The organism is Hahella sp. NS-SX17 (assembly GCF_057367735.1).
Genome location: NZ_CM170632.1, coordinates 5354673 through 5585358, shown reverse-complemented (window position 1 = coordinate 5585358; position 230686 = coordinate 5354673). Strand labels below are relative to the sequence as shown.

Genomic DNA, 230686 nt, shown 5'->3' with positions numbered 1-230686 from the left:
TTATATCAACGCCGGACAGCTTGGCGATGCCGAAATCCAGAATTTTGACGATGCCGTCTTCAGAAAGCAGGATGTTGGCGGGTTTGATGTCCCGGTGAATGATGTCGCGCTGGTGCGCCGCCTGCAACCCGTAAGCGATCTGTTTGGCGATGCGCACTACCTGATCCGGCACCAGTGCGCCTTTGGTGAGTGCATTTTCCAGTGTTTCGCCGCTGTAGTATTGCATGGCGATGTACATACCGCCGTCGCTCATGGCGCCGACATCATGGATGACGCACACGTTTGGATGGTCCAGGCGGGAGATGGCTTTGGCCTCCTGCATCAGGCGAAAGCGTACGCGCTCGTCGGTCGCAACTTCAGGCGCCAGACACTTCAGGGCCACATACCGTTCCAGTCGGGTGTCTTCCGCCTTATACACCCAGCCCATGCCGCCTTCACCGATCTTGCGGATGATTTTGTAGGGGCCGACCATGACGCCGGGGTGCATCTTCGGCAACACCAGGGTGGCGTCGGCGGAAGCGATGTCATATTGCTTGGGGAGAATGTCGTCGACGTGCTCGTCAGCCTGCACCAGTTGCAGGACCTCTTTCTTCAGCTCGTCGTCCTGGCAGTGTTTGTCCAGATAAGACCGTTGTTCTTTTGTGGACAGGTCTGCAATTGCTTCGAACAGTTCTTGTATTTGATTCCAGCGAGATACATCCATAATGCGCAGTAGCTTTTTTGTCTTAGTTGCTGCTGTTCGGACCGGCGCCGGATGTCCTGGACGGCGGGGTCGGTTTATTAGGGATCGTGGATGTTCCGGGGGCGCGGCGCATCGACATCCTCTTGTCCTGTGGAAATTATAGCCTCAGGTGCGGGCCAGCCTCTGATTATTGCAATAATCCATCTGCGCAAAGTTTAACCCGAGGGAGGTTCGGCTCCGTTATATTAACCTCTAAGCGCTGAAATGTCGCAATTGCCCGTCGCTGACGTTGCAGGCGTCGCCGATTAAGCCAATCATGGTTAGCTGACAGAAGACGTTCAAGGAATGGGAAATGGCTGAGAAACACCTGCTAATCGTCGCACATACGCCTTCCCCCAATACGCAAAGGTTGGTGGATGCGGTGATGCGCGGCGCGGGGCATGAGGATATCGAAACGGTGACAACGAAGTGGATTCCTCCGCTTCAGGCGACGCCGGAGGATGTGCTGGCCTGCGACGCAATTATCCTCGGGACCACGGAAAACCTGGGGTATATGAGCGGAGCCCTGAAAGACTTCTTTGATCGCTGCTATTACCCCTGTCTGGAGAAAACCCAGGGGCTGCCTTATGCGTTATACATCCGCGCTGGCCATGATGGAACGGGAACCCGGCGGGCGGTGGAGAGCATTGTAACTGGCCTGCGTTGGCGAGCGGTGAGAGAGCCTTTGATCTGTCGGGGAGAGTTTCAGGAATCGTTCGTAGAGCAGTGCGAAGAGTTTGGCATGTATGTGGCGGCGTCGCTGGACGCCGGCATCATATAATAAGTCGATTGCAGTAGTGGGGAAGGGCGCATGCCCGCGCCCTGGAAAACTTCCCCTGAATCCTATGCCAGAACTGGGAAGAGCCCCTTCATACCGTTGGCGATAAACTCAATGGCGATCGCCGCCAGGATCAGCCCCATAATGCGGGTGAAGATATTGATGCGGGTCTTGGTCAGGTGGCTGGAAAACCAGGGAATCATCGAGAACACGGCCCACAGAGTCAGGCAGAGTATCAGTATCGCCACACCGACCATGGCGTAGTGAGCCACGTCTGAGCCTCGGTGAGCATACAGAATTACCGTGCTGATAGCGCCCGGACCCGCCAGCAGCGGCATAGCCAGCGGTACAATGGCGACGGAGTGGTGATGGCCTTCCTCTTCCACTGTTTCCTCCTCCGTGTGTACGGTAGCGCTGACTTTGGCGTGCAGCATGGATATCGCCATGAGTAGAATCAGTATGCCGCCGGCGACCCGGAAAGAGTTGATGGTAATGCCGAAAAAGCTGAGCAGATACTCACCCAACAGCATGGATATCAGCAGAATCAGGCCCACGGCGATCACCACGGACTTACCGATTTTTTTACGCTCCGCGCTACTGACGTTAGAGGTAAAAGCGACGAATATGGGAACCGCGTTGACTGGATTCACAATGGCCATGAGGCCGATGAGAATTTTGGTGTACTCGTGGAACTCAAGCATAGACGGCGCGCCTTTTACTCGTAAGTCTGGGGAGGGGAAAAGTTCGGCGCAATCATAGCGGCGGGCCGCCTAATTATCGAGGTAAGAAATGTACCTACCGTATGGCCGCCGCCAAGCTCGTCCGAGTTCCTGCGATGCGCCCGGGACCACTGGGGCTCCGGGCGTATCGTTTACTGCAAGTATACTTCGGTAATGGACTTTGCTTCACCGGAGTCGGTGATAGCCTTGAAGCCGGCCTGCAGCGCTTTCAGCACGTCCGGGCTGGTCTCTTTGTTGATCGCCATGTACATCGGGGTGGTTTTGAACACCAGGGCCGGAACCAGGCTGGTGATGTCTTCCACTTCCGACGCCACATATGGACCGGACAGTCCATCGGTTACCCACAGGTCAATCTGGTCCAGCGCCAGGCGGCGTGGATTCAGGCTGTCGTTGGCGATAGTGGAAACGTTAAAGCCGCGTTCGATGAGGTAGTTGCTCATGACGTCGCCTTTATAGCCGCCGATACGATATTTTTTGGCTTGATCAAGGCTGGTCAGCTTCAGGTTGGAGCCGGGTTTGGCGAACAGCGTCCAGCGGATTTCAGCCAGTGGGCCGATCCACTCGAAATATGGCTCCCGGTCATCGGTCTTGGAGACGCAATAAATCGCGTGATTAGGTTTGTTCTTGGAGCGGTTCATGGATGTGGCCAGATCCCGCAGCTTTAGAGAATATTCCAGGGGAGTACGCTTCAGCAGCGCCTTGACCATTTCGGTACAGAGCCCCGCGATTTCTTCCTCTTTATGTGCGAAAGGCTGTCCGCTCAGGGACATGTTATAAGGGGGGTAGTTCTCGGTAAAAATATGCAGCTTTTCCGCAGCCAAGCTTTTACCGCTGACAAGGGCCGCCAGTAGCATATAAGTCCAAAAAGCAAGTTTGGATCTCATATTCAAATATCACCTCTATTTACTTAAAAACGCTTCGTTGGCGCCTGGGAACATCCCGTGCGCCGGCCTTATTAACCAGGTTTGTGATTGTTCCGGCTGCGAGCGACTCCAAGCCTGCTGCTACCGACAATAACCCATACGCAAACTCCAGAATTCAATTCCGGGAATTCGTCCGTAAAAAACCCTTTATAAACGGAAGATTCTGTCAGATGGATTACTACAACTTTTTTGGACGACTTGTCTGTGGCAAGTCTTTGGGCTCTGCGTCGGCATACGGCTGATTGCCTGTTTGGTCCGCGCGCCCGATTTGTTATATGAAAGGCGCAATTTTATAACACTTTGATGTTATGTTTGTGAGCTTATTGTAATGATAGTTCATGATTTGTTAAACGCTACATCCTGCGTGGTTTCTTGTCTGACAGGCTGCTGCGCGCCAACTGACGCAGGGCGTTGGTGTGCGTGGCGTGCATGGCGTGAACCGTCAGGCAACCCCTGTACGTTATTCTGTCTGACAGTTTCGCCATGTAATTATGTCGATAGGGATACGCAACGAATTGACGCCTTTTGAGTGGGCGGGCGGCGGGTTTAGTGCAATCATGGAAGTGAGTAAGTGGGTGTTGTCCGGTAAGTTGGCGTCGCCCCTCTAATTCAGGAGCAACAACGGGAGATGAATGTGTTGCTGGAAACCATGCGGCCAAAGTTGATTCGCCTGATGCAGCGTGAGGAAAAAGAAGCGGTTATGCTGCCGTTCAGCGTGTATCGATGCGTGCAGCCTCAAAATCTGCATGGGGTGCCTTTTATTGACCCTTGCCTCATTATTGTGCTTCGTGGCGCCAAGGTGCTGAGTCTGCAACCTGAGTTGGCGTGTCGGTCGGGAGAGTTCATCCTGGCGCCAGCTGGAATTGAGTTGCAATTCATGAACCTGCCGGAAGGGGAGTATATCGCCGTAGTGATTGGCTTCTGCGCATCCGATCTGGAGGCGATCCCTGTTTCCGCGCCTCCAGACAGAGACGGCGCCGCCATCGCCAAAGTAGACCGCACGCTGGCGGAATTTCTCAGCCAGTGGATTAATTGGATAGACGTCAGCCCGCCAGAGTTGTGGGCGATGCGGCGCAAGGAGCTGGCGCACTTGCTGTACGCCAGGGGATATGGGTCTTTGTTGAAAAGTCGCAGCGGGGCGTCCTGGCGTCGTAAGGTGAGTGAGATCCTGATGCGGGAACCGGCGAAAGACTGGAGTCTACTGGAAGTCAGCCGCTCGCTGGCGGTGAGCGAATCCACTTTGCGCCGTCGACTGCAATCGGAGAACGCCGGTTTTCGTGATTTGCTGGAATCCGTACGTTTGGGAATGGGGTTGCATCTGGCGCAAACCACGCTGCTGCCAATCGCCCATATTGCGGATCAATGTGGGTATCAGTCGCAATCCCGTTTTACCGAGCGTTTTAAGCAGCGATTTGGCATGACGCCGAGTGAGCTGAGGCAAACCCGGCTGGAGGAATTAGGAGAGGGTATTTTGACGTGAGAAAGGTATATAAAGTCTATCTGGATGATGAACGTCCAACGCCGCCCGGCTGGACCCGGGTTTATTGGCCGGATGAAGCCATTGCGCTACTGGAGACAGGCGCGGTGGTGGAGATCAGTCTGGATCACGATCTTGGCGACGATGAGCGGGGAACCGGTTATGACGTCGTGCTCTGGATTGAGGAAGCGGTGGCCACGCGGGGTTTCAATCCGCCGTTGATTCGGGTGCATTCCGCAAATTCTTCCGCCCGCAAGAAGATGGAGTTGGGGGTGGATAATATCCTTACCCTGGCTAAGAGATTTGGGGTGGGCGCTGATTAAGAGTGAAAGGGAGATGGCCGCAAGCTGTTCATGCGAACTTTGGGGGCGGCTCCTTGTGCCCCCCGGCCTTCCTGGCTGTTCAGATTATTCCTCCTGACCTGAATGTGTCTGTTCCGATTAGAAATTGAAGCTGCATCCTGCCTGCTATTGCAGTCTGAATTGCGATCCCGGCGGATTAACCAGCTCTCCCTCGTCATCGAAACGGGGCAGGTAATCCACGCCTATCCACGAATGCAGCATCGCTCCCCACAGTGAGACGCCTTCCAGCGCTTTACGCAACAGCACTTTCGCGCGATGAGAGTCGGCGGGATCGCAGTCTTCTGGAAACGACGTTAGATACTCCAGGCCCATGATGGAGTGGTGTTCGTCTGCTTCCACATGGATATCGAAGTAACAATGGCCGGCGTTCAGCTCGTACATTTTAGGCGCTACGATCTTGAAAAAGTCATTGGAGCAGCGCTCAATGCCGCTGTTGATGGCGACTAGCCACTTCTCCTGATCCTGCTCAATCGCCAGCTGGTAGGCCATATTGACGCAGGCGTTGGTGTACAGGCTGGTGATGACGTTATCCAGCTCGGAAGCATTGCGAATAAGCCCATGCTGCAACATCCAGTCGCGCAACAGCATGTGATGGTCCGCTTCGCCGAAAGCATGTTTGGCGTAGAACGGCATCATCGGATTATTGCGTAGCGACGTCATACCGAGCATCAGCCCGAGCACTTTGGGAAAGGTCGCGGAATGGTAGTACAGTTGCTCCGCCACAGGCTTGAACTGTCTGGCGTCATTGAGGTTTCGCACCCAGGTAAAGAAAGGCAGCCGGGTGATATGGTCGCTGGCGCGGTAGATGGGCTCCACCAGCCAGGCATGCCTTTTTCTCAGCGCATCCATTTTTCCATGATCAACCACTTCATATACGGTCTGTTCAGTCATGATCCATCTCCTTTTGACTGTATTGAGAGTATGGCTCCGCACCGAAACTGAGGTCTCGGGCGCGTCATTGAAGCGTTAGAACCTCCGCAGAGGTAAGGCTACTGTCCGTAATATCCGGCGCGCCGACAATTTGAAAACCGTTACGAATTGCGAAGCCACTATACAGGTGCGTTATTGCTGTGAGAAAACAATGCGCTTGCGGCGTCAATTGAAACGAAATGTGTAAGAGGCGAAAGGGGATTGCGTTGCTGCGGTGAACAGAAACCTCCTGACGCTAAAGGCGATGGGCGCATATTTGGTGCGATAAATGGTTGTTAACTTGAAGCGACTGGTGGGCGAATTTCAATAAAACGTAACCAGAGGTCACAGAAGCATGCAAAAACGAAAACTGAACGCATCAGGCGAACTTTTGACGTTTTCAGGCGAACGCCAGTGGGCTCTTTTGGGTAGATTGAAAGCCTGTTATTTAACTCAGTCTGACTATCAGGAGACGGCCATGAAAACGACGACAGCGGCATTATTGGGGCTTTTGGCGGCCAGCATGTCACATGCGGAGATGACCCTGACCAGCCCGGATGTGGCGGATGGCGGCAAACTATCGAAGCAGCAGGAATATAAAGGGTTTGGTTGCGACGGCGGAAATCAGTCGCCGGCGCTGGTGTGGCGGGGAGCGCCAGAGGGCGCCAAAAGCTTCGCCATCACCGCCTATGACCCCGATGCGCCCACCGGCAGCGGCTGGTGGCATTGGCAAGTGATCAACATTCCCGCTGACATCAATCAACTGGAGCGCAATGCTGGCGTGGAGAATTCAAGCGCACTTCCCAAAGGGGCGCAGCAGATTGAGACGGACTATGGCGCGGCTGCATTCGGCGGCGCTTGCCCTCCTGCGGGCGACAAACCCCATCGCTACCAGTTCAAGGTATACGCGCTGGGCGTGGAAAGGATTGACTTGCCTTCTGATAGCTCCAGCGCATTGGTGGGCTTCTATCTACACGCCAATATGCTGGACAGTGCGGTGATTGAGGCGACCTATCAGCGTTAAAACGTTTCCTGCTAAAACCTGACCTTTAGGAATAACTAGCCATAGTGGAACAAAGGGAACAACGAGCGTGGACGAAGCTGTGCTACGCTCGTTTTTTTATGTCATCGGGAAAATCAGGGAGCGTTGATGGCTGTTGTTGACGAAATTCGGTTTTGTTCGCCGCGAGATCCTATGGCGGCGACATTGGTGGAGGAATTGTCGCTGCTGCTACCAAATGCCTGAGAAAGGAAACCTAAGCGGCGTATTAGGTAACAGAAAATAACTCGAAAATTTTCCGCTTTGCCTCTATAAATTGTGATAGGCGTCACAAAATGAGGCGCTTCTGCAGAATGAATGACGTTATAAGGACAAGACGGTCAATTCCCTCAAAAATGGAATTCACACCGCGTACATAGATAGTAGTAAGTAAATAAATAGTAGTAAGTAAATAGTATCCCTTCCGAACCCAAGCGTGTCCCGCTGGATTCTGATCTGCCTGAGCAGAAGGACCTGCGGACAGCCTGATGAATACGCCTGAGAAAAGTCGAGGTGGACGCCATGTTCAGACGGTCTATAGCAGTACGCCTTTCCAGCGTGGTGGCATTGTGCATTGCGGTGGTGCTAGGTGTGGCTTCTTTTTTCCTGATTCATTCGGTTGACAAATCCGTCACCCAACTCACCCGGTCGGACTTACAGCACTTGGTCGGCTCCGCTCACATGGCGGCCAAAGCATATAGCGAAGAACTGGATAATGAGGCGGTGCGCCTGTCGGAAGTGTTTGGTCTGACATTCCCCGGCGAGTTCAGCACCAGCGTTGGGGAGAGGGTGGATGTCGCGGGACAAAGTGTGTTTCAGATGTACTCCGGCGACACGCCTCTGGCGGGGAATTATTCGGCCGTCGATAATTTCGCCCGAGCCACCGGCGGCAACGCGACTATCTTTGTGCGTCGGGACGATGATTTTGTACGTTTGGTGACGTCAGTAAAAAAAGAGGACGGCTCGCGTGCTGTCGGCACCTTGCTGAGCCGTTCTTCGCCAGCCTATGAAAAGAACCTGCGCGGTGAGGCCTACACGGGCAAAGTGACTCTCTTCGGTCGAGAGTTCATTACTAACTACACGCCGATCAAGAACAGCCGCGGCGAGGTGGTCGGCATTCGATACATCGGCATTGAATTCTCCAGCTCGCTGGCCAATCTGAAGCAGCAACTAGGGGCCCAGAAAATCGGGGAGGAAGGGCTGCTCTTTGTGATCAATGCGGATACTGGCGACTCTCGCGGGGCCTTTCTATTGCATCCCTCACTGGAAGGGAAAAATATCGTGGGGCAGGAAGGCCTTGGGCAAGCGGTGGCGACCATGCTGCAGCAGCATAACGGAGACGTCACTTACACCACACAAGACGCCAGTGGCGCACAGCGAACTTATCTGGCGTTCTTCCAGGAAGCCCCTGAGCTGCGTTGGGTTGTCGCCGCTGCAATGCCCATGGACGAAATTTCCGCCATCAGCGACTGGCTTTTGAATGTCATGATCGCAACGGTGGTATTGATTGTGGTGATTTTGTCCGTCGTCATCTGGTTCGCCACCAAACGCATGGTCGGCAGGCCGCTTGAGGAGGCTGTGTTCTGGATGGAGGAAATGGCCCAGGGCGACTACTCCCGCGATATCGAAGTCAATCGTCAGGATGAGGCCGGCAGACTGCAGGAAGCGCTTAACATCATGCACCGGCATATGCGCGACATTGTGAAGGATATCGCCACTACCGCAACGGATCTGGCCTCGGCCTCGTATCAATTGTCCGACGCCAGCAAACAAGTGGCGGCTGGCTCCACGCAACAAAGTCAGGCGGCTTCGTCTATGGCGTCGACGATCGAGGAGTTGACCGTCAGCATCGACAGGTTGTCTGAAAACGCCGACGAAGCGCAGCGACTTTCCTCGGAGTCATTCCATACGGCGGAAGACGGCGCGGTGGTGATTGAGCGGGCGGGAGAAGAAATGCAGCGTATCTCAACGACGGTGAAGGAGTCGTCTGAGACCATCGGGGCTCTGGGAGAATTATCTGAACAAATTTCTTCCATCATCATGGTGATTGAGACTATCGCCGGGCAGACCAATCTTCTCGCATTGAATGCGGCTATTGAGGCGGCCCGGGCCGGAGAGCAAGGGCGCGGCTTCGCCGTGGTGGCGGATGAGGTGCGCAGTCTGGCGGCGCGCACTACCGAGTCGGCGCGGGAAATCACCTCAACCATCGCCAAGATTCAGGAAGGCTCGCTGGAGGCGGTGGAAACCATGAGCCGTGGCGTAGAACAAGTGGAGCAGGGCGCCACACTGGCTGGACAGGCCGGAAGCTCCATTCATGGCATTCGCAACAGCGCCAAACAGGTCATGGACGTATTCAGCGATATCTCTCTCATGCTGCGTGAACAGGCTCAGGCCAGCACTGATGTTGCGCGCAATGTGGAGCAGATCGCCACCATGACGGAAACCAACAACCGCGCGGTGCAGGATGTGGCTACCGCAGCGCGGGAGCTGGAAAATATGGCCGGGGGCTTGAAAACGCTGGTGGGACGTTTCCGTACTTGATGCGCCGCTGCGAGCGGCCCGTTACTCTGCGTTAAGGTGACAAAGGAGTGTCGCCTGCAGTATAAAGCGGTTTTAGCCGATGTAGATGGAGAGGACAATGCGTCCGGTACGAACCGCCTTGATTGGCCTGGGATTTTCCGGCCAGACCTTTCACCTTCCGTTTCTTAAAACCCTCCCCGAATTTGAAGTCAGCGCTGTATTGACCCAACGTGCAGAACTGGCGCGATCCTTGGCGCCGGAAGCGGCGCATTGCCGCACTATGACGGAGCTGCTGCAACAGGATATTGAGTTGGTTGTCATCACGGCTCCTAATGTTGAGCATTATCCGCTGGCGCGACAAGCGCTGGAGGCCGGCGTGCATGTGCTGGTGGAGAAACCGTTTACGCCCGAGTCCGAGCAGGCCAAGACTTTATGTGAGCTGGCGGCGCAACGTAATCTTGTGCTCAGCGTTTATCACAATCGTCGCTGGGATGGAGACTTTTTGACGGTCAAGTCGTTATTGGAGAGCGGCAGGCTGGGCGACCTCTATCATTTTGAAAGCCATTTTGACCGTTTTCGTCCCCAGGTGCGCGACCGCTGGCGCGAGAAACCAGGAGCGGGCAGCGGCTCGCTGTATGATCTGGGCTCCCACTTGATCGATCAGGCGCTGTGTTTATTCGGGCCGCCTAAAGCGGTCACCGCGCAAGCGCTGAAACAGCGCCCGGGCTCGGAAGCGGTGGACTATTTCCATGTCGTGCTGGACTACGCGCCGCTGCAGGTGATTCTACACGGCAGCGCCTTGACCGCGCAGCCTGGGCCTCGCTTTCAGCTGCACGGCGACCGCGCCAGCTATATCAAGCATGGGCTGGACCCGCAGGAAGACGCACTGCGTGATGGGCAGGCTCCAGACAGCGCCAATTGGGGGCTGGAGCCGGAGCGCTGTCATGGCTGGGTGACGGACGCGGAAGATTCTCAGACGCACGCCACTCAAGGCGGGGACTACAAGCTTTTCTACCGGCAACTGGCGATGGCGATTCGCGGTGAAGCCGATAATCCCGTACCGCCAGAGCAGGCGATGCAGGTTATCCGTATCATCGAATTGGCGCAGCAAAGCAGCGACGAAGGAAGACGCCTTGCATTCACTGAATAAAATTAAGGATATCTGATGGAAGTAACAGGACTGGATCATATCAACATCACTGCGCCGCAGGCCCTTTTAGAAAACGTGCGCGACTTTTATCTGCATGTATTGGCGCTGCGACAAGGCCCGCGTCCCTCCGGGTTTCGGCGTCAAGGTTTCTGGTTGTATGCGGGCGAAGCGCCGATTCTGCATCTGACTGTCTCGGAAACGGCTGCCAGCGATAGTGTGGCGACAGGCCATCTGGATCATGTGGCGCTGCGTTGTCGCGGTTTGCCGGAGACCTTGCGGCGGCTCGCGGAACACGATTTGAGCCACTCGGTTGAGGTTGTTCCTGGATTGGGACAAACGCAGATTTTTCTGCGCGACCCTTCCGGCTTGGGCGTGGAGCTGAATTTTGTCGATGAGTTTCCGCAGGATGCGGATCGATCAGTCTAACCCCGTCTATCGAGCCCAATAGGCTGTCAGCAAAGAGAGACGAAAACTATGTTGCAGGACAGAATCGACATTATTCGTGGAGATATCACCCGTTTGCAGGTGGACGCTATTGTCAATGCAGCGAATAGCGCTCTATGCGGTGGTGGTGGCGTGGACGGCGCCATTCATCGCGCGGCGGGGCCGCAGTTGTTGCAGGAATGTCGCACCTTGGGGCGCTGTGATACTGGGTGCGCCAAAGCCACCAAAGGATATAACCTGTCAGCGCAATGGGTGTTTCACGCTGTTGGGCCAGTCTGGCGCGGCGGTGACGCCAATGAAGACGCGCTGCTGGCGTCCTGTTATCGGGAATGCTTCCGTCTGGCGCAGCAATATGCCGTCACCTCTATGGCGTTTCCCGCCATCAGTTGCGGCGTATATCGTTTTCCCATCGCCAAGGCTTGCCAAATTGCAATGAGGGAGGCGGCAGCAGGGCTACAGCACAACTCTCAGATTGAACGGGTGATTTTCGCTTGTTTTGACGGCCAGGTAGAAGATGCGACGCGAAAAGCGTATGCGGAGATCGTTGGCTCGGACGAGTCGTCCTGAACTTCAATTTACTGGTTTTGTGGATGCATTGGGGCGGGACTTCAAGCGCTTAAAAGCGTCGAGAGAAGAAAGGACGCGATATTCCTGTTGGGAGAGAAGGAATATCGCTGCCAGCGGTTCAGGGACGGGAGCCCGTTTTTGAGTCGGTCCTCGCCCTGAATTTCGCTCCTTGCCTTGCCGCTGTGAGGCGGCCATACGCGTCATCCGTGATAGCGGTCATCCGCCGGGGTCTTTATCCTTTCGCGACTCAAGACTCTTCGACCACTTCACCGCGAATATACTTCACTGTACCGGTGTATTGACCGTCGAACACTTTTTTGTCTTCTGCAGATTTGACTACCGGAATGCGTTTTCCCTGTTCGAACCGGTAGTTCCCGCTGTAGTGGGCGTTAGGAGTAGGGACGTCCTGCACGCTTTCTGCGCGGCGATCCGCCAAAGATTCAGCGCTTGCTAAGCCAGTCATTGCGGTAAGAGATAAAGCGGCTACTACTGAAAAAAGTTTTGAAGTTCTCATTTGAAATTCTCCTCTAGGTTTTGATTTCAATCGTTGTGTGGTGGCTACTTTATAGATACCATGATTGGGAATAAACACGCCTTTCTGAAATTCATTGTTTCTAAAAACGAAACAATACTAAGGAGGAAATCCGGATGGATAGAATTCAAGCCATGCGTGCGTTTGTCGCCACCGTCGACCATGGCAGTTTCGCGAAAGCGGCGGACATTCTTGATTTGTCCCGGCCGGTGCTGACGCGGCTGGTGTCAGGATTGGAAGATAGTCTGGGCGCCAAACTGTTGCACCGCACGACACGCCGATTGAGTCTTACTGAATCTGGCGAGCGCTTTCTGGAAGCCTGCCGCAATGTATTCTCTCTGCTGGATGAAGCGGAATCGGATCTTTCCCAACAAACCCAATGCCCCAAAGGCGTGCTGCGTCTGAGCGCGCCGATGGCGTTTTCTTTATTGCACCTGGAGCCGGTGATTGCGGAGTTCATGTCCACTTACCCCAGTATTGAAGTGGACATGGAGCTGGCGGATCGCCGCGTGGACTTGGTGGAAGAGGCGTTTGATCTTTCCATTCGCATCGCTCACGAGCTTGAGCCTGGTCTTATCGCCCGCCGTATCGGCGGCACGGCCCTGGTCACTTGCGCCTCTCCGGAATATCTTAAGCTCAACGGAATGCCGGAGAGTCTCGATGACCTTAGAACCCATGAGTGTATGGGGTTTTCATTGGCGCGGCGTAACTCCTGGAGTTTTTGGGAGAATGACAAATTACGCTATGTGGATGTGCGTGGGCGGTTCAAATCCAATAACGGCATCTTTCTCGCCAAACTGGCGGAGAGCGGCAAAGGGATCGTGCAACTGCCTTGTTTTATCGTAAATGAGGCCCTGCGTGAGAAACGTCTGGTCACGGTATTAAAGGACTACCAGCCGCCGAATCTGGATATTTATTGCGTGTACCAAAGCCGTGAGTATCTGCCGCAAAAAGTGAGGTTGTTTATTGATTTTATGAGTGAATACTTTTCTTGTAACTGTCAGAAAATAGTAACTTTAAAAAGCGCCTGATTATATGGAACTCACCTTTCTTGGCACCTCTTCCGGCGTGCCTACTAAAACGCGCAATGTGTCCGCTGTCTGCGTCAAAATGGCTGAAACCAAAGACTGGTGGCTGGTGGACTGCGGAGAGGGGACGCAGCACCGTTTGCTGCACTGCAAGCATACCCTGAAGCAGTTGCGTGGCGTATGCATTACCCATGTTCATGGCGATCATTGTTATGGACTGCCGGGCCTGCTGGCCAGCGCCAGTATGAGCGGACGCACGGAACCATTGACGGTGATTGGTCCGCAACCACTGGAAGCGTTTTTGAATGCGGTTATCGAAACCACACAACTACGCCTTACTTACGAGCTGCGTTTTGTAGAGGTCGCCACGTTGCTGCAATGCGATTTCTTTGACACAGATTTCTTGCTGCGGGCTCACCCACTTTCTCACCGGGTTCCCTCCTATGCCTATTCGTTTGCCGAAAGGCGCGTGGAAGCGAAATTGGATGTAGCGAAGCTGCAAGCGGACGGCGTACCGCCCGGGCCTGCCTGGGGACGTCTGCAAAAAGGGGAGAGTGTGACTCTGGATAGTGGCGTCGAGATTCACAGTGCGGATTATCTGTTAAGCGCGCGTGAGCCAAGACGTATCGTTATCGGCGGCGACAACGATCAGCCGGAGCTGTTGCAGGAGGCGTGCGCCGGCGCCCAGGCGTTAGTGCATGAGGCTACTTATACCCGTGATGTGGCGGAAAAGGTCGGTTCCGGCCCTCAGCACAGTTGCGCGTTTGCTGTGGCGCAGTTCGCTGAGTCAGTTGCGTTGCCTAATCTGGTTCTTACGCACTTCAGTCCCCGCTATCTGGATAAGGAGAATAGTAAAAGCGCCTCCATTCTCGATATTGAGCGGGAAGCCAGATCGGCCTATTCGGGTAACCTGTTTCTGGCCCGGGACTTTGAAGTTTATCAATTGGACAAGGTTGGGCGCTTGCATAGAAACGGGGAAGTCGAGGTCGACTGCCAATAGACTGGTCGTGCAGGGGCGAGGTTTAAAATGGTCCGCCGCCTCAGCGACCGGACCCAAGCCCAGGTCTGCAGGCGAGGCCTGCAGACCTGGGTAATAAAAGCCATCTCTCAGCTAAGGTTAAGGTAACTTACTCAGTTACCGGCTCTTCCAGGATTTGCTCTTCGCTTGCAGAGCCTGAAGCGGTGGCTTCACCAGTGTAGATAGAATATTCCTGCGGGCTGATAACGCCGTCTTTGTCGATGTCGACAGACGCCCAGTTGTTAGTCAGCTCAGCGCTGGTGCTGGCTTCAGATTCATCAAGCACGCCATCCTGGTTAGCATCCAGAGCTGAGAATTGTTGCTCGGACGGCATTTTTTCGGAGGCTCCCAAATCGCCCTCTGCGTAGGCGGTGGAAACGGCCAAAAATGAAGACAGTGCAAGTGCGCTCAGTTTGTTCATGGTGATCACCTCTTTGTGATTCTGTGAAATCTGTAATTGTCCGCAATGAACTTTTTCCCTATCCAAGGCTGGCCTTCGTACTCCTGTAGTAGTCCCTGCCGATGCGGTTCCAAATGCGCTTTTGTGCGCTCACTGTAGAGAAGTCAATTTCGGCGCCAGAATACAAAAAACTTTATAAATCAAAGTACTGGAGTTGTTCTGATAGAGGCGGGGCTGAGAGCGGGGCGCCAAAGCGTCCCCGTTTTGCGACGCCTGATTGCAGGCGAAGATGAGATGTCTTATAAATCAAAAACTTAAGCGTCAGTAATTTGCGACAGTACGTTTTTGGCCTCGCTGGCGGAAGCCATTTGGAAATGGGGCCAATCAATTACTCCCAACTATATAGCCAGCCCGAGGCCGTTAACTTTTCCCCATCGAAGGCGAATACCAGCTGGTCATGGGCTCCGCGCCAGTCATAGACCCATAGTGAACCTTGTGGTTCGCCTTTCCATTCAGTCATGCGAACGACTGTCTCGAAATGCTCATCTCCCGGTTTGAGGGTGCGGTCTGGCGCCCCCATTAGCTCGCGAGTGCGGCTGGCGTCAAGACGCTCCGAGGCGACTTTGGCGCCAAGCACCTGCATAACCTGATGCTTTTTGCCTTGCCACTTATCCACATCCTCGTTCCATTGACCGCCGTTAAAGTGTCCTTTTACTTCGCGCAGTTCCTGGTAAACGCCTTGCGCCTGCGTTTCAAGGCCGGGTAGGGGTTTACCTGTATTGGCGGGAGAGGCCTGTACGCAGCCTGACAGAATGGCCGTTGCAGTGAATGGCGCTAAAAAATGCCCTAATTTGCGGCAAAATGGTGTTATGTGTCGCATAAATTGCCCCTTTTTGGCGAGTTTCCCTTGTATATTTTTGATGATTTGAATCAGAGTTTTCTCGCCTCAATAGCTCCTTTGATATTGCGGATTGTACTTATATTTGTCAGGAATAAGCAGTAGCTCAACCTTTCTGGATTGACACTAAACAGCTTAGCTTCTACGTTAATCGAGGCTGTTTAACGTCGTTCAAATAAGATGATTGGGAAATAGGCATAATCTCTACGGCCACTTTCGGCTTGTATGGATTTTGACACATTATGCGTTTTAACAGCCTCAGTGGAACGTCGATTGCAGTAACGGACCGCGCCGCCCGCACCCGGGCGCTGATCATAATCAAATCGATCTCCCTTCAAGGGAAAAATAAATCACCGGGAACCTGGATTCCAAGGAGAAATAACAATGAAAAAGAAAGCTAGCGGCTTATCTGTGGCCACTCTCATGGCGGGCGCTTTGGTAAGTTGTTCCGCGCTGGCCGCCCCTGGACACGCCCACGACGCTTATCAATTGCTTGAGCAGGAAAAAGCGTCGGACAATATTTATAAAGCCTATTTCCCCAACAAGGATATCGCCCGTAAAGCGGCGATCAGTTTTCACGGCCAGATGCTGGAGTCTCATTATGAGGATGGCTATCTGGTCATGCAGTTGCAGCCGGAGGATATCAAAAAGCTGGAGCATTTCGGCTTCACCTTTGAAACCGCGACGGACTTTATCGAGCAGCGTAACGCTATTCTTACCCAGATGCAGGGCCTGAGCAGCCTTGGCGTTTTTTCCGCACAGTCGATCAACGGCTCGGTAGCGAGTTCGGAGGCGATGCTGGCGGGTATTCCTGGGTATCCCTGTTATGAAACCGTAGAAGAAACTTTCGCGGCGGCCGCAGGTTTCGCCAGCAGCCATCCAGATCTGGCGGAGTGGATTGACGTCGGCGATTCCTGGGAGAAGAAACAGGGTCTTGGCGGCTTCGATATGCGCGTTCTGAAATTGACCAACAAAAACACCGGCGGAGAAAAACCCAAGCTGTTCATCAACAGCGCCATTCACGCCCGTGAATACACCACTGCGCCTCTGGCTCTGGAGTTTGCGCGCTGGTTAGTGAACGGCTATGGAAGTAACGCAGACGCTACCTGGATCATGGACAACCATGAAGTGCATCTGATGCTGCAAACCAATCCAGATGGCCGTAAAAAAGCAGAAACCGGATTATCCTGGAGGAAGAACGCCAACCGTAATTACTGTGGCGCCAGCAGTAACAGCCGTGGCGCGGACTTGAACCGCAACTTTACTTTCGGCTGGAACAGCACCAACGGCGAAGGCTCCAGCGGCAGTCAGTGCAATGATACCTATCGCGGTCCCAGCGCGGGCTCAGAGCCGGAAATCCAGGCATTGGAAGGGTACGTGCGCAGCCTGTGGCCGGATCGTCGCGGCCCTGGTAAAAACGACCCGGCCCCCAGCGACACCAGCGGTATTCACTTGGATATTCACAGCTACAGCGAGCTGGTGTTGTGGCCATGGGGCGACACCAGTCAGGCGGCGCCTAATGGAACCGCATTACAGACGCTGGGACGTAAATTCGCGTTCTTCAACGGCTATTCGCCGCAGCAGTCAATCGGTCTTTATCCCACCGACGGCACCAGCGACGGCATCAGTTATGGCGAGCTGGGCGTAGCGGCGTTCACATTCGAACTGGGTACGTCTTTCTTCCAGAGCTGCAGCACCTATGAGAGCAAGATCAAACCGGACAACCTGAATGCGCTGATCTACGCGGCGAAAGTCGTGCGCACGCCTTACATCACGCCAGCGGGTCCAGACGTCGCCAGCCTGTCATTGAGCGGCGGCGCTTCCAGCGGTGGCGTGGAGCCGGGTACGCAGGTAACCCTGACGGCATCCGTTACTGACACGCGTTTCAATAACAGCAACGGAACTGAGACCACGCAGAACCTGACGGCGGCGGAGTATTACGTTGATACGCCGCCCTGGGCCAATGGCGCTCAAGCCATCGCGCTATCTGCCTCTGATGGCTCCTACAATTCGAAGACGGAAGGCGTCACCGGTGTGATCGACACCACTGGCATGAGTGAAGGCAAACACATCGTCTATGTGCGTGGTAAGGACGCCAGCGGCGCCTGGGGTGCGGTCAGCGCCGTGTTTCTGATCATCGACAGCGATCCGACCATTCCGCCTGCGGAATACTGCGACGCCGCCAGCAACAGCTCGAATGACGAGTGGATTTCCAGCGTGCAGGTCGGTGGCTTCCTGAAGTCTTCCGGCGCGTCCAAATACAGTGACTTCACTGAAGCCCAGGGCGGCGAAGTGGTGTCCCTGGTGAAAGGCGGCAACAGCGTTACCTTTACGCCCGCATTCTCCGGTCAGTCATACAAGGAGTACTTCAAGGCTTGGGTCGACCTGAACGGCGACGGCGACTTTGACGACGCTGGTGAGGAAGTCTTCGATTCCGGCTCCGCCTCCTCTTCACCCGCCAGCGGCACGCTGACTATTCCGGCGAGCGCGTCCTTTGAGAAGACCACTATGCGTGTGGCCATGCGTTATAACGCGGCGCCCTCTGCATGCGGAACCTTCAATTACGGGGAAGTGGAAGACTACACCGTGTCTCTCGGCGATGGCGGCGAGCCGCCGACAGAGCCAGATTCTTATGAGAACGACACAGACGTCAGCATCCCGGACAATAACGCCACTGGCGTCAGCAGTCCGATTGCGGTCACCCGCAGCGGCGCCTCCGGCTCAGTGAGCGTGGCGGTGAAGATCAAGCATACCTATATCGGAGACTTGATTGTGGACCTGGTGCATCCCGATGGAACAGTCTTTAACCTGCACAACCGCACTGGCGGTTCTACAGACGACATCGACCAGACCTACACTGTTGACGTGGGCGCGAAGGATTCCGCAGGAACCTGGAATCTGAAAGTACGCGACAGAGCCAACCGTGACACCGGTAACATCGACAAGTGGGGAATCACTTTCAAGTAAGCCTGCCTGATGTGCGCCATGGCGATTACGCTATCGGCATGCTGAACCAGATCAAGGCCGTCCTTCGGGGCGGCCTTTTTTGTACGGTTAATTTCTTTATAAAATTTTTATGCCCCGCGGGTATCGCAATAGGGCTTATGGGGCTAGAATTTTAATGCTTCCTGCGGCGTCGAAGTCGTTAAGGATAAGGGATATTCAGGGAAGGTCCGCTGCGAACGGGAGAGTTCTTGTTCTTCATCACCGGCTTCGCTTGATTGTCGCTTTGAGCTAACAGTAGCGCTGGCGATCGTTGTGAAGTGTTCGGGCGCGTTGCGTCCGGAGTATGCTATCAATCGATACAGCCCGCCCTCGTGCGGTTAACAAGTTTGGGTGTCCTTCTTGTCGGCTGTTTAAGTCGGGCGGTGAAGGAGATCTTTTAATGGAAAACCCACAAAAAACACCCGTCTCTTCTTTCGTTGAACACAAGCTTTATAAAGTATCCGGCATTGGCATTGCGACCTTTTTGGGGTCTGCATTGGCTGGCGGCATATTGCTAGCGAAGAACTTTCGCAAGCTGGGCAAGGAGTCTCATGCCCGCAAGGCCATTATTGGTTCGTTGGCGGCGACGATAGGCGTTATTATCGCTGCTCTGCTGGTTCCGGCGGAGTGGCATGCGCCCAAGATTGTGTATTTCGCCCCACAGATCATGGTGATGCTGCAGTTGGCGAATCTGTTCCAGGGTAAGGCAATCAGAGGGCATCGTGAAAACGGTGGCGAACTGGCGTCCAATTGGGCGGCGGCCGGCGTTGGCGTCGCTGTCCTGCTAACTCTTGCTGTCTTGGCGGCGCCAGTATTGTGGATGTTGCAGTAGCGCAGGCTAACGACGGTTAGACCATCGCGCTCAAGCAGGCGTGGGTCTGCTTGAGCGCATCTGACTGGAGTCAGCTATTCTCTCGTTTGCGGCGCAGGGTGACGGATTCACCGCCGATTCCCCAGTTGTCTGTTTCCACTTCATCAATAACCACGAAAGTGGTGGCCGGATTTTTGTTCAAAGTCTCCTGCAGGAGGCGGGTTACGCCTTCGATCAGCGTCGCTTTTTGCTCGGCGGTAGCGCCTTCGCGGGTGATTTTGATATTAACGTAGGGCATGGCTGCTCTCTTGTTCGGGTTGATTTGTGACTACAATTAGTCAGGTGTATGACAGGGCCTGGCGGCGTTCGCTTTGCTCTACGCTTTTCAGTGCGATAAGCAGCAATACGCCCAGCGCCATGACGGCTGCAGCCAGATAAAGGCCCTCTATATAGCCGCCTCCAGCCGCCGCTAATTTTCCGGTAAGGGCCGGTGAAAGGATTTGCGCAACGCCGTAAGTCAGGGTCATTTTGCCCATCATTTTGGCGGGGCGTGAAGGATAGAAGCGTCCCGCCATTGTCAGCACCAAACTGACGATTCCCATAAAGGTGGCCCCGAAAAGCGCGCCGCCAACCAGCGCCATGGCGAGGCCGCCCTGCGTCGGCGCCAGTATGCTCAGAGCATGCAAGACGGCGGCGATGATCAAAGCGTTAATATCGCCGATGCGTCGCGCCAGCAAATCCCAAAGAATACAGGCAGGAGCCGCTGCGGCGCCCACAAGAAGAAAAACGAAAGCGCCTTGCCCCTGTAAGGTAGGTTGCTGATCGACAATGGCCACTAAAAAGGTGGCGCTGACCACATATCCCACGCCTGCGCAGAAATAGGCGGCCATGAAAATACCCATATAAAGACGCGAGGGCGGTCGGTCGTCCATCGCGACCTCGTGCTGTGAGCGTCCTCCTGTGGCAGGAGAAGGCAACCATCGCCAGGCGGGGATAGCAAACAGCAATCCACATACCGTCAGCGCCACCCACTGTTCCCGCCAGTCTAAGTAAGGGGTCATCAGATCCACCGCAAGGGAGCAACACAGAATGCCCAGTCCGACGCCGCCGAAATGAATGCCCAATTCGCTGCGGTGGCCATTGCGTATTAGCCAATGCATGATCAGACCAGAACCGATCAGCAAACCTGCGGCGCTGCTCAGGCCGGCGATGAAGCGCATGAACGCCCACAGCCAGACGTTTTCGCACAGCGCCATGCCGGCGGTGCTGATAAGGGCGATCAGTAAGCCTGAGCGATATAGTTTGTCTTTGAGCGTGAGGCTGCTGATAGAGGCGGCGATTAAGGCGCCGCACAGATACCCTAGATAGTTCATGCTAGCCAGCCAGCCCCCTGCGAAAGCTGACAGTCCCGCCTGCTGCTGCATGATGGGCAATAACGGCGTGTAGGCGAAGCGCGCCACGCCCAACATCAGCATCAGACTGAGGATGCCTGCCGTCAGCACTTGCAAGCGTTGTAGTTGTGCGCTCATGGTTCACTTCCCGTTGTATCTCAGGGAGAGAAGATAAATAATACAACCTATCAATACAATCGAATAATAGAGAAGAAAATGTTCTCTAATGGAGAATGGTTATGGAGCTAGTCACGTTGCGCACCTTTCTCGCGGTAGTGGAGGAGGGGGGAATCCTCGCTGCGGCGAGTCGGCTCAATACGGTGCAATCCAATGTCACGACGCGCATTCGACGCTTGGAGCAGGAGCTGGAAGTGCAGCTGTTCTTTCGCAAAGGGCGTGGACTGGAGCTGGCGCCCGCAGGACGGGTGCTGCAAAAACACGCGCAAGAGATACTGAAAATGGCGCAACAGACCGCCGCTGCGGTGCGCTCTGCGGGCGAAGCCACTGGCGAGCTGCGCATCGGGACCATGGAGACTTTCGCCGCGGTCAGGCTGCCCGCCGCGTTAAAAAAAGTGCGCTCCCGGCATCCCGGGCTGGATCTGCAAGTGCAGACGGCGACCTCCGCAGATCTCATTGAGCGCGTACTGAGCCATAAGTTGGACTGCGCCTTCATTGGCGGCCCGTTGGATCATCCCATGCTGACCGCGGAGCCTGTGTTGATGGAGGAACTGGTGTTGGTAACGGCGAAAGGCGAGGGCGACCTGCAGGAACCACTGATTTTGTTTCGCGAAGGCTGCGTTTATCGTGCGCGCGCCCTGGCCTGGCAGCGAGAGTGCGGCCATCAGATCGCCTCAGTCATGGAATTGGGCACGCTGGAGGGCATACTGGGCTGCGTGGCGGTAGGGCTGGGCTGCACGCTGGTGCCGCGGCGGGTGGTGGAGCAATCGCTTTATGCGAGAGAGTTGGCGATATCTGAATTACCAGAACATATCGCCCACACGCCCACTTTGATGATTCGCTATCGGGACACTCCCTTGCGCGGAGGTTTGTTAACTTTGCGGGATGCGGTCGCCGGCCGGGCCCTGACAAAGTAACGCCCGAGCTACTCCGCGGAAGGCTTTGTGACTATACTGTCATCGCTCTCGTTGTGAGTATCCAGTAGTCAGGAGCCGACAATATCATGACCGATTCTTCCGAAAAACTTGCCGTTTCTCCAGCCAAGCCTAAAGGCGCCACTGGCGTCAAACGCATTATTCTGGCGACGGGCTATTCGATAAGTGGGCTGCGCGCAGCCTGGAGAAATGAATCCGCGATCCGTCAGGAAATGGTCGCCGCCTTGATTCTTGTTCCTCTGGCGCTGTTTTTGTCCGTCACAATGGTGGAGAAAATACTGATGATCGGCAGCGTCCTGCTGGTGTTGATTGTCGAGCTGATCAACTCCGCCATTGAAGCCGTTGTTGATCGCATCGGCGCTGAGCGTCATGAGTTAAGCGGGCGCGCCAAAGATATGGGCTCCGCAGCGGTGCTGGTGGCGTTGAGCCTGGCTTTATTCACCTGGATTGGCATTCTGATTTAAGCTGTCCGCCGCATAGACGCAATGTTTATGCGGCCGTCTTGAGTAGGTTTCCATAAGTCGGCGTTTTTCGGCTTCTCCTTACATTTCGCATATTCAAACGTACTTCTCACTGCTTTTATCCCTTCGTTCTTAGCGTAAAAGTATCCCGCATATCGCCTCTCTGGCGCCTGTTTTCCGTTGCGTCAAAGCTTGCCGCGGCGCTCTCAAATGGCGCCGGATTTATACAATGCCTGCTACTCCCCTATGGATATTCTTAGCCCATGAAGACGCGGGACCCAACGCAGGGTCTCCAGGAATGACGCGAAGAAAACAGAGCAAGGGGGCGGCAATGAAAGGGACGTGGGTATTGATTGGAGGCGTTTTGGTTTTGGAGTGTCTGCAAACCGGGTTGCTCTGGACGCGGACACAGGAAGTTAAGACGCAACCGGCGCCGGCTATGGCTTATGAAGCGCCGTCGGCTACGGTGGTTGAGCCCTCTCCGCAGTTCACCAGTGACGTGCAAGAGCTGGAACGGCAGATAGCCAGGCTGGAGCAGTTACTGTCTCAGCCCAGGGTGGTCAGCGCTCCCTCTGCTGCATCTGTGCGGAGCATGCCAGATGACGATATCCCGGTCGCGGAAGAGCGTCCCGCGCTCACTTATGACGAAAACTTTCAACGAGGGTTGTCTGTACTGGAAGGCGCCGTATCGGCCGGCGCCTGGTTACAGGAAGACAACCACAGGATGCTCGAACTGAAGCGGACCTTGACTCCGGCTCAGTACGGCGCGCTGGTGGATGAAATATTCACGGCGATCAACCAGGGCGCGCTGACGATGCAGGCGCCCCCAATCTTGTAAGCAATCATAAAGGAATATCTGTATGAAAAATCTAGGCAAAGCACTAATGATGGCGGCGGTATGCTCAGTCGCAACGACGGCGATGGCCCAAACTAACGGAGCTGTACAGGTCAGTGACTGGTTCAATGGTGCTGTTATGTTGAGCGCTCAAATCGGGGAGCAGGCTGGTGAGAACAGCGGGCAAATTTCCGCTCAACGCTCGGGGCCTTCTATCCACTTTTACGGGCATGACCCAAAGAGCGATAGGAGCTTCACATGCTATGTAAGTAAGGGCGAAGCTTTGTTCGACGTTGCATACAACGCTGTTACCGATTTACGCGAAGGAGGGAGGGTTATTATCCTTCGCCCTGGAAATAGCAATAAGTGCAGCGACTTCATGCAAACAGGCGTTTTCTTCAACTTTAATCAGTAATAGATGAATACAGCCCGGCTCTGAGGCCGGGCTTTTTATGCTAATCAGTGAAAAGCACGAAGTATTTGCCTTCAAGCAGGCCTTGTGTCGTGCGTATATCCTCCACTGCGCCTGTCAGGTTCTTTCCATTCAGATCCCAGCGCCACTGTTCAGACCACCATGCGGATATTTCTGCTCTGTCGTGGCACTGTATTGGCGATAAGCGAAACCTTAAAAAACGGGATTCAGATTCACGCTATGTTAAAGGCTTGTAAGGATGTCGGGACTGGCTAAATCCGTTCACTTGGCATACCCTAGCAAACTGGCGCCAAACGTCGGCGCAGGGGGTTAAATTCCATTTTTTGGAATTATTTTTACAAGGAAAGTTGCTAAAAATGAATGGTAAACGACGCGAATACGCGCCGGGCGTTATGGCGTCCGATATATCTCATCCGTTGTCTTCGTGTGATTCACGCGATATTTCTCCGTCTGATGTGACGGAAAAGTCCTCTGACCCTGATGCTTTTGAGCCTGCTCAGACGCAAGTGCGTCAAGAGGAGCATTATCTTCCCTGTCGATTGTTTAGAACCATGATTCTCGCCTCCCTCAAGTCGGCCAGCACGTCTGAACCAGCGCAAGACGATGACATTGAAGAGTGGTTGGAGCATGTGGACCGTTTGATCTCAACGCCAGGGAATAGCGTATGAGTTATAAAAGTCAGGATAAATAATATGGAAAAAATGGACTACTTCAGAATGGACGCGACAGCGAAGGTCACCTTGGACTCGCTGAAAGAACTTTACCTGCTGCCTCAGATAAGCCGGTATCAACGGCTGCAAACGGCTTATCCCTGTGAGTCGCCAGTAGAGTACAACCTCTACGAAGGCGTCGCTCGGTATGGCGACACGCGCCGTCGCATCCAGCTCATTGGCACCTACGCGACAGGCAGTCGTTCGTTTTGCTGGGCCTGGGCGAGCCCCAATCCGCTGCCGGAAACGGTGATACAGGCCAGCCTGCAATTAGTGGCCTGGGCGGAGGCCGCCAATATAGAAAGCTGGGGTGTGATCAAGGGCGTCTGTGAGCCTGTGGAGCCGGTGGTGGTGTCCTCCATTGCGGCGGGCGTGTTGAATCATGATTATGTCTTCGACGTATGGGAGTTCACGGAAACGTTGCATGGCTGTGTGCTGGTGGAGCACTCCGACGATCTGCCGAAATTAGGGCTGCATGCAATCTGTCGGGTTCTGCAAACGGCGTTGCGACGTTTGTCCGTACGCCAGAAAACGCCTGTGCTGGAATATTTGCGTCAAGAAGGGTTCAGGCTGCGTGAAGACGGACCCTATTGTTATGGCTCCAGGGCGGACGGGGAGCTCACGCTAACCTTTGACGAACGGGGCGGCGTGCGCCAGATTACGCCCAGCCATTGATCATCAGGCTCCAGCCAGCCGGTTAGGAGCCAACTATCCTCTTCTTCGGGTAATGAAGTCTTCACGAAGCTTTAACAGTGTTTCATTAGCATTGTTTCGCTTTGGCGGCTTCACCACTAAACAAAAACCGAAGAAGAGGAACCCAGAGTGCCTGACTATAACAGACGACAATTTCTGTCACTCATGGCGGCAGGGACCGCCACGCCGTTCTTGCTTACTTTCAGTGCGGATAAAGCGCTGGCCGGTCTAAGCCGGGCTGCTTATCCGGATAAAGCTCCATTACCGCTCAACCGAACCGACCCCTCCGCAGTATTTGATCTGTCGGTCGCCTCTGGTGATCCTACCGCCAGCGGCGTCATGCTGTGGACTCACATCCGCTCCGAACAATATGACCCCAGCGAAAGCCTGACTTTTCAGATAGCGGTTGATCCTGGATTCACTTTGCTGGCGCTGGAGGGCAAAGTACGAGGAGAGCAGTTTGGCGCGGATCGGGATCATACCGTGAGGATTGACCTGGATGGCCAGTTGGATGCGGACAGCTACTACTATTATCGCTTTCAGTACCGGGGCGTATTCAGCCGAACGGGACGCTGTCGCACCGCCGCCGCAGTGGGGCAGTCCGTGGACAGCGTCAAACTGGCGTTGCTGACCTGCCAGGACTACACCAACGGCTATTACGGCGCATTAAATTACGTCGCTGACGACAACGGTATCGATTACGTGGTCCACCTGGGCGACTTCATTTATGAGAGCGTTGGCGATCCCCGCTACCAGGATCTGCCCTTCGAGGACCGCAGAATAGAGCTGCCCAGCGGTTTCCCTGTGGCGATGAACCTGGAGGATTATCGTTTCCTGCATCGCACTTATCGCAGTGACCCTTTTATGCAAAAGGCGATGGAAAACCACACCTGGATTATTGCTACTGACGATCATGAAACCTGTAACGATTGTTACTGGGATTATGAGCAGGACACGCTGGGATGCCCGGATCACCCCTATAGCACTGATCCGCAATTCGGCGATGATCCGGACTTGAAGCGTCAGCTCAAACTCGATTCGCAGCGGGCCTGGGCGGAATACATTCCCGCGCGCATCGACCTGAACGAAGACCGCACCCATCCTCATTTGTATTCGCGCATCTATCGTCAGTTCCGGTTTGGCGATCTGGTGAGCTTGAACATGTTGGATACACGCACCTACCGAACCTCGCACCCATGCGGCGAAGAGGCGTTTCTGGGCCGTTACGTCCCTTTCGGGTGCGGCAATCTGAACAACCCTGACCAGAGCATGATGGGGCAGACCCAGCGGGAATGGCTGATCAATACCATGACGGCGTCGACGGCGCGCTGGAATATGTTGGGCAACCAGACCTTTATGGGACGATTGGGCATTGATCTTGGAGAAAAGGCCAAGTTGCCTTTCAACGTCGACGCCTGGGACGGATATGACGCTGAACGAATATGGCTGATGAATGAAGTGCAAGCCAATTCAATTGAGAACTTCGTGGTGGTGACTGGGGATCTACACACCTATATGGCCTCCCAGGTGAAGAAAAACTACGCGGATTTGAACCCGTTTAACTTCTCTAACCAGGTCGGCGTTGAATTTATGACGCCCTCGCTGACGTCTGCAGGTCTGTTTGATGTGCTGTTGGCGCAGGCGCCGGACGATGAGGTCAGGGATTTTCTGCTGAATGCGACCAGCGAGGGCGCTGTACGAATAACCAATCCGCATATCCGCATGTTTAACAGTAAAGACCACGGTTATTCGACAATTGAGTATACCGACGGGTATTGCGAGTGGGTGGCCTATAAAGTCAACAAAAACCTCAATAGCGGTGAGCAGGAACGCAAGGCTTTGGCGCGTTATCGTAAATATGAAGCTTGGCCCTGGCTGACGCAAAAGTCCGTGCAAGGCTACTAGGCGCAGAAAAATTCACTTTCTTTTGCACATTTTTAGCCCGTTTTCCTCGTGGAAAACGGGCTTTTTGCTTCTAACTGCTAATATTTACTAATAAGGCGGACGAATAGATTCCTTCTATTGGTCCGCTACGACAGGGCCGCACATGTCAGGTTCTGTCTTCCGCGGCTCGCCGCCGCGCAGGCGCATTCATACGCCTGGTGATTAACATGCCAGTATTACTGCCATGTTAGTAGGTACGGGTGACTATCAAACCATGGAGGTATGAATGGTCTTTAACCAATCCTAATAACGCCAGACCTCTATGTCGGGAGATGTTTATGTTCGCTAACATGAAGCTCCGCTCGAAGCTGGCCGCAACTGGCGTTGCGTTGCTGCTTCCCCTGATTTGGGTGACCTATCTGCTGTCCGACGAAATGGATATCCGCATCAATTTCGGCGCGCAGGAAATTCTTGGCGTTGAATACCTCAACCCTCTACAGACATTATTGGACCAGGCTGGAGAGTACAAAGTCGCCGTCGCCGCCAAGGGTAGCGTGACGCAGATCGTCTCGCGAATTGAGAAAGCCATGTCCGCCCTGGAAAAAGAGCAACAGCGCTCCGGCGCGGCCCTAAAAACGGCGGAGCAGTACGCAAATCTGCAAAAAGCCTGGACCCAGGCGCGGACGACTCAGAGCCTGACGGAGGCGGACGCACTCATCGCCGCCACGCGGGAGCTGATCGCCAAAGCGGGAGATACTTCCAACCTGATTCTCGATCCGGATCTGGATACTTATTACGTGATGGATGCGTTGCTGCTGAAACTTCCGAACAGCCTGGATTTGCTGGCGCAAATGCGAGAGTTTGGGGCCGGGTTGATGAATAACGGCTCAATGAGCGCAGATGATAAAACCCGTATGGTTGTTTTGTCTGGACTACTGCAATCCGATCTGGACGGTGTGAATTACGATAGCAAAGTCGCTTATGAAAATAACGCGGCGGGGGACATGCCCAAAGCCGTCAAGCAGGCGGTGGACGCTTACACCCAGTCCATCAGTAACTTCCTTGGCTTTGTGGAAAAAAACATTACTGGAGCAAGACTCAATGTGGATCTGAATGGGTTTAAATCCGCAGCGCAACGGGCGGTGGAAGGCAACATGGCGCTCTATCAGCAGGCCTCTCCTGCGCTGAAAAGCATGTTGCAGCGCCGCATTGACGGATTTTCAACGAATAAATTCTGGCTGTTGGCGGGAGTCATTGTCTTCGAGCTTCTGGCGATTGCTTTCAGCGTTATGATGGTGCGTCGGATATTGAATCAATTGGGCGGTGAACCGGAATACGCAGCGGATATCGTGCGCGCTATTGCGGCAGGTGATCTGACCCGAGAGGTAAAAGTCAGTAGTGGCGACTCGACCAGTTTGCTCGCCGGCATTCGTAGTATGCAGAAGGCGCTGCACGAGCTGATCGGAAAAGTCAGCGACAGCGCGAGCAAGATTCTATCCTTCTCGGCGGAAATCACCCAGACCACAGAAGCCATCGTCACTAGCTCCAGCAGGCAGAGCCACGCCACGGCCACCATGAGTTCGGCTGTGCAGGAAGTGGCTGCGAGCCTGCACGAAATGGTGGCCAGCGCCGGTGAAGCCCGTTCGTTATCGCTGGAGTCGAACCAACGTTCCAGCGAAGGTAAGGACATTGTGGAACGGGTGTCCGATGATATCCGCAGGCTTTGCGACTTCGTAGGAGATTCCGCTAAGTCAGTACAGGATCTTGGTCAACAGTCAGAGCAGATTTACTCCATCGTTAATGTCATCAAAGGCATTGCCGAGCAGACTAACCTCTTGGCTTTGAACGCCGCTATTGAAGCCGCCCGGGCTGGTGAGCAGGGACGGGGTTTCGCGGTGGTCGCTGATGAAGTGCGCAACCTCGCCGCGCGCACTGCGTCCTCGACAGTGGAGATTACCGATATGATCCAACGTATCAAGGATGATACTCTGGCGGTCGTCAAGCGTATGGATTCCGGGGTGGAAGAAGCCGCCCGCAGCGCGGAGCGGGTGACGCTGACAGTGGACACCATCGCCGCCATCAGCGACCTGTCGGAAAGCGTCAACCGCTCCGTGACGGAAATATCCACGGCTCTCGAACAACAGGCTCAAGCCAACGAACTGCTCAGCGAAAATGTGGATGAAATCGCGCAACTGGCCGAACAGAATCACGGCAGTGTCGAGAAGACCGCCGATAATCTGAGCGAACTAAAAGCCTTGGCGGATACGTTGGAAACCGCCATCGCCAGCTTCAAGGTATGACGGCGTTAACGCCGTCATATACCGCTAAAACGCCTTAATTCGCATAAATGTTAGAAACCCTGACTGCAGAAGCCTAAAATAAGGACTGGTTGTCAGCTTAAGGATGTGCATGGAACTTTTTAAACGTCTTCCCCCAAATACTGCTGGTATAGATTTCTTTGTGGGAGATATTCACGGTCACTACAGTGAACTGATGAAAGCCCTGGAGGCGATAGATTTCAAATTCGATAAAGATCGTCTTATCAGCGTTGGCGATTTGATCGACCGCGGCGAAGAAAACGAGCGCTGCATTGAGCTGCTGCATGAACCCTGGTTTCACGCCTGTCTGGGTAATCATGAATGGATGATGATCGGCGCTTTTGTGTATGACGATAGGTATGATCTCAGTCTGCAGCGGGGCAATGGCGGCGAATGGCTGGATAATCACGATACAGATCAACTGACGGAATGGGCGCATCTGCTGCAGCGCTCTTGTCCGCTGGCGATAGAAATTCCCGGCAAAGGCGACCGACTGATCGGCGTCACTCACAATGATGTGATCAATGGCGATTGGTCGCTCATGGCGTCGGCGAAACGCGGCGATATTGACGAGTGCGTATGGAGCCGAACGCGTTTTGCGTCAGCGCTGACCAATCCTGCGCTGGCGGAGCCCATCAAAAATATCGACGCGGTGGTGTCAGGCCATAACTCCCATACCGGTATGTTGCTGGCTGGCAATCAACTATACATAGACACCCTCTGGAAAGGCGGTCAGTTAACCCTGCTGTCAGCAATGGAAGTGTTGGCGGTTGCGGCGCGTGGTAAGGTTCCCGTCTAGCTTTCGCTATTGGCCCTTCATTAAATCTGTTTGTTTTTTGAGCTAAACTTGTTTTTGCGGCTATAGCAGCCGCTCGCATGAGCGTAATAAGCAAAAAAGGAATTTGCATATGAAAAACAGACTGTATTTAGTATTCACCGCTACGATTCTGATTCTTCTACTCGGCGCTCCGCCAGTTGTTCTTGCTGATGTCCTTAAAAATGGCGAAACCCTCGCCAAACTCTCTGGCGATAGAGGCGGCGAAGCGAGCTACACCATTGATGTCGCAGAAAAATCACTCAGTCTGGTTGTGGAGATCTGGGGTGGACAAGGCGACGCCGACCTCTATGTGGCTTTCAAACGCGAGCCCGGCAAATCGGACTTCGACTGCAGACCTTATGAGTGGGGCAACAAAGAGACCTGCACATTCAAGCCGCCGGAGCAGGGAACCTACCACATCATGCTGCACGCCTATGACAATTACTCGGACCTTTCTTTGAAAGCGACCTATGTGCCAGATAGCGGCGGCGATCCTGACCCCGACCCTGATCCGAAGTGTGCGGACGGCGGCGAGGGGCCGTCGGATGTGCAACTTGAGCTGTTGACCGCTCACAATAAAGCCCGTAGTCAGGGGCGCAGTTGCGGCGGAGTCTATTACGACGCGGCGCCGGCTTTGGCCTGGAATTGTAAACTCGGCAAGGCCGCCACCAAACACACCAAAGACATGGTGGACAATAACTTCTTCAGTCATACGGGTTCTGACGGCTCCAGCGTAGGTGACCGAGTGAGAGCGCAAGGCTACGAATACCGCACGGTGGGCGAGAATATCGCTGCCGGATACTCCTCTGTCCAGCAGGTCATGGACGGATGGCTGAAAAGCCCAGGGCATTGCGCCAATATTATGAGGAGCAGCTATACCGAGCTTGGGGCTGAAAAAATCAGCACATCAACTGCAGATTATCCGCACTATTGGACCTCCGTGTTTGGCGCGCAATAGCGCTGTCTAGTTCTCATACTAAACAGACCGCAGCCGCCGCTGCGGTCTTTATCGGTAATTACGATGCTTCAGGAGGAGATAGCGTCCAGGTTCAACGTAGTATCGAACTTATGCCGCTGCATGGAGATCAGCGTGCGGAATTTGCGCATGTTAGGCTCCGCATACAGCACTTCATTGCAGAACTTATCGTAGGCGGCCATATTGGGGACCGTCACGACCAGTACGAAATCTACTTCCCCGGTGACCTGATAGCATTGCTTAACCTCCCTGGCGGCGGTCGCCCGTTTGAGGAATTGTTGGTACAAATCCAGACGATCTCGCTCCATCACTACCTCAACCACCATATGCAGGCAAGCGCCGAAAGCATCCGGGTCAAGAATCGCCACCTGTTTCTGAATATAGCCTTCCACTTTTAGTTTTTTTACCCGCTTGAGACAGGCGGGTGGCGAAAGTCCAACGCTTTCCGCCAAATCGAGATTGGTAAGACTACAGTCGCTCTGTAACTGCGAGAGGATTTTTTTATCAATACGGTCTAGGGTCATGGATTAATAAAATTTTGAAAATTGGAAAACAAACAAATTATATGAAAAGAAAATTGATAAACAGAAGAAATAATTAAACGCCTAACTTTTAAAATAGCAGGCCTTAATGCACTTCAAGGGAAATGTCATGTCCGCCTCACAATCTGGCAGCCCCTGGTTCACGGGTTTAAAGCAGGAATCTGTCGAACTGGCGAAAAGTATATTCAAAGTCTATTGGACGCTGATCAAAGTGACGGTTCCGGCCTTAGTGGCGGTGAAATTGCTGGACATGGCCGGAGGAACTCAACTGTTAGCCTGGGTGCTTTCCCCCGTCATGAGTCTGGTAGGGTTGCCGGAATCGATGGGGGTAGTCTGGTCTACGGTGCTGCTCACCAATATTTATACGGGGATGGCGTTGCTGGTGAACATCACAGTGCAAGATCCTTTGTCAGTGGCTCAGGTATCCGTACTGGGAGCCATGATGTTGGTAGGGCATGCTTTACCCGTGGAGGGCGCTGTCGCGAAGAGCGCGGGCGTCAGTTGGCGCGCTACGCTGGCGATTCGCGTCGGTGGAGGGTTGGCGCTTGGAGTCTTGTTGCACCTTTTCTACAGTACGACCGATCTATTGCAGCAACCTGCACAACTTTTGTGGCGGCCTGATGAAGGGCCGGGGGATATGTGGTGGGTGGCGCAGGTCAAAACCCTGGTGGGCATATTTTTCATCATTGTCATACTCCTTACCTTTTTGCGCATACTTCGCTGGTTAGGCGTGGAAAAGTGGATGCACGCATTGCTGTTTCCTGTGCTTCGCGTGCTGGGGATAGGGCGTGAAGCGGCGAATGTGACTGTCATCGGCGTTACGCTGGGATTAAGTTTTGGCGCAGGACTATTGATAGAAGAAGCCCGCTCAGGGCGTCTCACACGTCGGGATGTTTTTCTAACCATTGGATTCCTGGGGCTCTGCCACAGCCTGATTGAGGACACGCTGGTAATTATGCTGCTTGGTGCGGATATGTCCGCAATATTATGGGGGCGACTGTTATTTGCATTGGTTGTGATCGGCGTTCTGGCGCGGCTGCCGGCATTGAACCGGCGTTTGCAGGAAGCGTCTGCTTAGCTTGTCCGCATATCGTTCGTCGTATTCTGGTCTATGCTCAATCAATAGCCGGCGTCAGCATACGCCGGCTTTTGTTTCCAAGGAGCACAGGAGAATACGAATGAGCGCGATCCCTATGTATTTCCCTCCCGCGCCCTTCCATATGGAAGACGCGCGCCTTTGCGCCACTCTGGTGAATACCGCCTACGACATGTACGACCAGTGGGTGGATCAGAAAAAGCCCCACAAAGATCATTTCAAGTGGACCCCAAAAGGCCCGGCGATGTTTTACAGCCAGCCTATCTGGGGAGCGGAGACCATGTTGTGGATATTCAAAACCACAGAGCCTTTCGCTTTTGTCTCTTGGACGGATGCGGGAGATGTCTATCTGATGTTTCGCGGCACGGAGTCTTTGGACGATTGGATTGACGACGCCGAAGCCGGGCAGAGCCCCTATCCTCAAGTATTTGGCTACGGCAAGGCGCATGACGGCTTTCTTAAGCTCTACGGCACGATGAACCAGGCTATTTTGGAAGCCTTACAGCAGGTAAGTAATCCCAAGAGTCTGCTGATCGGCGGACATAGCCTTGGCTCTTCTCTTTCAACATTGGCGACGCCTGACATTATCAATCACTCTGCCTATAAGCCTGGCGACTTAAATGTGCGGCATTACAATCTGGCCAGTCCTCGTGTGGGCGACCCTGAGTTTGTGAATGCTTACAACCAGTGCGGCGCGCCCACTTATCGTATCGTTAATACCACGGATCTGGTTCCCGAAGTGCCTCCAGGCGTGCTGGTTCGCGATCTCTATGAGCATGTCGGAATCCCTGTGGATTTCACGGCCCAATACGGCTCGCTGGCGGGCAATCACAGCGCCTCAGACTGCTACAGCTATGCGCTGAACCACCCCGACAAGCCGCAGTCGGATTAGCGCCTTCAGTCGTACAGTTCGTAGAAGCGGGCGGCGCTGATGACGAAGGTCAAAAGGCCGTCCGCATCGTAAAGGCGGACATGCGGGGCGGGCGTCATACCGAGTTTTTGCAGTATGGCCACCGAAGCCAGATTATCTTCTTTCGACACGCCATATACCTGATCAAATTCTTCCCGGCTCAGTGCGTACTCAATACAGGCAATAGCCGCTTCTTTGGCGAATCCATTTCCGGAATAGGCAGTTGCGACGCCGTAACGCAGGTCGAAGAAGCCGGGAACAGGGCTCTCCTCTACACCCACATAGCCGACGTATTCCGTACTGCTTTTGCAGATGATCAGGAAAGAGCCGAACCCGCGCTGCCAATGCGCCACCCGGTTGCGGACATAGCTTGCAATCTGCTTTGGAGAGTAAGGCCCCTCGTTAGGCAGGAAACGAGTAGAAACAGGGCAGGAAAGGACGCTTTTAAAGAACGGCAAGTCCGTGGGTTCAATCGGGCGCAGAATCAATCTCGAAGTTTCAATCATTGTCGCAGCAGGCGTCTCGTTAGAAAAAGGGCGCTATTAAAGGCGATTTTGCGAAAAAATGGAATGAAATCAAGGCGTTTTTATAGATTTTGGTGGATATTCGGTGCTGGTGATTTGAGGCTATATAGTCGGGGTCGAGGCTTGGCCTTGGATATGCGTCATACCAGAGACGCTGATTAGGAGTAGGATGGTGTGGACTCCTCCTGATATTGAGGAGTGGGATTATTGTGGGATGTTATATCCTGCGTTATTTTTATAGTTGTTGGTTATAACAAGTTTAGCTGTTTACTCAGGCCCAATTCTTTGGCTAGTTAGAAGCGTAAAAATCAAGAATGACGCTTTTGGTAATTCATTCTCGCTTTACTTGGAAAAAGATGTGTTTACATCTTTATTTTTATAGCTGAAGAGAAAGATTTTCCGATCAGAGCTTTGTTAAATATATTTATATTTTATGCCTCCAAGGGCGACCTGAAAGGGCTCGACGACAACCCGGCTCTGCGATGGCTTTATGCTTTCGGGAAATATCTACATAACTCTTTGTAGCTTTTATTTAGCATTGGATATGCCGAAGTTCCTAGTCCGAAAATGCATGCTTTAATTGTATTTTATATGCAATTTAACTCGTTGACAGGAAACAGGTATTCGTTTGAAATAGCACCCCTGACAGCAAAGTTGTAATTTGCGGGTATTGAAGAAAATTGGACAGAATGGCGCTATTTTTGCCAATTTGATTTGAAGTTAGTTGGTAAAAAGCCGATTGATAGGGAATCCGGTTGCTCGAAATGGACGCCTTAAAGCTGTCGTTATTTTAGCCAAGTGCGCTTTTTATAAAAACACAACACGGATGACAGATACTATGAAATCTGCTCTTTTGACATTACTCTCAGTACTATCGTTGAACGCCTCGGCGTCGTATGTGGATATTAAGAACCAATGGGGTATGCCCTGGCCGGAATCGACCAGCGTTACTTTGGACTACGACATAGTCATTGACGACTTACCTGATGGCAAAGACGCCTTTATTTATGAAACAGCTTTCAGCTTTGATTATTTGTCCCGGGATGGAACGTGGAAAAACCTGCTGGACGATCCGTCTCCTCTACAGTTTCCCAGTCCTTGGGATAGCCTGAAAGAGAATGGAATATATCATTACTCCTTTGAAATCAGAGACTTGCTTTCTGATTATTTAGACAGCACGGATGGCTTGGGGATGATCCGGGTAACATCTGTCTTCTCTGAACTGTTGTTTCATGATGATAGCTGTGCGCCGATGCCCGAGCCGGGCAGCGACAAACCTGAATGTACACCTGACCAGTATGAAGAAGCAAAGCTGTACAGAGACAAAGGCTATTACATATTCGTTGATGAGCCTTCTTTGGTAGGCTTGTTAGGGTTTGGCCTTGTATCAATGGCGGTGATACGCCGTAGGAAAAGACAAAGCTAAACGTTTTTCGAAGAAGGGGCTACTTTGTAAGCCCCTTTTTTTCATTATAAGATTTCCCGTTTTTTTGATAGTTCTAACAGTTGACTACTGTGGCGGCGCCTTAACTAGTCTCCCCCTCTGAGTTTTCCCTCACCTTTAACAAAAATTGTATTTGCTGGCTGTTTTTTGTCCTACACTTTGAAGTAAGGGACCGGAACCGAGTAAAGCGTAATTGGATGGCTCAGTTGTCGAAAGCGCAGGCAGTAATCCGGGAGACAGTATGCTCACTATCGCTATGTTTCTGTTGTTAATATTGTTTTTAGGCGTTTATGCATTAGTCCGAAGAACTCCGGAAAAATGCGAGGGGTGTGGAAAAGAGTCTTTAACAAAACCATGTGGAAGCTTTGACTTGTGCTCGCAATGTGAGCAGAAATGGGATGTTGCTCGAATGGCTGTCAAATATGCCATTGCGCCTGCGTCCGGAGCGACTAAAAAGAGAAATCGAACTGTCTGAGATTATTCTCCTAAATATTCGGATTGTCGCGTTGTTGTGTGAATATTAATCCGTTGAACTCAGGCAATAACACTGGTGGCGCGGCTCTCTATCAATACTCGACGGTTAAATTTGATAAATGGCCCTATGCGTCATATGTCTCTTATAACGAGCAAAATGAGCTATTCTACTTTATCAAGTAATATGCGTTTGGGCTGATTTGTTTTAGGGCGAAAGCTCCATATGCAACAAAGGAAAAGGCTTACCCATTCCATCGATGGGCGAGCGTCCGACAATGCTAAAGCCGAAGCGTTCATAAAAGCCCACAGCCTGTGGGTTTTGTTCATTTACATCGACCTTGACGGCTTGCAGCTCGTTAATCACATGTCGTAATAAGCGTCCTCCTACGCCTGTTCCGCGAGCTTCAGCAGCGACGAACAGCATCTCGATATTTTCATCCGCGACACCGACAAAACCTAGTATTTTTCCATCCGCATTTTTGGCGCATCTCAGGTTTACCGCCTTCAGGTATTCATTGAGTATTAGCGGCTTGAAGAATTGAATATCTTCTTCGGATAAAAAGTTATGGGTGGCTCTCACTGAGGATTCCCAGACCTCGACAATTTCTGGATATTCATCGGCTTCAACACGCCAGAGTGGTTGCGTTGGACTGTATTGGCGGGATAACTTTGACATAGACATAACTCCATTTAACGAGAACGGAAGATACTGTCTTTATTTATATTTATCAAATGCTTATAAAACGGTAAAGATCTGTAGGAAAGGCGCGCTACTAAGTGCGCATATGATCTGTGCTTCTGTGTAGCTTTACTTTGTATCTGCCGCTATCGGTTATCTTGAGTGGCGAACAATAGGCTCAGGTAGTGGTTCTGATGTTTAGCGTAGAGAGTAAGTCGGAATTAGCCTTTTCCCAGTTTGTCTTCGGCGTCGAGATGTAGCAGGTTGCATTTAGCTCGACGAAGATATTTGTCTATTGTCCTGGTTGAAACCTGTCTCTGTTCAAACTGCTCAAGGAGTTGCTCCAGGACATGGGTAATTCTTTCTTCATCTTCAGGGGCTAGGTCCATGCCTATAATCGTGCTTTGAATGGTCCACCTGAAATCCGAAAAGCAGTCCATTGTGCAGGTGTTGCATGTGTTCTCTATCTCCATGATGTTGTCTAAAAGCGTGATGGTGTCGGACAACGCTTTTTGACTCAGACGGCGTTTGACGACTTTCTCGCGGCTACTCTTCGCCAGATTTTCAATAATATAGTCGCATACCTGCGCCAGGCGAGTCAGGTCATCCAACTTGTTATCGTCTAACAAGGTCAAGCAGATGGCGAAATAAGGATAGTTGATGAGAGTCTTATTATTAAATCGGATGATTCTGTCTTTCTGTAGCGTCAAGTGAGTGATTATTTTCGCCTGCAGGTCAGTAATAAAACCATCATGTGAGAAAAGGTAGTATTGCTCTGGCCAGTTGATCAGAAAGCAATATTCGAAGTCATAGTAAGCAAGCGCTTCTAGAATATGCGCGCCAACGTTTAATGGCGCGCTCTCATGACTGCACCTTTCAAACAGAGCGATAATATTGCCCAGAGAGCTATTGGACCGCATTTGATCCATCAAAAGATTAGATAGTTCTCTGTTTGACTCCTCAAGCTCCGCGTTCTTTTTCTCCAGTTCTGGGACTTTGCTGGTGTTAGAGGCCAGATTTTTATTATTGATGGTGGATCTTGCGAAAGCGCCTAAGGAGGTTGGACTATTGCTCTGCATTAATAAGTGAAGCATAAACCTGAGCCTTACTTTAAGAGTGTTCTGGGGCGAAGCTATTTACGAAAAACTGCTGCTTTTGGATTTTTTATGCTTCATTTCGGGGTATGGAGGCGGCGACTGAATTAATCGTCTCTGTCAGTAGGAAAAGCGGCTCCATATAGCGTTCTCTTTCTTGCGCATCCACAAGCATCTTAAACGTGAAGTGCTTGTTGACGTTGATCCAGTAGTTCTTATGAAAAATGATATGGGGAGATTCTAACGCCGTCTCTGTTATGCCTTCTACATCGGAAAGTAAAAGATAGTCGCCATCAGAGAATATCCGTGTCTTTTTGTTTATGGACAGTCTGAATATGTAAGCGGGAATATCGTAAAAGATAAGCGCCTGCTGTACGGAAAACGCCAGTTGGAAAGAGTCCCTGGCCGACAGATAGTTGGTTAAGAGGTCAATGATTCTTTTGAAGTGACCGCTGTTATCAATTAAGTTGCAGCCGGAAGCTCGTGTCCTGTATACGCAGCTCTCAGTGGACTTGGGGCATATGTGGGATATTAGTGTTGGTTTTGTCGCGCACAATTTTTGCGGCCTCCGATACAGTCATAAATATATTACATAATCTCACCGGAGATTAAATTGCGTATCGTTACGGAAAATTTGGCGTTTTATTAAGTAATACTACGTATTTGTGGCTGCGAGTAGTTTGCCTATTTCTACTCTTGAGCATCTCTGACAGTTATTGTGGGTGCATATAGACGGTTTATACATATTATCGACATAGCTGGTGCGTTGCACTCTCTGATAATGATCACTGAGGTCTCTAATCCAGCACCACTTTTGGCGTAATTACGGCGTAAATTTGGCGTAAACCTGCGTAGAAAAGCGGTATAAAATGGGCTTTTGAGTGAATATTAGCCACACGTTAAAATCGCTGAAATGCCGCAGAATTAAAGGGTTTGGGGTGGTGTAGTATCGAGTCAGGCGGGGTGGCGCCCTGGGCAGGATTCGAACCTGCGACCTTCCCCTTAGGAGGGGGACGCGCTATCCAGCTGTGCCACCAGGGCGTAAAGAGCGCTAAATAATAGCGGCATTGGGCCGTTCTCTCAACCCTCTATTTTCCGGGCGGGCAGGGCGCTTGAACGCGTTGCGTCAGTTGGGAAACTTTCCAGTGCGGCGGCTGTCTATTACTCTTATAAGTAATGACCCCGTAGTAAGGAGCCTCTGATGTTAGATGTACGACCGATGTTGATGGTTTCCAACTTTCCCGCAGTCACTCGCGGAACCCTGGAGACCCTGCAGGTCAACTTGGGGTACAAATGTAATCTTAGCTGTACGCACTGTCATGTCGCCGCTGGACCCACCAGGACGGAGATGATGACGGAGGCGGTGATTGCGGAGGTGCTTGAGTTCATCAAGGTAAAGAATATAAAAGTGCTGGATCTGACTGGCGGGGCGCCGGAGATGAATCCTCACTTTCGCTCTTTGGTGGCGGAAGCCCGCGCTTTGGGCGTGAACGTCATAGATCGCTGTAATCTCACTATTCTGCATGAAGGCGGTCAGGAAGATCTGGCTGATTTTCTGGCGCAACATGGCGTTGAAATAGTGGCGTCGCTGCCCTGTTACGCGGAGCAGAATGTGGATAAGCAGCGCGGCAAAGGGGTTTATCAGGAAAGTGTCGCTGCGTTGAAAAAACTCAACGCCTTAGGCTATGGGCGCGAAGGAAGCGGATTGACGCTTAACCTGGTGTACAACCCGGGCGGTCCATTTTTGCCGCCGGCCCAGGAAAAACTGGAGGCGGATTATAAGCGCGAACTGTTGGAGCATCATGGCATTGAATTCAACCAGCTATTCGTGCTGACCAACATGCCGATCAGTCGCTTCGGCAGTGTTCTGTTATCCAAGGGGCAGTTCAATGACTATATGCAACTGCTGCACGCATCTTATTCCGAGCATAATCTACATTCGGTGATGTGCCGCACGCTGATCAGCGTGGATTGGCAGGGATATGTGTACGATTGCGACTTTAACCAAATGCTGGATATTCCCTTGATTGCGTCAGACAGGCCCAAAGTGCATCTGCGAGACTTGATGACCGAGAACCTGGAAGGCTCCAGTATCGCCACAGCGGATCATTGTTATGGATGCACCGCCGGACAGGGCAGCAGCTGCGGAGGCGCACTGGATTGAGCATACCCGTTAGCGTCATCATTCCTACTTTGAACGAAGCCGAATCTATTTCGGCTTTTTTGCGGGTATTGCAACCGCTGCGCGAAGCTGGGTGGGAGCTTATTCTTTCTGATGGCGGCAGTTGCGACGAGACGGTGTCTCTCGCTGAACCGCGGGTGGATAAGATTATTGTCAGTCCTCCAGGACGTGCGACGCAGATGAACAATGGCGCTGAGAGCGCCAGCGGAGAGGTCCTGCTGTTTCTGCATGCGGATACACAATTGCCTCAAGACGCGATCGCACAATTGACTGCGTTTGTGGCGTCCAATGCTGATTGGGGGCGCTTTGATGTGACGTTGTCTGGGGGGCGATTCATGTTTCGCGTGGTGGAAACCCTGATTAATCTGCGTTCCCGCATCACCTCGGTTGCGACGGGAGACCAGGCGATTTTTATTCGCCGATCAGTTTTTCGACGGCTTGGCGGTTATGCGCGCATTCCATTGATGGAAGACGTGGAAATCTGCAAACGCCTGCGACGTCTGAGCCCGCCCTGTTGCATTCGCGCGAGGGTGACTACTTCCAGCCGGCGCTGGGAAACCCGTGGTGTGTGGAAAACTATCTTTCTAATGTGGCGATTGCGTTTCGAGTATTGGCTTGGCGTCGCCCCTGACAAGCTGTTTCGTCGCTACTATGGGAGGCTGGGTAATGTCTGAGTGCTGCCTGATTCAGTTCGCCAAGCGCCCTGTCGCTGGACTGGTGAAGACCCGTTTGATTCCGGAATTGGGCGCCGCGCGGGCGCTGGATGTGCATGAAGCCCTTTTGCGCAAAACGTTGAATGTCTTGCTTGAATCCGACCTTGGCCCGGTAGAGTTGTGGTGGGACACCCATTGGGACGATGCCGACGCCATGCAACGCTTTCTGATCGCGACGGTGGAGCCCTCGCACATGGCGCAGGCCAGGAAGCTGATGATCCGCTATCAAGAGGGCGCGGATCTGGGAGAGCGCATGAGTCATGCCCTGGCGCAGGGACTAAGGCAATCCCAAAAGACGTTATTGGTGGGAAGCGACTGCCCGGTGATCACGCCAGACTATTTACGCCAGGCGATGATGGCGCTGGATCATTCTGATGTGGTGCTCGGGCCGGCGGAAGATGGTGGGTATGTGTTGATTGGCGCGCGTAATATTACTTCGCTGTCTCTCAGTGATATGGCCTGGGGCGTTGAGACGGTTCTGCAGGCGACCATTGCGCGAGCAGGCGATGCTGGCCTGAGACATCAGCTTTTACCTGTATCCTGGGATGTTGATGACTATTCTGACTACCTGCGCTGGCGTCAAGAGGAGGAACGCTCGCATTCCCGCGTCGATTAACCTGTTCTGAATAGCTTTTACTCTGCTACTTGATTGATTATTAAAGAATCTAATTGCTATCCCTCCTTGAATTTAAGGCCCGTACAGCTACATTTCATGTATAAGTAGTGAGAATGTATAAGTACTGAGAACGTATAGGTAGTGAGAAGCTGGAAGCGCTCACGTAGCAGATATATGCGTGTTGGCGCGAAGCATCAGCGCAAGATGCGCAAAGTGTTTGGCGACAGGCCTGAAGATTATTCAAAATGAAAACAGCGTTAGTGACAGGGGCGGATGGATTTATCGGTTCGCATCTAGTGGAGATGCTGCATGCGCGAGGTTACCAGGTTCGCGCGCTCAGCTATTACAACTCATTTAATGATTGGGGATGGCTGGAACAGTCCGCCTGCCTGAAGGATCTGGATGTTTGGAACGGCGATATCCGTGATCCGCATTATTGCATCGAGCTCACCAAGGGCGTGGATGTGGTTTTTAACCTTGCTGCCCTGATTGGTATTCCCTACTCCTATACGGCGCCGGATACCTACGTCGACGTCAATATCCGCGGGACGGTGAATATTTGCCAGGGCGCCCGACTCAATGGCGTTGGCCGGCTTGTGCACGCGTCAACCTCGGAAGTCTACGGCACCGCCAAATATGCGCCGATCGATGAAAAGCATCCCTTGCAGCCGCAGTCTCCCTACAGCGCCTCCAAAATTGGCGCCGAATCCATGGCGCTGAGTTTTCATAATGCGTTTCAGTTGCCGGTGACGGTGGCGAGACCTTTCAATACATACGGACCCAGACAGTCCGCCAGAGCAGTAATTCCCACCATCATCTCTCAAATCGCCGCGGGTAAGTCCTCGATCAAGTTAGGAGATCCAACGCCTACGCGGGACTTCAATTTCGTTGAAGACACTTGCCTGGGCTTTATTGAGTTGGCGGAATGCGAGCAGGCGATTGGTCAGGTCGTCAACATCGGCTCCAATACGGAAATTTCCATTGGCGATACCTTCGAATTGATTTGTCGGCTGATGCAGGCGGAAGTGGTGATGGAGTCGGATCAACAGCGTGCGCGACCCGCAAACTCGGAAGTGTTTCGACTTAAATGTGATAACGCTTTGATAAAAAGTCTCACCGGGTATGAACCGAAATACAGCCTTGAGCTGGGACTGCGCAAAACAATCGACTGGTTTACGCGCCCCGAGAACCTGAGGCGGTACAAGGCGGATATCTACAATGTCTGATCCCTTCGCCTCTGACCGTCGCCAGGAATATAAGCCACTGTTTGAGTTTATTCGCAACGCTTTTCCCAACCAGGGCGTGATCCCTTTGCATGAGCCGAGGTTTAGCGCGCTTGATAAGCAGTATGTGAATGAAGCAATTGATTCAACCTTTGTCTCCAGCGTGGGAGCTTTCGTTGATAGATTCGAGCGCCAAATTGCTGAATACACCGGCGCGGGCTACGCCGTCGCTGCGGTGAACGGTACGGCGGCATTGCACTTGTCGTTGGTTCTGTGCGATGTGCAGCCGGGAGATGAAGTCATCACCCAGGCGCTGACCTTTGTGGCTACCGGGGCGGCGATTCTGTATTGCCGCGCCAACCCCGTGATGGTGGATGTCGACAAAGATTCGTTAGGCATGAGTGCGGAAGCGTTACGGAACTGGTTGGAGAACAACGCCCGTAAGGAGGGTGGGGTGGCTGTCAATCAGGCTACGGGAGCGGTGATTAAAGCCTGCGTTCCTGTACATGTGTTTGGTCATCCTTGCCGGATTGATCAGATTAGAGATATTTGCCAGGAATGGGGAATCAGGCTGGTGGAGGACGCCTCGGAATCTTTGGGCAGCTTCTATAAAGGGCGTCACACGGGTTCGTTTGGCGATATGGGAGTGTTTAGCTTCAATGGCAATAAAGTGGTCACTACCGGTGGCGGAGGCGTTATTGTGACGAATAATGAACGCCTCGCCAAACGCGCCAAGTTTCTATCCACGACCGCGAAACAGCCGCACCCCTATGAGTTTTTTCACCCTGAACTGGGATACAACTACCGTCTTCCCAACTTGAATGCGGCTTTGGGTTGCGCCCAGCTCGAACAACTGGAAGGGTTTATTGAGGCGAAGCGCGAGTTGGCTCACGCCTACCGTGACTTCTTCAATCAGGCGGGAGTGCCCGTAACCTTTGTGGAAGAGCCGCTGGAAAGTCGATCGAATTACTGGCTGAACGCTATTTTAGTGTCGAGTGAGCAGGAGAAAACTGCGTTACTTGAAGCGGCCCTGGAAGAGTCCGTTCAAATGCGCCCGGTATGGCGTTTGCTGCATGAGCTGCCAATGTTTGAGGGCTGCGCCCATGATGGATTGACGGTTTCCATTGAGCTTTCGCACAGGCTGGTCAACCTCCCCAGCAGCGTGGTCCAAAGGCCATGACGACATCCCGAAGAAAAATCTGTGTCGTCACCGGCGCGCGCGCCGACTTTGGTCTGCTGTATTGGTTGCTGAAGGAAATCGAGGCGGATAACGCACTCATCTTGCAACTGGTGGCGACAGGCATGCATCTTTCGCCGGAGTTCGGCTCCACATGGAAGCAAATCGAAGCCGATGGGTTCCATATATCCGAAAAAGTGGAAATGCTGTTGTCCGGGGATTCGCCTCAGGCGATCAGTAAATCCGTTGGGCTGGGCGTTATTGGGTTGGCGGACGCCTATGCACGGCTGCAGCCGGATCTTCTGGTATTGCTCGGCGACCGCTTTGAGGCTTTGGCGGCGGCGCAGGCGGCTATGCTGGCCCGTATTCCCATCGCGCATATGCATGGGGGAGAGCTGACGGAAGGGGCGGTGGATGAGTCCATTCGCCACGCTATCACCAAGATGTCGCAGTTACACTTTGTCGCAGCGGAAGCATACCGCCGCAGAGTCATTCAGCTCGGCGAAAATCCGCAAAGAGTGTTTAACGTGGGCGCGCCGGGGGTAGAGAACATCCGGCGCCTGCCCCTGTTGAGCAAGGATGAGGTGGCGACTCGGCTAAAGGTCGATATGGGGCGTCCTGTATTACTGATTACCTATCATCCTGAGACGCTGAGTGAGACGGCTCCGGTGGAATCAATGCGCACGCTGCTGTCGGCGCTGGACGAGTACCCGAACGCCCTCAAGATCTTTACCTATCCCAATGCGGACGCCTATGGTCGTGAACTCATTGATTGTCTGCTCCGTTATCAGAAGCGCCACGGAGACAACGTGCTGGTGTCCTCTTCCCTTGGGCAGTTGCTGTACCTGAGCGTGATGCGTTGCGCTGACGCAGTGGTCGGCAACTCATCCAGCGGTTTGATTGAAGCGCCAGCGCTGGGGCGGCCGACGGTCAATATCGGCGGCAGGCAAGGGGGACGATTGCAGGCGGCTTCCGTCATCCAATGCGAAGAAGAACGCGCCAGCATTGTCCAAGGGATCGCTCGTGCGCTGGAGCCTGAATTCTTGGCGAGTCTGAACGGGATGACGCCGCCATATGGCGGTGGCGACACCGCCCGACAAATTGTGGAGGTTCTCAAACAGGCTCCATTAAAGTCGCTATTGCTCAAACCATTTTACGACCTGCCGCAAGGAGATGTGGAGTGAAGACGCTGATCATTGCGGAAGCCGGCGTGAACCACAACGGCGATGAGGCCATGGCGCATCAGCTGATTGAGGTGGCGAGCGTCGCCGGCGCTGATGTCGTGAAATTTCAAACATTTAAAGCAGACCTTTTGGCCACCGCGGAGGCGCCCAAGGCCGCATACCAGAAAAGAGGTTCCCAGGCGGAGGAATCCCAACTGCAAATGCTGCGTCAGCTGGAGCTGGACTACGCGGTTTTTAGGCGCTTGCGAGATGAGTGCGACCGGCGTGGAATCGGATTTATGTCTACCGCTTTCGAGAGCCGCAGTCTGAAGTTTCTGGTGGATGAGCTGGGCGTGGAGCAACTGAAGATTCCCTCTGGTGAAATCACCAACGCGCCTTTTCTCCTTGAACACGCCGCGGCTGTTCGAAATTCAGAGAAAGGGCGTCTGATTCTGTCTACCGGCATGGCGACGCTGGGAGAGGTGGAGTCTGCGTTAAGCGCGCTGGCCTTTGGGCTATTGGCGGAAAGTGGAGAGACGCCATCCCCGGAAGCCTTCAACGCCGCCTGGGGATGTCGTGAAGGGCGCGAGGCGGTTCGCGCCAAAGTGACCTTGCTGCACTGTACGACGGACTATCCGACCCCGTTTGACGATGTGCGGCTACGGGTCATGCAGTCTTATCGGCAGGCGTTTGGCGTTCGGGCGGGGTATTCGGATCACACGCAAGGCGTCGCTATTGCATTGGCGGCGGCGGCTCTGGGCGCTGACGTTGTGGAAAAGCACTTCACCCTGGATCGTAACCTGCCAGGACCGGATCATATGGCGTCACTGGAGCCGGACGAACTGCGGCAAATGGTGGCGGGCATCCGCGCGATTGAGCAGGCGCTGCAAGAGTCTGTCAAGGTTCCCAGCAAAGCGGAAATGGCAAACCGGAAAGTCGCCAGAAAGAGTCTGGTCGCTGCGCGAGCTATTAAAAAAGGAGAGTCTTTCGATGCGTTGAACGTCGCCGTCAGCCGGCCCGGCGGAGGCATGTCTCCCTTCCTGTACTGGCGGCTGCTGGGCGGCTCAGCAACCCGGGACTATCAGGCAGGGGAGCTTATTTGTGAATAAGCCGATGCTGCTGATCGGAGGAGGCGGGCACGCTCGGGTGTTGATGGACATCCTCATCTTGAGTGGGGCTGAGGTTATTGGCGTACTGGACCCAGGTATTGCACTGGGAACGCAATTGTGGCGCGGAGTAGAGGTGTTGGGGGGCGATGAACGCTTGAGCGATTATGACCCCTCAATGGTGGATCTGGTCAATGCGCTGGGATACTTGCCGGGCAAGACGGCGCGTAACCGGCTTTTCGCCAAATTATCCTCTCAGGGATACTGCTTTCCCACACTGGTTCATCCTCATGCCGTTCTGTCTGACGATATTAATTTGGGAGAAGGGTGTCAGGTCATGGCGGGAGCGATCCTGCAACCGGGCTGCGCCATTGGCCCCAACACCATCGTTAATACCCGCGCGGTCGTAGAGCATGATTGCGTTGTAGGCTCGGACAATCATATTGCGCCAGGCGCAGTCTTATGCGGAGGCGTGCAAACAGAGAGCGGCGTGTTTATCGGTAGTCATGCGACCGTTCTGCCGCAGGTTCGCATTGGCGTTAATGCACTGGTCGGCGCCGGCGCCGTAGCGGCAAAAGACATACCTTCAAACGGCAAACTGGCGCCGCCAAAAAGCAGTTTGCTCTCCTGATGCGGCAAATCCGCGCTTCCGCCTTGTGTCGCCTTTGTAACGGACTGTGGCGAAAGCGTAACCGCCTCTAAAGAATCAAGGAGAAAAGCCGATTAACAATTATGCAACGCGTCGCCAATCCACTCTCCTTCGCCTCTACGCGTTAAGCGTTGAACGAGGCGTATATCAAAGGCGGGAGGACTGGAACGAAGATTGCTGTGTTGCCATATATGTAATCGGGTCTGTCCAGCGGGATTCATCCGGCTGGTTTGGAGGGTAGAAGTATGTGTGCCGATTGGCGTCAGGTATTGATCCAGCCGCAAGCAAGTATTGAGCAGGCGATAGAGGTCATAGAAAAAGCCACTTTGCGCATCGCGCTGGTTGTCGATGAGCAGCAGCGTCTACTTGGCACGGTGACTGACGGCGACGTGCGACGGGCGCTGATCAATCACACCCCCTTATCCGCTTCAGTTGTGCGGATTATGGAAAGCGAGCCCAAAGTCGCGGAAATCAATGATTCGCGGGCGCGTATTCTCTCCATCATGGAACGGCGCAAGCTGCTTCATATCCCCGTTGTTGATAGTCAGCGTCGCGTCGTGGGGCTGGAAACGCTGCTGAATATCGCCCAACAACCCCGTTATGATAATCCGGTTATGCTGATGGCGGGCGGCCTGGGTACGCGACTGCGTCCGCTGACCAATAATTGCCCTAAGCCCCTCTTGAAGGTCGGCAATAAACCAATTCTGGAAAATATTCTGGAGAGCTTCGCCGCCTCTGGATTCACCAACTTCTATATTTCGGTGTATTACAAGCCGGAGATGGTGATGGAGTATTTTGGCGACGGCTCCAAGTGGGGGGTGAATATTCAGTATGTGCGTGAGAATACGCCTTTGGGCACTGGAGGCGCGTTGGGGCTGCTGCCGAACGACATGCCTGATTTACCGGTATTGGTGATGAATGGCGACATACTGACCCGTGTGAACTTCGAACATTTGCTGCGCTTTCACCAGCAGCAGCGAGGGGCCGCCACATTATGCGTGCGTGAGTACGAATTTCAGGTGCCTTACGGCGTCGTACAAGCGCAAGATCAACGCATTACCAGCATTGTGGAAAAACCCACGCATTCCTATTTCGTCAATGCCGGCATATACGTCCTAGAGCCGCAAGTGATTCGGGATATCAAACCTGAGCAGCATCTGGATATGCCGACTTTACTGCAGCAGTTGATGGAGCGCCGTAAGGATGTGGCGATGTTCCCCATTCACGAATACTGGCTGGACATTGGTCGCATGAACGACTTTGAAAAAGCGCAGAAAGACTACATGGAGGATTTCGCGTGAGCCGTTTCACCTTCATTTGCAGAAAGGCGTCTTCATGATTGACGGTAAACGCGTACTGGCGATTATTCCCGCCCGTGGCGGCAGCAAAGGCCTTCCCGGTAAAAATATTCGTCCCTTATGCGGCGTTCCTTTGGTGGGGTGGCCAATCAGGGCGGCCCTTCAGTCCCGTTATGTGGACCGGGTGCTGGTGTCTACCGACTCGCCGGATATTGCTGAGGTGGCGAAGAGTCAGGGCGCGGAGGTTCCTTTCCTGCGACCCGATGAGCTGGCGGGCGATTGCGCGCCGACAGCGCCGGTGTTGCTGCATACCCTGGATTGGTGCCGACAGCATGGCGAGTCCTATGACTATATAGTGCTGCTTGAGCCGACGTCCCCGCTCACTGAAGCTACCGACGTGGATAAGGCGTTGGAAATGCTATTCGGGTCGCGCGAGGCGCAAGCAATTGTCGGGGTGGCGGATGTCGATGTTCATCACCCAGTGTACTGTGCGGTGATCAATGAACGCGGTTTGCTGGCGCCTTACCAAGGCGGAGACTTCGCCGCCATGCCGCGCCGGCAGGATATTCCCGACGTGTATTACTTTGACGGAACCCTCTACATTTCCACAGTCGAAGCTTTACGTGAGAAAGGCGGTTTCTACCATGATCGAACACTGCCATACGTGGTGCCTAAGTGGAAAGCCCTGGACGTGGACACTTTAACGGATTTCATCTGCGTGGAAGCGGTTATGCAACGCAGAGAAGAATTGAAGTCTATGTGAACTCTTTGAGCGTGGTCCTATGTCTGATTATCAAAGCCGATTGTTGAGTGTCATTCCTGGTGGAGCGCATACCTACTCCCGAGGTTTTGATCAATTTCCCGCCAATGCGCCGCAGATCCTGACCTCCGGCAAAGGCGCCTATGTATTTGACCCGGACAATAAGCGTTATCTCGATTACGGCATGGCGCTGCGCTCGGTGATTCTTGGGTATGCGGATGAAGCGGTGAGTCTGGCCGCCGTTGAACAGATCTGGGCGGGCAACAATCTCACACGGGCGTCGACCATAGAGCTGGAGGCGGCCGAACTGCTGGTGGACATGATCGACTCCGTAGATATGGTCAAGTTCACCAAGAATGGCTCCACCGCTGTGTCGGCGGCGGTGAAATTGGCGCGCGCCTATACCGGGCGTGATCTGATTGCGCGCTGCGGGCAGCATCCATTTTTTTCCTATGATGACTGGTTTATCGGCTCAACGCCTTTGACGCGAGGGATTCCCCAGAATGTAGTGGAGCAGACCAAGTGCTTTAACTACAACGATTTGGCGTCACTGGAGCAACTCTTCGCCGCTTATCCGCAACAAATCGCCTGTGTCGTTATGGAGCCTGCAACCTCGGAGCATCCTGCGTCGTCAGCTACACACGAGGGCGAAACCTTTCTGCATGATGTGCAGCGCCTGTGCGCGCGTCATGGCGTCGTTTTTGTCCTTGATGAAATGATTACCGGGTTTCGTTGGGATCTGCGTGGGGCGCAGCATAAATATCGCATCAAGCCGGACCTTTGCACATTCGGCAAAGCCATGGCCAACGGCTTTTCGGTGGCGGCGGTGGCGGGGCGCAGAGAAATCATGGAACTGGGCTCTATTGAAAAGAGCGGGGCGGAGCGCTTGTTTCTGTTGTCCACGACCCATGGCGCGGAAATGTGCGGGCTGGGGGCTTTTGTGAAAACGGCGGCGATGTTGCGGGAGCGCGATGTCGTTAATCATATCTGGTCATACGGGGCCAGACTGAAGTCCGGTATGAACGCCCTGGCGGCGGAAGCGGGAGTGGCGGATTACTTTCGCGTGGAAGGCATAGACTGTTCACCGGGTTATCTGACGTTGGATTGCGATGGAAATCCTTCGATGGCGCTGCGCACGCTATTCAGCCAGGAAATGGTCCGGCAGGGCGTACTGATGCCATGGATCGCCTTGTGTCGGGAGCATGGCGAAGAAGAACTGGAGCAGACCTTGCGTGCAGTTAAAAGCGCCTTGAGGGTATACGCGCAAGCGTTGGAGTCAGGATGGGAGGACTTTCTGGAAGGGCCCGTCATCAAACCTGTTTTTCGCAAATATAACTGATCTCAGCTATATAACATTGTATATACGGCGTTTTTCGACGCAGGCGGACGGCTGGCGCTCGAAAATACAATGGCGTACTAATTGCAGTCACTATAAAGAACTGGCGGGCGAGACAAATTTTCGTCACCCCGGCAAAGAACCGCAGCCTGTGCGAGAGAGGAAGCCATGACGACTCACAATCCACACGATGACTTTGTAGAGATTCAACCTATTACGCAGACCCCGCAATCTGCGCCCAAACCCGCCAAGCTGCCCCCGGTGACGCTGTCGCAACAGGATCTGGCGGACATTAACGCCTATCTGAACCAGAATCCGGTTGATTTACTGAAAGTGCCCGCAGTAAGGATGATTCTAACCCGCAACCGTATGTCGCAAGTGAATCGGGAGGGGATTGAGCGGGCGGCCAACGTCGATCCGGCGGTGATTGATAACTGTATTGAATACAACATGTCCTGTCTGGTGGATGACGTATCCCACAATCGACCTGAGCGATTGATCGCACCGCTGTGTCAGATCAGCTACATTTCACGTAACCTGCCTCAGCTTCGCGTGTTGACGGTGGGACCGCGCTCAGAATCGGAATTGTTGTGTCTGATTTCTTCGGGGTTCAACGAAGCGAATATACGAGGCCTGGACCTGTTCAGCTTTTCACCCTACATCGATGCTGGCGATATGCACGCCATGCCTTATCCGGACCACTCTTTCGACATCATTATCCTTGGCTGGGTGCTGGCGTACAGCAAAGACAATAAGAAGGCGGCGCAGGAAGTATTGCGGGTGGCCAAGCCTGGCGCTCACATCGCCATTGGCTGTCAGGTGCAGGAAATTGTGGATGAGGCGTACTGGGAGCAATGGTCGAAAGCCAACAACAAACCTCATGTCACTGCGGGAACCAAGTTCAAACATACCAATGAGTTGCTGGCGTTGTTCGGGACCTCCATTGACCGGGTTATTTTTCAGGAGGACGCCCACCCAGAGTTTGAGGGCAAAACCTACGACATCATGACGATTTTCAGGCTGAAGTAGAGCGAATTCTGGGACTGACGCATATCAGGGGGAGGCTTTATGTCCGCATCTGAAATCATGAGGCAAGTGTCGGAACACTATGACCTGCGAACCGGTTGTCGCCAGTATCATCTGGAGTGCCAGCAGGCTTTCACCCGGTATCTGACCATGCCGGGTTATTCCTCTTTCTACAATAACGGCTTTGATCGCCTGCAGGTATTGGATACGGCGCATGTAGAGCGTGTCATGCAACAGTTGCAGCGCCTGCAGAATGATGATCGCAGCGCCTGGTTGGACCCTCATGTGGAGACAGTCAGGTTTGACTACCGGAATGACGCGGACTGGATAAGGGAAATGTATGGGGCGGTGCTGAACGTGGAAATGGACCGCATCCTGGTGAACTTCTTCCAGTCCGAGTACATGGTTCACTCTCTGTGTTTTCATCGCACCTTCCCCACGCAAGTAGAGGACGATGTGTCCTACCGCTGGCATCGGGACGCAGGGCCTACCGGGCATATAAAAATCATTATTTATTTCACTGGCGGAGAAATCAGCGGCGCTGGAACAGAAGCGCTGGACGTCAACGTCACCTATGAGCTGGCGGAGCAGGGGTATTCATTTCCACCGCTCAACGAACGTCGCTCTGATCTGGGCGAGTATTTCGACCGCGCCAATATCGTTTACAAGCCTTACGATCATTGCACGGGAGCTGGTGAAGCGCTGGTCTTCAGACCCCGGGACGTGTTGCATCGCGGCGTGTTCTCACGGGACCCGCACTCTCCCAGATACGTTGCGACGATGCTGTTGCTGCCCAGTCCGGTGCATTGGACTCAGGCGCATGAGCTGTGGCCGCTATATGCGCAACAACGTTTCGCTGGAAAATCCATTGATATGCAGCATGGCCCAGTCCTGAAAGGGCAGGCCAAGGTGATGGTGCCTTGAGGTCAGTCAGAGTCAGTCGTATAGATAAGGCGTTATAGAAGTTGAACGAATGTATGAAGCAATTGGAAGGGAAAGTCGTCTTCATCACTGGCGGATGCGGTCTGCTTGGCGGGAAGTTTTGTCGCGCAGTGCTGCAGGCTGGCGGCAGGGTGGCGGTGGCGGATATAGATTTATCCCAGGCTGAGTCTTTTGCAGAGAGCCTGCAAAGCGAATTTGGCCGAGAGGCGGCGTGCGCCGTCAAATGCGACATCACTGATAAAGAAAGCATCCTGAACGCCATCGCTGAAACCGAACGCGCAATGGGGGCGATCAACGCCCTGGTCAACAGCGCCTATCCCCGCAATAAGCAATACGGCCGCCACTTTTTCGATGTGGAATATGAAGATTTTTGCGGAAATCTGTCATTGCATCTGGGGGGATACTTTTTGGCGTCACAACAGTTCGCCAGGCACTTTGTCGCACAGGGCGGCGGCGCCATTGTGAATATCGCTTCCATTTATGGCGTGACGGCTCCCCGCTTCGATATTTATCAGGGGACGACGATGACGATGCCGGTGGAGTATGCGGCGATTAAATCCGCGCTCATCCACCTCACACGTTACATGGCGAAGTACTTGCGCGGCACCGGCGTAAAGGTCAATGCCATCAGTCCTGGCGGCATTGCAGACGGCCAACCGGAAGCTTTTTTGCAGGCCTATGCGGAATATTGCAGCGAAAAAGGCATGCTGGACCCTGACGATATCTGCGGCGCGCTGGTGTTTTTATTGTCCGACGCTTCACGTTACATCAATGGCGGCAACCTGATTGTGGATGATGGCTTCTGCCTCTAGATCCGTCACTCCTTAAAAGTATTAAACTGAATAATATTGCTATGAATACTGCTATGAAAAAGCTGAAGAGATGCACTCGGTGCCTGCTGCCCGAGACATATGAAACCATCGAATTTGATGCGAATGGCGTGTGCAATATCTGCCGGTCCTGGGAGATCAAGGCGGATCAGATTGATTGGAGCGCGCGCAAGACGTTGCTGGATCAGCTGATTGCAAAATACCGGGGTAAATACGATTACGACTGCATTGTGCCGTTCAGCGGAGGCAAGGACAGCACCTATCAACTTTACTATCTGGTCAAGGAGTATGGCGTCAAACCACTGGTCGTACGCTTCAATCATGGCTTTATGCGCCCGACTATTGAAGAAAACTGTACGCGCACATTCAAAAAGTTGGGGGTGGACGTTATTGAATTTACGCCCAACTGGAAGATCGTCAAACGGTTGATGCTGGAGTCTTTTCGCCGCAAGACCGACTTTTGCTGGCATTGTCACACAGGCATTTATTCATACCCCATGCAGATTGCGGTTAAGTTCAATGTGCCTTTGATCATCTGGGGCGAGCCACAGGCGGAGATCACCGCGTATTACGATTATCTGAACGATGAGATCGAGTACGAGGATGAGAAGAAATTCAACATGATCCGCAATCTTGGCATATCCGCGGACGACATGTACGGCATGATCAATTCGCCGGAAGACCCTATCGACCGCCGCGATCTGGCCCCGTTCACTTATCCCAGCCTGAAAGACCTCAAGCGAATCGGCTACGCCTCCGTTTGCCTGGGAAGCTTTATCCCCTGGGATTATGAGAAGCACGTGAAAGTGATCAAGGAAGAGCTGGGCTGGCGGACAGACGAGGTGGAAAGCGCGCCGATAGCGGTGAACACCACCTGCGAGAAAATTGAATGTTTTATGCAGGGAACCCGTGACTACATCAAGTATTTAAAGCGTGGTTACAGTCGTATCACGCAAATAAACGCCATGAAGCTGCGTCGCGGCCGCATTTCTCTGGAAGAAGCGGAGCGCTTGAATGAACTGGATGGGCGGCGACCGGAGTCTTTGGATATTTTCCTGGGATATGTGGGGCTGACCGAGCAGGAGTTTAATGAAATCGTGTCTGGAATGGTCATACCGCCTTTCGAACCTGACTTTGACCATCCTGTCCGCGGCGAACCGCTCTGGGACGCCATTAAATGGTACCGCGAGGATGAGCCTGGATGAATATCGGCGTATTGAACTACGGTATGGGCAATATCAAGTCGGTGCTCAACGCCATTGACGCCGTGGGGTACGACGCCCATGTCGTCGCCGCGCCGGGTCAGCTGGCCGAATTGACGCACCTGATCATTCCCGGTGTCGGCGCTTTCGGAAACGCCATGGCCAATCTGGCGTCGGCGGCCTTACTGGAGGCGATCCATGACCACGTTCAACAGGGGCGTCCGTTGATGGGCGTCTGTCTTGGCATGCAATTGTTGGCGACGCAAGGCGAAGAGGGCGGCGTGAACGCCGGCCTTGATCTGATACCTGGTGTGGTGCGTCATCTGGAGGTCGATGCTCCGGTTCCGCATGTCGGATGGAATGCGCTGATTCATCATCAGGAACACCCGATTTTTCAGGGGGTGAAAAAGCATGTGGATTTTTACTTTGTGCATTCCTATTACTTTGCTGCGCAAGATCGCCGCCACGTGATTGCGGAAACGGAATACGGCGCTTCGTTCCCCGTCGTGGTCGGCCGGGATAATATCGTCGGGGTGCAGTTTCATCCTGAAAAAAGCCAGGATAACGGCTTGAAAATTCTAGAAAACTTTTGTGAATGGGACGGGCGATGCTGAAAAAGCGCATTATTCCCATGCTGCTGTTGAGTCAGGGGCGCATGGTGAAGGGGAAACAATTTTCCGCTTTTCGGGACACTGGCGATCCGGTTTCCGCCGCTCGCATATACAACGCTCAGTTTGCGGATGAACTGGTGTTTCTGGATGTGGACGCCAATCGCCAGGGAAGCGACTTTGAGCAATTGTTGAATCTCATTGATAAGGTGTCCTCCGAGTGTTTTATGCCGCTGAGCGTCGGCGGCGGAGTGAACTCGGTGGAGCAAGTGCGTCGCCTGGTGCAGTCCGGCGCGGATAAAGTCGTTATCACCACTGCCGCTATAGAAAATCCGGGGTTGATTAACGACGCTTCGGCTATCTTTGGCCGCCAATGCATTGTCGTCGGTCTGGATGTGAAACGGGAAGATGGCGCATACCGCTTGTACTCTCATTGTGGTCGTCACAAAACAGAGCGGGAACTGGAAGAGTTTATTCGCGACATGACCCTGCGCGGCGCCGGCGAGTTTATCGTCAACGCTATCGACCGCGACGGCATGATGCAGGGATACGACCTGGAGATGATCAAGTGCGCCAAGGCGGTTACTGATCGGCCCGTACTTGCCGCCGGCGGCGCCGGCACATTCGCGCACCTGGCAGCGGCCTTTCAGGAAGCGAATGCGGATGCGGTGGTGTGCGCGAGCATCTTCCACTTTGGCGACAACAATCCCATTCGCGCCAGATCACATTTATTGAACGCTGGCGTCCCCATGAAGCTCATCAAATAACCATGCAGCTATCTTTAGCCCCTGAGCATCTGGCTCATTATGTCAGTAAGCAGCTTGATCATTTTTTCCCGGACGGCCGCAGCGTGGAGACAGCGTTGTCTCAGTCTCTGCCTGAAGCGCTAAAGCGGCTGGAGTTCTGCTTCTCCCATATTCGCCTGAAATACTATGTCGAAAACGATGAGGCTGTGTTTAACCATCTTCACGGCGATCATTACGCTACCTTTTTGTATTTTCTCGCTAACCAGGCCTACCGCGACAGTCAGGTGACGCTGGCGGAAAAGGCGTTTCTTCTTAATAAAGCCTTGCACGGTGTAGACGCCTTCTATGGCGTGGAGCTGCCGCGTATTTTCCTGTTGGTGCACCCGCTTGGAACAGTGCTGGGTTCAGCCTCTTACAGCGACTATCTGACGGTGTACCAGGGCGTGACCATTGGCTCCACCTATCGCGGCGACTACCCAACGATTGGCGAGGGCGCGGTGTTTTGCTCCGGCTCCAAGCTGATTGGTAACTGTCGCGTCGGAACTAACGTCACTTTTGCCGCCGATACGTTCGTGCAAGGTATTGATACGCCGGATGACAGTCTGGTCGTGGGAAAATTTCCTGACTGCCGGATGTCGCCCAATAAACTGGATAATCGACGGGTCAAGTTTGGCTGATAACGGAGTGAGCGGTTAGCGTCTCAAGAGGAAAGAGGAAAGAGGAAAGAGGAAAGAAAAAACGGCGGGCCTTGCAGCCCGCCGATAGTGGCTTTTACCTTTTCACAAAATACAGCTTGAGATCATGGCCGATCACTTTGCCGATATCGGCCCCGAATACTTCGGTCTGCAGTTGTTTCAATATTGGAGCTGAGGGTTGCACCTTGTCGTCCCGATCTTTGACCTGCGCCAGCTTCCAGTCCACCTCATTGCTAAGGTAAGTCAGCACCGACTGAATCTGCGCGCGGTCTTCGCCAGCGAACCAGGTGCTGCGACACCCCGTCAGGTTGTAAAAGTGCGGGTGGCTGAGCAACGGCGCCCAGGCGGGGTCGTCCGCATTTTCGATAATGGCGCGGCGCAGCAGGCGGATATCATTGGAGCGTCGGGTCAGTCGATAGTGCTCGATAATGCTTTGAGCTTTATCCGTCACCTGGGTGAGTTCGCTGTCGCCAGTTGAAACCTGTACGACGCCGCCTTTACACACCATCCTCCTGATGCCTTCGATCAAGTTAAACTCCGCCTCGCTGAGGGAAGGAAACTTCTCAATCTTCAGGAAGTGGATTGTCGCTCCGTCCTCGATAAAACGCTGGGCGATGGAGTAAGGCCAGAATACGATATTTTCCAGACCATACTGTTCCGCTTTACGAGCGCCGAAAGCGAGGTTCGCCAGATTCTCGTCGACGGCGATCACATCCACGTCATCAAAGTAGCGGGCGAACTCCACCGCTCTCTGTGACGACTCGGCGCCGAAAATCATCGCGCACAAGCGTTCGGGCAACTGTTGCGCCCGCGCGCCCAGTACGCTTTCCAATTGTTTGCGCAACGACTGCTCGCTGAAGAACTCTATGTTGCGCCACACCGGGCAGGCCATGGCGACTTCCGCTGCGTCCTCCAGCAACTCAAGCTGTTTCTCCTGAAACCCTTGCTTATAGCTTTCATCCTCCATGGGCAGGTAGAAGCTGGCCTCCATTAGCGTTTGCATTGCGTCCGGCCAGTCGTCCAGGGAAAAGGCCGACAGGTAGCGCGCGTAGGCTTGAGGGAAGAGAGTGACGTACATGGCGGCGATGATAAGAGCGCCTGCGATGTCGGTTACGCTGTTTTCTGTTGTGCAGGACAGCAGAACCTTTCTGTTCAGGGCGCTGATTTGAGCGGCTTCGTCTTCGGCGGCATAAAGGGCTCCGCCGGTAGCGACGTTATAGACGCCAATGGCGATGGCCAGTTCCTGCAGCCCTTCGCGTAATTCGCCTGAGGCTGTCGTCTCGTCAAGGATAGCTTTGCGCATCAACGTGACGAACTGCTCCACATCTGCATTCGGCATGACGGTCCTGGTCAGCGCTAATAGCAGTAATGGGTCCTGCGCGGCGTCGTTGATATCGATGCACACGTCGGGATTGCGCAGGTCATATTTTAACGCCAAAGCCTGAGCGGTCAGACGGGCTAGATTTTGATGAGGCAGATCGTCTTGCTTGAGCAAGTCTACCAGGTCGCGCTCTATAGATTCTGATCGCCTATCCACTTGCAGGTGCGTGCAACATCTGATCATTCCTGCGTACAGCGTAGGCCATTGCAGACCGTATTCCAGTAAGCGCCGGTAATGCATGTAGGCGATGTCGTAATTGCCCATCGCCGCCTGACAGTGCGCGATTCCAAGAAAGGCGGCCGCATAGCTCTTGTCCTGCTGCAGCGCTTGCTGGAAATATTGCTCCGCCTGAGCAGGCTGATTCTCCATCAGATTAAGATAGCCGAGGTTGGCGATCAGTTGCGGCGCGTTGCGTTCTTGGGCCAGCGCCTGATTGAAGAACCGGCGCGCTTCGCTGAGTCGGCCTTCGTCCAGCTCAATCCGACCCAGCAGACCCAACGCTGACGCTTGCCCTGGCTCCAGCGCCAGCGCTTGCTCTATCAGCGCCCTGGCGACGCCTCTGTCTTCACTGCGTTGTTGATGCGACGCTCCCGGACGGTTGGAGGCGCGATATATCTCATTCGCTTCAATCAGTAGACGGGCGGCTTCAACACGGGTGGACTGAAGCTTTTCGTTTGCTTGCGCTGTTGCCTGCATGGTGCTTACCTCTGCTAGCTCAATTCAATCTCTGTTTAGCCTTGCAGCAGCTGCAGCACCTGCTGCGGCTGTGCATTAGCCTGGGCCAGAATCGACAATCCGGCTGACTGCAATACCTGGGTTCGGGACAGCTCGGCGGTCTCCGCCGCGAAGTCCGCATCGCGGATTCGCGAGTTGGCGGCGGTCAGGTTTTCTGACGCGATCGCCTGGTTGGATATGGTTGACTCGAAGCGATTCTGTATGGCGCCAAGATTCGCACGCTGGAAGTTGATAGTGTTCAACGCGTTGTCCACTGCGCTCAGCGCCAGGATGGCTCCATCCACTGTGGAAACGTCAATGTTTTGCACCAATTGTCCTGTGGAGTTGGAGCCGTAAGTGCCAACTTCGAACCCGCTCTTTTCTATCTGGCCCGTCAGCGTATCCAAGTCGATGGCTCCGGCCGAGAGCAGGGTGATGGTGCTGGCGGTGACTGTGTCAACCGTACCCAATCCAATCAGAGAGGTGGATGTGGACGCATTGGATATCTGAATATTCCTGCCGTCGTCGGCGATCATTCTATAGCTGCTGCCAAAGGCTTCCGCTTGCACCCCGGTCTGTCCAGACTTGTTATTAATCGCAGTGATGACTGTTCTCTGCACATCCGCCACGGTGTCGTTAGAGCCGTAGGAGATGTTGATTTGCACGCCATTGATCTGGAAGTTGAAGTTTTGCGCGCTGCCGGTCACCAATGCGGTGGCGTTTTGGATCGTATCGTTTACCTCGGCGACGACGCCAGTCTGATCGCTGACCTTGTTGATCGCCACGGCTTTGGCGATGGCGCTGGAATCAGTCTGCGTGCTGGAAGAGGTGTCAAAGTTGGTTTGCGTGGGACCAATGGGAACGCCATTGATAACCAAATCGCCTGCGGCGAATGGGTTAGCGTCCACCTGGTCGCTGATCGCGCCGCTGTTATTACCGCTGAAAGAGCCTACGGATAAGCCCGCGTTGCCGATATTGCCGGTCGTGGTATCGAGTCCGATGGCGCTGCCGTCACGTGAAATGAGCGTAAACGTGCCCGTATAGGTGACAGCGGCGGAAGCGGCGGTATCGGAAGGCGGTAAGCCGAACGCGGTGGAATTGAGGGCGGTGCTCTGAATCACTATGTTTCGCCCATCGTCCGCCGTCAGCCTGATGCCGACTGTCGGGTTGCCGTCGAAGTTGGCGGTGACGCCGGTTTGTCCGGATTTTTCATTGATCGCTGCAGCGACATTTTCCAGGTTGACCTGTGAGGACAGGTTGGAGGAAATAGTTACAGCGATGGCTACGCCGTTGATCGTCACGGACGCCGATTGCGTGGTGGCGATGAAGGTGGTGGAGCCGCTGACGTAGGTGCCGTTTATCACCGCTTCCACCCCGGTGGATTCCGTCAGCTTATTGATAGCCGCCACTTTGGCGATGGCGCTCTGATCCTGGTTGGCGCTGGAGAACGCGTCGTCGACGCCGGTGGAGGCTCCGATGGCGATGCCGTTGATGACCAAGTCGCCAGCGGCGAGTGCGGCGGCTTCCGGTTCCGAGGAAATGCCGTCGGTTTCTGCGGCGCCCAGTTTATCCACGGTCGCCCCTTCAATGCCGAAAGTGACCGACTCTCCCTCGTTGGCGCCGATTTGGAAGGTCACATCAGTGAAGGTGCCGTCCAGTAATTTGGTGCCGTTAAAGTTGGTCTGGTCCGAAACCCGTTTGATTTCCTGCAGCAGCTGACGGACCTCTTCGTTCAGCGCCTTGCGATCCAAGCCGCTGTTGGTGGCGTTAGCGGACTGCAGCGCCAGGTCGCGAATACGCAACAGGTTTTCGCTCATGGCCCCAAGCGCGCCTTCCGCCGTCTGAGACAGCGACACGGCGTCGCCGGCGTTACGGATGGCGACGCTCAACCCTCGCACTTGTGACGTAAAGCGCGTGGAGATCGCCAAGCCGGCGGCGTCGTCCCGTGCGCTGTTGATGCGAAGACCTGATGACAGGCGCGCCAGAGCGGTCTGGTTGGCTGACTGCGAATTATTGAGATTTCGCTGCGCGTTGATCGAGGCGATGTTGGTATTAATTATCTGAGGCATAACTTCCCCCTATTGCGTCTATACCAGCCGGGCCGTTTCCTTCGTAAGAGCCGCTCGGATGCGTAGCAACCGGCTACCTGACTTTGCCTGGCCCTGTGTGCGAATAAAAAATGCGCAGTCAGGACCCTTTCCACTGCCTATGCAAAAGCATTGCCAGAACTTCTACCAAATTTTATGTGTTTGATTTTTAATCACAAAAAAACACAGATAGGTTTGCCGGAAAGGGAGGCCCATGGATTTTGGCAGGAGTTTGCCAAGGGGCGGTCAAAAAGTTGCCGCTTGCCGCTGAGAGGAAAGCAGTGGTGACGATAGCACGCTCCTTCATATAGATAGCGTGGCCTGGCAAAGAAAGGCGCGTAACCCGACGGCTCCCTTTTTGATGCGGCTACAGAAATGGCGGCATGATAATTGCCGCGCCTGAAAGACAGGGGAGTTAAAAGTAGCGAAAACAGGAGTAATGGGCGGATCACTGCTACGCTAACTTAGTCTGTTCACTAAAATTTTTTCGAGTGACGGAAAATTGCCGCACCAATTTTCCCGTTCGGAAAAAACTAAAAAAGAGATAGAAGCAATGACCGAGCAAGCGGAAATACTCAAGCCTTTCATCGAACGCAGAGAAAAGAATCTGGCCTACTTTAAAGACCACTTTCCCGGTATCTACAAGCATTTCCTGAACTATCAGATGAAAAAAGCCAAGCTTAATATTATCCCTGATATCGGTGAAGTGGATATCCATGATGAAGGCCGTTCCGTTTATGACGGCAAGGCCAAGGCTTATGCGCTGAATGAAATCAAGGAGTTCACAAAAGTCTATAGTGAGGGCGGCAAGGTAGTGTCTATTGATCCGCCATTTCCGGGCGATTATTGCTTTCCGAGATTTTTCTTTAAAACCGCTGACGCCCTTATTCGTAAGTCTCCGATTAATAAGAAGAACTTCAATCACTTCTGGCTTGGCGACTCCTATCCTTGCATTGTCTTCCTTGGGTGCGGCGTGGGCTATCATATCGAAGCCTTTCTGGAACAGCACAAAGTGAATTACGCGGTGATTTTCGAGCCTAACCTGGATCACTTCGCTGCAAGCCTGTACGCCGTAGACTGGGCGGAAATCTGTAAAAGGTATAATGGCGAAGAGGGACGCACTATCCACTTTTTGCTGGGCGGCCAGGAAGATGAGTACTCGCAGTGGGCGCTGCTTTGGAATAACCTGGTTACTACCCCGCCGGCATTTCCTCTTGCAACGTTGTTTTATAACCATCGCGGCTTGAATGCTCACGACAGGCTCTCTGAGAAGGTGTGTGATGACCTCTACGTGTTCCTGGTTTCCTGGGGCAATTACGACGACGAGGTCAATCAGCTGAATCAGGCTGCGCATAATATATATAGTGGCGTTGAACTATTGCCGCCGCCCGTCAGCGATATCACCGATGTGCCTGTGTGTATTGTCGGCGCCGGGCCCTCTCTGGATCTTCGCGTTGATCAGCTGCGGGAAATGCAACAGCGCGGCGCGTTGATCATTTCGTGCGGCTCCTCCATCACTGCGTTGCATCCCATGGGAATCAGACCGGATATTCATGTTGAGCTGGAGTCTGATTATCAGTACGTAGTGGGGCAGTTGGAACGCCTGAAAGATCCTGAGTACCTGAACTCGATCAAGGTCATTGCGCCTATTCACATCAGCCCGGTCGTTTATCAGTTGTTTGGCGAGCGGCGCGCCTACATCAAAGAGGAGTGTGGGCTGGCGACTATGTTCTCCGAACACGGACAGATCATTCGCGGCGGGACACCCACTTGCACCAACCTCGGACTGGCTTGGGCGCTGCATTACGGATTCAAGAATATCCTGTTGTTTGGGATGGACTTTGGGTTTACAGACAGACGCCATCACCATGCCCAAAGCTCTATTTATTATGACGATGACGCCCATGAAGCGTTTAAGCGCAGTGTGGATTATGACGGTCAGCATGTGTTTCAAGTGGAAAGCGTTGACGGCGGCTCCGTTTTGACGTCGCCGCAGTACTTCGCCGCCAAGCGTAAAGCGGAAAACAGCCTGCGTGATTACCCGGAGCGCGGCAAGGTCTACAACTTCTCCCACGGCGCCAAGATTGAGGGCGCTGAGTGGGCGGCTCCGGGGCCGCTGCCGGTCTCCCTGACGGCGCTTAGCGCAAATGACGACAAGAAACGGAAGGTAGTGGAGTATCTCTACGCATCGCAACATGAAAAGATACCTGTTGAGGTGCTGGAGAAAAAACGGGATCGCTTGAATGTTTTATTCGGGCAGTTCAGTGATGATGTTTCCACATTTCTGCGGGCGCCCATTACCAGCAAGGATGAAATGAACAGAGTCTGCAATCGTATCAACACATACATGGAAGACCAGGTGCAAACGAAAGCGAAAGAATTCTACTTTTTGTTGCGAGGCGCTATCAGGCACTTTCTTTATATCGGCTTCGCACATGCGCTGGCGATTCAGAATGATGCGGAGCGGCTGACCTTCATGGAGGAGTGGAGGCAGACTATGCTGCGCTTTCTCCTTGATGTACATAAACATTTTCTTCAGGTTATGTATAAGAAATTCGACCTTGCAAGCGACCCCTGGGTGCGTCGTTCCATCAACGATCCAGATGACTTTGAGTGAGCGTGGCGTCATAGGGTTGAGGCTTACATTTCATTACAAAGAGCAGGCAAAAATTAACTAAAGAATCTTCTCCTGAAGCCGTTACTAAGGACAACGGGTTAGCGCAGTTCGACCGGCCCAGCTGTGTAGAAGCGAGAACCTCTTAACCGAGTGAGAAGGGTTACAGGAGAAGCAAATATGCCTCAAATAATTAATACCAACATTGCGTCGTTGAATGCGCAGCGTAACCTGAACGCTTCACAGCGGTCAGGGGATACGGCGCTGCAGCGGCTTTCCTCGGGTCTCCGCATCAACAGCGCAAAAGATGACGCGGCAGGTCTGGCTATTTCAACACGTTTCGACGCTCAGATTCGCGGCACCAACGTTGCGGTTCGTAACGCGGGAGACGCGATCTCATTGGCGCAGACTGCTGAGGGCGCTCTGAGTTCAATGAAAGACAGCTTACAGCGTATTCGTGAGCTGGCGCTGCAATCTGCGAACGACACTAACTCAACTATCGACCGTGAAGCATTGCAGGAAGAGGTTGACCAGCTGATCAGCGAGATCGAAAACATCGCTGACACCACTAACTTCAACGGCAAAAAGCTGCTGGACGGTTCTTTCCAGAACTCTGTTTTCCAAACCGGCGCTAACCTGGGGAACACCATTAATGTGTCCATCTCCAAGCTGGACACCAGTACATTGGGAACGGCGGACACCAGCGGTATTTCCAGCAGAACGACTACGACTGCGCTGGTTGTTGGCAGCACCGGCAATGAAATGGTTGCTGGCGACATCGTTGTCAACGGCGTCTCCATCGGCGCATCCGTTGGCACCGACGACACGGCTTCCACCAGCCATGCGGCTTCAAGCGCGATCGCCAAGGCGGCGGCCATCAATAAAGTAGCCGATCAGACTGGCGTCACCGCAACGGTTGATGCGAACTATGTCGCAGGCACCACTACCGCCGACGCCACAGCGGCGAACGTGACCTTGAATCTGAACGGGGTCAACATCAACCTGAGTAAAGGCACCACCCTGACGGTCGAGCAGAACCTGCAAGCGACAGCAGACGCCATTAATGAAAAATCCGGCGCTACTGGCGTGCGCGCAGTCTTTGACGGCGATACCGCGAAAGGGATTTCTCTGGTGGCTGACGATGGCCGTAACATCGTTTTGACTGAGACCACCAGTAACAACTTGGCGACCTTTGGTCTGGCCGCCGCTCAATCACTGGGTAACGCTTATGTCGGCACCTACTCGCTTTCAAGCGACGATGGCAGCGATATCGCACTGACCACCACAACTGGAAATATCGATAACGCCGGCTTTGAAGTGGGCTCATTCAGTGGAAACAACGCAGGGATTGTGAGCGATAACGGTACTACTGCGGCTTTGGTGACTGGTGATATCGTCGTCAACAACGTGGCTATTGGCCCCAGCTTGACCACTGACGATACAGCCTCTACGGCGAATGCGGATGGCAGCGCCATCGCGAAAGCGGCTGCGATCAACCGCGCTTCTGACCAGACAGGCGTCACCGCACTGGCCAATGAAAACCGCGTTAACTCAGGCAACCTGACTACCACGACAGCCTCTGCGACGATTACCGTCAACGGCGTCTCCATCACTGCGAGTTTCAGCACCACTGACGACATTGCTGTGAAACAGGCTTCGATTATCGACGCGATCAACCAGAAGTCCGGTCAGACAGGCGTGACTGCGGAAGTACTGGACTCTGACTCCTTCACTCTGGTGGCTGCGGATGGTCGTAACATCGACATCAGCGGCGCCACGGCGATGGCGAGCATCACCACTACGACCTTTGTCAGCTCTGTAACATTGTTGTCTGGCGGTCAGATTGATGTGGAATCTAACACCAACTCTGCTGGCCTGGCGAAAACTGGTTTGAGGATCGGCACATTCGGCGGCGCCGAGAGCGGCTCTCTGCTGCAGAATGTGGATATCTCAACGGTATCTGGCGCTGAGTCGGCCCTGAAAGCGGTGGATAACGCATTGCAGACCGTAACGTCCAAACAGGCGGAACTGGGCGCCATCCAGAACCGCTTCCAGAACACGATTGCAAACTTGGAAGTGAATAACGAGAACCTGAACTCCGCTAACAGCCGGATCAGGGACGCAGACTTCGCCTCCGAGACTGCAGCGTTGTCAAGGGCGCAGGTACTGCAACAGGCCGGTATCTCAATATTGGCGCAGGCTAATGCAAGACCCCAGCAAGTCTTGTCGCTCCTGCAGTAACGGAGTGAACTAACGTGACCTACCGGCCGGATGATCTCTTCCGGCCGGTTTAAGCGTTAAGACATGCTAAGAGGTGAGATATGAATGACGTTAAGACTACTGAACTGAGTATGGCGGCAGTCACTAAACCCGTGAACCTGCCGTCTGCTCAGTCTGCGACGTCGTCACCTCCGATTGAACCTAAGGTTAAGTCCGGGGTAGCCACGTCTACGCCTGATACGCAGGCTGCGAAGCGGAACGCTGCAGCCCAGCCCACTAACGACATTGCCGACAAACAAAAGCAGCAGTCGGAAAGGGAGCAGAGCCAGGAGCTGAGGGAAGCGGTGACCAAGTTGAATGAATATGTTCAATCTGTGCAGCGCGACTTACAGTTCGAGCTGGATGAGGATTCGGGAAAAACGGTCATTACTGTTTTGGACAGAACCACAAAAGAAGTGGTGAGACAGATTCCCGATGACTTGGCCCTTAAGCTGGCGCGCAACTTGCAGCAGGATGAACCAGTAAATCTGTTTTCCGCCAAGGCGTGAGGCTTGGCGGAAACAGATAGGGCTCGGCAGGGATTTACGATCCGTAACAAAAAAAGGGGCAAAGTTTTGCCCCTTTTTGCCGATAAATAGAGATATGATCGTACACATAAGCCGCGAGGTTGGCGTCACATGGCAAGCGTTTCTTCAATAGGCATCGGCTCAGGAGTATTGACCAGCGAACTGATCGAGCAGCTGGCCAGTGCTGAGCGTGAGCCGACGGAAAAAAGGCTGGATCTCAAAGAAGATGAGGTGACGGCCAAACTCAGTGACTTAAGCCGTCTGAAAAGCGCAATCACTGACTTGCGTTTATCCGCTCGCACCTTGAGCACGCCGGAGGCGATGTCCAGTAATTCAGCGACCTCCAGTGGTTCCGCTATTGGCGTTTCCGCCAACACCTCCGCGAAAACGGGTTCATATGCGCTTACTGTCAGTAATCTGGCGGTTGCGCAGTCACTGAGCTCCGGTACTTTCGCCGATAAGGATACTACGACTGTCGGGACAGGCACGTTGGCGTTCACCGTTGGCGGCGTCACTAAAAACCTGACTGTAAACAGCAGCAACAACACCTTGCAGGGGCTGTCCGACGCCATTAACGATATGGGGTTGGAGCTTAACTCCTCCGTTATTTATAACGGCTCCTCTTATCAGCTTGTGTTATCCGCTTCGAAAACGGGTCTGGCGAACGCCATTTCCATTTCCGCGACGGATAACGACGGCAATAGCACGGATGCCTCTGGAATTTCCCAGTTCATATATAACGCCACCAACCAGAATTTAACTCAGGACGTCGCTGCGGAAGACGCCGCCTTTACTTTGAATGGCGTCTCAATCACGCGGTCATTAAACACCGTTGATGACGTGGTGGACGGCCTGACCCTGACTTTAAACGCAGAAACCGCAAGCGCAGTCAATGTTACCGTAAGCAAAGACCTGAATGCTGTGACCGAAAGGGTCCAGGATTTGGTGGATAAATATAATGCATTACAGGAAATCATAAGTGAGGTCACAGCCTTTGACAGCGATACTGGAGAAAAGGGCACGTTGTTGGGCAGCTCCACTGTACGCACGATCTCCACACAGCTACGTTCGACGCTGAGTTCAATTGTTCCAGGGCTGGAAAGCGCGAACGTCCGTAGCTTATCTGAGCTGGGAATTACGACCAACTCAGAGTCAGGCCAGCTTGAGTTCAACAGCGCCACATTCCAAACCAAGCTGCAAAGTTATCCTAACGATGTGGCGGCCTTATTCGCTGATCAGGGGCGTACGACAGACGCGCAAGTTAAGTACGTCAGCGCGGGGATAAACACAAAGATCGGCTCATACGCTGTAGATATCACGCAGGTGGCGACTCAGGGCGCCTTTACCGGCAATGTGGCGTTGGGCGGCTCCACGGTTATTGATGCGGACAACGACACTTTCAAGATCAAAGTCAACGGGGTGGAGTCCAATACCCTTACGCTGACGGCAGGGACTTATACTGACAGTGAGCTACTGGCGGAGATTCAGACGCAACTTGATGCGGATACGAATATCGCCGGCTCTGGAGTGACAGTGTCCTTGGACGGCAGTAACCAGCTGGTGTTTACCTCTGGAAAATATGGCAGTTTATCCAAGGTTGAGATCACCGCCATCGACACCAATACCGCGGCTCAGCTGGGCTTGACTGTCGCCACAGGCGTTGATGGTCTGGACGTCGCCGGCACGATCAATGGCAAAGCCGCTACCGGCAATGGCCAGTATCTGACCTCCTCAGAAGGAGACTCCAAAGGGCTTAAGCTGCAAATTACCGGTGGCGCTACTGGCGCGCGCGGTACAGCGACTTATATAGAAGGGGTGGGAGACCAGATGGTCGACCTGGTGAACAGTTATCTGTCCGCCGAAGGTTTGATTACGGTTGCTATCAATGGTTTCAATTCACAGCTGGAAAAAATTTCCGAGGACCGTACGGACCTGGATAACAGAATCACTGCGTTGACTGACAGGCTGGCGCGCCAGTTCACCGCAGCGGATTTGATTATTTCCCAGCTCAAGAACACAGAAAACTTTTTGTCCACGCAATTGGAAGCGCTGGTGGCCAGCACTACTGGAAGCAAAGGTTAAGCGGCGGGCCTGATCCAGGCGCTTAAGATCACAGACGAGTAATTATGAGGTTGCTATTACAATGAACGCGTTACATCAGTATCAGAGCGTGAATCGTCAGACCAGCATCGTCGATGCGGATGGGCATAAGTTGATCCAGTTGCTGTTCGATGGTGCGCTGGAGCGTATTTCCATGGCGAAAGGGCAGATCCTGGCCAAAAACTTCGAAGGCAAAAACCGGCTTATCGGTAAAGCGGTCGAAATTGTCGGCGGACTGCGCGAGTTTTTGGATAAAGAAAAAGGCGGCGACATCGCAGAACGTCTGGACGCGTTGTACGAATATATGGAGCGTCGCCTGTTCGAAGCCAACTTGCAAAATGACGCGACCATTCTGGATGAAGTGGCGGGCTTGTTGAAGCAAGTGAAAAACGGCTGGGACGGTATTCGTCAGGAAGCCCTGGAAAAAGGTCTTGTCTAATCTGGCCTGAACAGGCCGTTTTCTCGCAACCTTATAAACGTCTGGACGCGTTATACGAATAGATGCTCCGTCCGTTCAGCGCGGGCGGAGCATCCAGGCAAACGCCGAATCGACCCTCGTATTGAGCTCAATTCCCCATCAAACCTTCCATGTGCGCCTCCACGCTGGCGGACAAGGCGTTCAGGTTATACCCCCCTTCCAGAATGGATATGATGCGCCCGCTGCTGTAAACCCGAGCCACATCCATCAGCAAACGCGTGATCCAGCGATAGTCTCTTTCCTCAAGTTCCAGATGCGCCAGAGGGTCGTGTTTGTGGGCGTCGAAGCCCGCTGAGATCAGTATCAACTGTGGACGGTGATCCTGCAGGCGGGCGAGCCAGTCTCTTTCAACGCTACGGCGGAACTGTAACCCACGGGTATGGGCGTCCAGCGGCGTGTTGATGATATTGGGACGGTCCACGGCATGGTGACTGAAGGGGTACAGGGGATATTCAAAGCTGGAGCAGAACAGGACCCGGGGGTCGTCCTGAAAGATGTCGACGGTGCCGTTGCCCTGATGTACGTCGAAGTCCACGATGGCGATGCGCTCCAGGCCATGAAAGTCCATGGCGTGACGGGCGGCGATAGCAACATTGTTGAAGAAGCAGAAGCCCATGGACTTACTGCGCTCCGCGTGGTGTCCAGGCGGTCGCACGGCGCAAAACGCGGTGTTCGCCTGACCGCTGAGCACCATATCCGCCGCCTCTACTGCAGAGCCCGCCGCCAGATAGGCGGCGCGCATGCTGTGACGCATCAGAGCGGTGTCCGGGTCGACCATGATGCGGCCTTTGTCCGGATTCAGATTTTCCAGTTGCTCAACGTAGCGGGAGGGGTGCACCCGTATAATCTTGTCGCGGTCGGTTTCCTGCGGTTCGACCAAGTCCACTTCCTGCAATATGCCGGCGTGCTCAAGCCGGTCCATAATCGCCTGCAATCGCATGGGGCTTTCGGGATGCCCCTCGCCCATGTCGTGCAATGTGCAGTCTTTATGATAGAAAAGGGCGGTTGTCATCTTTGTTTTCCTTTTAGAGGCTTTTAGTCTACTGCAAAGCCATAACCGCTTGAAACCGGAGATGGGGCGAATGTTATAGTCCGCGCCCGCAATTTGATTGGGGCTATTGATTAACGCCAAATCTATCAAAGCGGGGGATCTTGATATCTGTCAAAGTGGCCGGTATTGGTCTATGTATCTTAGATGTCGGCGGCGTTTCCGCAGTCGCCGGGTCCGGAGCCTGTCAACGCAAATGGAGAAAACAGATTGGGAACCCGACATTTAGAAGCGTTGTTCAACCCCAAATCCATCGCTGTCATCGGCGCTTCAGAACGCTCCAATAATCTGGGCGGTATGGTGTTGCGTAATCTGATGTCCACGGACTATTCCGGTCGTTTGGTGGTGGTCAACGATAAGGGCTACCACGACGTACATGGCGTTCCCTGTGTGAAACGGCCTCAGCAAATGCCGTTTCGACCAGATCTGGCCATTATCTGTACGCCACCGGAGAGCGTGCCGCGCATTGTCCGGGTATTGGGTTCCGTCAAAGTAAAAACTGCGATGATTCTCACTGGCGGCCTGTCGCGCACTCATAGTCGCAGCGGTCGGCCGCTGATGTATTCGGTACAGGAAGTGGCGTCTAAATTTGGCATCCGTATTTTAGGGCCTGAAACTATTGGCATGTTGTCGCCAGCCAGTAATCTGAACGCAACCTATATGCACATGGGCGTACTGCCGGGAAAGATCGCTTACATCGGTCAGTCCGGCTCTCTGGCCAGTGCGGTCATTGACTGGGCGTTTACTCGGGGAATCGGCTTTTCTCATCTCACCACATTGGGAGACGGCATCGACGTCGGGCTCGATGATCTGATCGATTACCTGGCCCAGGATCGCAGCACCAAGGCTATTTTGCTGCATATGGAGAACATTCATTCGCCACGGCGTTTTATCTCCGCCGTGCGTGCGGTGTCACGAGGCAAGCTGGTGATCGCCGTAAAAAGCGGCCGCACTCCGGCGTCGCAGTGGCGCCCTGCGGAACTGCCTTTAGGCGTGGTGGATGGCGACAAGATTTTCGATGCAGTGTTTCGGCGCGCCGGGGTGCTGAGGGTTAACGGCGCCGATGAGATGTTCGATGCGCTGGAGACTTTGACCCGGATGAAACCCGTGCGCGGGGAACCTTTGCACATTATCAGCAACGGTCTGGGTCCAGGGGTGTTGGCGGTGGATCGTCTGGCCTCGTTGAATGGCGAGCTGGGGTCGTTGTCGCCGGAAACGGTGAGTGAGCTGGGCAAGCTTCTGCCTCCGTATTGGACGCGGCGTAACCCCATTGACCTCAACTACGACGCCAACCCGGAGCTGTATCGACGCACGCTGGAAATTCTTGGACGCGATCCGCATGTGTCCAATGTACTGGTGCTGTACGCCCCATCCCTGACGGAGGACAGCCTGCAGGTCGCAGACGCAGTGATCGAGGCCGGCAAACGCTCTCATCTGAATATCTTCACCTGCTGGCTGGGCCACAGCACGGTATATGACGCAAGAGAAGCTTTTTTCCATAGCGGCGTCCCCACGTTCTCTACGCCGGACAAGGCGGTGAAGGCCCTCATGCACATGGTCAATCACCAGCGCAGCCAGCGGGTGTTGCGGGAAACGCCGGAATCCTACACCGATCCGGTGGTGGACCGCTCCCGGGCGCGTAAAACGATTCAGAAAATCTACGCTTCCGGCCGACGGGTGCTGACCAACGCGGAGTCGCGGCAGATTCTTACCGACTACGGCATCAATATGCTGGATACGCGCTATTGCGAAACGGAAGAGCAGGCGGTTGAAGTCGCGCAGGAGTTTGGTTCGCCGGTGGATATTCGCATTTTGCACGAGCACAGCTGCATTCCTTTCAAGGACGAGAAAACCGGTCGCGGCCGTTATAAGGGCAGGGTGAAGGGGCTGGTGGAGGAGGCTTCCATTCGCGATTCCTGCCGCTATCTGTTGACGCATTACAGAGAACATTATCCCGACAGCGGTTTTCTCGGGTTTGCGGTGCAACCCAGTTTTCAGACCGTCGGTGGGGTGGGGTTCAGCCTGGGGGTAACCCGTGATCCGGTGTTTGGACCTTTAATGGTATGCGGCGCCAGCGGCGCGGCGGTGAATGTCTCAGCGGATCGCAAACTGGCGCTGCCGCCCCTGAATATGGTGCTGGCCCGGGATCTGCTGCAACAAACCCATATGTTTCGCCTGTTGAAAGACTACAGTTACAACACGGAGCAGGATATCGCCAAAATCTGCGAAACCCTGGTGATTCTGTCGCAGATCATCATTGATATCCCCGAGATCAAGGGCCTTGAGGTCATGCCGCTGTACTTCGACAAGCATGGGGCGGTGGCGGTCAACGCCATGATTGATCTCGACAAGCCGGCGAAGCTGGCGATCCAGCCTTATCCGCAGGAGTTGCGTGAGTGGATCATGCTGCCCAAATCGAAGCGCAAGGCGGAAATTCGCCCAGTGCGTGGAGAGGATGAGCCCAGTCACATCGAGTTTTATTCCGGCCTGTCTCCGGAATCGATTCGCTATCGCTTTTTTCACTACCGAAAGTCTTTCACTCACGACGAAATGGTGCAGATGCTGCAAATCGACTATGACCGTGAAATGGCCTTTATCGCCATGTCCCCAAAGGAAAACGGGTATGGCGAAGACACCCTGGGAACGGTGCGGGCCTGGACGGATGCGGATAACCTGCAGTGTGAGTTCGCCATTATCGTGCGCGATGACCTGAGGGGGGAAAACCTGGGCTGGGTGCTGATGCGTAAAATTATTGAGTATTGCAGGGAAAAGGGCGCGGTGGAAATGGTGGGTTCAGTGCTGCCGGATAATAAGCCGATGTTGCGTCTGGCGGAGAAGCTGGGGTTCAGTATTCGCTACGACGATGAGGAAGGGGTGATGGCGCTGCGGTTGCCGCTAAACGCTCCGGATGAGTGGCAGGCGGAGCGGTTGAAGTCAAAGTAAACGGGGCGGGCCGTTATTCCATTGTTCGGAGTCGGCCCGCGCTGGGAGCTTGGTCTACTCCTGAATCACCGCAGACAGGTCTTCCCCGCCCAGGACTTTGATAAGGTCGTCCGTCATGCGAGAAAATTCCAGCGTCATCAGACTGAAGTCGGCGGCGAAACGCTCGGCGGCTTCGCCAGTGTCGCCGTCCTTCAACTGTTCCTGCAGTGTGTCCATAAACTTGATGCGCTTGATCTTCAGATCATCGCCTACTGCGAAGCTCAGCTTTTCGTCCCACTCAAGGGAAAGCTGCGTCACCTGCATGCCATTTTCAATATGCGTGGAGATGGCGTCCGTCAAAGATTCAGTGCCTTTGCAGCGAATAACAGTGTCGGAGCCATCGCCGGAGCGCAGTTCACAATTGTCGCCGGAAACGAAAGGCGTCGGCGTGTTGTCTTTCTGCACCCAGTCGGAGAAATGCACCGCAGGGGCTTCGTTCAGCGCGACAAAGCGAATCGGCAGCGTGCCCATGGACTGGCGCAGGAAGGAGGTGAACTCGTCCGCACGAGTTCCAGAGGACGTATCCACCACCAGCAGTCCTTTATCCAGGTCAATGTAGGCGGACATCAGACGTGAACGCTTGAACGCCTGAGGCAGCAGCACTGTAATGACCTGTTCCTTTAGTTCGTTCTTTTCCTTCTTGCGCAGCTTGCGCTGCTCGCGCTCTTCGATTTCCTGAGCGCGCTCTTCTACTTCTTCCTTAATGACGCTGGCGGGCAGAATTTTTTCTTCCCGTTTCAGGGTCAGCAACAGGTAGCGGCCTTGTTGATAGACCAACGCGTCGCTGACCAGGGGCGCGGCGGAAACCCAGCCCAGGCGATAGGTGTCATTAGCCTGGCAAGGCGTAAAAGCGTGTTCGCTCAAACCGGTTTCCAGGTCTTCCAAAGGCCAGGGCACGGGTTTGGTGAAACGGTAAATCAGTGCGTTTTTGAAAAGCATAGGTCTCTATTATCTTAGTGAAGAAGGAAATCGGGTCGGGAATTATGGTGGACCAGGAGAAATTTGGCTAGTTGAGGTTTCGTAATTCCAGCCGGTGTTGAAAGCGGAAGGGCGGTGGCGCGCGCCACCGCCTTGATCCTGCATCAGTATTTCCTGTTGTTGTTGCGATAAAACGTCGTAAAGAACTCAATGCGCTGGCGGAACAGCCCGGCCATGGGTTCGGCGGCGTCGCCCAGCACCATCATGACCTGATTCTGATCGTTGTAGGACGGCCAGGAAGGCAGCATGGGATCATTGGGAGCGCCGCTATGCATGAAGTTGACCAGATAACGTTGCAAGCGGTTCGCCATCGTAATGTCCTGGGGCATGAAGTTGGCGTACATCTCTGGGATCAGGCTGTAGGTTCCGAAAGTGAATGGCAGGTGCCAGCCGTGGGGCGTTCCAGCGAATTGCTCGCGCAGATACTGCGGCGCGTAGTTGAAATAGTAGAACCAGGCGCTGGCGCGTTTGGATTGCTCCAGCGCCAGCCAGCGGTTGGGGGCGTTGTAACGCATGTCGGAAAACACCTTTTCCGCAAACTGCGTGTCGCTCCAGTCTTTGGGATAGAGGGCGCGGGCGGCGTCCTTTTGTTCGCCCAGCGGCGCCAGAATGGTTTCCTGAGTCATGCCTAGCTGCGGCGCAATGCTGACTTCATAGCTGTTGACGCCGGTAAGTAAGGGAACCGGAGCGATTAGTTTGCGATCCACGGCGTCCAATAAAGTGTAAGGCGCCGCTTCATCGCCGATAATCGGGCCGAACGTTGCTTCCGCAGGCATCTCGCTATTCAGCTTTATCAAGGTTCCTGCGGGAATGGCGCGCAGCTGCGCTGCGTCCGCGTCGGCTGCAACGCCTGCCTGGGTGGCGACTTTTATCCCTGCCTTTTTAGCCTGATTGCGATCTTCCAGTCTGAGCCAGGGGGATGCGCTTTGAGCGATGACTTTATGAAACAGCCCCAACGCTTTGGGCGAAGCCATCAGATAGTAAGCGCTGACTGCGCCTGCTCTGTCTCCCGCCAGGGTGACGTTGCCGGGATCGCCGCCAAAGGCGCTGATGTTTTCCTGCACCCATTTCAGGGCTTCAATCTGGTCCAGCAATCCGAAGTTGGCGGGGGTGGTGACGTCTTCGCGGACCAGGGCGGGATGGTCAAAGAAACCGAAATACCCCAGGCGATAATTGATCGTGACCACCACGACGCCCCGATTCGCCAGTTGCGCGCCGTTGCTCAACGGGTAACTGACCACGCCGCTACGGAAGTCGCCGCCATGCAGCCAGACCATGACCGGCTTGGGCGCATCAGGAGCGCCCACGGGAGAGGACGGCGCCCAGACATTAAGGGTTAAGCAGTCCTCACTGATCGACGGGGCGGGCAGCTTGGTGTTGGGGTCCTCCTGGGCGGACTGCGCGCAAGCCGGACCGAACTGGGACGTGACGCGCACGCCGCTCCAGGGTTGCGCCGGTTGTGGTCTGCGCCAGCGATTTTCCTTGATTGGCGGCGCGGCGTAGGGAATGCCCTTGAAAGCGCGCACCCCAAGCTCGCTGACGCCTCTGATCAGTCCCGATTTGACCTGGACCAGCGGGCCGTTGAGGTCTTCCGCTTGAGCGCCGGACAGTAATAACCCGGAAAGCAGCATCGCTTTGGCCAATGTTGTTAAGACTTTGTATCCGGTGTTTCCTGAGTGCATTCTAAAACCCTTGAGCTATTGACCAGGCAGACAAATAGCGTCCTTCTAATTGTCTGCAACGACAGGGCCTGACCTGTGCAGGCCATGTCTCCCGCGGCTGGACGCCGCGCAGGCGCGTCCATGCGCCTGCGTATTAACATGGCGTTGATTTATGGGCGGTTTGCGCCGTGCTTGCTATAGTCCATTAGTTATATTTTGGGAGTGAGATTTAAAAGTCTTTTATAGTCAGAGCGTTAGAAATCCCGTTGCGGAGTATGGCGTAGAGTCTTTCTGAGGCTTGTATTTGTATCCGATGTCGCGAAGACAGTTTTCAATAGAAATCCAGCCTGCTGTCCGTTATAAGGGTTGGCCAGCCAATGCTTTCAGCCACAGAGTTTTACTGCAATGAATATTGAACAAATCCAACACTATTGCCTTGCACTGCCCGGCGTGGAGCGGACCGAATATGGAGCGCCTTCCAATGTGCTGGTGTTTTACGTGCTGGGACGAAAGTTCGCCTATTTCAAAACCAGCGAGCCGGAACGCTGGCGCTTCAGTGTGAGAACCACGCCTGAGCGGTTTTTGGAATTGACGGACCAGGATGGCGTGAAACCGGCGCGCTATATGCACCGGTTTCACTGGGTGTCCATCGTTGACGCCGCCGCTTTTAATGAGGACTATCTGCGTGAGCTGATCGACTGGTCCTATGACAAAGCGGCCTCCAGTCTGCCGAAAAAGCGCCGTCTGGCGTTGGCGCAATTATCATCGAAAGCCTAGAGCGTCAAGCGGCGGCTCCGGATGCTACTTAGTCCAACCATCGACGATTTCCTGCAATTTACCGCTTTGTTTCAACTGTTCCACAGCGGCGCTCATTTTGACGATAAAGTCATCACGATAGGGAAAATTTTGCTTTTTGGTGTTGGAGAAAGCTAAGTAGGCGACTTCTTCACTGATAACCGCAGCGGGCTCAATCTTGAGATCCTTGAGGGTAGGGTCGGAGCGGTTATTTTCCAGCGTCCATAGTACGGAGAGCTTGTCGTTGGGGTGGCCGTCTATGCGGCCTGCGGCCATTTTTTTGAGGTTCGCGATAATGTCGGAAGCCTGACTCATGGTGAACATTGCTTTCTCTTCCTCGGACAAAGTGGCGTAGCCGCTTTGCAGTCCAACCCGCATGCCTTTGAAGTCATCCGGCCATTTATTCAATTGCTTTTTACTGGCCATGTCCTGGGTGACGAACATAGCGACGGTTTCCGTCAGCAAGGCGATGGAGTAATCCATCCAGGGGCGATCTTCTGGGCGGTGATAGGGGGGGAATAAGGCGAACTCCTCGCCGCTTTCCATTTGCGCCAGCGCGCGCTTCCAGGGGAGAGGTTTGAGCGTGATTGTATATTCCGGCGTCAGCTTGGCCGCCTCCATGATGATGTCTACATATATTCCTTTAGGTTTGCCGTTCTCCGCATAGCTATAAGGCGGATAGGCTTCGTCCATCAGCAGGGTGACGGACTGCGCGGCGGCGAAACCCGCGAATCCCAGGATCAGGGCGGCGAATAGAATTATTCTTTTCATACAGACTCCTCTTCAGTGGTTGTCATGAGTGAAAAAGCGAGCATGTGGGAACATCAATAACCGGCGGTGGGAGCGTTCACGTCTCGGGTCCATTTGTCGACGATTTGCTGCAGCCGGTTTTTATCCTTCATGCGCGCCAGGGATCGGTTCATTTTTGCGATGAAGTCTTCCCGATACGGCCATTGCTCGGGATTAATATTGGAAAAAGCGAGATAGGCAACCTCCTCGTTGATGATCGCTGCGGGGGTAATTTCCAGGTTGGCCAGGGACGGGTCCTGGCGATTGTGTTCCAGCGTCCAGACTACCGACAGGTAATCATTGGGGTGACCGTCTATACGGCTCAACGCGATTTGTTTCAGGTTGGTCAATATATTGGGCGACTCGGAAATGACGAACAGTTCTTTTTGTTGTGGCGACAATGTGGCGAACCCCAGCTGCAGGCCGATGCGCAGGCCTTTATAGTCTTCCGGCCAGCGAGTGGGCTTGAGGCGTTCCAGCACCTCAGGGGGCGTAAAAAGCACGACCGTTTCCTTATAAAGTGGAACGGAGTAATCCATCCAACTGCGAGTGACCGGGCGGTAATAGGGCGGGAACACGGCGAACGCGCGCCCGGTTTCAACCAGGTTAAGCGCCCTTTTCCAGGGAAGCGGCTTAAATTTGACCTTGTAGTCAGGAATTGTCTGCATCGCCTCTTTGATGAAGTCGACATAGATGCCTTTGGCTTCGTTGCGTTCGACATAGCTGTATGGCGGATACGACTCATCCATAAGCAGGACTATGCTCTGCGCGTCAGCCCTTGTATACCCGGCCAGCAGGAGAAGGAAGGCGATAACGCTGAGTGCTTTCATATTGCCCATATGCTGGAGGCGGTTTATTAGAAGATATAGATCAGCGTTGAGTGTTTTTCAAACAAGGCATAGTAAAGATGGATAGAAGGTAATGGTTAAGACGTTCATGCGACGACTGGCAATACTTGTCGGGATGGCGGGGCTGTTTCTGGGGGGAGCGGTGGTTGGCTCCCGCTACAATTTGACCGACATTCTGTGCCCGATGGAGGCGGTTCCCTATCTGTTGGAGACGAATTTTGTCAGTGCTGAAGGAATCATATTTCCTAAAGGAACAATCGTGCCGTTGCGCCGCTGCGTATACATGCAACGGTTTGAGTGGAATTTCGCCATCGAAAATTCGGTGAGGCTCACGCGGACGCAGAAGGAAGGCCCTGAACGCTCTGGTTTTTCCATCATTGCTCCCATTGAACAAGCCCGAGAATAAGCGGACGAGACGATAGTTAACCTGCGTGTTTTTTTGCCCGTTGGGCGTTTTTCGTCTTCACTTGTATAGAACTATTGCTTCATTGAAGACGGGAAAAGGGTGACTAAGGTGTCAAACCTGAGTATTCGCTGGAAGATTCAAATTGCTTTTTTTGCGGTGGCGGTGGTGACCATTATCTACAACCGCACTCTCGCCGCCGTGGAGTTGCAGGCGTTGATAGATTTGGCGGAAAGTCGCCAGGTAGCGGCGGAAACCATCGCCGCCATGCAGGAAGAGTATCGCTCGTTCATGGTCAATGCGATCTGGGAGTCCGGCCTGCAGTTTTTGGTTCAGTTCGCCGTCATTTTTGTTCTGGGTAATTATTTCGTACGTCCGATCCTGTCGCTGACAAAGTCGCTGCAGTCCGTGGAAAAAGGCGACTTCACTATCGAAGTGGAAATTACCAGTGAAGACGAAATCGGGCAGTTAGGCCGTCAATGCAACCAGATGCTGGCGACATTGAATCGGGTCATCGCCAGCGTGAACGACTGCTCTGTCCATATGGGACAATCCGCCTATCAGATTGCCGCCGTCGCGCGTGAGATCGAGCGCATCAGCCATGCCGAAGCGACGCGCTCGGAAGAAGTCAATGACGCCACGGAAAGTCTGCACCGGATATCCGAAAAGGTGATGGAAATCGCCCAGACCAATCGGGATGAGGCGATTAAATCCGAGCAAAGCAGCACGGAAGGCATCGCCCTGGTGCAGGAGGTATTGGATCTGCTGGTGCGGCTGGCGGGCGAAATTCGAAGCGCCGCCAGTCAGGTGTCCAGCCTGCAGTCTTCTGTGGGCACAATTGTGACTGCATTGAAAGATATTCTTGAAATCGCCGATCAGACCAACCTGCTGGCGCTCAATGCCGCGATTGAGGCGGCGCGGGCGGGAGAGCAGGGACGTGGTTTTGCGGTGGTGGCGGATGAGGTGCGGGCGTTGTCGCACAGAACGGCGGAGTCAGCGGAGGAGGTCTCACGTATTATTAATGACCTGGATCAGAATGTGACGACCAGTTGCAAGACCATGTCGCGACTGGTGGAAGAGGTGCAATCCAACCGCGGTAAGGCGGAGCGAACCCGGGGTATCATCAGCGATCTGGAGTCCCATGTGAAAGGGTTTGTCGGCAGCTCGGAAGAGATATTCACCAATGTGGAGACCCAGTTGAATCAGTTTTCCGCGCTGGAGACCACATTGGCCTGTCTGTTTGAAACCCTGCGGGAAAATAGCGCCAAGATCGGCAATACCGCCAATATCAGCGACTCGTTGTTCGGCTTGACTCAACGGCTGGATCATGAGCTGTCCGGGCTGGATTTCCGGCGGCACAAAGCGGCCGAGGCGCAATCCAAAGATGCGGAAAGAAGAGCGGCTCCGCGCGTGGAAGGGACTTTGTTGGTGCGTATAGAGTCAGATGGCGGCGGCAGTGAAGGGCTGAGCCAGGACGTGAGCGAGACCGGCATGAATCTGATGGTGAAGGAGTACTATGATGTGGGTGAAAGATTAGTGTTGTCGATTCGCCTGCCGAGTCGGGATCAGAATCGCTACGACCAGCAGCAACCAGTGGCGGTCAACGCCAAAGTCGTATGGAGGAAAACGGAAAGTCAGGGGCGCTATCGTTACGGCGTTCACTTTGTGGACCTGAGTCAGACCTCCGCGCGCTACGTGAAAGATTGCTGTGAGTTTTATAAGAATGTCGCCTGATACGCTGTAAAAGAGGAACGTCTATAAACGGTCATAAAAACATCAAACGCCATTCATATGAATATGGCAGGCTGTCGCTGCGATACGAAGTTACGAGACGAGCAGGTAAGCGCGCACGAGGCCGGTCATCCGAAAGTTAAGTTTTATTCCCCGCCGGTCCATGCCAATATGTGACGTCAACTAGGGGAGACAAAGATGTCAACGAAAATTAGGCGGCAGCAAACCCTGGGCGAAGAGATCGTGAATGCGTTGACCCATGGCATTGGCGCTGTGGTGAGCGTGTCAGCAGTGACGCTGTTGATCGTCTTCGCCAGTCTGCAGGAAGATCCCTGGAAGATTGTGGGCGTGTCCATATACGGCGGCGCGCTGTTTTTGCTGTTGCTGGCGTCCACGCTGTACCACGGAGTCCAGCATCCACGGGCCAAATTCTTTTTAAATCTGTTCGATCATTGCGCTATTTACTTGCTTATCGCCGGCACCTATACGCCGTTTTTGCTGGTGAACCTGCGCGGCGTGCTGGGGTGGAGCATGTTTGGCGTGGTATGGGGGCTGGCGTTGGTGGGCATTGTCTGCAAGCTCTGCTTTCACGGACGTTATAAAACCATTCACCTGTTCAATTATTTGATCATGGGGTGGGTAGGCATTGTGGCGACGCCGGAGCTGATGGACAAACTGTCCAGTAACGCATTCGCCATGATTATCGCTGGGGGATTGGCGTACACCATTGGCGTCTTCTTTTATGTGTGGGACCGCTTTCCCTATGCTCACTCCATCTGGCATTTATTTGTTCTGGGCGGCAGCACCTGTCATTACATTGCCGTCTATAACGGCGTCCTGTAAAGAAAGGCGCAGTTCGCACTGCGCCGTTCTTTTGCTTCTGATACGTCTCATTACCCTAATCGAACTCATAGCTTCCCATATACAGAGACCGATACGTGTAGGATGCATGCAGCCTTTGTGAGTAACGGCCCTGACCAGCCCCCGCCGCGATAAACAAAGGCGCCAGGTGTTCATCGGTGGGGTGCGCTTGCAGCGCATGTGGCGCAGAGCGTCGGTATTCGAATAATGCCTCCCAGTCGTTCTGCACCAGCCTTTCCTCCATCCAAGCGACAAATTCACGCGCCCATCTGGGTTCCTCCGCTTCGTTGGGCCCGATTTCACGCAGATTATGAGTGACGGAACCGGACCCCATTACGGCGATTCCGTTTTCCCTTAAGGGCGCCAGCGCGGCGCCGAGTTCGAACAGCTGTCGCGGCGAGAAGCGTCGCGGCAGGCTGACGGCGACGACGGGAATGTTCCCTTGTGGGTCCATCAGGCTCAGTGGCGCCCAAACGCCATGATCCAACGGTAGTGTTGCTGTGACCTTGGGCGACAGCGGCGCCAATGTCGCTAAAACCTGATCGTTCAGTTTATCGCTGCTGGCAGGCGTCCACTGATAGGCGTAAAGCGCCTCGGGAAAACCATAAAAATCATATTGAATGTGCGCCGGCGCAGTGACGTTCACCGTCAGCGCTTCCGTGCGCCAGTGGGGCGAGATCGCCACGACGCCGCGCAGTCCCGCCATGCTTGAACTCAGCCCGCGCAGAAACTGATGGGCGGGCGCTTCGGCGTGAGTGACCAGGTCCGGCGAACCGTGAGAAATAAACCAGGATGGCGCTTGCATCGTGATCTCCTGAGTGAATTGTATTAAACCCTATGAATGGACCTGTTTGCGATCAAGACTGGCTCAACGCGGCGCGAGGCCCGGATTTGCCCTTAACCAGATCACGGATGGCGAACGCGCCGTCGCCCAGTAAGGCTTGCACCAGGGAGGCGGCCAGCAGGAACGCAGGATACTCCCAACCGCCGCCCTCGGCGCTGAAGGCCCAGCCATTGGCTCCGTGCACGAGAACGATGGACCCCAGCAGAATCGGCGTCAACGCCAGCGCCACCCATTGCGTGCGGTAGCCTGCTATCAATAATGCGCCGCCGCCCAGCTCAGCCATGATGGCGAGGTAAGCGAACCAGCCGGGAAGGCCCAGTGAGCCGAAAAATCCGGCGGTGCCGGCTGGGGTAAACACCAACAGTTTCAGGAGACCGTGGGCGAGGAACATGACGCCCAGGGACAGGCGTAGCAACAAAGCGGCGTAGGGGGCGGTAGAGGTATTAATCATGACTGTGACTCCGAAAGTGTTTATTGGGTTAGGTTGTGAACAGTATGATTTTTCTTTTTATGGTTAACAATTGATCGTATTGTGGTAAAACTGTTAACGATACATTAACAATAGTGTGTTTCTCATATGGATACCGTGACCTCCATGAAATCTTTCTGTGCGGTGGTGCAGGAAGGCGGATTTTCCGCCGCCGGTAGAAAGCTAAACCTTTCCAAGGTGCTGGTGAGTAAATATGTCGGGCAACTGGAAGACCGGCTTGGCGCGAGACTGTTTCATCGCACTACCCGTAAAGTCAGGCTGACGCCCACTGGAGAAGCCTACTATTTGCGCGTTTCGCCCTTGTTGCGTGAATTGGACGATATCGAAGCGAGGGTGCGGGATGAGCATGGCGAGCCGGAAGGACTGCTGCGGATCGCCGCGCCGGCGTCGTTCGCGGAAATCCATCTCATGCCGCTGGTGGCGCTCATGCTGGAAAAATATCCCGGCCTCACTCTTGATGTGCGTCTGGCGGATCGCTACGTGGATTTACTGGAGGAGCAGGTGGATCTCGCTGTGCGCATTGGCTATCTGCAAGACAGCAGTCTGGTGGCGCAGAAGCTGGCCGATATCCCCATTGTCTGGTGCGCTGGCGCGGCCTATCTGGAGCGCCGGCAAGCGCCGCGGTCTCCTGACGATCTCGCGGAGCACTGTGTGATATTCGACAGTAATTACAGCGGCGGCGACTATTGGCCTGTTCCCCGGGAGGGCGGCGTTACCCGCCAGCCTATGCGCAAGCGCGTCAGCGTCAACAGCGCGCGGGCGGCGAAAGAACTCGCGCTTGCCGGTATGGGGCTGGCGCGTCTGCCAGCGTTTGTTATAGGGGAGGAGTTGGCGTCCGGCGTCTTGGTTCCGGTTCTGCGGGATTACTGGCCTGCACCCTCCGCCGTTTATGCGGTTTATCCTCACCGCAGACACTTGTCCGCGCGGGTGAGATTATTCGTAGAGGAGGCGAAAGTTTATTTCAGTACCAATCCGCCGACTCCTCCCTTAGTATGAATGCCCGTTCAAGGGCGAACTTTGCTTATACAATGGTCGTACGTAGTTTTATCTATGTGACGACTTCAATAAAAAATGCCGAAAAATAACTGTTAACCAGGATCAAACAATTAGATAACAAAGATCGCAAACCAAGATAGAGGGAGTTTATGAGTACACACGAAACCCATCCTGCGCCGGCCGATATTGCAAAAAACGCATGGGCCGACAAAGAGACCTACATGCGCATGTATCAAGAGTCCGTCGAGGACCCGGAAGGTTTCTGGAGGCAGCATGGAACGCGAATCGACTGGATCAAGCCTTACACCCAAGTTAAAGACGTCGACTACTCACAGCAGAACCTGCACATTCGCTGGTTCCACGATGGAACGTTGAACGCCTGCTACAACTGCCTTGATCGCCACCTGCCGCAACGGGCGCAGCAGACCGCCATCATCTGGGAAGGCGATGACCCCGCCGATGACGCCAAAATCACGTATCAAGAGCTCTACGACAAGGTTTGCAAATTATCCAATGCACTCAAGGACATGGGAGTCAAAAAAGGCGACGTAGTCACTATCTACATGCCGATGATTCCAGAAGCCGCCATGGCGATGCTGGCCTGCGCGCGGATAGGCGCGCCGCACTCAGTGGTGTTCGGCGGCTTTTCGCCGGAAGCATTGGCCGGGCGCATCGAGGACTGTAAGTCCCGCTTCGTTATCACGGCGGATGAGGGCGTACGCGGCGGACGCATCGTGCCTCTGAAGAAAAATGTCGACGCCGCCGCGGAGATTACCGCCGGCAAAGACGCGGAAGTGGATAAAGTGCTGGTGGTCAAGCGCACTGGCAATGCAGTGAACTGGAGCGAAGGCCGTGACGTCTGGTATCACGACGCCGTCGCCAATGCGTCAACGGACTGCCCGCCGGAAGAAATGTCGGCGGAAGATCCGCTGTTCATCCTTTACACCTCCGGCTCCACCGGCAAACCCAAGGGCGTGCTGCACACCACCGGCGGCTACATGGTGTACGCCTCCATGACTCACCAGTACGTCTTTGACTACAAAGACGGCGATATCTATTGGTGCACCGCAGACGTGGGCTGGATCACCGGTCACAGCTACATCGTATACGGGCCGCTGGCGAACGGCGCCGTCACGCTGATGTTCGAAGGCGTGCCGAACTATCCTGACGCTTCCCGCTGCTGGGAAGTAGTGGATAAGCACAACGTCAACATTTTCTACACCGCGCCTACCGCCATCCGCGCGCTGATGCGTCTGGGCGATGAACCGGTGGTCAAAAGCTCTCGTAAAACGCTCAAACTTCTCGGTACGGTAGGCGAACCGATCAACCCGGAAGCCTGGGACTGGTATTACGAAGTGGTTGGAGAAAAACGCAGCCCCATCGTGGATACCTGGTGGCAGACCGAGACCGGCGGTATTCTAATTACGCCGCTGCCGGGCGCTACTGCGTTGAAACCAGGCTCCGCCACGCTGCCGTTCTTCGGCGTCAAGCCTGCGCTGGTGGACAACGAAGGCGCATTGCTGGATGGGGCCGTATCAGGCAACCTGGTGCTGCTCGACAGCTGGCCTGGCCAGATGAGAACCGTTTATGGGGATCATCAGCGTTTTGTGCAGACCTATTTCTCCAGCTACCCCGGCATGTATTTCACGGGCGACGGCGCACGTCGCGACGAAGACGGCTACTACTGGATCACCGGCCGCGTGGATGACGTGTTGAATGTCTCCGGCCACCGTTTGGGCACCGCCGAAGTGGAAAGCGCGCTGGTGGAGCACGACGCGGTGGCGGAAGCCGCCGTAGTGGGCTTCCCCCACGACGTCAAAGGGCAGGGCATCTACGCTTACGTTACCCTGGGAGTGGGCTTCGAGCCTTCCGACGCATTGCTGAATGAGCTGAAGCAGATGGTGCGCAAGGAGATCGGCCCCATTGCAACGCCGGATGTGATTCAATTCTCTCCCGGCCTGCCGAAGACTCGTTCCGGCAAAATCATGCGCCGTATCCTGCGTAAGATTGCAGCGGACGAGACGGACTCCCTGGGCGATACTTCCACGCTGGCGGATCCCTCTGTTGTGGATGACCTGATCAGTAATCGCGTCAGAGCCTGACCCTGACGTCTGATATGACAACACAGCCCCTCCGCCGTCAGGCGCGAGGGGCTTTTTTTTGTTCCAGCAAGAGAATCCGGGCTAGAATAGCCGCCTGTTTTTGTCGAACTGTCCACTGGAACAACCGCCTATGCGCACTTTCAAGCTGTACGGAACTCTGGGCTGTCATTTATGCGAACTGGCGGAAGAGGTGATCAACGATGTGCTGGAAGCCAATCCTGACGCATTGAACTTTATTGCTGTTGTGAAGGTCGATATCAGTGATAGCGATGAGTTAATGGCGGCGTATGCCGAGCGCATTCCTGTGCTCGCCTGTGCGGAGACACCGGCGGAACTGGCCTGGCCTTTTGATCATCAGGCGTTTGTGAATTTTCTGAATCAGAACCTGAGGTAAAGATGCTGATTGTTGTATCTCCAGCCAAAACGCTGGATTACGAAACCCCCGTACCCACTACCGAGAATACACAGCCACGATTTCTTCCCCAGAGCGCTGAGCTGGTGGATCTCCTCAAGCAACAGGAACCCTGGCGCTTGAGTGAGCTGATGAGTATCAGCGATGAATTGGCGACGCTGAACGCCAACCGTTACCAGTCCTGGTCATTGCCATTCGACAGCGACAACGCCAGACAGGCGCTGTTCGCCTTTAAAGGCGACGTGTATACCGGTCTCGACGCCTATAGTTTGAGAGATGAAGAGGTCAAGACCGCCCAGCAGCGGCTGCGTATCCTGTCTGGTCTTTATGGCGTGCTGCGTCCGCTGGATTTGATGCAGCCTTACCGGTTAGAGATGGGCACTCGTCTGCAAAACCCCAAAGGCGCGAACCTTTACCGTTTCTGGGGCGATACCTTGACCCAGTCGCTCAACGAAGAGGCGCGGGAGACGGGGGCTGATGTGCTGATCAATCTGGCTTCCAATGAATATTACAAAGCCGTGAACGAGAAGAAACTGGCGATACCTGTGATTACGCCTGTATTTCTTGATATGAAAGGGGGCAAGTACAAAGTCGTCAGTTTCTGGGCGAAAAAGGCGCGCGGCATGATGACCCGCTATATTTTGCAACACAGACTGGAGCGTCCGGAAGACATCAAGAACTTTGACGTCGACGGCTACTGCTACAACCCCTCGCTTTCCGAGGGCGGTCAGTGGGCGTTTACCCGGGATCATCATTGATCCGCACAGATATTAAGCTGGCAGTGATATTGGCATGTTAATAACCAGGCGTATGGATGCGCCTGCGCGGCGGCGAGCCGCGGAAGACAGAACCCGACATGTGCGGGCCCTGTTGTAGCCGACAAATAGAAGGAATCTGTTTGTCGGCCTGATTAATCGCTTTATGAACCTTTATTAGCAGAGCTGAACAAGTGAACGCACAGACACCTAAACCGACGCGGGAAAAGCTGTTTACGCTGATTTCAATTCTGATTGCCGTCGCAGTCGCTTTGACAGCCGTCGAATTCGCTTTGGGCTATCTTTCCCGGCAAGCGGCGGCGAGTGAAACCATGGACCCGGGATTGTTGGAGTACGACGCCCAGTTGGGCTGGCGATTGGCCCGGAGCTGGAGTGGAACGCATGAGCACCAGGATTTCAAAGTGCATTACCAGACCAACCCGCTTGGCTTGCGTACGCCGGTTTCCACGTTGTCCGCTGATAAAAAAGTGGCGATAGTGGGAGACAGTTTCGCGTTTGGGCTGGGAGTGAACGAGGGGGAAACTTTTTCTGACCTTTTGAACGCCCGCAGCCCGGATTGGCGCTTCGCCAACTTTGGAACCCCCGGCTACAGCACTGACCAGCAGCTACTGCTCTATCGGGATATGGTGAGCAAGTTTAAGCCGACGAAAACCTTATTGGTGGTTTATCTGGGCAATGATCTGCTGGACAACCGGCTGCCATATCCCTTGCAGGCGGTATATGGCAAACCCTACTTTACCCTGAACGACGGAGAATTGGCGCTACGCAATACGCCGGTGCCGCAAGCGCCTAAGCCAGCGGGATATCCTTATACGTTCACCAGTGAAATGATGCGCGGCTTGCCTGAATCGGGCTGGAAAAGCCGTCTGCGTTCGTTGCAGATAGGCCAGCGTTTACTGGCTTTGCTTGATGACCCTGAGCAATACCACTCCCATTTCGCGGAAAAGTTCGAGCCGGACTTGCAGCTCATGCAGGCGCTGGCGGATGAAATGCGTAAAGAAGCGGAAGCCGTTGGCGAAGGCGAAGACGCATTCATGGTGGCGTTGCTGCCGGGGCGCTCCTATATCGCCCAGGCTCGTTCTTTGCCCGCCTATTATCAGGAATTTGTTCGCGACGCTCTGAAACAGCAGTTTGGGAGCATGGGCGTTCCTGTTATTGACGTCGCTGCGGAGCTCAGCGCGCAAGCCCAGCAGGGCGGGACGGACTGGTATCACCCAAATGAAGGGCACTTCACGCCGGCCGGCCACAAGGTGGTGGCGGACATTCTGTGGGAGAAACTGCAAGGGCGACTGGAATAACCAGCCAAGTGCAGGGCCTGCTGGCGGTCGCTCTGGGCGGCCGGGTTTTGTCTGTTTACTTATTGACCTTGCTGCGTATAATGGGCCCCGAATTTGGGAGGAGAAATTTATGTCCGTTGAGCAGTTTGAAAATTTGAGCCTGGTGATTTTAATCTCGGTGTTGGTCGGGTTTATGGCCTTCATCGTTTATGATTTGGCCAAGCGCTCCAAAGCAGGCAAATTCGGCACATTTATCCTGTTCACTGCTTTGGGACTGGGTGTACTGGGTTTTGTGATCAAAACCGTTCTGGTTGAAGTATTGAACGTGTAGCCGCCTTAGATTTTCAAAAAAGCCGCCCCGGAGCAATCCGCGGCGGCTTTTTTAGTGGCGTAGAATAGCCTGTCCCAGGCGCAGAAAATGGTATTGCATGAGTGAGCTGGGACGTGCGTGTATTAGCAGGATTCCCGCACCACCAGCTGTGCAGTCAACAGGCGGTTGTTATTGGTGTCGCCTTTCAGGACCGCTTGCGCAGCCAGACGCCCTTTGGCCACACTAGGCTGGTGTACAGTGGTCAGGCTGGGTCGCCAGTGCGCGGCGTCGGGAATGTCGTCAAAGCCGACAATTTTGACATCCTCTGGCACCTTGAAGCCTAAGTCCAGGCTGGCCTGAATCGCAGCCAGGGCCAGACGGTCGCTCATGCAAAGCAAAATGCGTGGACGCGGTTTGGCGGACAAGGCTTCGCGAGCCGCCTGATAGCCATTCTGGAAGTTGCTGTCGGGAGTGTGCCAGATCATATCAGGCCGAATGTGTCGGTCCATGGCCTCTGCGGCGGCAAGATAACCGTTGAGGCGGCGTCTTGAAATCGATATCTCATCCCCAAACATCTCCGCGTCTTTAATGCGCCGCACTTCATTTATGTTGAGCAGGCGCAGGCCAATAATGGCAGCTTCGCCATCTGAGCGCTTAAAGGCATGCTCCGCGCTTTCACGAGCGCCGCTGAAATTATCCACATTGATGGAGGTATGGCTCTCGCCCAGATCGAAGTCTACGGTGATCAGCGTTTTCTGTTGCTGGAGAATGCGCTCTACGATGCTTTCATCATTGGGGCGGCCGTACATGATAAATGCGTCGGGCACCGATTCAATGGAGCGATGCTTGTAATAATCCGCGCGGGTAGGCAGCAGGAACATGTTGACGCCATTGCTGTCGAACACTTCGGCTACGCCCTGCAGAAACTGGCTGGCGACCGGATCGGTAAAGTTGAAGTGCAGACGGTCCGCCACCATGACGCCGATAATGCCGCTGGTGCCGCGACGCAGACTGGCGGCAGTGGCGTTAGGGCCGTTATAGCCCAGTCGCAGACATTCTTTGAGGATATGGCTCCTCAATTTGGCCGATAGTTGGTCCGGCCGGTTATAAGCGTTGGAAATGGTCGCGGTTGATACACCCAGCTCCGACGCCACATCTTTCAAGGTCAATTTCTTCACTGTTGCTCCTTGTTATTCGTCGCCGTCGTTCGGCAGGTTTTAATAAACATTCCACTTCCTTGTATGTTGATGAGTCCGGTTCGGCCCCTCGTGAGGGCATACGGATAAATAGAAGGTCCTGTCGCGCAAGGGGTACAGCGCAACATGGCGGCATAGGGAGTCTAATTGGCTGGAAATTTATGTCCACTCATTTTGCGGTAAAAATTAGGTATTTTTACGTAAAAAGTGAAAGTGTAGCGTAGTTTGTGCAGATAAACTTGCATTGTGGGAAAATTGTTAACGAGTGTTCACTTTTTTTTGGGGCTGACTATAATGCGCGTCCCTTTTGTTGTTCTCCTCATTTTCGAGGAGGTTCCGTTGTAGTTTTGGGACGATCCCATCAAGGTAATTTCATGAAGTCTTTTGTTGTTAATGCGCTGGCAGTCGCAGCCCTGTCCGTTTCCTGTATGTCTGCTCAAGCGGAAGAAGTTCAAGATTCTCGTAGCCTTTACTTTGCTCTTACTGGTGGCTTCACTTTTGGTGGAGACGAGCTGGCGAAATTTAAATACGCTGATGGCGACACTGCAAAGTTGGAAGCCGGTGGGTTGGTAAATCTTGGCGTGGGCATGTTGTGGCAATCTCAAGAGCAGCCAATCGCCGCTCAGTTGACACTGAACTATCAATTTGATCACGCCAGCGCAAAAAATGGCGATGCTACATTTGATCGTGTTCCTCTTGAGGCAGTGGTTTTTTATACCGGTGTTCAAGATTGGCGTTTCGGCGCAGGTGTTCGCTATGTAGCGAGCCCGGAATTGGAGGTCGAGCTTGACGGTGATACTGTTACAGTTGATTTCGAGCCTACCATTGGGTTTGTTGTTGAGGCTGGCTACCAAGTGACCAATAACCTATGGTTGAACGTACGTGGCGTTTCTGAAAAGTATGAGCCTGATACATTAACTTTCGGCGGCAGAACGCTATCTGCTGACTCAGGCGAAGACGTTAGCGGCAACCATGTCGGCGTGAACCTGGTCGCACTGTTCTAATTAGCTGCAAGCCAGTTCTCGTGTGAGTAAGCCTCCCGCCGCAAGGCCGGAGGCTTTTCTTTTATACAGGGACTGGCCGCCAGCGTTTATATTTTTCTCTTCTCTTCTCTTCTCTTCTCTTCTCCTGCCTCAACTCGACTATAAGTCCAATTCAAGGCTGGTCTTTATCCTTCAATACCATTTTTGTTGACTAATAAGACCACTTTTTCTTCCAGATAGACCGGGCGATCTTCAGCCTGCAACTTTCGGCGTGATATGGACACTAACGCCGAGTGATTGAAATATAAGGTATTGTCACGGTATGCAATCGTTCACACAAATTGACTAGGCTCTTGGGCGGATTGTCTTGCCAAGGGGAATCCCTACACTGGTATGCGCCTTGGTACGTCGCATGCATACCTGTTAGAAAAAGCAGAAGATATCAGTTAAGCAAATTAAATACCAAAAAACTACCATACTAAAAGATAGGAACTGTTTATCATTTTTATGGTATCTAAATGGTATTTTTAAATTGACTGAAAGTCTCAAATAGGTATTATCTGGTATATGAAAGCATTTCCTTGCGCTTTTTTGTGATTTGCCGCTTACGGATATTGTGAGGAATACATAGGGCAATGCGACCTGATTTTCGGAGAGAAAAAGGAAAATCTAAAAGAGGTTCCGAAAAAGGGGCGACTGTGAAGTCCGGGTTGGATTGCGTTATGAAAGCGCTTTCGTTCAGTGATGGGTTGTGTAGCGTCGGCTGATGGGCGAACGGGAGAAATGCTCTGGTTGATGATGCTTCATAAATGGAGCGTGCGCCGGAGTTGCGCCGATTGTGATCGTTAAGATGGCGAACGGACTTTTCCTACTTCTAATAACGAAACGATAACCTTAGGACGATCCTATGTATATGGACAAAAAACACAGCAAATCCGGCTTTATGAAGACCGCGCTCTGTGCGGGCCTCATCGCCGCATCCCAGGTTTCCTGGGGCGTTGAATGCAGTCAGGTGTCAGGCGCCTGGCAAGATGGCGGAACATACTCCGCCGGACAGTATGTCACCTATAACTCCGGTATCTATTCTGCGCTGGCCAACCACACCGCTCATCTGGGCGCGGGCTGGACGCCGGCGGTTGGATCGTTATGGCGTTATGAAGAGCCGGATCATTGCGCAGGCGGAGGCGACTCTGGCGGGGATAATGGCGGCGACACCGGTGGTGATAACGGCGGAGATACTGGCGGTGATAACGGAGGCGACACCGGTGGCGATAACGGAGGCGACACTGGCGGCGATGACACCGGCGGCGGCAACAACAATGGCGGCGACGACTGCGACGCCAACGCGCCCGCCTGGAACGCCGCCGCCGTTTATACCCAAGGTAAGGAGGTCTTCCATAAAGGCGCTGTTTACAAGGCTAAATGGTGGACGCAGGGCGATGAACCCGGCGCCAGCGAATGGGGTCCGTGGGAATTGGTAGATGCATCCGGCTGCCCTGGAGATGGGGGAGATGATGGAGGCGACGACGGTGGTGACAATGGCGATGGCGGAGATAACGGAGACGGCGGCGACAATGGCTCCGATGATCCAATCGACACCACCGGCTGGCCGAAACCGTTGATGGAGAACAACAAGCCCTATCAAAACACCACGGGCAGCGTCGTTGGCACATACTTTGTAGAGTGGGGCGTCTACGGCCGCAACTTCCCGGTAGAGAAAATACCCGCGCAGAACCTGACTCATTTGCTTTACGCGTTTATCGCCGTGTGCGGACCGAATGAATCTTTGCGTCAGGCCAACCCGCAAGGCCACTCCGTTCTGATGAACGAATGTAGCGATCAGGCTGATTACACCGTAACCATCCACGACCGTTTCGCGGCGCTTGAGAAGAGCTACCCCGGCGACAAGTGGGATGATCCCATGCGTGGTAACTTTGGTCAGTTGAGACGTCTGAAGAAAACCAACCCTGACATCACCATCCTGCCCTCCATTGGCGGCTGGACCCTGTCTGATCCATTCTTCTACTTCGCCAACGACGCGCAGAAGCGCGCTGTGTTCGTCGACTCAGTGGTCGACTTCCTGAAGACTTACAAGTTCTTTGACGGCGTTGATATCGACTGGGAATACCCTGGCGGCGGCGGTGCTAACACCGGTCTGGGATCGCCTCAGGACCGCGATGGCTACGCGGAGTTGATGCGTGACCTGCGCGCAGCGCTGGATACGCTGGAAGCGGAAACCGGCAGAGAATACCAGTTAACTTCGGCGGTAGGCGCCGCGCCAAGCAAGATCGACTCCGTGAACTACTCCACTGCGGTGCAGTACATGGATTACGTCTTTGCTATGACGTATGACTACTACGGCGGCTGGAACGACCAACTGGGTCATCAGACCGGTCTGTATGCAGGCGATCATGAGATTCACGAAGGCTTCAGCTCTGACGCCACTATCAATAATCTGATGAGCGCTGGCGTGCCCGCCAACAAACTGGTGTTGGGCGCAGCCATGTACGGCCGCGCCTGGAAAGGCGTGACCGGCGGAACGGAAACCGATCCCTTCGCGGGAACCGGCGGCGGTAAGCATGCTGGCACCTGGGAAGACGGCGTATTGGATTACCGCGCCATTGAGCAGAAGTTCCTGGGCGGCGCCAACGGTCAGGGCATCGACGGCTACAAGTATTTCTACGATGAAAAGGCGCAGGCGCCATTCTTGTGGAACTTCTCTAACGGCTCGTTGATCACCTACGATAACGCCCGCTCGGTCAAGGCCAAAGGCGAATATGCGCGTGACAAAGGTCTCGCTGGCATATTCACCTGGGAAGTCGATGCGGATAACGGAAATATCCTCAACGCCGTTCATGAAGGCTTGGGACATCCGCAACAGTAGCCCTTGTTGGGGGTAGAATCGGCACTACCCCCTTTTTTAGTACAGACGGTTTTGACTAGTGATGGTTATAACCCGTGATGGTTATAACAAGCAGTGAAGGCTGTAGCTAGATCATCACTGACTTAGATCAAGCAGTAGCCGTAACGCTAAACCGGATGGGCTAAGCCCCATCCGGTTTCCAAAGCACAGCGATGAGATCGCGTGCGGTAATCAACATTTTTTCGGATAAACACTAAACCGGCATTGACTGCCTTTGTCCAACGAGTGAAAAATGAAAACGCTTTCATGTAGAAGAGTGGTAAGTCAGCGCATTTTTCCTTTTGGAAGAGCTGAAGTGTCTATCCGAAAAAGTGCTCTGGTTTCTCCATTCTAAAAACCAATAAATAAGGAGAACTCGATGAACAAGAAACACTGGCCGGTTTCCGCGCTAATGACGGCGTCTATCGTCGTCGCGGGTTGCGGCAGTTTTGTCGCCAATGCGGAGGTCCCGGAAGGGGTCTATCAGATTAAATCCAAAAAAAGCGGTTTGTGCCTGGATGTATGGAGCGGGTCCGCCGAGCAGGCGGCGCGCATCGTCCAATGGCAGTGCCACGACGGCAATAATCAGCGCTGGAAAATTACGCCTGCAGGCGGCGGTAATTATCGTTTGCTGGCCATGCACAGTGGCCTGGCGATGGATGTGGAATCCGCCTCCACCGCAAACGGGGCCGGGCTACAGCAATGGCCGGACAACGGTTCGGGAGCGCAACGCTTCAAATTTGAAGATCTGGGCGGTAACGAATTTCGCATCGTCAACGCTGGCAGCGGCAAATCACTGGATATCCAGGAGGCGAGCGTGGAGCCCGGCGCCAGATTGCAACAATGGGACTGGAACAGCGGCGATCATCAACGCTTTTATCTGATGACGGACGGCGGACCCACGCCTCCTGGCGCATCTATTCCGGGCAAGATTGAAGCCGAAGATTACAGCTCATTCTCCGACACCACGGCTGGCAATACTGGCGGCGGTTATCGTCAGGATGATGTGGATATCGAAGCGACGGCGGATCAGGATGGCGGCTTCAATGTCGGCTGGACGGCGCCTGGCGAGTACCTGCGTTATAACCTGAACGCCGCGCAATCCGGCGACTATAAAGTCACCTTACGAGTCGCTTCCATTTACGCCGGAAAACAGGTGGTAGTGAAGCTTGACGGCGCGGACGTCAGCGGCGCGCTGGCGGTCCCCAACACAGGCGGTTGGCAGAACTGGGCGGATATCAGCTTCAATGCGAACCTGTCATCTGGAGCGCATCAGCTGGAAGTCGCTTTCCTGACTGACGGCATTAACCTGAATTACATCAATTTCGCCAAAGGCGGCGATCCTACTGATCCCACCGATCCGCCCGGATGGACGATGGTATGGCGGGATGAATTCAACGGCGACAGCATTGACCTGGGCAAGTGGGAGCATGAGGTCAACGGCAATGGCGGCGGCAACAATGAGCTGCAGTATTACACCGCGCGTCCGCAAAACTCCTGGGTGTCCGACGGTAAGCTGCATATTCAGGCGCTGAAAGAGCGCTACACCGGACCTGAAGGAACTCGTGACTACACCTCCGCCCGTTTACGCACACTCAACAAAGGCGACTGGAAATACGGCCGTTTTGAAATCCGCGCCAAGCTGCCATGGGGGCAGGGCATGTGGCCGGCTATCTGGATGTTGCCGACGGACTGGGTTTACGGCGGTTGGGCGGCCAGCGGCGAGATCGACATCATGGAGGCGGTCAACCTGAAAGGAGCCGGCGGTAATAATATCTACGGCACGCTGCATTATGGTGGCGAGTGGCCCAACAATACGCACACCGGCGATCACATGGCGTCTTCCTCCAGCGTGGTGGATCAATTCCATACCTACGCGTTGGAGTGGGAAGAAAATGAAATTCGCTGGTATATCGACGGCGTCCATTATCAGACGCAAACCGACTGGTACTCCACTGCTGCGCCTTATCCTGCGCCGTATAACCAACGCTTCCATATGATTCTGAACCTCGCCGTGGGCGGTAACTGGCCGGGCAATCCGGATGGATCAACCGTGTTCCCGCAGTCGATGGAAGTGGATTACGTGAGGGTGTACCGCAAAAACTGAGGAAAACGACCTTCCTCAGTATGGACCAATTAAGACAGTATCTCGTTAACAACAAGAAAGCCCCCGCCGCGATTTCGGTCGCCGGCGGGGCTAAAACCGCGGCCCGCCTGCTAGCAGTTAGGGTTGGTCGGCACAGCGTTCGGCACTGAATAGATAACAACAATGTGTAACAACGCAACGCCTCCCAGGGCATATAAAGGAGAACGTTCTTATGACATACCGAGGAAATCAAACCCGCCTGAAGCGTTTATCTCTGTGCGTGGCCATGCTGGCTGCGATGCAGGCGCAAAACGCGATAGCGGAATCTTTGCATGCCGCTGCGGCGCCCACAGGTTACGATGCGCAGCAGTCGGCGCAGACGGTGTCGGAATTGGGGGTGACCTGGCAAGTGACGGACAATCTGCAGGACAGCTTTAACAGCTTCCTGGCGGATTTAACCATTCATAATCGCGGCGCCACGGACCTGGAAGCGTCCGGGTGGACCATCTATTTCAACTTTGTGCGCGATGTGCTCGCGGTGACGCCATCGGATCAATTCAATGTCGAGCATATTAACGGCGACTTCTTCAAACTCACTCCAGCGGCGGGCTTCACTGGCCTGAAAGCGGGCGAGTCTCTCAAGATTCAACTTAAGGCCAGCTTCTGGGCGATCAGCAAATCCGACGCCCCCGCTGGCTTCTATATCGTAAAAAACAACGGCGCAGGAGCTCAGAGCGTTGAGGCGATCACTGATGTGACGTTGGGCGCGCAGACTACGCCAGAGCAAACGCAACGTTTTGACGGCGACAACATGCCGCTGGACACTGCGGAAGTGCGCTTTGAGCGCAACCGTCAATATCTGGCGGCGGCGCAGGCTGGCCCGACTCTGTTGCCTACGCCGGCCTCCATGACCCTGAGTGAGGCGGAAAGTCTGACGGTGGCGGAGCCGTTCAAACTATATTTCGATCGTCGCTTCATGCGCGAAGGCCGCTATCTGCAAAGCCAACTGCAGGCGCTGGGCATACCAGTGGAAGTGGTGCGTCGTTGCGCAGACACGGCTAACGCTATTTGTTTGCAAGGCGCGCAAAATCCCGGGCGCGCTGGTTCCGATGAGAGCTATCAGTTGAGCACCAGCGCTGCTTCCGGCGTTCGCATCGCCGCAGACTCTCCCACTGGCATGTTCTATGGCGTGCAATCCCTGCTTGGTTTGATTCCTGTGGAAACCTATCAGGGCGGCGGTCTGCCCGTGCGCCTGCCGGTGGTGGAAATCTCTGACGCGCCGCGTTTTTCCTACCGGGGAATGCATCTGGACGTGGCGCGACATTTCAGTCAGCCCGACAGCGTCAAGAAGCTCATCGACGTTATGGCGCTGTACAAGCTGAACAAATTGCACCTGCACCTTTCCGACGATGAAGGGTGGCGTCTGGAAATACCCGGCTTGCCTGAACTGACCTCCGTCGGCGGCAAGCGAGGGCATTCCGAGAATGAACTGGATAACCTGGTTCCATCATTCGGCTCAGGCCCCTATACGGACAGCAATAATGGTTCAGGTTACTTCTCGCGCAGAGAGTATGTCGAGTTGCTGCGCTACGCCGCCGAGCGCCATATCGAAGTGGTGCCGGAGTTTGATCTGCCCGGCCACGCCAGAGCGGCGATCAAGTCCATGGAGGCCCGCGCCAAGCACTTCGCTGAGGCGGGCAAGCCTTATCAGGGCAGAAATTTTCTGTTGAGCGATCCGGAGGACAAATCGGAATACAAGTCCGTGCAGGGCTGGAAGGACAACGTCGTGAACCCTTGTATGCCAACCACTTACTTTTTTATAGACAAGGTGGTCGGCGAAGTGTCGCGCATGTACCGACAGGCTGGGTTACGCATGCCCGCCTTTCATGTGGGGGCGGATGAAGTTCCCTCCGGAGTCTGGAAGAAGTCTCCCGCCTGTACCCGCATGTTCGGCTCAGAGGAGCTGAATGCGGATGAAGTGGAAACCCTGAACCGCTTCTTTAACGCTACCGTGACAGGCATTGTCGCCGCTCACGGAACCAAGATTGCGGGGTGGGAGGAGCTGGCCTTCATGCACGAAGATGACGGCAAGGTGGTTAATCCGCACTTTGTCGGCGGCATCATGATTCCTTATGTCTGGAACAATGTCTGGGGCTGGGGCGCGGAAGACAACGCCTATAAGTTGGCCAATGCGGGCTATCCCGTTGTGCTGGCCAACGCCACCAACCTTTACTTCGACCTGGCCTATCAGAAAGACCCGGAAGAACCTGGTTATTACTGGGCGGGTTTTGTGGACACCCGTCGTGTGTATGAATTCACGCCAATGGACGTCTTTAAAGCCGCGTGGGTGGATCGCATGGGTAATCCATTGACCGATGATATGTGGAATGACCGCACCCGTCTGGCGGCGGACAAGCAGGACATGATTCTCGGTGTGCAGGGTGAACTGTGGAGCGAGAACGTGAAAACGGAGTCCGACCTGTTCTATCTGGCGCTGCCCAAGTTGCTGGGATTGGCGGAGAGAGGCTGGTCGCCGCAGCCGGACTGGGCGAACGAGGCGGATCAGGCGCAGCGTCTGAGTGGCCTTAACCAGGCCTGGAGTGGATTCGCCGCGCGAGTGGGCGCCTATGATCTGAAGCGTCTGGACAGCTGGAACGGCGGTTATGACTTCCGCGTGCCGCCTCCTGGCGCAAAGGTGACTGACGGCATGCTGGAAGCAAACCTGTCATTCCCCGGTCTGGATATTCGTTACACCTTGGACGGCTCTGAGCCGACTAACGAGTCGCCATTGTATGACGGGCCTGTGGCCGTCAGCGGCGGCGTTAAACTGAAAACATTTACCCCTTCGGGTCGCGCCAGCCGCACAGTTGAGCTGAACTAGCCGCGGATTGGTAATCCTTGACCTACACTCCGGAGTTTTTGCTGGGAACTCCGGGGTGTTTTTTTCTCACTTGCATGACTCTCTGTTCAGGCGGACAATGCCTGTTCCGGATCAATAACATGCTGCAGTAGGCGTACGAATAGGGCGTAGTATTCGGATAAGAAGCAACCCTGCCACGGAGGTCCTATGAGCACGCAAGTGAAACCCATCCCGGACGGCTATCATTCCGTCACTTCCTACCTGATTGTCAAAGGCGCCGCTGACGCGCTGGCGTTTTATAAACGCGCTTTTGATGCTGAAGAAATCATGCGTATGGATGGCCCACATGGCTCCATTGGGCATGCGGAAATAAAGATTGGCGATTCCCGCGTCATGCTTTCCGATGAGTGCCCCGAAATGAAATTCGTTGGCCCGCAAACCCTGGGCGGAAGCCCCGTCGCATTGATGTTGTACGTTCCAGATGTGGACGCCACTTTCGCCAGGGCGATAGACGCCGGCGCCAAAGAGCGGTTAAAGATAGAAGATAAATTCTACGGCGATCGCAGCGGCAGCCTGGAGGACCCTTTTGGCCATGTCTGGCATATCGCCACGCATATAGAAGACTTAAGTGAACAAGAGCTGATGGAGCGGGCGAAGAAGTTTATGGAGGACCAAAGCTGACTTGATCTGTCAGGCCGCCAGAACTCTTGGCGTATCATTGGGGAAGCGCTGACGGGCCCCTGAGGGCCCGTAACAATGACGAAGCTGGCGGTTGAATTCTAGCTGTTTTCGACTCGGAAGCCGACTTTCAGGCAGACTTGAAAATGGCCTACTTCGCCGTTGACGATATGGCCGCGGGTTTCCGTGACTTCAAACCATTCAAGATGATTAATGGTGCGAGAGCACTCTCGTATGGCGTTTTGAATGGCTTCATCAATGCTGTTTTTGGATGAACCGACAACTTCCACTTTCTTGTAGGTATGATGATCTGACATGTGAACTCTCCTTTGTTTCTATGACGGACGCTCCCTCGTCAGTGTAGCAAGAAATGTCCCTGCTTAAACGTCGTCGTCGGAGCGGTTTGCTTCCGCCTGTTCAGACATCTTCATCATCAGCGCCATGTTAAGGTCGCGGTCGAAATTTTCGCAGCAGGCCTCCGTGCGGATTTTGCACTGGCCGCTCTCGGATTCGTAATTAAGTTCGTAGCCGGTCTTTTCGCCATGCTCGGAGCAGACCATATCGCCCAGGGTTTCCTGGTAGGCGTTGACCAGGAAGTCTTCCGCCGCGCTCCTGTCTTCATCCTGACGAAATTCCTCAACGCTGACTTCCGCGCCGTCTACTTTATATTTTATGTTGCTCATAGATCTGAACCCTGTGATGTTAAGGGCTGCAAGGATAAACCCTAAGCGCGGCGGATTGAAGGTGTGTGACGCGATCAGGTCGAAGAGAAAGGGGGCTCTTTTCAGGGAGAGGCGGCTTCCTCCGGGGGCGACTCCAGGTGAATCACCGTACGTTGAGGCAGATTCAGTTCCGCCAGATCCTCCCCCCAGTACTTTTCAACCAGATGGTCTATCAAGCCGCTGCGGCGGGCGCGCTCCATGCTGATCGTCAGCGCATCCACATGGTTTACGGCATCGTGGGAAAGATAAAAGTAAAAGTCGCTCTGGTATTGCAGCAGTAAATTTTTCTCGATGTCCAGGCCAGGGTATTTGTGTGACTCACGGATGATTTCGTTAGCGCCCCGGGGAAAATAATCGATGCCTCGATTTCCTTGCGCCAGTGGGCGGAAGGCGGCGGTCCAGTCGCCATCAAAAACCATGACTGCCAGGCCATTGTGTTCCCAGACCTGTCGGTCGTACCAGGTTTTTCCAATCGCCGCTACTTTGCCCAGAGCGCGAAAGCTTGGCAGGTCGCGGACCTGGTCGTATATGGCCTGGCGGCCTTCGGGAATCAGAAGTATGCGCTTACTGATCAAGCCGTTAGTGATAGGCGCCGGCACTCTCGTGTGATGGGCGTCGCGTTCCGCCGTAGGGAGCATCCAGGCGATGGTGACGTCGCCTTTCTCCAGCATCTGGATGACCCGTTTCTGCGGGAATGGCGGCGAGGTGGTAATTTCGTATTCGTAGCCTGCCTGCGACAGGGCGCTCTCAATCAACTCTCTGTAATAGGCCCCGTCTTTGCCGGCTTCCGCAAAGTGCGCGACTTTCAGCCTGACGGTCTCGCTTTGAGCCCAGGCCGGGGCTGACATGATGACCAGCCAGCATATGAAACCGGTCAGAGAGCGCTGAATTAGAAAAAGTAAGTGAGTCAATCAATATGCCTCTAAGCGTCAATACCGGGACCCTCCATTGACAACATCCCTTGCTGGCGCGGACCGGCGGCCGACGACGTCTCCAGACTGTTGCGACTGAAGGGCGACGGGCGCTGGTAGACACAGAGAATACTGCGCATCCCTTAAGTTTAGCAGGTGATGGGAATATTTCCGGCGTGACGGATCAAGCTGTATGTGCGGTGTAAGGCGCGTACCGGTAGTACTTGGGAGTTACGCAGATGCGCGCATGCAACCAGGACACCCCAAGACCGGCGGTGCTGAGCCAGACAGGGGAGGCGCTGATGCGCGTCAGCGCCTCCCGGGCCAGGAATGTCCAGAAGGCGTCGACCTGTTGTGGTGGCGCGTTGCGGATAAAACGGGCCAGATGAGCGTAATCGCAGTCTTTCGTTTGTGGTCGCGGCGCGACCAGGCGAGCGTCGCCGCCCAGATTGTCGAACGCGGCGACCAGTTCGGACTGGCGGGAAGAGCGAAATGGTTTCGCGAAGGGGCGCCAGTCCGGTCGCAAACGAGTTAGCGGTCCACTGTTGATGAGTACGAACTCGCAAGGCTGATCCGCCTGGGAGCTGGATAATGGCGGCGACTCCCAAAAATAGCCCTGGCTGGCGGCCCCATTAAATATGGCGTTGAAGAAACTCCTGAATTCGGCGTTGTCCTCCAGACGCTGCAGCGCCTCCAGGTAAGGAAGCGGCGCGCCCTGGTGAAACAACGCGTAATGGTTGCCGTCATAGTGTGAAAGCCGGGTTTCCTCTACGCTGAATTCCGTCATAACCATTGACAACCTCAGGTCGGATATAAAGGCGCAGGTTCGCCTTGAGTGCTGGTTTCCGCTTTGATCGCCTGCTCGCTCATTTCCACCAGCTTTGCCGCCCGCTCATTCAAACTTGCGTTCGCGGTGTCTGCCGCCGGGCCGTACAGGTCGCGCTGCAATTGATTGAGCGGCTCACGGCTGAGGCTGCGCAGATGGCTGAGCACATGGTGAGCGTAGCGCTGCTCCAGGGCGGATTGCTGTAGCCAGCGCGTATACAGGTCCACAAACTTGACGACATCGCTCTTCGCCAGCTTTTTCAATTGGCTCAGTTCAATGTGTTGGGCGCCCTGGCGCGGGTGCTCGCGCATGACAGGCCTGACGATCGTGGGCTTTCTCCACCAGGCGTACAAAGTACCCAGCCAGGCGATCAGCAACAGTCCGGAGAGGATGGGCCAGAACACTCCAGAGCTGGAGGTCGCGGGAATGGGGGTAGACTGTGGCTCCGGCGTTGAGTCCAGAGTGAAGTCGGCCTTGTCGTCCGCCAGTGTTGTCTGCGACGGCGCTGTGGGAGTATTGACGACGGTGGACTGCGCCCCGGGCAGTACGGTGATGGTGCGCTCAGGCAAGGTCGCCACGCGCTCGACATCGTTCGTCACGTCCCACCAGGGAATGCTGACGGCGGGCAGGGTATAGGTTCCCGGTTTAATCGCCACCAGCGCCTGAGTTTCCTTGCGTTGTCCCGTGACGCCAGCGGCATGTTCTTCCGTGTCGATGCCTTCCGGCTCTGGGTAGACTTTGATTCCCTCTACGCTAACGCTGTTCAGCGGTGGAATCTGTACCCCCTCGATACCCAGCGCCTGGACGCTGATGGTGCGGGTCAGCGAGTCGCCTACTTTGATTTCCCGTGCGGGATCGCTCCACACATCGCGAATGCTCAGGCTTTGCGCTGGCACCCACTGCTTGCCTGAGAAGGAGGCTGGCGGCGCTTTTACATCAATTTCCACCGCGGGGGATTTTTCCTCGCTGTAGAAACGGCGCCCAATGCGACGCTGGGCCAGCGTACCGGTAAAAATCTGCTCCGGTATGACAATCTTGCCTGCTTTTTGCGGGAATATGACGTACTGACGCTCCACGACGCTGAAACGACGGGAGCCGATGTAACGGGTGTATTCTTTTTGCTTGCCAAGTTGTTTGACCAGAACGTCAGTATGGTCGGGGTGCGTCAGCTCGCCCCGCAGCAATTCATCGCCATAGAACAGTCGAATGGTGTAAATCAATTGCTGTTGCACGTAAACGGACTTGTTGTCCACTTCCGCTTCCAGGAAAACCGACTTTTCTTCCTTCGCCGCCGACTGCTGGCTGGTATCGATCACTTTTATGGCGATTGGCTGAGACCTGTTGTCTTTGTACTGCACCGCAGGGATTTCCAGGTCGCCGCTGCGTTTGGGCAACAGGGTGTAGATCCAGGTGATGATGGAGTTGTTCTTGTTGTTTTCGATCTGCACCCGGTAGCTTTGCTGACGATCCATGACCTCAAAGTCTTTATCCAGTTCGCCGACATCCGGTTGCGGTACTGACAGGGTGTTCAGGTTAAAGAAGTCCAGGGCGGAGTCGACCTCCAGCTTACTGGTGATAGTCAGTTGCAGTGATTCATTCTGTCTGACTTCCTGGCGGTCCACACTGACGTTAAGCGTGTCTTCAGCCCAGGCTCCCAGGCTGAAAACGCATAGCATGAGCAGGCACAAAAACCGGTTTACAGGAGCTACCATAGGGGTCTACCGCTGTCTTGTTTGGACGAGGAAGGACGCGAGCCTTGTTGATATTGCTGCAAAAACTTCCGACGCAGCAGGCCGCCGGGGTCGTCAGGAATCCTGCGCAGCCATTGCTCGGTTTGCTGGTCCTTCAGTGAAATGCTGTCTGAATACGCGGCGGAAGCATCTTCCGACGGCTCTTTGTCCGCGGCGTCTTCAGGTTTGATAGCCTGTCCGGCTGTCTGGGCCTCTTTGTCGCCGTCTTTCGCCTCCTGCTGCTCTGCGCCGGCGGCTTTGGATTGGGCTTCCTTGGGATCAGCCTTGTCTTCATTGTTCGTGTTTTGCGCCTGCTCTGCGTTTTGTTGCTCGTCCGGACCCTGGGAGGATGCGTTTTTCTGTTTGTCCGTATTTTGATCTTGCGATTGCGAAGGAGGCTGTTGAGATGCATCTCCGCCCTGCTGGCCAGGCTGACTTTGACTGTTCTGATCTGAGGGCTGGCTGTTTTGCTGTTGCGAGCCGGACGAGTTTTGCTGCTGATTTTGCTGTTGATCAGCGTTGTTTTGATCCGGCTGTTGCTGGTCTTTTTGCGGATCTTTGCTGTCCTGTTTCTGCTTTTCCAGCTGCTCTTCCAGGCGGCGTTTGTTTTCTGCGGCTTCAGACATGTCTGGGTTATGTTTCAAGGCTTCATCGTATGCCTTGATCGCCTCCTCATAACGCTGCTGATAGGCCAGACTGTTGCCGCGGTTGTAGTGAGCCTGCGCCGAATCCAGCTTGCCGAACTCCGCTTCCGCCCTGGCGTAATCGCCTGCGCGATAATAAGCGGCTCCTTTACCCATTGCGCTGGCGTAGGCGTCCGCAGCGTCCTCATATTTTTTATCCTGGTAAAGCTCCCAGCCCCGTTGGTCTGGCGTGGACCACAGCTCGTCCCATTCAAAGGCATGGGAGGTTTGTGGTTTGGCCAGTAATACCAGCAGACACAGCGCGACCCCAGCCTGGCGATATTGCCAAAGCAGCAATGGGATAACGATCAATAGCAGAAGGTAGCCGGCGTCATGCCACTGCTCACTCTGCAGTTTACTGTCGTCACTGGCGTCCTTGAAATTTGTCGTACTGGCGCTGGGAATAAGCTGACGCAGGTCGGCGTTATCCAGCGTCATTTTGCTGAAGCGGTCGCCGGGACGATCCGCGATCTGGCGCATCAGCGTGAAGTTTGGCCTGGCGATGACCACTTGATCGCCCTGTTTGATGAAGCCGCGGTTGGGAATAGGAATCGGACCGCCATCATCGGCGCCGACGCCTAGCACGGAAATGGAGACGCCCGTTTTGCTGATCAGGTCCTTGATTGGCTGCACATCTACTTCCTCGACGCCGTCCGTGATCAGCAGGATGCGGGCATTGGCGGCGCCGGCTTGTTTGATGACGTTCAATGCTGATTCAATGCCAGCGGCGGCGTTGCTGCCCATTTCCGGCATGATGAATGGGTCCAGCGCCGGCAGCATGGCCCGCAGCGTATTACCATCCTCTGTCAAAGGGGCGACAACGTGTCCGCTACCAGAAAAGGCCACCAGTGCGGTCTGTCCTTCCTTGCGGGCGTCCAGCAGGTCATACACTTTTTGTCTGGCGCGGGTCAGGCGGTTGGGCGTCAGGTCGGTCGCCAGCATGGAGAGTGATAAATCCAGCGTGATCACCAACGCTTCCTGTTTCAGCGTCACCGGCGTTTCCTGTTTCGACCAGGTGGGCCCCGCCAGCGCAGCGACGGCTAACACCAGAATCAGCGGCCATAGCCAGAAGCTGGTGCGTTTTACAGTTTGCGGGGGCGTCTCGCTCAAGGCGGCGAGGAACTCTGGCGGTAGCAGGGTTTGCCAGGAGTTTTGACTGTTCCTGCGATGACGCATGAGAAACAGCAGGGCGACAAGCGCGGGAGCCAGTAGTAACAGGGTGGGGCGCAGGAAGTGAAATTGGCTCAGGAATTCCGTCATTGCGCTTCCTCCAGACGCGTCGCCGCTCTGCGACGGGTTACTCCGGCAAGCGCGGGAGACAGCCAGCAGAATGACAGTAAAGCGAGCGCAGCGAGCAGGGGGAGCCAATACCACTCTGTTTTGGGGCGAAAGAAGCGCTGCTGTTGTTTGATCGGTTCCAGCTGGTTGATGGATTCATAGATCAACTCCAGCTCGCCGGTATTGCGAGCGCGAAAATACTGCCCGCCAGTCTGGTCGGCGATATTTCGCAGCAGGGTTTCGTCCAGATCGGCGGAAGGGTTTTCCTTGCGATAACCGAAGATGCCGCGGCGGATAATTTCATCTGCGCCCACGCCAACCGTATAGATCTTGATGCCGGCTTCGGCCGCCAGTTTGGCGGCTTGCTCGGGAGGAACTTCGCCGCCGGTGTTGGCGCCGTCAGTCAGTAACACCAGCACTCTGGAGTCAGCAGGGCGCTCCCGCAGACGCTTGATCGCCAGCCCTATCGCGTCGCCGATGGCGGTGGCGTTGCCGGCGATGCCTAAGGTGGCCTCGTTCAGTAGCTCGCCCAGAGTAACCAGATCATAGGTCAGCGGCGCCTGAATGTAGGGTTGCGCGCCGAATAAAATCAGCCCTAGTCGATCTCCCTGGCGCACTTGCACAAAGTCTGTGACCACGGACTTCACGACTTCGAGACGCGTGGCCTGACCGCCTTTCAAATGCAGATCGGTTTCCTGCATGCTGGGAGAGATATCCACCGCCAGCATGAGGTCGCGGGCTTCGTAGTCCATGGGGATTGGCTCGCCTTGCCATTGTGGGCGACATACCGCCAATACCAGCAGCGTCCAAGCCAGGGCCTGGAGAATGGCGCTCAAGCGTCCGGGAGGGGCCGGGTTGGAGCCCGCATCGGCGCCGTCCAGCACCAATGCGGCTTGTTGATAGAACGGGACTCGCAATGCGATATTACGCCCCTCTTCATTCTTATTCCTGCGCTTCCTGATCAGCCAGGGAAGCGGAAGCGCCAGCAACAGCCAGGGCCAGGCGAGCGTCAGCACCGCAGCCTCCTTATCCAGCGTTGAGCGGCTTTGTAGGCGGCGTCAGGGGCCAGAGCAGGGCGAGGGCTGTACAGGCTCTGCAGATAGGCGTCGATTTCACCATGCTGCCCTGCGGGTAGTCGGTCTTTTAAGAAAACGCCCCAGGCGTCGCCGGATAACGGCAATGCGTTTTTCAGCCCCAGCGTGCGGCAATGGCGTTTCAGCACCAGATTAATATTGGCCAGGAAGTCCCCGGGACGACCGTGACTGTTGAACTCGCGCCAGTGCTGTTCAAGTAAGGAGAGTGTCGCTTGCGTTCGCTTGTGGCGACGATATAGCCAGACGCCAATCCAAATGAGTCCCGCCAAAGCGACAAGGCTTTCCAGCATCACCAGCCACCATCCCCAAGGCAGCGGCCACCAGCCAGCGGGGGAAGGGTCCATGATGTCCAGTAACTGCACTGATTGTGTCGGGTCCATCAGGCGGCTCCTCGTGCGCCGTTGGAGAATTGCAGTTGGTGCAGTTTCTCCGCAGGGTCTTCCCAGGTAGAGAGGCGGGCGCAGGCCATACCGATTGAAGCGAGCTCCTGCAGCAACTGGTTTTGCCACTGCTCGTACTCATTTTTCAGACGTTGTGACAGGCGCTCGTTGCGGGTGTCCAGGTCCAAGTGAGAACTTCCGTCGGTAATGCGAAAGTCGCCGGGCGGCAAGGTCTGCTCCAGTGGGTCAAACACTTGAAATGGCAATACCTGGCTGTGCCTGCGTAAGTCAAATAACAGGTTTTTGCTGGTGGCGTCGAACTGGCGCCAGTCGGAAATAATAAAGCACTGGCTGCCGGGGCGGGCGATACGGCGTAGCTCCAGCAGCGCATCGTTAAAACTGAATCTGGCGGCGCTCTGTTGCAGGTTTAGCGCTTGATTAAAGGCGTTGACGCACTCCAGAATTCGCAGCGCCTGGCGGGGGTGCCGGGAAGGCTTCAGCGCTTGATGTCCCTGGTGAGAGAATACCAGTCCGCCGATGCGATCGCCTTGCGCCAGTCCGGCCCAGGCCAACAGTGATGCGATTTCCGCCGCTTGGACGGATTTGAAAGCGCGGCGGCTGCCGAAAAACAGGCTGATCGACTGATCCACCAAGATCAGTATCGGACGCTCAACTTCCTCATGAAAAACTTTAGTGAACGGGCGACTGCGTCGGGCGGTGACTTTCCAGTCAATGGAGCGAGGGTCATCGCCTTCCTGATAGGGACGGTATTCGGCGAAGTCCATTCCGCGCCCGCGGAAGCGCGACAAATGAGCCCCCGCCTGTTGCTGCAGCTTGCGCGGATCGAAGCGCAAGCTGAGACGGGCGGCGGCGATGCGCAGTTGAATGAGTTCATCCAATTGGCAGTAAACGCGATGTTGATTCATTGTGTCCTGTGGGCGCTTCAGGATTAATGTCAGGGAACGGGAACCTGCTCCAGCAATCGGGCGATGACCTTATCTGTCGATACCCCTTCCGCTTCCGCTTTGAAACTGGTGATCAGACGGTGGCGCAGGACGTCAAACGCCATCGCCTGCACGTCCTCGGGGGCGACAAAGTCTTTGCCGTTCAGCCAGGCGTGGGCGCGGGCGCAACGGTCCAAAGCGATAGTCGCGCGGGGACTGCCGCCATATTCAAGCCATTCCGCCAGTTTGGCGTCGTATTTTTCGGGGAAGCGCGTCGCCATAATAATCTGAACAATGTACTGCTCAACTGAGTCGGCCATATACACGTTCAACACTTCTTTACGGGCCTCGAAAATCGCTTCCTGTTCCAGCGGTTGCGACTCCTTCGTCTGAGGGCCTGCGGCCTCGTGACGTGCGAGGCGAAGAATGTTCAACTCGGACTCAGAGTCAGGATAATCAATGCGGACGTGCAACAGGAAGCGGTCCAGCTGCGCTTCGGGCAACGGATAGGTGCCTTCCTGCTCGATAGGGTTTTGTGTGGCCATAACCATAAACAGGCCATTCAAGGGATAGCTGCGACCGCTTACCGTGACCTGACGTTCGGCCATGGCTTCTAACAACGCGCTCTGCACTTTTGCGGGGGCGCGGTTAATCTCGTCTGCGAGGACCAGATTGTGAAAAATGGGGCCTTTACGGAAGTCGAAGTTTCCTGTTTCCGGACGATAAATATCAGACCCGGTAATATCGGCAGGCAGCAAGTCGGGAGTGAACTGGATGCGCTGAAAATCGCCTTCGATATTCGACGCCAGTTCCTTGATGGCCTTGGTCTTGGCGAGGCCAGGGGCCCCTTCGACCAATAAGTGACCGTCAGCAAGCAGGGAAATCAGCAATCTATCAAGCAGGTGCGACTGCCCGATAATAGATTCGCTGAGTTGGTTCTTTAGATCTAAAAGAGTGGCCTGTAAGGACATGCTTAACCTAATACCAGTGTTTGCGTTGTTCTTCCAAAAACGTCAACAAACCCTCGACGCATCCGCCGGAAGCTTCGGGCCTGTAGAGGGCTTAAGATGTTAGGAAACTCAGCTGCAGGCGTCCAGCGCCAACGTGACAGCATTCTGCAATAATTAACTTAGTTTCGTTATTAATTATTCGTCATAACCTTAAACTATCGGTGCGACCCCAGCAGTCGTTCTCAAGCGACAAGCGCGTTGCGCAACGAGAAACCAAAGCCGCCTAACCATCATGTTTTCAAAGTGAGTGCTGTAGAATACCGATTCAAGGGCGGTTAAAATTTTTTAACCTTGGCGAAAGAGCCGAGCTGTCCGGCACTCAAATAGAATCGCAGTAGTCATTAGATAGGCGTAGTAAGCGGCTGACGTATGAAAATTCAAACATGGAGAAAAGACGGCTTCAGTGGAACTCTTTCGTGGCCGTACAGACTGGTGGTTGGCGTGTTGTGGTTGTTGGTCGTAACGCTAGGCCCCGTTATGGGGGCTTCCTACCCAGCGTTGGGCCTCTTGGGTCTGATTCTGACGCTGGTTGTGTTTTGGCGCATTTCACGAGCTATGAAAAACCATTGGGTGCTGGACGTATTGTTGTCGTATGACGGGGATAAGGCGGTGTTTAATCTGCGCCCTGAGCGTAAAGATCTACGCCCCATTGAGGTTTTAATCTCTAAAGTCGAGTTGATACGTTACAGCGACGTCTTTGTGTATTTTGAAGGCGCGTACCCTTATGCGAAGGAAGTTTCCTTCTCAAAAAATCTCTGCCTCATATCAAAGCGCTGATAAGCAAAATACAGGCTGCATATCCAGATATTAAAGTCGAAGTGGTCTGATAATACGGCGGCTTATAAAGGTGGTTAAAATCCGTACTTTTGACTGCGTGTTACTGCCTAGGTATTTCCCCTTATCGAGATGGCTTGAGTGAATCGGATTTTTGCAGAGTGTGGTCTGCAACACTATGATAAAAGTAAGAAAAAATTTTCGTTAGCGGCGATTTTTGATCTTTTGTAGTAGGTACTAAACTGTATTAAAAACGCGTATCCGCCCTGCTAGGCTCTTGGCTCCCAAACATCATAAACATATTTCAATACCTGAACTATTCTTAAAACTGCAGGCGTCATCTCACTCAGTTCACTGCCTCGTTGTAAAAGAAGTTTTGGGGTCGTTGCTTTTTTGAGCCAATAATAAAAAGGTGCAAATATAATGAAGCAGATTAGCGTAGAGACCAGGGAGCAGTTTTTTGAGCTTTTAGAGGAGGAGTTCAAAAAGAAACTGGAACCTGGCTTAGCGGAGGATGTGAACCGGTTCGCCCGGCTTTATCTCGAAATGTCGCCTCTGGACGAAATCCGTAGTCGCCGCCTGGCGGATATCTACGGCGCTGTCGTCGCCTGTTGGCACTTCCTGCAAGAACATCATCAAGACCAGCCCAAGGTCACCGTATTCAACCCTGACCTGGAAACTCACGGCTGGCAGTCCACCCATACTGTTATCGGCATTCTTCACAAAAACATCCCCTTTATCGTCGACTCAGTACGCATGGGGCTGAACCGCATGGAGTTGACCCTGCACTCCATTCAGCATGCGGTGCTGTATATCGAGCGTGATGCCTCAGCCAAACTCAAGCGCGTTATCGGTCGTGACGAAGAGCCGGCGCGGGACCTGGGCGAATCCATGGTGTACGTGGAGATTGATCGTCATAACGATCCTGCAGATCACCTGCGCATTAAAGAGGAACTGGAGACGGTCCTGGGTGAGGTGCGCACTGCGGTGGGCGACTATGAAAAAATGAAGTCGCATGCGCAAGAACTCATCAGCGAGTTCGAGCAAGACATTCCCAACGTCAAAAAAACGGATTTGAAAGAAGCGAGCGAGTTTCTGAAGTGGCTGGCCGCGGATCATTTCACTTTCCTGGGATATGACGAGTATCAGTTTAAAAAGGCCGGCAAAGACACCGTCATCCAGCAGGTCGCAGGTTCCGAGCTGGGGATATTGAAGAGCCATCCGGAACGTCCGGCGATGATGAAGCTGAGCGATCTGCCTCAGAAAGCCCGCCGTCAACTGCTACAGTCAGAAATTTTCACCTTCGCCAAATCCTCGCAACGCTCACGGGTGCATCGCCCGGCTTATCCTGACTATGTGTCAGTGAAGAAGTTCAACGAGCAGGGCGAAGTTATCGGGGAGCGTCGTTTCCTTGGTTTGTATACATCACGGGTTTACCACCAGCGCCCTGACGATATTCCATTGGTCAGACGCAAAGTTAAGCATGTCCTGAAGCGTTCTGGATTTAATCCGGGCGACTATGCCGGTAAAGAGCTGGATCAGATATTGGCGGTTTATCCCAGAGATGAATTGTTCCAGTTGGGGCGGGATGATTTGTTTGATGTGGCGATGGGTATTCTGTATATCCAGGAGCGCCGCAAAATCCGTCTGTTCATTCGTGAAGACGTGTACGGACAGTTTGTCAGCGCCATCGTATATGTGCCGAGAGATCTGTACAGCACCGATCTGCGTCTGCGAATTTCCGATATTCTGGTCAAGGCCACTGGCGCCGAAGACGTAGAGTTCACCACCTATTTCTCTGAGTCCGTGCTGGCGCGCACGCAGTTCAACCTGCGCGTGCCGCAAGCGGAGCGTCGTGATCTGCGTCCTGCGGAGCTGGAGGAGCGCATCATCGCCGCCGCCCAGTCCTGGCAGGATGGTCTGATGGAGAGCTTGTACGAAGCCCATGGCGAAGAACAGGCTAACTCCTATATTCATCTGTACGCCAACGCATTCAATGGCGCATATAGAGAAGAGTTCTCGCCTCGTCGTGCGGTCATCGACATTGAGCATATCGCCTCATTGAGCGAAGAACGTCCGTTGGCGATGAGTTTCTATCGCGCCCTGGAAGAAGACGAGAGCATTCTGCACTTCAAACTTTTCCATGGCGTTGTGCAAGTGCCTTTGTCCGACGTGTTGCCGCTGTTTGAAAACCTCGGTTTGAGAGTGCTGGGCGAGCACCCGTTTGAAGCGGTTGATCGCAATGGCAAGATAGTCTGGATTCATGACTTTTCGTTGCAAAGCCGTGGCGGTGAAGTCATTGATATTCAGAAAATCCGTAAGAAGTTTGAAGAACTGTTCCTGCGCGTCTGGACCAACGAAGCTGAAAACGACATCTTCAACCGTCTGGTTTTGGCGGCGCAGATGGACTGGCGTCAGATCGCCATGTTCCGCGCCTACGCGCGCTACATGCGTCAGATTCGCTTCAGCTACAGCCAGGACTTTATCGCCAATACGCTGGTCAACCACGTACATATCGCCAAGTCTATTTACGAGTTGTTTGAGGCTCGCTTCAATCCGGCGAAAATTCAGAGCGAAGCGCAATGCGGCGCTGCGCAGCAGAAACTGGAAATTGAAATCAACCAGGCATTGGATGATGTCGAGCACCTGAGTGAAGACCGGGTGTTGCGCCGCTTCGTTGAACTGATCAAGGCGACGTTGCGCACCAACTATTACCAGCGCGGCGAAGACAAAGGCGTGAAGGGCTATATGTCCTTTAAATTCAGCCCTCGCGACATTCCGGAAATGCCGCTGCCGCTGCCGATGTTTGAAATCTTCGTTTACTCGCCCCGTGTAGAAGGCGTACACCTGCGGGGCGGCAAAGTCGCTCGGGGCGGTCTGCGCTGGTCTGATCGTTTTGAGGACTACCGGACGGAAGTATTGGGGCTGGTGAAAGCGCAGCAGGTAAAGAACTCCGTTATCGTGCCGGTGGGCGCGAAGGGCGGTTTTGTCGCCAAACAATTGCCTGAGAACGACCGTGAAGCGATGCTGAACGAAGGCATCGCCTGTTACAAGACGTTCATTCGTGGCCTGCTGGATGTCACCGATAACATGGCGGCGGGTGAGGTTGTGCCCCCTGTGGATGTGGTGCGTCACGACGAAGACGACTATTACCTGGTTGTGGCGGCGGACAAGGGCACCGCGACCTTCAGCGATATCGCCAACTCGCTCTCGGAGGAATACCGCTTCTGGTTGGGCGATGCGTTTGCGTCCGGCGGCAGTCAGGGTTACGACCACAAGAAAATGGGCATCACCGCCCGCGGCGGCTGGGTTTCTGTTGAGCGTCACTTCCGTGAAATGGGCGTTAATACTGCGACGGATGACTTTACTGTCGTAGGCGTGGGCGACATGTCCGGAGACGTGTTCGGCAACGGCATGTTGCGTTCCGAACACATTCTTATGGTGGCTGCGTTCAACCATATGCACATTTTTATCGATCCAAACCCGGACGCCGCCTCCAGCTTTGTGGAGCGTAAACGTTTGTTCGAGCTGCCGCGCTCCACGTGGATGGACTACGACAGCAAGCTGATTTCAGCGGGCGGAGGCGTATTCTCTCGCAATGCCAAATCCATTCCGATCAGCCCTGAAATGAAGGCGCGCTTTGGCATCAAGCAGGACCGTCTGCCTCCCAATATGCTGATTTCGCAATTATTGAAGGCGCCGGTTGATCTGCTTTGGTTCGGCGGCATCGGCACTTACGTGAAATCCTCGGAAGAAACTCATGCCGACGTGGGCGATAAAGCCAACGACGCGCTGCGGGTTGACGCGAGCGACCTGCAAGTGAAGGTCATCGGTGAGGGCGGTAACCTGGGTATGACCCAGCTGGCCCGTATTGAATACGCCTTCAATTACGGTCGCTTGAACACAGACTTCATTGATAACGCTGGCGGCGTCGATTGCTCAGACCACGAGGTCAACATCAAAATCCTGCTGAATGAGATTGTCGCTGGCGGCGACATGACCATGAAGCAGCGCAATAAGTTGCTGGCGGACATGACCGAATCCGTCGCTGATCTGGTGCTGATGAACAACTATCGTCAGACTCAGGCGCTGAGTATTGCGGAAACGGATGCATCGACCCGTATCGAAGAGTATCGCCGGTTGATCAACCATCTGGAGTCCATTGGTAAGCTGAATCGCGGCCTGGAGTTTATTCCGGATGATGAAACCATCACTGAGCGTAAATCCATGAAGCGCGGCTTGGTGAGACCGGAGCTATGTACGCTGATTTCCTACGTAAAAGGCTGGTTGAAAGAAACGCTGATCGATAGCGATCTGGTGGATCACGAGTATCTGGCCAATGAACTGCACACTGAGTTCCCTCAGGTGTTGGTGGAAAAGTTTGGGCGTCAGATGCGCGATCACCGTCTGCGTCGCGAGATTATCGCTACTCAGGTCGCCAACGATATGGTCAACCACATGGGAATCACTTTTGTGGAGCGCTTGCGTCAGTCCACGGGCGCGCCGGTGGCGGCGATCGCACAGGCTTACGTTATCGCCAGGAATGTATTCCAGGTGCAGAACCAGTGGGCGGCGATAGAGGCCTTGGATTATAAAGTCGGCAGCGGCATGCAGATCGCGATGATGTCGGAACTGATTCGTCTGGTGCGCAGAGCGACTCGCTGGTTCTTGAGAAATCGTCGCAGCGAGCTGAATGTCATGGAGAACATGGACAAATTCTCCACCGGTATCGACTATATCGCGCACCACTTCAAGGAGTTGCTCTCAGGCGATCAGCTCAAGCTGTGGCAGGAGCGTTATGATGGCTATCGTCAAGCCGGCGTGCCTGATGAACTGGCTGCGACAGTGGCGGGAACGCCATATTTGTACTCAGCTCTGGGCATCATCGAAGCGCAGGAGCAGACCAGCGCCGAGCTGGGCTATGTGGCGCGTATGTTCTTCCGTATGGGGGAAAGGCTGGACATGCAGTGGTTTGCGCACCAGCTCAACATTGCGCAGCCTGCGACGCACTGGCAGGCATTGGCGAGAGAAAGCTTCCGCGAAGACCTCGACTGGCAGCAGCGTGCTCTGACTGTGGGTATTCTGCGAATGACGGATGCTCCGGAAGATATCGATCAGCGCATCGACGCCTGGTCAGCATGCAATACTGACCTGATCGAGCGCTGGCGCGGCATGTTGACTGAACTGAAAGCGACCAAAGATCCCGAGTTCCCCATGTACTCCGTAGCCCTGCGAGAGCTGTTGGACCTGGCCCAAAGTACGTCGCACTCGACTACCAAGATCTGATAATGTAAACCAGCGCCGGCGCAGCCCTCTTCTCTGCTTGAGCAGGAGGGCTGCGCCGGTTTATTTTTAATGAACTAACGATTAACAGTAGAGTGCTTTGGAGATGCGGCAAATCATCGTCGACATCCACATACCCGCAGATGAGTACCTAAGCGTCTATCGCGGCAGTGCGAAAAGCGTCAGCGCCGTGAGCCGGGAAGGGCTGAGGGTCCAGTTTCCCGCTAATATTCTGCAGCGCTTCGTAACCCGAGACGGCATTCGGGGCTCGTTTATTATCACCTTTGACGACGCTAATAAATTCCAGTCCATTGAGAGGCTGGCGTAGCGTGGTTTTAATCGTTTTGCGCTAACCAGTCCGGGTGTTGCAGCGCGATCTTCAGCAAAGCGGCGACGCTGATAGCGTCGGTCATTGCCCCGCTGAGCGCCATATCCACTGCTTCTCGCAGCGGCAGGCGACGCACCTTCAATTCTTCCGTGTCATCAGGGCTCCAGCCGACTTGCGTGAGCTTGCGCGCGATATACACCACACCTTGTTCGTCTGTGACGCAGTTGCTCGTATGCAGGCGCATCAACTCTGACAACTCGTCTGCGGCCAGGCCTGTTTCTTCCTGGAGCTCTCTGCGCGCCGCATCGGCGGTCCACTCATCGTGGGGCGCGCCTCCCATGGGAATTTCCCAGGAGTAGCATTCAGTGGCGTAACGATACTGTCCGACCACCCAGGTGTGCCCCTCGTTATCCACCGGAACGATGCCGACAGCTTTATTCTTCATGTGCACCACGCCATAAATGCCAGGCTTGCCGGTGGGAGCGATGACCTCGCGGTGCTCTACCTGAATCCAGGGGTTTACGTAAACCTGATTGCTGGAAAGGGTTCGCCAGGGATTGGTTTCGGGAGAGTCGGACATAATGAACTCCTTGTGCGATTGAAAGCTTGATGGGACGAGGTGATAAGGGTGAGTGGAAACTTATAACAAAAACGCCGGCGGAGAAAAGCTCCGCCGGCGTTAAAGGATAAGTGGTTGCTCGAACCGGAATCAGGAGTGCTTGACGAACCAGTAACGCTCCCAGGCGACCAGAACTCTTTCTGGATACCAGGTTTTACCCAGGCTGCCGTTATAGCGGGCAAGAGCGCGAATCAGGTTGCCTTTTTCCTTGTCCAGATAATGCTTGAGGATGGTGCAGCCGTAGCGCAGATTAGTGGCGACATCGTGGAGGTTGTCATCCGGTCGTCCGATTTCGTTTATCCAGAACGGCATCACCTGCATCAGACCACGGGCGCCGGCGCTGGAGACGGCGTAAGGGTCGAAGCGGCTTTCCACATGCATGACCGCTAAAACAATTTCCGGATTGAGGCCTGCCCGGGTAGCTTCCAAGTGCGCAAGCTTCAGTAGTTCAAGGCGCTGATTGGAGTCCTTGATGTACCTTTCCATGCGGGCGGACATGTCCACCAGCCAAACCTCGGCGTCAAAACGGTCAATGAAACTTTTGGACTCATTGACCGTGCGTTTCAATACGGCCCGTAACTCCGGGTCCGGTTCCTGAGGGCCTGCTGCGAAAGTTGCGACCGGCGCAAGCGCCAGCAGCATGAAAATTCCCAATAGCAAAGACAGGCCCTTGCCGGGAGCGGTGTCCGGGCGCATTGAATAAGTGTACTGCATGATTCAACTGACTATTTTTTCAACTTCTCTTTGATGAAGTTTACAACAGTATCGACTGTCATATCTGTGCTGTCGGTATCACGACGGCCTTTGTATTCGACTTTGCCTTCCGCCAGACCACGGTCGCTGATCACCACTCGGTGCGGAATGCCAATCAGCTCCATTTCAGCAAACTTCACGCCGGGGCGTTCATTGCGGTCGTCCAGCAGAACGTCCACGCCCGCCTGCAGCAGTTCTGCATAAAGGCTTTCTGCTTTCTCGCGCACGACATCGGATTTGTGCATGTTCAATGGAACCAGGGCGACCTGGAAAGGGGCCAGGGCGTCTGGCCAGATGATGCCTTTGTCGTCGTGGCCCTGTTCAATCGCAGCGGCGACCACGCGAGAGACGCCAATACCGTAACAGCCCATTTGCATTACGGTGGCTTTGCCATTCTCGTCCAGGACGGTAGCGTTCATCGCCGTGCTGTACTTGTCGCCCAGCTTGAATACGTGGCCCACTTCGATGCCTTTTTTGAGCACCAGGGTTCCCTTACCGTCAGGGCTGAGGTCGCCTTCCACCACATTACGCAGGTCAGCAGTTTCCTTGATTTCGCAATCGCGCCCCCAGTTAGCGCCAGTCAGGTGATGCCCTTCTTCGTTGGCGCCGCAAACAAAGTCCGCCAGCACCGCTGCGCTATTGTCAACAATAGTGCGTAAGGGCAGATTCACGGGGCCAATGGAGCCAGGTTTGCAGCCCACCGCCGCCTCGATGGCTTCGTCGCTGGCGAGCGTCAACGGAGAAGCCACGCCAGGCAATTTTTCCGCTTTGATTTCATTGAGAGTATGGTCGCCTCGCAGCACCAGGGCGATTATTGGCGCAGACGCGCCATCTTCCGCTTCTCCCAGCACCAGCAGGGTTTTTACCGTTTGCTCGGCGGGCAGATTCAAGAATTCAGAGACGCTTTCAATGGTGCGTTGATTGGGCGTGGCGACTTTCGTCAAGTCTTTGGAAGGCGCAGGGGCCTGTTTCATGGCGCACAGGGCTTCCGCCTTTTCAAGGTTTGCGGCGTAGTCGCTTTCGGTGCTGAAAGCGATCAAATCCTCGCCTGAGTTCGCCAGTACGTGGAACTCATGGGAGGAGGAGCCGCCAATGCTGCCGCTATCCGCCTGCACGGGGCGGAAATCCAGCCCGAAACGGCTGAAAATTCGGGTGTAAGCGTCGTACATGACCATGTAAGTTTCGTCTAATGACTCCTGATTTATATGGAAGGAGTAAGCGTCTTTCATCAGGAACTCGCGCGAGCGCATGATGCCGAAACGGGGGCGGCGCTCATCGCGAAACTTGGTTTGGATCTGGTAAAAATTAGCGGGTAGTTGCTTGTAGCTTTTCAGCTCGTTACGTATCAGGTCGGTGATGACTTCTTCGTGAGTCGGGCCGACGCAGAAGTCACGATTGTGACGATCCTGGATGCGCAGAAGCTCGCCGCCATATTGCTCCCAACGGCCTGATTCGATCCACAGCTCCGCCGGCTGTACTGCCGGCATCAGCACTTCCTGGGCGCCGGAACGATCCATTTCCTCTCTGACGATGTTTTCAACTTTTTTCAGGACCCTCAAGCCAAGGGGGAGCCAGGTATAGAGACCTGCGGCCAGCTTGCGAATCATGCCTGCGCGCAACATCAACTGATGGCTGATGACTTCGGCGTCGGCAGGGGTTTCTTTCAGGGTGGCGATCAGGTATCGACTTGCGCGCATATATCTTCCCAGGAATACAAATAAATAAGGTTAACTACCGGTAATGGTTTATTTTTACTGCCGGACTATTGTAGAAGCGATGACTCCTTGCGTACAGGCGCGATTGTATTAAATGCGAATACTGGCCTGAGGGCGGCCCGACGACCGCCTTGGCGTTCGAATTTATCGCAAATTTCCCCGAAACGATGCGCCCCAGCGGCCTTCGTTCGCGCTATACAACAGTTTGTCATGAGAACGCAACCGGCCTCATGGTTTATGCCATATACCTGCTTGGCAACCCTGGGGCGATGAGGCAAACTCACCAGCGTCCGATGATACAGTTGAGCCTATGATGCTGACCGCGCACGAAATTCAAAACATCATCAGAACCGGCGTGCCGATGGCGGAGACCATCGATTTCCGGGTTGATGAGATCTCAGGCAAGAACGCTATCGCCAGAATCCCGTTTTCAGAAACCTTTGTGCGCCCCGGAGGAACCCTTTCCGGACCCATCATCATGTCGCTGGCGGATGCATCTATGTATGCAATCATCCTTGCGACTTTAGGGCGCGTGGAAATGGCTGTCACCAGCAATTTAAACATCAACTTTTTGCAACGGCCCAAGCCGGAAGATCTGTTGGCGGAGGCGACTCTGCTGAAACTGGGCTCCCGGATTGCATTTTGTGAAGTAAATCTGTACTCGCCGAACAGCGATGGTTTGGTCGCACACGCAACGGGAAGTTACGCGTTGCCGCGGTAAGGGGGGAGGAGCCCGCCAGGCGCGTCGCAGCTAGTAGACTGCTGTACCGCAATAATAGCCGTACCCACAACAATAAAAACCAAATGAAATGATTTTGATCAGAGTACTAACTCAAGAACGATCAGTACTAACCTCGTGGAATAACTACAGGAAGTTATGACTATGAACATTACCGCCAGTAAAAACTCAGAAGCGCTGCAGGAGCTCGAACAGCGCAGGCAGCCCGTGCAAGAACGCAGCCGGGAAAGAGTCGAGCTGATATTAAACGAAGCTGCCATTTTAATCAGTGAAGTTGGCGTGCAGGGAGCGAAAACCTCGGAAATCGCCCGTCGCGCGGGTATTTCCCTAGCGTCTTTGTATCGTTATTTCCCCAACAAGGCCGCTATAGTCAAGGCCTTGGCTGAGCGTCATATCAAAACGCTGAGTACAGTCATGGAGGAATTTGTAAACGAGTTTGATCTGGAGGAGGGGTTTGACAAGCTTATCGACACCTTCGCCCATTTCTATCGATCCGAACCTGGATATAAGGAAATCTGGTCGGGAGTCGAGGCGATGCCGGAGCTTCAGCAATTGGATCTCGGCGAGTTGTTCGACAACGCGCAGGCTATCACCAATCGCGCAAAGCTGCTTTACCCTCAAGTTGAACAAGAGCGTCTGTGGTTAATCTGCGTGATGCTGCCCAGAGCATGCGGAGCCATATTGAGATTGGCTATGACGATGGAAGAGAAGCCTGAGTCGATCATGCTGACGGAATTAAAGCTGATGGTGAAGTCTTATCTGCGTCAACGTTTGGGTGAGCTGGACGCCGCAGCGTAACGTCGTGTGACCGGGGTTCCGCTTTAAGCTGGAGTCCGGGTATAGGGGATGCGGAAGTGGAAAAGGCATCCCCGCCATCGTTCATATATCAGTCTATAACGTCCTTCAGCGCCTCCTCTAGCGTATCAAACTGAAAGCCAAAGTTTTCCTCCAGTAAACGGGCTGGACTTGCCTTTTGTCCTGTCAGCAACATCCTGGACAGTTCTCCCATTGCTAGCTTTAGAGCGAATGCGGGAACAGTGCAGAATGCGGGCCGGTGAAGCAACTGCGCCAGGGTGGACGTGAACTCGGCGTTAGTCACGGGCGTTGGACTGACTGCATTGTATGGGCCTCTGCACGTTGGCGTTTCAAGCAAGTGGAGGAGGACTCTCAGCAAGTCTTGAATATGAATCCAGGGCATCCACTGACGACCATCTCCAAATTTGCCCCCCAGTCCGAGTTTAAAGACTGGCGACATTTTTTGTAGAAAGCCCTCTTTTCCCACCACCAGGCCAATGCGGGCGATGGCGACGCGCATGCCGATACTCTCAGCGCTAAGGGCGGCGGCTTCCCACTCACTGCATAGCTCATGAGTAAACTCGTCATGCGGGGGCGTTTGTTCTGTCACCAGCAGGTCTTGCTGGTCGCCGTAATAGCCCACGGCAGAAGCGGAAACCATAGTCTTAGGTGGCGTTTCCAGCTGTTTGCACATGGCGATCAAGTCGTGCGTCAATGCGATGCGGCTGTGCTTTAGCTTCTGTTTGCGCGCTTGCGTCCAGTGCCTGTCCGCCACAGGTTCTCCCGCCAGGTTGATAATGGCGTCGACAGGCTTTTCTATCAGGTCCGCCCGTAACTCTCCTATGCTGCGGCAGCGTTCTCCCACTAGTTGCGGAACCTGCTCTGGTCTCCTGCTGAATACAGTGGTGTCGTGTCCGCTGGCCCATAGCGCCCGACACAGCTGTTTGCCGATAAACCCTGTGCCGCCGGTCACCAGGATATGCATATTCGGATCTCCTTAATTTCTTCCTTTCATGCTTGAGTAGGCCTCGCGCGGATATCGCGCAGCGGCGATTTGGCCATCTTGTGCCTATTCCGGGGGCTATACAATATTAATCAGGCAGACAAATAGCTTCCTTCTATTTGTCTGCAACGACAGGGCCTGAACACGTCAGGCCCTGTCTCCCGCGGCTGGCCTCCGCGCAGACGCATTCATGCTCCTGATTATTAACATGCCAATATCATTGCCATTTTAATAAGTTTTAGAATTAGAGGCTTATCTAATCTGTGTCGTGTAGCGGTAGCTGAGAAAATTAAGGCTGAGCATGGCGCGTAATGACTGTAGCTACTGCGTGTTGGTTTGAAGTAATTCGCGTACCACATTCTCGACTGCGGCGACAAATAGCGGGTGCTCTCCAAGTGGGGGGAGTAGAGTAATGTCGATCCCGAATTTTTTCGTTAGCGGGGGAATCATGGCGGGAACGTCTTCGCGTAAATGTTTGCCCGCGGCGAAAAATAGAGGCAGGACGGCGATTGTTCGCGCCCCTTGGCTGCTTGCTTTGTTTACGGCTTGTTCCAGAGTGGGCTCGGCGAGCTCCATAAACGCCAGGGATACCTGTGTAGCGTTTTGAGATAGACGCTCTGTGAGTTCAATAAAAGGCTGCAGCCAATTGTTGTCTCGGCTGCCGTGAGCGAGAAGGATCGTGTGGTCGAAAATCATAGCGTATTGACGAATCTCCAATTTATGAGTTTTACGCCGATCTGGAATGTTTGGTTTTCAATTTGCTTGCTGTGGATGCATATAATTGAGAGCTTACCTAGTTTTAAGCCGGAAACGAAAGTTTGTTGTGATGTATTTAAAGATCGATTAAGGGGGGGGATGAATGTGGTCGGGCAGCGAAATAATACGTTATTGGTTTGGCGAGCAGGATGAGAGCGGGCTGCCGCCTCAGGAAAATCTCCGACGTTGGTTTACCGAGGCTAAGAGCTATGATCGTGAGATTCGCCGGCGTTTTTTAACGTCGGTTGTGCTTGCCTCCGAGCAAGGTCTGGAACACTGGCGCGACAGCTCTGATGGCGTACTGGCCTTGATCCTTCTTCAGGATGTTTTTCCTCGTTATATCTTTCGTGGCGGCGCCATGGCGTTTGATCAGGACAAAGAGGCTAGAAAAACGTTGCGGGAAGGGCTTAATAAGGCGCTGGACGTCAAGCTGGAGCCGGTTCACAGGATCTTTTTCTACCTGCCGCTTCTGCATTCGGAGCGAGTGTCCGATCAAGAGGAGTCGGTCGCGCTTTATCGGCAGCTGGTTGCGACCTGTGAAGGTGGTCCGTTAAAGGATTTCGTCAGCGGCTTCGCAAGCAGGGCGGAAGCGAACCGGGATGTTATTCGCCAGTTTGGGCGTTTCCCGCACAGAAACAAAATTTTGAGGCGTGCGAGTCGACCAGAGGAGGTCAAGCTTCTGCTTTCTTACCCGGCCGTTTACGATTAATCCCGCCCGACGGTTAATTTCTTATTCCAGTGCTGTTCGCCTGTGAGGATTTTCTGTCTCCTGGGTCACAATGTTGACCTTTGCTGGCTGAGCCCTGCATCCCCCTTTGTTAACATGCGGGGTTCGTCACAGTTTCCTGGACCTTGCGCCAACGGCTTTTGAGTGACGTCAGGAGCCTGGAAGTAAAATAAGAGTTAGTTATGTCTAGTAGCCTTGAATTGGACTTTCCTGCTGTAGATCAGTCTCTAAGTGAATCGATTCAATATCAGGGAAGAAAGGCCTCAAGGGTCAAGAGCGAGCAGCGCCGCCGTGAAATTCTACAGGCCGCTCTACGTATCGTAGCCAAAGAGGGCGTGCAGGGCGTCAAACATCGCGCTGTGGCGAAAGAGGCGGGTGTCCCACTGGCCTCCACTACCTATTACTTCAAAGACATCAATGAGTTAATAACCGACGCGTTCATGCTGTTTGCGGAAAAAAGCCGCGAGAAGCTGGAGTTCTTTTATTCTGAATTGCGTCGTCTCGCCTACGAATATGACGCCGTCTCTGTCATGGAGGACGAAAAGCGCAAGCGCGAGTTCGCCAATGCGCTGGTGGAGATGGGGACTAACTATGTGTTGGGGCAGGTTCGGCACCATAAATCTGAGTTGATGTCGGAGCAGGCGTTTCTTATGGAGTCCGTAAGAGATGAGAGTCTGAGCGCGCTGGCGAGACGCTATAAAGACGCCTGGTTGTCTGGACTGGTGGACTTTATGCAGTCGCTTGGGTACGAGACCTATGTAGAGGATGCGGCCATTATCATGGGAATGGTGGGCAACCTGGAGCAGGAAGGCGCGCTTCAGGGGGGGAGCATCGATGAAGAAAAGGTGCGCAGGGTATGGCGACGGCTTCTTTATATGATGTTGGATATACGCTAAGCCCCAATATTTCTCCTTTTGTTTTATATGATGAAAAAAATCAAAATAGGGGTTGCGTGCTACGGGCGTGCTAATTATAATGCGCCCACTTCTTTTGAGGAGCACCTCGAAAGAAGTCAAAAAAGCAGTCTAAGTTCATGATTAGATTGTTCTTTTAAGCGGGAATAGCTCAGTTGGTAGAGCACAACCTTGCCAAGGTTGGGGTCGCGAGTTCGAGTCTCGTTTCCCGCTCCAATTTTTCTCTCCGAATTTAAGCTCATCAAACCACCCTTAATCTATATTTTCCTGATTGCGTTGCAATTTCTGGATTTCCGGCGTTTTCCTTAACCATCGTCTAAACTTAAAGCCAAGCGGCCAGAGTGGTCTGTCAGTTGGTTTCTACCTCGGGGTATTGGGTTATGGCGAGTGTTTTGGACTCTGTTGATCAACGCACCAAACTGGTGGGTGAGAATCGCTTGGAGCTTCTCTTGTTCAAACTGGGGATGAGGCAGATTTTCGCGATCAACGTGTTCAAAATTCAAGAAGTGCTCAAGCTGCCCAATTTGACGCAAATGCCCCATCGCCACCCTGTTGTATGTGGCGTTAGTCATATTCGCGACACAACTGTTCCCGTGATCAATCTGTCGCAGGCGATAGGCTTTCGGCCGTTAAAGCCGGACAAGGATTCCACTATTATTGTGACGGAGTATAACCGCACGGTTCAGGCTTTTTTGGTGTCTAGCGTAGACCGCATTGTGAATATGACCTGGGAGCAAATTCTGCCTCCGCCAAAAGGGGCGGGCGGCTCTCATTACGTTACGGCGATAACCCATTACAACGATCAGATTGTTGAGATCATCGACGTAGAGCGGGTGTTGGCGGATATTCGTCCGTATTCCACTGACGTTTCCGACACGGCGCTGACGGAGAATATTCGAAAAGTTGCTCAAGGGAAGGAGGTGTTGTTGGTGGACGATTCGCCGGTGGCGATCAGTCAGGCGATTGGGACCTTGCAGAAAGTCGGGTTGAAAGTGATTACCGCCAGGAATGGCCTGGAAGCCTATAACCTCCTTAAAAAGTGGGCCGACGAAGGCGTCAATGTGCCTGAAAAGCTTTTAATGGTGGTGACTGACGCTGAAATGCCTGCGATGGATGGCTACAGGTTGACCACGGAAATTCGTAATGACCCTCGCCTGAAAGACCTGTATGTGGTGCTGCATACCTCTTTAAGTGGCAGCTTCAACAAGGCGATGGTGGAAAAGGTAGGGTGTAACAACTTTTTGTCCAAGTTCCAGCCTGATGAACTGGCGGCGTTGGTGCAATCGCGGCTTAATTCACTGGCGGCTCGCTAGGGCGTCGCAAAGAGTGCTTCTCCCGGCCCTTGTCCTCCGACTTAGACCTAATTAGACTGCCTGTTTCCGCCTGCATAGAATAGGCTGTTTTTTCGCGTCGACGACCCACGCATTTTGTCCCTTCCCTGTATGTCCAGTGCGCTACGCCTGCATTGAGCCGAGAGCGCGCTTAGGAGAGAGTTATGACGGATATCCGAGTTACTGAGTTAAATATTTACCCCATCAAATCCTGTGCGGGCGTTAGCCTCAGCAAAGTGGCGATTACGAACTGGGGGGCGGATCGCGATCGCCGCTTTATGCTGGTGGATGTGAATGGCAAATTCATTACGGCGAGAAAGCATCATCGACTGGTGTTGGTGAGGGCGGTTACTGCGGATAAGGGGTTGATGTTGTCGGCCCCGGGAATGAGCGGTTTGTATATTGAAGCGCCGGATCAAGAGGGCGTCGCCCTAGAGTCTGTGCAGGTATGGAAAGACGAGGTGTCCGCGTTGTTTGTCGATGCGCGCGCAGATGCCTGGTTCAGTGAGTTTCTGGGCGAGCAGGCGCGACTTGTGTATATTCCCGAGCGCAGTTTTCGGCAGGTTGATCGCGCTTATTATGATGCGCCGCACAAAGTAAGTTTTGCGGACGCTTATCCTATCCTGGCGACTTCTGAATCCTCGCTGGAAGATCTAAATGGCCGATTACGCAGCCCGGTTAAAATGACGCATTTTCGACCCAACATTGTTGTGGCTGGCGCGGAAAGTTTTGCGGAAGATCATTGGCGGCGGTTACGGATAGGCGAGGTGGAGTTCGCGGCAGTGAAGCCTTGTTCAAGATGCGTGTTTACTACGATTGATCCCGCTACAGGCGATAAGTCGCCTGATACTGAGCCGCTGCGCACTTTGGCCTCCTATCGTATAACCGAACTGGGCGCGATATTCGGACAGAACCTGGTGCAGTTGAACCAGGGGGCTATTTGTGTCGGCGATAAAGTGGAGCTGCTCGACTAAGTGCTCGGCGTGCAGTTCTCCTCTTATATAAATGAATTCATAAATTAATAGATTTTAGAAGGTTACGATGGCGTTGCTACGGCTGAAAGATGTTTCCCTGGCGTTTGGAATGGCTCCGTTGCTGGATCATGCGGACTTGGTGATTGAGTCTCAAGAACGGCTGTGTCTGGTCGGCCGCAACGGCGCAGGTAAATCCACACTTTTGAAAGTGTGCGCCGGTGAAATCAAGCCGGACGGCGGAGAAATAAATAGAGGCAGGGATTTGAAAATGGCCTACCTGCCGCAGGAGCTTCCAGAACGGGGCGACGCCAGTGTGCGCTCGGTGGTGGCGGAAGGCTTGGCGGAAGTGGGTGAGTGGCTCGCGGCCTATGACGCGCTGACTCAGCAAGGCGCTGAAGGTAATGTGGCCGAGCTTGAGCGCCTGCATAACAAGATCGAGACTCATGACGGCTGGCGTTTGCGTCAAAAAGTGGAAGCGGTCATGCAACGCCTGGAGCTGCCGGGCGATAAGTCCATCTCTGAACTTTCTGGGGGATGGCGTCGACGTGTGTTTCTGGCCCGCGCCCTGGTGCAGGAGCCGAATCTGCTCATGCTGGATGAGCCCACCAACCATCTGGACATCGACATGATCACCTGGTTGGAGGAGGAGCTGCTGCAGTTCGGCGGCAGCGTACTGTTTATCTCTCACGATCGCGCCTTTATTGACCGTTTGGCGACGCGTGTCATTGAGCTGGATCGCGGTAAGTTGTCGAGTTGGCCTGCGCCCTACGAAGCCTACCTGGCAAAAAAAGAAGAGCAGCTGGCGGCGGAGGAAAAAGAGTGGGAGCGCTTCGACAAGAAACTGGCGGATGAAGAGGTTTGGATTCGTCAGGGCATCAAGGCGCGTCGTACTCGTAATGAGGGGCGAGTCAGGGCTCTGAAGAAGCTGCGAGACGAACGCAGGCAGCGACGAGACCGCGTTGGACAGGTGAGCCTGAAAGTGGATTCCGAGGAGCGCTCCGGTAATCTGGTGGCGGAGCTCAAAAATGTCAGTTTTGGCTACGCAGATCAGCCCAATCTGGTGAAGGATCTGAGCTGGCAGTTGATGCGCAAAGATCGGGTGGGTCTATTGGGTCCTAACGGTTGCGGCAAATCGACATTTATAAAGTTAATCCTGGGCGGCTTGGAGGCGACGGAGGGCGTCATTAAACGGGGCTCCCGGCTGCAGGTGGCTTATTTTGATCAGTTGCGAGGGCAAATCGATCCAGAAGCGAGCGTCTGGGATAACGTCGCCAAAGGAAAAGACTTTATCGAGGTTGGCGGTCGTAACGTTCACGTCACCGGCTACCTGAAAGATTTCCTGTTTTCCCCGGAAAGATTGCGTACTCCGGCCAAGGCGTTATCTGGCGGTGAAATTAACCGGCTGTTGTTGGCCAAACTGTTCACCATGCCAGCGAACTTTTTGGTGCTGGATGAGCCTACCAATGACCTGGATATGGATACGCTGGACCTGCTGGAGAATCTGCTGGCGGAGTTTGACGGCACCATTCTGCTGGTGTCCCACGATCGTTTCTTCATCGACAACGTTGTGACCAGCACGCTGGTGTTCGAGGGAGATGGCAAGATTTCCGAATATCCGGGTGGTTATAACGACTGGTTGGCGCAACGTCCAGTGGTCAAAGCGGAAGCCAAGCCCACTGAACCCAAGGCTCAGGCTGCCAAGCCGAAAACAGCGTCGGACGGCGGCAAAGCGGCCAAGCTAAGCTACAAACTGCAACGCGAACTGGACGCTTTACCCAAGGAAATCGAGCGCCTGGAAACAGAGGTGTCCGCAATGCAGGAAGAGGTGTCCGCCGCTGACTTTTATAGTCGTCCCCACGAAGATGTGAGTCGTGCGCTGACAGCGCTGGCGGAACTTGAGAAAGCGCTGGAGAAGACAATGGAAAGGTGGATGGAGCTTGAAGAAATGGCGGGCGGAGGCTGATTGAGGGTTACAAATTTAAAAATATCGATATCCGCAAATCCGCTACACTTGAGAATAAAGGAGTAATTTCAGCAGCCGACGGACTCCGTTGAGAAAGCTTAGACTTCTGTCGCCTCAATTGATTACGGAGAAAAACAGCAATATGCGGGTGCGTTATGAATTCCGTTTCGACGACAATCGAGTGCTGGATTATGTCATTGAGACGGAAAGAGAAGACAAGAGCATGCACTCAGAGCCGCCCGCAGAGTGGACTGAGCTGAAGAACTGTCAATGCTCGAACTGTCCTCTCAAGAAGGACGCCGAACGCTATTGTCCCGCTGCTCTCGATATGCAGAAGATTGTTGCGGATTTTCGTTCTGAGCCCGCCTTCCAGAAGGTGGAGGTGACGGTCTTCACCAAAGAGCGCAACTACCATAAGCGCACTGGTCTGGAAGAGGCGTTGCGCTCATTGATGGGGTTGGTGATGGCGACTAGCCACTGCCCCATACTCGGCGAGTTAAGGCCAATGGCCATTCATCACATGCCCTTTTCCAGTGGTGAAGAATTCATTCTCCGCTCGGTTTCCATTTATCTGGTGCAACAATATTTCATGTTTCGTGATGGCGGTAAGCCGGATTGGGAGCTGAAAGGGCTGGTGGAGCGCAATCGTCGATTGCAGCTGGTGAATCAGGCGTTGTGGCAGCGCATTCACTCCGCCTGTGACGGAGACTCTAACCTGAAAGCGCTGTTGAGTTTTTTTTCTCTGGCGTCCAGCGTCACTTTTTCTTTGGAGACGCAGCTTCAGAAGCTGCGTAAATCCTTCGAATCCGGAGAATGGGTGGCTCCGCTGTAGCGGAGCGCGTCATTCAGATCCCGTTTATTTTCTAGTCGCTGATGCGAACCGCCAGGACGTCGCACTTGGCTCCATGTAAAACGCCGTTCGCCGTTGAACCCAGTAATAACTGTAATCCGTGGCGGCCATGGCTGCCGACAATGACCAGATCAATCGCATTTTCTTCTGCGTAGCGATGAATTTCACTTTCTGGACGTCCTACCAGCACTGCTGCGGCGCTATTGGTCAGAGTGTGTTTCTCTATCAGTTTTTGCAATTTCTCTTCGCTGTGCTTTTGCAGCTGCTGTTGGATGTCTCCTAAGTCCAAAGGAATGTCGCCGCCATAAGCGTAACTGATGGGTTCGATAACGTGCGTCAGGTGCAGGCGGGCCTGTGTCGCCTGCTGCATTTGCAGGGCTTTGGCGATGACCTGCTCGCCTTCTTCGCTAAGGTCCAGGGCGACTAGAATATTCTTGTACATACTGTGCTCCTTTTGGCTTCTGTATTCCGAAAGTGTTTTCCAAGTGTCCAACTTTTCGGTAGTGTCCGCAAAACTGAAAACAGCTTAATGCTAATGAAAGCCGCACTGAGATGACAGCGGACAAAATCAGGTGAGAAAGAATGCTCCGGGCTCGTAATTATTGCGTCGCCTTGAACGACTTCCAGACAGGATGAATGGCGAATGACGACAGCTTTGATAATTATTTTTTGTGTGGTGGGAATTATCGGCGGCTCAATTTTCTGGGTATTGCCAAGTCCAGAGGAACGGCGCCGTATGCGCCTGCGGCAGCAAGCGCTCGCTGCGGGATTTCGCGTGCGGCGAACGGCCCCGGGAAAGCTGGACGAATCCTTGGAAAGCCTGGAGGCGGACCCGTGGCGCACCCACTTTTACTATAAGGCGCTGCCGCCTTCGAGGGCTCCTCGCAGAGTGTTATATGCTAATGAAGGGGAGAGGTTGAAACAGCTGTCCCTGACAGGAAACTTTCCATATGAATTGTTCTCGGATAATGACTTGAGCGAGTTGGCTTCTCAAGTAAAGGCGATTGAGATAACCGGGCATGAAATCGGTTTTCTGTGGGAGGAGCGCGGAACTGCGGAGGATCTTGAACGGGTGCTGCAGTGTTTTAATCGGCTGGCGGAAGTCGCAGGCGCGCATAGATAGGCGCGCCCTGCGTTTGAATTTGGCGCCAAGGTCTGGGAACGGCTCAGGTTCCGCTGTAGGCTTTGGCGAGATTGTCCAGGTCGCTGATTATTCTTTTTGAATACAGATTTACTACGTAAGAAACGTTGTTCTCGTTGTAGTTGATATAGGAGTTTTTAATGAACTCCCATTTGGTGGAAATAGCGTCCAGAGTCTTGCGCGTGGCCTCAGTGTTTTGTTGTGACGCCATGAGCCGGGCGACATTTTTATCAAAGCTGATTGCTTGAACGTCCATGGGGTCTTCACTTTTGGCCCCCTGGAAGATTTGCGTTACGTTGGATGCGCTGCGGGCGGAGTATTTGGTCAACATGCTTTCCAGAATGATCTTGGAATTACGCACCAGTTCGATTGTTTCCTGTGGGCGGTATCCAGATATCTCCATGGTTTTGTCGTAAGTCCTCTCGGTAGCGCCGACAAGGTCGATGTTCACCTGCGCCATATCTCCCACCAGGCGGAGATCGGGATAGCCAACCTTGACGATGTCGTTCATGTTGGTGTTCAGTAGCTCTTTGTACTTGAGCCACGTGGCGCTCATAACGCTCAATTCTCCCTGCACTTCCACAATGCCATCTTGAGACTCCAGTGCTTTGAAGGCGGCGTTCATAAAGTCGATTTCCTGGCTCACTTCTGACAGGATGTCCTTGTCGCCGGGATTCAGGGTGAAGTTGTAATACGCATTGATGGTTTGATACGAATGCGCTTGCACATCGTGCAAGTGCTTGAGAATGGCTTCGGCCTGCGTGTTGTTCAACGCAAATGAATGTGACGAATACAGGGCGAGAAGTGCAAGAAAACAACACCAGAGAGGATTCCGGTGCATACCCGATTGGCTCATAGACACGCTCTCCAGGAAAGTTGGGCGCAGAAGGCCACCTGCTATTTTTATAATTATGTTTCCGACTTGTCGGTGCGGCTTCCCACTATTTTTTTAAAATTATTTCCAACGACGCCTTCAATGGCCGGCCTGGCTACCAGCTGCCGGTTTATAAATAGAAAAAATAGGGGAAATGCCTGCGCTAGTCAAAAAGTTATAAGCTTATCGTCCTATTGTACGGGTGCGCTTCAAGCGTATTCAGGGACGTCTAACTTAAAAAGTGAGGTGAAATATACTGCATAATTTCATGAAAAATAAATCTTAAAAATTTTTAAAGCGGCTGAAAATGACATAAGTGTAAGCAATTATTGACAAAAATCGGCGCCATTTTTAGGGGAAGAGATTGACAAACGGGCCAAAATTATCCATGTTGTTGCGACCTGATTCAAACGAGCGTATGAATTGTTGTTCGATGCATCGGCTTTGATTCCGAAGCTCCGGAGAAGGGCGGCCCGGCAAGGCGTCCGTTGGGACCCGTAAATAGGGCAATAAACCAGTGCTAAACAATGCTTGGAGATCCGTTGATGATTTACGCAGGTAAAGCCATCACAGTCAAAGAGATCGAGGATGGTATCGCAGTACTAACTTTCGATTTGCAAGGCGAGTCTGTAAATAAATTTAACCGCTTGACGCTGACTGAGTTGGCGGAAGCGACCCAGAAACTACAAAGTCAACAAGGCGTTACTGGCCTTGTCGTTACCAGCAACAAAGATTGTTTCATCGTTGGCGCTGATATCACTGAGTTCCAGGAACTGTTCGCCGGCTCTGAAGAAGAGTTGGTCGCCAACAATCTGGAAGCCAATAAGATTTTCTCCGCTGTTGAAGATTTGCCGTTTCCCACGGTGACCGCCATTAATGGCATCGCTTTGGGCGGCGGCTTTGAGATGTGTTTGTCCACTGACTTCCGCGTCATGTCCACTGGTGCGAAAGTCGGTCTGCCGGAAGTGAAACTGGGAATTTTCCCAGGGTTCGGCGGTACAGTACGTTTGTCCCGCCTGGTTGGCGCCGACTACGCGATCGAGTGGATTTGCGCGGGCGGTGAGAAGCGAGCTGAGCAGGCGTTGAAAGAAGGCGCTGTGGATGCGGCTGTCGCGCCTGAAAAACTGATGGACGCGGCGTTGTCTGTGTTGCGTCAGGCCATCGAAGGCAAGCTGGATTATAAAGCGCGTCGGGAAGAGAAAACCGGCAAGCTGAAGTTGAATCCGATGGAAAGTATGATGGCGTTTGAAACCGCCAAAGGCTACGTGGCGGGTCAGGCCGGACGTAATTATCCGGCGCCTGTTGAAGCCATCAAGGTAATGCAAAAGCATGCGGGCATGACCCGTGACAAGGCGATTGAAGTAGAGGCCAAAGGTTTCGCGAAAATGGCGAAAACCTCCGTGGCGCACAGCTTGATCGGCTTGTTCCTGAATGATCAGGAGCTGAAGAAAAAAGCGAAAGATCTGGAGCCTAAGGCCAGCGAAGTCAAACAAGCGGCGGTATTGGGCGCGGGCATTATGGGCGGCGGCGTGGCGTATCAATCTGCGCTGAAAGGCACGCCTATCCTGATGAAAGACATCAATCAGTCCGGTATCGATCTGGGTCTGAAAGAAGCCAAGAAACTGCTGACCAAGCGCGTCGACAAGGGGCGCATGAATGCAGGGGAAATGGCGGATGTTCTGAACCGTATCACTCCGGCGCTGAGCTACGGCGATTTCGGAACGGTGGATCTGGTGGTTGAAGCAGTTGTTGAAAACCCGAAGGTCAAAGACATCGTGTTGCGTGAAGTGGAAGACTTGGTGCGTGAGGATACTATCCTGACCTCCAACACCTCCACGATCTCCATCAATCGTCTGGCGCAGAACCTGAAGCGTCCGGAAAACTTCTGCGGCATGCACTTCTTCAACCCGGTGCACATGATGCCTCTGGTAGAAGTGATTCGCGGCGAGAAGACCAGTGAAAAAGCCATCGCCACTACTGTCGCGTACGCCAAAGCGATGGGTAAAACGCCTATCGTGGTGAATGATTGCCCTGGATTCCTGGTGAACCGTATTTTGTTCCCTTACTTCGGCGGCTTTATTGGTTTGGTGCGCGACGGCGCTGATTTCCAGCAGGTCGACAAGGTGATGGAGCGTTTCGGTTGGCCGATGGGTCCGGCTTACCTGCTTGATGTAGTGGGTATGGACACGGCGAAGCACGCTGGCGACGTGATGGCGGAAGGTTTCCCTGATCGCATGAGCTACTCCGAAACAACCATTATCGACGTCATGTTCGATAAAGGTCGTTACGGTCAGAAGAGCGATAAAGGCTTCTACGCATACGAGCTGGATAAGAAAGGCAAGCAGAAGAAAATTGTCGATGACAGCGTTGACGCACTGATTAAGTCCGTGCAGAAATCTCAGCGCGACTTCTCTGAAGAGGAAATCATCGAGCGCATGATGGTGCCTTTGTGCATCGAGACCGTTCGCTGCCTGGAAGACGGTATCGTCGAGACTGCGGCGGAAGCGGATATGGGCTTGATTTTCGGCATCGGATTCCCTCCATTCCGTGGGGGCGCGTTGCGCTATATTGACTCTCTGGGCGTGGAAGAGTTCTGCAAGATCGCTGACAAATATGCGGATCTGGGCGCTCTGTATCATCCGACCCAAGGGCTGCGCGACATGGCTAAGTCCGGCAAGAAGTTTTTTGGCTAATTGCTGATAGAGAATTCCCGACGGAGAAAATGATATGAGTCTGAATCCAAGAGACGTTGTCGTTATCGACTGTGTTCGCAGCCCGATGGGGCGCGCCAAGGCGGGATGTTTCCGCAATGTGCGCGCGGAGACGCTGTCAGCGACGTTGATTGACGCATTATTCGACCGCAATGACAAAGTGGACCCTGCGGAAGTTGAAGATCTGATCTGGGGCTGTGTAAACCAGACCCTGGAGCAGGGCTTCAACGTGGCGCGGCAGATTTCTCTGCTGACCCGCATTCCGCACACTTCGTCAGCGCAAACGGTAAACCGCTTGTGTGGTTCCGCCATGTCCGCGATTCATACTGCGGCGCAGGCGATCATGACGGGCAATGGCGATGTGTTTGTGGTGGGTGGCGTTGAGCACATGGGGCACGTGCCCATGACTCAAGGCTTCGATCATAATCCGGCTGCAAGCAAGTATTCCGCTAAAGCGTCCAACATGATGGGCCTGACGGCGGAAATGCTGGCCAAGATGCATGGCATCAGCCGTCAGCAACAGGATGAGTTCGGCGCTCGCTCCCACCGCTTGGCGCACGAAGCCACGCTGGAAGGACGCTTTCGCAATGAAATCATCTCTATTCAGGGGCATGACGACGACGGCTTCCCCGCGTTGATCGAGAACGATGAAACGATTCGCCCTGAAACTACGGCTGAAAGTCTGTCGCAATTGCGTCCCGCTTTTGATCCTAAGAGCGGTACAGTTACGGCGGGTCAATCTTCTCAGTTGACGGATGGCGCTTCCGCCATGCTGCTGATGTCCGCGGAGCGCGCTCAGGCGTTAGGCCTGACGCCAATGGCGAAAATCCGCTCCATGGCTACAGCCGGATGTGATCCCGCTATCATGGGTTACGGCCCGGTGCCGGCGACCAAGAAGGCGCTAAAGCGCGCAGGACTGAAAGTGGAAGATATTGATTTCTGGGAGCTGAACGAAGCTTTTGCTGCGCAGTCTCTGCCAGTTATCAAAGATCTGAAACTGATGGACGTGGTCGACCAGAAAGTTAACCTGAACGGCGGCGCTATCGCCTTGGGTCACCCTCTGGGTTGCTCTGGCGCGCGTATCTCCACTACCTTGCTGAATGTCATGGCCGCTAAAGGCGGTACGCTGGGCGTATCCACCATGTGTATCGGTCTGGGGCAGGGTATTGCGACGGTTTGGGAGCGTATCTAATACGTTGACGCTTCGGCTTGGGGAAACCTGAATCGGAAGCAATGAAATCCGGCGTCCCGTAAGGGGCTCCGGATTTTTTTATGGATGAAGTGGAGTTTGGGGAAGGCTTTTTACTGAGTTTCCTGAGAGCGATTCTGGGTTTCTCCGTCACGCATCAGATTTTTGATCTTGTCGGATATCTCTTTGATCTGCTCGTTCTTGTTAGGGATTTCCTGGCGTGTGCGCTTGAGCGCCTCGCGGGCGTGCTTGAAATGCTTTTCTGCGCCGGCCTTGTCATTCTGGGCCGCCAGACTTTCCGCCATCTGCAGTTGGCTGCCAACCTCCACGTCAAGCGCCATTTTTCGTAGATGTTGACTGTATTCCTCGTAGAGAGGGACGGGGAGCGAGCCGCGCAGCTTGAAGCGTTGCAGTTTTTGCAGGCACTCGGAAAGCGAGCGTTGAATGGCGGCGATCGCCGCATCGCTGGCCACCGTCTTTTGCGCCTGAGGGAGTAGAACGCCGGTTTTTAAATCACGCTCTCTTTGCTTCAGGTTGTCCAGTAGGACGCGCAGCTCTTCTGATTTTCGGTCCATTTTTGTCATGGACTGGGCGATCTCAACCATGGCGTGATTGAGACTGATGGCGATATTGGCGGAGTCATCCACTCGCATGATGACTTGAAATAACGAGTTTATTTCTTCGTATTTTTGTTTTAACGATTTAAGTTGGCTTTGACGATAAGCTAACGCCTGCTGTCGCGAGTACATAACGCCGCTAACGATAATAGAGACGGTTATGAAAACTGCGAGCAGGACGATTAAGGTTGTCATATAAAAGGCGGCGAAAACGCTTATTAATTAATGTGTCGGTCTTATTAAGTGTTAACGACATTGCGGGGTAGGGCAAGTTATCGGAGTTAAATAGACGCCGACAAATCGGGCCTGACCGGCTATTTTTACTTTAAATACCAGATTTTCTGGCAATCACTTGACCCGTCGACTACAACCTCTAATATATGACGGCTATTTCAACTAGGAGCAAAGAACCATCCGCTATGGGTAAATCGCTGGTAATCGTGGAGTCCCCTGCAAAGGCAAAAACCATAAACAAATATCTTGGTTCGGAATATGTAGTTAAATCCAGTGTGGGGCATATTCGTGATTTGCCGACCAGTGGAGGTAAGGAAACATCATCTCCGAAAGAGCGTGCGGCGGAAGCGGCGAAAATGCGCAAGCTGCCTGCTGAAGAGCGCGAAAGCATCAAGAAACGCAAGGCCAGGGATCAATTGATCTCTCGTATGGGCGTCGACCCTGAAAATGATTGGGCGGCCCGCTACGAGATCCTTCCAGGTAAAGAAAAGGTTGTCGAAGAGCTGAAGCGTCTGGCGAAAAGCGCCGACCAGATCTATCTCGCAACGGACTTGGACCGCGAAGGAGAGGCTATCGCCTGGCATCTCAAAGAATCTATTGGCGGCGATGACTCCCGTTATCGCCGCGTGGTCTTTAATGAGATCACTAAGTCCGCTATTACTGAGGCGTTTAAAAGCCCCAGTCAACTTGATTACAATCGAGTAAACGCCCAGCAGGCGCGCCGCTTCCTTGATCGCGTGGTCGGCTATATGGTGTCGCCGCTGCTGTGGTCCAAGATCGCGCGTGGTTTGTCCGCAGGGCGGGTGCAATCCGTTGCGGTGCGCCTGATTGTTGAGCGTGAGCGTGAAATTCGCGCCTTTACGCCGGAAGAATACTGGGAATTGCATGCGCTGCTGTCCAAGAGTAAGCAGCAGGCTAAATTCCAGGTCGCCAAATATAAGGGTGAGAACTACCGGCCCACTAACAAAGAGCAGTCTGAAAAGCTGACTGCGTTGCTGGAGTCGCAGGCGTTCAAGGTTGTCAATCGCGAGGATAAGCCGTCGGTCACTAAGGCTCCGGCGCCATTTATCACTTCTACCTTGCAGCAGGCGGCGAGCACCCGTTTGGGGTTTAGCGTCAAGAAGACCATGGTGTTGGCTCAGCGTCTCTATGAGGCGGGTTACATCACTTATATGAGAACGGACTCCACCAACTTGTCTGCGGATGCGGTGAGCGCCTGTCGTGAATTTATCGGCAAGAAGTTTGGCGATAAATATCTGCCTGAAAACCCGAAAACCTACGTGAGTAAAGAACGGGCCCAGGAAGCGCACGAGGCGATACGTCCTTCCGATATCAATGTAGGCTCTAATCAAATCTCCGGTCTCGAAAAAGACGCTGAGAAGCTGTATGACCTCATTTGGCGTCAATTCGTGGCCTGTCAGATGGAAAATGCGCGCTTTCTGAGCACTAGCATTCAGGTGCAGGCAGGGGACTTTGAGTTAAGGACCCGCGGCAGGCTTTTGCAGTTTGACGGTTTCCTTAAAGTGCTGCCTGCGCAAGCGAAGAAGGATGATGAGGCGGAGTTGCCTGCATTCGAAATTAACGATCAGTTGGATCTGGATAAACTTGAGCCGACTCAGCACTTTACCAAGCCTGCCCCTCGTTACACTGAGGCGACATTGGTGAAGGAGCTGGAAAAGCGCAGCATTGGACGCCCTTCCACGTACGCCTCAATCATTTCCACCATTCAGGAGCGTGGCTATGTGAAGTTGGCCAACCGTCGTTTCTATGCGGAAAAGATGGGGGATATCGTAACGGATCGCCTGACGGAAGCGTTTACTGATCTGATGGATTACGGTTTTACGGCGAAGATGGAAGGTCAGCTGGATGAGATCGCCTCTGGTAGTGAGGGGTGGAAGCAGGTGCTTAACGCTTTCTACGCCGATTTCGCCAAGAAGCTGGAGAAGGCGGATACGGAAGGGGGGATGCGCGCCAATCAGGCGGTGCAGACGGAAATTACATGTCCGACCTGCTCGCGTCCAATGCAGATACGCACTGCTTCTACTGGCGTGTTCCTTGGTTGTTCCGGTTATGCGCTGCCGCCGAAAGAGCGCTGTAAGACGACTATCAATCTGATTCCTGGCGATGAAGTGATTCGCGCGGACGATGAAGAAGGCGAGGCAAATGCGCTGCGAGCGAAAAAACGCTGCCCTATTTGCGATACCGCTATGGATAGTTACGTCATTGACGAGACCCGCAAGCTGCATGTGTGTGGCAATAATCCGGATTGTGATGGCTACGAGATTGAAGGTGGTCAATTCAAGGTGGCTGGCTATGATGGTCCGGTGTTGGAGTGCGATAAATGCGGCGCTGAGATGCAGCTCAAAACCGGTCGCTTTGGGAAGTACTTTGGCTGCACCAGCTCGACTTGCGGCAATACCCGCAAGCTGTTGAAAAATGGCGAGCCTGCGCCGCCAAAGATGGAGCCTGTGGTTATGCCGGAACTGGCGTGCGACAAGGTTGACGATATCTTTGTGCTGCGTGACGGCGCCTCTGGTCTGTTTCTGGCGGCGAGTAAGTTCCCCAAGAATCGGGAAACGCGGGCCCCGCTGGTGGAGGAGTTAATTCCCCATAAGAAGGAAATTGACCCTAAATATCACTACCTGCTGGATGCGCCTACTCGTGATCCGGAAGGAAATCCGGCGATTATTCGCTTCAGTCGCAAGACCAAGCAGCAGTATGTCATGTCGGAGAAGGGGGGTAAGCCCACTGGTTGGTCGGCTTTCTACAAAGATGGAAAGTGGGCGGCTAAAGACAAGTAGTCTGTAGGCGCTAAAAGAAAAAAGGGCGGTTTGATCACCGCCCTTTTTTGGTTTTATCCACCTGCAAGGCTTGGCTTAAAGCGGAGTTTATCGCTTCAGGCGCGCCAGCAGGCTGGATGTGTCCCAGCGTCCGCCCCCCATGGATTGCACTTCGGCGTAAAGTTGGTCCACCAGGGCGGTGATAGGGAGGCGTGCTCTGTTGTTTGCGGCTTCACGCAAACAAATGGATAGATCTTTGCGCATCAGGTCTACGGCGAATCCGTGCTCGTATTCTCCGGCGATCATGGTTTTGTGCCGATTGTCCATTTGCCAGGACTGTGCTGCTCCTTTGGAGAGAACATTCACCACTTGTTGTGGGTCGAGATCGGCCTGTTCGGCGAAGTGTAGCGCTTCCGCCAGACCTTGGACTAATCCGGCGATGGCGATCTGGTTGGCCATCTTTGTCAGCTGTCCGCTGCCTGCTTGCCCCATGTGGGTTGCGGCTCGGCTGTAATGTTTGAATAGGGTCTCGGCTTTTGCAAAGTCTTTTGCTTCCCCGCCGCACATAATGGTTAAAGCGCCGTTCTCTGCGCCTTGTTGTCCGCCGGATACAGGGGCGTCAAGAAAGCCGATATTGCGTTCTTGGGCTGCTTCAAACAGTTCTTTGGCGACGCTGGCTGAGGCGGTGGTGTGATCGATAATCAGGGAGCCTTTGCGTAACTGATTGATTAGGCCTTCTTCGCCTAAAAAGATGCTGCGCAGGTCGTTGTCGTCGCCGACGCAAGAGATAATCACATCACATTGGGCGGCGTCCCGCAGCTTGCGAATGAACTTGCCGGTGTGGGTCTTCAGCCAGCGTTCTGACTTCTCGACGTTGCGGTTGTAAACGGTGACCTGGTGGCCATTGTTGGCGAGGTGGCCGGCCATCGGGAATCCCATGACGCCGAGGCCGATGAAGCAAATTCTTCCTAATACGGCGGTTTCGGTTGATTCCATGTTTGTATTCCTGGAGTGGTTAAATCCAATGGGTTGATAGTGCATGGGGCGCTTCAATAAAGAAAGGCCGCATGAGCGGCCTTTGCAAGTAAACCCGCAAACTAATTATTTGCTTGGGTAATCTCTGGTGGTGTGTCCAGTGTACAACTGGCGCGGGCGGCCGATCCGGTAGGATGAGCTCACCATTTCGTGCCAGTGAGAGAACCAGCCGATCGTTCTCGCCATGGCGAAGATGACCGTGAACATGGAAACTGGAATGCCTACGGCGCGCAGGATGATGCCAGAGTAAAAGTCTACGTTGGGGTAGAGCTTCTTCTCTACGAAGTAGGGGTCTTCCAGGGCGATACGCTCCAGTTCGCGGGCGATGCGGAACAGTGGGTCATTTTCACAGCCCAGCTCTTTCAGCACGTCGTCGCAGGTCTGCTTCATGACTTTTGCGCGCGGGTCGAAGTTTTTGTAAACCCGGTGACCAAAGCCCATCAGGCGGAAAGGGTCGCTCTTGTCTTTGGCGCGCTTGATGAATTCCGGAATGCGGGACTCATCGCCGATTTCCAGAAGCATGTTCAATACAGCTTCATTGGCGCCGCCATGCGCAGGTCCCCATAGCGCAGCGATGCCGGATGCAATGCAGGCGAAGGGGTTGGCGCCGGAAGAGCCGGCCAGGCGAACGGTTGAGGTGGAGGCGTTTTGCTCATGGTCCGCATGCAATACAAAAATGCGGTCCATGGCCTTGGCCACTACAGGGTTAACCTGATAGGGCTCGCAGGGGGTGCCGAACATCATGTGTAGAAAATTACCGGCATAGTCCAGATCATTTCTGGGGTACATGAAAGGCTGGCCGGTGGAGTACTTGTAGCACATCGCCGCCAATGTCGGCATTTTCGCCATCAGGCGGAACGCCGCGATTTCGCGGTGGTGCTCGTCAGAGAAGTCCATGGTGTCGTGATAGAAGGCGGACAGGGCGCCGACCACGCCACACATGATCGCCATCGGGTGAGCGTCGCGGCGGAAACCGTTGAAGAAGTTTCTCAGCTGCTCATGGATCATGGTGTGATTTTTTACCGTGCTACGGAATTCCTCCGCCTGCTCCGCGGTAGGCAGCTCCCCATGTATCAGTAAGTAGCAGACTTCAAGATAGTCGGACTTTTCGGCCAACTGTTCTATAGGATACCCACGGTGTAGTAATACGCCATTGGCGCCATCTATATAAGTGATTTGCGATTCGCAGGCTGCGGTTGATACGAAGCCTGGATCGTAGGTAAACAAACCTTCCTCAACCAATCCTCTGACATCTATGACGTCTGGGCCGGTGGTGCCGGAATAAACCGGAAGCTCGATTGTTTTACCATTGACCGATAACGTCGCTTTCTTGTCAGTCATGGTGCTCTCCTATATCGACTTAAAGTGATGCGTACGTGTTTACCGGGAAGGGCGCGGCGCGCCTGTAGGCCCCCGGTCGTGTTTACAGGCCGACTTCTAAGTAGGTCTGACGTTTGTTGCGCAATGGCGTCGGTCGCATCCTGCGCCGGTTAGGTCCGGCGGGCGGCGGTTGACGCTCGTCAGTGGCCTCTCAGCCTTTATTCTGGCTTTATACAAGGTCGGCTTAATAAAAAGCGAGGTCATAATAATGGTCTAACTGACTTTTTTTAAGCCCTTGTAATGAAAATACTGCCGATGGTGTTTAAAAAACACCAATTAAAATAGCTTATAAAGAGCAATTGGGTTGCTCTATAGGTAAAGAAAAAGCAGATTTCGTATACGTAAAAAATACCTCCGGGTATTGAGCCGAGGGGCTTTGCGCTGCGTATGAGAGAATGAAATGCTGGGTGAAATTCGAAAAGCTCATGTCCGGCGCTAAATTAAGTGGCTTATAAGCGGTTGTTGCGTTTGTAATTTACCAGGTGGGAAACTATAATCTGCAACCCGTAAGCGGAGGCCTCATAAGGATTCCCGCCGCCAAATAGGTCCATTCTTAAATAATCCGCCTGTATGGCTATAATCGAGTGTGAAGCTGTGAATAGCAAAAGACCTGTTAATCTAGATCTGACGAAATTCCATTTTCCTCTACCCGCAATTACATCTATTCTGCATCGGATATCGGGTGTAATTATCTTCATTGCAATGGCGTTCCTGTTGTGGGGGCTCGACGCATCTCTGGCGAGTAAGGAAAGTTTCGCTTCCCTTCAGTCAGTCATGGACAGTTTTCTTGCGAAACTGATTCTCTGGGGCATTCTCGCCGCACTGTTTTATCACTTCGTCGCTGGCGTCAAACATCTCATCATGGATGCTGGAATCGGTGAAACCCTGAAGGGCGGTCAGATCGCAGCGAAGGTTGTGATAGTCGTGTCTGTTGTGCTCATTCTGTTGGCGGGAGTTTGGATATGGTAACCAGCGTCACCAATTTAGGCCGTAGCGGCGCATATGATTGGATGGTGCAGCGGGTCTCCGCTGTCGTATTAGCTCTTTATACTGCATTCATGGTCGGCGTCCTGGTGTTTACGCCGGATCTGACCTATGAAGTATGGAGCGCATTGTTCGCCAAGACTTGGATGAGGATTTTTTCCCTGGCTGCGCTGGTGGCGCTTGGCGCGCACGCGTGGATCGGTTTGTGGACGATTACCACCGACTACATGAAAAACGGCGTGATCCGTTTCGTCGCTCAAGCGGCGTGCGGGGCCATCATGTTCGTTTACTTCATCTGGGGCGTGCAAATTTTGTGGGGGCTGTAATCCATGTCAAAGCTTAGAACTCTCTCTTACGATGCGATCGTAATCGGCGGCGGCGGCGCCGGTATGCGTGCGGCGCTGCAATTGACGCAGTCCGGCGTAAAAACCGCTTGTATCACCAAAGTATTCCCAACGCGCTCCCACACTGTTTCCGCTCAGGGTGGGATCACTTGCGCCATCGCCAGCGCAGATCCAAACGATGACTGGCGCTGGCATATGTACGACACCGTCAAGGGGTCTGACTATATCGGCGACCAGGACGCAATTGAATATATGTGTTCGGTAGGCCCGCAAGCGGTATTTGAACTTGAACACATGGGGTTGCCTTTCTCCCGTACAGAGACAGGGCGTATCTATCAGCGTCCTTTCGGCGGCCAGTCCAAAGATTTCGGTAAGGGCGGTCAGGCGGCTCGCACTTGCGCGGCGGCGGACCGTACCGGCCATGCTCTCCTGCACACCTTGTATCAGGGTAACCTGCGCGGCGGCACAACTTTTCTGAATGAATGGTATGCGGTGGACCTGGTGAAAAACCAGGCGGGCGCAGTGGTCGGCGTAACGGCTATTTGTATCGAGACCGGTGAAACCGTATACGTTAAAGCCAAGGCGACAGTTATGGCTACCGGTGGGGCGGGGCGTATATACGCCTCCACCACTAACGCATTGATTAACACTGGCGACGGCGTTGGTATGGCTCTGCGCGCAGGTTTTCCTGCGCAAGATATGGAAATGTGGCAATTCCACCCGACAGGCATCGCTGGCGCTGGAGTGCTGGTGACGGAAGGCTGTCGCGGCGAAGGCGGTTACTTGGTCAATGGCGAAGGTGAGCGTTTTATGGAGCGCTATGCGCCCAACGCGAAAGATCTGGCTGGTCGTGATGTCGTGGCGCGCTCCATGATCATGGAAATTCTCGAAGGTCGTGGCTGCGGGCCCAACAAAGATCACGTACTGCTGAAGCTGGATCACTTGGGTGAAGAGACGCTGCATTTGCGTTTACCGGGTATCGTTGAGCTGTCCAAAACCTTTGCGCATGTCGATCCAGCGAAAGAGCCTATTCCTGTAGTTCCGACCTGTCACTATATGATGGGCGGCATTCCAACCAACATTGGCGGTCAGGCGTTGACTCAAGACGCGCAAGGCAACGACAAAGTTATCGATGGCCTGTTCGCCTGCGGCGAAGCCGCTTGTGTATCCGTACATGGCGCAAACCGTTTGGGCGGCAATTCGCTGCTGGACTTGGTTGTATTTGGTCGTGCAGCGGGTCTTCACATCGAGAAAATGTTGAAAGACGGCTATGGTGTGGATGAGGCTTCGGAATCCGATATCGATGCAACCATGGCGCGTCTGGACAGATTGAATAGCGGCTCCGGTTCCGAAAAAGTGGCGGAAGTACGTAAAGACCTGCAGAACACCATGCAGCTATATTTTGGCGTATTCCGCGATGGCGAAAGCATGCAGAAAGGCTTGAAGCTGCTGGAAGAGCTTGGCGGCCGCATTAAGAATACTGTTCTTGAAGACAAGAGCATGGCGTTCAATACAGCGCGCATTGAAGCTTTGGAGCTGGATAACCTGTACGAAGTCGCCTATGCGACTGCGGTAGCGGCGGAAGTGAGAAAGGAAAGCCGTGGCGCGCACGCCCGTAACGATTATACCGAACGGGACGACACTGAGTGGTTGAAGCATTCGCTATACTTTCCTGCGGAAAAGCGGGTCAGCAAGCGCGATGTTAACTTCGCACCCAAAATCGTGGAGCCATTTCCTCCGAAAGCTCGTAGTTACTAGTGTCGTTGGGGAGACAGAGTTATGTTGGTAAGCATCTATCGTTATAATCCGGAAGTGGACGAAGCTCCCTACATGCAGGATGTGGAGCTGGAAGTTCCTGAAGGCAAGGACCTGATGGTTCTGGATGTGCTGGGTCTTATGAAAGAAAAAGATCCGACGTTGGCGTACCGTCGCTCGTGCCGGGAAGGCGTTTGCGGTTCCGACGGCATGAACATGAACGGAAAAAATGGCTTGGCGTGCATCACCTCACTTTCTCAAGTGGTGAAGAACAACAAGCTGATATTGCGTCCGCTACCAGGTTTGCCGGTCATTCGTGATTTGGTTGTAGATATGGCGATTTTCTACAAGCAATACGAAAAAATTAAGCCGTTCCTGGTGAACGACAATCCGCCTCCAGCGGTAGAGCGTCTGCAGTCTCCAGAAGAGCGTGAAAAGCTGGATGGTCTGTATGAATGTATTTTGTGCGCATGTTGTTCAACTTCATGTCCGTCGTTCTGGTGGAACCCAGATAAATTCGTTGGTCCCGCTGGCTTGTTGCAGGCATACAGATTCCTCGTTGACAGCCGCGATACATCTACAAATGAAAGATTGGCGAATCTCGACGACCCGTTTAGCGTATTCCGCTGCCGGGGAATCATGAATTGCGTGAGCGTATGTCCAAAAGGTCTGAATCCAACCAGAGCTATCGGACATATCCGCAATATGCTCTTACAGCGTGCAACTTAAAATTATAATTTAAAAAATTACACTGTTACGGTCGTTGCTGAATTAGCTGTCTATACTATGAAGCTAATACCGCGCGTGTCACATAACACGCGCGAAATAAACAAACTGAACTGGTAGGAAATCCACTCCCTTCATCGATTGGACGGGGTGGTTTACTGTTGTAAACCTACGGGGTTATGCAGATGTCCTCTGCGCTATCTGTGGTTTGGCACGCCTTTGCGACGCTGGAACGAGCCGTAATCAGTGGCCTTAAGCAGATAGTTCCCTGATGCAACCAAGGCGAGCTATATGCACGAAAGCACGATGGAGCAGCTGTGGCGGACTTCCCATTTGGCAGGTGGGAATTTTGCCTATGTTGAGCAACTCTATGAGACCTATCTCACCGATCCTAACGGCATACCCCAGGCCTGGCGTGAGTATTTCGACAAACTGCCAAAAGAGGAAGGGCTGCCCAGTCAGGATATTCCTCACTCCGTCATTAAAGAGCAGTTCCTGAAGCTGTCCCGCAGGCGTGCTACGGCTGTCGAAGCCAGCCCTTCATCTTTAGTCAGTACTGAGCACGAACGTAAACAGGTTAAGGTGCTGCAGCTGATTAACACCTACCGTTTTCGCGGACATCAAAAAGCCAAGCTGGACCCGCTCAACCTCATGATGCGCGAACATGTCGCGGACCTGGAGTTGGAATACCATGGTTTGACCAAAGCAGACCTGGATACTGTATTTCAGACTGGCTCATTGTGCTTCGGCGTAGAAACCATGACTTTCGGCGAAATTATTCGTGGTTTGGAGTTTACCTACTGCGATACCGTCGGCGCTGAATACATGCATATCGTCAACACTGAAGAAAAGCGCTGGGTTCAGCAGCGTCTTGAATCAGTGCGCTCGCATCCTGTCTACGAGAAAGACCGTCGCTATCACTTGTTGGAAAGATTGAGTGCGGCGGAAGGCCTTGAAAAGTATTTGTCCTCACGTTACCCAGGCACCAAACGCTTCGGTCTTGAAGGTGGCGAAAGCTTGATTCCTTTGCTGGATGAATTAATTCAGCGCGCGGGAAGCTACGGCGCGAAAGAAATTGTTATTGGTATGGCGCACCGTGGTCGTCTTAACGTCCTGGTTAATACATTGGGCAAAAACCCCAAAGCCTTGTTTGATGAATTCGAAGGCAAGCGCCTGCTGGACGAAGGCTCTGGGGATGTGAAGTACCACCAGGGCTTCTCCTCCAACGTTCTCACGCCGGGCGGCGAAGTTCACTTGGCGTTGGCGTTCAACCCTTCGCATCTGGAAATTGTTTCGCCTGTAGTTGAGGGGTCTGTAAGGGCGCGCCAAGAGCGTCGTGACGACACTGCCGGTGATGCGGTTGTGCCTATTATCATGCACGGTGACGCGGCTTTCGCTGGCCAAGGCGTCGTGATGGAAACTTTCCAGATGAGCCAGACACGTGGTTATGGTGTTGGCGGCACCGTCCACATCATTATCAACAATCAGGTTGGCTTCACTACTCACCGCCGCGAAGATGCGCGCTCCACTGAATATTGCACCGACGTCGCGAAAATGGTGCAAGCGCCGATTTTCCATGTTAACGGTGATGATCCAGAAGCGGTTCTGTTCGTTACTCAGGTTGCGATGGACTATCGCAACACCTTCAAGAAGGACGTGGTTATCGACTTGTTGTGCTATCGTCGTCGCGGTCACAACGAAGCGGATGAGCCTTCTGCGACTCAGCCGTTGATGTATCAATGCATCAAAAGCCTGCCAACCACCCGCCAGTTATACGCTCAGCGGTTGATTAACGAAGGCGTCATCACTGAGGAAGAATCCGCTCGCTTGGAAAACGAATATCGCGATCTGCTGGATAAGGGCGGTCACGTCGTTAAAAGCTTGGTGAAAGAGCCTAATAAAGAGTTGTTTGTTGACTGGTCTCCCTACCTGGGCCACCAGTGGACAGCTAAGTGCAAGACTGGCATCAATCTTAAAGCGTTGCAGAAGCTCGGCCGGAAAATGGATGTGCTGCCTGACGGATTTGTGCCTCAACGTCAGGTCTCCAAAATCTTGGAAGACCGCAAGAAAATGACTCAGAGCGCCATGCCGGTGAACTGGGGATATGCAGAAGTTATGGCGTACGCGACTTTGTTGCATGAAGGCCATAGCGTACGTCTTACTGGTCAGGATGTCGGTCGCGGCACTTTCTCGCACAGACACGCCGTTCTTCACAACCAGAAAGACGGCGGTTTGCACGTTCCGCTTCAACACTTGGCGGAAGGTCAGCCTACATTCGATATTTACGACTCTTATCTTTCTGAAGAAGCGGTTCTGGCGTTTGAATATGGCTACGCCACCACCAACCCGAAGACATTGGTGATTTGGGAAGCGCAGTTCGGCGACTTCGCCAATGGCGCTCAGGTGGTGATCGACCAATTCATCACCAGCGGTGAGCACAAGTGGGGCCGTTTATGTGGTCTGACCATGTTGCTGCCGCACGGCTATGAAGGGCAAGGGCCTGAGCACTCTTCAGCGCGGCTGGAGCGTTACCTGCAATTGTGCGCCGAGCACAATATTCAGGTCTGCGTGCCGACCACGCCTGCGCAGGTATTCCATATGTTGCGTCGTCAGGTTAAGCGTCCATTGCGTAAACCTCTCGTGGCGATGAGCCCGAAGAGTCTGTTGCGGCATAAAGACGCGGTGTCCACGGTTGAGGAGCTAGCCGAAGGCCATTTCCACACTGTGCTTGGCGAGATCGACGATCATATCGATCCGAAGCAAGTCCGTCGGGTCATTATGTGCAGTGGTAAGGTGTATTACGACTTGTTGGACAAGCGTCGTAATGAAAACATACAGGACGTGGCGATTATCCGCATTGAGCAGTTGTACCCGTTCCCCGAAGATGATTTGGAAGAGGTTCTGTCTGTGTACAAGAAGCTGACCAATATCGTCTGGTGTCAGGAAGAGCCAATGAACCAGGGCGCTTGGTACTGCAGTCAGCACCATATGCGTAACGTCCTCGCGAAGACGCACCCGAAACTCTACCTCGAGTATGCTGGACGTCCGGGCTCTGCAGCTCCTGCTGCTGGCTATGGCCATGTCCATGCGGAAGAGCAGGCTAAATTAGTTAACGATGCCTTTACTATTTAAACAGGCGCTTAGTTAGTACAAAGGATAAAAGATGGCGATCGAAATTAAAGCTCCTACTTTCCCAGAGTCCGTCGCGGACGGCGTAGTGGCGACTTGGCATAAAAAACCTGGGGAATCCGTGGCTAGGGACGAGCTACTGGTCGATATCGAGACGGATAAAGTGGTGCTCGAGGTAGTGGCGCCCGCAGCCGGCGTCATTGAGAAAGTTCTCAAAGGCGAAGGCGAGACGGTGCTTAGCGAAGAAGTTATTGCTGTATTCAAAGAAGGCGCGGCTGGAACGGCGGCGCCTGCTGCAGCGGATGAAAAGCCTCAAGCGGCACCTGCGGCCTCTGAAGCCAAGGCGGGTCAGGAAGCGATTCTAAGCCCTTCCGCGCGCAAGATGGCGGAAGAGAACAATCTGAATCCATCCGACATTCAAGGCACAGGCAAAGGCGGTAGAGTAACCAAGGAAGACGTGATCAATCACTTGTCTTCCAATACGACCAGTGTTACTGCGGAAGTGAAATCTTCCGCTCAACCTGCGGCGGCTCCAACTATGCCTGCCGTCGAATCTCCAGCGGGCGCGCGTCCTGAGAAGCGCGTGCCGATGACCCGTCTGCGCGCAAGCATCGCGCGCCGCCTGCTGGATGCTCAGCACAACTCCGCAATGCTGACTACCTTCAACGAAGTCAACATGAAGCCGATCATGGATCTGCGCAAGCAATACAAAGATCTGTTCGAGAAGCGTCATAATGGCGTGAAGCTTGGCTTTATGTCTTTCTTCGTTAAGGCGGCCTGTGAAGCGCTGAAGCGTTTCCCCGCAGTGAATGCCTCTATCGACGGCAACGACATCGTTTATCACGGTTATCAAGATGTTGGCGTGGCGGTTTCCACTGAGCGCGGTCTGGTCGTGCCTATTCTGCGTGATGCAGATCAAATGGGACTGGCGGAAATTGAATCCACGATTGGCGATTTCGGTAAGAAAGCGCGTGATGGCAAGCTGTCTATTGATGACATGACTGGCGGAACGTTCACCATTTCCAATGGCGGCGTTTTCGGCTCATTGATGTCTACGCCAATTCTGAACCCGCCGCAAACCGCTATTATGGGTATGCACAAGATCCAGGAGCGTCCGATGGCTGTAAACGGCCAAGTGGTTATTCTGCCGATGATGTACCTGGCGCTGTCATACGACCACCGCATGATCGACGGTAAGGAAGCGGTACAGTTTTTGGTGACCATCAAGGATCTGTTGGAAGATCCTGCGCGGATTCTGCTGGATATCTGATTCAGCGTTTTCGCCGCCGAGTTTTCCGGCGCGCCATGCTCCCTCCGCGAGGTTGCGGAGGGGCATTGTCGGAAAACCTTTTATGTACCTATAACTAAGAATTGGAAAGTAATATGGCAGATAAATTCGACGTAATCGTCATCGGTGCGGGTCCCGGTGGATATGTCGCTGCGATACGCGCGGCGCAGCTCGGATTGAAAACGGCGTGCGTGGAAAAATGGAGCAACGAAGCAGGTAAGCCAGTTTTTGGCGGCACCTGCCTGAACGTGGGATGTATCCCTTCCAAGGCGCTGCTGGAGTCTTCACACAAATTCGAAGAAGCCAAACACGACTTTGAAACCCACGGCATCATGGCGAAAGACGTTTCTGTCGACGTAGCCAAAATGCAGGACCGAAAAAACAACATCGTCAAGAACCTGACTCAGGGCATCGCTTCTCTGTTCAAGGCGAATGCCGTCACTTCCATTCATGGCGCAGGCAAAGTGCTGGCCAACAAGCAAGTGGAAGTTACTGACAACGCGGGCAATGTTACCGTATATGATGCAGAAAACGTCATCATCGCAACGGGCTCCCGTCCAGTCGAAATTCCTCCTACTCCGCTTAACGAGCATGTTGTCGACTCTACCGGCGCGCTGGAATTCAGCGAAGTTCCCAAGCGTCTTGGCGTTATCGGCGCTGGCGTTATCGGTCTGGAGCTAGGCAGCGTCTGGGCGCGTCTTGGCTCAGAGGTAGTGGTGCTGGAAGCGCAGGATACTTTTCTGGGCGCAGTAGATCAGCAACTGGCTAAAGACGCGCTCAAGCAGTTCGCCAAGCAGGGGTTGGATATTCGTCTGCGCGCCCGTGTGACAGGCTCTGAAGTGAAGCGTGGCGTGGTGAAAGTGTCTTATAGCGACACCAAAGGCGACCACGAACTGAAAGTGGACAAGCTGATTGTCGCAGTCGGCCGTGCGCCGAATACCGATAACCTGCTTGCTCCAGACTCAGGCGTAAACCTGGACGAGCGCGGTTTCATCTTTGTTGATGATCAGTGCAAGACCAACATGCCGGGCGTATGGGCTATCGGCGATGTTGTACGCGGTCCCATGCTTGCCCACAAAGCTTCAGAAGAAGGTATTGTGGTGGCGGAGCGTATCGCGGGCCACAAAGGTCACGTCAACTATGACTGCATTCCCTGGGTTATCTACACCCATCCAGAAATCGCCTGGGTAGGTAAGACAGAAGAGCAGCTGAAGGCGGAAGGCGAAGAGTACAAAGTCGGCACATTCCCATTCGCCGCCAGCGGTCGCGCTATGGCCGCCAATACGACAATGGGCATGGTGAAGATTCTGGCTCATAAGGACACAGACCGTATTCTGGGTATGCATATCGTGGGCCCTCAGGCGTCAGAAATGATCGCTCAGGGCGTTATTGCGATGGAATTCGGCTCCAGCTCCGAAGACTTGGCCATGACTGTATTCGCGCATCCCACGCTTTCCGAAGCGGTGCACGAAGCGGCTTTGGCTGTGGAAGGCAAAGCCATCCACATTGCCCAGCGCAAGAAGCGCTAAGGCTGAACAAGGAGGGGCGCGCCCCTCCTTTTGTTTTGAGAGCGTCGGGAAGGAACGCGATCGCCCCTTCGGCGAATGCGGCGTAGTTAAGACGTCAAAGCGTCTGACTGGCTATCGTTGAAGAGACAGGGCGCCGGATTGGGCTCTCGGTATAAAAGAGTGTGTTAGAGAGGTCACCTAAGCGGACATAGCGCAGTTTTGCGCGCAGGCTGAGAAGTATGAGTCTCACCCTAGAAGCCTGCTCGCGAGAACGAGAAACGTTGTGCTCGTTTGCACGGTGGTAAATAAGTCGAAAGCTGACTAAAAAGCGGAAAACGTTATGAATCTTCATGAGTATCAAGCTAAGCAACTCTTTGCGGACTATGGTCTGCCCGTTTCCAAGGGCTTTGCCTGTGAGTCCGCACAAGAGGCCATGTCTGCAGCTGACTCCATTGGCGGAAGCCAGTGGGTGGTTAAAGCGCAGGTTCACGCAGGCGGCCGCGGTAAAGCGGGTGGCGTTAAGTTAGTATCTTCCAAGGAAGAGATTAAGGCATTTGCTGAGAAGTGGCTTGGTCATAACCTGGTAACCTATCAGACCGACGAGAAAGGTCAGCCTGTTAACAAGATTCTGGTTGAGTCCTGCACAGACATCGATCAGGAGCTGTATCTGGGCGCGGTAATGGATCGCGGTACGCGTCGCATCGTATTCATGGCGTCTACCGAAGGCGGCGTTGAAATCGAGAAAGTCGCTGAAGAGACCCCTGAAAAAATCCTGAAAGCCGTTATCGACCCGCTGGTGGGCGCGCAGCCTTACCAAGCGCGCGAACTGGCGTTCGCACTGGGTCTGAACAGCGATCAGGTCAAGCAGTTCACCAAAATTTTCCTGGGCTTGGCGAAACTGTTCCAAGACCTGGATCTGGCGTTGCTGGAAGTGAACCCGCTGGTTATCACCAAAGGCGGCAACCTGCACTGTCTGGACGCGAAAGTGGTTGTCGACGGCAACGCACTGTACCGTCAGCCGCGCATCCGCGACATGCATGACCCTTCGCAGGAAGACCCACGCGAAGCTCACGCAGCCAAGTGGGAATTGAACTACGTTGCGCTGGAAGGCAACATCGGCTGTATGGTTAACGGCGCAGGCTTGGCCATGGGCACCATGGACATCGTTAAGCTGCACGGCGGCGCGCCCGCTAACTTCCTGGACGTAGGCGGCGGCGCGACCAAAGAGCGCGTTACCGAAGCGTTCAAAATCATTCTCTCCGACGACAACGTAAAAGCGGTTCTGGTTAACATCTTCGGCGGCATCGTTCGTTGCGACCTGATTGCTGACGGCATCATCGGCGCTGTGGAAGAAGTTGGCGTCAAGATTCCTGTAGTCGTACGTCTGGAAGGCAACAATGCCGAGCTGGGCGCTAAGAAACTTGCCGACAGCGGGTTGAACATTATCGCAGCGGAAAGTCTGACTCATGCTGCTGAAGCCGTGGTTAAAGCAGCGGAGGGTAAATAATGAGTATTTTGATCGACAAAAATACCAAGGTCATCTGCCAGGGTTTCACTGGCTCCCAGGGCACATTCCATTCAGAGCAGGCGATTGCGTACGGCACCAAAATGGTTGGCGGCGTGACTCCTGGCAAAGGCGGTCAGACTCACCTGGGCTTGCCTGTGTTCAATACAGTTAAAGAAGCGGTAGAGCAAACTGGCGCGGAAGCGTCTGTTATCTACGTTCCTGCGCCTTTCTGTAAAGACTCCATCCTGGAAGCGGCTAACGCAGGCATCAAACTGATCGTGTGCATCACTGAAGGCATTCCTACTCTGGACATGCTGGAAGCGAAAGTGAAGTGCGACGAGCTGGGCGTGCGTCTGATCGGACCTAACTGCCCGGGCGTTATCACTCCTGGCGAATGCAAGATCGGCATCATGCCTGGTCACATTCACAAGCCCGGTAAAGTCGGCATCGTTTCCCGTTCCGGCACCCTGACTTATGAAGCTGTTAAGCAAACCACCGACTTCGGTTTCGGCCAGTCCACTTGCGTGGGCATCGGCGGCGACCCGATTCCTGGCTCCAACTTCATCGATATTCTGGAAATGTTCCAGAAAGACGCTCAGACTGAAGCAATCGTCATGATCGGTGAAATCGGCGGAACTGCGGAAGAAGAAGCGGCGGAGTTCATCAAGAATAACGTCACCAAGCCTGTTGTTTCTTACATCGCTGGCGTCACTGCGCCTGCTGGTAAGCGTATGGGCCACGCTGGCGCGATCATCGCGGGCGGTAAAGGCACTGCGGCTGAAAAGTTTGCAGCGCTGGAGCAAGCTGGCGTTAAAACAGTGAGAAGTCTGGCCGATATCGGCAAGGCGCTGGCTGAAGTGACTGGCTGGAAATAAGCTTTCCGTCTGTCTGAGAAGCCGCCGTGTGGCGGCTTTTCTATTTTGGGGCGAAGGCTATCGGCTTCGCCCCCGTTGCTATCACGGCCGGCATTCTACTCCCAAATTTCACTCCCGCCCTTTTAACGCTATAATCCCACGCAATTAGGCTCATTTTTGGCGTAATTTCTGACGCCGTCATAACTGGTACTTTAATAATAACTTGGGGAAATAACTTGGCCTCTGTGGATTCGCAGCGTCGTGTGTTGTCGGGAATGCGACCGACGGGAAAACTTCATCTGGGTCATTACCATGGAGTGCTGAAAAACTGGGTACAGCTGCAGCATGAGTACGAATGTTTCTTCTTCGTCGCCGATTGGCATGCTCTGACCACCCATTATGAGACCCCTTACGACATCGAACAGTCCGTATGGGAAATGGTGACCGATTGGCTGGCCGCGGGCATCAATCCAGGCTCCGCCACTATGTTCGTGCAGTCTCGGGTGCCGGAGCACGCGGAGCTGCACCTTCTCTTATCCATGATCACGCCTTTAGGCTGGCTGGAGAGAGTGCCGACCTATAAAGATCAGCAGGAAAAACTCAAAGAAAGGGACCTGGCCACCTATGGCTTTCTAGGTTATCCGCTGCTGCAGAGCGCAGATATTCTGGTGTACCGCGCCGGCTGGGCGCCGGTAGGCGCGGATCAGGTCTCGCACATTGAAATGACACGCGAAGTGGCGCGTCGTTTCAACCATCTTTATGGCCGTGAACCGGGCTTTGAAGAGCAGGCGGAGGCGGCGATCAAGAGAATGGGCAAGAAGACCGCCAAACTGTATGAAAACCTGCGCAAGCGATATTTGGAGCAGGGGGACGCGGAGGCGTTGGAAACAGCGCGGGCGCTGTTGCGGGATCAGCAAAATATCTCACTTGGCGACAGAGAGCGCTTATACGGATTTCTCGAAGGCGGGGGCAAAGTTATTCTGCCCGAGCCTCAGCCCTTGCTGACGCCCGAAGCAAAAATGCCGGGGCTGGACGGACAGAAAATGTCTAAGTCCTACGGCAATACAATTGGGTTGCGTGAAGAAGCAGACAGCATTTCGGAAAAAGTTCGCACCATGCAGACAGATCCGCAGCGGGTGCGACGCACTGATCCGGGCGACCCGGATAAATGTCCCGTGTGGCAGTTACATCAGGTGTACTCCGACGAGGCGACCAAGTCCTGGGCGCAACAAGGCTGTCGTTCTGCGGGCATTGGTTGTATCGAATGTAAAAAGCCGGTGGCGGACGCCATCATTGAAGAACAACGCCCAATGCGCGAGCGCGCCAAGCGCTACGAAGAAGATCCCGGGCTGGTGCGCAGCATTATCGCAGAAGGTTGCGATCACGCCAGAGACGCCGCTAAGGCGACCTTGGAAGAAGTCCGCAGCGCCATAGGTCTGGCGTACGACTGACAATGCAAAACGCTGACGCCCCCCCGGATAGCCAGACGGAGCAGCTTCCTGTTCAGCAGGAACTGCCACTGGCGATGGTGGGGGGCAGTCCGTTTACCGAGCTGCCTACGGATTTATATATTCCACCGGACGCACTGGAAGTGTTCCTGGAGTCGTTTGAGGGCCCGCTGGATCTGTTGTTGTACCTTATCCGCCGGCAGAACATGGATATCCTTGATATTAACGTTTCGGAAGTCACCCGCCAGTATATGGACTACATCCGGGTCATGGAGGATATGCGGTTCGAGTTGGCGGCGGAATATCTGGTGATGGCGGCGATGCTGGCGGAAATAAAATCCCGCTTCCTGTTGCCGCGACGCAAGGACGACGAAGAGGAAGAAGACGATCCCCGTGCGGAGTTGATTCGGCGCTTGCAGGAATATGAGCGCTTCAAAACCGCAGCCGAGCGGATTGATGAATTACCGCGTATGGATCGGGACTTCTATTCGGCGAATCCGGAAATACCGAAGCTGCAGCGTGAAAAGAAGCACCCGGATGTGACGTTGACGGAGGTGCTGCTGGCGCTGCAGGAAGTGCTGAAACGTTCAGAGTTGTTTGAACATCACCAGATTGAAAAGGAAAAGCTCTCCACTCGGGAGCGCATGACCCAGATCCTGGAGAGAGTATCGGCGGACCACTTCACCCTGTTTACGGATTTGTTTCCCTTTGATGAAGGCAAACTGGGCGTCGTAGTAACCTTTTTAGCGGTGTTGGAACTGGTGAAAGAATCTTTGTTGGAGCTGGTTCAAACCGAGATGTTTGGCGAAATCCACGTCCGCGCCAGGGGAGAAGTGGAGAAAGAGCCTGAGACGGAAACGAGTGAAGGTGACGATGGCGGTTAATCTGACACAGTTGATCGAGGCGATGCTGTTCGCGAGCGATAGACCTCTGACGGTGGATCAGTTGATGACGATGTTCGTCGAGGACTTTACGCCGCCGCAACGGGATGAGATTAAAGCCGCGCTTAGAGAATTGACGGCGGCTTATGCGGATCGTGCGGTCAACCTGGTGGAAGTGGCCAGCGGTTATCGGTTCCAGGTGCGCGATGAGTTTGCGCCCTGGGTCGGGCGTCTGACGGAAGAGCGTCCGCAACGGTATTCCCGTGCGATGCTGGAAACGTTGGCGATCATCGCTTATCGGCAGCCCATTACTCGCGGCGACATTGAAGACATTCGCGGCGTTGCGGTCAGCAGCCAGATCATGAAAACGCTGCAGGAAAGAGAATGGGTGCGCGTCGTTGGCCATAAAGACGTACCGGGCAGACCGGCGCTTTTCGCCACCACGCGCCAATTTCTCGACTACTTTAATTTAAAGACACTGGATCAGTTGCCGCCGTTGGCGGAAGTCAGAAGCCTGGAAGAAATCGGCCGGGCTCTGGAACTGGATCTGCAAGCAAATGCGGCGGACGCTTCCGAAACCATGGAAGCCGATCCGCCATCCTCCGACGCCACATTGCATTGATGAGGGTGTTGGTGATTACAGTTAAGGCGAAATAGATGATAGAACCTTCCGGTGAAAAGGCGCAGGGCGAGAAACTACAGAAAGTGATCGCCCGGCAAGGGCTTGCCTCCCGTAGAGAGGCTGAAGAGTGGATCAGCGGTGGTCGCGTGCGCGTCAACGGCAAAGTCGCGCATTTGGGCGACCGCGTCACCGCTGAGGACAAGATCTCGGTCGACGGCCACAAGATCGCCATGGTGGACGCCGAGGAAACCATGGTGTTGGTTTACAACAAGCCGGAAGGCGAGGTCACCAGCCGCAAGGACCCGGAAGGTCGTCCCACTGTATTTGCGCGCTTACCTAAGCTGAAAAGCGGGCGCTGGGTAGCGGTTGGGCGTCTGGATATCAACACCACAGGACTGCTGATTTTCACGACAGATGGCGAACTCGCTAACAGATTGATGCATCCTTCTTCACAGATTGACCGTGAGTACGCGGTGCGTGTGCATGGCGAAGTGACTGAAGAAATGGTGACCCGACTGCAGGACGGCGTGCTGCTGGAAGACGGCCTCGCCAAATTCTCGGATATCAAGGAAGCCGGTGGTAGCGGCAGCAACCGTTGGTTTCACGTCGTGTTACAGGAAGGCCGCAACCGCGAAGTGCGTCGCCTTTGGGAGTCTCAAGGCGTTACTGTCAGTCGATTGAAACGTGTGCGTTACGGGTACATGTTCCTGCCCAGCCGTGTTCGTTTAGGCAACTGGGAAATGGCGGGGCAGAAAGACGTCAATGTGCTCTATGAAATGGCGGGAATGGCGCCCAAGACTGTTGCTTCCCTGACGCCGCAGGCCCGGGAAAAGCTACAGCGCCAACAGGGCAAAAGCGGCGCATCCAAACCTAAACCCTCCACAGGTCGCCCGGGATCTCGCGCTCCGGCGCGCAAGCCCGTCGAGGCTCCAGACGAACGCAGGAGCAAGTCCGCGCGTCATCCCTCTGACCGTAAGCCCAGCCCAGGCAGACGTAAACCCTAGCTGAGGCGGAAACCGCGGCGAACTCAGTTCGCCGCCTGGGTTAGCGTTTCTTCCTGATCCTGAGATGCCACTTTTGTTCTGTTGCGGCCAGTGTGTTTGGCCTTGTAAAGGGCCTGGTCAGCCCGCTCCAGAAAGTCGTTGCGGCTTTCCAGGCCGTCATAGGTGGCGACGCCGATACTGATTGTGACGGCGATATCCTTGCCATCATACTGGAAACAGGTGTTCGCTACTGCCTCGCGAATACGCTCAGCAATGGCGTAAGCGCCTTCTGTTTCAGTTTTGGCCAGCAGCATCGCGAATTCTTCGCCGCCAAAACGGAAGCACAGATCGGAGTCGCGACTATTGTCCTGTACAACTTCCGCCAGTTGCTGCAGTAATGCGTCACCTGCGGCGTGGCCGTAGGTATCGTTTACTTTCTTGAAGTAGTCAATGTCAAAAAACAGCATTGAAAGCTTGTACTTGTAACGGGTGGCCAGCGACACTTCTCTATGCAGCTGATAATCGAAAGCCCGTTTATTAGCGACGCCGGTCAGTGAATCCGATAGCGCCGCATTCATCGCCTCCTGATAACGCAGCGCGTTGCGCAGGGGGTATATCAGGCTGCCAAGCAGGGTCTCGACGATATAGGTGTCATTTTCAGAAAAGCGGTCGCTACGGTAGAAAGTGATTTCCCCCAGAGCTTCTTCCGCCAGCGTCAGTCGATAATTCAGTTGGTGCGGCGTTCCCCGCTTGCGGGCTCCGCAAGTGAGGTTGTTATAAATATGGGAATATCCGTCTATGGCGACCAGCGCTCGGGCTTCTCCCAGAAATATCTGCAGTAACTCTTCAACTTCAAGCGTCGTTTGCAGCTTGCGCAGCATTACCCCTGCGACATGTTCCAGCCGCAAGGTCAGCGAGTCATTGGAAGTGGCGAGGGCAACAACCTTGTTATCAGCGCTCATTCGTTCTGTGGTCAGGTTGGACATGGAATGCTCCCGTCGATAGATACTACATGCGTGTTGCGTATGCCTTGAGTTATCCGCCGTCAGCGGCGAAAACGGCGCCTTCAAGGTTAACTTTGCCATTTCAATGCCAGCGAATTTTAATTCTTTGAAAAACAGCGATATGGGGTGATTAGGACATAGGCAGAAGCTTGCCGGTGCGACGAGGATTCGGCGTTGAGGAAGGGGAGACCGGCAACAGGCGTCAAATTGTTGTCGGCCGCCAGAGCGGAAAAGGTCTTATGGTTGTTTGGGGTTTGCGGCGATCTCTGTATCGTGTTGATAGTAATCGTTCACTCTGGGGTCCATAACCTTGCGCCAGAGTGGCGGAACCAGCGCCAACAACACCATCGTGGCGTAGCCCGCGGGCAGTTGCGGCGCGCTTTCGTGATGCCTTAGCGCCTGATAGCGGCGCTTGGCGTTGGCGTGATGGTCTGAATGCCGCTGTAGTTGAAACAGCAGCAGATTGGTTAACAGGTAATTGGAGTTCCATGAGTGACGGTGTGAGACGCGCTCATAGCTCCCGTCCTCGTTGGCCTGCCGGTGTAAGCCATAGTGCTCCAGGTAGTTGACGGTCTCCAGCAGCAGTACGGCGATCAGCCCCTGGCCGATAAAAAACAATGCCCCCATAGCCCCCCAGGCCAACGAGAATCCTGTCAAAAGCACGACGCTGACGCTGTACCACCATAATAGTTCGTTGTAAGGGGACAGTAGCGTCCGCCCTTTTCTTGCCAGACGACCCCTTTCCAGCGCCCAGGCGCTTTTGACGTTGCAGGCGATGGCGTGAGGCAGGAACTGATAGAGGGATTGACCGTAGCGGGACGACGAGGCATCCGCTGGAGTAGAAACATGGACGTGGTGCCCGCGGACGTGTTCTACCTTGAATCCGCCATAGCCCACCATGGCGAGCAGCAGTCCCCCTGCTGTTTGCTCCAGAAAAGAGTTTTTGTGGATCAGTTCATGGGCGACAGTGATTGCCAGACCGCCGCCGACTCCGATGGAAACCAACCATCCGGCTTTACCTAACCAGCTGTACAGGTCGCTGCTGAACACCTGTGCGCCCCAGATAATGAGGGCTAGATAGGCGGGCGCGCAGAGCAAGGTCAGGAGAGGGTAGTACAGACTCCTCTCCAAGCGAGACGTGTGCAACTGATCATCCGGGTTGCTGGCGTCTTTACCAATGATGGCGTCTAGTATCGGAATGACGCCGAATACGAACAGAAGGGTCATCCAGGCGGTTGCATCGCCAAGCTCAAATCGAGTGGCCAGCATCCAGCTCAGGAAGGGGAGACATAAAGGGACCGTAAAAATCAAATACCCCCATTTTTTTATTTTCAGCATGAGTTGTGGGCGAATAGATCCAAGCATGGCAGGCTCCTTTTTCTTGTTATTTGAGGTGTGACTTTGTTTTATTGTTTGACAATCAGACAATTTGATCAAGCGATTTTTACTTTTACTCCTTCGTTTTCATTGGGCGGGGGTATGCTAGAATCGTGTCTCTTACCGCAACTCTTTGCTTAAACTGAGTTTTTAGGAATACACCGATATGAAGTTTCAGGCGCCGGAAAGCTTGGCTGAACAAATTGCGCAGCACTTGGGAAGATTGATTATTACCGGAGAGTTGCGGGCCAACGAGCGTATTCAGGAACTCAAGGTGGCTGGAGACCTGGAAGTCAGCCGTGGATCGGTGCGTGAAGCGTTATTGATACTGGAGCGCCGACACCTGATCGAAATTTATCCGCGTCGTGGCGCGGTAGTGTCGGACCTGACCATCAACCAAGTAGAGAGCCTGTATGACGTCTACGCGTCATTACTGGTGATGCTGGCCCGTAAAGTGGCGGAGAGCTGGCGGGAGAGCGACCTGGCCCCGGTTATGAATCAAGTGCAGCAAATCAACCGGGCAGTAATGAATGAGGAGGCGTCTTTCGAATCGGTCATCGACAGTGGCTTTTCGGTGATGAGTTATTGTCTGACGCTGGTGAGTAATCCCTATCTGGAGGAAATTCTGGAAAACCTGCGTCCGGCGATCAGTCGCACTTACCATTTGGCGATCAGACGCAAGAAAGGGGAGCTTTACCAGTCGATGAACTTCTACAACGGGCTGTTGCAGGCAGTGCAGCAGCGGGACTTCGCTGGCGTGAAGCTGGTTATCGAGAGTTTTGCGGATCACCAAAAAAATCTGGTGATCAGTATTCTGCAGGAATCTTCCTGACCCTATATTTGGGCGAACTATTCCCTTCGTTCCGCTACATGAAGATAGCGAAGATAGGCGATCAGGCCGTCTTCCGCTTCCTCCAGCGCCTCATAAGGCCCCAAGTGGATTTTTTCCCGCGTGCGGTAATACCACTTGCCTTCCACCGCGAAGAAGCGGTCAGAGCGGTGATGCTTGTTTGATTGCTCGTCGTTACTGCGTTTGCTGATTTCCATTGCGTACAACTCCTGTTCGACTAAAGATTAATTTAGTGACATGTTGACTGATTTTCAATCAATAATTTTTGTGACGCTGTGTCCCACTATTGCTGCTGAGCCCTTGTCACATCGCAACTTCAACGGATACAAGCGCTTAGTCCAGAGCCGCGGGAGAGCTGCGTTTCGCGCTGGTCCGCCCGGGTTTAATCCGTTAAACTCCCGCTCCATATCTGGACAAACCCTGTGACAGCTCCTTCAGCCTCTACATCATGAGACTAAAATCCATCAAGCTTGCCGGTTTCAAGTCGTTTGTAGACCCGACAACCGTGCATTTTCCCAGCAATATGGCTGCGGTGGTGGGTCCGAATGGATGCGGCAAGTCGAACATTATTGACGCCGTGCGTTGGGTGATGGGAGAGAGCTCCGCTAAACATCTGCGCGGAGAGTCTATGACGGATGTCATCTTCAATGGCTCTAATACCCGAAAGCCCGTAGGACAAGCCTCTATTGAGCTGATCTTCGATAACTCCGGCGGCGTGTTGCAGGGGGAGTTCTCCCGCTATAACGAAATTTCCGTCAAGCGCAAAGTTACTCGCGACGCGCAGTCCCTTTACTTTCTCAATGGCAATAAATGTCGTCGTAAAGACATTACCGACCTGTTTCTTGGCACGGGTTTGGGGCCGCGCAGTTACGCCATTATCGAGCAGGGAATGATTTCCCGCCTGATTGAATCCAAGCCGGAAGAGTTGCGGGTTTTTATAGAAGAGGCGGCGGGGATCTCCAAGTATAAGGAGCGACGCAAGGAAACCGAGTCCCGGATGAAGCGGACGCGGGAAAACCTGGAGCGACTGACCGATATTCGGGAAGAGTTGGAGCGCCAGCTGCAGCATCTGCATCGTCAGGCCAAGGCGGCGGAACGCTACAAAGAGTTAAAAGCGGAAGAGCGCGATAAACGCGCCTTATTGAACGCGTTGAAGTGGCGAACGCTGGACAAAGAGGCCGCTGGCGTGCAGGACGAACTGCGCGGACAGGAAGTCGAGCTGGAGCGCCTGCTGTATGAGCGCACCTCTTTGGATAGCCGTCTGGAAGGCTTCCGCGAAAAGCGTACGGATGCTAATGACGCAGTCAATCGGGCGCAAGCGGACTACTACGGCAGCGGCGCTGAAATCGCCAAGCTTGAGCAACAGATCCGCAACGCCAAAGAGCGCGAGCAACAGTTACAGGCGGAAATGCAGCAATTGCAGGACACTAATCGCGAGCTTAGTGAAGAGCTGGAGCGCGAGCAGCAACACCTGCAAGAACTGGAAGAAGAGTTGATGATGATTGAGCCGGAGCTGGAAGAGCATCTGGCCAAATCGGAAGAATCTACGGAATTACTGGCTCAGGCTGAAGACGCCATGCAACTGTGGCAGCAGGAGTGGGATGACTTTTCCCGTAACTCTGCGCATTTGCAGAAAACAGCGGAAGTGGAGCAGTCCCGCATTCAGCAAGCGGAGAAGCTGGTTCAGCAGTTGATGGAGCGCAAACGTAAACTGGCGGATGAGCAAAGCCTCATCGGCGGCGCTCATGATGATGAAGACCTGGAGATACTGCGCGAGCGCATGCAGGAACTGGAGATGCATGCGGATCAGCAAGCGCTGAATCATCAGGAGATGAGGGCGCGTGAGCAGAGCGAGCAAGAGCGTAAAGAGTTGCTCAGCGCCAGAATCAATGACGCCCGTACCCGTGAACAAACTCTGAAGGGCGAACAGGCGTCGCTGCTGGCGCTGCAAAAGCATGATAGTCAGGCTTCTCGACAGGAGGCGCTGGAGTGGCTGGCGCTGCATGAGATTGATAACGCGCCGACGCTGGGAGAGCGATTGAGCGTTACGGTGCAGTGGGAGCCGGCGCTTGAAGCGGTGCTGGGCGCTCGCTTGTCCGCGCGCGTGGTCAGCCGTGAATTTCTGACTCGCCTGCAGGACGCCCCGCCTAAAGGCGTGGCGCTGGTGTGTGAGGACGAGGTCGCCAGCGAGGCATTGCGGTTCGCCAGCGTCAGCTCCGTCAACCGTGCGGTGGCGGCGTGGCTGGACGGCGTTCGCTCTGCGGATAGTTTTGCTGCGGCGATTGATCGTCGTGGTGAGCTGTCTGACGGCGCTTTCTTTTTGACGCCAGACGGCATGCAGGTCGGCCGGGACTGGATCATGGCCCCGCCGGCGAAACAGACTGGCGACGGTCTGCTCGCGCGGAATCGTCGGTTGGCGGAAATTGAACAGGAAATGGAAGAGGTGGCGGCGCAGTTGGCGTCGTTGTCTCAGGATAAGGAAACCATTGACGCGGCCCTGAGTCGTTTTGATGAAGAAAGGGAAACGCTGCAAAAGGAATCGGTTGAGATCAACAAGCAATTGTTGCAGACCAAATCCGATTTGAGCGCAAAAGAAGCCCGCCGCGAGCAGGTTCAGCGCAGGGTGGAGTCCATCGCCGCAGAGATTGCGGAGATACAGTTCCAGATTGACGAAGAACAGATGGGGCTGCAGGAAAGCAAGGGCGTGTGGAACGCCGCTTTGATGGACTTGGAAGGCAGCGTGGAAAAGAAAGAGCAGTTGCTCAACCGTCGCGATGACGTGCGCCAGAAACTGGATGCCCTGCGTACGCAGGCGCGTCTGGACCGGGAGCATGTTCATCAAATGCAGTTGCGCGTTAGCGCGCTGAGTACACGCAGGGAGTCGATTCGACAGGCGCTTGAGAAAAGCGACGCCAACTTGCGTCGCAACCGTGAACGTATGCAATGGGTTGAAGAAAGTCTGCAATCTCTGCTGGACCCGGACGATGCGTTACAGGAGCGTTTGGAAGGCTATCTGGAGTTGCGCCTGCAGCAAGAGGAAATCCTGACTCGCGAGCGTAACCGCCTCGCGGACCTGGAGCAATTGATGCAGGGTGATGAATCGTCCCGGCAGCGTAATGAAATGGTGATTCAGAACCTACGGAGCCGGATCGAATCATTGCGCATGCGGCATCGGGAAACGGACATCCGCAAGAACGCTTTGCGCGACCAAATGACAGAGGATCAGTATGATTTGGATAATGTCATTGGGTTGCTGGCGGAGGATGCGGACGAAGGTCAGCTGCAGCGGGATATTGAGCAGATAGTCGGTAAAGTGGAGCGTCTCGGCGCCATCAACCTGGCGGCGATTGAGGAATATGAGGCTCAGTCCGAGCGCAAAGTGTACCTCGACGGCCAGAATGAAGACCTGCAGGAAGCGCTGGAAACGCTGGAAAACGCGATTCGCAAGATTGATCGTGAAACCCGCAATAAGTTCAAGGAGACCTATGATCAGGTCAATGAAGGTTTGCAGAACCTGTTCCCCCGAGTATTCGGCGGAGGTAGCGCCTATCTTGAGCTGACTGGCGAGGACTTGCTGGAAACCGGCGTCGCCATCATGGCGCGTCCTCCGGGCAAGAAGAACAGCACCATCCACTTGTTGTCGGGAGGAGAAAAAGCGCTTACCGCCATTGCGCTGATTTTCTCCATCTTCCAGCTTAACCCCGCGCCGTTCTGTATGTTGGACGAAGTGGATGCGCCATTGGACGACGCCAACGTGGGGCGCTATGCTCGAATGGTGAAAGAAATGTCGGATCAGGTGCAGTTTATCTACATTACCCACAACAAGATCGCCATGGAGATGGCGGATCACTTGATGGGGGTCACCATGCATGAGCCTGGCGTGTCGAGACTGGTTTCCGTGGATGTTGAAGAAGCGGCCGCAATGGCCGCGATGTAAGGGCGCGCTGCATTGTAAAGCAGCGGCGAATTGAATAAATTAACTCGCCAATCGATAAGAAATTAAAGGCGGGATCAGGTTGGCGAATACCATGATGATGTTTAGTTGGGGATATTAAATTAATGGATATCAGTTTGCGTGAATGGCTGATCATGATAGGCCTGCTCATAATCCTGGGCGTGGTTATAGATGGTTTTCGCCGAGTGAGAAGAGCGCGCAAGGATTCATTGGAAATCTCCCAGGGTATGGGAGGCAACTTCGAAAATACGCCTATCGATGATGACTTTAATCCAGAGCTGCCAGGCAGCGGCTTCAGAGTGATCAAAGACGGCCGGCCGGCTGCAGAGCAGAACTACACCCGGCCGATCAAGGAAACCAAATACAAACCTACCTTCAAGCCTTACGAGAAGCTCAAAGAAAGAGAGCGTCTGCAGGACGATGAATCTTACGACCAGGACATGGCGGAGCCGCCAATCCTGGAAGTGGACGAAGAGCTGGAAGAGTCGATGTCCAGGCAGGGTCGAGGCCGCAGAGAACCGGAGTTTGTTGAAGAAGACGAGTGGGATGAGCGCCTGCCGCAAGAGCAGGAAAGCGTTGCGCCTTATCAACGCTTTGAGCCGGTTAAGGATGAGCAATATGAGGAGGAGTACGTCGAAGAAGACGCAGTGGCGGATGACGACGGCCCCTATAGAGACAGCCCCTATAAAGAGTTTCTGAAGCGGGATGATTTCCGGCCGCAGGGATATCAGGGCGGATACGACAGTCTGCATGAACATGAGCCCGAGCCTGAGGTGGAGTTCGAGCAGGAAGAGCCACAGGATGAAGTTGAAAAGGAAGAGGATCTGCATGCGGAGCCGATAGACAGACCGGTCGCCCATGAGGACTCCCAACATGAACCTATGCTTGCGTTTAAAGACAAGTTTCTGAAAAAAATCAGCGCAATCCAGCAGCAAGCTGGACTCAACGCCAGTTCCCAGCGTAGTGAAGATGCGCCGAAAACCCGGGAAGAGAAGGTGAGTCGAACCGCTCCGGCAGGTAAGCAGCCGAAGACGCTTCAAGAGATTCTGGTTATCAATGTGCTAAGCAAGGACGAAGAAGGTTTCGATGGCGCAGCGTTGCGCAATCTGGTCGAAGCTTGCGGTATGCAATTGGGCGACATGGCGATCTTTCATCGATACGAGCATGACTTTGATGAAGGTCCTGTCCAGTTCAGCATGGCGAACGCCAGAGAGCCGGGCGTTTTTGGGCAGGACATGGCGTCGCAGCGCTTTCCCGGCGTCTGTTTTTTTGTGCGCCTGCCTGGGCCGGATAACAGTATGCGCGCCTTCGACTACATGGTGGAAACCGCGCAGTGTCTGGTGCGTAACCTGGGCGGCGAACTTAAGGATGAGAATCGTAGTGTGATGACGTCGCAGACCATTGAGCATTGCCGTCAACGCGTCAGGGAGTTCGAGCGTCGCTTGTTGTCGTCCCGGGTATAATCCCGGGGCGCCGCTTTCGGGATTATACCCGGAGTATTGGCTTGTAACGATCAATGTTGTCGTTACGTTCGCTATACTTTAATCCGAATCAAAGACTTAGATAAACCGTTGCGCTGGGCCCTCCATACAGCGGTTTCGTCTGATAATTATTCAACAATCTGCCTCGGAAGAATGAACTCATGTCGGAAGTCCCTGTCGCCATTCAGCAAGAGCTGAATACGCTTCGCGAAACCATTAACGATCATAACTACCGTTACTACACTTTGGATGATCCGTCGGTTCCCGACGCCGAGTACGACCGCTTGATGCGTCGGCTGCGTGAAATCGAGGCGGAGCACCCTCAAACCATTACTCCCGACTCGCCGACTCAGCGCGTGGGCGCAGCGCCTGCGGAAGGCTTCGAGACTGTATCTCACCGCCTGCCCATGCTGTCCCTGGACAATGCGTTTGAAGAGCAGGATTTGCTGGACTTCGATCGTCGCGTGCGCGAGCGCCTCAAGGAAGCGGAAGATGCGCGCATTGACTACTGCTGTGAACCGAAACTGGACGGCATCGCCATCAGCCTGCTGTATCGTGATGGGTACCTGGTGCGCGGCGTGACTCGCGGCGATGGTTCTGCGGGTGAAGACATTACCGCCAATGTTAAAACGGTAAAAAACATTCCGCTTAAATTGCGTGGGGAAGGGTATCCCGCAGAATTGGAAGTGCGGGGTGAAATTTATCTGCCCAAGGCCGCCTTCGACGCTATCAACAAAGACGCAGCGGCGAAAGGCGAGAAAACGTTTGTTAACCCGCGCAACGCGGCGGCGGGAAGTCTACGCCAGCTTGATCCGCGCATCACCGCCAAGCGGGCGTTGGAAATGTGTTGTTACAGCGTAGGCTATTTCGAAGGGGAATTGCCGGGGACGCAGCACGATATTCTCACTCAGCTGCAGCAGTGGGGATTGAAGATCAACAGCCAGATGAAATTGGCGTCCGGCGCGCAGGAGTGTCTGGATTATTACCGCCATATCATGGGTGTGCGTAACCAATTGCCATACGAAATTGATGGTGTGGTGTTCAAGGTTAACCGCATTGATCTGCAGCAGGAGCTGGGGTTCGTATCGCGGGCGCCGCGCTGGGCTATTGCGCATAAATTTCCCGCCCATGAGGAAATGACGGAGCTGCTGGCGGTGGACTTCCAGGTTGGCAGAACCGGCGCCGTGACGCCGGTGGCGCGCTTGAAGCCGGTATTCGTCGGCGGCGTCACAGTCAGTAACGCCACGCTGCACAATATGGATGAGATTCGTCGCCTGGATGTGCATGTGGGCGATACGGTCATCATTCGTCGTGCGGGAGATGTTATTCCACAGGTGGTCAGTGTGGTGCAGGATCGTCGCCCGGAAAACGCCGCGCCAGTGGACCGTCCCGAGCATTGTCCGGTTTGCGGCTCCGATGTGTTGCAACTGGAGGGAGAAGCGGTGGCGCGTTGCTCCGGCGGGCTCTACTGCTCTGCGCAGCGGAAAGAAGCGATCAAGCACTTTTCCTCTCGTAAAGCCATGGACATTGATGGCCTGGGCGACCGCCTTGTCGAGCTGCTGGTGGAGAAAGAATTAATCGACTCTCCCGCCAGTCTGTATTCACTGAAAGCGCCGGATGTGGCGGGACTGGAGCGTATGGGCGAAAAGTCCGCGCAGAATCTGGTTAGCGCAATAGAGGCTTCCAAACAAACCACATTCGCCCGTTTCATCTACGCGTTGGGCATTCGAGAAGTAGGGGAAGCCACGGCCAAGTTGCTGGCGCAGCACTTTCCAACCTTGGATCTGCTGAAACAGGCCTCGGAAGAGGACCTGGTGGCGGTTCCGGATATCGGGCCCATCAGCGCAGGTCATATTCGCTCTTTCTTTCAACAGGAGCACAACCTGGAAACTATTGACGCCTTGTTGCGTGAGGGCGTTAACTGGCCTGAAGTGGTTGTGCGCAGCACCGAGACGCTACCGTTATCCGGGCAAACCGCCGTGGTTACCGGCACGCTTGCGGATTACAGCCGCGACGAGGCGAAGGATTTACTGACCCGTCTTGGCGTCAAGGTGTCCGGAAGCGTGTCCGCCAAAACCAGTTTTGTGGTGGCGGGAGAGAAGGCGGGCTCCAAACTCACCAAGGCGCAGGATCTTGACGTGAAGGTGCTGGATGAAGACGCATTCAAGCAGCTATTGGAAGAGCATCAAGCGCATTTGGGCGGCGACGCCTGATTGTATTGATCTCTGATTCCCTGCAACGGCCGCTTCTGCGGCCGTTTTGCATTGCAGGGGCTGATAAGCACGGTGCTAGTTGCTTTCAAAGTAATAGAATTATCTGTCGGATACAAAAATCGGATGCAAATAAAAAGGCGGCAGTGTGATCCCGGTTGGGTTTCTGGCCCCCTGCTGTGGTTACAAAAAACAAAGTTTTATAAGATTTTGTAAAACTTGAATAATAAAGCGTGGAATGCACATCTATGGGTCACCTGGGTCTGGCCCAGCGCAGCGGAGTTAAGTTGGCGCTGAAAACGCCTGCGCTGGTTATCACTTCTCTACTACTCGCCTCCTGCGGCAGCGATACAGCGCCGCCCGAAACCATTCGTATCTTGGGAAAACCACCGGGAACCGCCTATCTGGGCGTTGAATACACCTATGAGTTTGGTGTGGACGGCGGCGATGGTCTGGTGGACTTTTCCATGACTAACCAGCCGCGCTGGCTGGCGTTGGAGTACGTCGACAACAGCTTCCGCAAAGGCGTTATCATGCGCGGGATTCCCGGCGTTAACGGAGGCGGAACGGCGGAAGACGCGTTGACGCCCGGCGAGGCGCAGGAAGTTTCGCTGACGGTGTCCGACGGCTCCAGTGTAGGGGAGACCCGCTTTTCGTTGTTCGTCGATACGAATACCTACGAATCCGAAGCGCTGACGGTGGCGGAAAACGAGGTTGGCGAGCGTCCCTCGAAGTTGATCGACGCCAACAATAACGGCCGGGAAGACGAAGGCGAGGAAAAGGAAGTCATTCCGCTGTGCTTCACCGATGCGGAAGGGACGCCATTGTTCTCTGAGGAAGATATCGCTTTCTTTGAAGAGCGTCAGCAGGATGATTCGCTGGCGGTGCGCCCCAAACTTCACTACCTGCCGGTATTTCTGGAGCAACCTTCGGTTCAGCGCGTCATATTGCGCTACTCTCTGACCAGCGGCTCCGGCGACGGCGCGACACCGGGAAGCGACTTTCTCATTGAGACCGCAAGGAAAGACGGGCAGGTCATCTCAGTCGCGGACGGCTTCCTGACCTATGATCCGGGTGTGCGCTATTGTCATGCTCCAGTGTTTATCAATGACGATCGCGGTGCGGAAAAGACTGAGAACATCGCGGTGTCGATAACTCACTACGAGGGTGGACTGCTGGAATTCGCTGACCCGGTCAACACCACTATCTCTATCACTGACAATGAACCTGTCGCCAACTTTAAAGTAGCCAAAGCCTCTGTGTCCGAAGGTAACTACCTGAATGTGGAAGTGACCCTGGACAAGGAGCCGGAACAGACCGTTTATGCAGAGTTTGTCGTGGACGCGGACAATAGTGACGGCGATTTTGAGGGCGCAGATGCGGATTTACGTCTTTACACCGGAGACGGTGGGGTGGGCAGCCTGATTACGGACGGCGTCAGCGTGCCTTTCGAAGCGGGCGAAACCAGTAAAATCGTCAAACTGCAAGCGATGGCGAACGGCGACGCTACGTTGCGGGATGAGAAAGTGACCTTCAATTGGCGACGCAGCGGTACGGTGAATCCCGACGAAGAGCCCCTGGCCGTCTACATTAACCAATGGTTGAACGCAGTGGAGCTGCCCCTCAACGCCGGCGCCAGCGTCTCCGAGGCGATTTCGGGATCGCAGTCGGAGCTGTTTCTCGCACGAGTGAATGGTGAAGAGGGCGGCAAACCTGCTAACTCCGACATCATGATCTATGACCGCTTTGGCGCACTGCATCAGAGCATTAAGCTGGAAGCGGCGACCTATGCAGTACGCATCAAAGACATCTGGCTATATGAGAAGATCAACCCGGCCAACGAGGATGAGATCACCCAGGATATATATGCGCTACTGGAAGTGGGCGGTTTGTTCGCGCCTCCAGTGGAGCCGCTGCAAGAAAGCGACCTGGGCGGTAAGGATGTGGTGGTGCATAAGTATCAGCGTATCAATAATGTCGGCGCCTTCGAGTTACAGTGGGCCAAGCAGATCGGCAGCGTTTGGGATGACGAACCCGGCGCGCTGTCTGTCGACCTTAGTCAGGAAGTGCTGGTGGTCGGCGCCACGTCAGGCCTGGTCGGTGAAGGGGAAAACTCCGGGCGTCGCGACGCGATGCTGATCAAGTTTGATAAAAACGGCGCGCTTATGTTCGCCAAGACCTTCGGCTCCTCTGGCGACGATGTGTTGCTGGGAGCGTCGCCGGAGTCCTCCTCCAATCATAATGTCGTTGGTTTCAGCGACGGAGCGGTGGAGGACAATGGCTCCAGTCTCGGCGGCTTTGACGCCGTCGTTGTATCCTACAACGATGACGGCGACCCGCGCCGGGTAGCTCAGATCGGCTCCAGCTATAACGATGCGGCGCTTGATGTCAGCACCGTCAGTAAAGGCTTTGTCTCCGTCGGTTACACACATGGCGTACTGGTCGGCGGAGAGCGAAACCGCGGCGGTCAGGACGGCTATCTCGCCTATCATCAAAACGCCAGTGAAATCACCGCCTACGCTCAAATCGGCGGCGCTGCGGCGGACTCTGTGCTGGACGTCAAGTCATTGGGCAATGAGGTATACCTCTCTGGCGTGACCGCTGGCGATATCTTTGATGCTGGCGCGGCTCAGGGTGGTGACGATGGATGGCTGGCGCGTTATGACATTGTAAAAGAAGAAGAGCTGGATGAAGGGGAAGAACCGGGCGAAGGCGAGCAGGTGACCAAACTAAAGAATATTTGGCGTTTCCAGCTCGGCGCGGCGGCCAACGAAAAACTCTCCAATCTGGCGACATTTGGCAGCGCTAAATTGATTTCGGTGGAGGATGCGCAAACCGATAGTGGCGTAACAGTAACGCTGAAGCCTCTCTCCATCGTTGACGGCGTGGACTTGAACGCCGCCTGCCGGGCGGACCCTAACGGAGACTGCTGATGGCCGGCCTGGGTTAAGCCCAGGCTTCTACCTCGAAATGGGCGATGGCTTTCAGGATATCCGTGGCTGTCAGTACGCCGATTACTTCGCCCTGGACGTTGCGCACCAAGGCCCCGTCCAAGTCTCTCTCTACCAGAACCAGTGAGATCCGTCGTAGATCGGCGTCGTCGCCCACCATCAAGTAGGGGGCGCACAGTGCGGCCAGCGTCGCCTCGGGTTGTTCCAGCTTTGCTTGCAGCAGCTCGCGCTCAACCAGAAAGCCCACTACTTCCTGGTCATCCCGCACCGGTAGATGCCTTACTTTGTGCTCGCGAAGAAAGCTCAATCCTTCATCCAGGCTCCAGTCCTGCTTGCCGTAAAGGACAGGAGATGACATGACGTCCTGAGCGCTGAGGCGGGAGATGTCGCCTTTAGCAGCGCTCTGCTGCTCGCTTCCAGAGTAGGGAAAATTCTCTCGCATTCCCTGATCTTGCGGTCCAATGGGGTGAATGGCGGATATGGATTTAAGTTCTTCCACGGACTTGATGCGAGGGTCCACGCTCAGAGGTGTGATGATGCGGTGACCGGCGTCGACCATGTAGATTGGCATGGGTGGAGCTCCTTGCGGCGAGGCCGCCGTGTATGGCGGCTCATTGCAGTCAGTCTACTCCTTGCTGAAGCGGATTGGCAAAACACGTTTGATCAGGCTGTCTTCAATAGGCGCTGGCGCGCCCTCCAGCATATCCGCCACTAATTCGCCTGCCAATGGCGCCAGCGCGAGCCCTTTGGAGCCCATCGCGGTTACTGCCAGCAACCCTTCTCCCTCCTGTTCTGGTATGAGAGGGCCAATAGCGGGCAGGTAATCCGGCAGTGCGCTTCTGATTGATGCGCGCCCCTGCAGGGCTGGCGGACTCTGGGAGAGTTCATCGCGCAGAGCGGGAGTGAGCTGAAATAACTGTTCCAGGTTCGCGTCGTTATCCGCCTCAGTCACCTGTGCGTCAGCGCAGTTGGGCTTAAACGTGGCGCCTGTAACCAGCCGGTTTTCTATAGGCGGCATTAGATAGCCTTCGCCACATAAGACGGTATTCAACCGCGGTAAAGCGGCAGGCTCTACCTGTAACGCGGTGACTTGGCCGCGAATGGGCTTGAGGGGGAGGGCGCTCACTGTCGTCGGCCGCATGGCCTGATTGTTGGCGGTAGCCAATATCACGGTAGCGCATTCCAGTTCCTGTGCGGACTCACCGGAACCGATATGGATGCGCCAGTCGCCTGCGCTGGTGCGCTCCAGTGCGTTAACCGGCGAATTCACTCTCGTCTCAATGTTCGGGTGTTGCAACAGGCGGGCGCATAGCAGCGGTGGAATCAGCCAGCCGCCGCAGGGCAAATGCATGGCGCTGGCTGGCAGGTTGACGCCGGCGAGTTCCGATGCTTCCTGTTGGGTCAGAGGGCGGATAACCTCATCAGGATAACGATTGTGTTGGAAAAACTTCTCCTGTCTGGCGGCTTCCTTGTCATTATGCGCAAGTTGCAGCACGCCGCAGGGGTTCCAGATTGGCGCAGGCAAGTTTGCGATCTGTGAGTAAAAGCGTTCGGCATACAAAAATGCATTGGCGTGGATACGGGTGTTGATGCTCCACTCCACGCCGGGCTTTATGTACAGCGCGCCTTGCGGGTTGCCTGACGCGTCCGGGGCGATTTGATCAGCCGCTTCCAGTACGGTTACTTTCCAGCCGCGAGTGGCGAGGGCATAGGCGACGCTGGCGCCGGACAGGCCTGATCCGACCACGATAGCTTCTTTGCAGGCGCGTACGGTAGGTTGTCCAGGTTCATCGGCCTGGAATACGCCTACCGTCATGTCCCTTTTATAACCGAACCCAGGGGCCTTGCTGACATTAAACCCGTGCTCTTTCAAGCCGCGGCGGATAAACCCTGCGGCGGAGAAGGTGGCGACGGTGCAACCCTGCGCAGCGTGGCTGGCGATCAGTGGAAACAACGACTCGCTCCACATCTCTGGGTTCTGCTTTGGCGAAAAGCCATCCAGAAACCAGGCGTCGGCTTTAAAGCTGCAGTTGGTCAGCCAGTCAACGACATCTCCCAGGTATAAGGTCAATGTGACGCCCTGATCGACGAAGCGACAACGGTGCACACCCTGTATGGGAGCAGGGTATTGCGCCTGCAACTGCCGGGCGAACTCCGCCAGTTGCGGCCAGGCCTGGTGACATCGAGCCAGATCTTCCAGCGCCAGTGGACAAAACTCCACGGAAGTGAAATGCAGATGACCGTCCGCAGGGCCGCATTCACGCCAGAGCGCCCAGGCCATGAGGAAGTTGAGTCCACTGCCGAAGCCGGTCTCGGCGATGGTGAACAGGGAGCCCGGTTGCGCTTTGCTGAAGCGTTCCCTCAGGCGATTGCCCGTGAGGAAGACATAATCCGTCTCCTCCGGGCCGCTTTCCTTGGAGAAGTAAATGTCGCCGTAAGCGTTGGAGATCGGCGCGCCGTTGTCGGACCAGGACAGGTCTGCGTAATCAAGTTGCGGACCTTTCACTGCTGGCTTGCAACCTCATCCAGTTTGATGGCGTTGATAGTGACGGTTTTAACAGGCACGTTCTGGTAGTAGCCAGCATTCTTTGTAGGCGCGTTGGCGATTTTGTCCACCACATCCATGCCGGACACTACCTCGCCAAATACCGCATAGCCCGGTCTGCCTTGGGTTCCGTTCAGGTAAGCATTATCAATGACGTTGATAAAAAACTGGGAGGTGGCGGAGTTGGGGTCGTTGGTTCTGGCCATGGCCAGCGTTCCGCGATCATTCGCCAGCCCATTGCTGGATTCGTTCTTGATAGGCGCTTTGGTGGCCTTCTGTTCCATATTGGGCGTAAAACCGCCGCCTTGAATCATGAAGTTGGGGATAGTGCGGTGGAATATCAGGCCATTGTAGTAGCCGTCTTTGACATAGCTGATGAAGTTTTCAACAGTAACCGGAGCTTTATCGTTGAATAGCTGGATTTTGATGTCGCCCTCGGAAGTGCTGATGGTGGCTGTCGGCAGGTCGGCGGCCATCGCCGTCAAGCTGATCGCCCAGAAAGCCAGGCCAAGTAATCCTCTTTTGCCCGCATTTACGCTGTGTGTCACTAGATTTCTCCATTGCTTTTGGATTCGTCGTGGATGTTCGGTTCGCCTTCGTCCTCTGAGCTGGCGGGTTCCGCTGTCTCAGAGGTCTCGTTGACGGGAAAACCGTGGGCACGATTCTTACCTTTTCGTTTTGCCATGTAAAGCGCGCTGTCGGCTTGAGAAATCAATGTGTTGGGGGCGTCACCCTGGGAAGGGGCGAGAGCGCTGAAACCTACGCTGACAGTAAGACGTTTCAGTTCTGGGGAGCCTTCGTTTTCCATGTTCAGCTCGTAAATCTGGAGCACAATATGTTCCGCCAGGCGTTGCGCCGCCGCCTGATCTGCGTGAGGCAGAATGACGGCGAACTCCTCGCCGCCGTAGCGGGCGACCAGATCGGCGGCGCGCCTTGACGTTTGTGTCAGACAATCGGCGACATTGATCAGGCAATCGTCGCCCCGCTGATGTCCATAGGCGTCGTTATAGGCTTTGAAAAAGTCCACATCCACCATCAATAGCGCGAGAGGTTTGTCGTCGCGCAGGCATCGGTTCCATTCCGTCTCCAGACTTTTGTTGAAGTGCCTGCGATTGGCGACCTGGGTGAGGCTGTCCATCAGGGAGAGCCGCTCCAGTTCTGCATGCGCGGCGCGCAACTCTTCTTGCTCATACAGCAGGAGTAACTGTTGCAGGAAGTTTTTTCGGGTCTCGTATTCCACCCGATAGCAAACCAATACTGAAATCAAGGTGACAAAGGTGTGCAGAAACAGCAGCTCAGTGAACTGTGATGCGTGCAGATGCATGAGAAAGTGCATCGCAAGCACTTGCGACAGCCACATCAATAAGGCGAAGGGGAAAATGTAGTGAAATTGCAGGCGCAGCACCGTACAGAAGAAAATGACGGAAATAATTGACCCGGTCTGGTAATGGAACTGGTCAATGGCGGCGGCTTTTACGGCAATGGCGATCAGGCTTAAGTGAATGCATAGCGCCCCGAGGCAAAGTGTCATTTGATAACGTCGACGCACCCATGCAATACGGCTGGCCATCGTGACCAAGATGATGCCAAGAGCATCCGCCACCCGGATCTGCAGGGTTTGCTCAAATAATTCGGGAATTACCAGATGATCAGCGAATGTGAAGAAGACCAGCACCAACGCACCTAATAGAGGGTATACCCGGTTCAAGTGCAGATAACGGCTTAAGTGATAACGCTCAAACTCGCTTTCCAGTTCGCCCTCGAATTGCAGTCCGTGCATGCCGTTGTCCAGCAGCCTGCGAACGTAGGTTGCGGTGTCTGCGGACATATCCTGGTGACTGTTCGGTAATGACAAATCCGCCCCCTGAGGTGTGTTTGCTGCAAGCTTTTCAGGTGTTGAAAACCGGCTCTTCTATAAAAGTGTAACCAACCCTGCTTTTACCGCCAGCGTTATAAGCGACAAATTATTAGAAATTCCCTAAAAGTTTCAGGCATCTAGGCGTAATAGGAGAGAGGCTGCGGCTTTTGCCGCTAATACTTGCTAGTAAACGATTAATACTTGGTTGTAAGTGATAGCAAAACCCATACAAAAATTAACCTATCACAGGTGTACAACTTTTAAACATCTTTCCATTATTAAAGAGCTACTACTCAATAAAAAAGGAGTTATGGTCATGGCGACTCAGCAGCAAGCTATAGAAAGATCCCGCCTAGGTCGCCTCCTGGTGAACCGAGGATACATTACAGAAGGTCAGCTTAACGAAGCATTAACCGCGCAGACCGTTAATGGTCAACGCCTTGGTGAGTTGTTAGTAGAGTTCGGCTGGATAACCAGTAAGGAGTTGCAGCGCACACTTCGGCATCAAAGCCGTTATCGCTACGCCGCGGCGTTCGTTGCTATGGCCGTGACTCCCTTCCAGCCCATGGTGGCGTTCGCCGCTTCCCAGTCTCAAGAAGAATCTCAACCTGTCGCTGCCGAAACGATAAGCCAGGCTGCATCGGGGCTGCAGGCGCTGGACGAAAGTGAGCTGAGCAATGTCGGCGCTCAAGGCTTCACCGAAGAGTTTCAGCAATTGTATAACATGGCTGCGAAAGCTCAGCTGGAAGGCCGGAACTCCGATAATCCTGATGGGGTTCAGGTGTTGGGATCTCTCGGAAAACTGCTATTTCCGCTCTCCAATGTTCTGGACGCCGAAGTTGAAGTGATTGGAGTGCAAATAGATCCCTCCCGCATCAAGCCTCTGTTTAATGAGGGTGGCGGCATGAACGTGACGCTCCCGAATCATATTGAGCGAGTCAGTTTCAACAATATTCGGCCGATGGGGGTATCGGCGGATGGTCCCACCATGGGCAGTATTCATTTGGAAGGGATCAAGTTCAGCGATAACTCGTATATCGTGGTGAAACCCTACTGAGTTGACGGTTCCTCCGCACGGCGGGCGAGGTAGTTAGAGCGCTCCGTTCGTTGCGGAACTTTTCCTTAGACGATGTTGTTTTGGGCCGCGCAGTTTGCGGCCTTTTTTATGCCGACAAGCTCTAAGCCTGCGCGATGGCCTGGGCGTCGCCAACACTTTTCTCAGCGCCGTTTTTACCGTACAGCTGCATGTGCTGGGATTGGCCGCGGATGATCTGCATCAGCTTGGTCGTGCGTTGCTGTGAACGGGCGATAATACGTCCGTTGACCTCGTTCAGCTTGTGTATGTTAGCGAGGCTGCTTTCGCACTGTCGATACAGTTTCATGACAGGCGGCGCTTTTTCCTTTAACAGTGAGAGAAAACGATCTACGGGCAAGCCAGTCTGACTGACCCACTGAGTACGATCTCGTGCGTGGCTTTCGATTTGTTGCAGAAGGGGAAGTTTGGATTCGTTGATGCGCTGCAGTGACTCAATATCGCTTTGCTCCAGAGAGTCGCGTTCCTGCTGCAGCACATCTTCAAGTTGGGAGAGAGTTTGTAGATCCTGTTTAAGCAGATCAATAAATACTTTCAGATCGGCGGACATGATGCCCTCACAGTGTTATCAGAAGTCTTGCTCAAAATTAAGCAATTTCTCTGCCACACTGCGTGAATTGATCTGATAGGACCCGTCGTCCAGCGCCTTTTTGATCTTCTCCACCCGCTCGTTATCGACATCGGGCAGTCTGGCCAGTTGCTGTTCGACTTTTCTGATGTTTTGAGCTTGCGAACTGAGGACGACTTTGTCCCCGGAATCTCCGCTTTTTTCGGGAGCCGCCGCATTTTTCCCGGCGTCCACATCGACTTTCTCAGTCTTCTGCAGGTTTTCCCGGGTTTTGATATCGTTCACTGGAGGTGAACCGACACCTTTGATATTCATGGCTTTACTCTCTTAAAAACTTTAATTACTTATCATATCGGCTCAACGGAGAGAAACTTTAGCGAGATTTTTGGAATTATTTAGTGAATTTCGCTTTCAGCCCAATATTGATCAGTCTATGCGTTTACATGGGCGTTCTTACGTGGCCTGATCCTATGACTTCTGCGCGCACCATGCGGTCGCTGGAGCTGTTCTTGACCATGATTTGCTGGCCCCGTCTGCCGTCCGCCATGGCGATTCCCGGCATTTTCACACTGAAGTAGGACGTGGCCGCTTCAATTACCACCATGTCTCCCTTATTAATGAGTTTAGGCGCTTCCAGCATATTTGGATAGGGGGCGGACCCGGCGACAACTGGGCGTCGTGTGATCATGCCGATCACTTCTTCTGGTTTCGTATAAAAGCCGTAGCGTAAGTCGTTGATATTCAGCTCTTTAGTTTCGAGATCCTCTGGGGCCAAAGCGTAGCCCCGCGGTAAAGCGGATTTTATTGTCACTATTTGCCGGTATCGCTCCATTTGCACAGGCACGTATATTTGCCAGGGACTGGGGGATTCGCAGCTTACTTTTAGCGTCAGCCGTCCGCCGTTGGCGCTGGCTTCCTTAACGGCGGGTGTCTGCTCGCAAGGGGAAAAGTTAAGGCGGGGGTCAGGCTCGGAAACGTCATAGATCACCCGCTCCTGAAATTGCTCAGCCGCTGCGGCGGCAAATCGCATCATAAACTCCTCCACCGCAACGGAAGTTTGTTGCCGCCAGACCGGAACGGAATTGCATAAGGCCGGGGCTGAAAAAACGAGAATGCCGATATACATCAAGCCGGTTATGCGTATTTTCATTTTTTGTCCTATGCTTTACTTAGCTACCGGGTAGCCGCTTGCGCGTCGCCAATAAAATGACGGTGTGCGACAAGGCACGCAAAGTCTGTGCCGGGCTGGCGGGCTCATGCGGGACGTCAATCCCGTCAGCGCCCCGATCCGATAGTTCGGTAATCTACAACATATAGCGGAGCGCCCTTTATGGCCGGGGTATTAGACAGCGTAAACCAACGTACTCAGTTAGTCGGACAGAACCGCCTGGAGTTGCTCCTGTTTCGGCTGCAGGGTGAGCAGATATACGGAATTAACGTCTTCAAGGTGAAGGAAGTTCTGCAATGTCCGAAGCTGACAATGATGCCTAAGCGTCATCCTGTGGTCAGGGGGGTGGCTCATATTCGCGGCGAAACCATACCCATACTCGACATGGGCATGGCTACAGGGCAAATGCCTGTTCCTGAAAAAGACGTTAATAACTGCTTTGTCATCATCACGGAATACAACCGCAAAACCCAGGGGTTTCTGGTGTCCGGGGTGGAGCGTATCGTCAATATGAACTGGGAAGATATGCATCCACCGCCAAAAGGGGCGGGCAAAGACAATTATTTGACGGCGGTGACCCGCTTGGAAAACAAGCTGATTGAAGTCATTGATGTGGAGAAAATTCTCGCCGAGGTTTCTCCGACGCGGGATACCGTCGCAGATGAGTTCATTGATAAGGAACTGGCCGCCAAAGCGATTGAGCATAAAGTGCTGGTGGTGGACGACTCCACGGTGGCGCGTCGCCAGATTGTGCATTGTATGGATGCGGTAGGCGTCGAGGTGGTCACTAAAAATGACGGTCGCCAGGCCTTGGATTATCTTCGCTCTCTGGTTGCTGACGGCAGCCACATTGATGACCATCTCAGCCTGATGATTTCAGATGTGGAGATGCCGGAAATGGATGGCTACACATTGACAACTAACTGTAAGAACGACCCTTCCCTGAAGGACTTGTACATTATGTTGCATACGTCATTAAGCGGCGTTTTTAACAAAGCAATGGTGGCGAAAGTCGGCGCGGACGACTTCATGGCCAAGTTCAACCCCGATGAGCTGGCGCAGCGAGTGACCTCCGTGCTGAAAACAATAGAAGAAAGAAGACAATAACACCGGCTGGCGTAATTACCTTCAGCTGTCGACGCGCTTGGCGCATAACCGGTCAGGGCAGGATTTTTTCTGGTTAATAACGCAGACTACGATAAGTTTCGGGATTTCCTCCAAAAAGCATGCGGCATTGTACTGGGTGATAATAAGCAATACTTAGTGCAAAGCCGCCTGCGGCGAATCATGGCGGATGAAAAGATTGAGACCGTGGGAGAGCTGGTCGACAAGATGAGTCGATCCATGCGTTCGCCCTTGCGGGAGGCGGTGGTCGACGCCATGACCACCAATGAGACGCTGTGGTTTCGGGATGTTCATCCGTTCCGGATTCTGGAGGAAAAAATACTTCCCGAACTAAACGCCAACAAAGGCGTTACCCAGATTCGCATTTGGTCCGCGGCATGCTCAACAGGGCAGGAACCGTATTCTATTTCCATGGTGGCGGATGAATGTCGTCGCAAAAACCTGGGCAGTATGCGCACCGCTCTCAGTATTGTGGCGACGGATTTGTCCGCCAGCGTGCTCAGCGCAGCGCGTAAGGGCGAGTATGAAATGCTCGCTATTGGACGCGGGCTGTCCAAAGAACGTATGGCCAGTTACTTTACCAAGACCCCCAACGGCTCTTGGAAAATCAAGCCTGAAGTCGCCCGTTGCGTGGAGTTTCGCGCTCTGAACTTGCTCGACTCATATTCGTTGCTCGGAAAGTTTGATGTGATTTTCTGCCGCAACGTGCTCATATATTTTTCCGCTGAGTTAAAGAAGGACATCCTGTCCCGTATGCACTCTGCGCTTAAGCCTGGCGGCTACTTGATTCTCGGCGCCTCGGAGTCTTTGGGGAATTTGCCGGACAAGTTTGAGATGGTGCATTGCAGTCCTGGCATCATCTACAGGGCGAAATAGCGCTTATCCAAATTGCGATGAAATATTTGCGCAATCGAGAAGATTAGAGGTTGCCTTTCGAAGGGCATTCGTATAAATTAGCGCACCTCAAAACACGGGTTGCAATAATCCTGTTTTGGTTCTCTGGTGAGGTGTCCGAGCGGTTGAAGGAGCACGCCTGGAAAGCGTGTATACGGTCACCCCGTATCGAGGGTTCGAATCCCTCCCTCACCGCCATTGAATTCTCTTTTGAATAAAATCCCCTTCCTCGATAACTATAGTTGTTTACTTCGCTTGCTTTGGTGTTTTATCACTTTCAGCCTTTGTTGTTGCTTATCAGCTATCGAGTTGCAGCCAGGGTGGGTCTTGGTCGACTGATTTAAGGAATAATGAAAGTACACGAAAGCTTCGACGCATATCGTCAAACCCTCAATGTTATTAGCCACCTTGATCGGTGGAAGCAGGAACTATCTAAAAATATTGCTCTTAATCCTAAAGACGCTATTTCGCATGGCTTAATCAGTGAAATTGAGCTGGCGACGCTAAGATTAGAATTGCTGTCCAAGACAGAAATATTTAATGCAAGGGCGACCATCCAAAGAATTCAGCCTTCACGAGACAAGCTTAACTATCGCCTGATGTGCGAGTGCGGCTATAAGAACCGTGAAAAATGGCGTGACGCCAAAGATGGTGGAAAGTTGATATCCGTAGAGGAAGGGACTTACGTCATTAATCGGTAAGCCCCGCCATACTTCCAGATTAGGGGGGGCAAGCCAATAGTGCGTCAGGAAAAATTAAAAGCCACCACTATTGCCCGAACTAAAGTTGGCGAAAAAGAACCCTGGCATGCTCGCGTCGTCTGGCATGCCTAATCCTGAGGGGCCGGAAAATCCAACGCCTGATCGATTTGGGCCCGTGAAGCTTGGGCCAGAGCCTATTGGTCCGCCAAAGCCAGCGGCTGAACTTAACCCCAGAGTAAGAGGCGTTGTCGCCGGATTAATCGGTAGCTTGGCCGCCGCTCGTATCGATTCAACCTGGTCTGCCGTTTCGACGCCAAAGTTGGCTTTTAAGCCTAACGAGTTACACATTGCATTGATGTCTGCGCCTGCCTGGGTCTTCATGTGTTTAGTCATCGCCCAGCCTGCAACGATGGTTCCTGTCCGGCCCTCTCCGTAACCACAATGCACGAGAGTGGCCCCTCTTTTCTTGTTGGCTTCAATTATCTCTGCTGCGTTTAGAAGTTGCGCAGGAGTGGCTGCTTTAAAGTCTGCGATTTTGAAATGGTAGTAAGAGATTCCGTAAGTCTTCAAAAGCGTCTTCGAGTGCTCCTCTAATGCGTATTCGTTAGAGCTGATAATGCAAGTAATCCCTTTTTTCTTTAAGAAGTCGACTTGAACAAAGCTAAGCGTATGGGGTTGGTCATGCCCTGCATAATTTGGTTGAGATGAACGCACCAGAACGCCAGGCAGAACCCATTGGAAATTCCGGAACCCAAACTGTGCTGTGTGGCCGTTACTTTGATAGTTGTTTAAACCATAAATCATGATCGTCTCCTATATGGGCTTTCGTGTGTCAATCTTTGTTACTTTTAAAGACGACAACGAAGACGCATTTGGATGCGTACTCCTTGATTTATTTGGCGCACCAGTTACAAATGGCGCTCGATGACTGTGTTCTATATCCCGGAGTGTGTGAAGCAGAGAGTTGCTCTAACTATTAATCGGGCAGACAAGTCGCTTCCTTCTATTTGTCTGCAACGACAGGGCCTGTCTCCCGCGGCCAGCCGCTGCGCAGGCGCATTCATGCGTCTGGCTATTAATACGCCAATATGATTGCCATGTTGATAAATGAAATAAGTCTGGATTTGAGATTCGTAAACAGAAGCGGGGGATAGCACTCAGTGGCGCTACTGAGAATTTTTCCAGACTTTCCGTAACCTCACTGATAGTGATTATCCGTATCCTGTTAAATAATAAGTAAATGAGGTTGCTGGTTGAGGGGAGTCACCACGCCAGGTTACTGATTGAAGCCTGACGCCTTACTAATAATCACGCGGGCAATAGAATACCAGGACGCCCGTTATGCTGCGCCAAATCTCACAGTGAAATAATCAGTTTACATTTTGCCTCCGCCAGGGCGTTAGAGTCATTGCAAGGGGCGGAATTGGTCTTCGTAACGGGTGCTTTCTATGTACAGGGTAACGATTGTTTATGAGAAGGGTGGTGCTGTAGTGAGGTGGGTCGAACGCTTCTATTACGACAAACTCACTCCCTGCAACGCCAAGTCGGTGGCGTTGAATGCCATTATTACCAAAGAGGATTTAGATGTCTTGCAGGAAGGTGAAGGGAGGGCAAAGTCCGTCAGAAAGTGGCGTAAGAATATGCTGTCTGCGATAGAACTAATGGCGTCGATCGGCATCACCTTTATCCATATCGCAGTCAATGGGCGGCCTTATGTGCTTATGTCTTACAAGACCTGAGCGTTTGTCTAATGTTGATGCACCGTGTGATGACTAACCTGGCGGTAATCGGGTTGACTGCTATCGCCAGACTAAAAAAGCCCTGGGTGCAATAGAGCAAAGTGAAAGAAGTATAAGAAATACCAATGATGGAATAAGATGCGACACCTAGGCGTGCGCAAAGTGGGCGTTTTGTGTTTTTCCTGAAAGTCATGTTCTCTAAGATTGAAAAAATCAGTATTTCTATCGCCATTGCAACTAAAAGAATGGCGAGAAGGTGTACGGGGAGAACCATTAATAGCATGTCATCTGACGAAGTGGAGGGGGCGTTGGGGAGCTCGCTGGTGTTCAGGTTATCAAAAGTGGCCCATACAGTTAGTGGAATAAGAAAAACGCCATAACTAAGTCCTCGCATGCACTGTGAGAAGCTTGGACTCCTCATAACGCACTCTTCCGCGCTTTTAATCCCTTGGAATATTTTGTGAACCTGTTGTGTGATCCTGGCTAGATAAGTCATGTCGCTATTGGGTTGATGAACTTTTGCAAGTTTGTCAGATTGGCTGGGCTCCATTGCTTATGAATCTCCAGTGAGATAGTGCAGGTGGGAGGCGTGTTTCGGAGTATAACTGTGGACTAACTCCGTCCAGCATAAAAATCGACTTTAAATAATTACTTGTAATGACTGATGAGGATGGGATGGAGTAAACCTCTAAATTGCTTCCTCAAGCATCCACATATTCAATCCAAGCCCACCGAGCATCAATACCATAAACAGAATAAAAGACAGTGCTATCGGCCGTGCTCCGGCTTGGCGTATGGCGCTCCAGCGGGTTTTGACGCCTAAAGCCGTCATGGCCAGGGTGAGGGCGAGCTGGGAGGTCCATTGCAGTGTTTCCAATACAAACTCAGGCAGAGTTATCAGGCTGTTGATAGCGGCGGCGGCGACAAAACCGAAGACAAACCAGGGGACGGCGACTTTGGTTTGAGCGTTGGCGCCGGCCGGGGAGCGGAATAGCAATGCGCTGAGGGCGATGATGACGGGGGCTAGCAGCATGACTCTGATGAGTTTGGCGACGACTGCGAATTGCATGGCGTCTCCGCTGATCGATTGTCCCGCCGCTACAGCCTGGGCGACTTCATGCACGGTGCTGCCGATGTATATTCCAAATACAGACGGCTCCATCAGAGTAATGCGGTATATGATGGGATAGATAAACATCGCCAGTGTACCGAAAACGACCACTGTTCCTACTGCGACTGCAACATCCTGCTCTTTTGCTCGAACGACGGGCTCTGCGGCCATGATGGCGGCGGCCCCGCAAACTGCGCTGCCTATCGCGGTAAGCGTCGCTACTTCCTTGGGCAGGCGTAGCAGCTTGACGCCCAGGTAGATGCCCATGGAGAGCGCCATAATGATTATCACGACGTCCAGTAATACTGTGCGCCAGCCGACAGCAGCAATTTGCTGAAAGCTAAGGTTGAAGCCGAACAGGATAATGCCCAGCCGCAACAGCTTTTGTTGGCAGAAATTAAGGGTTTTGGCGGCGGACTGGGGAGTGTCCATCGTGACTGCGCCGTAAATCATGCCAAGGAGGGAGGCCAGAGGAAGGGCGCTGAGTCCTAATGCGGAGATGAGTGGGAGTTGAGCAAGCAGTACTGCGCACACTGCAAGCGCGATCAAGCGAGTTAGCATGTTCTAAGCCCCTTTAAATATTCGTTAAGAGACTTTAAGAACGTGAAAGTGATTAGTATATTGGAAGTTTTTAAAGTAAAAGTTTTGAAAAACTGATGAATGTAAGTTTACGGCAATTGCGTGTGTTCGAAGCCACCGCCAGGTTGGAGCGGTTAACCCTGGCGGCTGAAGAGCAGTGTCTCAGCCAGTCTGCGGCCAGTCAGTCCATACGGGAAATGGAGCGGGCGCTGGGATACGCTGTACTGAATAAGGTTGGACGCGAGCTGGAGCTGAGTGATGCAGGCAGGCGTATATTGCCGCGGGTGCGACAAATTATCAGTTTGGTGGATGGATTGACGCTTCCTGATCCTGAAAGGGTGGCTGGCCCCATACGCGTGGCGGCCAGCGTCACGACTGCCTCTTACCTGCTTCCTCCGCTGTTGGCGCAGTTCGTGAAGCGCTATCCTGAAGCGGAGCCGGATCTGGAAATTCATAATACGGAGGCGGTGCTTGCCCTATTGGAAAAAGGGCGCGCACATATAGGTATGATTGAGGGGCCTGCCTTACATCCAACATTGCATATTACGCCCTGGCGTTCAGATCGGCTGGCGATCTTTTGTGCGAGGGAGCACCCGTTAGCGAAGGCGGGAAGCATTGGGGTAGAGGAGTTGGAGCGGTATCCGTGGGTTGTGCGCGAAGCAGGCTCAGGCACGCGCGCGGTGTTTGACAGCGCCATGCAGGCAATGGGCGCCCGGCCGCGCGTTGCTCTGGCTTTGTCCCGACAGGAAGCGATCAAGCAGTCTGTGCGGGCGGGACTGGGTGTCGGTTGCCTGTCGGTTCTTTCAATTGTGGATGAGGTGCGCGAAGGTTTGTTGGTTGAGCTGAGCACGTCTCTTAACCTGAGGCGGCGGTTCTCCTGGGTCTGCTCACCTGATAATAAAGAGACGGTGCTGGTCCGGGCGTTTATTGAACTGCTGCAAGAGAAAGAATTTACAGCGACTGACTCAGTCCCTGAAAATGGAGAATGAGTATGACGAGACAGTATTACGATGTTATTGGCGATATCCATGGCCATGCGGATGAGCTGATCAAGCTGTTACAGATTCTTGGCTATACAGACACAGGCGATGGTTATGCGCATCCTGAGCGTAAAGTTATCTTTTTGGGAGACTTTATCGACCGCGGTGAGCATTTGCGGCAACACCGTAAGCTACTGGCGCTGGTAATGAAGATGGTGGGTAATGGGCATGCGTTGGCGGTGATGGGAAATCATGAGTTTAATGCGCTGGCCTTTCACACTCTGCATCAAGGCGAATATCTGCGCCGCCGTACGGAAAAAAATATTCGTCAGCATCAGGCTTTTCTGAACGAGTTTGAATCTGAGCCTGATCTGAAGGAGGACATACTGGCCTTTTTCTATAGCTTGCCACTCTGGTTGGAGCTGGATGGCGTACGGGCGATTCACGCCTGCTGGCGCGATGACTATATCGATATTGTCCGTGCGCGCTCCCCCTGTGGTTTGCTGGATTTGGACATGCTGGTTGACGCGTCGACGGAAGGACATTTGATGTTCGCCGCGGTTGAGACATTGATCAAAGGCGTAGAGATAAGGCTTCCTGAAGGAATCGTGTTCCATGATAAAGATGGAACCGAGAGAGACGCGATTCGTGTGCAGTGGTGGCGACGCGACGCCAAAACTTTAGGAGACGTGGCGTTGCCTATAGGCTTGGATATTGGCGATGCCGCACAACTTCCAGCGCCGCAAACGATGCCCAAGTACGGAGAAGAACAGCCTCCTTGCTTCGTTGGCCATTACTGGCTGGCGGGCGAGCCGGCGCCGTTGACTCCCAATGTGGCCTGTCTTGATTACTCTGTCGCCAAGCAGGGTAAGCTGGTGGCGTATCGCTGGAGTGGCGAGTCGGTATTGCGGAAAGAAAACTTTGTTCATGCTTAAGCGTGAATTGTTCCCGATCAGGTTCGGGATAGGTGAAATACAGCAGAATGCGGCGTGAAGCCGGGTGGTAGTTGTCTCCTTACAGGATGCTGAAGGGACGTTTTCAGACGGAGCGATAGTAAAAAAGTATGATGAACGCGGAATCCATTAGATATTTACGGGAGCAGGGACGTCATGAAGATGCGTGCAGCCTTGCCGTGCAATTGACGGAAGATTTTCCCACCGACGCTGAGCTACAGTACGAGGCCGCCTGCGTTCACGACTATCTGGGCTTGGAAGCGGAGGCTATTCCGTATTACCTCAACGCAATCTCTGGGGATCTGCCGGATGAATTGTTGCGAGGCGCATACTTGGGGTTGGGCAGCACTTATCGCGCATTGGGAGAATATATGCTGGCGCTGAACGTGTTTGATGAAGGACTGGCGCAGTTTCCTGATGCGTGTGAGCTGCAGGTGTTCAAAGCCATGGCTTTGTTTAATGTCGGAGAATCTCAGCAGTCGGTTGAAGCGCTGTTGAAAGTGATCGCCGCAACATCACAAGACCCCTTTGTGCAGGAATACCGGAGAGCCATCGCTCTTTACTCCGAAGATTTGACGAGAACCTGGCGGGAATGAAAGAGTATTTTCATACTGACTCAAAAAGGACGAAGAAATGAATGGAATAAATAATGGCGTCAGTCTTTTCACTGGGGCGCGAGTAAATCTGAGATATTTGGCCGCTTGCTTACCGCTGCTTTTGGCGGCGCCGGCGGAGGTCCTGGCGGAAGGGGATTCCGCGGACCAAAGACAATCCGCTGCGAAATCCATGGTCTATCGGGTTGATAACGTCCAGGTGAACATACTGGAGAGTTATCCGCCTATGCTGGAGATCCGGGCGGAAGGCATGATCCCTACGGCAGGCTGGGAGCATGCGGAGCTGGTGGCCTTTCAATATATTCAGGCGCCCCCTGATGGGATATATGACTTCGGATTTGTCGCCATGCCTCCCGATCAACCGGCAGCGGAAGTTATTTCCTCTATGACGGTGACTTATCGCATGGCAGTGATACCAGATGGGCTGAAAGGCGTTCGCGTCCATGCTGAAAGCAATTCCAAAGCCGCCATGTTAGGTGACGCAGACGTATCGCAATCAAAGAAGATTTGCTTGAAAGGGCGGCTTACTGAGGAAGGCGTTGAATGCCCGGCATTCCGGGACGCGCAAGGGCGTTTATATACCCTGGGCGGCGATTTGGGTGGATATAGCCCAGGAGATGAGGTGTATGTTACGGGTGAAGCCGCTGAGTATTCATTCTGCATGCAGGGAGTCACCATCTCCGTCGATTACATCGGCGCTTCCGCTCCGAACTGCTATGACGTTACCCAACAGCAGAACACAGACTAGCCCGTCCAAGCTGGGAAAATGACCGCCGAAGCGCATTACCGCAAGACAAAACACCATTACGAAGAATGCAGTCAGTGGCTCAAACACGTTGACCGTCGGGGATAGTTCGGTCTCAACAGGCATTTCTCTGGACGACGGGACTGTTTCATGTGTTTTCGGCGTGCGCCTGCGCGGCGGCTAGCCGTGGGAGACGGGGCCTGGCCTGTGCGGGCCCTGTCGTTGCGGACAAATAGAAGGAAGCTATTTGTTTGCCTGGTTAATAATATCCCGACGGGCGCAATCTGGTTCGCGGGAACGATTACCGTTCTTGGCGAAATATACTCCAGAAAGTATGCGGGCGTGATATCTATTTGTATCTGACCGCTCGGCCAGAAATAGAGATGCATATTGTTTGGACTTGGATTAATGATTTCATCATGGCCCGTCTATCTGGTTGCTTGATGGTGGCCTCAATCCTTGTGTCCACTGTGCTTGAATGTCGGACAATCGTAATAATGTTTGATTGGGCGTGACATTGCAGTAAGACGTTATATGGGCGCCTGATATGCGAACGAGTAGTACAAGAAGAGTTCAATAAGTATCGGAGTCTTCTTGTAAATAGGGCAAAAAACAAGAAAACTTCGTCACGAAGACGAAAGGATATGTCTGTTCCATCTTGACAGGAATATCGCCCTGCATATACTTTGAGCAGTCTGTAAGTAAATCTGATATTTATGCAATACCATTTCGAAGTCCTGTCTATAGTCCTCGTCCTGTTTTCATAAGTAATAGAAAAACTTCCAGCAAAGCGGCCTTATGCAAGGCATTGATTTACCAAAGATTATTTTAGGATATGACTATGTCCAATACTGTTACCGGCACTGTAAAGTGGTTCAATGAATCCAAAGGTTTTGGTTTTATCGAGCAAGAATCCGGTCCTGACGTTTTTGCTCACTTCAGCGCCATCACTGGTTCTGGTTTCAAAACTCTGACCGAAGGCCAGAAAGTCGAGTTCACAATTACTCAGGGACAGAAAGGACCTCAGGCAGAGAACATCGTTCCGCTGTAAGCGGCGCATTTTGGGCGAACCTGAGCAATTTTTGTAAAGGGGTCGCCGTCTGATCGACAGATGAGACACAAAGGGCAGGGCTTGTCGCCTTGCCCTTTTTTGTTGTTTAAATATTGCCTGTAAAGTCTTTACGGCAACATGCTATCCCTCGATATCACCCATAGGAAACTCACCTTGAGCGCCACCGCTTTTTCCTCTCTTGCATTGCATTCCGAGCTGTTGACGAATCTATCCACGCTAGGGTTTCACGCGATGACGCCTATTCAGGCGCAAAGCTTACCTTCCATACTGGCCGGTAAGGATGTTATCGCTCAAGGCAAAACCGGGTCAGGAAAAACCGCGGCCTTTGGGCTGGGGTTGCTGAATAAGCTGGATGTAAAACGGTTTTGCGTGCAAGCGCTGGTTCTGTGTCCAACCCGGGAATTGGCGGATCAGGTTGCTAAGGAGATCCGTCGCCTGGCCAGAGCGATTCACAATATCAAAGTACTGACTTTGTGTGGCGGAATGCCCTTTGGACCGCAAATAGGTTCTTTGGAGCACGGCGCGCACATCGTGGTGGGAACGCCGGGGCGGGTGGAGGAGCACTTACGCAAGGGAACGCTGATGCTGGACCAGCTGCATACCCTGGTATTGGATGAAGCAGACCGTATGCTGGAAATGGGGTTTCAGGCAGCGCTAGACGCCATTGTTGAAAAGATGCCGACACAACGGCAGACGCTGCTGTTCAGCGCCACATATCCGAAGCAGATTCAGTCTGTCGCTGAACGGGTAATGCTCAATCCGGTTATGGTGAAGGTGGAGTCTGCTCATGATAACGCCAGTATTCAGCAGTATTTCTATAAAGTTGAAGGCGACTCGCACCGCTTGGAAGTGTTGCGACTGTTGCTGTTGCAATACAAACCGGAATCCACCGTCGTATTCTGCAACACCAAGCGCGAGACTCAGGAGGTGGCGGATATGCTGGTGAGCCATGGTTTTAGCGCGGTGGCGTTGCATGGCGATCTGGAACAGAGAGACCGCGATCAGACTCTGGTGTGCTTCGCGAATAAAAGCGCGTCTATTCTGGTCGCCACCGATGTCGCCGCCCGAGGCCTTGACATAGACGCCCTGGACGCGGTGATTAACTTCCACATCGCTCGTGACCCGGAAGTTCATGTGCATCGTATTGGGCGCACTGGCCGCGCAGGCGCCAGTGGGATTGCGTGCACGCTCTTCAGTGAGTCAGAGATGTACAAAATCGCTCGCTTGGAAGAATATCAAGAGATTATTGTCAGTGCGGAACCTGCCCCCGCAACCAGTTTGTTAAAAAACGCCGCCTACAAACCGCCAATGGAGACCCTGCAAATCGATGGCGGTAAGAAGCAGAAAGTACGTCCGGGAGATATTCTCGGTGCGCTGACTGGAGATAATGGCGTGGACGGCAAACTGGTGGGTAAAATCCATATTTTCGACAACTGCGCATACGTCGCAGTGGCGCAGAGCGTCGTCAAGCACGCAATGGATAAGCTGGGCAAAGGGAAAATGAAAGGGCGTTCGTTTCGAGTTAGAAGAATCAGGAGCTGAGGGCTCGGGGCTGACTCTGGTGAGCCTGCCCCAAAAATCCTGTGTAGAAGGCGGTTAGTTGCTCTTGCCCTCTTTGCGAGGCGCAGGGCGCCCACTGCTTGAGCCTCTTCTGCGTTGTCTACGGGGGGCGTTTGCATTATTCCTCGTCGCGCTATCCTGTCGAGGGCCTTTTTTCTCCGTCTTTCTGTCCTGTCCGCGTTGCTCTCCACTCTTGGCCGCTTTTGGCTTCTTAGGCTTGCGCGCACGCACTGGCTGAGTAGGAGTGCGTGACTCCGGTAGACGTTGCTCTGGTTCGAATCCTTCGATTTCTTCACGGGGCAGGCGCTTTTGGATCAGTCTTTCGATATCGGTAAGCAGCTTGAACTCGTCCGCGCTGACCAAAGATACCGCCTGTCCTTCCGCGCCAGCGCGGCCGGTGCGTCCGATACGGTGTACGTAATCTTCCGCCACTTGCGGCAGGTCAAAGTTGACAACCTGCGGCAACTGGTCGATGTCGATACCGCGCGCAGCGATGTCCGTCGCCACCAAAATCTGTACGCTCCCGGCTTTGAAATCCGCCAGCGCTTTGGTTCTGGCGTTCTGGCTTTTGTCTCCGTGGATGGCGGCGGCATTAATGCCTTTAGCGCAGAGTTGTCGCGTCAGGCGGTTGGCGCCGTGTTTGGTGCGGCTGAACACCAGGGCCTGATTCCAGTTGTTTTCGCGGATGAGGCGCGCCAACAAGGCGGACTTCTGCTTCTTGTCGACCGGGTGAATCCACTGTTTAACCGTTTTGGCTGTAGTGTTGGGCGGACTAACGGAGACCTCCACCGGATTGTTCACCAGATCTTTCGCTAATTTACGAATATCGTTGGAGAAGGTGGCGGAGAACATCAGGTTTTGTCGGCGCTTTGGCAATATATCCAGAATCTTACGGATATCGTGGATGAAGCCCATGTCCAGCATGCGGTCTGCTTCATCCAGCACCAATACTTCCAGGTCCTGGAAACGCACGGCGTTTTGATTGTATAGATCAAGCAGGCGACCTGGCGTCGCCACCAGAATGTCTACGCCGCGACGCAGTCGCATCATTTGTGGGTTTATTTTTACCCCGCCAAAAACAACGGCGGAGCGTAGCGGCAATTTACTGCTGTAGGTGGACACGCATTCGCCGACCTGAGCTGCGAGCTCTCGCGTTGGCGTCAGGACCAACGCGCGAGCCTGATTTGAACGCGCCCGCTCGCCTTTCGACAAACGTTCCAGGATGGGCAGTGTGAAGGCGGCGGTTTTGCCGGTTCCCGTTTGCGCCGCCGCCATAACGTCCTTACCTTCCAGGACCACAGGGATCGCCTTCATTTGAATGGGGGAAGGGGATGCGTAACCCTGTTCAGAAATAGCGTCGAGAATGGGGGCGGACAAGCCGAGGGAGGCAAAGCTCATATAGGATAACTTCTTCTTGCTGATTCGATATTGAGGCCAGCCTCGCTGGCGGATGTGCAGCTTACAGTAAGCATCCGCCCAGGACCATCATTTGAGCAGAGGACATGCCCCGATTGACAACGGCGCGGATAAGACTTTTCCAATGTTATTAACATGGCGATGATATCGGCCTGTTAATAATCAGGCGCGTGGAGACGTCTTCGCGGCGGTCGGCCGCGGGAGACAGGGCTTGACTTGTGCAGGCTCTGCCGTTGCAGACCAATAGAAAGAGGCTATTTGTCTGGCGGAATATTAGTAGAGGGCTGACTGGTTTCTTTCCAGAAGGGAACCCGCAAAGCCTCCCACGCTTTGGCTCTGGGCGTAAGTAATTCACGCAGGGGAGCGTAGGTAAAATACAGTAACGGCTGAATCCTTCGCGTTAGGTTAGAATGCTGCGCTTAATGGACGTTAGACCGCCAGGTCTTTGTTTTTATTGTGTTTTTATGTTGAGGATGTTTATGTCTAGATCCACAAGCATGGCTTTTGCCATGGCTATGTCATTAAGCTCTGCGTGTGCAAGCGCCTATGAGCACCAACTGGGCGCTTCTCTTGGCTTTGGCGATACCCGTGGCGAGAATTCTGATGTTGGCTTTCACGTACAGTTGAATTACAGCTATTACTTTCATCCATCCCTGGCGATTGAAGCTACCTGGTTCGCTCAGCAAAATATTACCTCTGGTTTTACTTCATATATTGGCAGTCTTGGAGAGTACTCGGAGTCTACCGAATATGATGGCTTCGCTCTCAGCATTAAAGGCGAAACCGCTCTCACCGAGAGATTTAACGCCTATGCGAAAGTGGGCGGCGCTTATACTGACTATGGTGTGAGTATTGATTACAAGGATGGTGACAGGAAGGATGAGGACAAGTCGTTCTCTGGCGTGCGCCCCTATGGAGGCCTGGGTTTTAATTGGAAGAGAAAGGAAGGCGGCTTCGGGGTGACGATTTTGGAATACCAATATATTGGTTTGCCTAAAGGCTCCCACTCTAACGTCTTTCTTACCGGCATCACTTACGCCTTCTAGTCTTTTTCTTTTCCGTAGTCGCTTTACTTTTGGCCCAGCGAGCTAGTTGCCGTTTTGAGTCTGTGGAGAGCTGGCTGCGCCGCGTCAGTGGTAGAGTCTGGCGGCCGTTTTGAGCAGTATATCGAGCGTGCAAATACGCTCATGCCTTTAACGGCCGCGCTTAATTATTAATGAAAGTCTTACCGGATATTCGCCGGCATTGTATGACTCTGGGCGACTGGTTTATCCCGGAATTTGTAGGGCGCGGCCCAATAATGGGCGAAAGGCGCTAAAAAGAAAGGGATCGAACAGGAGTGCTGATTATCGCTTAGCGACGAAAAGTCGCCTGGCTTTCTGCGTTATGATTGGCCTCGTCTTTTGATTTCAGACAAAACTCGCCGCCGCCTTCAAATCTGATTTTTATTCTGGCGTTTTCACAACGGATATCTTTGATAGTCTTGGACTTGATATTGAAAAGGGCTGCATAGTCCACTTCTCTTTCGCCGGCTCCGGGCTTATCGTCGAAGTCTTCCCACTCTTCCCAAAATCCTTTGCCTTCGTCCAGGAAAAAACGAAACCAGAGCTTATGGTCTGTTTTCAGGTTGAGTAAAACCGGCGTATCGTCGGTGCTGTCGACCTCCAGTAAGGCCTTAAATTCTCGTACCTTATAACCATTCAGTTTTTTTACGCGGAAGTGTTTATCTTGGAATTCTCTTGCCATATAGGTGTGGTGTCCACGGTGGGTTAATGGGAGGGAGGGGGGTACTGTACCCCTCCTGACACGTAAGAGTCCAGTTATAACCACCCCCACCCTGATATTAGCCACCGTGAACGCCCTGCATGGCCTGGGTTTTCTACCCCTAAACTACTGACCAGCGTCACAAAACCCCTAGGGGGTTAAAGTGTGTACAAAAATGCCGTCAGATCCTGCTTTTCCTGTTTGTTCAATTTAACGCCGAGCACTAAATTGAAAAATTCCACAGTGTCCTCCAAGGTCAGCAGGCGACCATCATGAAGATACGTCGGAGAATCTTTTATACCCCGTAGCGGGAAGGTCTTAATGGGACCGTCGGCGCCGGCGATCATGCCGTTGATCAATTCTTCATTGTAAAAACGCTCCACTTTCAGGTTATGCATTAAGTTGTCTGTGTAGTAGGGCGGTATATGGCAGGCTGCGCATTGTCCTTTGCCGAAGAATATCTCTTGGCCGCGCAGCTCCGACTCGGTGGCCTTGTCAGGGTTAAGTTTTCCGAACAAGTCCAGCTTGGGGGCTGGCGGAAAGTCCAGTAACGCCTGAAACTCGCCCATGAAGTGAACCTGGCTGCCTCGCTCAAGGATGTTGACCCCTTTCTTGGCAGCGATGACGGGGTCGCCATCAAAATATGCAGCGCGTTGCTCGAATTCTGTAAAGTCTTCAACCGTCTTTAACGCTCGCTGTGATCCGAACAGGCGTTGCACATTGACGCCGCGCAGGCTGGGAGTGTTGATGCGGTGACGGCGTTCCTGCGGGCGTATGTCGCCTACCAAGTGAGTTGCGTCGTTGGTGTGTCCGTTGGTGTGACAGTCAAAACAAGTCACACCCAAGCTGGGAAGCGCGGATCGACGGTCAGATGTCGCATTAAACTGCTGTTGTGGAAAAGGCGTTACCAGAAGACGCAGTCCTTCTAGTTGCTTGGGATTCAGGACGCCGGAAAACAGCTCGTAATAGTTCTGCAGCGTCACCTGTTTACCCTGGGAGACATCGCCAAGATCCGGTCGAGTGGTGAGATAAATCGGCGCAGGAAACTCCGGCAGAAAATGGGTTGGCATGACGAAGTCGAGATCAAAACGAGTCAGATCTCGTCCTTCCTGCTTTTTGATCTCGTCAATATGAAACTGCGGGAACAGCATGCCACCCTCGTTATGGTTGGGGTGGGGCAGAGGTAGGAATCCCTTGGGAAATACGTTTTTCTGTTTTATTTGGTCTGGCGTCATGGTCGTCAGTTGTTCCCAGGTGACGCCGTCAGCCAGCTTCACCCGTACGCCAGTCTGCACAGGTTTGCCCCTGGACATCTTGACCTCTGAAGAGGGATTGTCCGTCAGGTCGTAACGTTCTTCCAGCAGTGTTTGGTGACGACTGAGAACTTCCTTCTTGGCGTTTTCCATACGCTGCTTGACGCTATCGAAAGACTCTGAATCCACGACCGGCGCATACGAGTTTCCAACCGCCGCCTGTAGCGGAACGGCCAGCGCCAAGGTCAAAATGCCTGCGGTGAAGGCGTATCCATTGTGTTTATTCATGACTTTTCCCCTATCCAAACCAGTGAAAGTCAGTCTACACACCGCCTTTGTAGCGCGTGATTGATTGTCTAAATTACCGCGTTGCGCGCAAGTCGCGAGACAGGCTGCGTATCTGTTCCGCCGCCGCTAACGCCTTTTGCGCCAAACGTATAATTTCCTCGCCTTCTGGCGTAATTTCCACCAGATGCCGGTTACGCCGGAATATCTGCACGCCGAGGTAGTCTTCGCACTTTTTCAATTGAATACTGAGAGTGGATTGTGTGACGTGGCAGCGTTCGGCTGCGCGATGGAAGTGTAATTCCTCTGCGACCGCCACGATGTAAGCCAGTTCCTTCAGCGTCATCAGGAGCTCCTTTTTTTGTTATGAGACTTGGCGACATCCGCGTCGCTGAAGTCGCCGCGGGAGGATAAGTACAAACGGCGGCTTATCAAGCTTAAGATTAAAGCTGTTAAACAAAAGGCTCCAATTGATTACGCATAGCTTGAAAATAGGTTTTTTAAATGGAACTAACTTGCGTTTGTCCAATACTACAAGTAGAGGGGCGCACTGCCGATAACCTCGGCGCATCGCATTATTAACATACCAATATCATTACCATGTTAATAATTTGGGGATGGGATGGTGGCGTGAAGAAAGTGGGCTGGTTCGGGAAGTCAGGCTTTTCTACCCGGCTGTATAAGTCGCCTCACGCAGCCGGGTGGATAATCAATGCCGTGTTCAACCACCTTGGGCTGCGCTGAAGTCGATGTGTTCCTGTCTGAGCGCGGTAATAAAATCCTGAGTCCGTTTTTTTATCGAGGCGTAATCCAAGTGGTACTGCGTGTCATAAAAGGCGGTGGTAGGATACAGGCCCAACTGTGGCTCGCCGATCATCTGGACGCCCAGACTGGCGTAGAACGCCTTGATCTGCTGGAAACCTGACGTTTTGCGGTACTCAGGAAAGTCGATAGTATTCGGCCAGGTTGCGTACACTTTGATGTTATTGGATTTGGCGTACTCAACGAAGGATTTGATGGCTTGCGCGCCCCGTGATTCTGTATCGACGCCAATGTGAACCGGCTGATAGAGGGACAGGCGCCGCTTCACTTTATCAGAAACGGCGGGAAAGCTTTCGGGAAGTCTGTCGCCATGCTCATTGGAGTCGAAGGTATTAAGCTGTTTGTTCTCGTTAGCGGCGTAGCGCCAGACTTCAAGAATACGGGTGAGGTCCGTCGCCATCAGTCCTTCGATGATATTCGGCAGCGGCTTTTCCTTAAACCAGGATGCGGCGCACCCCAGGCCGTAGTTAAGCTCAATGGGGTTCCAACTGTCATGCGTATATTGGGGATACTCGAACGCCAGCAACGCGGTGTCTCCCGGTTTCAGCGCGCGTTTGGCCTCGCTCAGCGTCAGGTCGGGGCCCATGGATGCCTGCAGACCGAAGTTCAAGGCATTCAGGTTCAGCTCATCGCTTAACATCTGGGCGGAAAAGCCGGCGCGTACGCCAGAGCCGCCAATCAGCAATAAATTGGGTCCCTGCATGCGCTCCGCCAGCTCTATCCTGGCGTTCACTTGATCGCACAGCGTCTGCGACGACGCTGTTGGCCGCCCGATAGTGCTGGCTGTAATCGCGGTGTTAACCGCCATGAGGGCGGCGGCGGTAGCCAGCGCGCCGATGATAAATTTAAGCGGGTTGCCGCGCTCTTGCACCGAGTCAGGTTGAACGTGTGAGCGTGGCGTCTCGTTACTCTTCTTGGTCATGATTCAGGTCGTTTCCGTGTTACGAGTCCAGAAGCTTTAAAACTGAAAATACAGGAATTCGGTTTCCGCCGCGGCGTTGATGGCGCGCAGGGAGATATAGAGCAACACGCCCACTGCGACGGAACTCCAGGCCCGCATGCTGACCAGTGAGGGCAGGTAGCGGCGTGGCGCAGGCAGAGAGGGTTCAATCTCATCGAAGTCCGCAGTGGGGCGCTCTGAACGCAGCAGCTCCAGTGTACTGGGGGCGAAGAATGCAATGGCGGCGGCGGCCAGCGTCCAGATCAGTCCCATATAAAAGTCAGTGCGATAGTTCTCGGCGAAAAGTACAACTGAGTTTTGCAGGCCCAGTGCTTCAACTAATGGACGGAATTCCTCCGGCGCGGAAAGCCCGTGGAAACCGAACATGGCGTTATAGAACGCCATAGCGGCGTCGAAACTCTCGGCGCGAAACACCACCCAGGCGATAACTACGGAGAAGAACGTGATCGGCAGGGACAGATTTCCAATCAGGCCTTTGAATGGTTTCAGCAGCGGTTTGTCTGCTATAGCGCGCCAGCCATGGTTAATCATCAAGTAGGAGCCGTGCAGGCCGCCCCAGATGACGAACGTCCAGGAAGAGCCGTGCCACAGGCCGCCCACCAGCATGACGATCATCAGGTTGATATAGCGACGCCAGCGCGATACGCGTCCGCCGCCCAGCGGGAAGTAGAGATAGTCCCGTAAAAACCGCGATAAGGTCATGTGCCAGCGGCGCCAGAAATCGATGATGGAGCGCGACTTGTAAGGCGAATTGAAGTTGGCGGGCAGTTTTACGCCGAATAGCATCGCCAGGCCGATCGCCATTTCCGAATAGCCGCAGAAATCGAAGTAGATCTGGAAGGTGTAGGCGAGAGCGGCGGCCCAGGCAATAAAGAAATGTATGTCGCCGCCTTCGTGCGCTCGGGCGAAGAATGGCGTAGCGAATGCGCCAAGGGGGTCGGCGATCATGGTTTTCTTCGCCAGCCCGATGGCGAAAATCGCCAGGCCGACTGCAGCGAGCCGCATCATCTTATCGCTCGACGGCGGCGCCTCGAATTGGTTCATCATTTCCTTGTGATGAACGATAGGGCCGGCGATCAACTGGGGGAAGAAGCTCACGAACAGGCCGTAGCGGGCAGGGTCGGTGGCTTCGTCACTGTCGCTGCGGGCCACATCCACCAGAAAAGCAATTTGCTGGAACGTGTAAAAAGAGATGCCGATAGGCAAGGCCAGTTTGGGCCAGTCCAGTTCGATGCCGAGCAAACTTTCGATATTGCCCTCAATAAACCCGAGGTATTTGAATACGGCTAATAACCCCAGGTTGAAGCACAGGCCGACAATCAGGTCGCTGCGTTGTTTGCGGGTGCGGATGCGTTCGGCGATCCACAGGTTGACCGCCAGTGAACCAATCAGCAAAGGCAGGTAGCGCCATTCCCACCAGCCGTAAAAGCCGAGGGAAAGAATAAATAGAACAATAAACGCCGGGCGTTTCCCCAGCGCGCTGCGCGCCAGATAAAACAGCAACAACGACAGGGGCAGGAATACAAATAAAAATTCGTTTGAATTAAATAGCATACTTAAATAACGTCCCTGCATTATTTAATTGGGCGCAGGCAGAAACTATAGAAAATTCAACCCATACGCAGCCGCTGTCAAATCGGGATTTGATGGTTGCGAAAGTTGGATTAAATCCGGGTGTTGTTCTGATTGAGCAGAGCGCCGCCGGTTGCTCCACGCCTTATGAAATTAATAACAAAGTGTCCGCTTTTCCTCTTGTGCGGCGGCGTGAGGAAAGCGTCACGGGCGTTAGTTTACGAGTAGATTGCTGCAATAAAAAGACCATTAGAGATAAAAGTCTTCTCACTTATCTAAGAGTGAGAAGACTTTTATAATTAACAGTGCAATCAGGGCGCATTTTATATATTCAACGCCCTGTTTTGGTTCGCAAAAGTAATATATTAAAAGTTGTTAATTTGTCATGTTAATCCGCATATACAGAAACGGGAATTGAATAGCCATCATCGAACTTTATGATGATAGCGCCAGCCCTGGAATCTGAACCGCCAAACTTCTGCGAATCGATGCTGATCTCTAACTCCTTGGTTCCATCCCCGGATATCATGCCGTTGGAAGGCGAGACTTTTATCCAGTCCGCGTGTTGATTAATCAGAATCTTAAAGTCCGTATCCGAACCGTTGTTGCTCAGTTTGATAGTCTTCGCGCCGGGAGACTGGGCGTCCAGTTCCACGCGGTAAGCGTCCGACGTAATCTTGATAGGACGCACGGGAATCATTTTCGTCACGCCATATTCGAAAGCGCCGATGTCTGGAGCGGCCCCTTGGAAGTCGTTGGAATAGTTGGCGATATAGGTTCCTTTATCAATAGCGGCGCTTTCTTCCAGTAAATTGAACTTGCCTGCAGGGGCGTCGCGGAAATGCGGCGTTTCATTAATCAGACCGTTGGCCTCGGCGCCGCCGTAAGCCTGAACAACGCCTGTCGCAGCCTGTGTGCTGTAGAGCAGGTCAAAGTCGAAATCGGACCCAGGCTCCTGCGCAATGTCGCGAATGCTGTACTGACGCTCTGACCATCCGGCGCTGCTGACCAACAGGTTGTTGCGGGTGACGGCGTTGAAAGCGCGGTCGCCGGAGTAACCTGTGCCATGCAGGCTGTTGGCTTTGGCGTAGACGGTGTTGTGGAACAGGTAGGTTGCGCCTTCTGGTTTGACCGTTAATCCGCCCGCTTTGAAGGCGGTCCAGGCCATGCCGCGCTCATCGCCGAGGTCATGAATCAGGTTGCCGGCGATAAAGCTGGGCCCGCGCATATTCGGGGCGATGCTGACGCCGTTATAACCGGCCTCAAGGCGGTTGCCGTAGAAACGCACATTGTGCTGTCCGCCATCCAGCTCAACCAGGTCGTCGTTGCTGAAGGCGAAATAGTTGCCGTAAATGTCGCTGTCACGGATGAAGCCGCCTTCGCGGGAGCCATTGGAGCGGCTTTCCACGACATCGTTGAAGCGATGCTTGTCGCCGCCGACAAAATCGTTATGGCGCAGTACGACCTGGCCGCGAAAAGCGGGGTCGGAATGCTTGGTGGAGACCAGATAAGCGTTGGGGCCAGAGGGGTGCCCGTGCTCCCAGGTGTTGGCGCCGGTTCTGGGGTCATGTACGTAGCTGCGCTCCACAACAACAACGCCGGTGGACTCCAGCCAGAATGCCGAGTCATAGTTGATTGGGTCTTCATCGCTGGGCTTTTCATAGGAAATGCCGTCGTTGACGGCGCCGGAAGTGCGCCCCCAGCCTGAAACGTCCAGGTTGCGAAAGCGCAGGTGGTGCGCCTTGAGACTGTGGATCGCGTGTAGTCTGCCGCCTTTGACTTTCAGGTTTTCAAACATGATATAGCTGGCGTCGCCGATTTTGATGGCGGTGTAATTGTCATAACCGCCGTCGATGACGGTTTGGCCGTCGCCGACAATCTTGGCCCAGCCTCCGGGCTCTCCGGAAATGCCCAGCTCTTCCAGATTGAGCATGCCGCCCTCGTATATATCGGCGATGGAATACACTTTATCCGGGTTAATCGGCGGATCGGTGGGCCAGGTCTTGAATTCCGCCTGAAAAGACTGAATAACGGCGTCGTTTTCCAGCAAGGAGACCTTCACTTCATATTCGGTGTTCTCCTCCAGGCCAATAATTCCACCCGCCAACGCGTCATCAGTGGAGTCCGCCACGAGAGAATAGGCGTTATGCCAGTTGCCGTTTCCTTTCTTACGGTAATAAACCTTGTTTTTCATGTTTTGCAGGTCGGTACTGCCGTCCAGAACCAAGCTGACGGATTCCAGCAAGGGCGTGGCGGTAATGGTTGCGTCCAGACCCGCGGAGGGTGGTTCAAGGTCGTCGATGACGACAGGAGGGACGGTTTCCTTGTCCGTCGATTCTTCCTGGAGTGGTGGCGATGCGCAGCTGGTGCAGATGGCTGCGATGTAAAATAATTTCAACAACATACTTATACCGCGAAAACGATGTGAATTTATCGTTTGACGGAAGGGGCTGTTTACTCGATGTCTCATGATCAAATATCCCTTTGTGCCGAAGACGGCGAACGTTGTCGCTCGCAGACTCCCTGGTAAATGTATAAAGCCGGGCTTTTATTCCCGGCTTTCACTGGCGGAACGATCAAACAGGAATCCGCTGACTCCTGACTTATCTGCAAAAACAGAACCTTCAGTCACTATAGGACGCCAAAACCTGATTTTCCACGTGACAACATTAACAAGGAGCTTAATGCGCGCTGCATCACGCCCGCCTTGCGAAGGGCGTGAACAGGCAGGCGCGAAGTTACAACGAATGAATCTCCGGCGCGGTTTCAAGTATGGCGTTTTTATTGCTTCGGTAATTACTATAAGCCATTGATACAAAGGCTTAAATTTCCCGCTTGGCATAGTCCTGGCCAGTAAGCCTAGGGTATAAGGATTGTTGAAACTTAAATTTATGTAAGAGAATCTATGCGCATTTTACTTCAGAGTCTCAAACCCGCCGCGTCAGCGCTGGATTTTCTAATGTTTCATTCGTTAATAGGTTTCATCCGGTCACTTTTTTATGCGAAATGAAACATTAGAAAATTATCGTTAATGCACTTAAAGTGTGCCCCATTCGACAAAACTGCATTCCGGTAAAGCATGAATTACGGAAACGAGAGAGCTGCATGAGTAAGGAAATATCCGCCGCTGACATCAGCGTTATTATTCCCATATACAACAGAGCCGATAAGCTGAGAGAAGCTCTTAACTGCATTTATCGACAAACCGTCCTGCCCGGAGAGATCGTAGTGGTGGATGACGGCTCGAAAGACGATCCGGAAGCGGTCGTAAAAGAGTTCAATGATCCGCGCATCAAGTTTAAGCGCCAGGAGAACGGCGGTCCCGGCGCGGCAAGAAATACCGCCATGGCGATGGCGACCGGTCGCATTCTGGCTTTTTTGGATTCGGATGATGACTGGCTTCCCGCCAAGCTGGAAATGCAGATTGCGAAGTGGAACGAGTTGGTGCGGGAAGGCAATGACTGCGTTATGTTGGATACATTCACGTCCTCTTCCTGTAACGGGGTTGTGAAGTGGCACAGAAAGATGGTTAAGAATGGCCCCAGCTTCGAGGGGCTGATTCTTGAGAACACCATCAACGGCACTTCCAGCGTCATTTGTGAGAAAGATCCCGTACTACAGGTAGGCGGATTCCCCGAGACATATCGCTTCGCTGAGGACCGTTTCGTGTGGTTGGCGCTGGCCCGCGCAGGGGGCTGTTACACTGTGCCTGAAATTCTGGTTATCAAAAATCATGAAGGCGATAACCTGACTGACGATATGGAGAAAAACCTGCAGCACAAGCTGGAATTCATTCGCCATGTTGAGCGAGAGTTCAAGCTGCCCAAGAAAGAAGTCGCCAAAATGAAGCTATGGATGTTTGCTGACTTTCTCATGGCGTATCGCCGCCGTGGTAACTATGCAAAGTCGGCGGAGATGGGCGGAAAGATGTGGGCCTGTGGTGATCTGCACCTGTTGGCCTCCCATCCTAAAGCATTAGCGGCTATGGCCTTGGTGATGGGGCGCCAGAAGTTACTGGCGATCACCGGCAAGAGGTAATTTGCATACTGCTCGCAGAGCGCGAGCAAATAAAAAGCCGTTCCGGTAACTCCGGAACGGCTTTTTTGTGTGCTGAGCGCGTCCCTTATGACTTCATCAGGAAGGCTTTCAGGTCTGCGAGCCAGGTTTTGTGCAACAGGGTGTACATCGCCAGATAAGTCACCATACCAATGGCGATGATATTGGCGGACAACAATGCAGGGTGCATCGAAGAGTAATAGGTGACGAAAGCGTACACCGCGCCAACCATACAGATGGCGGCGACAATGCTCTTGTATACCGTACGCAACCAGTCGCTGGGTTCTATTTGCAGCGCTTTCTTCAATCCAAACACTTTTGCTGGCGAGGCGATCAGCGTATGCACGATAAATGCGCAGGCGCCTGCTAGCGCCCCCATTTCAGCGCCCATCACGGCGGTAAAGACCAGCGCCGAACCTGCTGCGATCAGTTCAGAAGGCAGCGTCAGTTTGTTTTTGGCTACCGCCGTCAATGCAGTGGGTACATAGATAAGGGTGTTGCCTACCGCCGCCACCAGCGCCAGTATCTGAATCAAGGGCGCCGCTGGCCGCCATTCTTCACCGAACAATGTGGGGATCAGATACGGCGCCACCAAGGCCAGTCCCACGAACATCGGTAATACGATGAAGCAGGTGGTCAGGGTGGTGAAGCAGAACATTTTCTGCAGGTTGGGGATATCATGCTGATTTCTGGAAAACGCTGGTAGAGCGTAACTGAGCAAACCGCCGTAAATAGCGCTTCGGGGCATGTCTATCATACGGCGGGCGAGGCCATATACGCCTACCGCCGCTGGACCGGCGGTGACGCCGAGAATGATGGCGATCCCGCGGTTCATCGCATCCCAACTGGCCCCGCGTAGCGCCAGCGGCCAGCCTATGGACAATAGCTCCCCGAACACGGACATGCGAAATCGCGAGCCGATATGCAGCTCGCTGGAGCGCACCATGATCACCAGACTTACGAACGCCATGATGACGCTTTGGACGATGATGGCGAAACTGCCGTAGCCGGTCCAGGCGAGGGTCAAGCCGACAGCTGCGCCGATGAGCTTTCCGCCCATTGTACGTTTCGCCAGCGACTTGAATTTGCCTTTACGGCGTAGGTCCGCGACATAAATATGGCCGGTAGTCAGCAGGGGAATATGCAGCACGGAAATTAACATCAGCCATTGAAAGCGAACGTCGTCGGTGGCGAACAGGCTTCCAGTCATGACGGCGGCGGCAGTGATCAGACTCACCACTAATCCGCCCCAGAAGGCGGAGTCAAAGTGGGTGGCCTGAACATCATTCTGACGCACCAATGGGTCTTCCAGAAAAGCCACGTAAATAACGCCGATGCCCTGCCCAATGGAAAGGGCGAACAGCGCCAGTCCTAGCTCTCCGGGACCCAGCAGCTTGGCGTAGATGAAGAAAGTGAAAACGGAAATGAGTACGATGCTGAATTTCTCAACGAAAACCCACATCAACTTCCACGCCCGATGGTTTAACACACTATTGACTCCGTATTACACACTGACGAAAACGCCATTACACCAGCCAACAACGCACGTAGCGGTCGATTTTGTTGTAACAGTTATCCGATAACAGTACGGGCCTGCCCAATAGCAGAGCCAGTATCGCGCCGTGCAGACGGTCTGTATCGACCTGTCCGTAACTTTGATAAAAGTTCACGGCTTTATTGATCAACGCATTGCTGAAGCGCACCCATAGCGGCGATGTGAACAGATTAAGGTCGTGCTTGCGCTCCAATCCTGATACGCGATTGAAGAGGCGGAACTTCTTCATGTCCATGGACGTGTACAGGGAGTTCCAGTCGAAAGCGTCATCCGCTGTGTCGGCCCCGGATACGGACTCGCAGTCTTTGCGACGGAACAACAGGGTGCGCTCAGGCATCTGCTGCGGCCAAGTCCATTCATCAATCAGCATGGTGGCCATGTCTGGGGCCATAATCAGTTGCTCTGGAGCCAGCGCCTGCGACATGAAACTGAAAGACTCCTGGTCGCGCACATACATCTTGAGATTCTTGTGCTCCCGGTATAGAGCGCAATTTTGCAGGAACTGCTCCGGCTTATTGAAATGCACCGATTGAGGCATGATCAGGATGGGGTTGTTGGGGAAGTGCTTTATCACTTTTTCCCGCAGCGCCTGATGAATGCTGTAGATATCGCCGAAATTACCGCCGCCATGGAGCAACAGCACCCAATCCTCGGGAATGCGCGTACGGAAAAAACGATCTGCGTTGCTGGTGGAAAAGCTCATCTCCACTTGGGCGCCCAACTCTTCAAGTAATGTCAGTGTGCCTTTGTAGATCAGCAAATCACCCAGATTCAAGTGCAGCGGGTAATCCAGATAGACGACTTTTTTTCCTCGCAATTCAGGGCTGAAGGTTAACAGTAACTGCTCCTTCAGTTCACGCCAGCGCGCCCGGTTAGGTTGCATTGAGTTGATTCCAGTTGACTCCATCATTTGCCCCATTACTTGCTCTCCGCTGCTTGCTGACCCGGCGCCACGCCGGCTTTCTTGAATCGATGTCTGATACGGGCCCATCGGGACACGCCTTTATTCTGAGAACAGGAGGCGATATAGGCTTTGGAAGCGGGCGTAGAGGCGACGCCGGGCAGCTTCCAGGCGGCGATGGCCCGTGGAACCATGCCCAGGCCCTGCATGAAGCCGATAGTGGAGTCGAGCACCAGGCCCGCACGGAAGCCTTTGTACAGTGTAAGTAGTGTGCTTAGGCACAAGGATGCGAAAGAAGTTCTGAACTTAACATCCATATAGAAACGGTTGCGCACATGAAAACGCCAACGCGGCCCGTTCCAATTGACCCGCCGTTCCGCCGCGACCTTATGGCCGATCACGACTTCAGGCGAATAGCGTATTTTGTAGCCGCAGTTGATCAGTTTGCGCGATAACTCCGCTTCCTCCTGCAGGAAGAACAGTGAATCATCATAACCGCTCACCTGATCGAACACGCTACGGCGAATCATATGGCCCGCGCCGACGAAATGGGTTGTATAGAAAGGCTTGTCGCCCCATTCATGCGCGTTCTGGGTATAGCTCCAACTGCTCAGATCTTCGCAGTGAGTGCCGAAGCGCAAAATACGGAAACCGATGGCGGCGAGGTCTTTTTGTCGCTCCATTATTTCCACTGCATGGGCGATTTGATGCTCGTCGCTGAATTCTGCGTCATTGTCCAGCGCAACGATATAGTCGCCGTTGCCTTGAAACGCCGCCTGATTGCGCCCGCCTGGAACCCCCAGGTTGTTAACGTTGCAAACGAGGTCTACGTTTGGATATTGGCGGCAGAACGCGCGCAACTGGTTCAGGCTCTCTGGTTTGGAACCCTGATCCACAACGATTACGCGCAGCTCCACGCCGGTTTGCGTCAGTGCGCTGGCGATCGCGGCTTTGGTGTCTTCCAGCCGATCCCAGGATAGTATGGTTATGTCCACTGTCGTCATAAGTCGCCCAGCTCCATGGTGTGAGGTTGTCTAAAATGTTTAAGTGGAACAGCCTTTTGGCAGGCCTTCCGGATCTCAAATCGCTCTACGCTGTTTTGCTTTTGTTGGCATTGTTGCGTCATACCCGCTTTCAACCTGGCTGCGCCGAACGCCTCGTGCGTTTCGCCGTCAGGCTTTGCAACGCCGTGACGCCAATTCGTACGGCCATTTTCCAGTTACGTTTGCTGGTCAGGCCAGGCAGGCCGCTGTAAAAGGCGGACGCGGCTTCCTTCCAGCGCTGCTCTCGCAACCGACTTCGACATAGCGACAGATAGTAGTTGGCGTACCTTTCTTTAAGAGGCTCCATCGGCACTCCTAACTTTCTGGCGGTGGCCAAATGCTTGAACAGCACATTGATGGTGTCGGTGTAAAACAGGTCTGATTTCACGCTGGTGATATTGTCGCCATGATGCACGTAGGTGTAGGCGATGCCTTTTGAGCACCCGACTCGACCTTGTTCAGAGATGGTCATCCAAAGGTCATTATCTTCGGCGAACACCAGTTCACTATCGAATCCGCCGACGCGCTCCAGCAGGGACCTGCGCACCAGAACCGCCTGTGTAGCGGCGAAGCCCAGACCATACAGGGCTTGCAGAAAAGGACGCTGGCAATAGGTCCAGCCGTCTGGAAATTTCTGTTCGACGGCGTTAGCGAGTCGTTGGTTGACGTTATAAGCCTCGAAGAAGGAGGGGTGCTTCAACACACCATTCTCCATCACTTCATAGTCGCTGATCACCAGATCAAGGCTGACGCCCTGCGCGGCGCATTGCTCCAGTAGCGCGATCTGTCGCTCAAGCTTGGCCGGCGCCCAACGGTCGTCGGAGTCCAAAAACGCCACCCACTGTCCGCGCGCCAGTTTTAAGCCGCTGTTGCGGGCCAGGGAAGGGCGACCGGAGTTTTCCTGCAGGTGATAGCGCATGCGCAAATCCCCGGCGAAACCGTTGACGACCTCTGCAGAACGGTCTGTGGAGCCGTCGTCGACCACAATTAATTCAAAATCAGCGAAGGTTTGCGCCAGTACGCTCTCAATCGCCTGTGCAACCGTTTTTTCCCGGTTATAGACGGGCATAATGACAGAGACCAATGGCGCTTCTGCGATGGGGGCGGAGTTTCCTGTTGTCACGATAGTATTCCTGATTGCCGCCGTCGGCTCTTAAAACTGGTAACCAAAGTACTCAATCTCGTCTTTATATACCTGACTCACCAGCTCCCTGGTGGCGTCGTCGTAATACTGTCGATAGTCTTCTCCGTCGCCTTTGATTTTGTGCGGCAACTCAATGTGTTCAACACCCATGCGCTGACAGGCTTCCTTGAAGTCCGCCTCCAGGTTTTCAAAGCGGCCCACATAATCGAGAGTGATATCGCCGTTGGCGTCTTTGATCCAGTACGTCTGCGGGCGCAACATGCCTTTACCGGCGAAGGCGTGCATAAAGTCCTTGAACGACATGTCGCCTTCTATGCCGAATGTGCGTTTATGGGCGTCGTCGCGAATGACGTTCTTGTACATAGAGTAAGCCCGCGCCCAGGGATTGCGGACGAAAGTAAACTTGAAGTAGTTATCGTACTGTTCGTCTGAAACCGTAATTTTGTTCCTCGGGTTCATGTCGCTGCGACGCTGGTGCCTTACACTGCGTGCGATATCCAGCAGGCGCGACTTGGAAGTGAGCGCGCGCAGACTGAGTCGCGGTTTCGCCATCAGCCTGATTGATCTGTGGTCCTGGCCATTGCGTCCCTGGTATCCGTCAAGGTGCCCCAGCGCGCTTTCAATGCTGGTGCCGGCGCACTTGGGGATATGGATAAAAATGCATTTGAATTCATGTGAAACCATGGCTAACTCCATTCTGGCGTCAAATCAAAAACGCGTCTGCGCAAGCCTGCGCAGCTGTGGATGACGCGACTCATGCGCGCGCCTCCGCTGGGTTCGGCTGCACTTCGTACAGCGGAGTGGGCGAGAGTTCTCGCGAAAGTCCGTATTTGCCCGCCACAATGACGATGATCGAGAACATGAACATGTCGAAGCTGACGTGGTTGGGAATGATGAAACCGATATAGTTGACCGCCGCCTGAATCAGCAGAATGCTCGCCATCAATGCGAACACGGATGATTCCGGATGAAAGGTGAAGGCGCGCGCAATACGCCAGAAAGTCATCACAAAGGTGGCGATCAATATGCCCAGTCCCACGTAGCCTCCGTTGAGGCGAGTCTCAACATAGCCGCTGTGCGCGTTGCCGATAAAGCCCCAGACTTTGACGAAGGACTCTACATATACGCTGGCCCAGAATGCGCCGTATCCATAGCCCAAAGTGGGGCGGTCATCAAGACTTGGTCCCAGTAGCTCCCAGATTATGGTGCGGTTGGTCAGCGAAGGGTCGCGCCCCAGGGAGAGCAGGATCAGTTCATAAAAGTAATTGGCCAATACGGCCCCGATCAGTAGACCCACCGTCACCACTATCAGTCGGTTGAAAGTCTTCTGTGAATTGCCTATTACCCGGCTGCCGTTGAAGATCGTGGTCAGGCCCATGCCGCCGAAAACCATGGCCAGCGCGGTGGCGGAATTACTGAGGATGATCGCTACCACCAGGCCGCCGATCAAGATACGATCCTGCCTGCTTTCATGCATACGCAAGCCGTAAAAGGTCATGAGCGCGTAAACGTAGCAGCGCGCTCCTGCGTTTTTATCACTGAAAATTCCCAGCAGCGCGCCTTCTCTCAAGCCGCCCTGAATGAAGCCGTTCTGGGGGGAAATCACCGCGTATATTAACCCTGCGATGGCGGCGCACCCCAGAATCCTCGCGATAAGGCTAAGCAGGTATTCCGGCGTGTACTCCTGTAGCAGCGCGAGCGCCGCCACAAAGACGATCATCAGGCTGATGATTCGCCGCACAGACACGCTGGGTTCGACCGACCAAAGGATGGAAAGCCCGATATAACCAAGCAGTATCAACCAGTAAATATGGCGGGATACAAAAGTGCTCAGGGAGCGGTCGCGTAAGTGCAGCACAAAATAGCCGCCTATTCCCAGGATGCATAGTCCCACCAGCTGGCGCACCATGTTGCCGCTGGCGGATTCCGCGATCATTTCCGCGCCGCCGTGGCCGCTCCTGCCGCCTCCAGACACCAAACCGGTCAGAAACGACATAAAGCCTGAGTAATAAAACATAACCAGGCCGAGAAAAAAATCTCTTAACTGATTGCGCGTAATCGTCACAGGATACGCCCGTTTTCGCAGTTAACCGATGTCATCCGTACTCAATGCCCCCAAACAGTGACTGAACCGTTTAATATCGCACTGTAGGCTTGGGCGGACAGGGCGTCGCGATAACGGTCGGCCCGGTCTTTCAATTCAGCATTGTCGCTGGGGTGCTCCATACACTTGCGCAACGCCTGCGCCATCGCGTTGACGTCGTCAACGGGCACCAGCGGAGCCAGCCGCCCTTGGTCCAGAATCTCATCCGGCCCGGAAGGGCAATTGGTCGCCAGTACAGGAACGCCTGTGGCCATGGCTTCTACAAGCACGTTGGGGCTTCCTTCAAACCGCGAGGACAGCACGAACAGGTCTGCGGCCTTCATTTCCGCCAGGGGATTGGCGGCGTACCCTGGCAGATCGACTTTTTCCGTCAACTGCAGTTGGCTGACTAGTGCGCTCAACTCCTCACGTAACTCCCCTTCGCCAAAAATGACCAGTTTCAGGCTGGCGATATCTGAGACTTGCGCAAATGCGCGGATAAGCGTGTCGAATCCTTTCTGGTGACTGAGCCGTCCGACTGCGACCACAACACGCGAAGCGGAGTCCTGTATCCATGGGTGGCTGGCGGGCTCATCCATCATTGTAAGAACCTTGGCCGTCAATACAGGGTTGGGCGCGACGACGATGTCCTTGGGGCGCAGTGATTCAGTTTCTATCAGGTCGCGGGCGACGCCGCCGGATACCGCGATGATCGGATTTGGCAGGCGTCGATATATTTTCGGGGCCAGCCAGTAGGTGAGGCGCATCACAGCGCCGGTGTTCACCTTTTTATCCAATGAGTAGGTGTTGCGTTCGCTAACGACCAAGCGGCGCAACATGCCGGTCATGGCGCAGGCGAGGGCGGCAGCTACATTAACATGGGTCAGTGCGGATAAAATCCGGTCAGGACGCGCTTCCCGAAAATAAGCGGCTAACCTTGGCACGGAACTCAATGTGCGTGGAGAGTTCAGCTCCACCAGCTTCACAGCTGAAGACAGCTCCGCCTTGTTGACGCCCCCTGCGGTCAGAAGCACCATGGTCACAGAGGTGTTCTGCTCCGCCAGTGCGTTGGCGAGCCGCACCATCATTTTTTCAGCGCCGCCGCCCCGTAGATCATGCAGGACGATGGCTACGTTTTGGGGTTTCATGCCATCCGCTCTCCGAACAGCTTGATGTAAGCGTCGGCGGCGTCGGCGTAACGGTATTTACTCACCGCTTCCGCCTCTGGCGCGATGGGGGTTGTCAGGTTGTCGACAATCGCCTGCGCCAATGCGGCCGGGTTCTGGTTAGGCGCTAAGCCGCCGTAACGACCGTTGTCCAGTAATTCCCGAGGCCCCGTTTCGCAGTCGCTGGAAACCACTGGCACGCCAAGGGCGATGGCTTCCACCAACGCAGTCGGCAGGCCTTCATGGCGAGAAGACATGACAAAGAGTTTGGCGTGCTTGATGATCGCGTAGGGGTTGGGGGTGAAGCCATAGAAAATTACTTTGTCGGTCAGATCGAGATCAGCGGCTTGTTTTTCCAGCGCGGCGCGATCATCGCCGTCTCCTACAATAACCAGTTTAGGTAACGCTGGCTGTAGCGTCAGTGCTTGTTTGTAGGCATCCAGAAGCAAATCAAAGCCTTTTTGTTCGCATAGTCTGCCGACAGCACAGAGGTAATCGCCTTCGACCGGCGCGGACTCTTCCGCCAGGGTGAAGATGCGTTCATCAATAATCGGATTGGCCCGCGCTACGACTTTGTTACGGTTATAAGGCAGGAACGCCTTGATTTGGTGCGCGAGATCTTCGGAAACCGTCACGATGCGACTGCGAGTCAGAGCGTACATGCAATACAGCGCTTTGATGCTGCGCGGCGCCAGTTTCTGGTCCGAGACGTCAAAGGCGCAGTGACGGGTGAATAGTTTCATGACCCGTGGCAAAAACATGAGCGCGATCAAGCTGATCAGGTTGGCGGTCTCTTTTGATGAGATAACGACGCCAATGCGATTACTCTTCACATGACGGCGAAACCTCAAGAATTCGCCGATAAGTTTAAGTGGGCTCTTACGGCTTGGCTCCACCAGGGTGACGGGCCATTCCTGGCGCAATTGACTGATGTCTTCCTCTTTGGAAAAGAATACATAAAACTCGGGATCGTATCCCTGTGCTTTCAAACTGGTGGCCAGATTCGCGGATACACGCTCCACGCCGCCGCCTTTGGAGAACGTCTTCAGCAGAAACAGTACTTTCTTGCTTTCCGTATCTCTGTCGCCGCGGTAGCGGTTTTTATAGGCCAGATAAATCGTATGAGGGTTAGTGATCAAGTAACGCCAGAACAGTTTGCGTGGATTGAGGACCATACGGTGCACCCACTCCAGACCGTTGTTCTGCACCCATTCCGGCGCTCTTTTATAGTGTCCGGTCAAAAAGTTGTAGCAACCGCCGCAGCTGATCACTACCGGAACTTTCAATCTGTCTTTGTGGCGAATGCAGAATTCCTGCTCTTTGGGCTTGCCTAGACCAACCCAAAGTACATCTGCGCCTGACTGATTGATTTCCTCAACAATGTTTAGTTCGTCCGCCGCCGAAAAATAACCGTCGCGTACGCCCACGATCTCCGCATTGGCGTATGTATCGCTGTAGATTTTCGCCGCTTGCTCCACAACGTCCTTCAGGCCGCCCAAAAAGAAATGTTTCAGAGTAGGAGCGTAGTGAACGGGGATGTCGTGAATCATGTCAGTGGTAGCCGAGCGTTCTGCGATGGGACGTTCGGAAAACCAGCGCGACAAAGTCACCACACTTTGTCCGTCCGCATGCACCAGATCGACATTGTTCATTAGCTCAAGGTAGTCGGGGTCTGAGCCCGCCAGTGAAATCGCCTGCCCATTAGAAGAGAAAATCAAAAACGCCGACTGGTCCGGAGTATAGTTTTGGCAGATTTCCCCCACCAGCAACGCGAGCTGTTTGCGGTCGAGACAGCTGGTCCTGATTCCGCCGACGTTGGTGGTTGTGGCTTCGTTAAGCATTCTGACAGTCCCTTAAACTATTGAAATCAATATCTGGTGTTTGAGTTAATAAACAGTCGACTTCGTCAAGTGCGAGACGAGTCGCGCCGACGGGCCCTTTATACAGGGCTCCGTCGGCGAATACGGTTAGCGGGCGATGCTGAGGCCGCGACCGATGCCGTAGTAATCCAGGCCGTGTTTTTTCACAGTGTCAGGATCGTATAAATTTCTACCGTCGAAAATCACCGGGCTTCGCAATGTCTGCTTGATCATTGCAAAGTCCGCCGCGCGGAAAGATTTCCATTCCGTGCAGATAACCAGCGCGTCAGCGTCTTGCAGTGCGGACTCTTTGGTGCCCACCAGCGACAGGTCGTCGCGGGCGCCGTAAATACGCTGGGTCTCTTCCATGGCTTCAGGGTCATAAGCACGGACTTTCGCGCCAGCGCGCCAAAGGGCTTCCATTAGCACGCGGCTGGAGGCTTCACGCATATCATCGGTGTTAGGCTTGAAGGACAGTCCCCACAGCGCGACGGTTTTACCTTCCAGTTTGTGATCAAAATAGGCGCTGACTTTCTTGAACAACGTTTCTTTCTGGCGGTAGTTGACCGACTCCACTGCTTTCAGTAATTGCGCATCGAAATCAATGCTGTCTGCAGCGCGAACCATCGCTTGCACGTCTTTTGGGAAGCAGGAGCCGCCGTAGCCGCAGCCGGGGTAAATAAAGTGATAACCGATACGTGGGTCGGAACCGATGCCCTTGCGTACGTTCTCTATGTCCGCACCAAGCTTCTCCGCCAGATTGGCGATTTCATTCATAAAGCTGATTTTCGTCGCCAGCATGCAGTTGGCGGCGTATTTTGTCAGTTCCGCCGAGCGCACGTCCATAACAATCATACGATCATGATTGCGATTGAACGGCGCGTAGAGTTCACGCAGCTTTTCTACGGAACCCGGATTTTCGGAGCCGACAACGATGCGGTCAGGTTTCATGCAGTCAGTGACCGCTGCGCCTTCCTTCAGGAACTCTGGGTTGGAGGCGACGTCAAAATCGATGCTTTCGCCGCGCTCGCTCAATTTTGCGGCGATGGCTGCGCGAACTTTGTCCGCTGTGCCGACGGGAACGGTGCTTTTGTTAATGACCAGCTTTGGCTCCGTCATATAACTGGCGACAGTGGCGGCCACGCCTAGGACGTACTTAAGATCTGCGGAGCCGTCTTCATCCGGGGGCGTGCCCACGGCGATGAACTGAATTTCAGCATGCTCGACGCCCAGCTTGGCGTCAGTCGTAAATTTTAGCCGGCCCGCTTCAAAGTTAGCTTCTACAATAGGCGTCAGGCCGGGTTCGTAAATTGGAATGATCCCCTTTTTCAGGTTTTCGACTTTCGCCTCATCGACATCGACGCACATTACATCGTGTCCGACATCGGCAAGCACGGCCGCCTGAACAAGGCCTACATAACCGATTCCAAATACTGTTACTTTCAATTCTCATCTCCTTGAAGATTAATTCAGCAATTGGCTGTTTTTTGTATTCGGCGGCGCGCAAATAATATTCGACATTCCGCTTAAATGAAGACTTACAAAAAATACGCCAGATTTATTACAGGTTTTACTTACAGCATGAAATTGTTCATTAATCGCACCCCGGAATAGTGGAGACGGGGTTGTATAAGGTTGAGGCCGCCATAAAATTGCTTAAAGAATTTGAGATGTAAACTCTTTTTGCATCAAAATGGAGCCCAGGAGAATACATTCTGTCGCGACCGCTCCTCTTTGGGGCGGCGCGGGGCCCGTAGCCGCCGTAACCAAGCTGTTGCGCGCGAAGGTACATTAAATTCCTTTCATGAAATGAAATTGTCTTTCCGAAACATTATTGTGTTAAAAGCTGCCTTCACGGACGAATACAGATCCCTATTACAATACCAGAAGTAATGCCATGTTATTTATAGAACTTTTTGGCTAGTACAAAGGAAGTACTTGTGCGGGGTTTCGGTATTTTTATACGTATAGGAGTACATTCTTGCTGAATTTTATAAGGTTTCATCCGTATTAAACGATATAATGCGACCCACTCGCAGAAGTGGAACCTTATAAAATTTTTCATAATGAACTTAAGAATGGACATGTTTTAATGCGCGCTGCGCTTTTTCGTCGCAGGCATGCTTCCTGCTTAGTCATCTGACGGTCGAATGAAATGAACTATCATGTTTGTCTTAAGTGCTAACAATCTCAAGTAATGCTAAAGGACTATGAAGAATGACAGTTGGCGGTAGTACCAAATCTAAACTTCTTTTTAACTTTAACAAGCATATAAAAAAAACCGTTCGCGATCGGCGCGGCGAGCTTCGTGTTTTGGCTGCCTGCATCGCCGCTTTGAGCGGCTCTTCGGCGTGGGCCGCCGCGGAGCCTTTTTCTTTCTCGGCAGGGCCGGTCAATATTTACCCTCAGGTGAAAGTGGAAGAAAAGTATAACGATAATATTTACTTACAGAAGGACGACAAGAAGGAGTCCTTCGTCACTATCGTTTCCACCGGCGTGACGTTGGAAGCGCTGAAGGGCGATGACAGTTATTATCTGGGATACAAGATGAGCTCGGGCAGCTACGCCAGCGCTCATACTGACGATTATATCGATCACTTCGTTAACGGTAAGGCGTTCTGGACGCTGAACCACCGCAATACGCTGGAGCTGTTGGGGCGTTTTGAGGCGGGACACGAGGACCGGGGCACCGGCATCAAGCAGGGGCCGGACGTCGCTCCACTGGAAGATTTGATCGAGTATGACCGTTCCGCCGCTGCGCTGACGTACACCTTCGGCTCAAAGACTTCTGACGGACGCCTGACATTAAAGCTCGCTGGCGCTCAAACTGAGTATACCAACCAGCGTGACGAAACCCGTTTACGGGACCGCCGCACTCTTGAAACGGGCGCGGGTTTTTATTGGCGTGTAGCGAACAAGACAGGTCTGGTGTTGGATTTGTCGCGAACGCATACGGACTACATGAATGACCCGTCTCCCTCGGACGGCGCTGGCGGCAGCAAAGACAGTGATTATTATAAATTCCTGGCCGGGGTTTCATGGGCGGCGACAGATATCACCAAAGCCACGTTTAAGGTCGGCCGCGCGGAAAAACGCTTTGAAGACGAAAGCCGCGAAGACTTCTCCGGCGCCAGCTGGGAGGCTATTGTCGACTGGGCGCTGAAACCCTACTCAAAACTGCGTTTCACTGTAGAGCGCAGCGCTGAAGAATCCTATGGAAGAGGCGACTTCATTGATGCGAAGCAAATCGGCGCATCCTGGACACACAACTGGAACGATCGGGTTACGAGCAAGGTCGCATACAACTGGACCCGCGATGTGTACGAAAATGACCCAGAGTCTCGTAAGGATGATACTTCCGACGCGACGCTGGCGTTGGACTATGCGTTCAGGGAGTGGTTGAACGTCGGCGCGTCATGGAACTTTAAAGACCGTGATTCAACATTGGACAGCTATTCGCACACACGTAACTTGGCGACCATATACGTTAATGCAGGGTTTTAAAGTTAAATGCGGATAAAGTATCTTGTTCGTGTCGAAATTTATACAGGTGTGGTGTTTGGATGAATCATTACAGGAAGCATTGGGTAGCCATGGTCAGCGGTGTGTTTCTATCCGCTTTGATGCTGCTGGCTTCAATATTGATTCCGGCGCAACGGAGTTTTGCGCAAGAGGGGTTGTCTGAGTATACGCTTGGCTCTGGAGACTACGTGCGTGTTCAGGTGTATGGCGAAAGCGATTTGACGCTGGAAGCGCGGCTCAGCGATGCAGGTACGGTCTCTTATCCTTTTTTGGGCGAGATCAAGTTGCTTGGCTTGACGGTAAGTCAGCTGCAGGAGCTTATCGCGAGTGGTTTGAGGGATGGGTATTTGATCGATCCCAAAGTCAGCGTCACCATATTGGAGTACAGGAAGTTTTTTATTAATGGCGAAGTAAAAAATCCGGGCGGCTTTTCCTACCAGCCTGGATTGACCGTGCGTAAGGCGGCGTCATTGGCTGGCGGTTTCACCAACCGTGCGAACAAGAACAAGATATTTATCATCACTGAAAACGATCCGAATCAAACCCAGCGTCCCGCGGATCAGAGCACTCGCGTACATCCAGGGGACATTATTATTGTGGAAGAGAGTTTCTTTTAAATGGATAACTTAAGATCAACGCCGCCGCGACATCTGGCGGACACGCCCGGCGACAAAGAGATCATCGATCTTCGACGTTATTGGAACGCTATTCTTGAATACAAATGGGGTATCGTGTTTTTGGTCTTGCTGGCGGGAAGCGTCGGCTATGTGGCGCTCAAGTACATCAAGCCGATGTATCAGGCGACCACGACTGTGCTGATTGAAAACAACCAACCCAAAGTTATTAATATTCAGGATGTCTATGGCCTGAATAGCAACAATCAGGAATATCTGCAAACCCAATACGAGATTCTGCGTTCCCGCAGTCTGGCTGAAGAAGTGGTGACGCGGCTGGAGTTGGTCAACATGCCGGAGTTTGATCCATTTCGGCAAAAGGCTTTCAACTGGAAGGAATGGGTGCCGCTGGAGCAGATTGAATCTGTGTGGCCATTTGAGCCGGAGATGCTCGACTTTCTGCGTATCAATAAAAAGCCCCTGTCGGAAAAGGCTAAGTATGAGGCGGTTGTCGGCATTTTTATGTCGCGCTTGACGATTGATCCGGTGCGCAACACTCAGTTGGTCAAAGTGCGCTTCGACGCCAGAGACCCGAAATTGGCGGCGTTGATCTCCAATGCGACAGCGACCCAGTTTATTGAAAGCCACATGGCGGCGAAAATGGCGCTGACAGAGAAAGCGACCATGTGGCTGGGGGAGAGCCTGGAAGGGCTGCGTGAAAAGCTGCGTGAATCGGAGCAGCGTCTGCAGGAGTTCCGCGAAGCGGAAAAACTGGTAGATGTAAGAGGGGTTAAAACCCTGAACGCGGAAGAGTTGTCTAAGCTGACTGAGCGTAATGTTGAGGCGCGCCGCGTACGTATGGAGACCGCCAACGTTTATCAGCAGATGACTATCTTTGGCGAAACTCCGCCACCGGAATACCTGCTGGAGCTGCCGGCGATTCTGGAGAACCCTTTGGTGCGCTCCTTGAAGGAAAGGCAGGATGATGCGCAACGCAAAGTAGACGAGCTGAGCAAGCGTTACGGTGAGAAGCATCCGAAAATGATCTCCGCGATGGCGGAGCTGAAGTCAATTAAATCAGAATTGGAAACTCAATTGCAGCGCGCTGCGCGAGGCATTGAGTCCGCCTATAAGATTTCGGTGGAGAATGAGCGCTCTATCGCCAGGCAGCTTGACCAGGCGAAGAACAGTTTGCAAGGCGTAAACCGGAAAGAGTTCCAGTTGCGCGAACTGGAAAGAGAGGTCGAAACCAACCGCAAGCTTTACGATTTGTTTATGTCCCGTGCGAAGGAGACGCATGAAGCGACCGGTTTGCAAGCGGCTCACGCGCGAGTCATCGACTCGGCGATTCCTCCAGGCTCACCTTATAAGCCCAACAAGAAAACGATTTTCCTGATGCTGATCATGGCTGGTTTTGGGCTGGGAGTTGTTCGCGCATTTATTCGTGACGCAATGGACAACACCATTCGCAGCACTGCTGATATCGAGGAAAAATTCCGGTTGCCCGTACTTGGTCTGCTGCCTCTGGTGAAGAGTAAAAAATCTAAGGCGGCTTTTGAGGGCTTCCTGTCCTCGATGCACAGCCACTTTGCGGAGTCTATTCGTAGCTTGCGCACCAGTTTGATTCTGTCGCGTGTGGATCAGCCTTATAAGGTGATCTTGGTGACTTCCACAGTTCCAGGAGAAGGTAAGACCACGGTGGCCTTGAATCTGGCGGAAGCTCTGGGACAGACTGAAAAAGTGCTGCTTATCGACGGCGATATGCGCCGCTCTATGTTAGCCAAGTCCATTGGGTTGTCGCCGGACATGCCTGGATTGTCTGACCTGGTTGCCGGTACGGCGGAAGTGGAGCACTGCCTGCACCGTCTGAATGGCACCAAAGCCAGTGTGTTGACGGCGGGAACGCAGCCCAGCAATCCGCTGGAGATGATTTCCAGTAATCGTTTTCACTTGGTGTTGGCGGTGCTGAAGAAGCGTTATGACCGTATCATCATTGACTCGGGGCCCACGCAGGCAGTGAGCGATTCCTTGGTATTGTCTTCCTATTCAGATGCGGTGGTTTACATCATCAAATCTGAAGATACGCCAGCGCCGTTGGTGCAGAAAGGCATCAAGCGTCTTCGCGAAGTTAACGCCAACCTGGTCGGGGCGGTATTGAATCAGATTGATGTGGCGAAGCGTAAGAATCAGCATGAATACATTCATTACTCTTCCTACAACACATATCCACTCAAAGAAACCAGCGTAACCGCAGCGAAAACCAAGCGCCGGGTAGAGCCTACTGGAGTGTGACTTTGCATATTGTTGCAGCCTAATCACGAAGCCCGCAGTTTTGCGGGCTTTTTTGTGCGCCAACGAATGTTATTAACAGGGTAATGATATCGGCGTGATAATAATCAGGCGCATGGATGCGCCTGCGCGGCGACTGGCCGCGGGAGGCAGGGCCTGACATGTTCAGACTCTGTCGCCGCAAACAAATAGAAAGAAACTATTTGTCCGCCTGATTAATAAATCCCTTATCTACCTGTGATATTTCTTGTGGCGACAGCCGCCCTTCATCGTTCACTGTTAGATGATTCTTCTAATCGAAGCGGCTGAAAATGGCGTCCCTTTATTTTGTATAAAATGACAGTGCTTGTTTCTTTATGTCTTATCGCCGCACAGGCGCATCCTATTAACATGCCTATGTCATTGCCATGTTAATAATAGTGGCATGCTTATTTTGTTGAAACTACAAGGTTTTTGGTAGAAATGGGAAGGGGAGGGCGGCCTTTCCCTTGTGATGGGAAAGGCCTGGATTCGGTGCGGGCTCTCAGTAGGCTTTCTTGCCCACGAAACCTTTGAAGACGGTCATGAAGATAATCTTAAAGTCCATGCCCAGAGACCAGTGGCGAATGTACTCCAAGTCATACCAGATGCGGCCGGACATGTCTTTCATTTCCGCTGTTTCGCCGCGGAAACCGTTGACCTGCGCCAAGCCGGTAATGCCCGGTTTGACTTTGTGACGCAGCATGTAGCCTTTGATATGTTGGCGATAATATTCGTTGTGAGCTACGGCGTGAGGGCGTGGGCCGACAATAGACATGCTGCCGCCCAAGACGTTAAAGAATTGGGGTAACTCGTCTAGAGAGGTGCGGCGCAGGAAGCCGCCTATCTTGGTCAATCTGGAGTCATTTTTGGTGGCTTGCTGAATGTTGTCGCCGTCCTGACAGACTGTCATGGAGCGGAATTTCCAGACTTTGATAGGGCCGCCGCCGATCCCGTAACGCGTTTGCTTGAATAGCACCGGGCCTGGAGAAGTAAGCTTTACCGCCGCAGCGATAGCCAGCATGGGAATGGCCGTCACCAGAATAAAGAACAGGCCCAATGCGATATCCGTCATGCGCTTGGCGAACCCATGGTCCACCAGCGGCGAATCATAGACGCTGATGGCGGGGATGCCGCGGATAGTGGTCAGGCGTGAATACAGCAGGTTGAAGCTGAAGAAGTCAGGGATGACGTAGGCGGTGACAGTGGTGTCCGCAAGTCTGTCCATCATGTCTTTGATGCGACGCTCCGCGCACATGGGCAGAGTGATGTAGATGGTGTCCACCTTGCCGCTGTGGACATCTTCATAAAGCTTGTCAAACCCGCCGCAAAGCGCCTTTTCCTCGATGGTGACGCGGCGCGTCAAATCCGTCATATCTATGCGGTCGTCGTAAAAGCCGGCGATCTTATAGCCGAGCCAAGGCATATTGCTTAAAGAATCGTAGAGTCTGACGCCCAGTGTGGTTGCGCCGACAATGCCTACCCTTTTGGAGCTGACATTGCGTCTGCGGATGCTGAATAGTGCGATACGTCGTAATAGATGAAGGCTGACCAAGGTGGTTGGTACGGCGATCGCCCAATACGCAAGCGCTTCCAGATCGATGTTCGGCAACAGGCCCAGGATAGCGAAAGGCGATATCAGCACTAACGCGAACATCCAGGATCTAACGATATACCACGCAAGCTTACCGGTGGTGAGCCCGCGCATAAGATAGTAAATCTGGCTAATTTCCGCACAGAAGCCGAACGTAATAACGAACATGATGCTTAACCAGGAATAAGATTCATTCCAGGTCACGTCAAAAAGCGCTAACGTTCCCAGCAAGCAAAAGTGGATAGCGATGCTATCTATTGCGCGAAATAGAGCGAGAATTTTTGAATATTGCGGTCGAATGAGTGGCGACATGCCAGAGCTTAGCTCCGGTTCTGTCTTCGAACCGCTAAATTGAAAGATTCCCATGATCAGTAACTCCTCCTGGACGCCGGTGAAACAGGATTCCGGCCTGCTAGACTCTCTTTTAATAAAGGCATTTTTTGGGCCACAACATAAACTGCGCTTACTTATATATATGCGTATATTCCACAGTGCTATAAATGCACCGATTTGGTGATTGCTTATTACGTTGTGACCCAACTCCGTACATGTTCGGCTAACTATACAGTGATCAGATTACATATTTTTTATTAAATAAAACTCAGAACGAGGATCGGCGACTAAATTAGCGATTATTTTGTATTCCGTAAATCGGACATTTAGCCATATTTTCAATTGGATTGTTTATTTGCGACGGCAATACCAATCTCCGCCAAACTCTAAAATCCCCTGTGGCAAATACGTTTGCTCCACCAGTTTATTAAAGCGGTATAAGTCAACGGATATTTCTGCATTCATCGTTTTCATAGCAGGTTGGGCTGAATTAAAAACGATTGTGGACGGCATATCTGAAACGTAAAAGTCTGCCGGGTCGGCCTTGGCCTGGACCACAAGTTTATGCGTAAGTTTACTAAATTCAACTGTTATTTTACCTTCACACGCATTAATTGTTCTATGTACGCTTAAACCTTGTAAAGATGGATGAAGTGTCACGTTTTGGGTGTCTGATAGGTATCTGCCAGCCCATAACTCAAGCGGCAGCGCTCCATCGCGCCCGCCTGAAACCAAAAGGCTTATGTCTTTATCTGTCGCCATAATAAAAGCAAAGCTACTAGCTTGATTAACGCTCCACTGCCGATCAATGTATGCTGTGCCTGAACCAGAAAAACTACTGTTAGAGTCGCTGTAAACATAACGGGTAGGCGTTCTCAGGCTGAAAACGAACCATTGATTTTCAATAAAAGGTAGCTCCGTCAATAATCCAAAGGGGCTCGCTCCTGGGTTTGGCCAACCCCAATAATGCTTGTCGGAGCCTAGCTTCTCAGACGAGAAATAGAGATCCGGAAGAGTCAGCTCAATACGGTTCTGATTCGCTTCCACTACGCCTGGGATGCTATAGCTGAATGCGTAGGGTTCCTCTGGGTCGCCGTCGGATAGCTGTACATCGTCAAAAAAATAGTCATACACCCTGGTGGCGCCTGTCCGCGGCGTAAACACCACGTGAATGTAGCCTTTTTCCTGCAGGCTGGGGGCGTCGCCCATAATGTAAGTCTGCAGGCTCACCTTTATATAGCCCACTTCAGGGTCGTTTATGTAATAAAACCACTGTTCATTCCAGGGACTTTGTGTTGGCGTATGAGGCTTTATATCGTCCAAAGTGGTGGCGTTAGCGCAATTAATGAACAAAATAACTAACACGGACAGAGCGCGTAATATCATTTTCAATCTCCGGATAAATTGCTATCCATAAAAAGATTTATATCTTTTGGTCTAGTTCAGGCGAGGTTGAAAACCGCTGGTGGACATATAATGATCGAAGTTGGCCAGCGGTTTGTTTGCCGAATTAATACATCGTTATATATGTTTCTTTATCGACATATATTGGCGTCGCCGTAATAGGCGCCGGCGGTGCATGAAGTTCCCGTTGCGCAATGTTCATCCGATTGGCAATAACATTCGCCTCTTGCATTGCAGCCTGGAGTTAAATAATTATCGAGCGGATCTTCACCGCTGATGCGGCGCCAGAAAGGATTTGTGAAAATATTGTAAGGGTCCACCTCCGCTTTAAAGGCGAGAAAGTCATTCCACTTGGGATAACGTGTTGGCATGTCTTCAAATATGGTGACGGAGTTTTTCCCCCAGTGCGGACGCGCGTGGTATTTGCGTAAGGACATCTGTTCTATTTCAAGGTTAACGAAGTAGTTTTTGGGAACCGCCGCGCCTTCCTTCCTCAGTGTGTATTCGATGCCCAAATAAGCTGAATCACGTCCTGCATTCATACCCAGGTAGCTTGGAGACGCTTTTCCGAAACGAAAGTAAATGCCGTTTAAAGGAAAGCAGGTGCGCGGGTGGGCGGCGAGAACTTTTCTAACGTCTGCGATCCAGGAAGGTAAATCGTCAATGGGGATGGCGACCTCCTGCAATGCGATGGGAAGACGATCCCAGATGCATTTATTGGGGTCTTTGCATTTGAAATACTGCATGCGATCAGAGTAACCAATAGGAGACTCCAACACTTTTCCGGTGTCGACATCACGATAGTAAGAGGTAGAGCGACTGCTGAATCTCACCGCCGCCGCCAGGCATTGCAAGCCGGACCCAGGCACTTCGTGCAGTGCGTCGAATAACAAACCGAAAAAGAACTCCTGTATATCGGAAACGTCAGCCTGGGCGTTATAAGCGTTTCCGGGAGTATCTAAAGGAACGGGATTGTAGGTCGTGACGGTATATCTGCCGAGACCGGGAAACCAGGCGACATTGGCGGAATAGTTGCTGCGGGCGATGTTGAGAATGACGTCTTCCAGCTTGTCGTCAAAGCGGAAACCTTGCACGCTGGCGGCGACTTTAAAGGCCTCTTCCAGCTGGATGGTCACTTCCACTACTACGCCAAGGACGCCAAGATTCACCCGGGCGGCGTTGAGTTGCTCGCCGGTAAGTGTGCGTACGTCACCGAGGCCATCGACGATTTTCAGCTCCGTTACATAATCGGCGATCATATTGCTGGGCTTGGCCAGCGTGGACCCATGCGTACCGCTGCCGAGCATGCCGCCGATGGTGAACGTGCCGAGTTCCGTCACCATATTCACCGCCAGCTCCTGACTGCGCAGAAATTCGTTCAAATCGGTAAAACGCATTCCCGCCTGCACAGTGACGGTTTTTGAGGCCGCGTCGAAGGACACGACCTTGTCCATGTTTTTCAAGGTGATCTGAACCTCCCCATCCTGGGTGCAGGCGGCGTCGATCTGACTGGCGAATTTGCGGTTGCCGGTCATGATGGTGCGACCTTCGGCCAGCGCAGTGCGGACGATGTCCTGGACTTCTTCTATGGAGGCGGGGTCATAAATGGCGCCAGGCGAGCACTCGTAGGTGCCTTGATAGTTCTGTAGTTTTTCGGGCTCCTGGTTGCGAGAGTATAAAGTTACGGAAAAGCCGGAAACAAGAATTAGGATCAGCAATAAAAGACTGGTTTTTATACGCGTCATGTTCGTTCTCCAAAAAGTTATGCTTATTTTTTGTGGGCCGAACCAGCGCATTCATGAACTGCCTGATATGCGTCTAGCTGAATCTCGGAAGAATGTAGGTTTCAAGAACCTCCCTGACTCGTTGTGAATGGCATGGCATTTTTTCCCGGAAAAAATCGGCGTAGTTCGCTTTATAGGCGTCCGCTGGGCGTGGTCCGATTTCCGGCCGCCATAGGGCGTGATTGGTCGTGGCGAAACTCAGATCTTGATGTCCGAGTATGCAAACCGGTCCCTGCGCCAGATTGCGGGCGTCGAACAGCCAGAACTCTTTGCCGTTGGACTGGGGGCCACTGGGATGTTTGCGTACGACTGCGGTAAAGATATAGCCGTCGTCCTGGGCCAGAGAGCCTGGCCGCGACATAAACTGAGGGGTGCGCATCACGCAGTCTTCGGGAAACTGATAGGCGTCCGCAATAAGCATGTTGCGGCAATCCATATGGATCAGCGCTGAAGGTATGGCCGTTTGCGGCAGGCTGTCGTTACTGAATAGACGGTTGGGGTATTTGCGATACGCATCCGCCACCCGTTTGACTAAGTGTTCGGGTCGATAGCCGATGGCGGCCCAATAGATATGGTCGAAAGTTTCTGGAAACTGGAAATGGCCGCGGTAGGCCGGGTCGTTCATGTCCCAGAGCAAGTGCTCGTCACGGATCAGGCGGAAATCCTCTTTGATTTCCCAGGCGGCGTCAGCGCTGACTTTGATGCGCGCCTGCACCAGTCCGCCCACATCCACTGGCGCTGCGGGATATCCGGCTACGTCAGAGGGGACCCAGCCGCCGAAATGTAACAACTCAAGATAAAACTGCTGTTCGGATTTATCCATTGCTCCCAGATATTGCCCGTAAAGCGTGATTTCGCCGTCATAATCGTCGTAGTTGCACATGATGTCCGAGGTATCGAAATCCAGTTCGATGTAATCCGCCACCACTTGGCCTGCGCCGCTGTTCAGGTCCGATTTGCGGATGATCCATACCGGGGTGCGGTGTTTCTGCGGAATGACGATGCGGGTCCCCATGATGCGGGTGGCTTCCACTCTGGCCGCTGTTTCGAAGATGAGAATATGGTTGCGAGTGACGCCGAGAGAGTGGGCGGTGGCGGTAAGATAAGCGTTGGCGCCCTGGCGACTGACCACGTTCCAGGCTTCCAGCGCCCCCTGCAAGTTCCACCTGATCAGGCGCAGATACCCATCGGAGGCGCCTAGCTCGCCGATGACTCCGCCGTAATTGATGGTGAAGCACTCGCCGCGCTCCAGGTCAAAGAAAGGGTGCCCGGTGGTGCGAACCTGAGGGAACAGCCACTTGTCTGGAGTGAGAGCGTCGGCGATGGGTGGAAGGCTGGTGCGCCATTCGCCCGGGTTGCCGACTGGCGTCATCAGGTCCAGGCTAATGGCGTCGAACTCGTAGGGAGGACCGCCTTCGTAACTCAGCGCGAAGCGGTTGTCGCCCATATAGTTCGGCGCCGTGTTGCAATAGTTCATGAAGCCCAGGTTAGGGCTGTAATAGACCGTGCCTCCCAGCAAATAAAACTTATCGAACAAACCGCTGACATGCTCCTGCATGATGGACGAGTGAGTTTCGATCATTTTGCGTTTGTAGGCTGCCTGATTGGGGCCGAAGTCGAGACGGGTGAGGGCGCCTTTGCCTGTGGGCGTCAATTGGTTGCGCTCCAGCGGAATCCCTTCGGCCATAAATACGTGGCCATGTATGTCGCCCGGCAGGGCGCCGGCGATGATATCCAGAAAGCCCTCTGATGAGGTTAGGTCCCCTTGCATAATGGAAGTCGGAAAAGAAGACTCCGGCAAAGAGGGATAGTACGCCAGCGCCGCATTTGGCAATAGTGAGACGGCTCCGGCTGTCTTGATGAAATCTCTCCGATTCATGCTCTTTCCCTGTGCGTTATGAGTAGAAATGCAAAATATGAACTTCGTTAAAAAAATTGGCCGGGTCACTTACGAACAAGGCCTAGTGTTCTCCGAGGTCCATAAATGGCGTGGTTAATGGTTCCGGGCGAGGCGACATGAGGCAGTTATTACGGTTAGACGCTCCTACTTGTCCGTGCGCATATCCTTTGGCTCGGCAGGACGCTGGTTCCTGGCCGGCCGGTCGTTCGATCCGGTGGTATTGGATTACATCTGACTCATGTTTCTCTGTGCGAAAGAAACATGACTAATAGTCGCATCACAAATATAAGGGATAGCATATGGCTATTAAATGTCCAATTAACGAAAGCAATAAGTGCGTTATTGTTGGAAATGGCCGCAAAATTAACGATTGTCCACAGTCCCTAGGGTAAACGGCCAATCGAGCTCTGCGCCGAAACTGATTAATGTGTCGCCCTTGAAATGGCGTGCGGAGGAACGTCCTGCAGCGCGTTGTCCAAGTTGTTGAAAGTGAAGGTGATAACTTATCGCTTATGGATGCGGATTCTAACTGTCCAGTCAAATTCCATCGCTATGCTTATCGCCGCATTAATTATGGGAGGGCTTTCTGGCGCAATGCTTCACGTTCTAAATTCTGTTTGTCATAATGCGGAAATGCGGCCCTTGGCCAGGGCGCGGATCATTAGCGGCGCGCGCCACGCCCAACATGCCCTGGAAATGCGTGCAGACGCGCTTTCTGAAGGAAAGGAATCGAGTTACGCCAACATTGGCGAGCTTGAACATCGAATGACCGATATGTGACTAATGGACTGGAGCTGCAGCGTGATCACCGTGTCTCCTCAAATTCCCAATTATGAAATGCTTGATGAAATCGCTGAAGGCGGGATGGCCAAGGTTTTTAAGGCCAGACAGCTTCTTGCGGATCGCATCGTCGCCATCAAGATTATTTCTCCGGCTATTTGCCTCAATAAAGAATTCCGTCAGCGGTTTATTCAGGAAGCGCAAATCACCGCCAAGCTGAATCATCCGAACATAATTCAGATATATGACATTGCGCCTTTTGAAGACACCTTCTTTATTTCCATGGAGTTCATGGAAGGCGGTTCACTGACGGAACGCATTCGCTCCGGTCGTCTGACCAGAGACGAGTCCACACACATCATTCTGCAACTGGCGGAGGCCATGAATTACGCCCACAAGCTGGGTTATATTCATCGCGACATCAAGCCAGGCAATATTTTGTTTCGTGCGAACGGAACGCCGGTGCTGTCGGATTACGGCATCGCCAAGTCGCTTTACCACCGGGGCGACCTCACCACGACAGGCTCGATTCTGGGCTCGCCTCCCTATATGAGCCCTGAACAGGCGATGGGGCGACAGCTGGATCATCGCGCTGACTGGTACAGCCTGGGGATAGTGTTTTACCAGATGCTGACGGGTTCCGTGCCGTTTGAGGCCACCGACCCGATCAGTCTGGGCATCAAGCATAAGCAGGAACCGCCGCCGCCGCTGCCGTCCCATCTACGTATGTATCAGCAGCTCATGGATTTGCTGCTGGCCAAAGAGCCAGAGCGGCGCTTGTCTTCTTTGGATGAGTTTCGCGCTCATCTGGAGGCGATTAAAAATGTCCCTGTGGATACAGATGCGACCTGTCTGTTCACAGTGGAGTCTTTGAAGACGGCGCATGGAGAAACGGCGGCGCAGGAAAGCCCCACCACAACCCGTCGAACCGAGCGGGGCGGATCTGTGTCCTCCGGCGTATGGCGCGCATTGGGCGTAGCGATGATGATCGCAGCGGTTGTGGGCTACGGGGCGTATAAGCATATGACCCGTCCTGCGCCGACTTATCCTTTTGTGGTGGTGACGGAACCCGTGGGGGCGACGGTGGCCTTTGCCGGAGAAGAGGGCGCCTATGCGCCGGGAACGCCATTGCCGGAAGGCGACTACGAAGTTGAGGTGACCGCCAAGGGCTTCTGGCCGAAATCCTTCACGTTGAGCCATAGCGCCGGGCGCCATTCGCATTATGTTTCGCTGAAGCCCGCCAAGACTGCTTTTACGGTGGACGTGACCCCAGCGGATGCGAAAATTCGCATACTCAATATTCAACCCAAGTATGAAGAGGGCATTCCGTTGGACCCTGGCCGCTATTTGCTGGAGGTGAGTGCGCCTGGCTATGAAAAGCTGACCCGGTGGACGGAAGTCAGCGGAGAGCAGTTTACCGAACAGGTGTTTCTGGTTGAAAAGGACGCGTTGGAATCTCTGAGCATAGCCTTTGTCGATATTCCCGGCGGTAAATACCGCATAGGGTTTGAGGATGGCGGCGTATTATGGGGAGGCGATCCGGGACAGGAAGTGACCTTGGCGCCTTTCAAGATTATGGCGTATGAGGTGACCTTTGAGCAGTGGGACGCCTGTGTCGCCGATGGCGGCTGCTCCAATAAAGCGGATGACCGGGGATGGGGACGAGGGCGTAATCCGGTTATCAGCGTGAGCTGGAATGACGCCGAAGAATTCGCCGCCTGGCTGTCCGTCAAAACCGGCAGAAGCTTTCAGCTACCCACGGAAGCGCAATGGGAGTACGCCGCTCGCGCAGGCAGTCGCAAGCGTTTCTCCTGGGGAGATCAGATTAGCCATAAGTTCGCTAATTACGGCAAGGATGACTGCTGTGGCGGATTGGTGAACGGCGCCGATAAATGGCAATTCACCTCCCCTGTCGGCTCGTTCCCCGCGAATCAATGGGGCGTGTATGACATGCATGGCAATGTGTGGGAGTGGGTGCAGGATTGCTGGAGCGAATCAATAAAAGGCGTTCCTGCGGACGGCTCCGCGCGGACGGCGGGAGACTGTCGGCGCCGCGTCTTGCGCGGCGGCTCCTGGTATAGTCCGCCTAAGTCAATGCAGCTGGTCAGTCGCGACGCCAATGGCGTTGATGTCCGCTACCAGGTGAACGGATTCCGCTTGGTGGAGACGCCCATCCAGGCGCCCGCCGCAGGTTCCGCCGCTCAGTAGGGGGAGACGATGCGGGGCCGCGCGACGAAAAGCTGTGGGAGTCCGCCCCTGTCTCTCGCGGCTGACCGTCGCGGAGGCGTATTCATGGGCCACTTTATTAACATGCCAATATCAATGCCATGTTAATAGTGCTGGGATAGCGCGTAGGCGGAAACTTCCCGCACGATGGCTTTGATATCGCAGGCGTAGAACCCAGAACTGTTAAAGCCATTGATCTCCAGTACGAAAAGTTCCCCGGCGCTGGCTGCGACATCCATAACGAACACCGGAGCAGGGCTCCATATAGCCGCCATCTTTTCCGTAAACTTAACCACGGTCTCAGGGGCGCCGCAGGAAACCTGCATTCTGCCGTTTGCGCGATAATGGCTGGCCGTGACGACTTTCCCGGCAACGATGAACAAGCGCCACTCATGCTCAATGTCTTTCGGTTGCGCCGCTACCATGGTCAGCGATAAATCCACCGTGAAGCCGCCGGGCCTGAGCTTATCCGCCCAGTCCCTGAACGCTTTGAAGGTTGTAATAGCCCCTGCAAACTCTTTCAGATCTCCATCTGGTCGAATGAAGAATATTTCCTCGTCGCCTGCACCACTTTGTGCAAATTGCTCCATGGACAGAATCCGTGCGTCTGCGTTTAGCAAATGAGCGCCATAATGCTGAAGCGCCTCTGAGAACAAAAACAGGCTTTCATCGAAATAAGCGCAGGGACGCCATTTGCCGGAGCGATGCGCGTTAGTGATGAAGTTGGAGGAGCCGTAGAAAATGGCCGTTCTGTCGCTGGGGATATCGGGAAGGTCGGTCGCAAACGGGATGACTTTGATCATGGCGCAGTCGTAGCCCAGCTCACGGCAAGAGGATTCTATCGTCGCTGCGTCGGTGCTGTCGCCAAGGTTGCTTTGCACGACCCAAAGTAGTTTTGAGGAGCTTTCAGGAAGTAATTCGCTCATGGGGCTCCGAGGTCTCCTGTGAATTGACAGAGTTTATAACTCTAAGTCCGCGCCATTGAAGATGGCATGGCATGCTTATATACTCCGTCTTAGAACTTAGGTTTTGACGTTTTCTGGAGCTGATTTATGCGTATGCCCCGTGAAAGATAATCTGAAGCATCCTGCTTCCGCCAGCCGAGTTATTCTTCTTTCCCTGATTTCAGGGCTGTTTTAATCCATTCTTTTCAGTATTTCGCGTTTCAGTCGAGAAACAGCGTCCATCTTTTCCTTGCCAGTTTAATCAACGCCTTCAGATAAACCGCCGTTTCCAGCACCTTGCGGCACTCCATTTCGATAAAGCCGACCTGAGCCTTTTCAAACCTGTCGTAGTCGCCGGTTTCTATGGAGATTTTCATGTAGCGGTCGCTGTACAGGTCATTGCAGGACTTGATGCAATACTTGTCATGAGCGATGAACTGCATGGCCGCCGGTTTCAGGTGCTTGGGCAGGCTCTCCAGATTGCAGGAGTCCATAAGCCCTTCTGACGTGGACAGGTAGAACTGATAGGGGAGTCCTTTATGTTTCTTGCTTGTGTCGCTCTGATACTGCGGCAACTCATTGCGAAAGGCCTCGAACTGCGAGCGAATGTGGCGCACATAATTGTCAAAAGGCGTTTGCAGATAGCCATTCATTAGCGCGCGCTTGCTGTCGAGATTGAGATCTTCCGATGGTCGCGTCAAACCCAGAGGAAGCCAGCGTCGCCAGCGACTGACCTGTAGTTTATGGGCGATGGCTTTTACCGCCTCGTCGATTTCCCTGCGGGTGGACAGCATCAAGCCAAAGTCCTCGAACAGCATTTCCACCAAGGCGTCCATTTGCGCCAAGGCCTGTTGCTGCGCATTGATCAGGGTGAGGTAGTAGCGGGCGGCGGGAATCAGAATCTGGATCAGTATGGCGCCCAGCACCACTGCGACGATGCGGGGGTCAATGGCGGCGATCCAGCTTTTGCCCGCCTCTGGATGCAGAAGCTCCTGTAGCGGCGAGCTGAAAATGCTGAGAATCATTGCGATGAGCACAGCGCTGAGCGCAATCCAGACGAAAAAAGAAACGCGCAGAAATCCCCACGTCCACGGCATGCGGCCTGTCCTTCGAATATTGGGCTGATGAAAGGGAAATATTAGAAAATTAAAGCACTTGAAAGTCAAAGAAAGGTCGTTTCGTTAGCGATGCTGCGATAACTTCAACTATGTGATGACGCTTGCGCCTCCCATGCCGCTCCGTTGGTCAAGGCGTGCAGGCGAAAGTAGAAGGTAGCGCCGCAGTTCGGTTCGGAGTGGTAACCGATTTGACCATGGTGGCGTTGCACGATCTCTCTTGAAATACTCAGCCCCAGGCCAGTGCCGCCTTTCAGGCGGGTGTCGGAGCTATCCGCCTGAGCGAATTTTTGGAAGATTTTATTGCGGAACTCTGGGGGAACGCCTGGCCCCTGGTCCTGCACAGAGACCTCCCAGTAGTGGGCGTGAGCGTTTAACTCCAGTTTTACCGCCTCGTCCGAAGGAGAGAACTTGATGGCGTTGGAGATCAGGTTGTCCAGCACTTGCCTTAACCGGTCCCGGTCCGCTTTTACAAACGCTGGCTGCGCCGGGGCGTTGAAAGCGAGGGAGATAGTCGCTTTTTCCGCGAGCTGTTGATTTGCGCTTAGGGCTTCTGAAATGAGCTCTCGCAAGTCGAGTCGTTCGAAGCTGAACTCCAGACCGCCGGACTCTATTTTCTGGATGTCCAGCAAGTCGTTAATCAGTCGCAGCAAGCGTCCGCAGTTTCTGTAGGCGATATGCAACATCTGTTTGGCCTGATCGGGCAGCAGGCCGAGACGGCCGGAATCCAGCAGCGCCAGGGAGCCGTTGATGGCGGTCAAGGGGGTGCGCAATTCATGGGAGACGGTGGAAATAAACTCGTTTTTCAGAATGTCCAGACGCTTGCGCTCACTGATGTCGGCGATGAAGCCGCTGTATCCGTCCATTTTGCCCGCCCCGTCCTTGCTCCGTTGCAGGTGGATTTCCACCCAGGGGGCCCGCTCCAGTTGCAACGCGTTCAGGCGTAGCTCCAAAAACAGGCTGGACTCTTCCAGCCGGGCGATTTTCTGTAGCGCCTCCTTTAACTTCTCACAGTCGTCCGGATGGAAGTAGTGAAATATTTCGCGACCAATGGCGTCCTCAGGGCTTTCTCCGGTTAGCCCGCTCCAGGCGGGATTCAGTACTCGCCACTGATAGGCTTTGTCCGTTTGAAAAATGACCTGCTTCAGGCCGGTGAATAATTCCTGGTAACGAGTCTCCGCTTTTTCCAGTCGCTCTGATTGATCAATGACCGCCTTTTCGATTTTGACGGTATGCGCTGTCTCCAACAGCAGGACGGCGGTAAGCAGGCTGCCGAACAGGACAGCGAGAATGAGCGCTATCCAGGGCGTGATGGAAGAATCCTGTTTCACGAACAACCGTGTGGGCGTGATGGATACTCGCCAGATGCGTCCTGCGATCTCCATCTGCATGGTTTGGGTGAATGTGTCTTCAAGAGGGTTGTCCGCTTCGGTTTGCCGGGAGATGAACAGCGCCTCCGGTTGCTCTGGCTCAGTCACATCGAAAATTTCGATATGAAACAGCTCAAGATTGATGTCCTGGGACAAGCGGTCAATGAGGTTGCCGACTTGCACTGAACCGACTACGAATCCCATTATTCGTCGCGCTTCGTCCGACTTGGGGGTTTGCGGAGGGCCGGAATATACCGGCGCGATACAGATCGCGCCCTTGCCATAATTTCCTACCAGGGTGATAGGCGCTGTCAGTGTGAGTTCGCCACTGCGCATGGAGCTCAAAATGGCGCTGCGGCGTATTGCGTTGGAATGCAAGTCGAACCCTTGTGCGGCGCGGGTGATTTCATTATTGGGCGTAACATAGAGTACGGGCGCGTAATAACTCCGCTCCGCGGCGGGAATCTGCTGCTGTCCCAGAGTTTCGAGTATTTGAAAATCCTTTTCCAAAAGCAGTGACGCCCAGTGTTCGAAGTTGGAACGGCTGGCGTTG

At 53.6% G+C, this 230686-nt stretch carries 193 protein-coding genes and 3 tRNA genes (2 of these 196 only partly in view); 117 read left to right on the top strand and 79 right to left on the bottom strand.

Features of this window, described 5'->3' with window-relative positions:
- A protein-coding gene (locus tag AC2IBB_RS24820; RefSeq protein ID WP_486329399.1) for a serine/threonine protein kinase crosses the window boundary here: on the bottom strand, window positions 1-703 show its 5' portion. 590 nt of this gene lie to the left of the window's left edge; the window shows 703 of its 1293 coding nt (coding positions 1-703); it begins with the start codon at window positions 701-703; its stop codon lies off the left edge, out of view.
- A 331-nt stretch (window positions 704-1034) separates the two neighbouring features.
- Between AC2IBB_RS24820 and AC2IBB_RS24815 the strand changes: the two genes are divergently transcribed.
- The gene (locus tag AC2IBB_RS24815; RefSeq protein WP_486329398.1) at window positions 1035-1502 is read left to right on the top strand and encodes a flavodoxin family protein; all 468 of its coding nucleotides are present in this window, start codon (window positions 1035-1037) and stop codon (window positions 1500-1502) included.
- Window positions 1503-1564: 62 nt separating this feature from the next.
- Here AC2IBB_RS24815 and AC2IBB_RS24810 read toward each other — a convergent pair whose 3' ends face one another.
- Window positions 1565-2200, bottom strand: a complete 636-nt coding sequence (locus tag AC2IBB_RS24810; protein ID WP_486329397.1) for a YchE family NAAT transporter — start codon at window positions 2198-2200, stop codon at window positions 1565-1567.
- Window positions 2201-2370: 170 nt separating this feature from the next.
- Window positions 2371-3123, bottom strand: coding sequence for a substrate-binding periplasmic protein (locus AC2IBB_RS24805; protein ID WP_486329396.1), 753 nt, complete (start codon window positions 3121-3123; stop codon window positions 2371-2373).
- 667 nt (window positions 3124-3790) lie between these two features.
- Here AC2IBB_RS24805 and AC2IBB_RS24800 point away from each other — a divergent pair.
- Together AC2IBB_RS24800 and AC2IBB_RS24795 are read left to right on the top strand one after the other, a co-directional pair.
- A complete protein-coding gene (locus tag AC2IBB_RS24800) occupies window positions 3791-4642 on the top strand; it encodes a helix-turn-helix transcriptional regulator (RefSeq protein WP_486329395.1) in 852 nt (283 codons plus the stop codon).
- Window positions 4639-4962 (top strand): cyclic-phosphate processing receiver domain-containing protein, encoded by a 324-nt coding sequence (locus AC2IBB_RS24795; RefSeq protein ID WP_486329394.1) that lies wholly within the window; start codon window positions 4639-4641, stop codon window positions 4960-4962. Before AC2IBB_RS24800 ends, AC2IBB_RS24795 begins: the two co-directional genes overlap by 4 nt.
- A 144-nt stretch (window positions 4963-5106) precedes the next feature.
- Here the strand turns inward: AC2IBB_RS24795 and AC2IBB_RS24790 are convergent, their stop codons facing one another.
- On the bottom strand, window positions 5107-5892 hold the full coding sequence (locus AC2IBB_RS24790) for an iron-containing redox enzyme family protein (protein WP_486329393.1): 786 nt from the start codon (window positions 5890-5892) through the stop codon (window positions 5107-5109).
- Window positions 5893-6388: 496 nt separating this feature from the next.
- On the opposite strand from AC2IBB_RS24790, the gene AC2IBB_RS24785 reads away from it, so the two are divergent.
- From AC2IBB_RS24785 to AC2IBB_RS24765, 5 genes are all read left to right on the top strand, one after another.
- Window positions 6389-6934 (top strand): YbhB/YbcL family Raf kinase inhibitor-like protein, encoded by a 546-nt coding sequence (locus AC2IBB_RS24785; protein WP_486329392.1) that lies wholly within the window; start codon window positions 6389-6391, stop codon window positions 6932-6934.
- A gap of 537 nt (window positions 6935-7471) precedes the next feature.
- On the top strand, window positions 7472-9490 hold the full coding sequence (locus AC2IBB_RS24780) for a methyl-accepting chemotaxis protein (protein WP_486329391.1): 2019 nt from the start codon (window positions 7472-7474) through the stop codon (window positions 9488-9490).
- 97 nt (window positions 9491-9587) lie between these two features.
- A complete protein-coding gene (locus AC2IBB_RS24775; protein WP_486329390.1) occupies window positions 9588-10619 on the top strand; it encodes an oxidoreductase in 1032 nt (343 codons plus the stop codon).
- A gap of 15 nt (window positions 10620-10634) precedes the next feature.
- Window positions 10635-11045, top strand: a complete 411-nt coding sequence (locus tag AC2IBB_RS24770) for a VOC family protein (protein ID WP_486329389.1) — start codon at window positions 10635-10637, stop codon at window positions 11043-11045.
- A gap of 48 nt (window positions 11046-11093) precedes the next feature.
- Window positions 11094-11630, top strand: coding sequence for an O-acetyl-ADP-ribose deacetylase (locus tag AC2IBB_RS24765; protein ID WP_486329388.1), 537 nt, complete (start codon window positions 11094-11096; stop codon window positions 11628-11630).
- 247 nt (window positions 11631-11877) lie between these two features.
- Here AC2IBB_RS24765 and AC2IBB_RS24760 read toward each other — a convergent pair whose 3' ends face one another.
- Entirely contained in the window at window positions 11878-12144 is a 267-nt protein-coding gene (locus AC2IBB_RS24760) for a hypothetical protein (RefSeq protein ID WP_486329387.1), read from the bottom strand.
- Between the two features lie 134 nt (window positions 12145-12278).
- On the opposite strand from AC2IBB_RS24760, the gene AC2IBB_RS24755 reads away from it, so the two are divergent.
- Together AC2IBB_RS24755 and AC2IBB_RS24750 are read left to right on the top strand one after the other, a co-directional pair.
- Window positions 12279-13193 carry a LysR family transcriptional regulator gene (locus AC2IBB_RS24755; RefSeq protein WP_486329386.1) on the top strand — a complete coding sequence of 305 codons (915 nt, stop codon included), beginning with the start codon at window positions 12279-12281 and terminating at the stop codon, window positions 13191-13193.
- A gap of 4 nt (window positions 13194-13197) precedes the next feature.
- Window positions 13198-14190 carry a ribonuclease Z gene (locus tag AC2IBB_RS24750; RefSeq protein WP_486329385.1) on the top strand — a complete coding sequence of 331 codons (993 nt, stop codon included), beginning with the start codon at window positions 13198-13200 and terminating at the stop codon, window positions 14188-14190.
- Between the two features lie 127 nt (window positions 14191-14317).
- On the opposite strand, the gene AC2IBB_RS24745 is transcribed toward AC2IBB_RS24750, so the two are convergent.
- A complete protein-coding gene (locus AC2IBB_RS24745; RefSeq protein ID WP_486329384.1) occupies window positions 14318-14629 on the bottom strand; it encodes an EH domain-containing protein in 312 nt (103 codons plus the stop codon).
- Window positions 14630-14996: 367 nt separating this feature from the next.
- Complete coding sequence (locus AC2IBB_RS24740) at window positions 14997-15488, bottom strand: hypothetical protein (protein ID WP_486329383.1); 492 nt, start codon at window positions 15486-15488, stop codon at window positions 14997-14999.
- A 402-nt stretch (window positions 15489-15890) separates the two neighbouring features.
- On the opposite strand from AC2IBB_RS24740, the gene AC2IBB_RS24735 reads away from it, so the two are divergent.
- Window positions 15891-18473, top strand: coding sequence for a M14 family zinc carboxypeptidase (locus AC2IBB_RS24735; RefSeq protein WP_486329382.1), 2583 nt, complete (start codon window positions 15891-15893; stop codon window positions 18471-18473).
- Between the two features lie 418 nt (window positions 18474-18891).
- Complete coding sequence (locus AC2IBB_RS24730) at window positions 18892-19323, top strand: hypothetical protein (RefSeq protein ID WP_486329381.1); 432 nt, start codon at window positions 18892-18894, stop codon at window positions 19321-19323.
- Between the two features lie 70 nt (window positions 19324-19393).
- Here AC2IBB_RS24730 and AC2IBB_RS24725 read toward each other — a convergent pair whose 3' ends face one another.
- Window positions 19394-19600, bottom strand: coding sequence for a tautomerase family protein (locus tag AC2IBB_RS24725; protein ID WP_486329380.1), 207 nt, complete (start codon window positions 19598-19600; stop codon window positions 19394-19396).
- 40 nt (window positions 19601-19640) lie between these two features.
- Window positions 19641-20831 (bottom strand): YbfB/YjiJ family MFS transporter, encoded by a 1191-nt coding sequence (locus AC2IBB_RS24720; protein WP_486329379.1) that lies wholly within the window; start codon window positions 20829-20831, stop codon window positions 19641-19643.
- Window positions 20832-20932: 101 nt separating this feature from the next.
- On the opposite strand from AC2IBB_RS24720, the gene AC2IBB_RS24715 reads away from it, so the two are divergent.
- The 10 genes from AC2IBB_RS24715 to AC2IBB_RS24670 all read left to right on the top strand — a co-directional run bounded on the left by AC2IBB_RS24715 (window position 20933) and on the right by AC2IBB_RS24670 (window position 30914).
- On the top strand, window positions 20933-21787 hold the full coding sequence (locus tag AC2IBB_RS24715; protein WP_486329378.1) for a LysR family transcriptional regulator: 855 nt from the start codon (window positions 20933-20935) through the stop codon (window positions 21785-21787).
- An 86-nt stretch (window positions 21788-21873) separates the two neighbouring features.
- Window positions 21874-22269 carry a diacylglycerol kinase gene (locus AC2IBB_RS24710; protein WP_486329377.1) on the top strand — a complete coding sequence of 132 codons (396 nt, stop codon included), beginning with the start codon at window positions 21874-21876 and terminating at the stop codon, window positions 22267-22269.
- A gap of 328 nt (window positions 22270-22597) precedes the next feature.
- Entirely contained in the window at window positions 22598-23104 is a 507-nt protein-coding gene (locus tag AC2IBB_RS24705) for a hypothetical protein (RefSeq protein ID WP_486329376.1), read from the top strand.
- A 22-nt stretch (window positions 23105-23126) separates the two neighbouring features.
- Complete coding sequence (locus tag AC2IBB_RS24700; RefSeq protein ID WP_486329375.1) at window positions 23127-23516, top strand: hypothetical protein; 390 nt, start codon at window positions 23127-23129, stop codon at window positions 23514-23516.
- Between the two features lie 374 nt (window positions 23517-23890).
- Window positions 23891-24202, top strand: coding sequence for a hypothetical protein (locus AC2IBB_RS24695; RefSeq protein ID WP_486329374.1), 312 nt, complete (start codon window positions 23891-23893; stop codon window positions 24200-24202).
- Between the two features lie 24 nt (window positions 24203-24226).
- Window positions 24227-24919: a DUF6882 domain-containing protein gene (locus tag AC2IBB_RS24690; protein WP_486329373.1), complete on the top strand. Its 693-nt coding sequence runs from the start codon at window positions 24227-24229 to the stop codon at window positions 24917-24919.
- A 147-nt stretch (window positions 24920-25066) separates the two neighbouring features.
- The gene (locus AC2IBB_RS24685; RefSeq protein ID WP_486329372.1) at window positions 25067-26842 is read left to right on the top strand and encodes an alkaline phosphatase D family protein; all 1776 of its coding nucleotides are present in this window, start codon (window positions 25067-25069) and stop codon (window positions 26840-26842) included.
- A 317-nt stretch (window positions 26843-27159) separates the two neighbouring features.
- A complete protein-coding gene (locus tag AC2IBB_RS24680) occupies window positions 27160-29121 on the top strand; it encodes a methyl-accepting chemotaxis protein (protein WP_486329371.1) in 1962 nt (653 codons plus the stop codon).
- A gap of 109 nt (window positions 29122-29230) precedes the next feature.
- The gene (locus AC2IBB_RS24675) at window positions 29231-29938 is read left to right on the top strand and encodes a metallophosphoesterase (protein WP_486329370.1); all 708 of its coding nucleotides are present in this window, start codon (window positions 29231-29233) and stop codon (window positions 29936-29938) included.
- Between the two features lie 109 nt (window positions 29939-30047).
- Window positions 30048-30914, top strand: coding sequence for a CAP domain-containing protein (locus tag AC2IBB_RS24670; protein WP_486329369.1), 867 nt, complete (start codon window positions 30048-30050; stop codon window positions 30912-30914).
- A gap of 68 nt (window positions 30915-30982) precedes the next feature.
- Here AC2IBB_RS24670 and AC2IBB_RS24665 read toward each other — a convergent pair whose 3' ends face one another.
- On the bottom strand, window positions 30983-31456 hold the full coding sequence (locus AC2IBB_RS24665; RefSeq protein WP_486329368.1) for an Lrp/AsnC family transcriptional regulator: 474 nt from the start codon (window positions 31454-31456) through the stop codon (window positions 30983-30985).
- Between the two features lie 127 nt (window positions 31457-31583).
- On the opposite strand from AC2IBB_RS24665, the gene AC2IBB_RS24660 reads away from it, so the two are divergent.
- Both AC2IBB_RS24660 and AC2IBB_RS24655 read left to right on the top strand, forming a co-directional pair.
- A complete protein-coding gene (locus tag AC2IBB_RS24660; protein ID WP_486329367.1) occupies window positions 31584-32552 on the top strand; it encodes a hypothetical protein in 969 nt (322 codons plus the stop codon).
- A 100-nt stretch (window positions 32553-32652) separates the two neighbouring features.
- Window positions 32653-33462: a lipase family protein gene (locus tag AC2IBB_RS24655; protein ID WP_486329366.1), complete on the top strand. Its 810-nt coding sequence runs from the start codon at window positions 32653-32655 to the stop codon at window positions 33460-33462.
- 5 nt (window positions 33463-33467) lie between these two features.
- On the opposite strand, the gene AC2IBB_RS24650 is transcribed toward AC2IBB_RS24655, so the two are convergent.
- Window positions 33468-33986, bottom strand: a complete 519-nt coding sequence (locus AC2IBB_RS24650) for a GNAT family N-acetyltransferase (protein WP_486329365.1) — start codon at window positions 33984-33986, stop codon at window positions 33468-33470.
- A gap of 916 nt (window positions 33987-34902) precedes the next feature.
- Between AC2IBB_RS24650 and AC2IBB_RS24645 the strand changes: the two genes are divergently transcribed.
- Complete coding sequence (locus AC2IBB_RS24645) at window positions 34903-35430, top strand: PEP-CTERM sorting domain-containing protein (RefSeq protein WP_486329364.1); 528 nt, start codon at window positions 34903-34905, stop codon at window positions 35428-35430.
- Window positions 35431-36127: 697 nt separating this feature from the next.
- On the opposite strand, the gene AC2IBB_RS24640 is transcribed toward AC2IBB_RS24645, so the two are convergent.
- The 3 genes from AC2IBB_RS24640 to AC2IBB_RS24630 form a co-directional block, all read right to left on the bottom strand.
- Window positions 36128-36598, bottom strand: a complete 471-nt coding sequence (locus AC2IBB_RS24640; RefSeq protein ID WP_486329363.1) for a GNAT family N-acetyltransferase — start codon at window positions 36596-36598, stop codon at window positions 36128-36130.
- 224 nt (window positions 36599-36822) lie between these two features.
- Window positions 36823-37695 (bottom strand): hypothetical protein, encoded by an 873-nt coding sequence (locus AC2IBB_RS24635; RefSeq protein ID WP_486329362.1) that lies wholly within the window; start codon window positions 37693-37695, stop codon window positions 36823-36825.
- A gap of 964 nt (window positions 37696-38659) precedes the next feature.
- Window positions 38660-38736, bottom strand: a tRNA-Arg gene (locus tag AC2IBB_RS24630).
- Window positions 38737-38896: 160 nt separating this feature from the next.
- Between AC2IBB_RS24630 and arsS the strand changes: the two genes are divergently transcribed.
- The 18 genes from arsS (at window position 38897) to AC2IBB_RS24540 (ending at window position 55949) form a co-directional block, all read left to right on the top strand.
- Window positions 38897-39859 carry an arsenosugar biosynthesis radical SAM (seleno)protein ArsS gene (gene arsS / locus AC2IBB_RS24625; RefSeq protein WP_486329361.1) on the top strand — a complete coding sequence of 321 codons (963 nt, stop codon included), beginning with the start codon at window positions 38897-38899 and terminating at the stop codon, window positions 39857-39859.
- Window positions 39856-40551: a TIGR04283 family arsenosugar biosynthesis glycosyltransferase gene (locus AC2IBB_RS24620; RefSeq protein ID WP_486329360.1), complete on the top strand. Its 696-nt coding sequence runs from the start codon at window positions 39856-39858 to the stop codon at window positions 40549-40551. Before arsS ends, AC2IBB_RS24620 begins: the two co-directional genes overlap by 4 nt.
- Window positions 40544-41206, top strand: a complete 663-nt coding sequence (locus AC2IBB_RS24615) for a TIGR04282 family arsenosugar biosynthesis glycosyltransferase (protein WP_486329359.1) — start codon at window positions 40544-40546, stop codon at window positions 41204-41206. Before AC2IBB_RS24620 ends, AC2IBB_RS24615 begins: the two co-directional genes overlap by 8 nt.
- A 245-nt stretch (window positions 41207-41451) precedes the next feature.
- Complete coding sequence (locus AC2IBB_RS24610) at window positions 41452-42432, top strand: NAD-dependent 4,6-dehydratase LegB (protein WP_486329358.1); 981 nt, start codon at window positions 41452-41454, stop codon at window positions 42430-42432.
- Window positions 42425-43609: a LegC family aminotransferase gene (locus AC2IBB_RS24605; protein WP_486329357.1), complete on the top strand. Its 1185-nt coding sequence runs from the start codon at window positions 42425-42427 to the stop codon at window positions 43607-43609. Before AC2IBB_RS24610 ends, AC2IBB_RS24605 begins: the two co-directional genes overlap by 8 nt.
- Entirely contained in the window at window positions 43606-44790 is a 1185-nt protein-coding gene (gene neuC / locus AC2IBB_RS24600; protein ID WP_486329356.1) for a UDP-N-acetylglucosamine 2-epimerase, read from the top strand. Before AC2IBB_RS24605 ends, neuC begins: the two co-directional genes overlap by 4 nt.
- Complete coding sequence (gene neuB, locus AC2IBB_RS24595; protein ID WP_486329355.1) at window positions 44787-45878, top strand: N-acetylneuraminate synthase; 1092 nt, start codon at window positions 44787-44789, stop codon at window positions 45876-45878. The genes neuC and neuB overlap by 4 nt, the downstream gene beginning before the upstream one ends.
- Window positions 45871-46506, top strand: a complete 636-nt coding sequence (locus AC2IBB_RS24590; RefSeq protein WP_486329354.1) for an acetyltransferase — start codon at window positions 45871-45873, stop codon at window positions 46504-46506. The genes neuB and AC2IBB_RS24590 overlap by 8 nt, the downstream gene beginning before the upstream one ends.
- Window positions 46507-46769: 263 nt before the next feature.
- Window positions 46770-47825 (top strand): nucleotidyltransferase family protein, encoded by a 1056-nt coding sequence (locus tag AC2IBB_RS24585; protein ID WP_486329353.1) that lies wholly within the window; start codon window positions 46770-46772, stop codon window positions 47823-47825.
- Window positions 47826-47859: 34 nt separating this feature from the next.
- Window positions 47860-48585 (top strand): acylneuraminate cytidylyltransferase family protein, encoded by a 726-nt coding sequence (locus AC2IBB_RS24580; RefSeq protein WP_486329352.1) that lies wholly within the window; start codon window positions 47860-47862, stop codon window positions 48583-48585.
- 19 nt (window positions 48586-48604) lie between these two features.
- Entirely contained in the window at window positions 48605-49921 is a 1317-nt protein-coding gene (locus AC2IBB_RS24575) for a glutamate-1-semialdehyde 2,1-aminomutase (RefSeq protein WP_486329351.1), read from the top strand.
- 165 nt (window positions 49922-50086) lie between these two features.
- Complete coding sequence (locus tag AC2IBB_RS24570; RefSeq protein WP_486329350.1) at window positions 50087-50947, top strand: class I SAM-dependent methyltransferase; 861 nt, start codon at window positions 50087-50089, stop codon at window positions 50945-50947.
- Between the two features lie 39 nt (window positions 50948-50986).
- Window positions 50987-51868 carry a hypothetical protein gene (locus tag AC2IBB_RS24565; protein WP_486329349.1) on the top strand — a complete coding sequence of 294 codons (882 nt, stop codon included), beginning with the start codon at window positions 50987-50989 and terminating at the stop codon, window positions 51866-51868.
- A 53-nt stretch (window positions 51869-51921) separates the two neighbouring features.
- Complete coding sequence (locus tag AC2IBB_RS24560; protein ID WP_486329348.1) at window positions 51922-52698, top strand: oxidoreductase; 777 nt, start codon at window positions 51922-51924, stop codon at window positions 52696-52698.
- Window positions 52699-52751: 53 nt separating this feature from the next.
- Window positions 52752-53921: an N-acetyl sugar amidotransferase gene (locus AC2IBB_RS24555; RefSeq protein WP_486329347.1), complete on the top strand. Its 1170-nt coding sequence runs from the start codon at window positions 52752-52754 to the stop codon at window positions 53919-53921.
- Window positions 53918-54532, top strand: a complete 615-nt coding sequence (gene hisH, locus AC2IBB_RS24550; RefSeq protein WP_486329346.1) for an imidazole glycerol phosphate synthase subunit HisH — start codon at window positions 53918-53920, stop codon at window positions 54530-54532. The genes AC2IBB_RS24555 and hisH overlap by 4 nt, the downstream gene beginning before the upstream one ends.
- Entirely contained in the window at window positions 54526-55293 is a 768-nt protein-coding gene (wbuZ, locus tag AC2IBB_RS24545; RefSeq protein ID WP_486329345.1) for a glycosyl amidation-associated protein WbuZ, read from the top strand. Before hisH ends, wbuZ begins: the two co-directional genes overlap by 7 nt.
- Window positions 55294-55295: 2 nt before the next feature.
- Window positions 55296-55949, top strand: coding sequence for an LbetaH domain-containing protein (locus AC2IBB_RS24540; protein ID WP_486329344.1), 654 nt, complete (start codon window positions 55296-55298; stop codon window positions 55947-55949).
- Between the two features lie 94 nt (window positions 55950-56043).
- Here the strand turns inward: AC2IBB_RS24540 and AC2IBB_RS24535 are convergent, their stop codons facing one another.
- A complete protein-coding gene (locus AC2IBB_RS24535; protein WP_486329343.1) occupies window positions 56044-58044 on the bottom strand; it encodes a tetratricopeptide repeat protein in 2001 nt (666 codons plus the stop codon).
- 35 nt (window positions 58045-58079) lie between these two features.
- Window positions 58080-60131 carry a flagellin N-terminal helical domain-containing protein gene (locus tag AC2IBB_RS24530; protein ID WP_486329342.1) on the bottom strand — a complete coding sequence of 684 codons (2052 nt, stop codon included), beginning with the start codon at window positions 60129-60131 and terminating at the stop codon, window positions 58080-58082.
- Window positions 60132-60702: 571 nt separating this feature from the next.
- Between AC2IBB_RS24530 and AC2IBB_RS24525 the strand changes: the two genes are divergently transcribed.
- The 5 genes from AC2IBB_RS24525 to fliS all read left to right on the top strand — a co-directional run bounded on the left by AC2IBB_RS24525 (window position 60703) and on the right by fliS (window position 68088).
- Window positions 60703-62766, top strand: coding sequence for a motility associated factor glycosyltransferase family protein (locus AC2IBB_RS24525; protein ID WP_486329341.1), 2064 nt, complete (start codon window positions 60703-60705; stop codon window positions 62764-62766).
- A 177-nt stretch (window positions 62767-62943) separates the two neighbouring features.
- The gene (locus AC2IBB_RS24520) at window positions 62944-65004 is read left to right on the top strand and encodes a flagellin N-terminal helical domain-containing protein (RefSeq protein ID WP_486329340.1); all 2061 of its coding nucleotides are present in this window, start codon (window positions 62944-62946) and stop codon (window positions 65002-65004) included.
- Window positions 65005-65084: 80 nt separating this feature from the next.
- The gene (locus AC2IBB_RS24515; RefSeq protein ID WP_486329339.1) at window positions 65085-65531 is read left to right on the top strand and encodes a flagellar protein FlaG; all 447 of its coding nucleotides are present in this window, start codon (window positions 65085-65087) and stop codon (window positions 65529-65531) included.
- 129 nt (window positions 65532-65660) lie between these two features.
- A complete protein-coding gene (gene fliD, locus AC2IBB_RS24510; RefSeq protein WP_486329338.1) occupies window positions 65661-67631 on the top strand; it encodes a flagellar filament capping protein FliD in 1971 nt (656 codons plus the stop codon).
- A gap of 61 nt (window positions 67632-67692) precedes the next feature.
- Complete coding sequence (gene fliS, locus AC2IBB_RS24505; RefSeq protein ID WP_486329337.1) at window positions 67693-68088, top strand: flagellar export chaperone FliS; 396 nt, start codon at window positions 67693-67695, stop codon at window positions 68086-68088.
- A gap of 127 nt (window positions 68089-68215) precedes the next feature.
- On the opposite strand, the gene AC2IBB_RS24500 is transcribed toward fliS, so the two are convergent.
- A complete protein-coding gene (locus tag AC2IBB_RS24500) occupies window positions 68216-69139 on the bottom strand; it encodes a histone deacetylase family protein (RefSeq protein ID WP_486329336.1) in 924 nt (307 codons plus the stop codon).
- Window positions 69140-69385: 246 nt separating this feature from the next.
- Here AC2IBB_RS24500 and AC2IBB_RS24495 point away from each other — a divergent pair, with 246 nt between their 5' ends.
- Window positions 69386-72118, top strand: coding sequence for a bifunctional acetate--CoA ligase family protein/GNAT family N-acetyltransferase (locus AC2IBB_RS24495; RefSeq protein ID WP_486329335.1), 2733 nt, complete (start codon window positions 69386-69388; stop codon window positions 72116-72118).
- Window positions 72119-72172: 54 nt separating this feature from the next.
- On the opposite strand, the gene AC2IBB_RS24490 is transcribed toward AC2IBB_RS24495, so the two are convergent.
- Together AC2IBB_RS24490 and AC2IBB_RS24485 are read right to left on the bottom strand one after the other, a co-directional pair.
- Window positions 72173-73096, bottom strand: a complete 924-nt coding sequence (locus tag AC2IBB_RS24490; RefSeq protein ID WP_486329334.1) for a recombination-associated protein RdgC — start codon at window positions 73094-73096, stop codon at window positions 72173-72175.
- 143 nt (window positions 73097-73239) lie between these two features.
- Window positions 73240-74817, bottom strand: coding sequence for a carboxylesterase/lipase family protein (locus tag AC2IBB_RS24485; RefSeq protein ID WP_486329333.1), 1578 nt, complete (start codon window positions 74815-74817; stop codon window positions 73240-73242).
- A 384-nt stretch (window positions 74818-75201) separates the two neighbouring features.
- Between AC2IBB_RS24485 and AC2IBB_RS24480 the strand changes: the two genes are divergently transcribed.
- Window positions 75202-75573, top strand: a complete 372-nt coding sequence (locus AC2IBB_RS24480; protein ID WP_486329332.1) for an MmcQ/YjbR family DNA-binding protein — start codon at window positions 75202-75204, stop codon at window positions 75571-75573.
- Window positions 75574-75597: 24 nt separating this feature from the next.
- On the opposite strand, the gene AC2IBB_RS24475 is transcribed toward AC2IBB_RS24480, so the two are convergent.
- Together AC2IBB_RS24475 and AC2IBB_RS24470 are read right to left on the bottom strand one after the other, a co-directional pair.
- Window positions 75598-76362 carry a substrate-binding periplasmic protein gene (locus AC2IBB_RS24475; RefSeq protein ID WP_486329331.1) on the bottom strand — a complete coding sequence of 255 codons (765 nt, stop codon included), beginning with the start codon at window positions 76360-76362 and terminating at the stop codon, window positions 75598-75600.
- Window positions 76363-76415: 53 nt separating this feature from the next.
- Entirely contained in the window at window positions 76416-77210 is a 795-nt protein-coding gene (locus AC2IBB_RS24470; protein WP_486329330.1) for a substrate-binding periplasmic protein, read from the bottom strand.
- A gap of 91 nt (window positions 77211-77301) precedes the next feature.
- Between AC2IBB_RS24470 and AC2IBB_RS24465 the strand changes: the two genes are divergently transcribed.
- The 3 genes from AC2IBB_RS24465 to trhA all read left to right on the top strand — a co-directional run bounded on the left by AC2IBB_RS24465 (window position 77302) and on the right by trhA (window position 80205).
- The gene (locus tag AC2IBB_RS24465) at window positions 77302-77634 is read left to right on the top strand and encodes a hypothetical protein (protein ID WP_486329329.1); all 333 of its coding nucleotides are present in this window, start codon (window positions 77302-77304) and stop codon (window positions 77632-77634) included.
- Between the two features lie 108 nt (window positions 77635-77742).
- The gene (locus AC2IBB_RS24460) at window positions 77743-79365 is read left to right on the top strand and encodes a methyl-accepting chemotaxis protein (protein WP_486329328.1); all 1623 of its coding nucleotides are present in this window, start codon (window positions 77743-77745) and stop codon (window positions 79363-79365) included.
- A 195-nt stretch (window positions 79366-79560) separates the two neighbouring features.
- The gene (gene trhA / locus AC2IBB_RS24455; RefSeq protein ID WP_486329327.1) at window positions 79561-80205 is read left to right on the top strand and encodes a PAQR family membrane homeostasis protein TrhA; all 645 of its coding nucleotides are present in this window, start codon (window positions 79561-79563) and stop codon (window positions 80203-80205) included.
- A gap of 55 nt (window positions 80206-80260) precedes the next feature.
- On the opposite strand, the gene AC2IBB_RS24450 is transcribed toward trhA, so the two are convergent.
- Window positions 80261-81028, bottom strand: a complete 768-nt coding sequence (locus tag AC2IBB_RS24450; protein WP_486329326.1) for a DODA-type extradiol aromatic ring-opening family dioxygenase — start codon at window positions 81026-81028, stop codon at window positions 80261-80263.
- Window positions 81029-81080: 52 nt separating this feature from the next.
- Complete coding sequence (locus AC2IBB_RS24445) at window positions 81081-81518, bottom strand: DoxX family protein (protein WP_486329325.1); 438 nt, start codon at window positions 81516-81518, stop codon at window positions 81081-81083.
- A 126-nt stretch (window positions 81519-81644) separates the two neighbouring features.
- On the opposite strand from AC2IBB_RS24445, the gene AC2IBB_RS24440 reads away from it, so the two are divergent.
- The 6 genes from AC2IBB_RS24440 (at window position 81645) to AC2IBB_RS24415 (ending at window position 87451) form a co-directional block, all read left to right on the top strand.
- Window positions 81645-82553 (top strand): LysR family transcriptional regulator, encoded by a 909-nt coding sequence (locus tag AC2IBB_RS24440; RefSeq protein WP_486329324.1) that lies wholly within the window; start codon window positions 81645-81647, stop codon window positions 82551-82553.
- A 149-nt stretch (window positions 82554-82702) separates the two neighbouring features.
- Window positions 82703-84655, top strand: coding sequence for an acetate--CoA ligase (gene acs, locus AC2IBB_RS24435; RefSeq protein ID WP_486329323.1), 1953 nt, complete (start codon window positions 82703-82705; stop codon window positions 84653-84655).
- A 130-nt stretch (window positions 84656-84785) separates the two neighbouring features.
- Window positions 84786-85049, top strand: coding sequence for a glutaredoxin family protein (locus AC2IBB_RS24430; protein ID WP_486329322.1), 264 nt, complete (start codon window positions 84786-84788; stop codon window positions 85047-85049).
- A gap of 2 nt (window positions 85050-85051) precedes the next feature.
- The gene (yaaA, locus tag AC2IBB_RS24425) at window positions 85052-85825 is read left to right on the top strand and encodes a peroxide stress protein YaaA (RefSeq protein WP_486329321.1); all 774 of its coding nucleotides are present in this window, start codon (window positions 85052-85054) and stop codon (window positions 85823-85825) included.
- Between the two features lie 191 nt (window positions 85826-86016).
- A complete protein-coding gene (locus AC2IBB_RS24420) occupies window positions 86017-87141 on the top strand; it encodes an SGNH/GDSL hydrolase family protein (RefSeq protein WP_486329320.1) in 1125 nt (374 codons plus the stop codon).
- 109 nt (window positions 87142-87250) lie between these two features.
- A complete protein-coding gene (locus tag AC2IBB_RS24415; protein WP_486329319.1) occupies window positions 87251-87451 on the top strand; it encodes a DUF2788 domain-containing protein in 201 nt (66 codons plus the stop codon).
- 122 nt (window positions 87452-87573) lie between these two features.
- On the opposite strand, the gene AC2IBB_RS24410 is transcribed toward AC2IBB_RS24415, so the two are convergent.
- Complete coding sequence (locus AC2IBB_RS24410; protein WP_486329318.1) at window positions 87574-88608, bottom strand: LacI family DNA-binding transcriptional regulator; 1035 nt, start codon at window positions 88606-88608, stop codon at window positions 87574-87576.
- A 392-nt stretch (window positions 88609-89000) separates the two neighbouring features.
- Here AC2IBB_RS24410 and AC2IBB_RS24405 point away from each other — a divergent pair, with 392 nt between their 5' ends.
- From AC2IBB_RS24405 to AC2IBB_RS24385, 5 genes are all read left to right on the top strand, one after another.
- Window positions 89001-89630, top strand: coding sequence for a hypothetical protein (locus AC2IBB_RS24405; RefSeq protein WP_486329317.1), 630 nt, complete (start codon window positions 89001-89003; stop codon window positions 89628-89630).
- Window positions 89631-90516: 886 nt separating this feature from the next.
- A complete protein-coding gene (locus AC2IBB_RS24400) occupies window positions 90517-92493 on the top strand; it encodes a glycosyl hydrolase family 18 protein (protein ID WP_486329316.1) in 1977 nt (658 codons plus the stop codon).
- A gap of 397 nt (window positions 92494-92890) precedes the next feature.
- Window positions 92891-94618, top strand: coding sequence for an RICIN domain-containing protein (locus AC2IBB_RS24395; protein ID WP_486329314.1), 1728 nt, complete (start codon window positions 92891-92893; stop codon window positions 94616-94618).
- A 211-nt stretch (window positions 94619-94829) separates the two neighbouring features.
- Complete coding sequence (locus AC2IBB_RS24390) at window positions 94830-97478, top strand: family 20 glycosylhydrolase (protein ID WP_486329312.1); 2649 nt, start codon at window positions 94830-94832, stop codon at window positions 97476-97478.
- Window positions 97479-97664: 186 nt separating this feature from the next.
- Window positions 97665-98138 carry a VOC family protein gene (locus tag AC2IBB_RS24385; protein ID WP_486329311.1) on the top strand — a complete coding sequence of 158 codons (474 nt, stop codon included), beginning with the start codon at window positions 97665-97667 and terminating at the stop codon, window positions 98136-98138.
- Window positions 98139-98236: 98 nt separating this feature from the next.
- On the opposite strand, the gene AC2IBB_RS24380 is transcribed toward AC2IBB_RS24385, so the two are convergent.
- From AC2IBB_RS24380 to AC2IBB_RS24335, 10 genes are all read right to left on the bottom strand, one after another.
- Window positions 98237-98452 (bottom strand): dodecin, encoded by a 216-nt coding sequence (locus AC2IBB_RS24380; RefSeq protein WP_011398548.1) that lies wholly within the window; start codon window positions 98450-98452, stop codon window positions 98237-98239.
- A 63-nt stretch (window positions 98453-98515) separates the two neighbouring features.
- The gene (locus AC2IBB_RS24375) at window positions 98516-98818 is read right to left on the bottom strand and encodes a hypothetical protein (protein ID WP_486329310.1); all 303 of its coding nucleotides are present in this window, start codon (window positions 98816-98818) and stop codon (window positions 98516-98518) included.
- 101 nt (window positions 98819-98919) lie between these two features.
- Window positions 98920-99768, bottom strand: a complete 849-nt coding sequence (locus AC2IBB_RS24370) for a hypothetical protein (RefSeq protein ID WP_486329309.1) — start codon at window positions 99766-99768, stop codon at window positions 98920-98922.
- Window positions 99769-99952: 184 nt separating this feature from the next.
- Complete coding sequence (locus tag AC2IBB_RS24365) at window positions 99953-100555, bottom strand: DUF6940 family protein (protein ID WP_486329308.1); 603 nt, start codon at window positions 100553-100555, stop codon at window positions 99953-99955.
- Between the two features lie 14 nt (window positions 100556-100569).
- On the bottom strand, window positions 100570-102306 hold the full coding sequence (locus tag AC2IBB_RS24360; RefSeq protein ID WP_486329307.1) for a BatD family protein: 1737 nt from the start codon (window positions 102304-102306) through the stop codon (window positions 100570-100572).
- Window positions 102300-104267, bottom strand: a complete 1968-nt coding sequence (locus AC2IBB_RS24355) for a VWA domain-containing protein (RefSeq protein WP_486329306.1) — start codon at window positions 104265-104267, stop codon at window positions 102300-102302. The genes AC2IBB_RS24360 and AC2IBB_RS24355 overlap by 7 nt, the downstream gene beginning before the upstream one ends.
- The gene (locus AC2IBB_RS24350; RefSeq protein WP_486329305.1) at window positions 104264-105301 is read right to left on the bottom strand and encodes a vWA domain-containing protein; all 1038 of its coding nucleotides are present in this window, start codon (window positions 105299-105301) and stop codon (window positions 104264-104266) included. Before AC2IBB_RS24350 ends, AC2IBB_RS24355 begins: the two co-directional genes overlap by 4 nt.
- Window positions 105295-105759 carry a DUF4381 domain-containing protein gene (locus AC2IBB_RS24345; RefSeq protein ID WP_486329304.1) on the bottom strand — a complete coding sequence of 155 codons (465 nt, stop codon included), beginning with the start codon at window positions 105757-105759 and terminating at the stop codon, window positions 105295-105297. Before AC2IBB_RS24345 ends, AC2IBB_RS24350 begins: the two co-directional genes overlap by 7 nt.
- Window positions 105759-106685: a DUF58 domain-containing protein gene (locus AC2IBB_RS24340; protein ID WP_486329303.1), complete on the bottom strand. Its 927-nt coding sequence runs from the start codon at window positions 106683-106685 to the stop codon at window positions 105759-105761. The genes AC2IBB_RS24345 and AC2IBB_RS24340 overlap by 1 nt, the downstream gene beginning before the upstream one ends.
- Window positions 106686-106714: 29 nt before the next feature.
- On the bottom strand, window positions 106715-107674 hold the full coding sequence (locus AC2IBB_RS24335) for an AAA family ATPase (RefSeq protein ID WP_486329302.1): 960 nt from the start codon (window positions 107672-107674) through the stop codon (window positions 106715-106717).
- A gap of 408 nt (window positions 107675-108082) precedes the next feature.
- Between AC2IBB_RS24335 and AC2IBB_RS24330 the strand changes: the two genes are divergently transcribed.
- The 3 genes from AC2IBB_RS24330 (at window position 108083) to AC2IBB_RS24320 (ending at window position 114098) form a co-directional block, all read left to right on the top strand.
- Window positions 108083-108490: a hypothetical protein gene (locus tag AC2IBB_RS24330; protein ID WP_486329301.1), complete on the top strand. Its 408-nt coding sequence runs from the start codon at window positions 108083-108085 to the stop codon at window positions 108488-108490.
- A gap of 420 nt (window positions 108491-108910) precedes the next feature.
- On the top strand, window positions 108911-113773 hold the full coding sequence (locus tag AC2IBB_RS24325; RefSeq protein WP_486329300.1) for an NAD-glutamate dehydrogenase: 4863 nt from the start codon (window positions 108911-108913) through the stop codon (window positions 113771-113773).
- A 103-nt stretch (window positions 113774-113876) separates the two neighbouring features.
- On the top strand, window positions 113877-114098 hold the full coding sequence (locus tag AC2IBB_RS24320) for a DUF2835 domain-containing protein (protein WP_486329299.1): 222 nt from the start codon (window positions 113877-113879) through the stop codon (window positions 114096-114098).
- Between the two features lie 7 nt (window positions 114099-114105).
- Here AC2IBB_RS24320 and AC2IBB_RS24315 read toward each other — a convergent pair whose 3' ends face one another.
- The 3 genes from AC2IBB_RS24315 to AC2IBB_RS24305 all read right to left on the bottom strand — a co-directional run bounded on the left by AC2IBB_RS24315 (window position 114106) and on the right by AC2IBB_RS24305 (window position 117167).
- Complete coding sequence (locus tag AC2IBB_RS24315; protein ID WP_486329298.1) at window positions 114106-114678, bottom strand: NUDIX domain-containing protein; 573 nt, start codon at window positions 114676-114678, stop codon at window positions 114106-114108.
- Between the two features lie 129 nt (window positions 114679-114807).
- Window positions 114808-115431 carry a lytic transglycosylase domain-containing protein gene (locus tag AC2IBB_RS24310; RefSeq protein WP_486329297.1) on the bottom strand — a complete coding sequence of 208 codons (624 nt, stop codon included), beginning with the start codon at window positions 115429-115431 and terminating at the stop codon, window positions 114808-114810.
- Between the two features lie 11 nt (window positions 115432-115442).
- Entirely contained in the window at window positions 115443-117167 is a 1725-nt protein-coding gene (locus tag AC2IBB_RS24305) for a proline--tRNA ligase (protein WP_486329296.1), read from the bottom strand.
- 328 nt (window positions 117168-117495) lie between these two features.
- On the opposite strand from AC2IBB_RS24305, the gene AC2IBB_RS24300 reads away from it, so the two are divergent.
- Together AC2IBB_RS24300 and AC2IBB_RS24295 are read left to right on the top strand one after the other, a co-directional pair.
- Window positions 117496-117906 (top strand): PaaI family thioesterase, encoded by a 411-nt coding sequence (locus tag AC2IBB_RS24300; RefSeq protein WP_486329295.1) that lies wholly within the window; start codon window positions 117496-117498, stop codon window positions 117904-117906.
- A 162-nt stretch (window positions 117907-118068) separates the two neighbouring features.
- Window positions 118069-118722, top strand: a complete 654-nt coding sequence (locus AC2IBB_RS24295) for a TetR/AcrR family transcriptional regulator (protein WP_253938430.1) — start codon at window positions 118069-118071, stop codon at window positions 118720-118722.
- An 88-nt stretch (window positions 118723-118810) separates the two neighbouring features.
- Here AC2IBB_RS24295 and AC2IBB_RS24290 read toward each other — a convergent pair whose 3' ends face one another.
- Complete coding sequence (locus AC2IBB_RS24290) at window positions 118811-119704, bottom strand: TIGR01777 family oxidoreductase (RefSeq protein WP_486329294.1); 894 nt, start codon at window positions 119702-119704, stop codon at window positions 118811-118813.
- Between the two features lie 339 nt (window positions 119705-120043).
- Window positions 120044-120418, bottom strand: coding sequence for a sirohydrochlorin chelatase (locus tag AC2IBB_RS24285; RefSeq protein WP_486329293.1), 375 nt, complete (start codon window positions 120416-120418; stop codon window positions 120044-120046).
- Window positions 120419-120581: 163 nt separating this feature from the next.
- On the opposite strand from AC2IBB_RS24285, the gene AC2IBB_RS24280 reads away from it, so the two are divergent.
- From AC2IBB_RS24280 to AC2IBB_RS24250, 7 genes are all read left to right on the top strand, one after another.
- Entirely contained in the window at window positions 120582-121187 is a 606-nt protein-coding gene (locus tag AC2IBB_RS24280) for a DUF924 family protein (RefSeq protein ID WP_486329292.1), read from the top strand.
- Between the two features lie 200 nt (window positions 121188-121387).
- Entirely contained in the window at window positions 121388-122101 is a 714-nt protein-coding gene (locus tag AC2IBB_RS24275; RefSeq protein WP_486329291.1) for a TetR/AcrR family transcriptional regulator, read from the top strand.
- A gap of 158 nt (window positions 122102-122259) precedes the next feature.
- Window positions 122260-122335 (top strand) — tRNA-Gly (locus AC2IBB_RS24270).
- A 164-nt stretch (window positions 122336-122499) separates the two neighbouring features.
- Window positions 122500-123432, top strand: coding sequence for a chemotaxis protein CheV (locus tag AC2IBB_RS24265; protein WP_486329290.1), 933 nt, complete (start codon window positions 122500-122502; stop codon window positions 123430-123432).
- A gap of 182 nt (window positions 123433-123614) precedes the next feature.
- Window positions 123615-124424 (top strand): MOSC domain-containing protein, encoded by an 810-nt coding sequence (locus tag AC2IBB_RS24260; RefSeq protein ID WP_486329289.1) that lies wholly within the window; start codon window positions 123615-123617, stop codon window positions 124422-124424.
- A gap of 67 nt (window positions 124425-124491) precedes the next feature.
- The gene (locus tag AC2IBB_RS24255; RefSeq protein WP_486329288.1) at window positions 124492-126387 is read left to right on the top strand and encodes an ATP-binding cassette domain-containing protein; all 1896 of its coding nucleotides are present in this window, start codon (window positions 124492-124494) and stop codon (window positions 126385-126387) included.
- Window positions 126388-126475: 88 nt separating this feature from the next.
- On the top strand, window positions 126476-127219 hold the full coding sequence (locus AC2IBB_RS24250; RefSeq protein WP_486329287.1) for a DUF6901 family protein: 744 nt from the start codon (window positions 126476-126478) through the stop codon (window positions 127217-127219).
- Between the two features lie 31 nt (window positions 127220-127250).
- Here AC2IBB_RS24250 and AC2IBB_RS24245 read toward each other — a convergent pair whose 3' ends face one another.
- On the bottom strand, window positions 127251-127679 hold the full coding sequence (locus tag AC2IBB_RS24245; protein WP_486329286.1) for a universal stress protein: 429 nt from the start codon (window positions 127677-127679) through the stop codon (window positions 127251-127253).
- A 201-nt stretch (window positions 127680-127880) separates the two neighbouring features.
- On the opposite strand from AC2IBB_RS24245, the gene AC2IBB_RS24240 reads away from it, so the two are divergent.
- Complete coding sequence (locus AC2IBB_RS24240) at window positions 127881-128360, top strand: hypothetical protein (protein ID WP_486329285.1); 480 nt, start codon at window positions 127881-127883, stop codon at window positions 128358-128360.
- Window positions 128361-128403: 43 nt separating this feature from the next.
- Here AC2IBB_RS24240 and AC2IBB_RS24235 read toward each other — a convergent pair whose 3' ends face one another.
- The gene (locus AC2IBB_RS24235) at window positions 128404-129234 is read right to left on the bottom strand and encodes a hypothetical protein (protein WP_486329284.1); all 831 of its coding nucleotides are present in this window, start codon (window positions 129232-129234) and stop codon (window positions 128404-128406) included.
- 563 nt (window positions 129235-129797) lie between these two features.
- Between AC2IBB_RS24235 and fadB the strand changes: the two genes are divergently transcribed.
- Both fadB and fadA read left to right on the top strand, forming a co-directional pair.
- Window positions 129798-131945 carry a fatty acid oxidation complex subunit alpha FadB gene (fadB, locus tag AC2IBB_RS24230; protein WP_486329283.1) on the top strand — a complete coding sequence of 716 codons (2148 nt, stop codon included), beginning with the start codon at window positions 129798-129800 and terminating at the stop codon, window positions 131943-131945.
- Window positions 131946-131979: 34 nt separating this feature from the next.
- Window positions 131980-133155 carry an acetyl-CoA C-acyltransferase FadA gene (gene fadA / locus AC2IBB_RS24225; protein ID WP_486329282.1) on the top strand — a complete coding sequence of 392 codons (1176 nt, stop codon included), beginning with the start codon at window positions 131980-131982 and terminating at the stop codon, window positions 133153-133155.
- 110 nt (window positions 133156-133265) lie between these two features.
- On the opposite strand, the gene AC2IBB_RS24220 is transcribed toward fadA, so the two are convergent.
- Window positions 133266-133964, bottom strand: a complete 699-nt coding sequence (locus AC2IBB_RS24220; protein WP_486329281.1) for a hypothetical protein — start codon at window positions 133962-133964, stop codon at window positions 133266-133268.
- Between the two features lie 224 nt (window positions 133965-134188).
- Here AC2IBB_RS24220 and topA point away from each other — a divergent pair, with 224 nt between their 5' ends.
- A complete protein-coding gene (gene topA, locus AC2IBB_RS24215; protein ID WP_486329280.1) occupies window positions 134189-136804 on the top strand; it encodes a type I DNA topoisomerase in 2616 nt (871 codons plus the stop codon).
- Window positions 136805-136891: 87 nt separating this feature from the next.
- Here the strand turns inward: topA and AC2IBB_RS24210 are convergent, their stop codons facing one another.
- Window positions 136892-137779: an NAD(P)-dependent oxidoreductase gene (locus tag AC2IBB_RS24210; protein ID WP_486329279.1), complete on the bottom strand. Its 888-nt coding sequence runs from the start codon at window positions 137777-137779 to the stop codon at window positions 136892-136894.
- 105 nt (window positions 137780-137884) lie between these two features.
- Window positions 137885-139159, bottom strand: a complete 1275-nt coding sequence (gene gltA / locus AC2IBB_RS24205; protein ID WP_486329278.1) for a citrate synthase — start codon at window positions 139157-139159, stop codon at window positions 137885-137887.
- A 633-nt stretch (window positions 139160-139792) separates the two neighbouring features.
- Here gltA and sdhC point away from each other — a divergent pair.
- The 13 genes from sdhC to rluB all read left to right on the top strand — a co-directional run bounded on the left by sdhC (window position 139793) and on the right by rluB (window position 155248).
- Window positions 139793-140167, top strand: a complete 375-nt coding sequence (gene sdhC / locus AC2IBB_RS24200) for a succinate dehydrogenase, cytochrome b556 subunit (protein WP_486329277.1) — start codon at window positions 139793-139795, stop codon at window positions 140165-140167.
- Window positions 140161-140508 (top strand): succinate dehydrogenase, hydrophobic membrane anchor protein, encoded by a 348-nt coding sequence (sdhD, locus tag AC2IBB_RS24195; RefSeq protein WP_486329276.1) that lies wholly within the window; start codon window positions 140161-140163, stop codon window positions 140506-140508. Before sdhC ends, sdhD begins: the two co-directional genes overlap by 7 nt.
- A 3-nt stretch (window positions 140509-140511) precedes the next feature.
- The gene (sdhA, locus tag AC2IBB_RS24190; RefSeq protein ID WP_486329275.1) at window positions 140512-142284 is read left to right on the top strand and encodes a succinate dehydrogenase flavoprotein subunit; all 1773 of its coding nucleotides are present in this window, start codon (window positions 140512-140514) and stop codon (window positions 142282-142284) included.
- A 21-nt stretch (window positions 142285-142305) separates the two neighbouring features.
- Window positions 142306-143010: a succinate dehydrogenase iron-sulfur subunit gene (locus tag AC2IBB_RS24185; RefSeq protein ID WP_486329274.1), complete on the top strand. Its 705-nt coding sequence runs from the start codon at window positions 142306-142308 to the stop codon at window positions 143008-143010.
- A gap of 288 nt (window positions 143011-143298) precedes the next feature.
- On the top strand, window positions 143299-146139 hold the full coding sequence (locus AC2IBB_RS24180; RefSeq protein ID WP_486329273.1) for a 2-oxoglutarate dehydrogenase E1 component: 2841 nt from the start codon (window positions 143299-143301) through the stop codon (window positions 146137-146139).
- Window positions 146140-146170: 31 nt separating this feature from the next.
- Entirely contained in the window at window positions 146171-147406 is a 1236-nt protein-coding gene (gene odhB, locus AC2IBB_RS24175) for a 2-oxoglutarate dehydrogenase complex dihydrolipoyllysine-residue succinyltransferase (RefSeq protein ID WP_486329272.1), read from the top strand.
- A gap of 113 nt (window positions 147407-147519) precedes the next feature.
- Window positions 147520-148953 (top strand): dihydrolipoyl dehydrogenase, encoded by a 1434-nt coding sequence (lpdA, locus tag AC2IBB_RS24170; RefSeq protein ID WP_486329271.1) that lies wholly within the window; start codon window positions 147520-147522, stop codon window positions 148951-148953.
- Window positions 148954-149272: 319 nt separating this feature from the next.
- On the top strand, window positions 149273-150439 hold the full coding sequence (gene sucC, locus AC2IBB_RS24165; RefSeq protein ID WP_011398504.1) for an ADP-forming succinate--CoA ligase subunit beta: 1167 nt from the start codon (window positions 149273-149275) through the stop codon (window positions 150437-150439).
- Window positions 150439-151314: a succinate--CoA ligase subunit alpha gene (gene sucD, locus AC2IBB_RS24160; RefSeq protein WP_486329270.1), complete on the top strand. Its 876-nt coding sequence runs from the start codon at window positions 150439-150441 to the stop codon at window positions 151312-151314. Before sucC ends, sucD begins: the two co-directional genes overlap by 1 nt.
- A gap of 254 nt (window positions 151315-151568) precedes the next feature.
- Window positions 151569-152744: a tryptophan--tRNA ligase gene (locus tag AC2IBB_RS24155; protein WP_486333998.1), complete on the top strand. Its 1176-nt coding sequence runs from the start codon at window positions 151569-151571 to the stop codon at window positions 152742-152744.
- A gap of 2 nt (window positions 152745-152746) precedes the next feature.
- The gene (locus AC2IBB_RS24150) at window positions 152747-153625 is read left to right on the top strand and encodes a segregation and condensation protein A (RefSeq protein ID WP_486329269.1); all 879 of its coding nucleotides are present in this window, start codon (window positions 152747-152749) and stop codon (window positions 153623-153625) included.
- Window positions 153615-154244: an SMC-Scp complex subunit ScpB gene (scpB, locus tag AC2IBB_RS24145; protein ID WP_486329268.1), complete on the top strand. Its 630-nt coding sequence runs from the start codon at window positions 153615-153617 to the stop codon at window positions 154242-154244. Before AC2IBB_RS24150 ends, scpB begins: the two co-directional genes overlap by 11 nt.
- Window positions 154245-154279: 35 nt before the next feature.
- Window positions 154280-155248 (top strand): 23S rRNA pseudouridine(2605) synthase RluB, encoded by a 969-nt coding sequence (gene rluB / locus AC2IBB_RS24140; RefSeq protein ID WP_486329267.1) that lies wholly within the window; start codon window positions 154280-154282, stop codon window positions 155246-155248.
- Between the two features lie 23 nt (window positions 155249-155271).
- On the opposite strand, the gene AC2IBB_RS24135 is transcribed toward rluB, so the two are convergent.
- On the bottom strand, window positions 155272-156312 hold the full coding sequence (locus tag AC2IBB_RS24135; protein WP_486329266.1) for a GGDEF domain-containing protein: 1041 nt from the start codon (window positions 156310-156312) through the stop codon (window positions 155272-155274).
- Window positions 156313-156468: 156 nt separating this feature from the next.
- Complete coding sequence (locus AC2IBB_RS24130; protein ID WP_486329265.1) at window positions 156469-157596, bottom strand: alkane 1-monooxygenase; 1128 nt, start codon at window positions 157594-157596, stop codon at window positions 156469-156471.
- 178 nt (window positions 157597-157774) lie between these two features.
- On the opposite strand from AC2IBB_RS24130, the gene AC2IBB_RS24125 reads away from it, so the two are divergent.
- Entirely contained in the window at window positions 157775-158440 is a 666-nt protein-coding gene (locus tag AC2IBB_RS24125; protein ID WP_486329264.1) for a GntR family transcriptional regulator, read from the top strand.
- Between the two features lie 17 nt (window positions 158441-158457).
- Here the strand turns inward: AC2IBB_RS24125 and AC2IBB_RS24120 are convergent, their stop codons facing one another.
- Complete coding sequence (locus AC2IBB_RS24120) at window positions 158458-158655, bottom strand: DUF6316 family protein (protein ID WP_486329263.1); 198 nt, start codon at window positions 158653-158655, stop codon at window positions 158458-158460.
- A gap of 251 nt (window positions 158656-158906) precedes the next feature.
- Between AC2IBB_RS24120 and smc the strand changes: the two genes are divergently transcribed.
- From smc to AC2IBB_RS24100, 4 genes are all read left to right on the top strand, one after another.
- Window positions 158907-162395: a chromosome segregation protein SMC gene (gene smc, locus AC2IBB_RS24115; RefSeq protein WP_486329262.1), complete on the top strand. Its 3489-nt coding sequence runs from the start codon at window positions 158907-158909 to the stop codon at window positions 162393-162395.
- 122 nt (window positions 162396-162517) lie between these two features.
- Entirely contained in the window at window positions 162518-163876 is a 1359-nt protein-coding gene (gene zipA / locus AC2IBB_RS24110; RefSeq protein ID WP_486329261.1) for a cell division protein ZipA, read from the top strand.
- A 179-nt stretch (window positions 163877-164055) separates the two neighbouring features.
- Window positions 164056-166107, top strand: coding sequence for an NAD-dependent DNA ligase LigA (ligA, locus tag AC2IBB_RS24105; RefSeq protein ID WP_486329260.1), 2052 nt, complete (start codon window positions 164056-164058; stop codon window positions 166105-166107).
- 245 nt (window positions 166108-166352) lie between these two features.
- The gene (locus AC2IBB_RS24100; RefSeq protein WP_486329259.1) at window positions 166353-169037 is read left to right on the top strand and encodes a hypothetical protein; all 2685 of its coding nucleotides are present in this window, start codon (window positions 166353-166355) and stop codon (window positions 169035-169037) included.
- A gap of 13 nt (window positions 169038-169050) precedes the next feature.
- Here the strand turns inward: AC2IBB_RS24100 and AC2IBB_RS24095 are convergent, their stop codons facing one another.
- From AC2IBB_RS24095 to AC2IBB_RS24080, 4 genes are read right to left on the bottom strand one after another with little or no spacing between them, the layout of a single operon-like run.
- Complete coding sequence (locus AC2IBB_RS24095) at window positions 169051-169626, bottom strand: CBS domain-containing protein (protein WP_486329258.1); 576 nt, start codon at window positions 169624-169626, stop codon at window positions 169051-169053.
- A gap of 54 nt (window positions 169627-169680) precedes the next feature.
- Window positions 169681-171561 (bottom strand): bifunctional tRNA (5-methylaminomethyl-2-thiouridine)(34)-methyltransferase MnmC2/FAD-dependent 5-carboxymethylaminomethyl-2-thiouridine(34) oxidoreductase MnmC1, encoded by a 1881-nt coding sequence (gene mnmC, locus AC2IBB_RS24090; protein WP_486329257.1) that lies wholly within the window; start codon window positions 171559-171561, stop codon window positions 169681-169683.
- The gene (locus AC2IBB_RS24085) at window positions 171558-172148 is read right to left on the bottom strand and encodes a peptidylprolyl isomerase (RefSeq protein ID WP_486329256.1); all 591 of its coding nucleotides are present in this window, start codon (window positions 172146-172148) and stop codon (window positions 171558-171560) included. Before AC2IBB_RS24085 ends, mnmC begins: the two co-directional genes overlap by 4 nt.
- Window positions 172148-173455 carry a GGDEF domain-containing protein gene (locus AC2IBB_RS24080; protein ID WP_486329255.1) on the bottom strand — a complete coding sequence of 436 codons (1308 nt, stop codon included), beginning with the start codon at window positions 173453-173455 and terminating at the stop codon, window positions 172148-172150. The genes AC2IBB_RS24085 and AC2IBB_RS24080 overlap by 1 nt, the downstream gene beginning before the upstream one ends.
- 319 nt (window positions 173456-173774) lie before the next feature.
- Between AC2IBB_RS24080 and AC2IBB_RS24075 the strand changes: the two genes are divergently transcribed.
- Window positions 173775-174515: a cyclic di-GMP-binding domain-containing protein, MshE-related gene (locus tag AC2IBB_RS24075; RefSeq protein ID WP_486329254.1), complete on the top strand. Its 741-nt coding sequence runs from the start codon at window positions 173775-173777 to the stop codon at window positions 174513-174515.
- A gap of 121 nt (window positions 174516-174636) precedes the next feature.
- On the opposite strand, the gene AC2IBB_RS24070 is transcribed toward AC2IBB_RS24075, so the two are convergent.
- The 3 genes from AC2IBB_RS24070 to flgA all read right to left on the bottom strand — a co-directional run bounded on the left by AC2IBB_RS24070 (window position 174637) and on the right by flgA (window position 176269).
- A complete protein-coding gene (locus AC2IBB_RS24070) occupies window positions 174637-175101 on the bottom strand; it encodes a flagella synthesis protein FlgN (RefSeq protein ID WP_486329253.1) in 465 nt (154 codons plus the stop codon).
- Window positions 175102-175119: 18 nt separating this feature from the next.
- Window positions 175120-175434: a flagellar biosynthesis anti-sigma factor FlgM gene (flgM, locus tag AC2IBB_RS24065; RefSeq protein ID WP_486329252.1), complete on the bottom strand. Its 315-nt coding sequence runs from the start codon at window positions 175432-175434 to the stop codon at window positions 175120-175122.
- A gap of 124 nt (window positions 175435-175558) precedes the next feature.
- A complete protein-coding gene (flgA, locus tag AC2IBB_RS24060; RefSeq protein ID WP_486329251.1) occupies window positions 175559-176269 on the bottom strand; it encodes a flagellar basal body P-ring formation chaperone FlgA in 711 nt (236 codons plus the stop codon).
- A 180-nt stretch (window positions 176270-176449) separates the two neighbouring features.
- Here flgA and AC2IBB_RS24055 point away from each other — a divergent pair, with 180 nt between their 5' ends.
- The 4 genes from AC2IBB_RS24055 (at window position 176450) to AC2IBB_RS24040 (ending at window position 179007) form a co-directional block, all read left to right on the top strand.
- Window positions 176450-177394, top strand: coding sequence for a chemotaxis protein CheV (locus AC2IBB_RS24055; protein WP_486329250.1), 945 nt, complete (start codon window positions 176450-176452; stop codon window positions 177392-177394).
- Between the two features lie 69 nt (window positions 177395-177463).
- On the top strand, window positions 177464-178288 hold the full coding sequence (locus tag AC2IBB_RS24050; protein ID WP_486333997.1) for a CheR family methyltransferase: 825 nt from the start codon (window positions 177464-177466) through the stop codon (window positions 178286-178288).
- A gap of 125 nt (window positions 178289-178413) precedes the next feature.
- Window positions 178414-178504: transfer RNA gene (locus tag AC2IBB_RS24045), tRNA-Ser, on the top strand.
- Window positions 178505-178656: 152 nt separating this feature from the next.
- Complete coding sequence (locus tag AC2IBB_RS24040; protein WP_486329249.1) at window positions 178657-179007, top strand: hypothetical protein; 351 nt, start codon at window positions 178657-178659, stop codon at window positions 179005-179007.
- A gap of 54 nt (window positions 179008-179061) precedes the next feature.
- On the opposite strand, the gene AC2IBB_RS24035 is transcribed toward AC2IBB_RS24040, so the two are convergent.
- Entirely contained in the window at window positions 179062-179811 is a 750-nt protein-coding gene (locus AC2IBB_RS24035; protein WP_486329248.1) for a phosphatase domain-containing putative toxin, read from the bottom strand.
- 644 nt (window positions 179812-180455) lie between these two features.
- On the opposite strand from AC2IBB_RS24035, the gene AC2IBB_RS24030 reads away from it, so the two are divergent.
- On the top strand, window positions 180456-180746 hold the full coding sequence (locus tag AC2IBB_RS24030) for a hypothetical protein (protein WP_486329247.1): 291 nt from the start codon (window positions 180456-180458) through the stop codon (window positions 180744-180746).
- Window positions 180747-181434: 688 nt separating this feature from the next.
- Here the strand turns inward: AC2IBB_RS24030 and AC2IBB_RS24025 are convergent.
- A complete protein-coding gene (locus tag AC2IBB_RS24025; RefSeq protein ID WP_486329246.1) occupies window positions 181435-182418 on the bottom strand; it encodes a YeiH family protein in 984 nt (327 codons plus the stop codon).
- 95 nt (window positions 182419-182513) lie between these two features.
- On the opposite strand from AC2IBB_RS24025, the gene AC2IBB_RS24020 reads away from it, so the two are divergent.
- The 6 genes from AC2IBB_RS24020 to dbpA all read left to right on the top strand — a co-directional run bounded on the left by AC2IBB_RS24020 (window position 182514) and on the right by dbpA (window position 188342).
- Complete coding sequence (locus AC2IBB_RS24020; protein WP_486329245.1) at window positions 182514-183425, top strand: LysR family transcriptional regulator; 912 nt, start codon at window positions 182514-182516, stop codon at window positions 183423-183425.
- 2 nt (window positions 183426-183427) lie between these two features.
- Window positions 183428-184351 (top strand): metallophosphoesterase, encoded by a 924-nt coding sequence (locus tag AC2IBB_RS24015; RefSeq protein WP_486329244.1) that lies wholly within the window; start codon window positions 183428-183430, stop codon window positions 184349-184351.
- 128 nt (window positions 184352-184479) lie between these two features.
- Entirely contained in the window at window positions 184480-184965 is a 486-nt protein-coding gene (locus AC2IBB_RS24010; RefSeq protein ID WP_486329243.1) for a tetratricopeptide repeat protein, read from the top strand.
- Between the two features lie 37 nt (window positions 184966-185002).
- Entirely contained in the window at window positions 185003-185731 is a 729-nt protein-coding gene (locus AC2IBB_RS24005; protein WP_486329242.1) for a DUF5818 domain-containing protein, read from the top strand.
- Window positions 185732-186569: 838 nt separating this feature from the next.
- Window positions 186570-186779 carry a cold-shock protein gene (locus AC2IBB_RS24000; RefSeq protein WP_011398470.1) on the top strand — a complete coding sequence of 70 codons (210 nt, stop codon included), beginning with the start codon at window positions 186570-186572 and terminating at the stop codon, window positions 186777-186779.
- Between the two features lie 174 nt (window positions 186780-186953).
- Window positions 186954-188342 carry an ATP-dependent RNA helicase DbpA gene (gene dbpA, locus AC2IBB_RS23995; RefSeq protein ID WP_486329241.1) on the top strand — a complete coding sequence of 463 codons (1389 nt, stop codon included), beginning with the start codon at window positions 186954-186956 and terminating at the stop codon, window positions 188340-188342.
- A gap of 54 nt (window positions 188343-188396) precedes the next feature.
- Here the strand turns inward: dbpA and AC2IBB_RS23990 are convergent, their stop codons facing one another.
- Window positions 188397-189758, bottom strand: a complete 1362-nt coding sequence (locus tag AC2IBB_RS23990; protein WP_486329240.1) for a DEAD/DEAH box helicase — start codon at window positions 189756-189758, stop codon at window positions 188397-188399.
- A 497-nt stretch (window positions 189759-190255) separates the two neighbouring features.
- Between AC2IBB_RS23990 and AC2IBB_RS23985 the strand changes: the two genes are divergently transcribed.
- Window positions 190256-190822, top strand: a complete 567-nt coding sequence (locus AC2IBB_RS23985; protein WP_486329239.1) for an outer membrane protein — start codon at window positions 190256-190258, stop codon at window positions 190820-190822.
- Window positions 190823-191129: 307 nt separating this feature from the next.
- Here the strand turns inward: AC2IBB_RS23985 and AC2IBB_RS23980 are convergent, their stop codons facing one another.
- The 6 genes from AC2IBB_RS23980 to AC2IBB_RS23955 all read right to left on the bottom strand — a co-directional run bounded on the left by AC2IBB_RS23980 (window position 191130) and on the right by AC2IBB_RS23955 (window position 198837).
- A complete protein-coding gene (locus AC2IBB_RS23980; protein WP_486329238.1) occupies window positions 191130-191522 on the bottom strand; it encodes a hypothetical protein in 393 nt (130 codons plus the stop codon).
- A gap of 176 nt (window positions 191523-191698) precedes the next feature.
- Window positions 191699-193081, bottom strand: coding sequence for a cytochrome B6 (locus tag AC2IBB_RS23975; protein WP_486329237.1), 1383 nt, complete (start codon window positions 193079-193081; stop codon window positions 191699-191701).
- A gap of 73 nt (window positions 193082-193154) precedes the next feature.
- Window positions 193155-193424 carry a LysR family transcriptional regulator gene (locus AC2IBB_RS23970; RefSeq protein WP_486329236.1) on the bottom strand — a complete coding sequence of 90 codons (270 nt, stop codon included), beginning with the start codon at window positions 193422-193424 and terminating at the stop codon, window positions 193155-193157.
- Window positions 193425-193799: 375 nt separating this feature from the next.
- The gene (locus AC2IBB_RS23965; protein WP_486329235.1) at window positions 193800-194822 is read right to left on the bottom strand and encodes a hypothetical protein; all 1023 of its coding nucleotides are present in this window, start codon (window positions 194820-194822) and stop codon (window positions 193800-193802) included.
- 36 nt (window positions 194823-194858) lie between these two features.
- Complete coding sequence (locus AC2IBB_RS23960; protein ID WP_486329234.1) at window positions 194859-196415, bottom strand: MBOAT family O-acyltransferase; 1557 nt, start codon at window positions 196413-196415, stop codon at window positions 194859-194861.
- Window positions 196416-196821: 406 nt separating this feature from the next.
- Window positions 196822-198837, bottom strand: coding sequence for a BACON domain-containing protein (locus AC2IBB_RS23955; protein ID WP_486329232.1), 2016 nt, complete (start codon window positions 198835-198837; stop codon window positions 196822-196824).
- 701 nt (window positions 198838-199538) lie between these two features.
- Here AC2IBB_RS23955 and AC2IBB_RS23950 point away from each other — a divergent pair.
- Window positions 199539-200471: a glycosyltransferase family 2 protein gene (locus tag AC2IBB_RS23950; RefSeq protein ID WP_486329231.1), complete on the top strand. Its 933-nt coding sequence runs from the start codon at window positions 199539-199541 to the stop codon at window positions 200469-200471.
- Window positions 200472-200556: 85 nt separating this feature from the next.
- Here the strand turns inward: AC2IBB_RS23950 and AC2IBB_RS23945 are convergent, their stop codons facing one another.
- The 9 genes from AC2IBB_RS23945 to AC2IBB_RS23905 form a co-directional block, all read right to left on the bottom strand.
- Window positions 200557-201951, bottom strand: a complete 1395-nt coding sequence (locus AC2IBB_RS23945; RefSeq protein WP_486329230.1) for an oligosaccharide flippase family protein — start codon at window positions 201949-201951, stop codon at window positions 200557-200559.
- A gap of 64 nt (window positions 201952-202015) precedes the next feature.
- Window positions 202016-202927: a polysaccharide pyruvyl transferase family protein gene (locus tag AC2IBB_RS23940; RefSeq protein ID WP_486329229.1), complete on the bottom strand. Its 912-nt coding sequence runs from the start codon at window positions 202925-202927 to the stop codon at window positions 202016-202018.
- A gap of 35 nt (window positions 202928-202962) precedes the next feature.
- Window positions 202963-203949, bottom strand: a complete 987-nt coding sequence (locus AC2IBB_RS23935; RefSeq protein ID WP_486329228.1) for a glycosyltransferase family 2 protein — start codon at window positions 203947-203949, stop codon at window positions 202963-202965.
- A 130-nt stretch (window positions 203950-204079) separates the two neighbouring features.
- Window positions 204080-205111: a glycosyltransferase family 2 protein gene (locus AC2IBB_RS23930; RefSeq protein ID WP_486329227.1), complete on the bottom strand. Its 1032-nt coding sequence runs from the start codon at window positions 205109-205111 to the stop codon at window positions 204080-204082.
- A 30-nt stretch (window positions 205112-205141) separates the two neighbouring features.
- Complete coding sequence (locus AC2IBB_RS23925; protein WP_486329226.1) at window positions 205142-205816, bottom strand: sulfotransferase family 2 domain-containing protein; 675 nt, start codon at window positions 205814-205816, stop codon at window positions 205142-205144.
- Between the two features lie 70 nt (window positions 205817-205886).
- Window positions 205887-207197: an O-antigen ligase family protein gene (locus AC2IBB_RS23920; protein ID WP_486329225.1), complete on the bottom strand. Its 1311-nt coding sequence runs from the start codon at window positions 207195-207197 to the stop codon at window positions 205887-205889.
- A 41-nt stretch (window positions 207198-207238) separates the two neighbouring features.
- Window positions 207239-208363, bottom strand: a complete 1125-nt coding sequence (locus tag AC2IBB_RS23915) for a glycosyltransferase (protein WP_486329224.1) — start codon at window positions 208361-208363, stop codon at window positions 207239-207241.
- Complete coding sequence (locus tag AC2IBB_RS23910; protein WP_486329223.1) at window positions 208360-210222, bottom strand: WecB/TagA/CpsF family glycosyltransferase; 1863 nt, start codon at window positions 210220-210222, stop codon at window positions 208360-208362. The genes AC2IBB_RS23915 and AC2IBB_RS23910 overlap by 4 nt, the downstream gene beginning before the upstream one ends.
- A 126-nt stretch (window positions 210223-210348) precedes the next feature.
- The gene (locus AC2IBB_RS23905; protein ID WP_486329222.1) at window positions 210349-211686 is read right to left on the bottom strand and encodes a UDP-glucose dehydrogenase family protein; all 1338 of its coding nucleotides are present in this window, start codon (window positions 211684-211686) and stop codon (window positions 210349-210351) included.
- 867 nt (window positions 211687-212553) lie between these two features.
- On the opposite strand from AC2IBB_RS23905, the gene AC2IBB_RS23900 reads away from it, so the two are divergent.
- Genes AC2IBB_RS23900 through AC2IBB_RS23890 form a run of 3 tightly spaced genes read left to right on the top strand, consistent with a single transcriptional unit; the run spans window position 212554 to window position 216668 of the window.
- Window positions 212554-213744 carry an outer membrane beta-barrel protein gene (locus AC2IBB_RS23900; protein WP_486329221.1) on the top strand — a complete coding sequence of 397 codons (1191 nt, stop codon included), beginning with the start codon at window positions 212554-212556 and terminating at the stop codon, window positions 213742-213744.
- Window positions 213745-213803: 59 nt separating this feature from the next.
- A complete protein-coding gene (locus tag AC2IBB_RS23895; RefSeq protein ID WP_486329220.1) occupies window positions 213804-214379 on the top strand; it encodes a polysaccharide biosynthesis/export family protein in 576 nt (191 codons plus the stop codon).
- Window positions 214380-216668, top strand: coding sequence for a GumC family protein (locus tag AC2IBB_RS23890; protein ID WP_486329219.1), 2289 nt, complete (start codon window positions 214380-214382; stop codon window positions 216666-216668).
- A 520-nt stretch (window positions 216669-217188) separates the two neighbouring features.
- On the opposite strand, the gene AC2IBB_RS23885 is transcribed toward AC2IBB_RS23890, so the two are convergent.
- The 4 genes from AC2IBB_RS23885 to AC2IBB_RS23870 form a co-directional block, all read right to left on the bottom strand.
- Entirely contained in the window at window positions 217189-218643 is a 1455-nt protein-coding gene (locus AC2IBB_RS23885; protein WP_486329218.1) for an undecaprenyl-phosphate glucose phosphotransferase, read from the bottom strand.
- A 318-nt stretch (window positions 218644-218961) separates the two neighbouring features.
- Window positions 218962-219996 carry a hypothetical protein gene (locus AC2IBB_RS23880; RefSeq protein WP_486329217.1) on the bottom strand — a complete coding sequence of 345 codons (1035 nt, stop codon included), beginning with the start codon at window positions 219994-219996 and terminating at the stop codon, window positions 218962-218964.
- A gap of 149 nt (window positions 219997-220145) precedes the next feature.
- Window positions 220146-221759, bottom strand: a complete 1614-nt coding sequence (locus tag AC2IBB_RS23875; protein ID WP_486329215.1) for a D-arabinono-1,4-lactone oxidase — start codon at window positions 221757-221759, stop codon at window positions 220146-220148.
- 73 nt (window positions 221760-221832) lie between these two features.
- The gene (locus AC2IBB_RS23870) at window positions 221833-223677 is read right to left on the bottom strand and encodes a carotenoid oxygenase family protein (protein WP_486329214.1); all 1845 of its coding nucleotides are present in this window, start codon (window positions 223675-223677) and stop codon (window positions 221833-221835) included.
- A 492-nt stretch (window positions 223678-224169) separates the two neighbouring features.
- On the opposite strand from AC2IBB_RS23870, the gene AC2IBB_RS23865 reads away from it, so the two are divergent.
- The gene (locus AC2IBB_RS23865; protein ID WP_486329213.1) at window positions 224170-224478 is read left to right on the top strand and encodes a hypothetical protein; all 309 of its coding nucleotides are present in this window, start codon (window positions 224170-224172) and stop codon (window positions 224476-224478) included.
- A 21-nt stretch (window positions 224479-224499) separates the two neighbouring features.
- Window positions 224500-226686, top strand: coding sequence for a bifunctional serine/threonine-protein kinase/formylglycine-generating enzyme family protein (locus tag AC2IBB_RS23860; protein ID WP_486329212.1), 2187 nt, complete (start codon window positions 224500-224502; stop codon window positions 226684-226686).
- A 122-nt stretch (window positions 226687-226808) separates the two neighbouring features.
- On the opposite strand, the gene AC2IBB_RS23855 is transcribed toward AC2IBB_RS23860, so the two are convergent.
- The 3 genes from AC2IBB_RS23855 to AC2IBB_RS23845 form a co-directional block, all read right to left on the bottom strand.
- On the bottom strand, window positions 226809-227630 hold the full coding sequence (locus AC2IBB_RS23855) for an ATP-grasp domain-containing protein (protein ID WP_486329211.1): 822 nt from the start codon (window positions 227628-227630) through the stop codon (window positions 226809-226811).
- Window positions 227631-227869: 239 nt separating this feature from the next.
- On the bottom strand, window positions 227870-228745 hold the full coding sequence (locus tag AC2IBB_RS23850; RefSeq protein WP_486329210.1) for a hypothetical protein: 876 nt from the start codon (window positions 228743-228745) through the stop codon (window positions 227870-227872).
- A gap of 104 nt (window positions 228746-228849) precedes the next feature.
- Window positions 228850-230686 carry the 3' portion of a CHASE domain-containing protein gene (locus AC2IBB_RS23845; protein ID WP_486329209.1) on the bottom strand. The gene runs 866 nt beyond the window's last position, so 1837 of the gene's 2703 nt are visible here — the last part of the coding sequence; the start codon falls outside the window, past its right edge — the gene reads right to left on this strand; the stop codon is at window positions 228850-228852.

Excerpts from the sequence above, each read along its gene's own strand:
- AC2IBB_RS23985 (WP_486329239.1), top strand. The coding sequence starts at position 190,256 with ATGTCTAGATCCACAAGCATGGCTTTTGCCATGGCTATGTCATTAAGC.
- AC2IBB_RS24515 (WP_486329339.1), top strand. The coding sequence starts at position 65,085 with ATGAATGACGTTAAGACTACTGAACTGAGTATGGCGGCAGTCACTAAA.
- AC2IBB_RS24015 (WP_486329244.1), top strand. The coding sequence starts at position 183,428 with ATGACGAGACAGTATTACGATGTTATTGGCGATATCCATGGCCATGCG.
- AC2IBB_RS24395 (WP_486329314.1), top strand. The coding sequence starts at position 92,891 with ATGAACAAGAAACACTGGCCGGTTTCCGCGCTAATGACGGCGTCTATC.
- fliD (WP_486329338.1), top strand. The coding sequence starts at position 65,661 with ATGGCAAGCGTTTCTTCAATAGGCATCGGCTCAGGAGTATTGACCAGC.
- AC2IBB_RS24430 (WP_486329322.1), top strand. The coding sequence starts at position 84,786 with ATGCGCACTTTCAAGCTGTACGGAACTCTGGGCTGTCATTTATGCGAA.
- AC2IBB_RS24295 (WP_253938430.1), top strand. The coding sequence starts at position 118,069 with ATGAACATTACCGCCAGTAAAAACTCAGAAGCGCTGCAGGAGCTCGAA.
- AC2IBB_RS24815 (WP_486329398.1), top strand. The coding sequence starts at position 1,035 with ATGGCTGAGAAACACCTGCTAATCGTCGCACATACGCCTTCCCCCAAT.
- AC2IBB_RS24365 (WP_486329308.1), bottom strand. The coding sequence starts at position 100,555 with ATGACGGAATTCAGCGTAGAGGAAACCCGGCTTTCACACTATGACGGC.
- AC2IBB_RS24285 (WP_486329293.1), bottom strand. The coding sequence starts at position 120,418 with ATGATTTTCGACCACACGATCCTTCTCGCTCACGGCAGCCGAGACAAC.
- AC2IBB_RS24315 (WP_486329298.1), bottom strand. The coding sequence starts at position 114,678 with ATGTCCGACTCTCCCGAAACCAATCCCTGGCGAACCCTTTCCAGCAAT.
- sucC (WP_011398504.1), top strand. The coding sequence starts at position 149,273 with ATGAATCTTCATGAGTATCAAGCTAAGCAACTCTTTGCGGACTATGGT.
- AC2IBB_RS24020 (WP_486329245.1), top strand. The coding sequence starts at position 182,514 with ATGAATGTAAGTTTACGGCAATTGCGTGTGTTCGAAGCCACCGCCAGG.
- AC2IBB_RS24790 (WP_486329393.1), bottom strand. The coding sequence starts at position 5,892 with ATGACTGAACAGACCGTATATGAAGTGGTTGATCATGGAAAAATGGAT.
- sucD (WP_486329270.1), top strand. The coding sequence starts at position 150,439 with ATGAGTATTTTGATCGACAAAAATACCAAGGTCATCTGCCAGGGTTTC.
- yaaA (WP_486329321.1), top strand. The coding sequence starts at position 85,052 with ATGCTGATTGTTGTATCTCCAGCCAAAACGCTGGATTACGAAACCCCC.
- AC2IBB_RS23850 (WP_486329210.1), bottom strand. The coding sequence starts at position 228,745 with ATGCCGTGGACGTGGGGATTTCTGCGCGTTTCTTTTTTCGTCTGGATT.
- AC2IBB_RS23975 (WP_486329237.1), bottom strand. The coding sequence starts at position 193,081 with ATGAATAAACACAATGGATACGCCTTCACCGCAGGCATTTTGACCTTG.
- AC2IBB_RS24415 (WP_486329319.1), top strand. The coding sequence starts at position 87,251 with ATGTCCGTTGAGCAGTTTGAAAATTTGAGCCTGGTGATTTTAATCTCG.
- neuC (WP_486329356.1), top strand. The coding sequence starts at position 43,606 with ATGACGACATCCCGAAGAAAAATCTGTGTCGTCACCGGCGCGCGCGCC.
- AC2IBB_RS24280 (WP_486329292.1), top strand. The coding sequence starts at position 120,582 with ATGTGGTCGGGCAGCGAAATAATACGTTATTGGTTTGGCGAGCAGGAT.
- AC2IBB_RS24120 (WP_486329263.1), bottom strand. The coding sequence starts at position 158,655 with ATGGAAATCAGCAAACGCAGTAACGACGAGCAATCAAACAAGCATCAC.
- AC2IBB_RS24670 (WP_486329369.1), top strand. The coding sequence starts at position 30,048 with ATGAAAAACAGACTGTATTTAGTATTCACCGCTACGATTCTGATTCTT.
- AC2IBB_RS24585 (WP_486329353.1), top strand. The coding sequence starts at position 46,770 with ATGTGTGCCGATTGGCGTCAGGTATTGATCCAGCCGCAAGCAAGTATT.
- AC2IBB_RS24275 (WP_486329291.1), top strand. The coding sequence starts at position 121,388 with ATGTCTAGTAGCCTTGAATTGGACTTTCCTGCTGTAGATCAGTCTCTA.
- trhA (WP_486329327.1), top strand. The coding sequence starts at position 79,561 with ATGTCAACGAAAATTAGGCGGCAGCAAACCCTGGGCGAAGAGATCGTG.
- AC2IBB_RS24380 (WP_011398548.1), bottom strand. The coding sequence starts at position 98,452 with ATGTCAGATCATCATACCTACAAGAAAGTGGAAGTTGTCGGTTCATCC.
- AC2IBB_RS24785 (WP_486329392.1), top strand. The coding sequence starts at position 6,389 with ATGAAAACGACGACAGCGGCATTATTGGGGCTTTTGGCGGCCAGCATG.
- AC2IBB_RS23925 (WP_486329226.1), bottom strand. The coding sequence starts at position 205,816 with ATGGTTTCACATGAATTCAAATGCATTTTTATCCATATCCCCAAGTGC.
- flgM (WP_486329252.1), bottom strand. The coding sequence starts at position 175,434 with ATGAATATCAAAGGTGTCGGTTCACCTCCAGTGAACGATATCAAAACC.
- AC2IBB_RS24095 (WP_486329258.1), bottom strand. The coding sequence starts at position 169,626 with ATGCCAATCTACATGGTCGACGCCGGTCACCGCATCATCACACCTCTG.
- AC2IBB_RS24290 (WP_486329294.1), bottom strand. The coding sequence starts at position 119,704 with ATGCATATCCTGGTGACCGGCGGCACAGGGTTTATCGGCAAACAGCTG.
- odhB (WP_486329272.1), top strand. The coding sequence starts at position 146,171 with ATGGCGATCGAAATTAAAGCTCCTACTTTCCCAGAGTCCGTCGCGGAC.
- AC2IBB_RS24580 (WP_486329352.1), top strand. The coding sequence starts at position 47,860 with ATGATTGACGGTAAACGCGTACTGGCGATTATTCCCGCCCGTGGCGGC.
- arsS (WP_486329361.1), top strand. The coding sequence starts at position 38,897 with ATGTTAGATGTACGACCGATGTTGATGGTTTCCAACTTTCCCGCAGTC.
- AC2IBB_RS23870 (WP_486329214.1), bottom strand. The coding sequence starts at position 223,677 with ATGAATCGGAGAGATTTCATCAAGACAGCCGGAGCCGTCTCACTATTG.
- AC2IBB_RS24180 (WP_486329273.1), top strand. The coding sequence starts at position 143,299 with ATGCACGAAAGCACGATGGAGCAGCTGTGGCGGACTTCCCATTTGGCA.
- AC2IBB_RS24720 (WP_486329379.1), bottom strand. The coding sequence starts at position 20,831 with ATGAGCGCACAACTACAACGCTTGCAAGTGCTGACGGCAGGCATCCTC.
- AC2IBB_RS24305 (WP_486329296.1), bottom strand. The coding sequence starts at position 117,167 with ATGCGCGCAAGTCGATACCTGATCGCCACCCTGAAAGAAACCCCTGCC.
- AC2IBB_RS24235 (WP_486329284.1), bottom strand. The coding sequence starts at position 129,234 with ATGAGCCAATCGGGTATGCACCGGAATCCTCTCTGGTGTTGTTTTCTT.
- AC2IBB_RS24575 (WP_486329351.1), top strand. The coding sequence starts at position 48,605 with ATGTCTGATTATCAAAGCCGATTGTTGAGTGTCATTCCTGGTGGAGCG.
- AC2IBB_RS24780 (WP_486329391.1), top strand. The coding sequence starts at position 7,472 with ATGTTCAGACGGTCTATAGCAGTACGCCTTTCCAGCGTGGTGGCATTG.
- AC2IBB_RS24605 (WP_486329357.1), top strand. The coding sequence starts at position 42,425 with ATGTCTGATCCCTTCGCCTCTGACCGTCGCCAGGAATATAAGCCACTG.
- AC2IBB_RS24400 (WP_486329316.1), top strand. The coding sequence starts at position 90,517 with ATGTATATGGACAAAAAACACAGCAAATCCGGCTTTATGAAGACCGCG.
- sdhA (WP_486329275.1), top strand. The coding sequence starts at position 140,512 with ATGTCAAAGCTTAGAACTCTCTCTTACGATGCGATCGTAATCGGCGGC.
- AC2IBB_RS24750 (WP_486329385.1), top strand. The coding sequence starts at position 13,198 with ATGGAACTCACCTTTCTTGGCACCTCTTCCGGCGTGCCTACTAAAACG.
- wbuZ (WP_486329345.1), top strand. The coding sequence starts at position 54,526 with ATGCTGAAAAAGCGCATTATTCCCATGCTGCTGTTGAGTCAGGGGCGC.
- AC2IBB_RS24735 (WP_486329382.1), top strand. The coding sequence starts at position 15,891 with ATGAAAAAGAAAGCTAGCGGCTTATCTGTGGCCACTCTCATGGCGGGC.
- AC2IBB_RS24565 (WP_486329349.1), top strand. The coding sequence starts at position 50,987 with ATGTCCGCATCTGAAATCATGAGGCAAGTGTCGGAACACTATGACCTG.
- scpB (WP_486329268.1), top strand. The coding sequence starts at position 153,615 with ATGGCGGTTAATCTGACACAGTTGATCGAGGCGATGCTGTTCGCGAGC.
- gltA (WP_486329278.1), bottom strand. The coding sequence starts at position 139,159 with ATGACTGACAAGAAAGCGACGTTATCGGTCAATGGTAAAACAATCGAG.
- ligA (WP_486329260.1), top strand. The coding sequence starts at position 164,056 with ATGTCGGAAGTCCCTGTCGCCATTCAGCAAGAGCTGAATACGCTTCGC.
- AC2IBB_RS24210 (WP_486329279.1), bottom strand. The coding sequence starts at position 137,779 with ATGGAATCAACCGAAACCGCCGTATTAGGAAGAATTTGCTTCATCGGC.
- AC2IBB_RS24500 (WP_486329336.1), bottom strand. The coding sequence starts at position 69,139 with ATGACAACCGCCCTTTTCTATCATAAAGACTGCACATTGCACGACATG.
- AC2IBB_RS24470 (WP_486329330.1), bottom strand. The coding sequence starts at position 77,210 with ATGAAAGCACTCAGCGTTATCGCCTTCCTTCTCCTGCTGGCCGGGTAT.
- AC2IBB_RS24030 (WP_486329247.1), top strand. The coding sequence starts at position 180,456 with ATGTACAGGGTAACGATTGTTTATGAGAAGGGTGGTGCTGTAGTGAGG.
- AC2IBB_RS23950 (WP_486329231.1), top strand. The coding sequence starts at position 199,539 with ATGAGTAAGGAAATATCCGCCGCTGACATCAGCGTTATTATTCCCATA.
- AC2IBB_RS24255 (WP_486329288.1), top strand. The coding sequence starts at position 124,492 with ATGGCGTTGCTACGGCTGAAAGATGTTTCCCTGGCGTTTGGAATGGCT.
- AC2IBB_RS24640 (WP_486329363.1), bottom strand. The coding sequence starts at position 36,598 with ATGTCAAAGTTATCCCGCCAATACAGTCCAACGCAACCACTCTGGCGT.
- AC2IBB_RS23885 (WP_486329218.1), bottom strand. The coding sequence starts at position 218,643 with ATGGGAATCTTTCAATTTAGCGGTTCGAAGACAGAACCGGAGCTAAGC.
- fliS (WP_486329337.1), top strand. The coding sequence starts at position 67,693 with ATGAACGCGTTACATCAGTATCAGAGCGTGAATCGTCAGACCAGCATC.
- AC2IBB_RS24265 (WP_486329290.1), top strand. The coding sequence starts at position 122,500 with ATGGCGAGTGTTTTGGACTCTGTTGATCAACGCACCAAACTGGTGGGT.
- AC2IBB_RS24375 (WP_486329310.1), bottom strand. The coding sequence starts at position 98,818 with ATGAGCAACATAAAATATAAAGTAGACGGCGCGGAAGTCAGCGTTGAG.
- AC2IBB_RS24025 (WP_486329246.1), bottom strand. The coding sequence starts at position 182,418 with ATGCTAACTCGCTTGATCGCGCTTGCAGTGTGCGCAGTACTGCTTGCT.
- AC2IBB_RS24485 (WP_486329333.1), bottom strand. The coding sequence starts at position 74,817 with ATGCACTCAGGAAACACCGGATACAAAGTCTTAACAACATTGGCCAAA.
- AC2IBB_RS23910 (WP_486329223.1), bottom strand. The coding sequence starts at position 210,222 with ATGCTTAACGAAGCCACAACCACCAACGTCGGCGGAATCAGGACCAGC.
- AC2IBB_RS24135 (WP_486329266.1), bottom strand. The coding sequence starts at position 156,312 with ATGGCAAAGTTAACCTTGAAGGCGCCGTTTTCGCCGCTGACGGCGGAT.
- AC2IBB_RS24745 (WP_486329384.1), bottom strand. The coding sequence starts at position 14,629 with ATGAACAAACTGAGCGCACTTGCACTGTCTTCATTTTTGGCCGTTTCC.
- AC2IBB_RS24525 (WP_486329341.1), top strand. The coding sequence starts at position 60,703 with ATGACCGAGCAAGCGGAAATACTCAAGCCTTTCATCGAACGCAGAGAA.
- AC2IBB_RS23970 (WP_486329236.1), bottom strand. The coding sequence starts at position 193,424 with ATGACGCTGAAGGAACTGGCTTACATCGTGGCGGTCGCAGAGGAATTA.
- AC2IBB_RS24655 (WP_486329366.1), top strand. The coding sequence starts at position 32,653 with ATGAGCGCGATCCCTATGTATTTCCCTCCCGCGCCCTTCCATATGGAA.
- fadA (WP_486329282.1), top strand. The coding sequence starts at position 131,980 with ATGAGTCTGAATCCAAGAGACGTTGTCGTTATCGACTGTGTTCGCAGC.
- AC2IBB_RS24125 (WP_486329264.1), top strand. The coding sequence starts at position 157,775 with ATGAAGTTTCAGGCGCCGGAAAGCTTGGCTGAACAAATTGCGCAGCAC.
- AC2IBB_RS24535 (WP_486329343.1), bottom strand. The coding sequence starts at position 58,044 with ATGCAGGCAACAGCGCAAGCAAACGAAAAGCTTCAGTCCACCCGTGTT.
- acs (WP_486329323.1), top strand. The coding sequence starts at position 82,703 with ATGAGTACACACGAAACCCATCCTGCGCCGGCCGATATTGCAAAAAAC.
- AC2IBB_RS24310 (WP_486329297.1), bottom strand. The coding sequence starts at position 115,431 with ATGCAGTACACTTATTCAATGCGCCCGGACACCGCTCCCGGCAAGGGC.
- AC2IBB_RS24665 (WP_486329368.1), bottom strand. The coding sequence starts at position 31,456 with ATGACCCTAGACCGTATTGATAAAAAAATCCTCTCGCAGTTACAGAGC.
- AC2IBB_RS24035 (WP_486329248.1), bottom strand. The coding sequence starts at position 179,811 with ATGATTTATGGTTTAAACAACTATCAAAGTAACGGCCACACAGCACAG.
- AC2IBB_RS23875 (WP_486329215.1), bottom strand. The coding sequence starts at position 221,759 with ATGACGCGTATAAAAACCAGTCTTTTATTGCTGATCCTAATTCTTGTT.
- AC2IBB_RS24695 (WP_486329374.1), top strand. The coding sequence starts at position 23,891 with ATGAATGGTAAACGACGCGAATACGCGCCGGGCGTTATGGCGTCCGAT.
- AC2IBB_RS24690 (WP_486329373.1), top strand. The coding sequence starts at position 24,227 with ATGGAAAAAATGGACTACTTCAGAATGGACGCGACAGCGAAGGTCACC.
- AC2IBB_RS24440 (WP_486329324.1), top strand. The coding sequence starts at position 81,645 with ATGGATACCGTGACCTCCATGAAATCTTTCTGTGCGGTGGTGCAGGAA.
- AC2IBB_RS24240 (WP_486329285.1), top strand. The coding sequence starts at position 127,881 with ATGACGACAGCTTTGATAATTATTTTTTGTGTGGTGGGAATTATCGGC.
- AC2IBB_RS24335 (WP_486329302.1), bottom strand. The coding sequence starts at position 107,674 with ATGTCCTTACAGGCCACTCTTTTAGATCTAAAGAACCAACTCAGCGAA.
- AC2IBB_RS24490 (WP_486329334.1), bottom strand. The coding sequence starts at position 73,096 with ATGCTTTTCAAAAACGCACTGATTTACCGTTTCACCAAACCCGTGCCC.
- AC2IBB_RS24155 (WP_486333998.1), top strand. The coding sequence starts at position 151,569 with ATGCGACCGACGGGAAAACTTCATCTGGGTCATTACCATGGAGTGCTG.
- sdhD (WP_486329276.1), top strand. The coding sequence starts at position 140,161 with ATGGTAACCAGCGTCACCAATTTAGGCCGTAGCGGCGCATATGATTGG.
- AC2IBB_RS23955 (WP_486329232.1), bottom strand. The coding sequence starts at position 198,837 with ATGTTGTTGAAATTATTTTACATCGCAGCCATCTGCACCAGCTGCGCA.
- AC2IBB_RS24680 (WP_486329371.1), top strand. The coding sequence starts at position 27,160 with ATGTTCGCTAACATGAAGCTCCGCTCGAAGCTGGCCGCAACTGGCGTT.
- AC2IBB_RS24405 (WP_486329317.1), top strand. The coding sequence starts at position 89,001 with ATGAAGTCTTTTGTTGTTAATGCGCTGGCAGTCGCAGCCCTGTCCGTT.
- rluB (WP_486329267.1), top strand. The coding sequence starts at position 154,280 with ATGATAGAACCTTCCGGTGAAAAGGCGCAGGGCGAGAAACTACAGAAA.
- AC2IBB_RS24560 (WP_486329348.1), top strand. The coding sequence starts at position 51,922 with ATGAAGCAATTGGAAGGGAAAGTCGTCTTCATCACTGGCGGATGCGGT.
- AC2IBB_RS24635 (WP_486329362.1), bottom strand. The coding sequence starts at position 37,695 with ATGCTTCACTTATTAATGCAGAGCAATAGTCCAACCTCCTTAGGCGCT.
- smc (WP_486329262.1), top strand. The coding sequence starts at position 158,907 with ATGAGACTAAAATCCATCAAGCTTGCCGGTTTCAAGTCGTTTGTAGAC.
- AC2IBB_RS24520 (WP_486329340.1), top strand. The coding sequence starts at position 62,944 with ATGCCTCAAATAATTAATACCAACATTGCGTCGTTGAATGCGCAGCGT.
- AC2IBB_RS23890 (WP_486329219.1), top strand. The coding sequence starts at position 214,380 with ATGGATAACTTAAGATCAACGCCGCCGCGACATCTGGCGGACACGCCC.
- AC2IBB_RS24675 (WP_486329370.1), top strand. The coding sequence starts at position 29,231 with ATGGAACTTTTTAAACGTCTTCCCCCAAATACTGCTGGTATAGATTTC.
- AC2IBB_RS23895 (WP_486329220.1), top strand. The coding sequence starts at position 213,804 with ATGAATCATTACAGGAAGCATTGGGTAGCCATGGTCAGCGGTGTGTTT.
- AC2IBB_RS24650 (WP_486329365.1), bottom strand. The coding sequence starts at position 33,986 with ATGATTGAAACTTCGAGATTGATTCTGCGCCCGATTGAACCCACGGAC.
- AC2IBB_RS24010 (WP_486329243.1), top strand. The coding sequence starts at position 184,480 with ATGATGAACGCGGAATCCATTAGATATTTACGGGAGCAGGGACGTCAT.
- AC2IBB_RS23915 (WP_486329224.1), bottom strand. The coding sequence starts at position 208,363 with ATGAAACCCCAAAACGTAGCCATCGTCCTGCATGATCTACGGGGCGGC.
- AC2IBB_RS24385 (WP_486329311.1), top strand. The coding sequence starts at position 97,665 with ATGAGCACGCAAGTGAAACCCATCCCGGACGGCTATCATTCCGTCACT.
- AC2IBB_RS24390 (WP_486329312.1), top strand. The coding sequence starts at position 94,830 with ATGACATACCGAGGAAATCAAACCCGCCTGAAGCGTTTATCTCTGTGC.
- AC2IBB_RS24765 (WP_486329388.1), top strand. The coding sequence starts at position 11,094 with ATGTTGCAGGACAGAATCGACATTATTCGTGGAGATATCACCCGTTTG.
- AC2IBB_RS24100 (WP_486329259.1), top strand. The coding sequence starts at position 166,353 with ATGGGTCACCTGGGTCTGGCCCAGCGCAGCGGAGTTAAGTTGGCGCTG.
- AC2IBB_RS24450 (WP_486329326.1), bottom strand. The coding sequence starts at position 81,028 with ATGCAAGCGCCATCCTGGTTTATTTCTCACGGTTCGCCGGACCTGGTC.
- AC2IBB_RS23880 (WP_486329217.1), bottom strand. The coding sequence starts at position 219,996 with ATGATATTACGCGCTCTGTCCGTGTTAGTTATTTTGTTCATTAATTGC.
- AC2IBB_RS24475 (WP_486329331.1), bottom strand. The coding sequence starts at position 76,362 with ATGAAAAGAATAATTCTATTCGCCGCCCTGATCCTGGGATTCGCGGGT.
- zipA (WP_486329261.1), top strand. The coding sequence starts at position 162,518 with ATGGATATCAGTTTGCGTGAATGGCTGATCATGATAGGCCTGCTCATA.
- AC2IBB_RS23965 (WP_486329235.1), bottom strand. The coding sequence starts at position 194,822 with ATGACCAAGAAGAGTAACGAGACGCCACGCTCACACGTTCAACCTGAC.
- AC2IBB_RS24755 (WP_486329386.1), top strand. The coding sequence starts at position 12,279 with ATGGATAGAATTCAAGCCATGCGTGCGTTTGTCGCCACCGTCGACCAT.
- lpdA (WP_486329271.1), top strand. The coding sequence starts at position 147,520 with ATGGCAGATAAATTCGACGTAATCGTCATCGGTGCGGGTCCCGGTGGA.
- AC2IBB_RS24185 (WP_486329274.1), top strand. The coding sequence starts at position 142,306 with ATGTTGGTAAGCATCTATCGTTATAATCCGGAAGTGGACGAAGCTCCC.
- AC2IBB_RS24075 (WP_486329254.1), top strand. The coding sequence starts at position 173,775 with ATGGCGACTCAGCAGCAAGCTATAGAAAGATCCCGCCTAGGTCGCCTC.
- AC2IBB_RS24220 (WP_486329281.1), bottom strand. The coding sequence starts at position 133,964 with ATGACAACCTTAATCGTCCTGCTCGCAGTTTTCATAACCGTCTCTATT.
- AC2IBB_RS24800 (WP_486329395.1), top strand. The coding sequence starts at position 3,791 with ATGAATGTGTTGCTGGAAACCATGCGGCCAAAGTTGATTCGCCTGATG.
- AC2IBB_RS24615 (WP_486329359.1), top strand. The coding sequence starts at position 40,544 with ATGTCTGAGTGCTGCCTGATTCAGTTCGCCAAGCGCCCTGTCGCTGGA.
- AC2IBB_RS23960 (WP_486329234.1), bottom strand. The coding sequence starts at position 196,415 with ATGCTATTTAATTCAAACGAATTTTTATTTGTATTCCTGCCCCTGTCG.
- hisH (WP_486329346.1), top strand. The coding sequence starts at position 53,918 with ATGAATATCGGCGTATTGAACTACGGTATGGGCAATATCAAGTCGGTG.
- AC2IBB_RS24320 (WP_486329299.1), top strand. The coding sequence starts at position 113,877 with ATGCGGCAAATCATCGTCGACATCCACATACCCGCAGATGAGTACCTA.
- AC2IBB_RS24555 (WP_486329347.1), top strand. The coding sequence starts at position 52,752 with ATGAAAAAGCTGAAGAGATGCACTCGGTGCCTGCTGCCCGAGACATAT.
- AC2IBB_RS24715 (WP_486329378.1), top strand. The coding sequence starts at position 20,933 with ATGGAGCTAGTCACGTTGCGCACCTTTCTCGCGGTAGTGGAGGAGGGG.
- AC2IBB_RS24465 (WP_486329329.1), top strand. The coding sequence starts at position 77,302 with ATGGTTAAGACGTTCATGCGACGACTGGCAATACTTGTCGGGATGGCG.
- AC2IBB_RS24730 (WP_486329381.1), top strand. The coding sequence starts at position 18,892 with ATGGAAAACCCACAAAAAACACCCGTCTCTTCTTTCGTTGAACACAAG.
- AC2IBB_RS23945 (WP_486329230.1), bottom strand. The coding sequence starts at position 201,951 with ATGTGGGTTTTCGTTGAGAAATTCAGCATCGTACTCATTTCCGTTTTC.
- AC2IBB_RS23855 (WP_486329211.1), bottom strand. The coding sequence starts at position 227,630 with ATGAGCGAATTACTTCCTGAAAGCTCCTCAAAACTACTTTGGGTCGTG.
- AC2IBB_RS24355 (WP_486329306.1), bottom strand. The coding sequence starts at position 104,267 with ATGACGGAATTCCTGAGCCAATTTCACTTCCTGCGCCCCACCCTGTTA.
- AC2IBB_RS24300 (WP_486329295.1), top strand. The coding sequence starts at position 117,496 with ATGATGCTGACCGCGCACGAAATTCAAAACATCATCAGAACCGGCGTG.
- fadB (WP_486329283.1), top strand. The coding sequence starts at position 129,798 with ATGATTTACGCAGGTAAAGCCATCACAGTCAAAGAGATCGAGGATGGT.
- AC2IBB_RS24710 (WP_486329377.1), top strand. The coding sequence starts at position 21,874 with ATGACCGATTCTTCCGAAAAACTTGCCGTTTCTCCAGCCAAGCCTAAA.
- AC2IBB_RS24330 (WP_486329301.1), top strand. The coding sequence starts at position 108,083 with ATGAAAATTCAAACATGGAGAAAAGACGGCTTCAGTGGAACTCTTTCG.
- AC2IBB_RS24325 (WP_486329300.1), top strand. The coding sequence starts at position 108,911 with ATGAAGCAGATTAGCGTAGAGACCAGGGAGCAGTTTTTTGAGCTTTTA.
- AC2IBB_RS24445 (WP_486329325.1), bottom strand. The coding sequence starts at position 81,518 with ATGATTAATACCTCTACCGCCCCCTACGCCGCTTTGTTGCTACGCCTG.
- AC2IBB_RS24055 (WP_486329250.1), top strand. The coding sequence starts at position 176,450 with ATGGCCGGGGTATTAGACAGCGTAAACCAACGTACTCAGTTAGTCGGA.
- AC2IBB_RS24480 (WP_486329332.1), top strand. The coding sequence starts at position 75,202 with ATGAATATTGAACAAATCCAACACTATTGCCTTGCACTGCCCGGCGTG.
- AC2IBB_RS24760 (WP_486329387.1), bottom strand. The coding sequence starts at position 12,144 with ATGAGAACTTCAAAACTTTTTTCAGTAGTAGCCGCTTTATCTCTTACC.
- AC2IBB_RS23940 (WP_486329229.1), bottom strand. The coding sequence starts at position 202,927 with ATGCAACCTAACCGGGCGCGCTGGCGTGAACTGAAGGAGCAGTTACTG.
- AC2IBB_RS24570 (WP_486329350.1), top strand. The coding sequence starts at position 50,087 with ATGACGACTCACAATCCACACGATGACTTTGTAGAGATTCAACCTATT.
- AC2IBB_RS24530 (WP_486329342.1), bottom strand. The coding sequence starts at position 60,131 with ATGCCTCAGATAATTAATACCAACATCGCCTCGATCAACGCGCAGCGA.
- AC2IBB_RS24705 (WP_486329376.1), top strand. The coding sequence starts at position 22,598 with ATGAAAGGGACGTGGGTATTGATTGGAGGCGTTTTGGTTTTGGAGTGT.
- AC2IBB_RS23935 (WP_486329228.1), bottom strand. The coding sequence starts at position 203,949 with ATGACGACAGTGGACATAACCATACTATCCTGGGATCGGCTGGAAGAC.
- AC2IBB_RS24040 (WP_486329249.1), top strand. The coding sequence starts at position 178,657 with ATGAAAGTACACGAAAGCTTCGACGCATATCGTCAAACCCTCAATGTT.
- AC2IBB_RS24070 (WP_486329253.1), bottom strand. The coding sequence starts at position 175,101 with ATGTCCGCCGATCTGAAAGTATTTATTGATCTGCTTAAACAGGATCTA.
- AC2IBB_RS24775 (WP_486329390.1), top strand. The coding sequence starts at position 9,588 with ATGCGTCCGGTACGAACCGCCTTGATTGGCCTGGGATTTTCCGGCCAG.
- topA (WP_486329280.1), top strand. The coding sequence starts at position 134,189 with ATGGGTAAATCGCTGGTAATCGTGGAGTCCCCTGCAAAGGCAAAAACC.
- AC2IBB_RS24740 (WP_486329383.1), bottom strand. The coding sequence starts at position 15,488 with ATGCGACACATAACACCATTTTGCCGCAAATTAGGGCATTTTTTAGCG.
- flgA (WP_486329251.1), bottom strand. The coding sequence starts at position 176,269 with ATGAAAATACGCATAACCGGCTTGATGTATATCGGCATTCTCGTTTTT.
- AC2IBB_RS24260 (WP_486329289.1), top strand. The coding sequence starts at position 123,615 with ATGACGGATATCCGAGTTACTGAGTTAAATATTTACCCCATCAAATCC.
- AC2IBB_RS24805 (WP_486329396.1), bottom strand. The coding sequence starts at position 3,123 with ATGAGATCCAAACTTGCTTTTTGGACTTATATGCTACTGGCGGCCCTT.
- AC2IBB_RS24360 (WP_486329307.1), bottom strand. The coding sequence starts at position 102,306 with ATGGTAGCTCCTGTAAACCGGTTTTTGTGCCTGCTCATGCTATGCGTT.
- AC2IBB_RS23990 (WP_486329240.1), bottom strand. The coding sequence starts at position 189,758 with ATGAGCTTTGCCTCCCTCGGCTTGTCCGCCCCCATTCTCGACGCTATT.
- AC2IBB_RS24770 (WP_486329389.1), top strand. The coding sequence starts at position 10,635 with ATGGAAGTAACAGGACTGGATCATATCAACATCACTGCGCCGCAGGCC.
- AC2IBB_RS24725 (WP_486329380.1), bottom strand. The coding sequence starts at position 19,600 with ATGCCCTACGTTAATATCAAAATCACCCGCGAAGGCGCTACCGCCGAG.
- AC2IBB_RS24150 (WP_486329269.1), top strand. The coding sequence starts at position 152,747 with ATGCAAAACGCTGACGCCCCCCCGGATAGCCAGACGGAGCAGCTTCCT.
- AC2IBB_RS24700 (WP_486329375.1), top strand. The coding sequence starts at position 23,127 with ATGAAAAATCTAGGCAAAGCACTAATGATGGCGGCGGTATGCTCAGTC.
- AC2IBB_RS24005 (WP_486329242.1), top strand. The coding sequence starts at position 185,003 with ATGAATGGAATAAATAATGGCGTCAGTCTTTTCACTGGGGCGCGAGTA.
- AC2IBB_RS24340 (WP_486329303.1), bottom strand. The coding sequence starts at position 106,685 with ATGAATCAACATCGCGTTTACTGCCAATTGGATGAACTCATTCAACTG.
- AC2IBB_RS24345 (WP_486329304.1), bottom strand. The coding sequence starts at position 105,759 with ATGGACCCGACACAATCAGTGCAGTTACTGGACATCATGGACCCTTCC.
- AC2IBB_RS24000 (WP_011398470.1), top strand. The coding sequence starts at position 186,570 with ATGTCCAATACTGTTACCGGCACTGTAAAGTGGTTCAATGAATCCAAA.
- AC2IBB_RS24610 (WP_486329358.1), top strand. The coding sequence starts at position 41,452 with ATGAAAACAGCGTTAGTGACAGGGGCGGATGGATTTATCGGTTCGCAT.
- AC2IBB_RS24540 (WP_486329344.1), top strand. The coding sequence starts at position 55,296 with ATGCAGCTATCTTTAGCCCCTGAGCATCTGGCTCATTATGTCAGTAAG.
- AC2IBB_RS24130 (WP_486329265.1), bottom strand. The coding sequence starts at position 157,596 with ATGCTTGGATCTATTCGCCCACAACTCATGCTGAAAATAAAAAAATGG.
- AC2IBB_RS23980 (WP_486329238.1), bottom strand. The coding sequence starts at position 191,522 with ATGGCAAGAGAATTCCAAGATAAACACTTCCGCGTAAAAAAACTGAAT.
- AC2IBB_RS24245 (WP_486329286.1), bottom strand. The coding sequence starts at position 127,679 with ATGTACAAGAATATTCTAGTCGCCCTGGACCTTAGCGAAGAAGGCGAG.
- AC2IBB_RS24660 (WP_486329367.1), top strand. The coding sequence starts at position 31,584 with ATGTCCGCCTCACAATCTGGCAGCCCCTGGTTCACGGGTTTAAAGCAG.
- AC2IBB_RS24810 (WP_486329397.1), bottom strand. The coding sequence starts at position 2,200 with ATGCTTGAGTTCCACGAGTACACCAAAATTCTCATCGGCCTCATGGCC.